Annotated in this window: 205 protein-coding genes, 9 tRNA genes, 3 pseudogenes and 1 riboswitch (2 of these 218 cut by a window edge); of the genes and pseudogenes, 154 read left to right on the forward strand and 63 right to left on the reverse strand. The window is 68.9% G+C overall.

Translation table 11 applies throughout. The features are described from left to right. Positions 1–2366, reverse strand: a pseudogene (gene nirB / locus FHG54_RS08515) (nitrite reductase large subunit NirB) (it extends 161 nt beyond the left edge of the window). 198 nt (positions 2367–2564) lie between these two features. Between nirB and nirD the strand changes: the two are divergent. Next, positions 2565–2915: a nitrite reductase small subunit NirD gene (gene nirD / locus FHG54_RS08520; protein ID WP_139416889.1), complete on the forward strand. Its 351-nt coding sequence runs from the start codon at positions 2565–2567 to the stop codon at positions 2913–2915. 39 nt (positions 2916–2954) lie between these two features. Here the strand turns inward: nirD and map are convergent, their stop codons facing one another. After that, positions 2955–3722: a type I methionyl aminopeptidase gene (map, locus tag FHG54_RS08525; RefSeq protein ID WP_139416890.1), complete on the reverse strand. Its 768-nt coding sequence runs from the start codon at positions 3720–3722 to the stop codon at positions 2955–2957. Between the two features lie 71 nt (positions 3723–3793). On the opposite strand from map, the gene FHG54_RS08530 reads away from it, so the two are divergent. The 10 genes from FHG54_RS08530 to FHG54_RS08575 all read left to right on the forward strand — a co-directional run bounded on the left by FHG54_RS08530 (position 3794) and on the right by FHG54_RS08575 (position 12068). Beyond that, a complete protein-coding gene (locus tag FHG54_RS08530; RefSeq protein WP_139416891.1) occupies positions 3794–4342 on the forward strand; it encodes an MFS transporter in 549 nt (182 codons plus the stop codon). Positions 4343–4570: 228 nt separating this feature from the next. Continuing rightward, positions 4571–4918, forward strand: a complete 348-nt coding sequence (gene rplS, locus FHG54_RS08535) for a 50S ribosomal protein L19 (protein WP_139416892.1) — start codon at positions 4571–4573, stop codon at positions 4916–4918. A gap of 80 nt (positions 4919–4998) precedes the next feature. After that, on the forward strand, positions 4999–5748 hold the full coding sequence (lepB, locus tag FHG54_RS08540) for a signal peptidase I (protein ID WP_139416893.1): 750 nt from the start codon (positions 4999–5001) through the stop codon (positions 5746–5748). A 61-nt stretch (positions 5749–5809) separates the two neighbouring features. Next, positions 5810–6427, forward strand: a complete 618-nt coding sequence (locus FHG54_RS08545; RefSeq protein WP_139418372.1) for a ribonuclease HII — start codon at positions 5810–5812, stop codon at positions 6425–6427. A 5-nt stretch (positions 6428–6432) separates the two neighbouring features. Continuing rightward, positions 6433–6756, forward strand: coding sequence for a DUF2469 family protein (locus FHG54_RS08550; protein ID WP_022891843.1), 324 nt, complete (start codon positions 6433–6435; stop codon positions 6754–6756). A gap of 105 nt (positions 6757–6861) precedes the next feature. Continuing rightward, positions 6862–7218 (forward strand): YraN family protein, encoded by a 357-nt coding sequence (locus FHG54_RS08555; protein WP_139416894.1) that lies wholly within the window; start codon positions 6862–6864, stop codon positions 7216–7218. Beyond that, entirely contained in the window at positions 7218–8768 is a 1551-nt protein-coding gene (locus FHG54_RS08560; protein ID WP_139416895.1) for a YifB family Mg chelatase-like AAA ATPase, read from the forward strand. Before FHG54_RS08555 ends, FHG54_RS08560 begins: the two co-directional genes overlap by 1 nt. Continuing rightward, entirely contained in the window at positions 8765–10051 is a 1287-nt protein-coding gene (gene dprA / locus FHG54_RS08565) for a DNA-processing protein DprA (protein ID WP_139416896.1), read from the forward strand. Before FHG54_RS08560 ends, dprA begins: the two co-directional genes overlap by 4 nt. A 117-nt stretch (positions 10052–10168) precedes the next feature. After that, positions 10169–11077, forward strand: coding sequence for a metallophosphoesterase (locus tag FHG54_RS08570; protein WP_139416897.1), 909 nt, complete (start codon positions 10169–10171; stop codon positions 11075–11077). Between the two features lie 58 nt (positions 11078–11135). Further along, a complete protein-coding gene (locus FHG54_RS08575; protein WP_139416898.1) occupies positions 11136–12068 on the forward strand; it encodes a tyrosine recombinase XerC in 933 nt (310 codons plus the stop codon). Between the two features lies 1 nt (position 12069). Here FHG54_RS08575 and FHG54_RS16360 read toward each other — a convergent pair whose 3' ends face one another. After that, entirely contained in the window at positions 12070–12675 is a 606-nt protein-coding gene (locus FHG54_RS16360) for a murein hydrolase activator EnvC family protein (protein WP_168197150.1), read from the reverse strand. A 271-nt stretch (positions 12676–12946) separates the two neighbouring features. Here FHG54_RS16360 and rpsB point away from each other — a divergent pair, with 271 nt between their 5' ends. The 9 genes from rpsB to FHG54_RS08625 all read left to right on the forward strand — a co-directional run bounded on the left by rpsB (position 12947) and on the right by FHG54_RS08625 (position 19634). Beyond that, positions 12947–13915: a 30S ribosomal protein S2 gene (gene rpsB / locus FHG54_RS08585; protein ID WP_139416900.1), complete on the forward strand. Its 969-nt coding sequence runs from the start codon at positions 12947–12949 to the stop codon at positions 13913–13915. A gap of 28 nt (positions 13916–13943) precedes the next feature. After that, entirely contained in the window at positions 13944–14774 is an 831-nt protein-coding gene (tsf, locus tag FHG54_RS08590; protein WP_139416901.1) for a translation elongation factor Ts, read from the forward strand. Positions 14775–14940: 166 nt separating this feature from the next. Beyond that, a complete protein-coding gene (gene pyrH, locus FHG54_RS08595; RefSeq protein ID WP_139416902.1) occupies positions 14941–15672 on the forward strand; it encodes a UMP kinase in 732 nt (243 codons plus the stop codon). Positions 15673–15705: 33 nt separating this feature from the next. Next, positions 15706–16260: a ribosome recycling factor gene (gene frr / locus FHG54_RS08600; protein WP_139416903.1), complete on the forward strand. Its 555-nt coding sequence runs from the start codon at positions 15706–15708 to the stop codon at positions 16258–16260. A gap of 86 nt (positions 16261–16346) precedes the next feature. Then, the gene (locus FHG54_RS08605) at positions 16347–17252 is read left to right on the forward strand and encodes a phosphatidate cytidylyltransferase (RefSeq protein ID WP_232331277.1); all 906 of its coding nucleotides are present in this window, start codon (positions 16347–16349) and stop codon (positions 17250–17252) included. Between the two features lie 35 nt (positions 17253–17287). Then, positions 17288–17842 carry a DivIVA domain-containing protein gene (locus FHG54_RS08610; protein WP_139416905.1) on the forward strand — a complete coding sequence of 185 codons (555 nt, stop codon included), beginning with the start codon at positions 17288–17290 and terminating at the stop codon, positions 17840–17842. Between the two features lie 126 nt (positions 17843–17968). Continuing rightward, a complete protein-coding gene (locus FHG54_RS08615; protein ID WP_139416906.1) occupies positions 17969–18580 on the forward strand; it encodes an aggregation-promoting factor C-terminal-like domain-containing protein in 612 nt (203 codons plus the stop codon). Positions 18581–18594: 14 nt separating this feature from the next. Beyond that, positions 18595–18903, forward strand: coding sequence for a hypothetical protein (locus tag FHG54_RS08620; protein WP_139416907.1), 309 nt, complete (start codon positions 18595–18597; stop codon positions 18901–18903). Next, the gene (locus FHG54_RS08625; RefSeq protein ID WP_139416908.1) at positions 18900–19634 is read left to right on the forward strand and encodes an alpha/beta hydrolase; all 735 of its coding nucleotides are present in this window, start codon (positions 18900–18902) and stop codon (positions 19632–19634) included. Before FHG54_RS08620 ends, FHG54_RS08625 begins: the two co-directional genes overlap by 4 nt. A 14-nt stretch (positions 19635–19648) precedes the next feature. Here the strand turns inward: FHG54_RS08625 and FHG54_RS08630 are convergent, their stop codons facing one another. Beyond that, positions 19649–20713 carry an AI-2E family transporter gene (locus tag FHG54_RS08630; RefSeq protein WP_139416909.1) on the reverse strand — a complete coding sequence of 355 codons (1065 nt, stop codon included), beginning with the start codon at positions 20711–20713 and terminating at the stop codon, positions 19649–19651. A 23-nt stretch (positions 20714–20736) separates the two neighbouring features. Beyond that, positions 20737–22350, reverse strand: coding sequence for a DivIVA domain-containing protein (locus tag FHG54_RS08635; protein ID WP_139416910.1), 1614 nt, complete (start codon positions 22348–22350; stop codon positions 20737–20739). Positions 22351–22521: 171 nt separating this feature from the next. On the opposite strand from FHG54_RS08635, the gene FHG54_RS08640 reads away from it, so the two are divergent. Further along, on the forward strand, positions 22522–24387 hold the full coding sequence (locus FHG54_RS08640) for a DUF8094 domain-containing protein (protein WP_139416911.1): 1866 nt from the start codon (positions 22522–22524) through the stop codon (positions 24385–24387). Next, entirely contained in the window at positions 24384–25343 is a 960-nt protein-coding gene (locus tag FHG54_RS08645; RefSeq protein WP_139416912.1) for a tetratricopeptide repeat protein, read from the forward strand. The genes FHG54_RS08640 and FHG54_RS08645 overlap by 4 nt, the downstream gene beginning before the upstream one ends. A gap of 30 nt (positions 25344–25373) precedes the next feature. Here FHG54_RS08645 and glgB read toward each other — a convergent pair whose 3' ends face one another. Further along, the gene (glgB, locus tag FHG54_RS08650) at positions 25374–27581 is read right to left on the reverse strand and encodes a 1,4-alpha-glucan branching protein GlgB (protein WP_233437734.1); all 2208 of its coding nucleotides are present in this window, start codon (positions 27579–27581) and stop codon (positions 25374–25376) included. Further along, the gene (locus FHG54_RS08655) at positions 27574–29595 is read right to left on the reverse strand and encodes an alpha-1,4-glucan--maltose-1-phosphate maltosyltransferase (protein WP_210415419.1); all 2022 of its coding nucleotides are present in this window, start codon (positions 29593–29595) and stop codon (positions 27574–27576) included. The genes glgB and FHG54_RS08655 overlap by 8 nt, the downstream gene beginning before the upstream one ends. A 92-nt stretch (positions 29596–29687) precedes the next feature. On the opposite strand from FHG54_RS08655, the gene glgP reads away from it, so the two are divergent. Next, positions 29688–32252, forward strand: a complete 2565-nt coding sequence (glgP, locus tag FHG54_RS08660; protein ID WP_139416914.1) for an alpha-glucan family phosphorylase — start codon at positions 29688–29690, stop codon at positions 32250–32252. A gap of 46 nt (positions 32253–32298) precedes the next feature. Here glgP and ybaK read toward each other — a convergent pair whose 3' ends face one another. Continuing rightward, positions 32299–32796, reverse strand: coding sequence for a Cys-tRNA(Pro) deacylase (gene ybaK / locus FHG54_RS08665; protein ID WP_139418374.1), 498 nt, complete (start codon positions 32794–32796; stop codon positions 32299–32301). Further along, positions 32796–34871 carry a glycogen debranching protein GlgX gene (glgX, locus tag FHG54_RS08670; RefSeq protein ID WP_139416915.1) on the reverse strand — a complete coding sequence of 692 codons (2076 nt, stop codon included), beginning with the start codon at positions 34869–34871 and terminating at the stop codon, positions 32796–32798. The genes ybaK and glgX overlap by 1 nt, the downstream gene beginning before the upstream one ends. A gap of 91 nt (positions 34872–34962) precedes the next feature. Between glgX and FHG54_RS08675 the strand changes: the two genes are divergently transcribed. The 16 genes from FHG54_RS08675 (at position 34963) to FHG54_RS08745 (ending at position 52356) form a co-directional block, all read left to right on the forward strand. Next, positions 34963–36201, forward strand: coding sequence for a cysteine desulfurase family protein (locus FHG54_RS08675; RefSeq protein WP_139416916.1), 1239 nt, complete (start codon positions 34963–34965; stop codon positions 36199–36201). 141 nt (positions 36202–36342) lie between these two features. Continuing rightward, complete coding sequence (mnmA, locus tag FHG54_RS08680) at positions 36343–37449, forward strand: tRNA 2-thiouridine(34) synthase MnmA (protein WP_232331279.1); 1107 nt, start codon at positions 36343–36345, stop codon at positions 37447–37449. An 84-nt stretch (positions 37450–37533) separates the two neighbouring features. After that, the gene (locus FHG54_RS08685) at positions 37534–38241 is read left to right on the forward strand and encodes a hypothetical protein (protein WP_139416917.1); all 708 of its coding nucleotides are present in this window, start codon (positions 37534–37536) and stop codon (positions 38239–38241) included. A gap of 86 nt (positions 38242–38327) precedes the next feature. Continuing rightward, the gene (ligA, locus tag FHG54_RS08690) at positions 38328–40676 is read left to right on the forward strand and encodes an NAD-dependent DNA ligase LigA (protein WP_139416918.1); all 2349 of its coding nucleotides are present in this window, start codon (positions 38328–38330) and stop codon (positions 40674–40676) included. Positions 40677–40719: 43 nt separating this feature from the next. After that, on the forward strand, positions 40720–42486 hold the full coding sequence (locus tag FHG54_RS08695) for an alkaline phosphatase family protein (RefSeq protein ID WP_139416919.1): 1767 nt from the start codon (positions 40720–40722) through the stop codon (positions 42484–42486). A gap of 36 nt (positions 42487–42522) precedes the next feature. Then, positions 42523–42825: an Asp-tRNA(Asn)/Glu-tRNA(Gln) amidotransferase subunit GatC gene (gene gatC, locus FHG54_RS08700; protein WP_139416920.1), complete on the forward strand. Its 303-nt coding sequence runs from the start codon at positions 42523–42525 to the stop codon at positions 42823–42825. After that, positions 42822–44357: an Asp-tRNA(Asn)/Glu-tRNA(Gln) amidotransferase subunit GatA gene (gatA, locus tag FHG54_RS08705; RefSeq protein ID WP_139416921.1), complete on the forward strand. Its 1536-nt coding sequence runs from the start codon at positions 42822–42824 to the stop codon at positions 44355–44357. Before gatC ends, gatA begins: the two co-directional genes overlap by 4 nt. Next, positions 44357–45877 (forward strand): Asp-tRNA(Asn)/Glu-tRNA(Gln) amidotransferase subunit GatB, encoded by a 1521-nt coding sequence (gatB, locus tag FHG54_RS08710; protein ID WP_139416922.1) that lies wholly within the window; start codon positions 44357–44359, stop codon positions 45875–45877. The genes gatA and gatB overlap by 1 nt, the downstream gene beginning before the upstream one ends. Positions 45878–46000: 123 nt before the next feature. Continuing rightward, positions 46001–46603, forward strand: a complete 603-nt coding sequence (locus FHG54_RS08715; protein WP_139416923.1) for a hypothetical protein — start codon at positions 46001–46003, stop codon at positions 46601–46603. A gap of 74 nt (positions 46604–46677) precedes the next feature. Continuing rightward, positions 46678–47946: a DNA polymerase IV gene (locus FHG54_RS08720; RefSeq protein ID WP_139416924.1), complete on the forward strand. Its 1269-nt coding sequence runs from the start codon at positions 46678–46680 to the stop codon at positions 47944–47946. 63 nt (positions 47947–48009) lie between these two features. Further along, positions 48010–48381, forward strand: coding sequence for a hypothetical protein (locus tag FHG54_RS16365; protein ID WP_157001298.1), 372 nt, complete (start codon positions 48010–48012; stop codon positions 48379–48381). 70 nt (positions 48382–48451) lie between these two features. Next, positions 48452–48561, forward strand: a riboswitch (TPP riboswitch). A 39-nt stretch (positions 48562–48600) separates the two neighbouring features. After that, positions 48601–49236, forward strand: a complete 636-nt coding sequence (locus FHG54_RS08725) for an ECF transporter S component (RefSeq protein WP_139416925.1) — start codon at positions 48601–48603, stop codon at positions 49234–49236. Between the two features lies 1 nt (position 49237). Beyond that, positions 49238–50728, forward strand: a complete 1491-nt coding sequence (locus FHG54_RS08730) for an ABC transporter ATP-binding protein (protein WP_139416926.1) — start codon at positions 49238–49240, stop codon at positions 50726–50728. Next, positions 50725–51498, forward strand: a complete 774-nt coding sequence (locus FHG54_RS08735) for an energy-coupling factor transporter transmembrane component T family protein (RefSeq protein ID WP_210415420.1) — start codon at positions 50725–50727, stop codon at positions 51496–51498. The genes FHG54_RS08730 and FHG54_RS08735 overlap by 4 nt, the downstream gene beginning before the upstream one ends. Beyond that, positions 51495–52085, forward strand: coding sequence for an AAA family ATPase (locus FHG54_RS08740; RefSeq protein ID WP_233437735.1), 591 nt, complete (start codon positions 51495–51497; stop codon positions 52083–52085). The genes FHG54_RS08735 and FHG54_RS08740 overlap by 4 nt, the downstream gene beginning before the upstream one ends. Positions 52086–52101: 16 nt before the next feature. After that, a complete protein-coding gene (locus FHG54_RS08745) occupies positions 52102–52356 on the forward strand; it encodes a hypothetical protein (protein WP_139416927.1) in 255 nt (84 codons plus the stop codon). Between the two features lie 31 nt (positions 52357–52387). Here FHG54_RS08745 and FHG54_RS08750 read toward each other — a convergent pair whose 3' ends face one another. From FHG54_RS08750 to FHG54_RS08775, 6 genes are all read right to left on the reverse strand, one after another. Continuing rightward, positions 52388–53707 (reverse strand): D-alanyl-D-alanine carboxypeptidase family protein, encoded by a 1320-nt coding sequence (locus tag FHG54_RS08750; protein ID WP_139416928.1) that lies wholly within the window; start codon positions 53705–53707, stop codon positions 52388–52390. Positions 53708–53731: 24 nt separating this feature from the next. Beyond that, positions 53732–54013, reverse strand: a complete 282-nt coding sequence (locus FHG54_RS08755) for a metallopeptidase family protein (protein ID WP_415858798.1) — start codon at positions 54011–54013, stop codon at positions 53732–53734. Between the two features lie 131 nt (positions 54014–54144). After that, positions 54145–54220, reverse strand: a tRNA-His gene (locus FHG54_RS08760). Positions 54221–54263: 43 nt separating this feature from the next. After that, positions 54264–54884 (reverse strand): oligoribonuclease, encoded by a 621-nt coding sequence (gene orn / locus FHG54_RS08765; RefSeq protein WP_139416930.1) that lies wholly within the window; start codon positions 54882–54884, stop codon positions 54264–54266. Positions 54885–54926: 42 nt separating this feature from the next. Further along, positions 54927–54999: transfer RNA gene (locus FHG54_RS08770), tRNA-Arg, on the reverse strand. Positions 55000–55030: 31 nt separating this feature from the next. Then, positions 55031–56251, reverse strand: a complete 1221-nt coding sequence (locus FHG54_RS08775) for a cation:proton antiporter (protein WP_139416931.1) — start codon at positions 56249–56251, stop codon at positions 55031–55033. A gap of 127 nt (positions 56252–56378) precedes the next feature. Between FHG54_RS08775 and nadE the strand changes: the two genes are divergently transcribed. After that, entirely contained in the window at positions 56379–57200 is an 822-nt protein-coding gene (gene nadE, locus FHG54_RS08780) for an ammonia-dependent NAD(+) synthetase (protein ID WP_139416932.1), read from the forward strand. A gap of 3 nt (positions 57201–57203) precedes the next feature. Here nadE and FHG54_RS08785 read toward each other — a convergent pair whose 3' ends face one another. From FHG54_RS08785 to FHG54_RS08795, 3 genes are all read right to left on the reverse strand, one after another. Beyond that, entirely contained in the window at positions 57204–57866 is a 663-nt protein-coding gene (locus FHG54_RS08785; protein WP_139416933.1) for a hypothetical protein, read from the reverse strand. A 100-nt stretch (positions 57867–57966) separates the two neighbouring features. After that, on the reverse strand, positions 57967–58224 hold the full coding sequence (locus FHG54_RS08790; protein WP_139416934.1) for a hypothetical protein: 258 nt from the start codon (positions 58222–58224) through the stop codon (positions 57967–57969). Positions 58225–58338: 114 nt separating this feature from the next. Then, entirely contained in the window at positions 58339–59346 is a 1008-nt protein-coding gene (locus FHG54_RS08795) for an aldo/keto reductase (protein ID WP_139416935.1), read from the reverse strand. 204 nt (positions 59347–59550) lie between these two features. Here FHG54_RS08795 and ssb point away from each other — a divergent pair, with 204 nt between their 5' ends. The 4 genes from ssb (at position 59551) to FHG54_RS08815 (ending at position 62865) form a co-directional block, all read left to right on the forward strand. Beyond that, positions 59551–60105 (forward strand): single-stranded DNA-binding protein, encoded by a 555-nt coding sequence (gene ssb / locus FHG54_RS08800; protein WP_139416936.1) that lies wholly within the window; start codon positions 59551–59553, stop codon positions 60103–60105. A gap of 105 nt (positions 60106–60210) precedes the next feature. After that, on the forward strand, positions 60211–60699 hold the full coding sequence (locus FHG54_RS08805; protein WP_139416937.1) for a DUF6993 domain-containing protein: 489 nt from the start codon (positions 60211–60213) through the stop codon (positions 60697–60699). A 5-nt stretch (positions 60700–60704) separates the two neighbouring features. Continuing rightward, a complete protein-coding gene (gene ettA / locus FHG54_RS08810; protein WP_139416938.1) occupies positions 60705–62387 on the forward strand; it encodes an energy-dependent translational throttle protein EttA in 1683 nt (560 codons plus the stop codon). A gap of 1 nt (position 62388) precedes the next feature. Continuing rightward, complete coding sequence (locus FHG54_RS08815; protein WP_139416939.1) at positions 62389–62865, forward strand: acyl-CoA thioesterase; 477 nt, start codon at positions 62389–62391, stop codon at positions 62863–62865. Positions 62866–62886: 21 nt separating this feature from the next. On the opposite strand, the gene FHG54_RS08820 is transcribed toward FHG54_RS08815, so the two are convergent. The 3 genes from FHG54_RS08820 to FHG54_RS08830 all read right to left on the reverse strand — a co-directional run bounded on the left by FHG54_RS08820 (position 62887) and on the right by FHG54_RS08830 (position 64898). After that, positions 62887–63417 carry a hypothetical protein gene (locus FHG54_RS08820; RefSeq protein ID WP_139416940.1) on the reverse strand — a complete coding sequence of 177 codons (531 nt, stop codon included), beginning with the start codon at positions 63415–63417 and terminating at the stop codon, positions 62887–62889. A 2-nt stretch (positions 63418–63419) separates the two neighbouring features. After that, positions 63420–63908, reverse strand: coding sequence for a QcrA and Rieske domain-containing protein (locus FHG54_RS08825; RefSeq protein ID WP_139416941.1), 489 nt, complete (start codon positions 63906–63908; stop codon positions 63420–63422). A gap of 96 nt (positions 63909–64004) precedes the next feature. Then, positions 64005–64898, reverse strand: coding sequence for an acyl-CoA thioesterase (locus FHG54_RS08830; protein WP_198169699.1), 894 nt, complete (start codon positions 64896–64898; stop codon positions 64005–64007). Positions 64899–64989: 91 nt separating this feature from the next. Here FHG54_RS08830 and FHG54_RS08835 point away from each other — a divergent pair, with 91 nt between their 5' ends. Continuing rightward, on the forward strand, positions 64990–65673 hold the full coding sequence (locus tag FHG54_RS08835; protein WP_139416942.1) for a DUF8185 domain-containing protein: 684 nt from the start codon (positions 64990–64992) through the stop codon (positions 65671–65673). A 25-nt stretch (positions 65674–65698) separates the two neighbouring features. Here the strand turns inward: FHG54_RS08835 and FHG54_RS08840 are convergent, their stop codons facing one another. From FHG54_RS08840 to FHG54_RS08885, 10 genes are all read right to left on the reverse strand, one after another. Further along, positions 65699–67384, reverse strand: coding sequence for an FAD-binding dehydrogenase (locus FHG54_RS08840; RefSeq protein WP_139416943.1), 1686 nt, complete (start codon positions 67382–67384; stop codon positions 65699–65701). A 68-nt stretch (positions 67385–67452) separates the two neighbouring features. Then, on the reverse strand, positions 67453–67917 hold the full coding sequence (locus FHG54_RS08845) for a globin (RefSeq protein WP_139416944.1): 465 nt from the start codon (positions 67915–67917) through the stop codon (positions 67453–67455). Then, positions 67914–69035, reverse strand: a complete 1122-nt coding sequence (locus FHG54_RS08850) for a mechanosensitive ion channel family protein (protein ID WP_139416945.1) — start codon at positions 69033–69035, stop codon at positions 67914–67916. The genes FHG54_RS08845 and FHG54_RS08850 overlap by 4 nt, the downstream gene beginning before the upstream one ends. Before the next feature lie 11 nt (positions 69036–69046). Further along, positions 69047–71632 carry an aminopeptidase N gene (gene pepN / locus FHG54_RS08855; RefSeq protein ID WP_139416946.1) on the reverse strand — a complete coding sequence of 862 codons (2586 nt, stop codon included), beginning with the start codon at positions 71630–71632 and terminating at the stop codon, positions 69047–69049. A 44-nt stretch (positions 71633–71676) separates the two neighbouring features. Next, positions 71677–72363 carry a response regulator transcription factor gene (locus FHG54_RS08860; RefSeq protein WP_139416947.1) on the reverse strand — a complete coding sequence of 229 codons (687 nt, stop codon included), beginning with the start codon at positions 72361–72363 and terminating at the stop codon, positions 71677–71679. Next, positions 72360–73652 carry a sensor histidine kinase gene (locus FHG54_RS08865; protein WP_139416948.1) on the reverse strand — a complete coding sequence of 431 codons (1293 nt, stop codon included), beginning with the start codon at positions 73650–73652 and terminating at the stop codon, positions 72360–72362. Before FHG54_RS08865 ends, FHG54_RS08860 begins: the two co-directional genes overlap by 4 nt. A gap of 10 nt (positions 73653–73662) precedes the next feature. After that, on the reverse strand, positions 73663–74517 hold the full coding sequence (locus FHG54_RS08870; RefSeq protein WP_139416949.1) for an ABC transporter permease: 855 nt from the start codon (positions 74515–74517) through the stop codon (positions 73663–73665). Then, positions 74514–75425: an ABC transporter ATP-binding protein gene (locus FHG54_RS08875; RefSeq protein WP_139416950.1), complete on the reverse strand. Its 912-nt coding sequence runs from the start codon at positions 75423–75425 to the stop codon at positions 74514–74516. The genes FHG54_RS08870 and FHG54_RS08875 overlap by 4 nt, the downstream gene beginning before the upstream one ends. 112 nt (positions 75426–75537) lie before the next feature. Further along, on the reverse strand, positions 75538–78099 hold the full coding sequence (gene pepN, locus FHG54_RS08880) for an aminopeptidase N (protein ID WP_139416951.1): 2562 nt from the start codon (positions 78097–78099) through the stop codon (positions 75538–75540). A gap of 103 nt (positions 78100–78202) precedes the next feature. Continuing rightward, on the reverse strand, positions 78203–79687 hold the full coding sequence (locus FHG54_RS08885; protein WP_139416952.1) for an SDR family NAD(P)-dependent oxidoreductase: 1485 nt from the start codon (positions 79685–79687) through the stop codon (positions 78203–78205). A 128-nt stretch (positions 79688–79815) separates the two neighbouring features. On the opposite strand from FHG54_RS08885, the gene FHG54_RS08890 reads away from it, so the two are divergent. From FHG54_RS08890 to FHG54_RS08925, 8 genes are all read left to right on the forward strand, one after another. Further along, positions 79816–80049 carry a hypothetical protein gene (locus FHG54_RS08890; protein ID WP_139416953.1) on the forward strand — a complete coding sequence of 78 codons (234 nt, stop codon included), beginning with the start codon at positions 79816–79818 and terminating at the stop codon, positions 80047–80049. A gap of 9 nt (positions 80050–80058) precedes the next feature. Next, a complete protein-coding gene (locus FHG54_RS08895; RefSeq protein ID WP_139416954.1) occupies positions 80059–80562 on the forward strand; it encodes a ribose-5-phosphate isomerase in 504 nt (167 codons plus the stop codon). Between the two features lie 3 nt (positions 80563–80565). Beyond that, complete coding sequence (locus FHG54_RS08900) at positions 80566–81576, forward strand: Fpg/Nei family DNA glycosylase (RefSeq protein WP_139416955.1); 1011 nt, start codon at positions 80566–80568, stop codon at positions 81574–81576. A 22-nt stretch (positions 81577–81598) separates the two neighbouring features. Next, entirely contained in the window at positions 81599–82243 is a 645-nt protein-coding gene (locus tag FHG54_RS08905) for an FMN-binding negative transcriptional regulator (protein WP_139416956.1), read from the forward strand. A gap of 20 nt (positions 82244–82263) precedes the next feature. Continuing rightward, a complete protein-coding gene (locus FHG54_RS08910; RefSeq protein ID WP_139416957.1) occupies positions 82264–83796 on the forward strand; it encodes an amidohydrolase in 1533 nt (510 codons plus the stop codon). Between the two features lie 91 nt (positions 83797–83887). Continuing rightward, complete coding sequence (locus FHG54_RS08915; protein WP_139416958.1) at positions 83888–85075, forward strand: Fic family protein; 1188 nt, start codon at positions 83888–83890, stop codon at positions 85073–85075. 172 nt (positions 85076–85247) lie between these two features. Beyond that, entirely contained in the window at positions 85248–86672 is a 1425-nt protein-coding gene (locus FHG54_RS08920) for a sensor histidine kinase (RefSeq protein WP_139416959.1), read from the forward strand. A 69-nt stretch (positions 86673–86741) separates the two neighbouring features. Beyond that, positions 86742–87398: a response regulator transcription factor gene (locus FHG54_RS08925; RefSeq protein WP_139416960.1), complete on the forward strand. Its 657-nt coding sequence runs from the start codon at positions 86742–86744 to the stop codon at positions 87396–87398. Positions 87399–87407: 9 nt separating this feature from the next. Here FHG54_RS08925 and FHG54_RS08930 read toward each other — a convergent pair whose 3' ends face one another. From FHG54_RS08930 to FHG54_RS08950, 5 genes are all read right to left on the reverse strand, one after another. Further along, positions 87408–88136 carry a hypothetical protein gene (locus FHG54_RS08930; RefSeq protein ID WP_233437736.1) on the reverse strand — a complete coding sequence of 243 codons (729 nt, stop codon included), beginning with the start codon at positions 88134–88136 and terminating at the stop codon, positions 87408–87410. Between the two features lie 42 nt (positions 88137–88178). Further along, the gene (locus FHG54_RS08935; RefSeq protein ID WP_139416961.1) at positions 88179–88676 is read right to left on the reverse strand and encodes a Dps family protein; all 498 of its coding nucleotides are present in this window, start codon (positions 88674–88676) and stop codon (positions 88179–88181) included. Between the two features lie 124 nt (positions 88677–88800). Further along, positions 88801–89268: a pepsin/retropepsin-like aspartic protease family protein gene (locus FHG54_RS08940; protein ID WP_139416962.1), complete on the reverse strand. Its 468-nt coding sequence runs from the start codon at positions 89266–89268 to the stop codon at positions 88801–88803. Positions 89269–89395: 127 nt separating this feature from the next. Further along, a tRNA-Gly gene (locus FHG54_RS08945) sits at positions 89396–89469 on the reverse strand. Positions 89470–89557: 88 nt separating this feature from the next. Then, on the reverse strand, positions 89558–93208 hold the full coding sequence (locus FHG54_RS08950) for an SCO7613 C-terminal domain-containing membrane protein (RefSeq protein WP_139416963.1): 3651 nt from the start codon (positions 93206–93208) through the stop codon (positions 89558–89560). Positions 93209–93388: 180 nt separating this feature from the next. Here FHG54_RS08950 and FHG54_RS08955 point away from each other — a divergent pair. The 7 genes from FHG54_RS08955 (at position 93389) to FHG54_RS08985 (ending at position 99564) form a co-directional block, all read left to right on the forward strand. Continuing rightward, positions 93389–93462, forward strand: a tRNA-Pro gene (locus FHG54_RS08955). A gap of 50 nt (positions 93463–93512) precedes the next feature. Next, positions 93513–94916 (forward strand): trigger factor, encoded by a 1404-nt coding sequence (gene tig / locus FHG54_RS08960; protein ID WP_139416964.1) that lies wholly within the window; start codon positions 93513–93515, stop codon positions 94914–94916. 69 nt (positions 94917–94985) lie between these two features. Further along, on the forward strand, positions 94986–95495 hold the full coding sequence (locus FHG54_RS08965) for a tetratricopeptide repeat protein (RefSeq protein ID WP_139416965.1): 510 nt from the start codon (positions 94986–94988) through the stop codon (positions 95493–95495). A 72-nt stretch (positions 95496–95567) separates the two neighbouring features. Next, positions 95568–96155 carry an ATP-dependent Clp protease proteolytic subunit gene (locus FHG54_RS08970; RefSeq protein WP_139416966.1) on the forward strand — a complete coding sequence of 196 codons (588 nt, stop codon included), beginning with the start codon at positions 95568–95570 and terminating at the stop codon, positions 96153–96155. A gap of 26 nt (positions 96156–96181) precedes the next feature. Continuing rightward, on the forward strand, positions 96182–96865 hold the full coding sequence (locus FHG54_RS08975) for an ATP-dependent Clp protease proteolytic subunit (protein WP_139416967.1): 684 nt from the start codon (positions 96182–96184) through the stop codon (positions 96863–96865). A 185-nt stretch (positions 96866–97050) separates the two neighbouring features. Next, positions 97051–98328 carry an ATP-dependent Clp protease ATP-binding subunit ClpX gene (clpX, locus tag FHG54_RS08980; RefSeq protein WP_139416968.1) on the forward strand — a complete coding sequence of 426 codons (1278 nt, stop codon included), beginning with the start codon at positions 97051–97053 and terminating at the stop codon, positions 98326–98328. Positions 98329–98418: 90 nt separating this feature from the next. Continuing rightward, positions 98419–99564: a benzoate/H(+) symporter BenE family transporter gene (locus tag FHG54_RS08985; protein ID WP_233437737.1), complete on the forward strand. Its 1146-nt coding sequence runs from the start codon at positions 98419–98421 to the stop codon at positions 99562–99564. A 14-nt stretch (positions 99565–99578) separates the two neighbouring features. Here FHG54_RS08985 and sepH read toward each other — a convergent pair whose 3' ends face one another. Then, positions 99579–100646 (reverse strand): septation protein SepH, encoded by a 1068-nt coding sequence (gene sepH, locus FHG54_RS08990; protein WP_139416970.1) that lies wholly within the window; start codon positions 100644–100646, stop codon positions 99579–99581. 195 nt (positions 100647–100841) lie between these two features. On the opposite strand from sepH, the gene FHG54_RS08995 reads away from it, so the two are divergent. Beyond that, positions 100842–101135 (forward strand): DUF4193 domain-containing protein, encoded by a 294-nt coding sequence (locus FHG54_RS08995; RefSeq protein ID WP_139418380.1) that lies wholly within the window; start codon positions 100842–100844, stop codon positions 101133–101135. Here FHG54_RS08995 and FHG54_RS09000 read toward each other — a convergent pair. Beyond that, positions 101132–101596, reverse strand: a complete 465-nt coding sequence (locus tag FHG54_RS09000; RefSeq protein ID WP_139416971.1) for a DUF3093 domain-containing protein — start codon at positions 101594–101596, stop codon at positions 101132–101134. The genes FHG54_RS08995 and FHG54_RS09000 overlap by 4 nt on opposite strands. Positions 101597–101634: 38 nt before the next feature. Between FHG54_RS09000 and dut the strand changes: the two genes are divergently transcribed. The 5 genes from dut (at position 101635) to dxs (ending at position 108536) form a co-directional block, all read left to right on the forward strand. Then, the gene (gene dut, locus FHG54_RS09005) at positions 101635–102093 is read left to right on the forward strand and encodes a dUTP diphosphatase (RefSeq protein WP_139416972.1); all 459 of its coding nucleotides are present in this window, start codon (positions 101635–101637) and stop codon (positions 102091–102093) included. Next, positions 102090–102710, forward strand: a complete 621-nt coding sequence (locus FHG54_RS09010) for a DUF3710 domain-containing protein (protein ID WP_198165636.1) — start codon at positions 102090–102092, stop codon at positions 102708–102710. Before dut ends, FHG54_RS09010 begins: the two co-directional genes overlap by 4 nt. A 2-nt stretch (positions 102711–102712) precedes the next feature. Beyond that, the gene (locus FHG54_RS09015; protein ID WP_139416974.1) at positions 102713–103501 is read left to right on the forward strand and encodes a DUF3159 domain-containing protein; all 789 of its coding nucleotides are present in this window, start codon (positions 102713–102715) and stop codon (positions 103499–103501) included. Between the two features lie 156 nt (positions 103502–103657). Further along, positions 103658–106468, forward strand: a complete 2811-nt coding sequence (acnA, locus tag FHG54_RS09020) for an aconitate hydratase AcnA (RefSeq protein ID WP_139416975.1) — start codon at positions 103658–103660, stop codon at positions 106466–106468. A 130-nt stretch (positions 106469–106598) separates the two neighbouring features. Continuing rightward, entirely contained in the window at positions 106599–108536 is a 1938-nt protein-coding gene (gene dxs, locus FHG54_RS09025; protein WP_139416976.1) for a 1-deoxy-D-xylulose-5-phosphate synthase, read from the forward strand. Here dxs and FHG54_RS09030 read toward each other — a convergent pair. Beyond that, positions 108530–109162 (reverse strand): TetR/AcrR family transcriptional regulator, encoded by a 633-nt coding sequence (locus FHG54_RS09030; protein WP_139416977.1) that lies wholly within the window; start codon positions 109160–109162, stop codon positions 108530–108532. The genes dxs and FHG54_RS09030 overlap by 7 nt on opposite strands. Before the next feature lie 98 nt (positions 109163–109260). On the opposite strand from FHG54_RS09030, the gene FHG54_RS09035 reads away from it, so the two are divergent. After that, positions 109261–109833, forward strand: a complete 573-nt coding sequence (locus FHG54_RS09035) for a DUF2867 domain-containing protein (protein WP_139416978.1) — start codon at positions 109261–109263, stop codon at positions 109831–109833. 80 nt (positions 109834–109913) lie between these two features. On the opposite strand, the gene FHG54_RS09040 is transcribed toward FHG54_RS09035, so the two are convergent. From FHG54_RS09040 to FHG54_RS09055, 4 genes are all read right to left on the reverse strand, one after another. Continuing rightward, entirely contained in the window at positions 109914–112055 is a 2142-nt protein-coding gene (locus FHG54_RS09040; protein ID WP_139416979.1) for a 3-hydroxyacyl-CoA dehydrogenase NAD-binding domain-containing protein, read from the reverse strand. Next, on the reverse strand, positions 112052–113188 hold the full coding sequence (locus FHG54_RS09045; protein ID WP_420837425.1) for a thiolase family protein: 1137 nt from the start codon (positions 113186–113188) through the stop codon (positions 112052–112054). Before FHG54_RS09045 ends, FHG54_RS09040 begins: the two co-directional genes overlap by 4 nt. A gap of 147 nt (positions 113189–113335) precedes the next feature. Next, a complete protein-coding gene (locus tag FHG54_RS09050) occupies positions 113336–114532 on the reverse strand; it encodes a ribonuclease D (RefSeq protein ID WP_139416981.1) in 1197 nt (398 codons plus the stop codon). Beyond that, the gene (locus FHG54_RS09055) at positions 114525–115112 is read right to left on the reverse strand and encodes a DUF3000 domain-containing protein (protein WP_139416982.1); all 588 of its coding nucleotides are present in this window, start codon (positions 115110–115112) and stop codon (positions 114525–114527) included. The genes FHG54_RS09050 and FHG54_RS09055 overlap by 8 nt, the downstream gene beginning before the upstream one ends. Before the next feature lie 85 nt (positions 115113–115197). Between FHG54_RS09055 and FHG54_RS09060 the strand changes: the two genes are divergently transcribed. Then, positions 115198–116412, forward strand: a complete 1215-nt coding sequence (locus tag FHG54_RS09060; protein WP_139416983.1) for an alpha/beta hydrolase family protein — start codon at positions 115198–115200, stop codon at positions 116410–116412. Between the two features lie 9 nt (positions 116413–116421). Here the strand turns inward: FHG54_RS09060 and FHG54_RS09065 are convergent, their stop codons facing one another. Together FHG54_RS09065 and FHG54_RS09070 are read right to left on the reverse strand one after the other, a co-directional pair. After that, positions 116422–116862 (reverse strand): SufE family protein, encoded by a 441-nt coding sequence (locus tag FHG54_RS09065; RefSeq protein WP_139416984.1) that lies wholly within the window; start codon positions 116860–116862, stop codon positions 116422–116424. A 73-nt stretch (positions 116863–116935) separates the two neighbouring features. After that, positions 116936–117835 (reverse strand): sulfurtransferase, encoded by a 900-nt coding sequence (locus tag FHG54_RS09070; RefSeq protein WP_139416985.1) that lies wholly within the window; start codon positions 117833–117835, stop codon positions 116936–116938. Positions 117836–117988: 153 nt separating this feature from the next. Between FHG54_RS09070 and zapE the strand changes: the two genes are divergently transcribed. From zapE to FHG54_RS09085, 3 genes are all read left to right on the forward strand, one after another. Further along, positions 117989–119044, forward strand: coding sequence for a cell division protein ZapE (gene zapE, locus FHG54_RS09075; RefSeq protein ID WP_139416986.1), 1056 nt, complete (start codon positions 117989–117991; stop codon positions 119042–119044). Positions 119045–119233: 189 nt separating this feature from the next. Continuing rightward, entirely contained in the window at positions 119234–120454 is a 1221-nt protein-coding gene (locus FHG54_RS09080) for an ammonium transporter (protein WP_139416987.1), read from the forward strand. A gap of 58 nt (positions 120455–120512) precedes the next feature. Next, positions 120513–121052 (forward strand): type II toxin-antitoxin system PemK/MazF family toxin, encoded by a 540-nt coding sequence (locus FHG54_RS09085; RefSeq protein WP_211197744.1) that lies wholly within the window; start codon positions 120513–120515, stop codon positions 121050–121052. Between the two features lie 14 nt (positions 121053–121066). On the opposite strand, the gene FHG54_RS09090 is transcribed toward FHG54_RS09085, so the two are convergent. Together FHG54_RS09090 and FHG54_RS09095 are read right to left on the reverse strand one after the other, a co-directional pair. Then, entirely contained in the window at positions 121067–121426 is a 360-nt protein-coding gene (locus FHG54_RS09090) for a VOC family protein (protein ID WP_139416988.1), read from the reverse strand. Positions 121427–121544: 118 nt separating this feature from the next. Next, a tRNA-Val gene (locus tag FHG54_RS09095) sits at positions 121545–121617 on the reverse strand. 269 nt (positions 121618–121886) lie between these two features. Here FHG54_RS09095 and FHG54_RS09100 point away from each other — a divergent pair. From FHG54_RS09100 to FHG54_RS09110, 3 genes are all read left to right on the forward strand, one after another. Further along, a tRNA-Gly gene (locus tag FHG54_RS09100) sits at positions 121887–121958 on the forward strand. Between the two features lie 57 nt (positions 121959–122015). Beyond that, positions 122016–122089: transfer RNA gene (locus FHG54_RS09105), tRNA-Cys, on the forward strand. A 25-nt stretch (positions 122090–122114) separates the two neighbouring features. Next, positions 122115–122189, forward strand: a tRNA-Val gene (locus FHG54_RS09110). Between the two features lie 58 nt (positions 122190–122247). Here the strand turns inward: FHG54_RS09110 and FHG54_RS09115 are convergent. Beyond that, on the reverse strand, positions 122248–122841 hold the full coding sequence (locus tag FHG54_RS09115; RefSeq protein ID WP_139416989.1) for a hypothetical protein: 594 nt from the start codon (positions 122839–122841) through the stop codon (positions 122248–122250). Between the two features lie 167 nt (positions 122842–123008). Between FHG54_RS09115 and thrS the strand changes: the two genes are divergently transcribed. Further along, the gene (gene thrS, locus FHG54_RS09120) at positions 123009–124955 is read left to right on the forward strand and encodes a threonine--tRNA ligase (protein ID WP_233437911.1); all 1947 of its coding nucleotides are present in this window, start codon (positions 123009–123011) and stop codon (positions 124953–124955) included. Further along, a complete protein-coding gene (locus tag FHG54_RS09125) occupies positions 124952–125515 on the forward strand; it encodes an HIT family protein (RefSeq protein WP_139416991.1) in 564 nt (187 codons plus the stop codon). The genes thrS and FHG54_RS09125 overlap by 4 nt, the downstream gene beginning before the upstream one ends. Positions 125516–125519: 4 nt before the next feature. Here FHG54_RS09125 and pdxY read toward each other — a convergent pair whose 3' ends face one another. After that, the gene (pdxY, locus tag FHG54_RS09130) at positions 125520–126371 is read right to left on the reverse strand and encodes a pyridoxal kinase PdxY (RefSeq protein WP_139416992.1); all 852 of its coding nucleotides are present in this window, start codon (positions 126369–126371) and stop codon (positions 125520–125522) included. Positions 126372–126419: 48 nt separating this feature from the next. Continuing rightward, positions 126420–127730 carry an aminotransferase class I/II-fold pyridoxal phosphate-dependent enzyme gene (locus tag FHG54_RS09135; RefSeq protein ID WP_139416993.1) on the reverse strand — a complete coding sequence of 437 codons (1311 nt, stop codon included), beginning with the start codon at positions 127728–127730 and terminating at the stop codon, positions 126420–126422. A 75-nt stretch (positions 127731–127805) separates the two neighbouring features. On the opposite strand from FHG54_RS09135, the gene pdxS reads away from it, so the two are divergent. The 12 genes from pdxS (at position 127806) to FHG54_RS09195 (ending at position 139531) form a co-directional block, all read left to right on the forward strand. Beyond that, complete coding sequence (gene pdxS / locus FHG54_RS09140) at positions 127806–128735, forward strand: pyridoxal 5'-phosphate synthase lyase subunit PdxS (RefSeq protein ID WP_210415422.1); 930 nt, start codon at positions 127806–127808, stop codon at positions 128733–128735. Next, on the forward strand, positions 128732–129367 hold the full coding sequence (gene pdxT / locus FHG54_RS09145) for a pyridoxal 5'-phosphate synthase glutaminase subunit PdxT (RefSeq protein ID WP_232333617.1): 636 nt from the start codon (positions 128732–128734) through the stop codon (positions 129365–129367). Before pdxS ends, pdxT begins: the two co-directional genes overlap by 4 nt. Positions 129368–129503: 136 nt before the next feature. Then, positions 129504–130241: a hemerythrin domain-containing protein gene (locus tag FHG54_RS09150; protein ID WP_139416995.1), complete on the forward strand. Its 738-nt coding sequence runs from the start codon at positions 129504–129506 to the stop codon at positions 130239–130241. A gap of 25 nt (positions 130242–130266) precedes the next feature. Further along, positions 130267–130791, forward strand: coding sequence for a DUF1697 domain-containing protein (locus FHG54_RS09155; RefSeq protein ID WP_139416996.1), 525 nt, complete (start codon positions 130267–130269; stop codon positions 130789–130791). Between the two features lie 78 nt (positions 130792–130869). Beyond that, positions 130870–131625 (forward strand): YebC/PmpR family DNA-binding transcriptional regulator, encoded by a 756-nt coding sequence (locus FHG54_RS09160; RefSeq protein WP_139416997.1) that lies wholly within the window; start codon positions 130870–130872, stop codon positions 131623–131625. 9 nt (positions 131626–131634) lie between these two features. Continuing rightward, positions 131635–132243: a crossover junction endodeoxyribonuclease RuvC gene (gene ruvC / locus FHG54_RS09165; RefSeq protein WP_198165638.1), complete on the forward strand. Its 609-nt coding sequence runs from the start codon at positions 131635–131637 to the stop codon at positions 132241–132243. Continuing rightward, positions 132240–132860 (forward strand): Holliday junction branch migration protein RuvA, encoded by a 621-nt coding sequence (gene ruvA / locus FHG54_RS09170; protein WP_139416999.1) that lies wholly within the window; start codon positions 132240–132242, stop codon positions 132858–132860. The genes ruvC and ruvA overlap by 4 nt, the downstream gene beginning before the upstream one ends. A gap of 11 nt (positions 132861–132871) precedes the next feature. Continuing rightward, entirely contained in the window at positions 132872–133915 is a 1044-nt protein-coding gene (gene ruvB, locus FHG54_RS09175; protein WP_139418383.1) for a Holliday junction branch migration DNA helicase RuvB, read from the forward strand. 97 nt (positions 133916–134012) lie between these two features. Then, on the forward strand, positions 134013–134381 hold the full coding sequence (gene yajC / locus FHG54_RS09180; RefSeq protein WP_232331285.1) for a preprotein translocase subunit YajC: 369 nt from the start codon (positions 134013–134015) through the stop codon (positions 134379–134381). 63 nt (positions 134382–134444) lie between these two features. Then, positions 134445–136187, forward strand: coding sequence for a protein translocase subunit SecD (gene secD / locus FHG54_RS09185; protein WP_232331286.1), 1743 nt, complete (start codon positions 134445–134447; stop codon positions 136185–136187). After that, the gene (gene secF / locus FHG54_RS09190; protein WP_139417001.1) at positions 136187–137206 is read left to right on the forward strand and encodes a protein translocase subunit SecF; all 1020 of its coding nucleotides are present in this window, start codon (positions 136187–136189) and stop codon (positions 137204–137206) included. The genes secD and secF overlap by 1 nt, the downstream gene beginning before the upstream one ends. 72 nt (positions 137207–137278) lie before the next feature. Next, positions 137279–139531 carry a RelA/SpoT family protein gene (locus tag FHG54_RS09195; RefSeq protein ID WP_139417002.1) on the forward strand — a complete coding sequence of 751 codons (2253 nt, stop codon included), beginning with the start codon at positions 137279–137281 and terminating at the stop codon, positions 139529–139531. Here the strand turns inward: FHG54_RS09195 and FHG54_RS09200 are convergent. From FHG54_RS09200 to FHG54_RS09210, 3 genes are all read right to left on the reverse strand, one after another. After that, positions 139510–140103: a hypothetical protein gene (locus FHG54_RS09200; RefSeq protein ID WP_139417003.1), complete on the reverse strand. Its 594-nt coding sequence runs from the start codon at positions 140101–140103 to the stop codon at positions 139510–139512. The two genes, FHG54_RS09195 and FHG54_RS09200, sit on opposite strands and share 22 nt — an antisense overlap. A 111-nt stretch (positions 140104–140214) precedes the next feature. After that, positions 140215–141447, reverse strand: coding sequence for a DUF349 domain-containing protein (locus FHG54_RS09205; RefSeq protein WP_232333614.1), 1233 nt, complete (start codon positions 141445–141447; stop codon positions 140215–140217). 87 nt (positions 141448–141534) lie between these two features. Next, positions 141535–142317 (reverse strand): peptidylprolyl isomerase, encoded by a 783-nt coding sequence (locus FHG54_RS09210; protein ID WP_168197034.1) that lies wholly within the window; start codon positions 142315–142317, stop codon positions 141535–141537. A gap of 121 nt (positions 142318–142438) precedes the next feature. Here FHG54_RS09210 and FHG54_RS09215 point away from each other — a divergent pair, with 121 nt between their 5' ends. The 13 genes from FHG54_RS09215 to nusB all read left to right on the forward strand — a co-directional run bounded on the left by FHG54_RS09215 (position 142439) and on the right by nusB (position 154907). Further along, positions 142439–143809, forward strand: a complete 1371-nt coding sequence (locus FHG54_RS09215; protein ID WP_139417005.1) for a replication-associated recombination protein A — start codon at positions 142439–142441, stop codon at positions 143807–143809. A 210-nt stretch (positions 143810–144019) separates the two neighbouring features. Then, the gene (rpsD, locus tag FHG54_RS09220) at positions 144020–144643 is read left to right on the forward strand and encodes a 30S ribosomal protein S4 (protein ID WP_139417006.1); all 624 of its coding nucleotides are present in this window, start codon (positions 144020–144022) and stop codon (positions 144641–144643) included. Between the two features lie 146 nt (positions 144644–144789). Then, positions 144790–144993, forward strand: coding sequence for a hypothetical protein (locus FHG54_RS09225; protein ID WP_139417007.1), 204 nt, complete (start codon positions 144790–144792; stop codon positions 144991–144993). Between the two features lie 55 nt (positions 144994–145048). Further along, entirely contained in the window at positions 145049–147706 is a 2658-nt protein-coding gene (gene alaS, locus FHG54_RS09230; RefSeq protein ID WP_139417008.1) for an alanine--tRNA ligase, read from the forward strand. Between the two features lie 4 nt (positions 147707–147710). Then, positions 147711–148187, forward strand: coding sequence for a Holliday junction resolvase RuvX (gene ruvX / locus FHG54_RS09235; RefSeq protein WP_139417009.1), 477 nt, complete (start codon positions 147711–147713; stop codon positions 148185–148187). A gap of 167 nt (positions 148188–148354) precedes the next feature. After that, positions 148355–149623 carry an endolytic transglycosylase MltG gene (mltG, locus tag FHG54_RS09240; protein WP_139417010.1) on the forward strand — a complete coding sequence of 423 codons (1269 nt, stop codon included), beginning with the start codon at positions 148355–148357 and terminating at the stop codon, positions 149621–149623. Next, positions 149613–150446, forward strand: a complete 834-nt coding sequence (locus FHG54_RS09245) for a shikimate dehydrogenase (RefSeq protein ID WP_139417011.1) — start codon at positions 149613–149615, stop codon at positions 150444–150446. Before mltG ends, FHG54_RS09245 begins: the two co-directional genes overlap by 11 nt. 57 nt (positions 150447–150503) lie before the next feature. Then, positions 150504–151724, forward strand: a complete 1221-nt coding sequence (gene aroC, locus FHG54_RS09250) for a chorismate synthase (RefSeq protein ID WP_139417012.1) — start codon at positions 150504–150506, stop codon at positions 151722–151724. Further along, positions 151717–152235 (forward strand): shikimate kinase, encoded by a 519-nt coding sequence (locus FHG54_RS09255; protein ID WP_233437738.1) that lies wholly within the window; start codon positions 151717–151719, stop codon positions 152233–152235. Before aroC ends, FHG54_RS09255 begins: the two co-directional genes overlap by 8 nt. Next, positions 152232–153317 carry a 3-dehydroquinate synthase gene (gene aroB / locus FHG54_RS09260; protein ID WP_139417013.1) on the forward strand — a complete coding sequence of 362 codons (1086 nt, stop codon included), beginning with the start codon at positions 152232–152234 and terminating at the stop codon, positions 153315–153317. The genes FHG54_RS09255 and aroB overlap by 4 nt, the downstream gene beginning before the upstream one ends. 40 nt (positions 153318–153357) lie before the next feature. Beyond that, the gene (locus tag FHG54_RS09265; protein ID WP_139417014.1) at positions 153358–153795 is read left to right on the forward strand and encodes a type II 3-dehydroquinate dehydratase; all 438 of its coding nucleotides are present in this window, start codon (positions 153358–153360) and stop codon (positions 153793–153795) included. A gap of 135 nt (positions 153796–153930) precedes the next feature. Beyond that, entirely contained in the window at positions 153931–154494 is a 564-nt protein-coding gene (gene efp / locus FHG54_RS09270; RefSeq protein WP_139417015.1) for an elongation factor P, read from the forward strand. Further along, positions 154494–154907, forward strand: coding sequence for a transcription antitermination factor NusB (gene nusB / locus FHG54_RS09275; protein WP_139417016.1), 414 nt, complete (start codon positions 154494–154496; stop codon positions 154905–154907). The genes efp and nusB overlap by 1 nt, the downstream gene beginning before the upstream one ends. A gap of 12 nt (positions 154908–154919) precedes the next feature. Here the strand turns inward: nusB and FHG54_RS09280 are convergent, their stop codons facing one another. Beyond that, the gene (locus FHG54_RS09280; protein ID WP_139417017.1) at positions 154920–156215 is read right to left on the reverse strand and encodes a glycosyltransferase; all 1296 of its coding nucleotides are present in this window, start codon (positions 156213–156215) and stop codon (positions 154920–154922) included. A gap of 204 nt (positions 156216–156419) precedes the next feature. On the opposite strand from FHG54_RS09280, the gene FHG54_RS09285 reads away from it, so the two are divergent. Next, positions 156420–156935 (forward strand): DoxX family membrane protein, encoded by a 516-nt coding sequence (locus FHG54_RS09285; RefSeq protein ID WP_139417018.1) that lies wholly within the window; start codon positions 156420–156422, stop codon positions 156933–156935. 35 nt (positions 156936–156970) lie between these two features. Here FHG54_RS09285 and FHG54_RS09290 read toward each other — a convergent pair whose 3' ends face one another. Continuing rightward, positions 156971–157633 (reverse strand): hypothetical protein, encoded by a 663-nt coding sequence (locus FHG54_RS09290; RefSeq protein WP_139417019.1) that lies wholly within the window; start codon positions 157631–157633, stop codon positions 156971–156973. 115 nt (positions 157634–157748) lie between these two features. Here FHG54_RS09290 and pyrR point away from each other — a divergent pair, with 115 nt between their 5' ends. From pyrR to pyk, 29 genes are all read left to right on the forward strand, one after another. After that, positions 157749–158309, forward strand: coding sequence for a bifunctional pyr operon transcriptional regulator/uracil phosphoribosyltransferase PyrR (pyrR, locus tag FHG54_RS09295; RefSeq protein ID WP_139417020.1), 561 nt, complete (start codon positions 157749–157751; stop codon positions 158307–158309). Next, positions 158309–159265, forward strand: a complete 957-nt coding sequence (locus tag FHG54_RS09300; RefSeq protein WP_139417021.1) for an aspartate carbamoyltransferase catalytic subunit — start codon at positions 158309–158311, stop codon at positions 159263–159265. Before pyrR ends, FHG54_RS09300 begins: the two co-directional genes overlap by 1 nt. Then, positions 159258–160601, forward strand: a complete 1344-nt coding sequence (locus tag FHG54_RS09305; protein WP_139417022.1) for a dihydroorotase — start codon at positions 159258–159260, stop codon at positions 160599–160601. The genes FHG54_RS09300 and FHG54_RS09305 overlap by 8 nt, the downstream gene beginning before the upstream one ends. Then, the gene (locus FHG54_RS09310) at positions 160594–161148 is read left to right on the forward strand and encodes a PH-like domain-containing protein (protein ID WP_139417023.1); all 555 of its coding nucleotides are present in this window, start codon (positions 160594–160596) and stop codon (positions 161146–161148) included. The genes FHG54_RS09305 and FHG54_RS09310 overlap by 8 nt, the downstream gene beginning before the upstream one ends. Then, the gene (carA, locus tag FHG54_RS09315) at positions 161141–162319 is read left to right on the forward strand and encodes a glutamine-hydrolyzing carbamoyl-phosphate synthase small subunit (protein WP_198169696.1); all 1179 of its coding nucleotides are present in this window, start codon (positions 161141–161143) and stop codon (positions 162317–162319) included. Before FHG54_RS09310 ends, carA begins: the two co-directional genes overlap by 8 nt. Then, complete coding sequence (gene carB, locus FHG54_RS09320; RefSeq protein ID WP_139417024.1) at positions 162319–165606, forward strand: carbamoyl-phosphate synthase large subunit; 3288 nt, start codon at positions 162319–162321, stop codon at positions 165604–165606. The genes carA and carB overlap by 1 nt, the downstream gene beginning before the upstream one ends. Further along, positions 165603–166481 carry an orotidine-5'-phosphate decarboxylase gene (pyrF, locus tag FHG54_RS09325; protein WP_139417025.1) on the forward strand — a complete coding sequence of 293 codons (879 nt, stop codon included), beginning with the start codon at positions 165603–165605 and terminating at the stop codon, positions 166479–166481. Before carB ends, pyrF begins: the two co-directional genes overlap by 4 nt. Continuing rightward, the gene (gmk, locus tag FHG54_RS09330; RefSeq protein ID WP_139417026.1) at positions 166474–167406 is read left to right on the forward strand and encodes a guanylate kinase; all 933 of its coding nucleotides are present in this window, start codon (positions 166474–166476) and stop codon (positions 167404–167406) included. The genes pyrF and gmk overlap by 8 nt, the downstream gene beginning before the upstream one ends. A 63-nt stretch (positions 167407–167469) precedes the next feature. Next, positions 167470–167727: a DNA-directed RNA polymerase subunit omega gene (rpoZ, locus tag FHG54_RS09335; protein WP_139417027.1), complete on the forward strand. Its 258-nt coding sequence runs from the start codon at positions 167470–167472 to the stop codon at positions 167725–167727. A gap of 14 nt (positions 167728–167741) precedes the next feature. Continuing rightward, positions 167742–169019, forward strand: a complete 1278-nt coding sequence (gene coaBC, locus FHG54_RS09340; protein WP_139417028.1) for a bifunctional phosphopantothenoylcysteine decarboxylase/phosphopantothenate--cysteine ligase CoaBC — start codon at positions 167742–167744, stop codon at positions 169017–169019. Further along, positions 169016–170209, forward strand: a complete 1194-nt coding sequence (gene metK / locus FHG54_RS09345) for a methionine adenosyltransferase (RefSeq protein ID WP_139417029.1) — start codon at positions 169016–169018, stop codon at positions 170207–170209. The genes coaBC and metK overlap by 4 nt, the downstream gene beginning before the upstream one ends. Before the next feature lies 1 nt (position 170210). Beyond that, complete coding sequence (locus FHG54_RS09350; protein WP_139417030.1) at positions 170211–172169, forward strand: primosomal protein N' family DNA-binding protein; 1959 nt, start codon at positions 170211–170213, stop codon at positions 172167–172169. 27 nt (positions 172170–172196) lie between these two features. Beyond that, on the forward strand, positions 172197–173126 hold the full coding sequence (gene fmt, locus FHG54_RS09355) for a methionyl-tRNA formyltransferase (RefSeq protein ID WP_139417031.1): 930 nt from the start codon (positions 172197–172199) through the stop codon (positions 173124–173126). Continuing rightward, positions 173123–174604 (forward strand): RsmB/NOP family class I SAM-dependent RNA methyltransferase, encoded by a 1482-nt coding sequence (locus tag FHG54_RS09360; RefSeq protein WP_139418388.1) that lies wholly within the window; start codon positions 173123–173125, stop codon positions 174602–174604. Before fmt ends, FHG54_RS09360 begins: the two co-directional genes overlap by 4 nt. Positions 174605–174613: 9 nt before the next feature. Further along, entirely contained in the window at positions 174614–175309 is a 696-nt protein-coding gene (gene rpe, locus FHG54_RS09365; RefSeq protein WP_139417032.1) for a ribulose-phosphate 3-epimerase, read from the forward strand. Further along, positions 175306–175569: a phosphoribosyl-ATP diphosphatase gene (locus FHG54_RS09370; protein WP_139417033.1), complete on the forward strand. Its 264-nt coding sequence runs from the start codon at positions 175306–175308 to the stop codon at positions 175567–175569. Before rpe ends, FHG54_RS09370 begins: the two co-directional genes overlap by 4 nt. Before the next feature lie 44 nt (positions 175570–175613). Then, complete coding sequence (hisG, locus tag FHG54_RS09375) at positions 175614–176453, forward strand: ATP phosphoribosyltransferase (protein ID WP_139417034.1); 840 nt, start codon at positions 175614–175616, stop codon at positions 176451–176453. Between the two features lie 7 nt (positions 176454–176460). Beyond that, positions 176461–177222: an imidazole glycerol phosphate synthase subunit HisF gene (hisF, locus tag FHG54_RS09380; RefSeq protein WP_139417035.1), complete on the forward strand. Its 762-nt coding sequence runs from the start codon at positions 176461–176463 to the stop codon at positions 177220–177222. Continuing rightward, entirely contained in the window at positions 177219–177590 is a 372-nt protein-coding gene (gene hisI / locus FHG54_RS09385; protein WP_139417036.1) for a phosphoribosyl-AMP cyclohydrolase, read from the forward strand. The genes hisF and hisI overlap by 4 nt, the downstream gene beginning before the upstream one ends. A 15-nt stretch (positions 177591–177605) precedes the next feature. Continuing rightward, entirely contained in the window at positions 177606–179132 is a 1527-nt protein-coding gene (locus tag FHG54_RS09390) for an anthranilate synthase component I (protein ID WP_139417037.1), read from the forward strand. After that, entirely contained in the window at positions 179129–179848 is a 720-nt protein-coding gene (locus tag FHG54_RS09395) for a Trp biosynthesis-associated membrane protein (RefSeq protein WP_139417038.1), read from the forward strand. The genes FHG54_RS09390 and FHG54_RS09395 overlap by 4 nt, the downstream gene beginning before the upstream one ends. 35 nt (positions 179849–179883) lie before the next feature. Beyond that, complete coding sequence (locus FHG54_RS09400) at positions 179884–180114, forward strand: DUF6704 family protein (RefSeq protein WP_139417039.1); 231 nt, start codon at positions 179884–179886, stop codon at positions 180112–180114. Next, entirely contained in the window at positions 180114–180887 is a 774-nt protein-coding gene (gene trpC / locus FHG54_RS09405) for an indole-3-glycerol phosphate synthase TrpC (RefSeq protein ID WP_139417040.1), read from the forward strand. The genes FHG54_RS09400 and trpC overlap by 1 nt, the downstream gene beginning before the upstream one ends. Before the next feature lies 1 nt (position 180888). Further along, on the forward strand, positions 180889–182097 hold the full coding sequence (gene trpB / locus FHG54_RS09410; protein ID WP_139417041.1) for a tryptophan synthase subunit beta: 1209 nt from the start codon (positions 180889–180891) through the stop codon (positions 182095–182097). After that, positions 182094–182879, forward strand: coding sequence for a tryptophan synthase subunit alpha (gene trpA / locus FHG54_RS09415; protein WP_139417042.1), 786 nt, complete (start codon positions 182094–182096; stop codon positions 182877–182879). The genes trpB and trpA overlap by 4 nt, the downstream gene beginning before the upstream one ends. A 57-nt stretch (positions 182880–182936) precedes the next feature. Then, positions 182937–183941 (forward strand): prolipoprotein diacylglyceryl transferase, encoded by a 1005-nt coding sequence (gene lgt, locus FHG54_RS09420; RefSeq protein ID WP_415858794.1) that lies wholly within the window; start codon positions 182937–182939, stop codon positions 183939–183941. 99 nt (positions 183942–184040) lie between these two features. Then, positions 184041–188633 (forward strand): glutamate synthase large subunit, encoded by a 4593-nt coding sequence (gltB, locus tag FHG54_RS09425; RefSeq protein ID WP_139417043.1) that lies wholly within the window; start codon positions 184041–184043, stop codon positions 188631–188633. Then, the gene (locus FHG54_RS09430; protein ID WP_139417044.1) at positions 188626–190083 is read left to right on the forward strand and encodes a glutamate synthase subunit beta; all 1458 of its coding nucleotides are present in this window, start codon (positions 188626–188628) and stop codon (positions 190081–190083) included. Before gltB ends, FHG54_RS09430 begins: the two co-directional genes overlap by 8 nt. 70 nt (positions 190084–190153) lie before the next feature. After that, entirely contained in the window at positions 190154–191569 is a 1416-nt protein-coding gene (gene pyk / locus FHG54_RS09435) for a pyruvate kinase (RefSeq protein WP_139417045.1), read from the forward strand. A 69-nt stretch (positions 191570–191638) separates the two neighbouring features. On the opposite strand, the gene FHG54_RS09440 is transcribed toward pyk, so the two are convergent. Beyond that, positions 191639–191724 (reverse strand) — tRNA-Leu (locus FHG54_RS09440). A 36-nt stretch (positions 191725–191760) separates the two neighbouring features. On the opposite strand from FHG54_RS09440, the gene FHG54_RS09445 reads away from it, so the two are divergent. The 17 genes and pseudogenes from FHG54_RS09445 to FHG54_RS09525 all read left to right on the forward strand — a co-directional run bounded on the left by FHG54_RS09445 (position 191761) and on the right by FHG54_RS09525 (position 213855). Beyond that, entirely contained in the window at positions 191761–192366 is a 606-nt protein-coding gene (locus tag FHG54_RS09445) for an ANTAR domain-containing response regulator (RefSeq protein WP_139417046.1), read from the forward strand. A 119-nt stretch (positions 192367–192485) separates the two neighbouring features. Further along, a complete protein-coding gene (gene polA / locus FHG54_RS09450; protein WP_139417047.1) occupies positions 192486–195182 on the forward strand; it encodes a DNA polymerase I in 2697 nt (898 codons plus the stop codon). 82 nt (positions 195183–195264) lie between these two features. After that, the gene (locus tag FHG54_RS09455; protein ID WP_139417048.1) at positions 195265–196950 is read left to right on the forward strand and encodes a DUF885 domain-containing protein; all 1686 of its coding nucleotides are present in this window, start codon (positions 195265–195267) and stop codon (positions 196948–196950) included. Between the two features lie 40 nt (positions 196951–196990). Next, positions 196991–197975 (forward strand): annotated as a pseudogene (locus FHG54_RS09460) (epimerase). A gap of 143 nt (positions 197976–198118) precedes the next feature. Then, complete coding sequence (gene rpsA, locus FHG54_RS09465) at positions 198119–199567, forward strand: 30S ribosomal protein S1 (RefSeq protein WP_139417049.1); 1449 nt, start codon at positions 198119–198121, stop codon at positions 199565–199567. A 121-nt stretch (positions 199568–199688) separates the two neighbouring features. Then, positions 199689–200303, forward strand: a complete 615-nt coding sequence (coaE, locus tag FHG54_RS09470; protein ID WP_139417050.1) for a dephospho-CoA kinase — start codon at positions 199689–199691, stop codon at positions 200301–200303. Between the two features lie 66 nt (positions 200304–200369). Then, a complete protein-coding gene (uvrB, locus tag FHG54_RS09475; protein ID WP_139417051.1) occupies positions 200370–202436 on the forward strand; it encodes an excinuclease ABC subunit UvrB in 2067 nt (688 codons plus the stop codon). An 82-nt stretch (positions 202437–202518) separates the two neighbouring features. Continuing rightward, positions 202519–205410, forward strand: a complete 2892-nt coding sequence (gene uvrA / locus FHG54_RS09480; protein ID WP_139417052.1) for an excinuclease ABC subunit UvrA — start codon at positions 202519–202521, stop codon at positions 205408–205410. 4 nt (positions 205411–205414) lie between these two features. Continuing rightward, positions 205415–207319 (forward strand): excinuclease ABC subunit UvrC, encoded by a 1905-nt coding sequence (uvrC, locus tag FHG54_RS09485; protein ID WP_139417053.1) that lies wholly within the window; start codon positions 205415–205417, stop codon positions 207317–207319. 38 nt (positions 207320–207357) lie between these two features. Further along, a complete protein-coding gene (rapZ, locus tag FHG54_RS09490; RefSeq protein WP_139417054.1) occupies positions 207358–208233 on the forward strand; it encodes an RNase adapter RapZ in 876 nt (291 codons plus the stop codon). 38 nt (positions 208234–208271) lie between these two features. Beyond that, positions 208272–209252, forward strand: a complete 981-nt coding sequence (gene whiA / locus FHG54_RS09495) for a DNA-binding protein WhiA (RefSeq protein ID WP_139418390.1) — start codon at positions 208272–208274, stop codon at positions 209250–209252. Positions 209253–209383: 131 nt separating this feature from the next. Continuing rightward, positions 209384–210010 carry a superoxide dismutase gene (locus FHG54_RS09500; RefSeq protein WP_139417055.1) on the forward strand — a complete coding sequence of 209 codons (627 nt, stop codon included), beginning with the start codon at positions 209384–209386 and terminating at the stop codon, positions 210008–210010. 96 nt (positions 210011–210106) lie between these two features. After that, a complete protein-coding gene (gene gap / locus FHG54_RS09505; RefSeq protein WP_139417056.1) occupies positions 210107–211111 on the forward strand; it encodes a type I glyceraldehyde-3-phosphate dehydrogenase in 1005 nt (334 codons plus the stop codon). Between the two features lie 12 nt (positions 211112–211123). Further along, positions 211124–212338, forward strand: coding sequence for a phosphoglycerate kinase (locus FHG54_RS09510; protein ID WP_139417057.1), 1215 nt, complete (start codon positions 211124–211126; stop codon positions 212336–212338). Continuing rightward, a complete protein-coding gene (tpiA, locus tag FHG54_RS09515; RefSeq protein WP_139417058.1) occupies positions 212329–213117 on the forward strand; it encodes a triose-phosphate isomerase in 789 nt (262 codons plus the stop codon). Before FHG54_RS09510 ends, tpiA begins: the two co-directional genes overlap by 10 nt. A gap of 106 nt (positions 213118–213223) precedes the next feature. After that, a complete protein-coding gene (gene secG / locus FHG54_RS09520; RefSeq protein ID WP_139417059.1) occupies positions 213224–213475 on the forward strand; it encodes a preprotein translocase subunit SecG in 252 nt (83 codons plus the stop codon). Between the two features lie 11 nt (positions 213476–213486). Next, the gene (locus FHG54_RS09525) at positions 213487–213855 is read left to right on the forward strand and encodes an RNA polymerase-binding protein RbpA (RefSeq protein WP_139417060.1); all 369 of its coding nucleotides are present in this window, start codon (positions 213487–213489) and stop codon (positions 213853–213855) included. A gap of 63 nt (positions 213856–213918) precedes the next feature. Here FHG54_RS09525 and pgl read toward each other — a convergent pair whose 3' ends face one another. The 6 genes from pgl to tkt are packed head-to-tail and all read right to left on the reverse strand — an operon-like array spanning position 213919 to position 222032. Further along, the gene (gene pgl / locus FHG54_RS09530; protein ID WP_139417061.1) at positions 213919–214689 is read right to left on the reverse strand and encodes a 6-phosphogluconolactonase; all 771 of its coding nucleotides are present in this window, start codon (positions 214687–214689) and stop codon (positions 213919–213921) included. Beyond that, the gene (locus FHG54_RS09535) at positions 214686–215645 is read right to left on the reverse strand and encodes a glucose-6-phosphate dehydrogenase assembly protein OpcA (protein ID WP_139417062.1); all 960 of its coding nucleotides are present in this window, start codon (positions 215643–215645) and stop codon (positions 214686–214688) included. Before FHG54_RS09535 ends, pgl begins: the two co-directional genes overlap by 4 nt. After that, the gene (gene zwf, locus FHG54_RS09540; RefSeq protein WP_139417063.1) at positions 215642–217183 is read right to left on the reverse strand and encodes a glucose-6-phosphate dehydrogenase; all 1542 of its coding nucleotides are present in this window, start codon (positions 217181–217183) and stop codon (positions 215642–215644) included. Before zwf ends, FHG54_RS09535 begins: the two co-directional genes overlap by 4 nt. 14 nt (positions 217184–217197) lie before the next feature. Next, positions 217198–218802, reverse strand: coding sequence for a glucose-6-phosphate isomerase (locus FHG54_RS09545; RefSeq protein WP_139417064.1), 1605 nt, complete (start codon positions 218800–218802; stop codon positions 217198–217200). Then, entirely contained in the window at positions 218799–219911 is a 1113-nt protein-coding gene (gene tal, locus FHG54_RS09550) for a transaldolase (RefSeq protein WP_139417065.1), read from the reverse strand. The genes FHG54_RS09545 and tal overlap by 4 nt, the downstream gene beginning before the upstream one ends. 27 nt (positions 219912–219938) lie before the next feature. Continuing rightward, the gene (gene tkt, locus FHG54_RS09555) at positions 219939–222032 is read right to left on the reverse strand and encodes a transketolase (RefSeq protein ID WP_139417066.1); all 2094 of its coding nucleotides are present in this window, start codon (positions 222030–222032) and stop codon (positions 219939–219941) included. 329 nt (positions 222033–222361) lie between these two features. Here tkt and FHG54_RS09560 point away from each other — a divergent pair, with 329 nt between their 5' ends. Then, complete coding sequence (locus tag FHG54_RS09560; protein WP_139417067.1) at positions 222362–223282, forward strand: heme o synthase; 921 nt, start codon at positions 222362–222364, stop codon at positions 223280–223282. Positions 223283–223399: 117 nt separating this feature from the next. Next, the gene (locus tag FHG54_RS17005) at positions 223400–226273 is read left to right on the forward strand and encodes a helix-turn-helix transcriptional regulator (RefSeq protein WP_276528346.1); all 2874 of its coding nucleotides are present in this window, start codon (positions 223400–223402) and stop codon (positions 226271–226273) included. On the opposite strand, the gene FHG54_RS09570 is transcribed toward FHG54_RS17005, so the two are convergent. Beyond that, positions 226267–227124, reverse strand: coding sequence for a COX15/CtaA family protein (locus FHG54_RS09570; RefSeq protein WP_420837426.1), 858 nt, complete (start codon positions 227122–227124; stop codon positions 226267–226269). The genes FHG54_RS17005 and FHG54_RS09570 overlap by 7 nt on opposite strands. 302 nt (positions 227125–227426) lie before the next feature. Here FHG54_RS09570 and sufB point away from each other — a divergent pair, with 302 nt between their 5' ends. The 4 genes and pseudogenes from sufB to sufC all read left to right on the forward strand — a co-directional run. Continuing rightward, complete coding sequence (sufB, locus tag FHG54_RS09575; protein ID WP_139417070.1) at positions 227427–228845, forward strand: Fe-S cluster assembly protein SufB; 1419 nt, start codon at positions 227427–227429, stop codon at positions 228843–228845. 14 nt (positions 228846–228859) lie between these two features. Continuing rightward, positions 228860–230045 (forward strand): annotated as a pseudogene (gene sufD, locus FHG54_RS09580) (Fe-S cluster assembly protein SufD). A gap of 1 nt (position 230046) precedes the next feature. After that, positions 230047–230373, forward strand: a complete 327-nt coding sequence (locus tag FHG54_RS09585; protein ID WP_139417071.1) for a non-heme iron oxygenase ferredoxin subunit — start codon at positions 230047–230049, stop codon at positions 230371–230373. A gap of 52 nt (positions 230374–230425) precedes the next feature. After that, positions 230426–230686 carry the beginning of a Fe-S cluster assembly ATPase SufC gene (gene sufC / locus FHG54_RS09590; RefSeq protein ID WP_139417072.1) on the forward strand. The gene runs 522 nt beyond the window's last position, so only the first 261 of its 783 coding nucleotides appear in the window; it begins with the start codon at positions 230426–230428; its stop codon lies beyond the right edge, outside the window.

Raw genomic sequence — 230686 nt, forward strand, 5'->3', positions numbered from 1 at the left:
CGCCTGCGAGTCCGAGCGAGTCGTGCACGACGACGTCGCGTACGTGGTCGAGCCCGCCCTCGAGGTCTTCGATCCACCGCGCCGTGCGCTGCAAGCGGTCGGCGGTGCGCACGTAGTACATGATGTAGCGATCGATGTAGCGCAGGAGCGTCTCGTCGTCGAGATCACTCGCGAGCAGCTGGGCGTGCGACGGTTGGAAACCGCCGTTGCCGCCGACGTACATGTTCCACCCCTGGTCGGTGGCGATCACACCGACATCCTTCGCCCTGGCTTCCGCGCACTCGCGGGCGCATCCGGAGACGCCGAACTTCAGCTTGTGCGGTGACCTGAGGCCGCGGTAGCGCAGCTCCAGCTGCACGGCCATCGCCACCGAGTCCTGCACGCCGTACCGGCACCAGGTCGACCCGACGCAGCTCTTCACGTTCCGCAGCGACTTGCCGTAGGCCTGGCCCGATTCGAATCCGGCGTCGACGAGCCGCTTCCAGATCTCGGGGAGTTGGTCGAGGCGTGCACCGAACAGGTCGATGCGCTGACCGCCCGTGATCTTCGTGTAGAGGTCGAAGTCGGTCGCGACCTGCGCGATCACCGCGAGCTTCTGCGGCGTGATCTCGCCCGCGGGGATGCGGGGGACCACCGAGTACGTGCCGTCCTTCTGCATGTTCGCCATCGCCCGGTCGTTCGTGTCCTGCAGGCCGCCGCGGCCGCCGTCGAGGATGTACGAACCGTGCTGCGTCGCGAGGATCGAGCCGATGACCGGCTTGCAGACGTCGCAGCCCCGGCCGCCGCCGAGGCGCGTGACGATCTCGTCGAACGAGGTGAGCCCGAGCACCCGCACGGACTCGAACAGCTCCTGGCGCGAGAGATCGAAGTGCTCGCAGAGCGCACGCGATGGCGTGATGCCCGACTTCTGCAGCTCCGACTCGAGCAGCTTCTTCACGAGCGGCACGCATGAGCCGCACTGCATCCCGGCGCGCGTGCAGCTCTTGAGGGCGCCGAGCTCGGCGCATCCGTCCGCATGACCGGCATGGGCGCCGCCGATGGCGTCGCGGATGGTGCCTGCGCTGACGTTGTTGCACGCGCAGACGAGGGCCGACGCGGGCAGTTCGTCGCCGGCCGGCGCTTCCATGCCCGATGCGGAGAGGTACGCGGCCGGCTCGCTCGAGAGCTCTGTGCCGAGCAGCGGGCGCAGCGACGCGTACGGCGAGGCGTCGCCGACGAAGATGCCGCCGAGGAGGGTCTTCGCATCGGAGGTCACGACGAGCTTCTGGTACAGCCCGCGGGCCGGGTCGGCGTAGACGATCTCGAGCGCATGCTCCGTGTTCGCGAGGGCATCACCGAAGGTCGCGACATCGACGCCCCGAGAGCTTCAGCTTCGTGGCGTCGTCGACGCTCGTGAACTCTGCGCCTCCGCCGAGCAGGCGGTCGGCGACGACCTCGGCCATCGCGTTCGCGGGGGCGACGAGGCCGGTGCAGCGACCCTCGAAGCTCGCCACCTCGCCGATGGCCCAGATCTGACGGGCGGATGTCGCGCACGCCGTGTCGATCGCGATGCCGCCGCGCGGGCCGAGCTCGAGCCCGAGATCGCGTGCGAGTTCGTCGCGAGGGCTGATGCCGATCGCGAAGACGACGAGGTCGGCGGCGATGCGGCGCCCGTTCGTCAGTTCGACGCCGACGACCGCGTCGCCCTCCGCCAGCACGGCGGCGGGCCGGGTGCCGAGGTGCAGCCCGATGCCCTGACCCGAGATGATGCGACCGAGGGCGCGCCCGGCGCCCTCGTCGAGCTGCGCCGACATGAGCCAGCCGCCCGAGTGCACCACCGCGGTGTGTGCGCCGAGCTTCGCGAGGCCGCCGGCGGCCTCGAGGCCGAGGAGCCCGCCCCCTGCGACCACGACCTGCGCCGGCCGGCCGTGCGCCGCCGCGAGCTTCCTCGTCTCGGCGACGAGCGCATCGACGTCGTCGATCGTGCGGTAGACGCGGGCGTGCCTGCTCCCCGGTATTTCGGGCACCGGCGCACTCGAGCCCGTCGCGAAGACGAGTTCGTCCCACGGCAGCGACCGGCCGCTCGACGTGGTCGCGGTGTGGGCCTCGGGGTCGACCGCGAGCACGCGCTCGCCCGTGATGAGGGCGATTCGGTCGTCGTCCCACATCGAGGGCGCCAGGGTGAGGTCGGCCGTTGCATCCGCGAGCCTCGTGCTGAGGGCGACGCGGTCGTACGGCCGCCGCGACTCCTCGCCCACGACCGTGACGCGCAGCCCCCGCCTCGTGTCGCGCGAGGCCAGGCTGTCGGCGAGTCGGTGCGCCGCGGGTCCGCCGCCGATGATGACGACGTTCCGCACGTCGACATCTGCTCGGGTGTGGTCGATCATGGTCGCCTCCGGGGGTCGAATGAGGCGAGCGTACGATCGCCCCGTTTCGACCCTGTTTCGGCGCGGTAACCTCCGCGATCCACCGTCGCACGGTCGGTGCTTCGCGATGTGAGGCCGGTTTCACACCGGTGAAACATTCGGATGCCGCGGAGGAAACACCCGGAACCTAGCCTCGGAGGCACGAGGAGAGGAGCCGGCATGTCGCTGACGATGGAGAGGACCGCCACGTGGGAGCCGACCTGCGGGGTCGACGACCTCGAGCCGGGCTGGGGTGAGGTCGCACTGCTCGGTCGCGCGCAGGTGGCGCTGCTCCGTCTCGATGAAGAGGAGGTGTACGCCGTGGATCACCACGACCCGCACACAGGCGCTCCGGTGATGGCCAGAGGCATCGTCGGGTCGCGCGGCGACCGGCCGACGATCGCGTCGCCCCTGCACAAGGAGGTCTACGACCTCGGCACGGGGGAGTGCTTCACCGACGGCGCGCTGGCACTGCGCACTTACCGCACCCGTATCGTCGGCGGCATGATCGAGGTCGAACTCGAGCGGTGAGCCCGACCGCGGCGGCGGTGCTCCCGGCCGGCCGGCCGGTCAGGAACGCCGCGTGAGCACGATCGGGTCGCCATCGGTGATCGCGATCGTGTGCTCGGAGTGCGCACCGCGCGACCCGTCGGCACTGCGCAGGGTCCACCCGTCGGGGTCGGTGAAGATGCGGTCGGTCGTCTCGAGGAACCACGGTTCGATCGCGACGACGAGTCCGGCCTTCAACGGCAACCCGCGACCTGGTCGACCGTTGTTCGGGATGTGCGGGTCGCCGTGCATGGTGCGGCCGACGCCGTGGCCGCCGAAGTCGGTGTTGATCGAGTAGCCCTCTGCCTTCGCGACATCCGCGATCGCCCGCGAGATGTCGCCGATGCGGTTGCCGGTGCGGGCGGCCGCGATGCCGGCGTCGAGTGCGCGGCGACTCGTGTCGATGAGGCGGCGGTCTTCGTCGCTCGGGGTGCCGACCACGATCGAGATCGCCGAGTCCGCGACCCATCCGTTCACCGACGCCGCGAAGTCGAGGCTCAGCAGGTCGCCGTCGCGCAGCCGGTAGTCGTGCGGAAGCCCGTGCAGTACCGCGTCGTTGACCGAGGTGCAGATCACCTTGCCGAACGGGCTCGCGCCGAACGACGGGTGGTAGTCGATATAGCAGCTCTCAGCCCCCGCCGCTCGGATCATCTCGTGGGCGAGGGCATCGAGCTCGAGCAGGTTCACGCCGACCGCCGCTGCGGCCGAGGTGGCCTCCAGCACGCTCGCCACGAAACGGCCTGCCGGCCGCATCTCCTCGATCTCTGCAGGGGTCCGAAGTTCGATCACGACTCCATTCTGTCGGCTCCGCCCTGAGTGAACACCCGGCGCGCGCAGGCATGCCGGATTACGCTGTGAACATGCTTCTACGGCGTGCACTGTACCGATGGCAGATGATCGCGGTCGTCGTGCTGCCGGTGTGGCTCGCGGTCGGCTGGGCCGTCTTCGGCGGCGGCGGGTGGGGCACGCTCGGGCTCGTCATCGTCGTGCCCGTCGCCTTCGTCGTGCTCGGCGTCGTGGCGCTCCTCACGAACGTGCGGCCGACCGTGCGTCACGAGCGCGCGCTGTCGTGGATCGATGTCGGCGTGCTCACCGCCTGGCAGCTCGCGATCATCGGCACCGGGTTCTACGGCGCATCGGCCACCCTGTTCGGCGTGCTCGCGATCCTCCTCGGCATCGCCGCGTTCTGGGTCGCGGTGTGGCAGCTCGTCACCGACGGGGCGAACCGGATGAAGGCCTCCATGGCCGAGTTCGAACGACTCGCCGGCCAGCAGCAGGGCGGGGCCGCGAGCGGTGCCTCGCCCGGTTCGACGGGTCGGAAGCCTGGTCCCGCCGGCCCCGGCGTGCGGCGCCCGCCGTTCGACGACGGCGGAGATGACGTGATCATCATCCACGAGACCCGCGACTAGCGTCAGCCCCGATCGCGCCGACGCCCGTGGCATCCGGACTCGGCTGCCGCCGGTTTCTGGCGGCTTTTGCCCATCGGGCCTCTCACATGGCAGAATAGAGGATTGTGCCGCCGCAGGTCTCTGCCTCCGGGGAGCGCGCACGCACGATTCGATCGTGTGAGGCGGCACCAGTCACTCGTATTCAATGATCAGCGGTCGACCGGCGGCGGGCGCAGAGAGCGAACCATCATGCACATCCTCGACCATGTCGACGCCGCGAGCCTGAGGTCGGATGTTCCCGACTTCCGCCCCGGCGACACCGTCAAGGTGCACGTCAACATCATCGAAGGCACGCGCTCGCGCATCCAGGTGTTCCAGGGTGTCGTCATCGGCCGTCAGGGTGAGGGCGTCCGCGAGACCTTCACCGTCCGCAAGGTCAGCTTCCAGGTCGGCGTCGAGCGCAAGTTCCCGGTTCACTCCCCGGTCATCGACCACATCGAGGTCGTCACCCGTGGTGACGTCCGTCGCGCGAAGCTCTACTACCTGCGCAAGCTGCGCGGCAAGAAGGCGAAGATCAAGGAGAAGCGCGACGCCTGATCCGCTCTGCGGATCGCGCTCCACGCGAACTCTTCCACGGGCTCCCCACCTCTAGACTGGTGGGGAGCTCGGGCGGTTAAATGACAGAAGAAGACACAGGCACGCGAACAGATCGCGAGCCTTCGGCGACGCCGAACAGACGACGCGGCGTTCTGCTGTTCCTCCGAGATCTGCTCGTCATCTTCGTGGTGGCCGTGCTCGTCTCGTTCCTCATCAAGACGTTCCTCATCAGGTCGTTCTTCATTCCATCGCAGTCGATGGAAGAGACGTTGGTCAAAGACGACCGCATCATCGTGAACCAGTTGGTGCCCGATCTCGCGCCGCTCGAACGCGGCGACGTCATCGTCTTCGAAGACCCGGGCGGATGGCTTCCGGCCCGCATCGAGGTGCAGCAGCCGCCGCTCATCGCCGCCGTCGACTGGTTCCTCTCCTTCGTGGGCCTCTCGGCTCCCGACTCGAACGACCACCTCGTCAAGCGACTCATCGGCCTGCCGGGTGACCACGTCGTCTGCTGCAACGCCCTCGGGCAGATGAGCGTCAACGACGTGCCGCTCGACGAGCCCTACATCGCGCTGCCGCCCGGTGACACGAAGGCGTCGCGCGACGACTTCGACGTGGTCGTGCCCGACGACTCGCTGTGGGTCATGGGCGACAACCGCAACAACTCCAAAGACTCGCGCTACAACGGCGGCACGCCGCTCGAGGGGTTCGTGCCGACCGACAACGTCGTCGGGCGGGCGTTCGTCGTGAGCTGGCCGGTTTCGCACTGGGCGTGGCTCGACAACTACCCGCAGGTCTTCGAGGGCGTCGACGACGAGACGGGCGACTGAGGTGGCCCCCGCCGTCGTGCCCTCGCTCCGTGTCGAACGCGAGTTCTTCGCCGAGGCGCCCATGCTGCTCGCGTGCGACGAGGTCGGTCGCGGAGCGCTCGCCGGCCCCGTCGCGATCGGTCTCGTGCTCATCGACTCCGGCGTTCGCCGCATGCCGGCCGGCCTTCGCGACTCGAAGCTCCTGAGCGAACCTCGGCGTGAAGCGATGTCGCCGAGGGCCGCTGCCTGGGTGCGCGCGTCTGCGATCGGCGAGGCCAGCGCGGCCGAGATCGACGAACTCGGCATCATGGCCTGCCTCGGACTCGCCGGTTCCCGGGCGTTCGCCGAGCTGTCGGCGGCGAACGAGCTCATCGACGACGTGCCGCTCCTGCTCGACGGAAACCACGACTGGCTGAGTGCCTCGATCGATCACCGGGCTCGCGTCGTCACCCGCATCAAGGCCGACCGCGACTGCGCGTCGGTGGCCGCGGCATCGGTCATCGCGAAGGTGCATCGTGACCGCTTCATGCGCCGAGCCCACGACGCGCGGCCGCTGTACTCGTGGGACGAGAACAAGGGCTACTCCAGCAGGGCGCACTTCGCCGCGATCGACGAACACGGCCCCAGCGAGCTGCACCGCACGACCTGGCTGCACGATCGCAGCCCGGCGCCGACGCTCTTCGACCTCAGCGTAGGATGAGTGCGATGGATGAGGACGAGTTCGAAGACTACGACCGCGAGGTCGAGCTGGCCCTGTATCGGGAATACCGCGACATCGTGTCGCAATTCAAGTACGTCGTCGAGACCGAGCGACGGTTCTATCTCGCCAACGAGGTCGAACTCGTGCGCCGCGACACCGAGCACGACTTCTACTTCGAACTGACGATGAAAGACGTCTGGGTCTGGGACGTCTATCGTGCCGACCGATTCGTGAAGTCCGTGCGCGTGCTCACCTTCAAAGACGTCAACGTCGAAGAGCTCGCCACGCGTGAATTCGAACTGCCGAAAGAGCTCGCACTCGACGAGTAGCACTCCGTCTCCCCAGCGGCGATTTCCGGAAGTTCTGCACGGCCGGTTGCTCTCCGCGCGGCCGTCCGGTCGCGCTCCGCGACGCTGGTCGCGGAGGTGGTGCGGATGTCGCACAATGCGGAGCTCGGACGACGCGGTGAACAACTCGCCGTCGAGCATCTCGAGGCTCGTGGCATGCAGGTGGTCGAACGCAACTGGCGGTGCCGTCTCGGCGAGATCGACATCGTCGCCCGCGACGGCCGTGACACGGTCTTCGTCGAGGTCAAGACCCGCACGACCGGCGACTACGGGCATCCGTTCGAGGCGATCACACCACTGAAGCTCGCACGCCTGCGGCGGCTCGCGATCGCATGGTGCGAGGCGACGGATGCCGCGGTCTCGCGGGTTCGCATCGACGCCGTGGCCGTGCTCGCCCCGAGCGAGGCGCCCGCGCTCATCGAGCATCTCGAAGGCATCAGCTGATGCCGGTCGCACGCACGCGTTCGGTGGCGCTCCTCGGACTGACCGGCTCGATCGTCGAGGTCGAGGCAGACCTCTCGTCGCAACTGCCCGCGTTCATCATCATCGGGTTGCCCGATGCCGCACTCGGCGAGGCACGTGATCGGGTGCGGGCCGCCGCGGTGAACGCCGGATGCCCCCTTCCGCAACGGCGGCTCACGGTCAACCTCTCTCCCGCGGCGCTGCCGAAGCACGGCTCGGGCTTCGACCTCGCGATCGCAATAGCCTGTCTCGCCGCCGCGGGGGAGATCTCGGCCGAGTCGGTCGAGCGCGCCGTTCATCTCGGGGAACTCGGCCTCGACGGCCGGCTTCGACCGATCGACGGTATCCTCCCGGCCGTGCTCGCCGCGGTGCGTGCCGGCTACGACACCGTGATGGTGCCCGCCGCCAATGACGCCGAGGCGCGACTCGTGCCCGGCGTGACCGTGATCGGAGTGGCATCGCTCCTCGATGCGGCGGTGCATCACGGAGGCGTCTTCGACGACCGCACGTTCGAGGCCGTGCCCGCTCCCGACCGTGTCGCCTCGGCCGGTGTGGTCGAGGAATCGCACGGAGACCTCGCCGACGTCGCCGGCAACGACGCCGCCGTCGAGGCGCTGCTCGCTGCTGCCGCAGGCGGCCATCACATGTTCCTGCTCGGCCCGCCCGGGGCGGGCAAGACGATGCTCGCTTCGCGATTGCCCGGTCTCCTCCCCGATCTCGACGCCGAAGAGGCACTCGAGGTCGCCTCTCTCCGTTCCCTTGCCGGGCAGCCGCTCAGCGGGGGGCTCTCGTTGCGACCGCCCTTCGAGGCACCGCACCACACCGCCACCGCGGCCGCGATGGTCGGTGGCGGCAGCCGGCTGATCCGCCCCGGTGCTGCGGCTCGTGCATCGCACGGGGTGCTCTTCCTCGACGAGGCACCCGAGTTCCCGTCGGCGGTGCTCGATGTGCTCCGCCAGCCGCTCGAGTCCGGCACCATCGCGATTCATCGTGCGAACGCCGTTGCGTCGTTTCCCGGCCGCTTCCAGCTCGTGCTCGCGGCCAATCCCTGCCCATGCGGCAACCACGGTTCCAAGGTCGGTGACTGCATCTGCCCACCGGCGGCCCGGCGCCGGTACATGGCCCGCGTTTCCGGGCCCCTTCGCGATCGGCTCGACGTGCAGCTCTTCGTTCCGCGCATCACGGCCGCCGGGCTGCGAATCGCGGCCGAGCAGCCGGGAATGTCGACGGCCGTGGCGCGCGAGCGTGTTCTCGAAGCTCGAGCGAGGGCCGCCAGCCGGCTGCGCGAGACACCTTGGCGCACGAACGCGCAGATGCCCGGGCCATGGCTCCGCGGTGCCGGCGGGCTGCACCCCGGCGGCCGCGCAACGGCTGATCTCGACCGCTCGCTCGAACTCGGCGGAATCACGATGCGCGGGTACGACCGCATTCTCAAGGTCGCGTGGACCCTCGCCGATCTCGACGGCGCAGACTCGCCCGGGTCCGAACACGTCGGGCGGGCGCTCTTCCTTCGAAAGGGGCTGCCGCAATGAGCATCGTCCGGACGGCCGCTACCAGTCTGCGCACCGAACTCTCCGCCCTGCGGTGCAACCCGCCAGGCGACGCGATGGCGCTCGACGACGTCTTCGCCAGGGCGTTGCTCGGCACCGTCGCTGAGCCCGGCGATGGATTGCTCGGGCGCGCGATCGATGCGCTCGGTGCTGCGCCGACGGTCGAACTGCTGCTCGGCAGGGCCGGGCCGACTCGCTTCATCGACGAGGTCGAGCACGTCGGCGGCGTGATCGACGAACGCGAGGCGACGAACGGGCTCGATCGCTGGCTGCCCCGCATCGACCACAACGCGTTCGTGCGCTCGCTCGGTCAGGCGGCGCGAGTGGGAGCGCAGCTCGTGCTCCCGACCGACGCGGTCTGGCCGAGCGGCGTCGATGAGCTCGGTGTGCACGCGCCGATCGGTCTGTGGGTGCGCGGCCGGGCAGACGCACTCGCAAGCGCAGACGCGTCGATCTCACTCGTGGGCGCCCGAGCGGCGACCGGCTACGGCGAGCACGTGACGATGGAGGCCTCGGCGGGACTCGTCGATCGAGGCTTCGCCGTCGTCTCAGGTGGTGCATACGGCATCGACGGAATGGCGCACCGGGCGGCTCTCGCGAGTGACGGCACGACCATCGCCTTCCTCGCCGGTGGCGTCGACCGGTTCTATCCGATGGGGCATGAGACGCTCCTGACGCGCATCGTCGAAACCGGTGCCGTCGTCTCCGAGCTGCCGTGCGGCGCTGCACCGACGAAGTGGCGCTTTCTGCAACGCAACAGACTCATCGCCGCAGCGAGTGATGCGACCGTGGTGCTCGAGGCGGGAACCCGCTCCGGGTCGATCAACACCGCCGGGCACGCGGCAGCTCTCGGTCGCCCGCTGGGCGCCGTTCCCGGACCTGTGACAAGCCCGGCGTCAGCCGGCTGCCACCGGCTCCTTCGCGAGTACGACGCGACGTGCGTGGTGGATGCCGATCAGATGGCCGAGCTCGCCAGCGGGCGCCGGCGACGCGTCGTCTCGACGGAGCACGGTCCGCTCGATCAGGCCGGGCCCTCGACAGGAGCCGGCGGTGAGGCGCCGACTCGACGGTGGGGCGTCGAGACGACGCCTGAGGCGGTGCGGGTGCTCGACGCGCTCAGCTCCCGCAGCCCTCGCGAGCTCGCCGATGTGGCGCGCAGGTGCGGAATGGCGCCGACCGCGGTGATGGGCGTGCTCGGCGGACTCGAGGCCGCAGCACTGGCCGCGAGGCATCCGCAGGGCTGGTTGCGAGCGAAGCGCGAGTGACGGAGTAGTGATTGCGTGCACGCCGGCGCAGGTGCAATGGCGTGGTCGGCGTGCGATCCGGCGCGGCACGCCGGTACGTCGGAGGCAGGCTCTAGGCTGGCGGCGGAAAGGGGGACGATGCAGCATCCGCAACTCGGCCGGTATCCGGCCGCCCGGCACGTCATCGCCCACATCAGCGACTCGCACCTGCTGCACGAGGGTGCACCGCTCGGCGGCGTCGCCGACACGGTCGCCGCGCTCGCCCAGGTGGCTGCACAGCTCGAGCGGCTCGGCACGTCGATCGACGCGATCGTCGTCACGGGCGACGTCGCAGACCTCGGTGAGCCCGACGCCTACCGGCGTGCTCGCGAGTCGCTCGACCCGCTCGCCGAACGCACGGGCGCCCGACTCGTCTGGGCCATGGGCAACCATGACGAGCGGGCGGCGTTTCGCTCCGAGCTGCTCGGCGAGCCGCCCGGCGATGCTCCCGTGCACCGCGCCGTCGAGGTCGACGGGCTGCGCATCATCACGCTCGACTCCACCGTGCCGGGGTTCCATCACGGCGAACTCGACGACGCCTCGCTCGACTGGCTCGCCGCCGCACTCGACGAACCCGCCGCACACGGCACGGTCGTCGCGATGCACCACGCACCGATCGCCACGCCCCTCGCCCTGATGGACGTGCTCGAACTCCGCGGCCAAGATCGCTTCGCCGAGGTCCTGAGCGGCAGCGACGTGCGGCTCATCCTCGGCGGCCACCTGCACTACGCCACGAACGGGAGCTTCGCTGGTATCCCGGTCTCGGTGGCCGGGGCAACGGCCTACACGATGGATCTGTCCGCCCCGCCCCGAACGCTCGTCGGCCTCGATGGCGGCCGCTCGTTCTCGCTCGTGCACCTCTACGCCGACGGGGTCGTGACCTCGGTCGTGCCCGTCGGGCAGCACCGGGCCGTCACGACGCTCGGCGAAGAGCTCCTCGCCGAGATCGAAGCGCTCCCGGCCGACAAGCGTCTCGAGCTCTTCTCACGCAAACGCGATTCGGAGTGACTGCCGTCTTCGGGCGCGCCGTGCGCCGCGGCGACCGGCGCAGGAGCAAGCTGGAGTCGTGAAACTCGACCGACTGCTCGACGACTATCTGTCGCACGTCGCGGTCGAGCGCGGCTACTCGCCGCACACCGTAGCCGCCTATCGGAGCGATCTCATCGAGCTCATCGCCTTCGCCGAGGGCCGCGACGGCACCGACGCGGCCGCGATCGACCTGCCGCTGCTGCGCGACTGGCTCTGGGCGGCCACCGAGCGCGGGCTCGCCCGAACGAGCATCGCCCGGCGCGCGGCATCCGCTCGGGGGTTCACCGCCTGGCTCAGCCGGCGTGGTGAGCTCGGCGCCGATCCCGGAGCGCGGCTGAAGGCACCCCGGGCGCAGCGGACCCTCCCGCGCGTCATCACCGGGCAGGCCGTCACCGACGCCCTCGCGGTGCTCTCGGCCCGCGCCGCCGACGGCGCTCCGACCGAGGTACGCGACGTCGCGATCATCGAACTGCTGTATGCATCGGCGCTTCGCGTGTCGGAACTCGTCGGCCTCGATCTCGACGACGTCGATCGCCGGCGACGCATCGTGCGTGTGCTCGGCAAGGGTGCCAAGGAGCGGATGGTGCCCTACGGCGCTCCCGCGGCTCGCGCTCTCGATCGTTACCTCGATGCGGCGCGGCCGCTGATCCTCGACGGTGCAGCCGGGGGGAGGGAGCCAGCGTCTGTCGCCACCCGGGCGGTGTTCCTCGGCGCTCGCGGCGGTCGCATGGGTGTGCGGAGCGTCTATCGGCTGGTCGCCGCCATCCTCGCGGAGATTCCCGGCACCGGCCCGAGCGGGCCGCACGCGTTCCGCCACACCGCCGCCACGCATCTGCTCGATGGAGGAGCCGACCTGCGTGCGGTACAGGAGTTCCTCGGGCACGCGAGCCTCGGCACCACCCAGATCTACACGCACGTCTCAGCCGAGCGGCTGAAGCAGAGCTACCGCACTGCGCACCCGCGAGCCTGACTCACACCGGCGGCAGCAGTACCGCCCGAGGCAGGCCGCCGAAGAAGAGGAACGGCGAGACGTACTCACCGTCGACCCGCACCCCGAAATGCACGCAGCTCGACCCGCAGTGACCGCCCGTCGCCACCGTGCCGATCGGGTCACCGGCAGCGACCGACGTGCCCTGCACGACGAGCGCGGCGACCGGTTCGATCGCACTCACGACGCCATCGCCGTGATCGATCGCGACGACAGGCCGACCGGCGACCATGCCGGCGAAGCTGACCACACCGGGCGCCGGGGCGCCGACCGGTGTCTCGGGTGCCGATGCGATGTCGATTCCGCGATGACCGGCGGTGTACGGCGTCGGCGGGGCCCGGAAGGGCGCCACGACTCGGATCGGGGCTGCCACGGGCCAGCGCCACGGCTGTTCGGGAATCGCGTCTCGGAGGCGCGCGGGTGCTGCTGTCTCTTCGCCCTGCACCGACGTCGCGGAGGGCGGCGCCGGTGTCGGTGCCGGTGCCGCTGCAGCGGCACCGGGCATGAGCAGGGAGGCCAGCCCGGCCGCTACGAGGAGCGACGCGAGGCCCGTGGAGCGGCGGTGGCGGTGGTGCGGAGGGGCGTTCATGCTCCGATGATCGGCCGCACGCGGCATCCGCTCGCGCTGCCGTGTGGATCTGTGGATACCGGCCGCCGACCGCGGTTGGGGAGGGGGAGTGCCGATGATAGAGTGTCGGGAGCACCCCGGTCTTCCGGGGTGACTACGCGCGCCAATTCGGCCGACGACTCCACTCAGTCCCGTTCTCTGCTCGAACGAGCAGAAACAGGCGGAGCCGTGCCGGGCGCCAGGGCTCCAGCCGCCGGCCGGAGCGACAACTGAGAACAAAGGAGTACGGCTCATGGCCGTCGTCACCATTCGCCAGCTGCTCGACAGCGGCGTGCACTTCGGGCACCAGACCCGCCGTTGGAACCCGAAGATGAAGCGCTTCATCCTCACGGAGCGGTCGGGCAGCTACATCATCGACCTGCAGCAGTCGCTCGCCTACATCGACAAGACCTACGACTTCGTGCGCGAGACGGTCGCCCACGGTGGCACCATCCTCTTCGTCGGCACCAAGAAGCAGGCGCAGAACTCGATCGCCGAGCAGGCGACCCGCGTCGGTCAGCCCTACGTGAACCAGCGCTGGCTGGGCGGCCTCCTCACCAACTTCCAGACGGTCTCCAAGCGCCTCGCGCGCATGAAGGAGCTCGAGGAGCTCGACTTCGAGGGCACCACGAGTGGCTTCACCAAGAAGGAGCTGCTCATCAAGAAGCGCGAGCTCGACAAGCTGCACAAGTCGCTCGGCGGCATCCGCAACCTGACGAAGACGCCGTCGGCGCTCTGGGTGGTCGACACCAAGAAGGAGCACCTCGCGATCGACGAGGCCCGCAAGCTCGGCATCCCCGTCATCGGCATCCTCGACACCAACTGCGACCCCGACGAGGTGCAGTACCCGATTCCGGGCAACGACGACGCGATCCGTTCGGTGAGCCTGCTCACCCGCATCGTCGCAGACGCCGCGGCCGAGGGCCTCATCGAGCGTCACCAGAAGCCCGAGGCCGAGGGCAACGTCTCGGCCGTCGAGCCGCTCGCCGAGTGGGAGCAGGAGCTCCTCAAGGCCGGTTCGGAGACCACGCCCGAGCAGGCTTCGGCTGAGACCGAGGTCGTCGCAGAGACCGTTGCCGAGGCCAAGGCCGAGGCCGCAGAGGTCGTCGACGAAGCCGCGACCGAGGTCGAGGCGACCGAGACCGCCGCCGACGCCGAAGGTGCGGAGGCCGCAGAGGCCGCAGTCGCCGTCGAGGCTGCCGACGCCACCGAGTCCAAGTAAGACCACGAGTTCAGGAGACCTCAGAGATATGGCCAACTTCACCCTCGAAGACGTCAAGATCCTGCGCGAGCGCCTCGGCACCGGCATGGTCGACACGAAGAACGCACTCGTCGAGGCCGACGGCGACATGGAGAAGGCAGTCGAGATCCTTCGACTGAAGGGCGCGAAGGGCAACGCCAAGCGCGCCGACCGTTCCACTGCAGAGGGCCTCGTCGCCGCCGTCGACAACGGTGACGGCACCGCGACCATGATCGAGCTCGCCTGCGAGACCGACTTCGTCGCCAAGGGCGACAAGTTCGTCGGTCTCGCCGACCGCGTGCTCGCTGCGGTCGCCGCGGCTCGCGCCGCCACCCTCGACGCCGCACTGGCCGCGCCTGCCGCAGGCAAGACCGTCGCCACCGTGATCGACGAGGAGGCAGCGATCCTCGGCGAGAAGGTCGAGCTCCGTCGCGTCCGCCTCGTCACGGGCGAGCAGTTCTCGATCTACCTGCACAAGACGTCGAAGGACCTCCCGCCGCAGGTCGGTGTCGTGCTCGGCTACACCGGTGCCGACGCCGAGACCGCTCGTTCGGTCGCGCAGCACATCTCGTTCGCGAACCCGGAGTACCTCACCCGTGAGGACGTGCCGGCGGAGTCGGTCGAGAAGGAGCGTGCGATCGTCGAGCAGATCTCGCGTGAGGAGGGCAAGCCCGAGGCCGCCCTCCCGAAGATCATCGAGGGTCGCCTCGGCGCCTACTTCAAGCAGGTCGCACTGCTCGAACAGGACTACGCGAAGGACAACAAGCTGTCGGTCGCCAAGGTTCTCGACGGCGCAGGCCTCACCGTGAGCGACTTCGCTCGCTTCAAGGTCGGCGCCTAAGTGCCTCGAAGGAGTCCGGATCGTTCGCGATCCGGACTCCTTTGCTGTGTCCGGAGCGACTCCGGACGCCAGACGGGTCGTGCCCGTCGGAAACACCCGAGCAACGGCACTGCGCCGGGCTCGGCGAACCAGTAGCTTTGACCCCAGAGGGGAAGGATCGGTCGGGATGACGGAACACAAGCGCAGGGTCCTGCTGAAGCTCTCCGGGGAGGCGTTCGGCGCCGGCGCCCTCGGGGTGAACCCCGATGTGATCAGCGCGCTCGCACGCGAGATCGCCGATGCGGCGCGCACGGTCGAGGTCGCGATCGTCGTCGGCGGTGGCAACTTCTTCCGCGGCGCCGAGCTCTCCCAGCGCGGCATGGATCGCGGCAGAGCCGATTACATGGGCATGCTCGGCACCGTGATGAACGCGCTCGCCCTGCAGGACTTCCTCGAGCAGGCAGGCGCAGAGACACGTGTGCAGTCCGCGATCTCCATGACGCAGGTCGCGGAGCCCTACATCCCGCGGCGCGCGGAGCGGCACCTCGAGAAGGGGCGCGTCGTCATCTTCGGCGCCGGAGCAGGTCTTCCGTACTTCTCGACCGACACGGTGGCGGCCCAGCGGGCGCTCGAGATCGACGCAGAGGTCGTGCTCGTCGCGAAGAACGGCGTCGACGGCGTCTACTCCGATGATCCCCGCACGAACCCCGAGGCACGCAAGATCGACCGGATCAGCTACCAGGAGGCGCTGCAGCGCGGACTCAAGGTCGTCGATTCGACCGCGTTCAGCCTCTGCATGGACAATGGCATGCCGATGCAGGTCTTCGGCATGGCCCCGCACGGCAACGTGACCGCGGCCATCCTCGGTGCCGACCTCGGCACGATCGTCAGCAACGGCGAGCCGACCGCCAGTCGGTAGACTGACCCGAGTAGCGAACCAGAAGGAGCCCCCGTGATCGCGGACGTACTTTCCGATGCCACCGCACGTATGCAGAAGGCCGTGGAGGTCGCCAAAGACGACTTCTCGAGCGTTCGCACCGGCCGGGCGAACCCCCAGCTCTTCCAGAAGATCATGGTGAGCTACTACGGCACGCCGACGCCGCTCGCTCAACTCGCGTCGCTCGCGAACCCCGAGGCGCGCACGCTCCTCGTCACGCCCTACGACAAGGGCGCGATGAAAGACATCGAGCAGGCCATCCGCGACACCCCGAACCTCGGGGCGAACCCGACGAACGACGGCAACATCATCCGCGTCACTCTGCCCGAACTGACCGAGGAGCGCCGGCGCGAGTTCGTCAAGATCGTGCGCGGCAAGGCCGAAGACGCTCGAGTCTCCGTGCGCAACATCCGTCGGAAGGCGAAGGACGACCTCGATGCCCTCAAGGGCGAGGTGGGCGACGATGAGGTTTCGCGCGCGGAGAAGGAACTCGAGCAGATCACGAAGTCCAACGTGGACGCGATCGACGACGCCCTGAAGCGCAAGGAAGCCGAACTCCTCGAGGTCTGAGACAGACGATGTCGGGCGTCCCAGAAGAGGATCGGTCGGACGCCGGGGGAGCCGAACGGACCTCGCGCGAAGAGTTCCGTGCGCAGGTGAATGCCCGAAGGGCCGACCTGGAGCGCCAGTTCGAGGCGTCGAAGGCGCAGTTCGATCAGGCACAGGAGAAGATCAATGCCCGCACCGGGCGCAACCTGATTCTCGCGACGCTCATCGGGCTCGGCTTCGGAGCGATACTGCTCCTCAGCCTGCTCGTGTTCAAAGAGCTGTTCATGCTCTTCGCCGTCATCATCGCGGGCTTCGCGAGCTACGAACTCGCACAGGCGCTGCGTAACGGCGGCTATCGGGTTCCCCGGATCCCGACGGCAGTCGTCTCCGTGGCGGCCGTGCCGGTGGCGTACTACGGGGGAGCGGCGGGTCAGCTGATCGCGGTGCTCGGTGGCATCCTGATCGTCTCGCTCTGGCGCCTCGGCGAACAGGCCGTGCCAGGGCGCCGGCGCTCGGCGCGCGATCTCGGACGCGATCTCGCGGCCGGTGCGTTCGTCCAGGGGTACGTGACGTTCCTCGCGACGTTCGCGGTGGTGCTCACGGCGGCCGAGGGAGGCCAGTTGTGGACGCTCGCGTTCATCGCAGTGGCCGTCGCCGCCGATACCGGTGCCTACGCATTCGGCCTCATGTTCGGCAAGCACAAGATGGCGCCGATCATCAGTCCGAAGAAGACGTGGGAGGGCTTCGCCGGCGGCGCGGCCGCGAGTCTCGTGGCGGGCGTGCTGCTTTCGACACTGATGCTCGGCAACACCTGGTGGTTCGGCCTCATCTTCGGTGCGGCCATCTTCTTGAGCGCCACCCTCGGCGATCTCGTCGAATCGCTGATCAAGCGTGACATCGGCATCAAGGACATGAGTTCCTGGCTGCCGGGCCACGGCGGGTTCCTCGACCGGCTCGACTCGATTCTCCCGTCGGCGGCCGTCGCGTTCGTCGCGTTCCGGATCTTCGGGTGAATGCCTCTGGGGCCACCCTCGGCAATAATGGAGCGGTGGACTCCACCTTCCCTCGCGCACGCAAGCCCAAGCTCGGGTACAACACCGCCCAGGTCGAGGCATTCCTCCAATCGGCTCGACGCGCGTACGACGGCGCGGCCAGGCCCGACGACGAGCCACTGACGTCTGATCGCATCCGGCTCACGGCATTCGGAATGCAGAAGGGCGGGTATTCCACGACGCATGTCGATCAGGCGCTCGAGCGGCTCGAAGACGCGTTCGCAGCCCAGGAACGTCAGGTGGCGGCGCAGCTGCACGGCAGCGAGGCGTGGCTCCGCGAAGCCCGCACGACCGCGCAGGTGGTCTCGAATCGGCTCGCGCGCCCCGAGGGCCAGCGTTTCGACCGGGTCGGTCCGCTCGTGCGCGGCTACAGCACCCGCGAGGTGGATCGCTTCAGCGACAAGCTCACGAGGTACTTCAGCGACGGATGGCCGATCTCGATCGACGACGTGCGCGCGGTCGTGTTCAAGACCCAGCGCGGCGGGTATCGCGAAGCGCAGGTCGATCTCCTCCTCGATGCGGTCGTCGACGTCATGCTCGCCGTGCGATGAACGTGCGCGTCGAGGTGGAATCCGTCGTCGCACCTTCGATACACTCGTCGAATCGTGGGTAGACATGCTGGAGGAGACGAGGCCGTCGAGCCACGTCGACAAGCGACGGCCGGGCAGCCTCCTGCGGTGAGGTCACCACGTGTCGGCCGGGTCAAGCAGGCCGCCACCTTCGTGTTCGCGTTCGCGGCATCCGTCAGTTTCCTGCTCGTCAACGTCGTCGATCCGTTCTCGGGCGCCACCGCCTCGTCGGGTTTCGTCGCTCAGGGCGAACGTTTCGGCGGGGCCAGCGTGCAGGCGATCGAGGTCGAGGGCGACTACGCGATCGAGGTGGGTCGTGAGGCCTACGACGTCGAGAAGAAGCCCGAGGAGGTCAGGCTCGCGCCGGCATCGACGAGCTCCGACAGCGGCTGGGCACCGCCGGCAGTGACGCCGGACCCGGGCTCCGCGCAGGCGTATGCCGCAGGCGCGGTCGCCGCTCGAGGGTGGGCATCGAGCGAGTTCGACTGCCTTGTGGCCCTCTGGAGCAAGGAATCCGGCTGGCGGGTGAACGCCTACAACGCCGGCAGCGGCGCATACGGCATCCCTCAGGCCTTGCCCGGTTCGAAGATGGCGAGCGCAGGGGCCGACTGGGAGACGAACGCCGCGACGCAGGTCGAATGGGGCCTCGGGTACGTCTCGGGCCGCTACGGCACGCCCTGCGGCGCCTGGGCGCACTCGCAGGACGTCGGCTGGTACTGACCTAGACTGGGTTCATGGCGCGCTCGAACCGTTCCCGCAGTCGGGCGGCTCGTGCGAGAGACCAGCATTCCGAACTCGATGTCGAACGGCTCACGTCCGGGTGGCGGCGCACCGAAGTCCGCGGCGGCCGCGAGTGGAACGTGCAACCGGTCTCCGAGCTGCAGGCCGTCAAGGCCTACCGCTGCCCCGGCTGCGGGCTCGACGTCGCTCCGGGCATCGCCCACCTCGTGGCCTGGCGGGCCGACGGCGTTCTCGGCGACGCGGCCGATCTGGCCTCCCGTCGTCATTGGCACACTCACTGCTGGAGGATCGGCGCGGTATGAGCGACACGTCCATCGAGATCCGAGCGGGCGCCGAACTGCCCGCTCGTCGCGAAGAGATCGAACTGCACACGGCCGACGGGCTCACGCTCGTCGGCGAACTCGCGTTGCCGCTCGACCGACCCCCTGTTGCGACGCTCGTCACGCTGCATCCGCTGCCGACCGCCGGCGGCTTCATGGACTCGCACATCATCAGGAAGGCCGCGGCACGACTACCGGCACTCGCCGACCTCGCAGTGCTCCGCTTCAACACGCGCGGCACCGTTTCACCGCGCGGCACGAGCGGAGGCGCTTTCGGTGAGGGCGTCGCCGAGCGAGCGGATGTCGCGGCCGCCATGTCGTTCGTCGAGCAACGTCGGCTGCCGCACCCGTGGCTCGTGGGCTGGTCGTTCGGCACCGAGCTCGCGCTCAAGTACGGACTCGATCACGGCATCGACGGTGCGATCCTGCTCTCGCCGCCGCTGCACCGCACGAGCGAGGCCGAACTCGTTCGCTGGCAGCACGCCGCACCCGCACTCGTCGCGTTGATTCCGGAGTTCGACGACTATCTTCGGCCGGCAGCGGCGGCGGAACGGTTCTCGAGCGTGCCGAGGATCCGGCGCGTCGACGTGGCGGGCGGCAAGCATCTCTGGGTCGGGGAGTCGCAGACGCGGCGAGTGCTCGACGAGATCGTCGCGGTCGTGAACCCGGACGCACTCCCGCTGCCGACGACCTGGCCGGTCGACACGGTCTGAGCGCGGCGAGGCGGTCAGCGGTCGTTCTGGAGCGGCACGACGACCTGCTTGACGATGAGCAGTACGGCCGCAGCGACGGGGATGGCGACGAGCGCCCCGAGCACGCCGCCGAGAGACCCGCCCGCGAGTGCGGCGATGACGACCACCGCGCCGGGCACTCTGACGGCGCGGTTCATGATGCGCGGGCTCAGCACGTATGCCTCGATCTGCATGTAGATGATGTAGTAGATCGCGGCAACGAGAGCGGTGAGCGGCGAACCGAGGCCCGGGATCAGGCACACGAGCACGATCAGCACCGAACCGCTGAGCGTGCCGACGAGCGGAACGAGTGAGAACAGGAACGCGATGAACGCGAGCACCGCCGGGAACGGCGCGCCGATGATCGACAGGAAGATGAAGCTCGCGGCGCCGTTGACCGCCGCCAGCGAGACCTGGCCGAGCACGAAGCGGCCTACCGACTGAGTGATCTGCTCGGTGAGGTCGGCGAATCGATCGCGCTTCGAGGCAGGCACCAACTGGTACGTGGCGCGCTTCATGACGTTCAGCGAGAACACGAAGTAGAGCGTCAGGATGAAGACGATGACGACGCCGAAGACTCCGGCACCGATCGCGACCGCGACCTGCAGCACGCCGCCGGCGAGTTCGCTGAGCTTGTCGGGGTTGGTGAAGAAGTCCGTGAGGCCGGTCGTGACCTGCAGGCTGATCTCGTCGACCGGAACCTGTGGGAACTGGTCCTTCAGCGACTCGATCCAGTCTTGGGAGTTGACACGATCGATGATCCAGGGGATGTCGTCGACCAGCTGGCCCACCTGCTCGACGATGATCGGCACGACCGTCAACACGAGCGCCGCGACGAGCAACCCGACTCCGCTCATGACGACGAGGAGCGCCGCCCAACGCGGGAGCCCCCGGCTCTCGAGCCAGCTGATCGCCGGATCGAGGCCGAGGGCCAGGAACACGGCGACGCCGATGTAGGTGATGATCGTCGCGAGCGTCGCGATCGAGGTGAGGATGAGGAGGCCGACACCGACACCGAGGGTGCCGACCATCCCGATGCGGAACGCGTTCTGGATCTTCATGGAGCGCCCAGCATCCTTCTCGACTACTTGGTCTTCGCTGCGACCTGCTCCGCCTGCGTCAGCACGCCGCGGAGACTCTCGAAGTACCCGGCGACCGCATCGCGCTCGATCTTGATCTGCGAGAGCCGGTCCTCGGCGTCGGCAACCAGGGCACGGGTGCGCTCTTCGGCATCGGCGATGAGCTTTCGCGCCTGCTCGTGGGCTGCGGCGATGCGGTCACGTGCCTCGTCGTCGGCCTTGTCGCGGACGACCGCGATCTCGGCTCGCACGTCCGACTCGAGCCGATCGGCCTCGGCACGGCTCTCTGTCGTGCGGGCGACCGCCTCGGCGAGTTCGGCGTTGGCGTCTTCGAGGAACTTCTGCGTCTGCGCCACGGCCTCCTGGTGGGAGGCGAGCAGTTCCTGCTCGGCCTCGTCGCGCTTCGTCGTGAGCTCGGACTCGAGGTCGAGGTGCGCCTTCTCGATCTCACGACGCATGCGGTTGACCTCGTGCGTCGTCTTCTTGCGCATGGCCGTGAGCTGGTTGTCGAGGTCGATGCGACCCTGTTCGGCCTCGGCATCGAAGTCCGCGCGAGCCTGCTCCTGCTCGAGTGAGAGGTCGGCGCGCATCTGGTCGAGGTCGGCGGCGTGCTTGGCACGGATGCGCTCGAGTTCGTGCTGGAGCTTCAATCGCGCGGCTTCCGCCTCGCGCTCGATGTCGATCTTCGCCTGCTCGCGCTGCTGGACCACCTCGGCGCGGCTGTCTTCGAGTTCGCGGTCGAGATCGCTGCGTGCCTGCTCGAGCTCGTGCACGAGGGCCGCCCGGCGCTCGACGATCTCGGCGTCGATGTCTGCGCGCGCCTCAGCAGACTCGCGTTCGAGGTCGAGACGCGACTGCTCGGTCTCGGCCGCGAGGTCGATGCGTGCCTGCTCGCTCTCGCTCGCGAGTTCGGCGCGGGCACGGTCGAGTTCGATCGCGACTTCTGCACGAGTCTGCTCGGTCTCCTGCGTGAGTCCGGCGGCCGTGGCGCGGGCCGCGGTGGCCTCCGAGTTCGCTGCGACGAGGATCTCGCTCGATTTGCGCTCGGCCGCTGAGATCATCGCGGCGGACTCTCGCTTGGCACTCGTGCGGATCTCCGCGGTCTCGGTGGCGACGGCCCCGCGGATCGCGGCAGCGTCGCGCGCGGCATCCTGGCGGAGCTGCTCGCTCGCCTCGTGGGAGCGCGAGACCATGTCGTCGGCCTCGGCGCGGGCGTTCTCGAGGATTCGGCTCGCCTGGGCGCGAGTCTCTGTGAGCGTGCGCTCGGCGAGTTCGTGCGCATCCGAGCGCATGAGGTGTGCTTCGTCTTCGGCGGCGCGACGGAGCTTCTCGGCGTCGACATCGGCCTGTGCGATGAGCCGGGTGGACTGCTCCTCGGCGACGCGAAGGGTGTTCTCGAGCTTGGTGCCGAGACCCGAGAAGGTGGGACTTCCGACCTCTTCGAGTTCGGCTGTCAGCTCTTCGATGCGTGCAAGGAGCCGCTTGTTCTCCTTGACGGTGTCGGCACCCTGGTTGTTCGCGGCGATGATGTCGCGGCGAAGTCCGTTGATCGCCTTGTCGACTTCGTCCTTGTCATATCCGCGGAACACCTGCGTGAACTCGGTCTCTTCGACGGCCATTCTTCCTCCGGGCTCTGTCCCGCGTTCGTGGGGGCGGTTGCGGGATGGTGTGTCCGATTGTACGGGTCGGGCGGCATCGGCGAAGACACGATTCGTCCAGCCGGCGGTTAGGTCTCTCCCAGAATCCGTCGGTAGTGTTGACTGTCTTTGTCAGAGGCCACAGAGGTGGCAATGGAGGTTCTGTTCGTGCGCTTCGTCTTCGCTATCGTGGCGTTCATCGCCGCGGCCGTGATGATCGGGCTCGGGATCGCCCAGCGCACGGTGTTCCTGGAGCCTGCTCAGGTCTCGATGTCTGCAGAGCTGTCAGGTGGTGAGGCCGACTTCATCGTGATCGAGCCCGAGGCGCTGGCCGCCCATCCCGGCAAGCAGACCATCACCGTCTCCGGTTCTCCGAAGGCCTACCTCTCCTACGGCCGCAGCTCCGATGTCGAGGCGTGGCTCGGCCAGACACCATACGTCTCGGTCGGACACGACGCCGAGACCGGTGAACTGACCACTGAGATCGTCGTGACCGACCCGGTCGACGACGGGAGCTCGGCCGCCCCCGTGGCACCGACGCCCGATGCCGATCCCGAGGCCGCGGTGCCGTCTCCGGCGGGTTCGGATCTCTGGCTCGACGAGTTCGCCGACGCGCTGGTCGTCACCACGACGATCGACGTTCCCGACGACATCTCGGTGCTCGTCAGCTCCGACGGCGGCGACGAGCTGCCGAGCCGGGTGAAGATCGATTGGCCGCTCGACAATGCGACGCCGTGGGCCGGCCCGCTGATCGTGGGCGGTGCACTCGTCTTCGTGCTCGGCATCGTGCTCGTGATCACCGGCTTCGTGAAGCACCGGCGTTCGCGCGGCCCTCGCAGGAACCTGCCGACGGGATCACGCCGCGGCAAGCTGCCGAGCGCGCCGAAGCCCGACCGCACGCAAGTGGGCGGACGCCGAGCGGTCGGTCGCGCGAAGCGCATCGCGATCGTTCCGCTCCTCGTGATCCCGGCGATGGCACTCACCGCGTGCTCGCCCGACTACTGGCCGAGCTTCGATCAGCAGGCCGTGCCCGAGACGACGGCCCCTGCGACGCCGACGGCCACGACTCCGCCGCCGGAACCGGGCGAAGAGTCCGAGGAGACCGAAGCGCAGCCCGCGGTGACCGTGCCGCAGATGGAGCGGATCATGCGCCGCGTCGCGGTGTTCGCCAACGAGGTCGATGCCGCCGGCGATGCAACGGCCGCGGCCGAGCGCTTCACCGGCCCGGCCCTCGAGGCCCGTGCAGCCAACTACACGACCCGCGCCTCCCTCGCCGAGCATCCGCTGCCGACGCCGATTCCCGCAGCCCCGCTCACGCTGACGCTTCCGCAGCAGGCCACGGGCTGGCCGCGCACGGTGCTCACGATCGCGAAGAACTCCGACGACCCGACGGTCGCGCCGAGCGCGCTCGTGCTCGTGCAGCAGTCGCCTCGCGACAACTACCAGGTGCTGTACGCCATGTCGCTGGCGCCCGATGCCGACGTTCCGGAGGTCGCACCGGCCTCGATCGGCGCACCGCCGATCTCGCCGGAGTTCAAGGGACTCGTGCTGCCGACCGGTCAGGTCGCCGCGGCCTACGCCGATGTGCTGATGAAGGGTGAGAGCTCGGAGTTCGCACCGCTGTTCGACCCCGAGGGTGACACGCTCATGGAGCAGCTCGGGCCGGTCGGCCAGCAGGCGACCAACGACGGACTGCCGGCGACCGCCGACGCCACGTATTCGAACGTGGTCGGCGAGAGTCCGACGATCGCTCTGGCCACCAACGACGCGGGTGCGCTCGTGACCGTCTCGATCGAGCAGACCGAGAACGTCGTGCCCAACGACGGCGGTACGATCGGATTCCAGCCGGGTCCGGCCGCCGCGCTCTCCGGATTCACCGGCAAGAGCGCGAAGGGCGTGCAGCGCGTCATCGGCGTCCAGTTGCTGTTCTATGTTCCCGGCGTCGGCAACGAGTCTGAAGACCAGATTCGTCTGCTCGGCTGGTCGGAGAGTCTCATCGGAGCTTCGGAGGTACCGTGACCAACTCGATTCCCCCTTCCGGCGCCGCGCTTCGCGGAGCGGTCGACCTCTCGGCGCTCGTGCAGCGTCAGGCCCAGGGTGCCGACGGCGGCCAGGGTGCGCATTCGGCACCCCGGTCAAGCGATCAGATCGTCTTCGAGACGGATGACGCGGCCTTCGGCTCCACGCTCGAACTCTCGCGCACCGTACCGGTCGTCGTCGCACTCTGGGCCACGTGGAGCGAACCGTCCAAGACGCTCCTCGCCTCGCTCGAGCGCCTGGTCCGGGCACGTGCGGGCCGCCTCGTGCTCGCGGCGGCCGACGCCGATCGCAGCCCGCAGCTCGTACAGGCCTTCCAGGCGCAGTCGATCCCGACGGTCGTCGCCCTGGTGGCGGGTCAGCCCGTGCCGCTCTTCGCGGGGGTCCAGCCCGATGAGACCGTCGACCAGGTCTTCGACCAGTTGCTCGAGCTCGCCGGCCAGCACGGCGTGACCGGCAGCATCGAGACCGGCGAGCCGCCGGCCGACGGCGACGGAGCGCCGGCCGAACCCGTCGAGGCGCCGCTGCCGCCCCTGCACCAGGAGGCGTACGACGCGATCGAGCGGGGTGACTTCGCCGCCGCGTCATCCGCATACCGCACCGCGATGGCGCAGGACCCGCGCGATGCGCTCGCGGTCGCCGGCCTCGCACAGGCGAACCTGCTCGGCCGTCTGCACGGCAAGACGCTCGATTCGATCCGGAGCGCCGCAGCGGCGGCACCGAACGACCTCGCGGCCCAGCTCGACGTCGCCGATCTCGATCTCTCGGGCGGGCACGTCGACGACGCGTTCGATCGACTCCTCACCCTGTTCCCCGACCTCGATGCCGACGGCCGAAAGCTCGTGCGCGAGCGCCTGGTGGAACTCTTCGAGGTCGTCGGCACCGATGACCCACGCGTCGCGGCCGCACGGCGACGACTCACGAACCTGCTGTACTGAGACGGCTGCGGCGGCGCGTCACCGCCGGGCTCAGGCCGGCGTGTCGAGCGCGAACCACACTGCGCCGAGCGGGGGCAGCGTGAACGACGCCGATGCCGGGCGCCCGCCCCACGGGGTCTCGGTCGCGTCGACCCCGCCGAGGTTGCCCACCCCCGAACCGCCGAACTCCGCAGCATCCGAGTTCAGGATCTCGCGCCAGCGCCCCGAGACCGGCAGCCCCAGACGGAACCCCTCGTGCGGCACGCCCGCGAAGTTCACGATGCAGAGGAGCGGGCGCCGATCGCGGTCGTACCGGAGGAAGGCGATGACGTTCTCTGCGGCGGCGCCGCCCTCGATCCACTCGAAGCCCGCTGCGTCGTCGTCGAGTTGCCAGAGCGACGGCGTGGCGCGGTAGCCGCGGTTCAGCGCAGCCACGAACTCGGCGAGCTGGCGGTGACTCGGCTGGTCGAGGATCCACCAGTCGAGGTCGCGTTCTTCGCTCCACTCGGAGAGCTGGCCGAACTCCTGCCCCATGAAGAGCAGTTGCTTGCCCGGATGCGACCACATGAAGGCCAGGTAGGCGCGCACATTCGCGAGCTGCTGCCAGTGGTCGCCCGGCATCTTGCGGATGAGCGATCCCTTGCCGTGCACGACCTCGTCGTGGCTGATGGGCAGCATGAAGTGCTCGCTGAACGTGTAGAGGAACGAGAACGTGAGGTCGTGGTGGTGGTGCGAGCGGTACATCGGGTCGTTCTGCATGTATTGCAGGGTGTCGTGCATCCACCCCATGTTCCACTTGTAGCCGAAGCCCAGCCCGCCCGAACTCGTCGGTGCGGTCACCCCTGGCCATGAGGTCGACTCCTCGGCGATCATGACGATGCCGGGGTTGCGCTTGTACGCGGTGGCGCTGGCCTCCTGCAGAAACCCGATGGCCTCGAGGTTCTCGCGTCCGCCGTGGATGTTCGGCTCCCACTGGCCGTCTTCGCGTGAATAGTCGAGGTAGAGCATGGAAGCCACGGCGTCGACCCTGAGGCCGTCGACGTGCATCTCCTCGAGCCAGAAGAGGGCGTTGGCGACGAGGAAGCCCCGTACTCTCGGGTTGCCGAAGTCGAAGACGTAGGTGCCCCAGTCGGGCTGTTCGCCGCGGCGCGGGTCGGCGTGTTCGTAGAGCGGCTGGCCGTCGAAGCGGGCGAGCGCCCACTCGTCCTTCGGGAAGTGCCCGGGCACCCAGTCCATGATGACGCCGATGCCCGCCCCGTGCAGCCGGTCGATGAGGTACTTGAGGTCGTCTGGCGAGCCGTAGCGCGACGACACGGCGTAGTAGCCGGTCACCTGATACCCCCACGAACCGCCGAACGGATGCTCCGCGAGCGGCATGAACTCGACGTGCGTGTACCCCAGCCATTCGAGGTACTCGATGAGCTCGTCGGCGACGTCCCGGTAGCCCCTGCCCTGGCGCCAGGAGCCGAGGTGCAGTTCGTAGATGCTCATGGGGAGCGCGTGCAGGTCGGCGGCGGCGCGGCGCGACATCCACTCGCCGTCGGCCCACTCGTGGGCGCTGTGCGACACGACCGAGCCGGTGGCCGGGGCGACCTCCGCCCGGCGTGCCATCGGATCGGCCTTCATGATCCAGTCACCGGCGGCGGTGAGCAGCTCGAACTTGTAGACCGCCCCGGGTTCGACGTCCGGAACGAACAGCTCCCACACCCCGGACGCGCCCATGCTGCGCATCGCGTGCCCTGCGCCGTCCCAACGGTTGAACGAGCCGGTCACGCGCACCGCGGTGGCCCGCGGAGCCCACACCGTGAAGGCGGTGCCCGACACGGCGCCGGCGATTCCCCAATGCTCGCGGTGGTGCGCGCCGAGCACGCGCCAGAGCTCTTCGTGGCGACCCTCGTCGATGAGGTGCAGGTCGAGTTCGCCGATGGTGGGCGCGAAGCGGTACGGATCGTCGCTCGTCCACTCCGAACCGTCGGCGTAGCGGGCACGCACCCGGTAGTCGCGCGGACCGAATTCCCCGGCACCCGCCCAGACGCCGTAGCCGACGTGCTCGAGGCGGAGCACCTCGCCGCCGGCGAGGACCGCCTCGACCGACTCGGCGAGCGGCCGGCGCGTGCGGATCGCCGTGAACGGCCCAGCCCGGTGCGGAACGTCGAATCCGTGCTGCCCGAGCACCGAGTGCGGGTCCGAATGGCGCCCTTCGGCGACGGCGGCCAGCATCTCGTCGGCGACGACGGGTGCGGCGAGTGGATCAGGCATCGGCAGCCCTTCTGACGTGCAGGATGTGCGCGGGTCGAGTGAAGGCATCGAGACGTACGTAGTTGGCAGCGCCCCACTCCCAGCGCTCGCCCGTGACGAGTTCGTCGACCTCGAATCCGGCGCCGGCGGGAAGGCCGATCGCCTCGAGATCGAGGTGCACGGTCGTCTCGCGCACCGAGTGCGGGTCGACGTTGGCGACGACGATGATCGTGTCGTCGACGCCGGTGCCGGTGAAGCGCCCGTCGAGGTGCTTCGAGTAGACGATGACCGAGTCGTCGTCGCTCGCGTGGAAGCGGATGTTGCGGAGCTGGCCGAGGGCCGGATGCTCGGCGCGGATGCGGTTGAGGATCCCGAGATAGAGCGCGAGCGAGCGACCCTCGCGCTCCGCGGCGGCGAAGTCTCGCGGCTTGTACTCGTACTTCTCGTTGTCGATCGCCTCTTCGGCGCCCGGGCGGGCCACCGACTCGAAATGTTCGAAACCCGCGTAGACACCCCAGAGCGGTGCGGCGGTCGCGGCGATCGTCGCACGCACGGTGAATGCCGCCGGTCCGCCGAACTGCAAGTACTCGGTGAGGATGTCGGGGGTGTTCACGAAGAGGTTCGGCCGCATGAAGTCGGCCGTGTCGTGCGAGACCGAGGAGAGGAACTCCTCGAGTTCGGCCTTGGTGTTGCGCCACGTGAAGTACGAGTACGACTGCTGGAAGCCCACCATGGCGAGCGCCTGCATCATCGCCGGCCTGGTGAACGCCTCGGCGAGGAAGACGACGCCCGGGTCATCCGCGTTCACCGCCCCGATCAGCCGTTCCCAGAACTCGAGGGGCTTCGTGTGCGGATTGTCGACGCGGAAGATGCGCACGCCCTGCTTCATCCAGTGCCGCACGACGCGGAGTACCTCGGCGTAGATGCCCTCGGGGTCGTCGTCGAAGTTCACCGGGTAGATGTCCTGGTACTTCTTCGGCGGGTTCTCCGCGTAGCGGATCGTGCCGTCGGGCAGTTGCGTGAACCAGTCGGGATGCTCCGTCACCCACGGGTGGTCGGGAGAGGCCTGCAGCGCGAGGTCGAGGGCGACCTCGATGCCGAGCGCCGCCGCACGGCGCACGAACGCGCGGAAGTCGGCAAGCGTGCCGAGATCGGGGTGCACGGCGTCGTGGCCGCCCGGAGTGCCGTCGGCGAGCGGCCCGCCGATGGCCCACGGAGAGCCGGGGTCGTGGGGGCCGGGGTCGAGGGTGTTGTTGCGACCCTTGCGATTGGTGGTACCGATCGGATGGATCGGCGGCAGGTAGACGACGTCGAATCCCATTGCCGCGACCCCGTCGAGCCGCTTGGCCGCGCTGCGGAACGTGCCCGACTTCCAGACGCCGTTCCTGCGCAGCTTCGCCCCCTCGGATCGTGGGAAGAACTCGTACCACGCGCCGGCGCCTGCTCGGCGTCGTTCGACGAGGATCGCGTGCTCGGGGGAATCCGTCGAGAGCTTCGCGAGCGGCCGGGCCTCGAACTCGGCGAGCGCCGGATCGTCGATGAGCGCGCGACGAGCGATGACGGATGCTGCGTCGTCGCGGAGCCCGGCGGCGAGCGCCGTGAGACGTCGGCGTGCCGCGAGCGGCCGGGACTTCTCGGTGACCGATCGGTCGAGCAGTCGCGCACCGATCTCGAACATGAGCTCGGCGTCGACTCCGGCGTCGACCTTGAGGGCCGCGTCGTGGCGCCACGTCGCGACCTCGTCGTCGAACCCGGTGACGTGCCAGTGCCACTCGCCGATCTCGTCGAGCCGGACCTCGGCCTCCCACCGGTCGGTGCCGGCAGCAAGCGGAGACATCCGTTCGCGGCGCACCTCGCCCGCAGGGCTCGTGATGACGAGCATCGCGCCGACCTGATCGTGCCCTTCGCGGAACACGGTCGCGCGGAACGGCACCACCTCGCCCTCGAACGCCTTGGGGCGCCAGCGCGCATCGGGCACAGCGGGAGTCAGCCTGGTCACGGGGATCCGGCCGGCGAGCACGGAAGCGGAGGTCACGGTTCGACCGTAGCGCCTTCGCGCCGGATCGGACTCGCGCTCCGCCGCACGCCGTTCACTCGCTCGCCATGTGATCGACCTAGGGTGGAGCCGTGAAGCCGATCCGCAAGTTCACGGTCCGCGCGGTCATCCCGCCCGAACTCGGCGCGCTCGAGGAGCTCGCCGCCAACCTCCGCTGGGCGTGGCACGAACCGACGCGCCGGCTCTTCCAGCACATCGACCCCGAGCTCTGGCAGGCGTCCGATCGCGACCCGGTCGCGTTCCTCGGTGAGGTCGATCCCGCCCGGCTGACCGCGCTGGCCGCTGATGCCGGATACGTGGAGTGGGCCGAGCGCGAACGCGCGGCGCTTCGCGAATACCTCGCGGAGCCTCGCTGGTTCCAGTCGCTCGGGACCGGCACCCCGCGCACCGTCGCGTACTTTTCGCCCGAGTACGGCATCGCCGCCGCGCTGCCGCAATACTCGGGTGGCCTCGGCATCCTTGCCGGCGACCATCTGAAGGCGGCCTCCGACCTCGGCGTGCCGATGATCGGAGTCGGCCTCTTCTACAAGGCCGGGTATTTCGCACAGTCGATCTCGCCCGACGGGTGGCAGCAGGAGCGCTACCCGGTGCTCGAACCCGACGGGCTGCCGCTCGCGCTGCTGCGAGCGCCCGACGGCGCCCCGGTGCAGGTGACCCTCGCGCTGCCGGATGACCGCTCGCTGCACGCGCGCGTCTGGAAGGCCGCGGTCGGCCGTATTCCCCTCCTCCTCCTCGACACCGACATCCCCGCGAACTCCGACGAACTGCGTTCCGTCACCGACCGCCTCTACGGCGGCGGCGGCGAGCACCGCCTGCTGCAGGAGCTCCTGCTCGGCATCGGCGGCGCCAGGGCGGTGGGTGCGTTCACCGAGCTGACCGGCACGCCGGCGCCCGACGTGTTCCACATGAACGAGGGCCACGCCGGCTTTCTCGGGCTCGAGCGCATCGCGGCGTACATCGGCGAAGGACTCACCTTCCCCGCGGCGCTGCAGCTCGTGCGGGCCGGCACCGTCTTCACGACGCACACGCCGGTGCCGGCCGGCATCGATCGCTTCGACCGTGCGCTCGTCGAGCGGTACCTGTCGGGTGCGCTGCTGCCCGGCATCGACCCCGCCGACGCACTCGCGCTCGGGCTCGAGCCCGACGCCGACCCCGAGACGAGCGCCTTCAACATGGCGGTCATGGGTCTCCGGCTCGCCCAGCACACGAACGGCGTCTCGAAACTGCACGGCGAGGTGAGCCGGCGCATGTTCGGCGAGCTGTGGCCTGGCTTCGACACCGATGAGGTGCCGATCACCTCGATCACGAACGGCGTGCACGCCCCCACCTGGACCGACCCCGCTCTGCGCGAACTCGCAGAGGCGCGACTCGGCACGGACGACACCGAGCACGCCGACTGGCGCAGCGCCGCGCTCACCGACGGCGAGTTCTGGGAGGTCAAGCGCGGAATGCGCGGGCGGCTCGTCGACGACGCGCGGCGCCGTCTCACAGCGGCGTGGCGACAGCAGCACTCGGGGGCCGAGCCGCCGACGTGGGTGTCGCGGGTACTCGACCCCGACGCGCTCACGGTCGGCTTCGCCCGTCGAGTGCCGACCTACAAGCGCCTGACCCTCATGCTGGCAGACCCGCAGCGTCTGACGGCGATCCTCACGAACCCCGAGCGCCCCGTGCAGTTCGTCATCGCGGGCAAGTCGCATCCTGCCGACGACGAAGGCAAGCGGCTCATCCAGCAGCTCGTCCGGTTCGCCCAGCAACCTGAGCTGCGGGGGCGCATCGTCTTCCTGCCCGATTACGACATCGGGATGGCCGAGACACTCTACCCGGGCTGCGACGTGTGGCTGAACAACCCGCTGCGCCCGCTCGAGGCGTGCGGCACCTCGGGCATGAAGGCCGCGATGAACGGCGCGCTGAACCTCTCGATCCTCGACGGCTGGTGGGCGGAGTTCGCGGGCGACGACTTCGGCTGGGTGATTCCGTCGGCCGATGCCGCCGGAGACGCGGGGGAGCGCGACACCCTCGAGGCTGCCGCTCTCTACGACCTGCTCGAGCACCAGGTCACGACCCGGTACTACGAGCGCGACGACGACGGCGTTCCCGTGGAGTGGGTGCGCCGGGTGCGCGAGACCCTCACGGTGCTCGCGCCCGAACTCGGCGCCGATCGCATGGTGCGGGAGTATGTCGATCGCCTCTACCGACCCGCTGCCGAGCACTTCGCCGCCGTCGCCGCAGACGGTGCTCGGGGCGCCCGCGAACTCTCGACGTGGGGTGCCCGAGTACGAGCGGCCTGGCCCGAAGTGCACGTTGCGCAGGTCGAATCGGGCGGCGTCGAAGCACCGCACGTCGGCGACGAACTGAAGTTGCGCGCGGTCGTCGAGCTCGGCGAGCTCTCACCCGACGACGTCACCGTCGAGGCCGTCTACGGGAACAGCCGTTCAGAGGAGACGATCGAGGCTACGCAGCGTGCGGCTCTCGAGATCGCGGATGCTGCAGGGCAGCCGCCTGCGGGCCGGCACCTCTACACGGGGTCGGTGGCACTCGATCGGGCGGGTTCGTTCGGCTACACGGTGCGCGTGGTGCCGCGTCATCCGCTGCTCCTGTCGACCGCCGAGCTGGGGCTCGTCGCCGTCGCCGAATGAGTGCCGCCGCCGACCCCCTTCGACAGGCTCGGCGGTCGAAGCCGACTCAACGGCGGCGCGCGAGAGCGCCGTAGCGTCCGCCGGTGACGGCGATGAGGTCGTCTGGGGCGAGTTCGAGATCGAGGCCGCGGCGCCCGCCCGAGACGTAGATCGTCTCGTGCAGGATGGCCGACTCATCGAGCACGGTCGGCAGGGGCGTCTTCTGGCCGACGGGGCTGATGCCGCCGACCACGTAGCCCGTCTTGCGCTCGGCCACGGCGGGGTCGGCCATTTCGGCGCGCTTGCCGCCGAGCACTGCGGCGAGCGCCTTCAGGTCGAGCTGCATCGCGACCGGCACGATGCCCACCGCCAGGGTGCCGTCGACGCTCGCGAGCAGCGTCTTGAAGACCCGGTCGGGGTCGAGGCCGAGCTGTTCGGCGGCTTCGAGCCCGTAGGCTGCGGCGCGGGGGTCATGGTCGTAGCTGTGCGCCGTGAAGTCGACGCACGCCCTGGTCAGCGCGACCGTCGCCGGAGTGCCGGCCGAGGCATCCGCTCGCTTGGCCATCATGCGCCCGCGTGGGCTCGATACAACCGCATCGACGGGCCGGTCATCGTGATGTGCTCGCCGGGGGCGTGCTCGGTCGCGGCATACGCCGGCGATTCGTCCGCGGAGTCCCAGAGGAGCGTGTAGCCGCCGACTCCGTCGTGTGCGGCGAGCACCACGTCGACATCGGACTCATGCGCGTGCACGACCAACAGGATCGTGTTGCGCGCCTCTGCCACGGGCGTCGATGCCGCGAGGTATTGGAGGGTGCGCTGCTCGGGGCTGTTCCAGTCCTCGATGTCCATCGTCGTGCCATCAGCCGTGAACCAATCCATCTGCGACGAGTTCGGGACGTCCTCGTGTGCGCGGTCGTATCGGATCGGGCGCAATGCCGGGTTCTCGGCGCGCAACCGGAGGAGTCGCCCGGTCGTCGCCAGCAGCTCGGGTGCCGATCGCGGGCGGCCCGCCGGATCCCACGCGAGCCAGTTCAGTTCGGAGTCGTGACAGTAGGCGTTGTTGTTGCCGCGCTGGCTTCGCCCGAACTCGTCGCCCGCCGTGATCATCGGCACGCCCGCCGAGAGCAGCAGAGTGCCGAGCAGGTTCCGGATGCTTCGGCGGCGCGCAGCTCTCACGGCCGGATCGGACGTATCGCCCTCGACGCCGTGGTTGTACGAGTTGTTGGAGTCGGTGCCGTCGCGGTTTCCCTCGCCGTTGCCCTGGTTGTGCTTGGTGTCGTACGCGGTGAGGTCGGCGAGCGTGAACCCGTCGTGCGCGGTCACGAAGTTGAGGCTCGCGAGGGGCCCGCGCTCGCCGGAGAAGGTATTCGACGAGCCGGCGAGCCTCGTCGCGAATCGGCCGATGCCGCTGCCGGCGGAGCCGCTCTCGCGCTCGCGTCGCAGGTCGCCGAGCCAGAAGTCGCGCATGCGATCGCGGTAGCGGTCGTTCCACTCGGCGAAGCCGTGCGGGAAGTTGCCGGTCTGCCATCCGCCCGGGCCCACGTCCCACGGCTCGGCGATGAGCTTCGTCTCACCGATCACCGGGTCTTCGAGCATGGCTCGCAGCAGCGGGTGATCCGGCGTGAAGGCCGCATGTTCGTCGCGCCCGAGCGTCGCGGCGAGATCGAGCCGGAACCCGTCGACCTGCAGCTCTTCGGCGAAATACCGCATCGAGTCGAGCACGAGTCGCTGCGGCGCGGCACCGGAGAAGTCGAGGGTGTTGCCGCATCCGGTCGTGTCGACGTACCGGCCGTGCGCGTCGTGCCGGTAGTACGAGGCGTTGTCGAGCCCGCGGAACGAGGAGGTCGGCCCCTCGCGACCCTCTTCTGCGGTGTGGTTGTAGACCACGTCGAGCACGACCTCGAGCCCGGCTTCGTGGAGGAGCCGCACCATGCCCGCGAACTCGCGCCGCACGGCATCTGCGCCTGCAGCCCGCGCCGAGGCGCTTGCGTACGGCGCATGAGCGGCGAAGAAGGCGAGCGTGTTGTAGCCCCAGTAGTTGAGCCTGCCCTGGCGCACGAGGCGTGCCTCGGAGACGAAGGCGTGCACCGGGAGGAGCTCGACCGTCGTGACTCCGAGGTTCACGAGATAGTCGAGCGAGGCGTCGTGCGCGAGGCCGGCGTACGTGCCGCGCAGGGGTTCGGGCACCGCGGTGTTCAGTTTCGAGAAGCCGCGCACATGCGTCTCGTAGATCACGGTGCGGTCGAGCGGTACTCGAGGCCGCACGGAGTCGCCCCATTCGAATCCCGTCGCGGTGAGCGGCTCGAGGGCGACGCCGCGCCACGAGCCGTCGTGGGCACGGGCGAGGCCGCGAGCATAGGGATCGAGCAGGGTGTGCACGGGGTTGAACGCATGCTCGACTCCGGGCGGCCCGTCGACGCGCAGTCCGTAGTGGGCGCCCGAGCGGAGGTCCGCCGACTCGCCCTGCCACACGCCGTGCTCGTCGCGTACGAGCGGCGTGCGTGCGATCGCCCAGTCGAGGTCGTCTGCGTCGAAAACGACGAGCTCGACGGATGTCGCGTGTTCCGACCAGACCCGGGCGACACCGCCGTGGGCACCCGCGCGAACACCGAGGTCGTGCAGGGGGTCGTGCGGAGGCATGCGATCTACAGTAGTTCGTGGAGGCGAGTCGCCTGCACGCGCATGCACCGGCGTCGGGGTGCACACGACGAGGTTCTCGGTCGGAGGTTCCATGGTCTATCTCGATCACGCGGCGACCACGCCGATGCTGCCCGAGGCGATCGAGGCGCTCACGGCCGCGCTCGCGGTGGTCGGCAACCCGTCCTCGATCCACAGTGCCGGTCAGCAGGCGAAACGCCTGCTCGAGGAGTCGCGCGAACGCATCGCCGCCACGCTCGGCGCCGACGGCATCGAGATCGTCTTCACGGGCAACGGCACCGAGGCCGTGAACCTCGCGATCAAGGGCATCTGGTGGCAGCGGCGCACGGATGCGACCACTGGCGCCGCTCGTCGCCGCATCCTCGTGCCGGCGGGGGAGCATCACGCCACGATCGACGCCGTCGAGTGGCTGAGCGCTCATGAGGGCGCCGAGGTGGTCGAGCTCCCGCTCGACGAGGTGGGGCGGGTGCGCCTCGACGTGCTCGCCGACGAGCTCGCGCGGGACGCTGCATCCGTCGCCCTCGTCACGATGCTCTGGGCCAACAACGAGGTCGGCACGATCGAACCCGTCGAAGAGGTCGCGCGACTGACCGCCCGCGCAGGAGTACCGCTGCACGTCGACGCGATCGCCGCCTACGGGCAGGTGCCGATCGACTTCCACGGCGTGCGGCGATCGACGGATGCACCTCGCGGCGCCGGACTCGTCGCGCTCAGCGTCTCGGCGCACAAGATCGGCGGGCCGGCGGGCATCGGCGCGCTCGTGCTCGACCGTTCGGCGGCGGTCGAGCCGCTCATCCACGGCGGCGGGCAGCAGCGCAAGGTGCGGTCGGGCACGCAGGATGTCGCGGCAGCGGCATCGTTCGCCGCGGCTGCCGAGCTCGTGGCCTCTCGCCTCGACGCCGACACGGCCCGCATGTCGGCGCTCCGTGACCGGCTGATCGCGGGCGTCGCCGCTGCGGTGCCCGACGCGCGACTCTCGGGCGACGCGGGCCCCGGCGCATCCGCTCGACTGCCCGGCAACGCCCACTTCTCGTTCCCGGGCTGCGAGGGCGACTCGCTGCTCTTCCTCCTCGACGCGGCGGGCGTCGCCGTCTCGACGGGATCGGCCTGCCAGGCGGGCGTGCCCGAACCATCGCACGTGCTCATGGCCATGGGGCGCTCCGAAGCCGACGCCCGCGGGGCACTGCGGGTCACGATCGGGCACAGCTCGACCGACGCCGATGTCGACGCCTTCCTCGCGGCGCTGCCCGCCGCCCACGCGCAGGCGGCCCGCGCCGGACTCGCCGCCCGCGTCACCTCCTTCGACCGCTGACCGATTCGCTTTTTTCAGGAAGTTTTCGGTGGCGAGGCCTCATTTCGGCCGAATCTTCCTGAGAAACGTGCTGTTTCGGGTGGTCGTTCCTGAGAAGAGTGGTTTGGGGGGACTCGCAGGAGGCTTGTTTAGACTGGAGGGGTGAAGGTTCTTGCAGCGATGAGCGGTGGCGTCGACAGCGCCGTGGCCGCTGCGCGCGCCGTGGAGGCCGGTCACGAGGTCGTCGGAGTGCACCTGGCGCTCAGCCGCATGCCGGGCACCCTGCGCACCGGCAGCCGCGGCTGCTGCACCATCGAAGACTCCATGGACGCGCAGCGGGCCGCGAACGTGCTCGGCATCCCGTACTACGTGTGGGACTTCTCGGAGCGCTTCAAGGCCGACGTCGTCGACGACTTCATCGCCGAGTACTCCGCCGGGCGCACCCCGAACCCCTGCATGCGCTGCAACGAGCGCATCAAGTTCGCCGCGCTGCTCGAGAAGGCGCTTGCACTCGGCTTCGACGCCGTCGCCACCGGCCACTACGCCAAGATCGTGACGGATGCCGCGGGCAACCGCGAACTCCACCGCGCGAGTGCAGAGGCGAAAGACCAGAGCTACGTGCTCGGGGTGCTCACCGCCGAGCAGCTCGCGCACGCCTACTTCCCGCTCGGCGACACACCCTCGAAGACGCTCGTGCGCGCCGAGGCCGCCGATCGCGGGTTGTCGGTCGCTCAGAAGCCCGACTCCTACGACATCTGCTTCATCCCCGACGGCGACACGAAGGGCTGGCTCGCCGAGCGCGTCGGCACCGAGACCGGCGACATCGTCGACCGCACGGGCGCGGTCGTGGGTTCGCATGAGGGAGCGCACGCGTACACCGTCGGGCAACGCAGGGGCATGCGCCTCGGCACGCCGGCCGCCGACGGCAAGCCGCGATTCGTGCTCGAGGTGCGCCCGAAAGAGAACACGGTCGTCGTCGGCCCGAAGGAGGCGCTCGCGATCGGCGTCATCGCCGGGTCGCGCTTCTCGTGGGCCGGGCTCGCGCCCGAGCAGCCCGAGGCCGCGTTCGACTGCGAGGTGCAGATCCGCGCGCACGCCGACCCCGTGCCGGCCGTCGCGCAGCTCGTCGAGGGCGAACTCGTCGTCACCCCGGAGCATCCGCTCGATGGCGTCGCGCCGGGCCAGACCGCGGTGATCTACGTCGAAACCCGCGTTCTCGGCCAGTTCACGATCGACCGCACCGTGAGTGCCGTCGCCGTCGGCGCCTGAGTCGAGGCCTCGCCGCAGCGCACTGTTTCGCGTAGATTCGCGCTGGCGCCACCCCCGACGCCGAGTACCCGACGAGGAGATACCGTGTCCTACCCGCTGTACCCCGCCGACCCGAATCGAGACCCGGCCGAGCCGTTCCGAGGCCTGGACTCCGCGCCCACGACGGGCTCGCAGACGACCGTCGAGATCCGACCCGACATCTGGGACGACGGCGCGTCACCGCGCCCGGTCACCGTCGAGGAGGTCTTCGAACGGCAACAGGAGCAGTTCGGCGGCGTGAAGATCGGCTCGGCGTTCTTCGGGTGGCTCACCGCGACCGGTCTCGCGGCCATCCTCACCGGGCTCCTCACCGCCGCCGGCGTCGCCTTCGGGCTCGTCGGAGTGCAGGACCGCAACGCCACTGCAGGCAACGCGCTTCTGGAGGCTGAGGCGGTCGGCTGGATCAGCGCCGGTGTGCTGTTCGTCACCGTGCTCGTCGCCTACTACGCCGGCGGCTACGTCGCGGGGCGAATGGCTCGCTTCAGCGGCGTCGCGCAGGGAGTCGCAGTCTGGGTGTGGGCGCTCGCGATCGCGATCATCGTGGCGGTCGCCGGTTTCGTACTCGGCACTCAGGTCGACCTGCTCGGCCGTCTGGACGCGTTCGCGCGCATTCCGGTCTCCGAGGGCACCCTCACGATCGTGGGCGTCATCTCTGCAGCCGCGGTCGCCGTCACGAGCCTCGGCGGCGCGATTCTCGGCGGGGTCGTCGGCGCCCGGTATCACCGACGCGTCGATCGCGCCGGGCTGGAGTAGCGGCGCACGTCGACGAGGTCGTGCGACGGCACGGCGACGTCATCGGTTCCTCGTACGACGTCATCGGTCCCTCGTACTATGGGCGTGTGAGCGACATTCCAATCGAGTTCGAAGCCGCCCGTGCCGAAGCCGACGCGCTCGCAGAACGCATAGAGGGCGCGCGGCTCGCGTACTACGGCGATGGCGACTCGCCGCTCTCCGATGCCGAGTACGACACCGCGTTCCACCGTCTCGAGGCGCTCGAACGCGCGTTCCCCGAGCTCTCCGGCCAAGACAGCCCGACCCAGCAGGTCGGCGCGGCGATCGTCTCCGCGGGTTTTCCAGAGCACGAGCACGCAGAACGCATGCTGAGCCTCGACAACGTCTTCTCGATCGACGAGTTCCGCGACTGGGCGACGAAGACGGCCGCCGCGGCCGGGCGACCCGTGCGCTGGCTCTCCGAACTGAAGATCGATGGACTGGCGATCAGCCTGGCCTATCGCGACGGGGTGCTCGAGACCGCGACGACGCGGGGCGACGGCCGTGTCGGCGAGAACATCACCGAGAACGTCGATCTGATCCCCGTCATCCCGCAGCGACTCGAAGGCGATGGGTATCCTGCCTTCTTCGAGGTGCGCGGTGAGGTGTTCCTGCCGTCGCGTGACTTCGAGGAGCTGAACGAGCGCCAGCACGAACTGCAGGCGGCGTTCGAGGCCGAGCAGATCGCCAAGGGGCGGCCGGCCGACGTGATCCCCACGAAGTACCCCGAGTTCGCGAACGCCCGCAACACCGCAGCGGGCAGCCTCCGCCAACGCCGTGAGCGGAAGAACCCGGTCGAGCTCTCGCTCATGCGCGAGCGCCTCGGCCGACTCGCCCTGTACCTGCACGGCATCGGAGCGTGGCACAGTACGTCGTCGGCCCGGCCCGAGATGCAGAACCAGTCCGAGGTCTATTCGCTCCTCGCCGCATGGGGGTTGCCGGTCTCGCCGCATTCCCGCGTGTTCGGCACGGTCGACGAGGTCGCCGGCTACATCGCCGAGCGCGGCGAGCATCGCCACGACGTCGAGCACGAGATCGACGGCATCGTCGTCAAGGTCGACGAGCTCGCGCTGCACGACGAACTCGGGGCGACGAGCCGCGCCCCGCGCTGGGCGATCGCCTACAAGTACCCGCCCGAAGAGGTGCACACGAAGCTCCTCGGCATCGTGGTCGGCGTCGGTCGTACTGGCAGGGCGACCCCGTACGCCGTCATGGAGCCCGTGAAGGTCGCCGGTTCGACGGTGCGGCAGGCCACGCTCCACAACCAACAGGTCGTGAAGGCCAAGGGCGTGCTCATCGGCGACACCGTCGTGCTCCGCAAGGCGGGCGACGTCATCCCCGAGATCCTGGGTGCGGTCGCACAATTGCGCGACGGCACCGAGATCGAGTGGCAGATGCCAGAGCTCTGTCCCGAGTGCGGCACGCCGCTGCGGGCCATGAAAGAGGGCGACATCGACCTGCGCTGCCCCAACGCCATGTCGTGCCCGGCACAGGTGCGCGGGCGGGTCGAGCACATCGGGTCGCGTGGCGGCCTCGACATCGAGGCACTCGGCGAGGTCACGGCGGCGGCCCTCACACAGCCGTCGGTGCCGGCCGAGCCGCCCCTTGCGACCGAGGCCCGCCTCTTCGACCTCACGCTCGACGAACTCGTGCCGATCGAGGTCGTCGTGCGCGACGCCGAGACGGGCGAGCCGAAGGTCGACGACGTGTCGGGTGAGCCGATCAGGCGCGCGCCGTTCCAGAAGCTCGGACCCGCGAGCTACCCGCCGGGCACCGAGGCGATGACGCCGTCCGAACGCCGTGCGGCAGGGGTCACGAAGAACTTCCGCGAGGTCGGTCCGTCAGGAGCGGCGACGACGCTCCTCGCCGAGCTCGAGAAGGCGAAGACGAAGCCGCTGTGGCGGCTGCTCGTCTCGCTGAACATCCGCCACGTCGGCCCGGTCGCCGCACGCGCGCTCGCCGACTGGTTCGGCTCACTCGATGCGATCCGAGCCGCGACTCGCGAGCAGCTCGCAGAAGTCGAGGGCGTGGGCGGCATCATCGCCGACTCGCTCATCGAGTGGTTCGGGGTCGACTGGCACCTCGACATCGTCGACCGGTGGGAGAAGGCGGGCGTCGAGTTCTTCATCAAGGATCATCCGGGGCCCGGCGCCGCCGGTGAGGCCGGGGGAGTGCTCGCGGGAGTCACGGTCGTCGCGACGGGGTCGCTCGAAGGGTTCAGCCGAGAGGGTGCGCAGGAGGCGATCATCGCAGCGGGCGGCAAGGCGGCGTCGAGCGTCTCGAAGAGGACCGACTTCGTCGCGGCCGGCCCCGGCGCCGGCTCGAAGCTCGCGAAGGCCGAAGAGCTCGGCATCCGGGTGCTCGACGCAGCGCAGTTCGCACGGCTGGTGAGTGAAGGACCGGCCGCACTCGAGTGATCGAGAACGACGCACAGATCGGAAGCGATGTGAGGGAGAATCGGTGACTGACGAGAACGCGCACGAGGAGGCCCGGCCGGCGCCCGGCGCCGAAGGTTCGAGCCGCCGCGATTTCCTGAGACTCGGGGGTGTGGCCGCCGCCGGAGCCGTGGTGGGCGGCGGTGCCGGCGCAGCGATCGGTGCAACGATCGGTCACACACTCGGCTACCGGGAGGGCTCCGACGACTTCGCGAGCTTCAGCCCCCGTGAGAAGGCGGGCTTCGACCATCTCGTCGTCGTCATGGGCGAGAACCGCTCGTTCGACAACCTGCTCGGCTGGCTGTACACGCCCGACGACCTGCCCGACGGCCAGCAGTTCGACGGGCTCGCATTCGGCGAGTACGCGAACACGGCGCCAGACGGCACGTCGATCGCGGCGCACGTCTACGAGGGGGCCACCGATGTGATCATGGGGCGTCCGAACCCCGATCCGGGTGAGGAGTTCCCGCACGTCAACACGCAGATCTTCAACACGATCGACCCGCCCGGCAACGCGAAGCTCTTCGTCGAGGGCATGGAGGCGCCGTACAACAGCCCGCACCCCGGCGCGAAGCCCGCCATGAACGGGTTCGTGACCGATTACCTCGTGAACTACGAACGCCTCAAGAAGGGCACGCCGCCCGACCCCGCTGACCTGGCGCAGATCATGGGCTCCTTCTCGACCGAGATGTTGCCCGTGCTCTCGACGCTCGCGAAGAACTTCGGCGTGTTCGACGCCTGGCACGCCGGCGTGCCCTCGCAGACGTTCTGCAATCGCTCGTTCTTCCACGCCTCGACCTCGCACGGCTTCGTCACGAACAAGCACGGCGGCGGCTACTCCAAGTGGCTCGACGCCCCGGCCACGCCGACGATCTTCAATCGCCTCGAAGACGCCGGAATCTCGTGGCGCATCTACTTCGACGAACTCCAGCTCGTCTCGTTCACCGGAGTGCTGCACGCACCCGTGCTCGAGAAGTACTGGCGAACCGAGCGCTTCGCGACGATGGAGCAGTTCCACGACGACGTGAAGAACGGCAACCTGCCCGCCTACGCGTTCATCGAGCCGCGCATGACCTACAACCACAACGACTTCCACCCGCCGTTCGGCAAACTCCGAGCGAGCAACGTCGACGGCGCCGAGGTCGTCGACAGTGCGATCTCCGACGTGCGGGCGGGTGAGGCGCTCATCCACGAGATCTACTCGTCGATCAAAGAGAGCGCGTCGTCTGACGGTTCGAACGCTCTCAACACGATGCTGCTGATCACCTTCGACGAGCACGGCGGATGCTACGACCACGCGCCGCCGCCCACGGCGACGCCCCCGGGGGTCGATGATCCGCCGGGCGAGATGGGCTTCCGCTTCGACCGACTCGGATGCCGCGTTCCGGCGATCGCCGTCTCCGCCTACACGCGGGCGGGCAGCGTGATCAACGACGAGATGCACCACGGCGCCGTCATCGCGACGCTCGCGAAGCTGCACGGACTGAAGCCGCTCACCCGGCGTGACGCCGAGGCGAACGACATGTTCAACGCGGTCAATCTCGATACGCCGCGGCATCCGGCGACGTGGCCGTCGACGAGCCCACAGTACATTCCGCCGAACCCGCAGGCGACCTCTCCGCACCCTGGGCACGCGCACAAAGACAAGCCGCTGAGCCCGCCCGCGCGTGGCCTGCTCGGGCTGCTGCTCGCGAAGTTCGGCAGCCCCGACGACGAAGAGCCGCAGACCTACGCCGACGCGTACGAACTGCTGCACACATACGGCATCGGGCTGTTCGGCAAGCCCCGATAGAATCGATGCATCCCCTTTCCGAGACGACGGAGCAGCATGTCCGAAATCACTGCGGAGCAGGTCGCGCATCTCGCCAGCCTCGCCCGCATCGCGCTCACCGATGAAGAGATCGAGCACCTCACGACGGAGCTCGGCCAGATCATGCACGCGGTCGAGAAGGTGAGCGAGGTCGCAACGCCCGACGTGGTGCCCACGAGTCATCCGATCCCGATGCAGAACGTGTTCCGTGACGACGTCGTGGGCGCGACGGTGCTGACCGCCGACGAAGCGCTCGCGGGTGCACCCGAGTCTGACGACTCGCGGTTCAAGGTGTCGGCGATCCTTGGAGAAGAGCAGTGAGCGACGAACTGACCCGCCTGACCGCGTCCGCCCTCGGCGACAAGCTCGCGGCCGGCGAGGTCTCCTCGGTCGAGGTCACGCGCGCGCACCTCGACCGCATCGCGGCCGTCGACGGCGCCGTGCACGCGTTCCTCCACGTCGAGGGCGAGCGAGCCATCGAGACTGCGGCCGAGGTCGACCGCCTGCGTGCAGCGGGCGGGCCCCTCGGGCCGCTCGCGGGCGTGCCGATCGCGATCAAAGACGTGCTCGTCACGAAGGGCATGCCGTCGACGTCCGGCTCACGCATCCTCGACGGATGGGTGCCGCCGTACGACGCGACTCCGGTCACGAAGGTGCGCGAGGCGGGCATGATCCCGCTCGGCAAGACCAACATGGACGAATTCGCCATGGGCTCGTCGACCGAGCACTCGGCATACGGGCCGACCCACAACCCGTGGGATCTCGACCGCATCCCCGGCGGCTCGGGCGGCGGCTCCGCGGCATCCGTCGCGGCGTTCGAAGCCCCGCTCGCGCTCGGGTCCGACACCGGCGGATCGATCCGCCAGCCGGCGCATGTCACCGGCACGGTCGGCGTGAAGCCGACGTACGGCGCGGTCAGCCGCTACGGCTCGATCGCCCTGGCCTCCTCGCTCGACCAGATCGGCCCCGTCACCCGCACCGTGCTCGATGCCGCCCTGCTCCACGACGTCATTGCCGGGCACGACCCGCTCGACTCCACGTCGATTCCCGAGGCGTGGCCGTCGATGGCCGACGCCGTGCGGCGAGCGGATGTCTCGGGCCTCCGCATCGGCGTCATCAAGCAACTCGACGGCGAGGGCTTCCAGGCCGGGGTGCGCCAGCGCTTCCACGAATCGCTCGAGCTGCTCGCGCAGCAGGGCGCCGAGATCGTCGAGGTCTCCGCGCCTCACTTCGAGTACGCGATCGCTGCCTACTACCTGATCCTGCCCGCCGAAGCATCGTCGAACCTCGCGAAGTTCGACTCGGTGCGCTTCGGCCTGCGCGTCACGCCCCAGGGCGGCGGAACGGTCGAGCAGGTCATGTCGGCAACCCGCGAGGCCGGTTTCGGCCCCGAGGTGAAGCGACGCATCATCCTCGGCACCTACGCTCTCTCGGCCGGCTACTACGACGCCTACTACGGCTCCGCGCAGAAGGTTCGCACGCTCGTGCAACGCGACTTCGATGCGGCCTTCGCGGGCGTCGACGTGCTCGCCTCGCCGACGGCGCCGACCACCGCGTTCAAGTTCGGCGAGAAGCTCGCCGACCCGGTGTCGATGTACCTGAACGACATCGCGACGATTCCCGCGAACCTTGCGGGCGTTCCGGGCATCTCGCTGCCCTCGGGCCTCGCGCCCGAAGACGGCTTGCCGGTCGGCATCCAGTTCCTCGCGCCGGCGCGTCAGGACGCACGCCTGTACAACGTGGGCGGTGCCCTCGAGCAGTTGCTCGAGGAGCGCTGGGGCGGCCCGCTGCTCGCGCAGGCGCCAGATCTCTCCGCCCATGAGCTCACCGCGACCGAGGAAGGCGCACTCTGATGGCCCGCGCTGAACTGATGGATTTCGACACGGCCCTCGAGCTCTTCGAGCCGGTCATCGGCCTCGAGGTGCACGTCGAGCTGAACACCGCGACCAAGATGTTCTCCTCGGCTCCGAACCCCGCGAACTCAGAATTCCACGGCGCAGAGCCGAACACGCTCATCACGCCGGTCTGTCTCGGCCTGCCCGGCTCGCTGCCGGTCGTCAACGGCGACGCCGTGAAGTACTCGATCAGCCTCGGCCTCGCGCTCGGCTGCGAGATCGCCCCGTCGAGCCGGTTCGCACGCAAGAACTACTTCTACCCCGACCTCGCGAAGAACTACCAGATCTCGCAGTACGACGAGCCGATCGCCTTCGACGGCGAGGTCGAGGTCGAGCTCGAGAACGGCCGGGTCTTCACGGTGCCGATCGAGCGCGCGCACATGGAGGAGGACGCGGGCAAGCTCACGCACGTGGGCGGCTCGACGGGCCGTATCCAGGGCGCGGAGTACTCGCTCGTCGACTACAACCGTGCGGGCGTTCCGCTCGTCGAGATCGTCACGCGGCCGATCTTCGGCGGCGAGGCCGACACCCCGGCGCTCGCGAAGGCATACGTCGCCACGATCCGCGACATCGTGCTCTCGCTCGGCATCTCCGAAGCGCGCATGGAGCGCGGCAACCTCCGATGCGACGCGAATGTCTCGCTCCGCCCACGCGGTCAAGCGCAGCTCGGCACGCGCACCGAAACGAAGAACGTCAACTCGATGCGCTCGGTCGAGCGCGCCGTGCGCTACGAGATCCAGCGTCAGGCGGCGATTCTCGCAGGCGGCGGCACGATCACGCAGGAGACACGTCACTGGCACGAAGACACGGGCGCGACGAGTGCCGGGCGTCCGAAGTCCGACGCCGACGACTACCGGTACTTCCCCGAGCCCGACCTGCTGCCCGTCGTGCCCTCGAAAGAGCTCGTCGACGGTCTCCGTGCGGCCCTGCCCGAGCCGCCGGCCGTACGCCGTCGTCGTCTGAAGTCGGAGTGGGGTTTCACCGACCTCGAGTTCCAGGATGTCGCGAACTCGGGCCTGCTCATCGAACTCGAGGCGACCGTGAACGCCGGCGCAACCCCGGCGGCCGCCCGCAAATGGTGGACGGGTGAGATCGCCCGTCTCGCGAACGCCTCCGATGTCGACGCGTCGGGCCTCGTCTCGCCCGAGCACGTCGCCGAGCTCGCACAACTCGTCGATTCCGGAACGCTCACCGATCGCCTGGCCCGCCAGGTGCTCGAGGGTGTCATCGGCGGCGAAGGCTCGCCGCAGCAGGTCGTCGATGCCCGCGGTCTGGCGGTCGTCTCCGACGACGGTGCACTGGTCGCCGCGATCGACGATGCGCTCGCCTCGCAGCCCGACGTGCTCGCGAAGATCCGCGACGGCAAGGTGCAGGCCGCGGGCGCGGTCATCGGCGCCGTCATGAAGGCGATGCAGGGCAAGGCGGATGCCGCGCGAGTACGCGAACTCGTGCTCGAACGCGCAGGCCAGAGCGCGTAGCGGCGTTCCGCCGAGCGAGACCGCAGGAGCGAGACCGCAGGAGCGAGACATCCGCGGGCTCTCAGCGGGTTCAATGCTCGCGACCGTAGAGTGGTCGTCCCCTGAACGATTGACGAGGACACCATGGGATTCCTTGACCGCATCTTCGGCGGGGTTCCCGCCGAACCGCCGACACCGCAGGCCGGGCCGGCCGGCCGGAGGTTGAGCGACGATGAGCTCGCGGTCGAGCGCTACCGGTACCTGCTGCGCACCGCCCCGCCCGAGTCGGTCGAGGCGGTGCACGCCGAGGTGTTCGCGAAGCTCACGCCGCAGCAGCGTCAGGCGGTGTTCGCGTCGCTCAGCTCCGAGGCGCCCGCCGGCGAACGACCCGTCTCCGACGAACCGAGCGCGCTGGCGCGTGCCGCGACCCGAGCCGAGTTCCGGGCGCCCGGCAGCGTCGAGCGCGCCTTCGATCGAGCGGATGCCGCGGGCGGACGCCGGCAGCACGGCGGTCCATCGTTCGGCGGCATGTTCGCGGGGTCGCTCCTCGGCACCGTGGCCGGTGTGGTCGTCGGTTCGGCGATCGCGCAGGCGTTTCTGCCCGACCCGGCGGCTTTCGAAGCGAGTGGCGGCTCCGATGCCTCCGGTGCCGACTCGGGTGGCGGCTCCGATGCCTCCGGTGCCGACTCGGGTGGTGATTTCGGCGGCTTCGGCGACTTCGGCGGTGGCGGCGACTTCGGGTTCTGACCGTCGAATCCGGGGCGGCGCGGCGCGGTGACAACGGCGGCGGAGATGACGGCGGCACCGGATAGGGTCGCATCATGAGCAAGCAGGATGGCTCGTCGCGCCAGGTCACGACGGGGCCGGTCGACGATTCGGCGACACCGATCCTGCACGTCGACATGGACGCCTTCTTCGTCTCCGTCGAGCTGCTGAAGCGACCAGATCTTCGCGGCAAGCCCGTGCTCGTCGGCGGCACCGCGGGGCGCGGGGTCGTGTCGGCGGCGAGCTACGAGGCACGCAGGTTCGGGGTCAACTCGGCGATGCCCATGTCGCTCGCGCTGCAGCGGTGCCCGAGCGCCGTCGTGCTGCACGGCGACTACGCGAGCTACTCCGAGTACTCGCGCCGCGTCATGGCCATCTTCGAAGAGATCACGCCACTGGTCGAGAAGCTCTCGATCGACGAGGCGTTCCTCGACGTCTCCGGTGCACGTCGATTGCACGGCAGCCCTGCTGAGATCGCGTGGAGCCTCCGGCGCCGGGTTCGTGACGAGACCGGACTGAACTGCTCGGTGGGGGTGGCCGCGACCAAGTTCGTGGCGAAAGTGGCTTCGAGCCGGGCGAAACCCGACGGCATGCTCGTCGTGCCGGCCGACCGCACGCTCGAGTTCTTGCACCCGCTGCCGGTCTCTGCGCTCTGGGGCGTCGGCCGGGTCACCGAGGAGTCGCTGACCCGCATCGGTCTCCGCACCGTGGGCGACGTGGCAGCGATGCCCGCCGATGCGCTCGAACGCGCCGTCGGCTCCGCACTCGCGGCGAAGCTCGGCCATCTCGCGATGGGTGTCGATGCACGCGACGTCGTCACCGGGCGCGAAGAGAAGAGCATCGGCCACGAGGTGACCTTCGGGTACGACCTCACCGACCTCGAGCAGTTGCGTCGCGAACTGCTCCGGCTCTGCGGCGATGTGGCCGTGCGGCTGCGCCGGGCCGGGCTCGTCGGGCGCACCGTCGTACTGAAACTCCGGTACGGCGACTTCCGCACCGTCACGCGCTCTCGCACGTTGGGAGAACCCACCGACGTCGCGCGTCGCATCTACGACGAGGCATCCGCTGCACTCGGCGAACTCGCGGGCGACGGAGCCCGCATCCGTCTCATCGGAGTGAGGGCCGAGCAACTCCGCCTGTCGAGTGGCGGCGGCGCCATGCTGTGGGACCCTGACGAGGAGTGGCGTGAGGCCGAGCGCACGATCGACGAGGTGACGGCCCGCTTCGGCCGCGGGGCGGTGCGACCGGCGTCGCTCGTTCGACCGGCCGCAGACCGGGTGGAGTCGTCTCGGCGCAAAGATGCCGACGGCAACGACGTGCGCTGAGTCGAGGTCGGGTTTCTCGCGGGGGGCTGGCTCGGGAGCCGGGGCGCGGGTAGCGTTGCCGGTATGACTGATCTCGTATTGGAACTTGCGGGCACCGTCGCCGGTGTCGGCGTGAAGACCTCCTACGGCGACGCCGTCGACGTCGATGGCACCAAGGTCATCCCCGTCGCGCTCGGGTACTACGGCTTCGGCGGTGGCAGTGGCAGCGGCGACGGCGGTGGGGGCGCTGGAGGCGGCGGCAAGGACATCCACGGCCAGGGCAGCGGCAGCGGCGGTGGCGGCGGCGGGCTCTCCATTCCGTTGGGCGCATACGTCGGTCGCGGGGGTGACGTTCGGTTCGAGCCGAATCTCATCGGGCTGCTGCTCGTGGCCACCCCGCTCGTGTGGGTCACCGGCAAGGCGCTGCGGTGGGTCATCCGCGCGCTCAAGCACTGACCGGTACCGAGCCCGATTTGCTGCTGCGGCGCGGGCGCCGCTTCGGTCGCCTGCGCTTCGGCGTATACTCGTGATCGAACACGGGAGTCCGGTGAGCCGGGCTGAGAGGAAGGTTCTCAACCTTCGACCGTCGAACCTGATCTGGGTCATGCCAGCGCAGGGAGGCCAACCACATCTCAATTTCCCGTGCCACTTTCCTCGAATCGAAAGGGCACGACAGTGCACACTGCAGCATCAGAAACCAGCAGCCCCTCGACGCCCCGCACGCAGCGGGATCTCCGGTGGCGAGTCGTCGACATCGTCGTCGCAAGCGTCATCGGCGTCGCGACCGGCCTGTTGTTCCTCATCTGGAACAACATCGGCTACGCGTGGTTCAGCGCCGCCGACGCGTTCACACCCGGGCTCGGCGGCATCGCCGTCGGCATCTGGCTCATCGGCGGCGTGCTCGGCGGACTGATCATCCGCAAGCCCGGCGCAGCCCTGTTCGTCGAGCTGCTCGCAGCGATCGTCTCTGCGCTCATCGGCAATCAGTGGGGCGTCGAGACGATCTATTCCGGGGTGATGCAGGGACTCGGCGCCGAACTGATCTTCGCCGTCTTCGCGTACCGCCGGTTCGGGGTGGTTCCGGCGATGCTCGCAGGCGCGGCCGCCGGGGCCGCGGCGTGGACCCTCGAGCTCTTCACCTCGGGCAACCTGCAGAAGTCGCCCGAGTTCCTCGGGCTCTACCTCACGACCGTCGTCATCTCGGGCGCCGTGCTCGCAGGGCTCCTCGGCTGGTTCATCGTGCGGGGCCTCGCCGCGACCGGAGCACTCAGTCGTTTCGCGGCGGGTCAAGACGTCGCGCAGCGGGTCTGACATGGCCCGTGATTCCGGTGCGGCCCGGCCCGCGCACGTGGAGGCGCACGGGTGGGGGTGGCGTCACGCCGGACGCAAGCGGGCGGCGCTCGACGGCATCGACCTCGTCATCTCGCCGGGGGAGCGAGTGCTGCTGCTCGGTCCGTCGGGGTCGGGCAAGTCGACCCTCCTGCACGCGCTCGCCGGCGTTCACGGCGGAGCCGAAGAGGGCGAGGAGGCCGGCTCTCTGCGAATCGACGGCGAGTGGCCGGGTGCAGTGCGGGGTCGGGCGAGCCTCGTGCTGCAGGATCCCGATTCCCAGGTCATCCTCGCGAGAGTCGGCGACGACGTGGCGTTCGGGTGCGAGAACCTCGGCGTGCCGCGTGACGAGATCTGGCCGCGCGTGCGGCGGGCGCTCGATGAGGTCGGGCTCGACGTTCCGCTCGATCATCCGACGAGTTCGCTCTCCGGCGGGCAGAAGCAGCGACTCGCGTTGGCCGGTGCACTCGCGATGGCGCCCGGACTGCTGCTGCTCGACGAACCCACGGCGAACCTCGACCCCGCGGGTGTCCTCGAGGTTCGGCAGGCCGTGGCGAACACGCTCGAACGCACCGGAGCCACCTTCGTCGTCGTCGAGCATCGCGTCGACGTCTGGATCGACCTCGTCACACGGGTGGTCGTGCTCGGCCGCGACGGGCGGCTGATCGCCGACGGCGAGCCGGCCGCCGTCATCGCCGAGCAGCGCGACGCACTGCTCGCGGCGGGGGTGTGGGTGCCGGGTGTCGTTCCGGCGGAGTCGGCCGCACGGCCCGCGTCCGCGGCATCCGTCGTCGATCTCGAATGCGCCGATCTCGCGATCGGTCGCCGAAGCGACGCGGTCATCCGAGACGAACTCGCACTCACGCTGTTGCGCGGCACCTCGACGGTGCTCACGGGGCCGAACGGTGCCGGCAAGTCGACCCTCGCACTCACCATGGGCGGCTTGCTGCCGCCCCTCGGCGGCCGAGTGCGCGCCTCGCAAGAGCTCGCTGCAGGTCTCAAGACGGATCCGATCCGGTGGCGGTCGCGCGAACTGCTCACTCGCATCGGCACCGTGTTCCAAGAGCCCGAGCACCAGTTCGTCGCGTCGACCGTGCAGCGTGAACTCGAGGTCGCACCGCGAGCACTCGGACTCGACGCGGCGACGACGGCGCGACGCACCGGAGAGGTGCTCGAACGACTGGGACTCGACCGGCTCGCCGGGGCCAACCCCTTCACCCTGTCGGGCGGCGAGCAGCGACGCCTCACGGTCGGGTGCGCGCTCGTCGCGCAGCCCCGAGTCATCATCCTCGACGAGCCGACGTTCGGCCAGGATCGCCTCACCTGGATCGAGCTCGTGACGCTGCTCCGCAGGCTCGTCGACGAGGGCACGACCCTGCTCTCGGTGACCCACGATGCGGCATACCTCGAGGCGCTCGGCGACCAGCACCTCGATCTCGGCAGCGATGCGTTGCACCTGAAGGCGGCAGTATGAGCGCGACCCCGCGATTGCATCTCGTCGACCGGGTGAACCCGGTCAGCCGTCTCGCCGCCGCGATGCTGCTGACGACGCCCTTGCTGCTGACGGTCGACTGGGTGAGCGCCGCGGTCGCGCTCGTCGCGCAGCTCGTGCTCTTCGCGATGGCGGGGGTCACGCCGAGGGTGCTCGTCGCTCGCACCTGGCCGATCCTCATCGCGGCACCGATCGCCGGCCTCAGCATGCTGCTCTACGGCAGGCCGGAGGGCACCGAGTACTGGTCGTTCTGGCTCGCTCGCATCACCGACGGATCGATCGAGCTCGCCGTCGCAGTCACCGTTCGCGTGCTTGCGATCGGCCTGCCCGCGGTGCTGCTCTTCATGAACGTCGACCCGACCGAGCTCGCCGATGGACTCGCGCAGATCGCGCGTCTTCCGAGCCGCTTCGTGCTCGGCGCGCTGGCCGGCGCACGTCTCGTCGGTCTCTTCATGGACGACTGGCGTGCCATGGCGCTGTCGCGTCGTGCCCGCGGCATCGGCGATCATGGGGCGATCCGCCGATTCGCGACCATGGCATTCGCTCTGCTCGTGCTCGCCATCCGGCGCGGCAGCAAGCTCGCCACGGCGATGGAGGCGCGCGGCTTCGGCTCCGATCAGCCGCGCACCTGGGCACGCGAGTCTCGCGTCGGCGGGCCGAATGCCGCGCTGCTCGGCATCGCCGTCGGCATCGCCGTGCTCGCCATCGGCGCTGCCGTATGGACGGGCACGTTCCATCCGGTGTGGACGTGACGGCGGTCGCCTCGGGCGGGGTGCTCGCAACCGGCGCCGAAGCATCCGCTGTGCACCGCATTCTCGAGCAATGTCGGGCCGCTCGGCCGCGGGTCGTCGCGATCGACGGGCCGAGCGGATCGGGTAAGAGCACCCTGGCCGATGCGCTTGTGCGCGCGTGGCCGGGCGCCGCACCCGAACTCGTGCGCCTCGACGACGTCTACCCGGGCTGGCACGGTCTCGAGTCGGCCGGTGCGTCGCTCGCGCACGGGCTTGTCGCCAGACGAGCTCGCGGTGCCGTCGGGGAGTGGCGACGGTGGGACTGGGCAGCCGGCCGCGTCGCATCGGTCGAACGCATCCGACCCGGTCGGGTGCTCATCATCGAGGGGTGCGGCGCGTTCGCCGCGGTGGCGCACGTCGAGGCGGTCGACGTGTGGGTCGAAGCTTCGCCGCACGTTCGACAGCGCCGGGCCCTCGCGCGCGACGCAGGTGCCTTCGATCCGTACTGGGAGATGTGGGAGCGGCAGTGGCGCCGGTACGTCGCACGCTTCGCGCCCGCGCTACGCGCCGATGTGCGTGTGCGCGTCGCCGATGATGACCGCGGGTGAGGGCTACGGTAGTGGCATGAGCACAGATACAGGCGCCCAGTACGTCGCGGAGTTCCTCGATGGGCCGCTCGAGGGGGAGTTCGAGCAGCGCGTCCTCGTCGGCGGCAAGCCCGAGCGGCGCGTCGGCATGGTCGCCGCAGTCGACGGTCTCGAGTCGCTGTTCTGGTACGACGCGGTCGATGAGCGAGAGGTCAACGGTCAGATGCGCGTGCAGTTCCGATTCGATGCCGACGATTCAGATCCGGTCGAATCCGACGACGAGAACGACTGACACCGTCGGCTATCCGGGATCGACCGGCCGCTCAGCCCTGTTGATCGGCGAAGAACGCCTCGATGAGCACGGCGGGGTTCGTGAGGCGCCAGATCGGGCCCGGGTCGCGGATGGCGCCTGCCAGTTCGAGCGGTGAGCCGACCTCGCCGGCTGCGGTCGGCACGCTGATGCGCCCGACATCACTGCCGGACGACGCGGTTGTGAACGGCTCGACCGTGACGGATGCCTCCGCGACGCTGCCGCCCCACGATGCATCAGTGCGGCTGACCGAGGCGATGAGATCGGCACGGTCGCCCCACGATGCATCAGTGCGGCTGACCGAGGCGATGAGATCGGCACGGTCGCCCCACGCGGCCTCGACACTGGCGTACGGAGTGCCGGCCGTGATCACTTCGCCCGGCGTCGCCGACTGCGCACTCGACTCGACGGCCGCGACGACGGCGGCATCGAGCGTGTCCCAGTCGGGCATGAGCGTCATCGCACCCACCAAACGGTACGGAGGCTGATCGGACAGTGCCGGCACGGTGGTGGTGTACACGAAGCCCACGCCCGCTTCGTCGGTGTAGCCGCGAGTGAGCGCGCGCACACCGGCATCGCCGAGGTGGGCGACGGCATCGGGGACGTTCCGTTCACCGGCCACCGAGGGCGTCGTGCCATCGAGGCCGAACAACCCGGCAATGCCGGGATCGGCGAGTGCGAGGGCGGCGAGACGTGTGAGTTCTTCGGCGGTTCCGACGTTGTCGCCCGAAAGCCCGGTGGCATCGGCGACACGGGTTGCGGTGAACCCATTCTCTGCCAGCCAGGTGTTCGCCGCCTCGACGTAGGGTTCGACACCGCCGAAGGCCCACCGAACGAGGGTGTCGGCGTGGTTGTTGCTCGAGGCGAGCAGCACGGCGCGCACGACGTCGCGCTCCGTCCACTTCTCGCCCGGCAGCACCGGGAGCGTTCTGGCATCTTCAGCGGCGTAACGGAGGTAGTCGGTGTAGTCCTCTGGCCCGATGGTGATGTCGGGGCCGCCGCCATCGGGTGGCAGCGGCAGCGAGTCGAGGGTCGCCAGCACGGTGACGAGTTTCACGGCCGCGCCGATCGGCACGGTCTCGGTGTCGCCGCCGACGGCGAGGGTCGTCGCGGCGTCGTCGTCGCCGAGCACCGCCATCGCGCTCGCACCCTCGGCGGGGAGCGTCACAGTCGCCGCGTCGGCTCCAGACGGCGCTGAGGCAGCGCCCTCTGCGACGGTGACGCTCACTGCGGGAAGCGGGCCGAGGAGCATCGCCGGGCCGTAGACTCCGATGCCGAGGATCGCGATCGCGCCGACAGCGACGCCGATGATGCGACCGGGGGTGATGCTCATGACGTCAGCGTATCCCGGCAGGGGTCACGCCCAGCCCAACTCGTGCAGCCGGTCGTCGTCGATGCCGTAGAAGTGCGCGATCTCGTGCACGAGCGTGACGTGGATCTCGTCACGGAGCTCGTCTTCATCGGCGCACATCGCGAGGAGGGGCTCACGGAAGAGGATGATGCGGTCGGGCATCTCACCGAGCCCGTAGCGATCGCGCTCGGTCAGTGCAAAGCCCTCGTAGAGGCCGAGCAGGTCGAGCGAGCCGTCTTCAGGTCGATCTTCGACGACGAACACGAGGTTCTCGAGTCCGTCGACCATATCGTCGGGCAATTGATCGAGTTCATCGACCACGATCGCCTCGAAGTCTTCGGCATTCAAGTCCACGAGCGGCTCCGATCGAGATTGCGACGGACGTGAACGGGAACCCAGCGTGGAGCGGGAAACATACTTGGGGTGAGTAACGGGGCTTGAACCCGCGGCCTCCTGGACCACAACCAGGCGCTCTACCGACTGAGCTATACCCACCATGTGTCGACCGCCGAAGCGATCTGGCAACTCACAGAGCCTACTACACCTTGGAGGCGAACTCGTTCACCACGGTCGTCGACAGCGACTGGAGCTCGGCCGTGGTGGGGCCGGGCTCGGCGACGAAGACCGCGCGCCGGTAGTAGTGCAGTTCGCGGATCGACTCGAGGATGTCGGCGAGGGCGCGATGCCCGCCGTTCTTCTGGGGCGAGTTGAAGTAGGCCCGCGGGAACCAGCGCTTCGCGAGCTCTTTGATCGACGAGACGTCGACGCTGCGGTAGTGCAGGTGCGCGTCGAGTCGTGGCATGAACTTCACGAGGAACGCACGGTCGGTGCCGATGGAGTTGCCGGCGAGCGGTGCCTTCTGTGCTTCGGGGACATGCTGCAACACGTACTCGAGTACCTGGTACTCGGCGTCGGCGACGGTGACGCCGTTGGGGATCTCTTCGATGAGACCCGACTGCGTGTGCATCGTGCGCACGAACCCGCCCATCGACTCGAGCGCGCTGGCATCGGGCTTGATAACGATGCTGAGCCCAGCATCGACGGGATTGAGGTCGTAGTCGGTGATGATGACGGCGATCTCGACGAGCTCATCGACCTCGAGGTCGAGTCCGGTCATTTCGCAGTCGATCCAGACCAGACGGTCACTCGATGTAGGCATGCTGAGAGTCTATCGGGGCACTCCGACATCAGATCGGGACGGTGCCCCCGGCAGGAATTGAACCTGCGACCAAGAGATTAGAAGGCTCCTGCTCTATCCGCTGAGCTACGGGGGCGCGGATGCCAGCATACCGAAGTGAGTTCGGATCACCCTTCGACGGGCACGTACGGATCGTCTTCGGGGGTCGGAGTCGGAGCACCTGATCGGTTCTTGCGGATGGCCAGGGCGATGAGCGGGAACAGCAGCACCGAGAGCATGCCGGCCCCGACCAGGGCGGCAGCCGTACCGCTCGGCAGATCTCCGTTGTCGACGCCGATCGCCGTGACGGCGACGATGATGGGCAGTCCGGTGGCGCCGAACAGCGCGGTCGCCACGAGATCGCGCCGACTCGACTCCGCGGGAGCGGCAAGGAGTGAGGGCAGGCCGCGGACGAGCAGCATCAGCACGAGGAAGATCGGCAACAGCACCGCAGTGCGCACGTCGCCGAAGAGCGCCGCGAGGTCGAAGGTCAACCCGGTGTAGATGAAGAACACGGGCACGAGGAACCCGTAGCCGACCGCTTCGAGTTTCGTCTCGACGATCTCCGCGTCGTGTTCGGGTGCGCCCGACAGCAGGAGTCGGTAGAGCACGCCGGCGGTGAACGCCCCGAGCAGCATGTCGAGGTCGAGCACGATGCTGAGGGCCACGAGGGCGAGCAGCATGAAGATGACGAGTCTCACCGCGAACTGCCCGCTCGTGTGCAGCGTCGAGGTGATGATCCGGTGCAGGCGCTTGCCGACCCCCTTCGCGGCGAGCCAGATGGCGACGCCCGTGACGACGGCGAAGGAGAGGAGCACGGCCGCCGCGAGCACCGGACTGCGACCGCTCAGGAAGAGCGAGATCGCGAGCAACGGCCCGAACTCGCCGACCGCTCCGAGCGCGATGACGGCGATGCCGAACGGGGTGCGGAGGTCGCCCGAGTCCCGCAGGACCGGCATGATCGTGCCGAGCGCCGTCGAGGTCAGCGCGATGCCGATGAAGGCGGCCGCCGGCAGGTCGACGGCGATGACCGCGGCGATGCCGATGCCGGCCGCGAGCGAGATGATCCAGCCGATCGCCGCCCGGCTCAGCGGCCGCCCGCGGATGGCGCGGAAGTCGATCTCGTTGCCGGCGAGGAAGAAGAGCATCGCCAGGCCGAATTCCGACAGCAGGGTCACGAAGTCGTCTGGGACGACCCAGCCGAGCACCGCGGGCCCGAGGAGGAGGCCGAGCGCGATCTCGAACACGACGAGGGGGATGACCAGCCAACGGCCGATCGCGCGCACGAGCAGCGGTGCGGCGACGGCGATCGCCGGTACGAGCACCATGGTTCCGATCGAGATATCCATGGGCGTCACTCCGTTCCGGGCACGACGGTGCCTGTCGCGATGCTAGCGGAGGCCTGCATCGACGGTGCAGCGATGCGGCGGGGCATCCGTTCGCATGCCGGAAACACGTCGGCGGTATCGTCGTGGCATGCGAGAGCTGCAGTCGCGAATCATCGCCGAACTCAATGTCGTTCCGGTCATCGACCCCGCGGAGCAGGTGCGCGCGCGCATCGACTTCCTGAAGTCGTACCTGCTCGCGACGGGAGCAGAAGGACTCGTGCTCGGCATCAGCGGGGGCCAGGACTCCACGCTCGCCGGCCGGTTGTGCCGGATCGCCGTTGCCGAACTCGGTGCCGAAGGGGTCTCGGCCCGCTTCGTCGCGGTTCGACTCCCGTACGGCGTGCAGCGCGACGAGGACGACGCTCAGCTGGCGCTGACCTTCATCGAACCGCAGGAGACGATCGTCTTCGACATCAAGGGCGCAGTCGACGGACTCACCGCAGACTTCGCGGCCGCCGCCGACGCGCCCCTCAGCGACTTCGGCAAGGGCAACGTGAAGGCGCGCATGCGGATGGTGGCGCAGTACGCGGTCGCGGGCGAGGGCGCGCTACTCGTCGTGGGCACCGATCACGCCGCAGAGGCCGTCACCGGCTTCTTCACCAAGCACGGCGACGGGGGAGCTGATGTGCTGCCGCTCTCGGGGCTCACGAAACGTCAGGGTCGTGCGCTGCTCGAGCATCTGGGAGCCCCGGAGCGGCTCGTCGTCAAGGTGCCGACAGCGGATCTGCTCGACGCGGATCCCGGCCAGCCCGACGAGGCGAACCTCGGCCTCAGTTACCGCGACCTCGACGCCTATCTCGAGGGGGAGCAGATCGACGATGACGTCGCCGAGCGCATCGAAGCTCGGTTCCTGCAGACTCGGCACAAGCGGAGCGTGCCGGTGTCGATGTTCGACGATTGGTGGCGCTGAGCGTCAGCGCAGGCGGTCGCTCGTCGGTGTCGGCGCGGTGTTCGCGGTGACCACGGGGTCGGTGACCTCGACGGAGTCATCTGCGATGGTGGCGCCGGCCTGGTAGCGCTGCCGGTGCTGCTCGGCGACCCAGTTGTCTTGCTGATCGACGGCGACCTGCTCGGGATCCTGACGCTGTGAGCGCCAGCGTTCGAGGTCGTTCAGGAACTGACGGCGGGCGCGCCCCGGGTGGCGCTGCCACTCGAGGAGGCGATCGCGGAACTCCACGACGGCGGGGTCGAGCTGGTACCCGAAGGTCGCCGACGCCCGCTTGAGCTCGTGGAGCTGGTGGGCGGCCCAGTTCGCCGCGGCATCCGAGCCGCGGATGGGGAGCAGCCGCACGATGATGTCGGCCTGACCGACGGCACGGTCGGCGAGCACCTGCTCCTGCGGCGTCAGCGAGTTCCACACCGACGCCTCAGTCGCGGCATCGACGAGGGTGGCGATCGCTGCGGCTTTCGCCTCACGGTCACGCTGCGCGACGAGACGCTTGATGGCGAGATTGGCGATCCACACGGCGAGAAGCCCGGCGGCGATCACCGCGAAGAACAACACGACGGCGGAGAAGACCGCAGGCTGTGCCTCGTTCGAACCGAGCCAGGAGATGAGATCGTTCCACCACTGCATGGCCGCAGATTACCGCGCGGTCGAGCATCGGCTGCCGAACGCCGACGGCGTGCCCGAATTCACCCTGCGTGACCTCGGCGGCGCCCGTCGGCGCCGGATCTCACCGGAACACCTCGGCGGCGTCGCGCGACGACCAGAACTCGCCGAGCTCGATCGAGCGGCTGCCGCCCGCGACGAGTCGTCTCGCTCCGAATCGCGACTCGACGCCCACGCCGCGTTGCTCGATGTGCCCGAGCACCGCGCCTTGCGGGCGGGTGACCCGCCACAGGCCCGGAGCAGCGGGCGAGATCTGGAGGCCGGGCACGTCGACGGGGAATGGTTCGCGCCTGCGCGCGCCCGTCATGATGGTCGCGGACATGTCGCTCCTCTCGTGTGCAGCCGGCCCTGCGGTGTGTCACGAGAGTACGGCGGGCCACCGACATCCGCTCAGCACTCGAACAGTCGACGCCGCGACGTTCGGCGCGCGCCGAACTCAGCCGAGCACGGTGCCGTGCGCGGCGAACGGCTCGATGCCGGCGACCTCGTCATCGGTCAGCGGCGCGGCGTCGAGCGCGGCGATGTTCTGCTCGAGTTGAGCGACGCTCGAGGCGCCGATGAGCGCGCTCGCGACCAGCGGCTGGCGCAGCACCCACGTGAGGGCGAGCTGTGCGAGCGTCTGCCCGCGTTCGCGCGCGAGGGCGTCGAGCGCCCGGGCACGCTCGAGGTATTCGCCGCTGATTCGGTCGGGGGAGAGGAAACGGCTCGTCGCAGCCCGTGAATCTGCGGGAACGTCGTCGCCCAGGTACCGGTCGGTGAGCAGGCCCTGCGCGAGCGGCGAGAAGACGATGCTCGCCGCGCCGACCTCCTCGAGCGCTGGGAACAGCCCGTCTTCGATGTGCCGGTCGAACATCGAGTACCGGGGCTGGTGGATGAGGAGCGGTACGCCCTCGGCTGCGAGCGCGGCGGCGGCGGCCCGAGTCTGGTCGGGGTCGTAGTTCGAGATGCCGACGTAGAGCGCCTTGCCCTGGCGCACAGCCGATGCGAGCGCGCCCATCGTCTCTTCGATGGGTGTCTCAGGGTCGGGCCGGTGGGAGTAGAAGATGTCGACGTAGTCGAGGCCGAGGCGCGCGAGGCTCTGGTCGAGCGAGGCGAGCAGGTACTTGCGCGAGCCGAAGTCGCCGTATGGACCGGGCCACATGTCGTACCCGGCCTTCGACGAGATGATCAGCTCGTCGCGGTACCGCATGAGGTCGTCGGCGAGGATGCGGCCGAAGTTCACCTCGGCGCTGCCGGGCGGCGGGCCGTAGTTGTTCGCGAGGTCGAAGTGCGTGACGCCGAGGTCGAAGGCGCGGCGAACGATCGCGCGCTGCGTGTCGTAGGAGCGCTCGTGCCCGAAGTTGTGCCAGAGCCCGAGCGAGAGCGCCGGGAGTTTGAGGCCGCTGCGGCCCACCCGGTTGTAGCGCATGCGGTCATAGCGTTCGGGGCGGGCGACATGGCTCATGCTGCAACTCTAGGTCGCTCGACTCCTCCTCCACATTCGAGGCGTCGGCCGACTTCTGCACGGCTTCGTCTGCAACGAGCGGATGTCTCGGGGCGCCCGCGATGCTGATCGGAACGCGGCTCCGGGGTGACGATCCGGCACGAGCGCCATCCCGGAGCCGCGTGCCGTCGACTCGCGGCGGCATTCGATCAAGGAGTGCAGCACATGACCGACAACATCACCGTGACGGGTGTCGTGGGAACCGATCCCAAGCACCACGTCACCAACGGAGGACTCGCCATCACGTCGTTCCGACTCGCTTCGACGCGGCGCGTGTTCGATCGCGAGAAGGGTACGTGGGAAGACGGCGAGACCAATTGGTACACGATCTCGTCGTTCCGCCAGCTCGCGGTCAACGCGAGCCTCTCGATCCGCAAGGGCGAGCGCCTCATGGTCAGGGGGCGGCTCCGGCTGCGGGCGTGGGAGACGGGTGAGCGGTCGGGCACGGCCGTCGAGATCGAGGCCGATTCCATCGGGCATGACCTCGCCTGGTGCGTCAGCACCTACTCGAAGGTGAGATCCACACGTGCGGCGGATGGCACGGCGGCGGAGTCGTCGCCCGGCGAGCCGGCCGACGGGCTCGAGTCGACGGCGGAAGGCGCCGACCCGGCGACGGTCGACGGCTCCTCCCCGTGGGCGACAGCCGATGTCGTCGTCGAGGCCGCCGGCGACGAAGACGATCTCGAGGTTCCCGAACTCGAAGCGTCGTTCGCCCGCTGACCGAGCATGATGTCCCGCGGCTCGACCCTGCTCGGCCCGAGCCAAGTTCGACGGTGTACCGCCTAGACTCGGCTCGGGCGGTCGGCACCGCCGGTGAGGGGAACGATGAGACGGCGGTTCGGCACTGTCGCGACCCTGGCAATCGCCGGGGTCGCGATCCTCGTGGGCCTGACGGCGTGCACCGTCGACGATCCGCAACCGACGGCGCCCGCGACCAGTCGGCCGACCCCGGCCGACCTCGGCACACCCGTTGCGACAGCACCCGAGTTCCATCCCGAACTCTCCGCGACCGAGAACCTGCCCTACTTCGACTGGGTGAACGCCGGCGTGATCGCCGCGAACGCCGCGGCCGGGGGGCGGGACTTCATCGACGCGCTCGTCGCTGCCGGGTTCGACAAGGCGCAGATGCAGGTCACCGCCGACGCAACGACGATCGGCGATCCGGCCGACTCGATGCAGTTCTCAGTCGTCTTCCAGGGCGAGTGCCTCGTCGGCCAGTACGGTCCGAAGTCCGACGGGTATCACGGGGCGGTGCGACCGCTGCTCGGCACCGGCACCTGTCTCGTCGGGCAGACCCGCACCATAGACTGGTAGGCGACATGGCTGAATACATTTACTCGATGGTCCGTGCCCGCAAGGCGGTCGGCGACAAGGTCATCCTCGATGACGTGACGATGGCGTTCCTTCCCGGAGCGAAGATCGGCGTGGTCGGCCCGAACGGCGCCGGAAAGTCGACGATCCTGAAGATCATGGCCGGTCTCGACCAGCCGTCCAACGGCGAGGCACGATTGAGCCCCGGCTACTCGGTGGGCATCCTCATGCAGGAACCCGTGCTCGACGAGACCAAGACGGTGCTCGAGAACGTGCAAGAGGGGGTCGGGCCGATCAAGGCGAAGATCGATCGCTTCAACGAGATCTCCCTCGCGATGGCCGAGCCCGACGCCGACTTCGATGCCCTGCTCGCTGAGATGGGCGTGCTGCAGGAGGCGATCGACGCCGCAGACGCGTGGGACCTCGACTCGCAGCTCGAGCAGGCGATGGACGCCCTGCGATGCCCGCCGGGCGATGAGCAGATCTCAGTGCTCTCGGGCGGTGAGAAGCGCCGCGTCGCACTCTGCAAGCTGCTCCTCCAGAAGCCCGACCTGCTGCTCCTCGACGAGCCCACCAACCACCTCGACGCCGAGAGCGTGCTCTGGCTCGAGCAGCACCTCGCCAAGTACCCGGGCGCCGTGCTCGCCGTCACCCACGACCGGTACTTCCTCGACCACGTCGCCGAGTGGATCTGCGAGGTCGACCGCGGTCGCCTCTACCCCTACGAGGGCAACTACTCGACCTACCTCGAGAAGAAGCAGGAGCGACTGAGCGTCCAAGGCAAGAAAGACGCCAAACTCGCGAAGCGCCTCTCCGACGAGCTCGACTGGGTGCGCTCGAACGCGAAGGGTCGTCAGGCGAAGTCCAAGGCTCGACTCGCCCGCTACGAGGAGATGGCCGCAGAGGCTGAGCGCACGAAGAAGCTCGACTTCGAAGAGATCCAGATTCCGCCGGGCCCGCGTCTGGGCCAGATCGTGCTCGAGGTGAAGAACCTGAAGAAGGGCTTCGGCGACCGAACGCTCATCGACGGACTGAGCTTCTCGCTGCCACGCAACGGCATCGTCGGCATCATCGGCCCCAACGGCGTGGGCAAGACCACGCTCTTCAAGACGATCGTCGGTCTCGAACCCGTCGACGGCGGTGATGTCAAGGTCGGTGAGACCGTCGAGATCTCGTACGTCGATCAGTCGCGCGGCGGCATCGATCCCAAGAAGACCCTGTGGGAGGTCGTCTCCGACGGCCTCGACTACATCCAGGTCGGCAAGACGGAGGTGCCCTCGCGCGCCTATGTCTCGACCTTCGGTTTCAAGGGACCCGACCAGCAGAAGCCGGCCGGTGTGCTCTCGGGCGGCGAGCGCAACCGTCTGAACCTCGCACTCACGCTGAAGCAGGGCGGCAACCTGCTGCTCCTCGACGAGCCCACCAACGACCTCGACGTCGAGACCCTGTCGAGCCTTGAGAACGCGCTCCTCGAGTTCCCGGGCTGCGCCGTGGTCATCACTCACGACCGGTGGTTCCTCGACCGCATCGCGACGCACATCCTGGCGTACGAGGGCACCGATGAGAACCCGTCGTACTGGCACTGGTTCGAGGGCAACTTCGAGTCGTATGAAGAGAACAAGATCGAGCGACTCGGCCCCGACGCGGCGAAACCGCACCGCTCCGCGTACCGCAAGCTGACCAGGCACTGACATGCGCCTGCACGTGCCCACTCCGCTGCGGTGGAGCGACCTCGACGCATACGGGCACGTCAACAACGCCCGCATGTTGAGCCTGCTCGAAGAGGCTCGAATCCAGGCGTTCTGGGTCAGTGACGACACCTCCGAACACGCGGTCGGTGCGTCGACCGCGGTGCTCGACGCCACGCCCGGCGCGACCACGAACACGCTGATCGCACGCCAGGAGGTCGAGTACCTCGCACCGATCCCGTATCAGCGTCAACCGGTCGACATCGAGCTCTGGATCGGCCACATGGGCGGTGCGAGCCTCGACGTCTGCTACGAGGTCTTCTCGCCGGCCGGGGTGGCCCCCCGGGTGCTGTACACGCGCGCGGTCACCACGGTCGTGCTCGTCGATTCGGCGACCGAGCGGCCGCGTCGCATCGTCGAGGCGGAGCGCGCAGCATGGGAGCCCTACCTCGGCGACCCGATCACGTTCCGCCGGCGCTGAGACCGGTGCCGCGGCGCTTGCTCAGCCATCGAGCGGCTCATCGCTGAACGAGCCCTCCCAGACGGCGCGACTGCCCGCCTCGGCGATCTGCACGAGCGTCCAGGTCGAGCCCGCGGCGACCGCGAGGGCCGCGACCGTGAGCACACTGCCGACGGCGATGCGGATGCCGCGGCTCGGCGTGCGTTCGGCGCCGGCCCCCGCGGCAGCCCCGCGTCGCAGAGCGCTGCGCTCGACGAGCGCCCACGCGCCCACCAGCACCGCCAGCACGAGCAGTGCGACGAGCCACGGCACGATGTCTTCACCCTGTGCGGTGTGCACCTCGATGAGCGGTGCCGGCGGCACGCGCGCTTCGAGCCACTTGCCGGCCTCGATCGTGACGAGTCCGAGCGGAAGGAGGAGGGCCGCGCCGATCACGGCCGACAGCCAGAGCACGCGGCGGGCGGCCGGCCACGCAGCGATCACGACGAGGAGGAGGCCGAGCAGCGGCGTCAGCACCACGACGGCGTGCACGAGCAGCACATGCAGAGGCAGCCCCGCGAAGGTGTAGTCCACGATCAGGATGCGGCGACGATGCGATCGCCGGAGATGGCGACCGCGATGGGTGGCAGCGGGTCGATGGCGGGCCCCTGCACGACGTCACCCGTCGCGGCATCGTACATCGACCCGTGGCAGGGGCAGTGGAACTCTGCTCCGGCGGCGGCCACGACGCACTGCTGGTGCGTGCAGATCGCACTGAACGCGACGACGTGGCCCGCCGTCGGTTGCGCGATGAGCGCGGGCTGCCCGTGGATCGTGGCGTCGATGCTGCCGCCGACGGGAACGTCGGCGACCGCCGCGATGTCGCCGCCGAGCGCGGGCGCGTCGGGAGCGGTGCTCGGTCCGGTCGTCTCGGTCGGCGGAGCCTTGACTTCGCTCGGAGGCGTGGTGCCGGCCGAGCCGCTCGGGGCCGGGGAGTCTGCTGCGCAGCCGGCCAGTGCCAGTGCACCGCCGATGGCACCGGCGGAACCGATGGTGAGGATGGTGCGTCTCGTGGGATCGCTCATCGCCAGAACTCCTTCGTCCGCGTCGTTCGCATCAGGCGAACGCCCATGGCCTCATTCTGGGTCACCGCGACGGGTGAGCGGGCTATTCCACAGGATCTATTCAGGCGCCTCGCTCGAGAGTGCGGATGCGGGCACCCGCACCATGCCCTCTTGCGCGACACTCGCCACGAGCACGCCGTCGCGGGTGAAGATGCGCCCGAGCGAGAGACCGCGCCCGCCGCTCGCCGACGGCGAGTCCTGCGTGTAGAGCAGCCACTCGTCGACGCGGGCGTCGCGGTGCCACCACATCGCGTGGTCGAGGCTCGCGACCTTGAGCCCGGGCGTCGCCCAGGCGACGCCGTGCGCACGGAGGATCGGCTCGAGGATCGAATAATCGCTCGCGTACGCGAGCGCGGCACGGTGCATGTCGAGGTCGTCTGGCAGGCGCCCGTACGCCTTCATCCAGACGGCCTGGCGCGGCGCACGCTCCCCATCGACGCTGAGGTAGATGGGCGAGGGGATGTGCCGCACATCGAAGGCGCGCTCGTTCGACCAGTAGCGGGCGATGTCGTGGTCGAAGGAGCCGAGCACATCGGCCGTCGAGGGAAGCGTCTCGGGGTCGGGCAGGTCGGCCGGCATCTCGACCTGATGCGTGACGCCCTCGTCTCCGGTCTGGAACGAGGCGATGAGCGAGAGGATCGGCACGCCGTTCTGGAAGGCGTGCGTGCGCCGGGTCGAGAACGATCGGCCGTCGTGCAGTCGGTCGACCGAGAAGGTGATCGGATGCGCCACGTCACCGGGCCGCAGGAAGTAGCCGTGCATCGAGTGGATCGTGCGGTCGTCGTCGACGGTGCGCATCGCGGCGGTGAGCGACTGGGCGAGCACCTGGCCGCCGAAGACACGCCCGAGCGGCATCCACTGCGACGGCCCGGTGAAGATGTCTTCGGTCGTGCGCGCGCCGGTGTCGGTCAGGTGCAGGGTGCTCAGCAGGCCGTCGATCGGACCGTTCATCGTTCCTCCGTGTCGGTGGCGGTGACCGCGCGACCCCGCAGAGCGCAGGACCGCCGGAGCGGCGGCGCTCTCTTGGTAGTTTAGACAGCAGATGGCTCAACAACTCACGCTCGCCGACAGTCTGTCGCTCGGAGACCTGCACACCTACCTCCAGCGCGCAGGTCGCGTCGAAGACGGTTCCGTGCGCCTCATCGCCGGTTCCGGCATCCTCGCCGTGTACACCGCGATCCTGTATCCACGGGGCATCCTCGATGAGAGCCCGACTGTGCTCGGGCTGCGCACCTTCGCGCTCGCCGACGACGACGAGGAGTTCGACTCGGTCGTGCCGATGCGTTCGATGGTCGAGCGCATCGTGCGGGCGCGGGGCGAGCTCGGCGAAGACGACGACTCGCGCCCCGTGTCGATGTCGCGTCCGCCAGAGGTCAACACGGTCACGTGGGCGGGCATCTCGCCGCCGCGAGGCGGCTGGCGGCCGCTCGGTTCGACGGATGCCGCGACACTCGAGGCCGCCGCTCGAGCCGGCATCGACGAGGTCGCCGAGGCGATCCCCGCAGGCACCGGAGAGCAGCTCGTGCAGCGCGTACGCTCCGAGGTGTGGGGGCGCGGCGTCGAGGGCGTCGAGTACGTGCCGACCGGCGCCGCCTTCGCGGCGTACAGCCTCGGATTCCTCGGCGACGACGAGGTCAGCCTCTTCGAGACGGGTCCGTGGACCCGGCTCTCCTCACGCCGCGGTCACGTGCTCGTGCGCCGCAAGCCCTGGTCGCTGAAGGCCTAGGGTCTGCTGCGTCGCGTCGCCGCGGTCAGCGCCGGGCGATCGCGCGTCCGGCCGCGCGTCCGGTGAAGAGGCAACCGCCGAGGAAAGTGCCCTCGAGCGCCCGGTACCCGTGCACTCCGCCACCGCCGAAGCCGGAGGCCTCGCCGACGGCGTAGAGTCCGGGAATCGGCGCGCCGTCCGCCCCGAGGGCACGGGAGTCGAGGTCGGTCTGGATGCCGCCGAGGCTCTTGCGAGTGAGGATGTGCAGTTTCACCGCGATGAGCGGACCCGCCTTCGGGTCGAGGATCCGGTGCGGTGTCGCCACGCGGATGAGCTTGTCGCCGCGGTAATTGCGCGCACCGCGCACCGCGGTGAGCTGCAGGTCCTTCGTGAACTCGTTGTCGACTTCGCGATCGCGAGCGATGATCTCGCGCTCGATGTTCGCGGTGTCGAGGTCGGTGCCGGGTGAGAGTGCGCGCATGCCGTCGAGGAGCTCGCCCAGCGTGTCGGCGACCACGAAGTCGACACCGTGCTCTTTGAATGCCTCGACGGGGCCGGGTGCGCCCGAACCCAGTCGTTGCGCGAGGAGCTTCAGATTCTTGTCGGTGAGGTCTGGATTCTGCTCGCTGCCCGAGAGGGCGAACTCCTTCTCGATGATCTTCTGGGTGAGCACGAACCACGAGTGTTCGTGGCCGGTCGCGACGATGTGCTCGAGCGTGCCGAGCGTGTCGAAGCCGGGGAACAGCGGCACTGGCAGCCGCCGGCCCGTCGCGTCGAACCAGAGCGACGACGGGCCCGGCAGGATGCGGATGCCGTGCATCGGCCAGATCGGGTTCCAGTTCGTGATGCCCTCGGTGTAATGCCACATGCGGTCGCCGTTGACGAGCCGCGCACCGGATGCCTCGGCGATGCCGAGCATGCGTCCGTCGACGTGGGCGGGCACACCCGAGAGCATGTGCTCGGGCGGCGTGCCGAGTCGCTCGGGCCACGACGCGCGTACGAGGTCGTGGTTGCCGCCGATGCCGCCGGAGGCGACGACGACCGCGGGCGCCCGCAGCTCGAACGCGCCGACCTCGTCGCGGTTGGACGCCTCTCCGCGGCCGGCGCCATCGGGAGCGAGCACCGCACCGCGGATGCCGACGACGGCGCCGTCTTCGACGATGAGCTCGTCGACTCGGTGGCGGTGGTGGAACTCGACGAGGCCCGCGGCCTCGCCCGCCTTCACCTTGGCGATGAACGGTGCGAGCACGCCGGGGCCGGTGCCCCAGGTGATGTGGAAGCGCGGCACCGAGTTGCCGTGCCCGATCGCGTTGTATCCGCCGCGCTCTGCCCAGCCGACGATCGGGAAGAAGCGCACGCCCTTCTCGTGCAGCCAGGCACGCTTCTCGCCCGCGGCGAACTCGACGTAGGCGTCGGCCCAGCGCCGCCCCCAGTCGTCTTCGTCTCGGTCGAACCCCGCGGTGCCGTCCCAGTCCTGCTTCGCGAGCTCCAGCGAATCCTTGACGCCCATGCGGCGCTGCTCGGGCGAGTCGACCAGGAAGAGCCCGCCGAACGACCAGTGCGCCTGGCCGCCGAGGCTCGCCTCGGGCTCCTGGTCGACGATCACGACGCGCTTGCCGGCCTCGACGAGTTCGGCTGCGGCGACGAGGCCGGAGAGTCCGGCGCCGACGACGATGGCGTCGGCGGGCTTCCTGGTGCGTTCGGTCGCGGCGGGTGGGTGAGAGGCGGCCACAAGGACTCCTTCGTCTCGGGTGGATCGGGTTCGGGTGTGTTCGGGTGGATCGGGTTCGGCAGGCGGTGTCAGTCGTCGAAGGTGTTGACCATCGCATGCGCGGCCCGTTGGAGATAATCCCACAGAGTCTCTTCGGCGAGCGGCGGCAGGTCGAGTGAATCGATGGCCACCCGCATGTGGGCGAGCCAGCGGTCACGGGCGTCGGGGTTGACCTTGAACGGCTGGTGCCGCAAGCGCAGTCGCGGGTGGCCGCGCTGCTCGCTGTAGGTTGCGGGGCCGCCCCAGTACTGCTCGAGGAACATCGTGAGTCGTTCCGCGGCCGGCCCGAGATCTTCTTCGGGGTACATCGGCTTCAGCACGGGGTCGTCGGCGACCCCGCGATAGAACTCGGCGACGAGCTTCTCGAACGTCGGGCGACCGCCGACGGTCTCGTAGAACGACACACCGAGCGCCGGGCCCGGTTCGGCGCCGCTCAGCGGCACCTTCGCGGGCTGTGGGGGGCCGGATGCCTCGACCGGCAGTTGCTCGCTCATGATGCTCCTCCGGCCGGCGGTGCCGGCGGTTTGCGGCCGAGGAGTGCGCGTGGCTTCCTGGCCGAGCGTGCAGCGGCGGCTCCCGCGTCATCGACGACGCCGCTCGGCGAGGTCTTCGGCGGCCGCGCGCCCTTGACGCGGGTGGCACCGTCGAACCCGGCGAGCACGACGCTCGAGAGGCTCGGGAGCTTCACACCCATCTCGTCGAGCGCGTGCTTGAGGCGCATGCGGAGTTCGCGTGCCACGTCGTCCTTCGCCGAGGAACGCACCTTCATCACGACGCGGATGACGAGGGCGTCGTCGGCGATCGACTCCAGGCCCCAGACCTCAGGCCTCTCGAGCACGCGCGAGCGCCACTTGGTCGATTGCGACATCTCGACGGCGGTGCGCAGCAACGTCGCCTCGACCTCGTCGACGTCGGCGTCGTACGGCACGGCCAGGTCGACGATCACCCGGGCCCAGCCCTGGGACATGTTGCCGACGCGCAGGATCTCGCCGTTGCGCACGAACCAGAGCGTGCCGTTCACGTCGCGGATCTTCGTGACGCGGATACGCACCTCTTCGACGATGCCGGTGGCCGGGCCGAGATCGACGACGTCGCCGACGCCGAGCTGGTCTTCGACGACCATGAACAGGCCGTTCAGCGCGTCTTTCACGATGTTCTGGGCGCCGAAGCCGAGGCCGGCGCCGATCGCCGCTGTCAGCAGCGCGAACGAGCTTAGGATGGTCGGGCTGACCGTGTTGACGATGAGCAGCACGACGATGATGAAGAGGGTGACGTTGACGATGTTCGTCATCACCGAGCCGAGCGTTCGCGTGCGTTGCACGAGCCGTACCGCGGCCAGCGGTGACGCCTGCAGGGCCTGCGTGTCGGTGACGTCCTGCTTCTTCTTGACCCCGGTGACGATCTGCTTGACGACGCGCTCGATGACGAAATGCGCCAGCCAGCGGATGAGGAGGGCGATGGCGATGATGAAGATGATCGAGATCAGGTTGCCGAGCACGACGTCCCAGTTGCCGACCCAATAGTCGACGATGCCGGCCCAGAAGTCGCCGCTGACCGGCGTGGGCTCCGGCGCTTCGACCGGCGCGGGGTCTGTACCGTCAAAACCGAACATGGTGTGAAAGTCTACTGAGCCGTACCCGTGAGATCCCTGGCATCACGCGCCTGCGCGGCGAGCGCCCGCTCGAGTTCATCGAGCTGCTCGGAGACCAGCCGGTGCAACGGCGCAGGTGCCGGATTCGCCGCGAGCCACGTGCGAGTCATCGCCGCGAGATCGGGCGAGACGAGCGGCGCCGGGTAGAGCCGCTTCACGATGAGCGAGGCCATCGTGAAGCTCCGGTCGGCCCAGACGTCCTGCAAGGCGTCGAAGTACTCGGTCGCGGTCGTCTGCAGCAGTTCGGGCCGTGTCGTGCGCCGCCAGCCGTCGGCGATCGCGCGAGCACGGTCGTTCGACAGCGATGCGTCGGTCGCGACGCGTCGCCACGCGGCATCTTTCACGACCTGATCGGGGCGCGCGGCGCGCGCGGTCTCGGCGAGGAGGCGGCCCTTCGCCGTGTCGTCGTGCGCGAGGGCTGCGTCGATCTCGGCCTCGGATGACGCCCCGAGCGCCGCGCGAGCGACCACGAGGTCCCAGTGCAGGTCGAGGTCGATCTCGAGGCCGGCGAGCTTGATGGATCCGTCGAGGAGGCTCCCGAGCACGTCGGCGTGCGCGGCGGTCGAGGCGATGCGGGTGAAGCCCTTGACGAACTGGAGCTGGGCGTCGGAGCCGCGTTCGGCGAGTTCCGCGAGCGCCCAGACGGCGTCGCCGGCCTCCGCGGCCACCGAGGTGAGGTGCTCGTCGGCGAGATAGCGTGCGATCGCGAACTCGAGACGCGCGAGCGCGAGCCCGCGGGCCGCCGACTGCGACTCGTGGCCGACACTGCCGATGACGAGTCGCACGAAGTCGAGCGTCGGCACCTCGGCGTCGCGCAGGGAGTCCCACGCCGAACCGAGCACGACGGCGCGCGAGACGGGATCGGAGAGCTCTGGGAGGTGGTCGATCGCCGTCTGCACGGACGTGGGGTCGAGCCGCACCTTCGCGTAGGTGAGGTCGTCGTCGTTGACGAGGAGCAGGTCGGGACGCGTGAGACCCACGAGCTCGGGAACCTCGGTCTCGGCGCCGTCGATGTCGAGTTCGATGCGGTGGGTGCGTTCGAGCGCGTCGTCGCCGAGCGCGTAGCAGCCGAGTGCCAGACGATGCGGGCGCAGCGTCGGATGACCCGGTGCGGCGCTCTGCTCGATGCGGGCCGCGGTGATCGTGCCCGAGTCATCCGTCTCGATCACGGCACGCAGTGTGTTGACGCCCGCTGTCTCGAGCCAGAGCGACGACCAGCGCGTGAGGTCGCGGCCGCTCGCGGTCTCGAGTTCGTCGAGCAGGTCGCGGAGCGTGGCGTTGCCGCCCGCGTGCGCGGTGAGGTACGCGCCGACGCCCCGCTGGAAGGCGTCGAGCCCGACCCACGCGACGAGCTGCTTCAGCACCGAGGCGCCCTTGTCGTACGTGATCGCGTCGAAATTGACCTCGACGTCGCCGAGGCTTGCGATCTCGGCGACGATCGGATGCGTCGACGGCAGTTGGTCCTGCTCGGCGGCGTGCGTCTTCTCATCGCTCGCGAACGTCGCCCAGACACCCGAGAACTCGATGACGGTCGCAGTCGCGAGGGTGGAGGCCCACGTGGCGAACGACTCGTTCAGCCAGAGGTCGTTCCACCACTTCATCGTGACGGAATTGCCGAACCACATGTGCGAGAGCTCGTGCAGCACGACGATCGCACGCTGCTCGCGCCTCGCATCGGAGACCCGTGAGCGGAAGAGGTAGGACTCGTTGAACGTGACAGCGCCGACGTTCTCCATGGCGCCCCAGTTGTATTCGGGCACGAAGATCTGGTCGTACTTGCCATAGGGGTAGGCCACGCCGAACGCCGTCTCGTAGAAGGCGAGGCCGGCCTGCACGAGTTCGAACATGACCTCGGGTTCGGCGTACTGCGCGAGCGAGGCACGGGTCAGCACACCGAGCGGGATGTCGCGGCCGTCGACGCTGCGGGCGCTGCCGTGCCACGCGGCGTAGGGGCCGGCGATGATCGCGACGATGTAGCTCGAGATCACCGGGCCGGGATCGAACGACCAGGTTGCGATCTCCTCGCCGAGCGAACTCGTCGAGACCGAACCGTCGACCGGATCGGGCGCCGACGCATTGCTCAGTACCGTCCAGTCTGCCGGCGCGGTGATCGTGAAGGTGAACGAGGCCTTCAGGTCGGGCTGGTCGAAGACGGCGAACACCCGGTTCGCCTCTGCGACCGCGAACTCGGTGTAGAGGTAGGTCGCGCCGTCGACGGGGTCGACGAAGCGGTGCAGGCCCTCGCCCGTGTTCGTGTAGGCCGCCGTCGAGACGACGCGCAGTTCGTTCGCCGCGGCGAGACCGAGCAAGCGGATGCGCGTGCCGTCACTGACCGCCGCCGGGTCGAGCGGGCTGCCGTTCAGCGTGATCTCGTGCACTTCAGTCGTGCACGCCTCGATGAAGGTGGACGCGCCCGCCTCGGCGTCGAAGACGACACGCGTCTCGCTGCGGAACGTCTCGCCGGCTCCGGTCAGATCGAGCCGGATCTCGTAGCGGGGGCCGCGAACCACCCGGGCACGCTCTTCGGCTTCGAGTCGGGTGAGATCGGCAGCGGGCATGTGCAGGAGCCTCCGAGTGGTCGTTGACTGGCCAGCCTACTGACTCATGGCGCACCGGGCATCGTGAGCAGCCCGTGCTCGTAGGCGTAGATCACGAGTTGCACGCGGTCGCGGGCGTCGAGCTTTGCCAGCACGCGACCGACGTGGGTCTTCACCGTCGACTCTGAGAGGAAGAACTGATCGGCGATCTCGGCGTTGCTCCGGCCCTCGGCGACGGCGACGAGGATCTCACGCTCGCGGGGCGTGAGCAACGCGAGCGCCGGAGCCTCGTTCGCTGTGGCCGCTCCCGGAAGTTCGCCCGCGAAGAGCTCGATCATGCGGCGCGTGACGCGCGGGGCGAGTGCGGCTTCGCCCGCGTGCACCGTGCGAACCGCCCCGACGAGTTCGGCGGGCCGTGAATCCTTCAGGAGGAACCCGCTCGCTCCGGCCCGGATCGCGGCGAACGCGTACTCGTCGAGATCGAAGGTCGTGAGCACGAGCACGCGCGTGTTCCGGTCGCCACGGGTGATCGCCTCGGTCGCGGCGATGCCGTCGACCTCTGGCATCCGTACATCCATCAGCATGACGTCGACCTCGTGGCGCTCGACGAGATCGATCGCCGCGCGCCCGTCGCCCGCTTCGCCGACCACGGCGAGGTCGGGCTCGGCCTCGAGCACCATGCGGAGCCCTGTGCGCACGAGCGCCTGGTCATCGGCGATCGCAACTCGGATCGGGGGCGGACTGCTGCTCATTCGGACTCCTCTTCGTGCGGCGTCGTGCCTGCGCGGAGCTCGACGTGCAGCCGCCAACCGCGCACCGCGCCGGGGCCCGCCTCGAGCGTGCCCCCGTACAGGGCGACGCGCTCGCGCATGCCGACGAGACCGTTGCCGCCTCCGGTCATCTCGGGCGGCGACGCGATGGCGGCATCATCGACCACCTCGACCTGCACGACGTCCTGGGCGTACTCGACGGTGACGTCGACCCGGTGCGCGGTCGCGGCATACCGCAGTGCGTTCGTCAGGCCCTCCTGAACGATGCGATAGACCGTGAGCTGCAGGTTCGGATCGCCGATCGGCGCTCCGACGGTCGTGAACCGCACCGGTAGCCCGGCCGTGCGAAAGCTCTCGACGAGTTCGGGCAGCGCAGTGGTCCCCGGTTGCGGGGCGAATTCGTCGGCGGGGGAGCCCGGCTCTGCCAACACGCCGAGCATGCGCCGCATATCGACGAGGGCGGCCCGGCCGGTCTCTGCCACGCGCTGCATCGCTTCGGTGGCGCGGTCGGGGTTTCGCACGACGGTCGCGGCCGATCCGTCGGCGAGGATCACCATGACGGTGAGGCTGTGCGAGACGATGTCGTGCATCTCGCGGGCGATGCGCGAGCGCTCGAGCGCGGTGGCGAGCTGTGCCTGCTGGTCGCGTTCGCGGGCGAGATCGCGCGCCCGGTCGATGAGCGCGATGAGGTAGCGGCGCCGGTTGCCGACGGTCACTCCGATGAGCGTCGCGATCAGCAGCAGCACGGTGAACTGCGAAGCGGATGCCGGTGCGTTGGTGCCGAACGGTGCCACCGTGTCATCGGCGTGCGCCCAGACGGCGATGTAGGAGGACGCGGTGGCGACGACCACCGAGCCTGCGAAGCCGATCCAGGCCGCGCGGGTCGAGCCGTACACCGCGAGCGCATACAGGGCGAGCAGCATGGGGAGCACATCGGTCGACCCGAAAGGGTAGACCACGAGGCAGACGATCCAGGCGATGATGACGAGCAGCCACGGGCGTCGGCGGCGGAAGAGCAGGATCGCAGCGGCCGCCGCGGCGACAGCGGCGAGCTGCGCGACGGCGATCCACGCGGGTGGCGGGGCGAAGGTGAACAGGGTCGCGATGGAGCCGATGAAGGTCGGCACGAAGTACAGCGCCGTGATCAGGGAGTCGGTGAGCCACGGATGCCGCGCCCAGAACTGGCGGATCACTCCGGGCGGTTTCGGCAGACGAAGTTCTCCCCCGACTACCGAAGCCGGGTAGCCGGGGGAGAGGGGTGCTTCCGCCATGGACAGGACTCTACGCGTCCCGTCGTTTCAGCAGCACCGCGGCGCCGACGATGGATGCCCCCATCCATGCCAGCACGACCAGGAGGTTCTGCCACACGTTCAGTCCGTCGCCCGCCTCGCCGCCCGACATCGCGCCGGAGAACATGTCGAGGCCCGCGGTGGAGAGGAGGTAGGGGATCATGTCCTGCGCCCAGTCGGCGGGGATCATCTGCAGCACGGTCGGCAGGAGCAGCAGCAGGCCGAGCACTGCGGCGATGCCGCCGGCGCTGGAGCGCAGCATCGTGCCCACGCCGAGCGCGAAGACCGCGATGAGTGCGAGGTAGAGTGCGCCGCCGAGCAGGCTGAGGTACACGCCCGGTTCGGCGATGCTCGCCGAGACGCCGTCGGCCGAGAAGACGAGCGACGAGGCGACGTAGGCACCCACCGTGCTGATCAGCCCGATCAGGAACGTCGCTGTGAACAGCACCACGGTCTTGGCCGCCAGGGCAGGCAGCCGCTTCGGCACGGCGGTGAGGGTCGAGCGGATCATGCCCGTCGTGTATTCACCGCTGATGACGAGCACACCCAGCACGCCGACGACGAGTTGGCCGAAGTAGACGCCGAATACCGAGGATTGCACGATGAGTGCGATCTGCTGATCGGCGGGCGCGCCGGAGGCATCCGCACCGCCGCTCATGCCGTTGACCATGCTGAACGACATGATGAGCGCCATGCCGAGCGACAGCGCGATGACGATGAGATACGACCAGACCGTCGATCGGAGGCTCCGGAGCTTGATCCACTCGGAGCGGAGCACGCCGCCGAACGACAGCGTGGTGGAGCGCGCGCGCTGCGACGGGTGCGCTGCAGGGGTGATCGTGGTCATCGGACTGCCTCCGTGCGGTATTCGACGGCGTCGGCCGTCAGGGCCATGTAGGCCTCTTCGAGCGACGCGCTGAGGGGGGTGAGTTCGTGGATCGCGAGGCCCTGCTGTGCTGCGAGGTCTCCGATTCCGGATGCCTCGACGCCCGTGACCTCGAGCACGCCCGCCTCAGAGCGCACGACCGAGACCTCGGGCGCGGCGAGCAGATCGGCGAGCTGCGAGGAGTGCGGCGATCGCACGAGGACTCGCGGCCGCGTGCCGCCCGCGATGATGTCGGCCACGGGGGCATCGGCGATGATCTCGCCTCGGCCGAGCACGATCAGGTGGTCGGCGGTGACGGCCATCTCGCTCATGAGGTGCGAGGAGAGGAAGATCGTGCGCCCTTCGGAAGCGAGGTGACGCACGAACTGGCGCACCCACAGCACGCCCTCGGGGTCGAGGCCGTTGACGGGCTCGTCGAGAATCAGGGTGGCGGGATCGCCGAGCATCGCCGCGGCGATGCCGAGTCGCTGGCCCATGCCGAGCGAGAACCCGCCGACGCGCTTGCGTGCGACGGACTCGAGCCCCGTGAGCTCGATGACCTCTCGCACCCGGCTCGCACCGATGCCGTGCGTGGCGGCCATCGCGAGCAGGTGGTTGTACGCGGTTCGGCCCGTGTGCACGGCCTTCGCGTCGAGCAGGGCGCCGACCTCGTGCAACGGCGCGCGATGCGAGGCATACGGCTTGCCGTTGACGATGACGCCACCGGCGCTCGGCCGGTCGAGACCGACGATCATGCGCATCGTGGTGGACTTTCCGGCGCCGTTCGGGCCGAGGAACCCGGTGACCTGGCCGGGACGGACGGTGAAGCTGATGTTGTTGACGGCGGTCTTCGCGCCATAGCGCTTGACGAGCCCTTCTGCCGTGATCATGCTTCAACCGTAGGCATCCGGCGGCGCCGGGACATCCGTCTGGAGAATGGTTCAGGGCGGGCCGGGTGGTACCGAAGTACCACACCGACCCGCCCTGAGCGGCCGTGCCCTGCTATTGCGCGTCGCGTGCCTGTGCGGCGAGGGCGCGCTCGACGCCCGCGACGTTCTCGACCACGAGGCGGCGCAGCGCCGGAGCGGCATCGGGGTGCTGATCGAGCCAGGCGTGGCTCGCGTCGACGAGCGCATGGCTGGCGAGCGGCGCAGGGTAGAGCAGGTCGACGAGCTTCTCGGCGATCGCATAGCTGCGGTGCTCCCAGATGTCACCGAGCATCGCGAAGTACCGCTCGACGAACGGAGAGAGCAGCGATCGGTCGTCGGCCCGCACGAACCCGGTCGCGGTCGTGCGCACGATCGAGTTCGTCGCAGTGTCGGTGTCGATGATCGACGCCCACGCGCGCTGCTTGCCCTCGGGCGTCGGCGTCGCCGCGCGGGCGTGCGCGGCCGACTCCTGGCCCGTGGCGGTCTTGTCGGCCTCGAGACGAGCATCGATCTCGGGGTCGCCGGCGCGGCCCGCGGCGACGAGCGCGATGAGCAGCTCCCACCCGAGGTCGGTGTCGATGTCGAGTCCGTCGAGCGTGATCGACCCGTCGAAGAGGCCGGCGAGGTCGTCGACGTGGGAGCCGGCCTCGGCGATCGATGCGAAGGCCTTCACGAACTGGAACTGGGCGTCACTGCCGGCCGCAGCTTCGTTCGCGAGTTGCCACAACCCGTCGGCGAGCGCGCGGCGCGCTTCGGCGCGATTCTCGGGCGCGACGTACGAACTCGCCGCGAGCTGAGCGTTCGCGAGGATGATGCGCAGCGTCGTCGACTCGGTCTCGCTTGCGATGTTGCCGAGCACGAGGTCGAGGTAGGCACTCGCAGTCGTCTCGGCGTCGCGCGTGGCGTCCCAGACGGAGCCCCAGACGAGGGCGCGGGCAAGCGGGTCCGCGATCTCGGAGAGGTTCGCGAGCGCGGCCTGCTGCGAGACCTCGTCGAGACGGATCTTCGCGTAGGCGAGGTCGTCGTCGTTCAGCAGCACGAGGTCGGGGCGTGCCCGGCCGGTGAGCTCAGCGACATCCGTGCGCTCGCCGTCGACGTCGAGCTCGACCCGGTGCTGCCGCACGAGCGCGCCGTCGACGAGGTTGTAGAAGCCGATCGCGAGGCGGTGCGGGCGGATCGTCGGGTAGTCGGGGTTCGCCGTCTGCACCACGTTGAACGCGGTGATCGTGCCGGAGGCATCGGTCTCGATCTCGGGGCGCAGGGTGTTGACGCCCGCAGTCTCGAGCCAGATCTTCGACCAGGCAGAGAGGTCGCGGCCGCTGGCGACCTCGAGCTCGTCGAGCAGATCGGCAAGGGTCGTGTTGCCCCAGGCGTGCTTCTTGAAGTAGGCGGAGACGCCCGTGAAGAAGGCCTCGATGCCGACCCAGGCGGCCAGCTGCTTGAGTACCGACCCGCCCTTGGCGTAGGTGATGCCGTCGAAGTTGACGAGCACGTCTTCCAGGTCGCGGATCTCGGCGACGATCGGGTGCGTCGAGGGCAGCTGGTCTTGTCGGTACGCCCAGCTCTTCTCCATCGAGTTGAACGTCGTCCACGCGTGATGCCACTCGGTGGCCTCGGCGGTGGCGATCGTCGAGGCCCATTCGGCGAACGACTCGTTCAGCCACAGGTCGTTCCACCACTTCATCGTGACGAGGTCGCCGAACCACATGTGTGCGAGCTCGTGCAGGATCGTGACGACGCGACGCTCCTTGATCGCGTCGGTGACCTTCGAGCGGAAGATGTAGACCTCGGTGAAGGTCACCGCCCCGGCGTTCTCCATCGCGCCGGCGTTGTACTCGGGCACGAAGAGCTGGTCGTACTTCGTGAACGGGTAGGGGACGTCGAACTTCGCCTCGAAGTACTCGAAGCCCTGCTTCGTCTTCTCGAAGATGTAGTCGGCGTCGAGGTACTGCGAGAGGCTCTTGCGGCTGAACACGCCGAGGGGGATGACACGGCCGTCGGAGCTCGTGAGCTCGTCGCGCACGACGTCGTAGGGGCCCGCGATGAGCGCGGTGATGTAGCTCGACATGCGGGCGGTGGGCTCGAACGTCCACGTGCTGCGCTCGCCCGTTGCGCCGGGCGAAGCGGCATCGACCGGCTCGGGAGTGGGCTGGTTCGACACGACCTGCCAGTGCGACGGTGCCGTGACGGTGAAGCGGAACTCGGCCTTGAGGTCGGGCTGCTCGAACACGGCGAACATGCGGCGCGAGTCGGGCACCTCGAACTGGGTGTAGAGGTAGACCTCGCCGTCGGCGGGGTCGACGAAGCGGTGCAGGCCCTCGCCGGTGTGCATGTAGCGGCCGTCGGCGACGACGACGAGTTCGTTCTCGTCGGCGAGGTTCGGCAGCTGGATGCGCACGCCGTCGCTCACCTCGGCGGGGTCGAGCTCGACGCCGTTCAGGGTGACCGAGTGCACGGCCGCCGTGATGGCGTCGATGAAGGTCGAGGCACCGGCGGAGGCCGTGAAGCGCACCGTCGTCTGACTGCGGAACACCTCCGGCCCGGTGGTGACATCGAGCACGACGTCATAGTCGCGCACCGAGACGAGCGCGGCACGCTCCTCGGCTTCTGATCGGGTGAGGTTCTCTCCGGGCACATCTGCTCCTTCGGCAGTCATCGACGCGGCTCGTGGCCGCAGGCAACGAGCATCAGCCTAGCTCTCGGCCGGGTTGCGGTCACGGGTCGGCCCCGGTCCCACGTCACCAGTCGGCGCGCACGTAGTCCTTCAGGAACACCCCGGTGACGTCTTCGCCGCCCTCGCCGCGCACGATCGGGTCGTAGACCCTGGCAGCGCCGTCGACGAGGTCGAGCGGCGCGTGGAAGCCCTCCTCGGCGAGGCGCACCTTCGTGGGGTGCGGCCGCTCGTCGGTGATCCAGCCCGTGTCGACGCTCGTCATGAGGATGCCGTCGGCGAGCATCTCCTTCGCGCTCGTGCGCGTGAGCATGTTCATCGCCGCTTTCGCCATGTTGGTGTGCGGATGCCCCGGGCCCTTGTAGCCGCGACCGAACACGCCCTCCATGGCCGAGACGTTGACGATGTAGGTTCGGCGGGCCGTCGACGCGGCCAGCGACGCGCGCAGCCTGCTCACGAGGATGAACGGGGCCGTCGTGTTGCAGAGCTGCACCTCGAGCATCTCGAGCGGGTCGACGTCTTGCACGACTGCGCTCCAGCTGTTCTCGTGGTGCAGGTCGGGCACGAGGCCGCCGGCGTCGATCGCCGTGCGGTCGGCGAGTTTCGCGAGCGAGCTCGAACCGGGCGCGAGTGCGAGTGCCGTGAGGTCATCGGCCGTCATCGTGCCGGCGAAGAGGCCCGACGAGAGCACGGGATGGCTCGACACCGAATCGGCGAGCGCGAGCGGGTGCGCATCGTTGGTGTGGCCGAAGCTCACGAGCTCGGGCATCGGGCCGCCCGGCAGCGGCGAGGACTCGGCCTCGACGAGCGGCGAGTACGAGCCGGGCGAGCGGCGCACGGTCTGCGCCGCGTTGTTGATGAGGATGTCGAGCGGGCCCTGCGCCGCCACGTCATCGGCGAGGGCGATCACCTGGGCCGGGTCGCGCAGGTCGATGCCCACGATCCGCAGGCGGTGCAACCAGTCGCCGGCATCGGGCATCGCGGCGAACCGCCGGGCGGCATCGCGCGGGAACCGCGTCGTGATCGTCGTGTGGGCGCCGTCGCGCAGGAGGCGCAGTGCGATGTACATGCCGATCTTCGCCCGTCCGCCCGTGAGCAGTGCGCGCTTGCCCGTGAGGTCGGTGCGCGCATCGCGCTTGGCGTGGCTCATGGCCGCGCAGTTGGGGCAGAGCTGGTGGTAGAACGCATCGACGAGCGTGTACCGCTGCTTGCAGATGTAGCAGGGGCGCGCCACCCGCAGTTCACCCGCCGTGCGCGCGTCGGTGCCGCTCACGAGGTCGGCGCCACGCGTCTCGTCGTCGATGCGGGTGGGTGCGCCGGTCGCCGTCGCAGCGATGACTGCACGGTCGGCGTCTTGGATGACGCGCCGCTTCTCGAGGCGGCGCGCGACCTTGACCGCCTTGAACATCTTGGCCGTGGCGTGGCGCACGGTCTCGAAGTCGGGGTCGCCCTGGTCGAGCTCGCTGAGGGTCGCCAGCACGCGCAGCGTCGCCTCGAGGTCTCGCGCGTCGATCGTGGGCGCGCTGACGGAGGCGGAGATCTCGGAGGGCATCCGCGAATTCTACCGGCTGGCACCATCACGCTCCGTGTGAGCCGACGGGCCAGCCGCCGCAGAAGCGGCAGCCGAACCTCGTCTTCTCGGCTGCACGTCTGCTCGGCGCCCCGAGCGGCGCATATCCGGTGTTCGCCGGGTGGCTCGCCGAACACTGGAACGACGTGCGCGACGTCGTGCGACAGGTCGTCGAGCTGCCCGGCCATTGGCTCTCGGTCGAGGGGCGGAGCGTGGTGCCCGGCATCCGCGTGCGCGACGATGTGCCGAACGACAGCAGCGACCTCGTGCTCGCCGTCGACGGGGTGCAACGGGCCTGGGCGCACCCGCACGGCCGCGCACTCACGTGGGCGCCGAATCCCTAGACTTGGCGCATGCGCATCCACATCGCGACCGACCACGCCGGCCTCGAGTTCAGCCGCACGCTCGTCGATCACCTGACCAACGGCGGCCACGACGTCGTCGACCACGGTCCGACCGAGTACGACGCACTCGACGACTACCCGGCCTTCTGCATCAACGCGGCGCTCGGCGTCGCCCGCGACGAGGCAGCGGGCGTTCGCGCGCTCGGCGTGGTGTTCGGGGGGTCGGGCAACGGCGAGCAGATCGCGGCCAACAAGGTCCGCGGCATCCGCGCAGCCCTCGTCTGGAGCATGGACACGGCGATCCTCGCGCGCGAGCACAACGACGCCAACGTCATCTCGATCGGTGCGCGCCAGCACACCGTCGAAGAGGCGATCCGCTACATCGACGCCTTCATCTCCGAGCCGTTCTCGGGCGACGAGCGGCACGTGCGCCGCATCGCCCAGCTCGCCGAGTACGAGACGACTGGCGACATCGCCGGCAAGGGCGTCGACGTCGAGGCATCGGCGGAGTAGTCGGTGCCCGAGGGTCACTCCGTCCATCGCATCACCCGGCAGTTCGAGCGCAACTTCGTCGGGCACGCGGTGCGCGCCTCGAGCCCGCAGGGCCGGTTCGCTGCCGGGGCCGCCGAGATCGACGGCCGGCTCATGACGGATGCCCGCGCCGTCGGCAAGCAGATGTTCCTCGGCTTCGAGGGCGATGTGTGGCTGCGCGTGCATCTCGGCATGTACGGGGCGTGGGACTTCGCCGGCGAGATCTTGATGGATGCCACGATCGCCTCGGCGAACGGGCGCATGGGCCAGACCAACCAGGCGGGAACCTTCCTCGAACGCCCGAACCCCGACGCGGCGGTCTTCGACTCGGCCGGTGAGAACTCGCTGCACTCGATCGGAGCGCCCCGCAAGACGCGCCTTCGCATGTCGGAGTCCGAGAAGGAGAAGGACGCCGACGGCTTCGACACCTTTCCGCCCGAGCCGATCGGGCAGGTACGGGTGCGCCTTTCCACCGACACGATCGTGGCCGATCTGCGCGGACCGACCGCCTGCGAGGTGCTCGACCCGGCTCAGGTCGAAGCCGTCGTCGGTCGTCTCGGCCCCGATCCGCTCCTCGACGACGGGCCCGAGGCAGAAGAGCGCTTCACCCGCACGGTCGTGAAGAAGGCCGCCGCGATCGGCCTGCTGCTGATGGACCAGAGCGTCGTCGCCGGCATCGGCAACGTCTACCGGGCCGAACTGCTGTTCAGGGCGAAGCAGAATCCGCACACGCCGGGCAAGGTCGTTCCCGAAGAGCACGTGCGCCGTCTGTGGCGCGACTGGACGAAACTTCTCCGCATCGGCGTCGAGACCGGCCAGATGATGACGATGGACGACCTCGACCCCGAGGCGTTCCGTGCCGCGATGGCCAGCCGTGACGACCGTCACTGGGTGTACAAGCGCGAGGGACTGCCGTGCCGGGTCTGCGGCACGAACATCGTGCTCGAGGAGATGGGCGCCCGCAAGCTCTACTGGTGCCCGTACTGCCAGGCGTGACCGAGACGAAGGGCGACGAACGATGCGACACAATCCGAGCTTCTCCCTGACGAGCGACGGCGAGGTGAAGGGCCTCGTGCGCGAGCACCCGTGGACGACGATCGTCAGCATGACGGATGCCTCGGGCCTCGTCGCCTCGCACTACCCGGTGCTGCTCGACGAGACGGCGGCGGGCATCGTGCTGCTCACCCATGTCGGCCGCCCGGACGAGGTGCTGCACGAGCTCGGCGAGCACGAGGTGATGCTCATCGTCCAGGGGCCGCACGGCTACATCTCGCCGGGCTGGTATGACGCGAACCCTGCAGTGCCCACGTGGAACTTCGTCTCCGCCCACCTCTACGGCACGCCCGAGATCCTCGCAGACGACGAGAACCTGCGGGTGCTCGAAGCGCTCGTCGATCACTTCGAAGACGCGATGCCCGAGCCGCGGCGCATGCGGGGCACGGCCGCGAACTCCGACTACGCCGACCGCATCGCCGCAGGCACCGTCGGCATCCGCATCCCGATCGTGCGGTACGTCGCGAAGAACAAGATGAGCCAGAACAAGCCGGCCGAGACGGTCGACCGCATCATCGGCGAACTCGAGGCAGACGGGCCGTACGCCAGCCCCGCGCTCGCCGCACAGATGCGCCGCACACACGAGGCGAAGCGGGCGGCAGAGGCGTGAGCGCGGTGAATGAGACGGACATGACGGTCGAGACCCCTGGCGTTGCAGATACCGCCGAGCCCCTGATCCTCGCCGGTGCACGCCTGCCGGGCGTCGACGGCGTCGTCGACCTGCACCTCGACGGCGGCCGCGTCGCCGCGGTGCTGCCCGGCGGCTCCCCGCTCGGGGGCGCCGGGGCACGCCGGGCGACGTCGGCCCGCCGTCGTCTCGACCTCGACGGGCGCTTCGTGGTGCCCGGACTGCACGACCGACACGTGCACTTCTCGCAGTGGGCGATGGTCTCGCGCCGACTCGATCTGGCCGGCGCCGAGTCGGCGGCGGCCGTCGCAGCGCTCGTCGGCGCATCCGTCGAAGGCGGCGATGCCGAGGTGATCGGGTTCGGCTACCGTGACGCGCTCTGGGCCGACGCCCCCACCCGCGAGGTGCTCGATGCCGTCTCGGGCGAGGTTCCGGTCGTACTCGTCTCGGCCGATCTGCACGCCTGCTGGCTGAACTCCGCGGCGCTCCGGCGGTACGGCGTCGGCGACGTCGGCGGTGCGAGCGGGGTCCTCCGTGAAGAGCACTGCTTCCGGCTCATGCGCGAGATCGACGACGTGGCCGATGGTGTGCTCGACGGCTGGGTCGCCGATGCCGCGCATCGAGCCGCCGCCCGCGGTGTAGTCGGCATCACCGAGTACGAGATGCGGTGGAACCGCGACGACTGGGTGCGCAGGGTCGCCGGTGGAGTCGACGCGCTGCGCGTGTCGTTCGGCGTCTACACGCAGCACCTCGATCGTGCGATCGCTGAGGGGCTGCGCACGGGCGATGAGGTACCCGGCACCGCCGGACTCGTCACCGTGGGCGGGTACAAGGTGATCACCGACGGATCACTCAACACCCGCACCGCGTGCTGCTTCGACCCATACCCCGGGCTCGGCCCGGACGAGCACCCGTACGGGCTCGCGAACGTGCCGTACGAGGATCTCGTGCCGCTCATGCGCCGTGCGCATGACGCAGGTCTCACACCGGCCGTGCACGCCATCGGCGACCGGGCGAACGCCATGGTGCTCGACGCGTTCGCGGCGGTCGGCTGCGGAGGCTCGATCGAGCACGCCCAGCTCCTGCGCCGATCGGATCTCGCCCGCTTCGCGCGACTGGGGATCGTTGCGAGCGTGCAGCCCGAGCACGCGATGGACGACCGCGATGTCGCCGATCGCTACTGGGCGGGGCGCACCGACCGGGCGTTCATGCTCGCCGAGCTCGCGTCGGCGGGCGTCGAACTCGTTCTCGGCTCCGATGCGCCCGTCGCGCCGCTCGACCCCTGGGTCGCGATCGCCGCCGCCGTGGGCCGCACCCGAGACGGACGCGGGCCGTGGCATCCCGAGCAGGCGATCGAGGCGCGTGCGGCCCTCGCCGCGTCGACCGGAGGGCAGGGCGCCGTGGTGCGTGCCGGCGGCCGCGCGGACCTCGCGGTGATCGATCTCGACCCGTACGCGGCATCCGTCGAAGCACTGCGAGCCATGCCGGTCTCGGCCACGCTGCTCGCCGGACGCTTCACCCACTCGCTTGGGTAGCGATTTCATAAAGTACTCGCCAGCTCGTATGAATTTCGCAAATTCCTCATAAAATGGAGCGAGCGGAGTATGAAACCGCGCGAGGAGAGCGATGAGCACATTCGAGTCGTGGCCGGCCATCGGCGCCGAGACGCTCGACTGGGGGAGCCGATACGCGGAGTCGTCCGCGCTCGAGCGGTACAGCCCCCGGCCGCGAACCTACGACGCTGCGGTGCCGCCGCTGATCGCCGAGCGTGCGCTCCGACCGAGCTCGCAGACCGCCGCGCTCGCGCGCGCGACCGAGAATGAGCTGATCCGCTTCGACGCGTCGTTGGGTGACGAGATGACGGGGTTCGCGCCGTTGCTGCTGCGCTCCGAGGCTGCCGCGTCATCGCAGATCGAACACCTCTCCGCCAGCGCCCGCGCCATCCTGACCGCAGAGATCGGCGACACGAGCAAACGAAACGCCACCGAGATCGTGGGGAACACCCGGGCGATGCAATCCGCCCTCGCTCTCGCCGACGAGCTCACCCCGGAGTCCGTGCGAAAGATGCACCGAGTCCTCATGGACGGCACGAACCACACGCCGGGCGAATGGCGTACCGAGCCAGTGTGGATCGGCACGAGCGCACGCAGTCCCGTCGGTGCCGCGTTCGTCGCCCCGCGGCACGAGCGTGTGTCCGGACTCATGGACGACGTCATGGAGTTCGCCCGAAGGGACGACCTCCCCGTTCTCGCCCAGGTCGCCGTCGCGCACGCCCAGTTCGAGACCATCCACCCCTTCACCGACGGCAACGGCCGCACCGGCCGAGCGCTCGTGCAATCGATGCTCCGTGGCAAGGACATCACCCGTTCCGTCACTGTTCCGGTCTCCGCCGGGCTCCTCACCGACGTGAACGCGTACCACGACGCGCTCACCGCATACCGGGCCGGCGACATCGGGCCGATCATCGAGCAGCTGGCAATCGCCGGTGACGATGCGATCGGCAACGCCCGGATCCTCATCGCCCAATTGCGCGAGACGACCGCCGGGTGGCGCGAGACGGCGAAGCCGCGCAGCGGCTCCCAGCTCGAGCGGGTGCTCGACTATGCGGCCCGGCAACCCGTCTTCACCGCGGCCACGGCGTCTGCTGAGCTCGGCATCGGCACGACGAACGTCTACCCGCATCTGCGAAAGCTCGCAGAGCTCGGCATCCTGAAGCAGAAGGCCGAGTACAAGCTTGGCCGGGTCTGGCGTGCCGACGAGGTGCTCGTCGCGCTCGACCAGTTCGCGGAGCGCGCCGCGCGGCGCCGGGGCTGATCACGCAGCGACGCCCCAGCAAGGTCGTCGGCCCTGCTTCGGGGGAAAACCCCCGCCTCGATTCGGCTGTGCGCCGGCTGTGGCGGATTCGCGGTGATCGCGAGGCTTGAACCATGCCAGTTCGCCGCCATCGAGCCGGGCCAGCGTGCAACGATGACTGAAGGGACCCACCATGAGCACTGACACCAGCATCGCCGGCGCATCGCGAACGCCGGCCGCACGAACGGATGACGCGCCGAAGCGCCGCGGCTACTGGTCGCTGTGGGCCGCGGTTCCGCGCGAGTTCGCCTTTCTCATCCTGACGATGCCGATCGCGATCACCGGCATCGTCGTGATCTCGACGACCTTCTTCACCGGCCTCGGCCTGATCTTCCTCGTCGTCGGCATCTTCATCCTCGTCGCCTCGCTGTTCATCGCGCGCGGTTTCGGCACCCTCGAGCTCGTGCGGTTGCGCTGGGCGGGCGGTTCCGACATCCGTCGCCCCGCGTGGGGTCACGCCGACCGGGGCCGGGGCTTCTGGCGCACGATGACGGCCCCGTTCATCGACGGCCACTACTGGCTCGCATTGCTGCACGGCGTGGTGATCAACCCGATCATCAGCGTCATCTCGTGGAGCCTCACACTCGCATGGACCGCGACCGCGCTCGGCGGTACCACGGGGTGGATCTGGCAGCGCTACATTCCCGACGGCCGGGGCGACGACAGCTTCTTTCTCCACGAGGTGGTCGTCGACTGGCTGGTTCCGGGCAACACCCTGAGCGTCGACCCCCGCGTCGGTGAAGCGGTGTTCGAGCTCATCGTCGGCCTGATCTTCCTCGCCACCCTTCCCTTCGTGTTCCGCGGCCTCACCCTGCTGCACGACGTCATCGCGCGCGGCGTGCTCGGCGCCTGGCGCTCCGAGGCACTCGAACGCGAGGTCGCGCAGCTCGATGCGTCGCGCGGCGCAGCGGTGCAGGCTGAGGACGCCTCGCTCCGACGCCTCGAGCGCGACATCCACGACGGTCCGCAGCAACGGCTCGTGCGTCTGCAGATGGACCTCGCGGCGATCGAGCGCACGCTCGAGCGCGACCCTGATTCCGCTCGCGAACTTCTCGGCGAGGCTCGCGATCAGGCCCGTGAGACCCTCGACGAGCTGCGCGCGCTCTCTCGCGGGTTCGCACCGCCGATCCTGCAGGACCGCGGTCTCGCCGTCGCCCTGCAGTCGCTCGCGGCGCGGAGCCCGATTCCGGTCACGGTCGAGATCGATCTGCCGGCGGATGCCACACTGCCCGCCTCGATCGAACGCAATGCGTACTTCGTGGCCGCCGAACTGCTCACGAACGCCGTGAAGCACGCCGAGGCGAGCGGCATCCGCCTCACCGTCTCGACGCGTGACTCGGGGGCGATGACCGGGCACTGGCTCGACCTCTGGGTGAGCGACAACGGCCGCGGCGGCGCGGCCCTGAGCACCGGGCATGGGCTCGTCGGTCTCGAAGACCGGGTGCGCGGCCTCCGCGGCATGTTCGTCGTCGAGAGCCCCGTGGGCGGGCCGACCACGATCGGCTCGCACATTCCGTTCGCGCCGCTCGCAGCGGGGGAGTCCGCGCCGCAGAGCTGACCGAGCAGCGGATGCCTCGCGGCCCCGCGGCCGCGAGGCATCCGCTCGCCCGCCGATAGTGTGGGGTGCATGACCGATCGCGCCCCGCTCCGCATCGTGCTCGCTGAAGATTCGGTGTTGCTGCGGGAGGGGCTCGTTCGACTCTTCGACGAGGCCGGCTTCGAGACGGTGGCAGCGTACGGCGAGGCCGATTCGCTGCTCGCGGCGCTCGACGAGACCCGCCCCGACCTCGCGATCTTCGACGTGCGCATGCCGCCGACCTTTCGCGACGAGGGAGTGCGCGCCGCGATCGAGCTGCGGCGGCGACGGCCGAAGACGGGGGTGCTGCTGCTCAGCCAGTATGTTGAAGGCACCTACGCCCACGAACTGCTCTCGTCGGGCGAAGGCGGCATGGGCTATCTGCTGAAAGACCGGGTCGCTTCCCTCGACGAACTCGAAGACGCGGTCGAGCGCGTCAGCCAGGGCGGCACCGTGCTCGACCCGCAGGTGGTGCGCGAACTGCTCGCCCGCCGCAGCGACCCGCTCGAGACGCTGACGCCCCGCGAACGCGAGGTGATGACGCTCATGGCCGAGGGCCGCACGAACGCCGGCATCGCGAAGCAGCTCTTCATCGGTGTCGGCGCCGTGGAGAAGAACGTCACCTCGATCTTCCAGAAGCTCAGCCTCGAAGACTCGGGCACCGACCACCGGCGCGTGCTCGCCGTCCTCACCTGGTTGCAGCGGTAGCGCTGCTCGTCACGCGCGGGGCGTGCGCCGCAACGGCACGTGCGTGTGCAAGACCTGCCGGTAGCTGCGGAACCCCTTGAGCATCCAGATCCCGAACTGCATGATCGCGACGACCACGCCGATCGCGATCGCCCAGCCGATGCCGGCACCGAACGCAAACGCGAGTGCACCGACGAAGAGCCCGACGAGCGCGGTGTTGACCACGAGCATCAACATCATCGAACTCGCGAACACCTGCGATCCGTCGCGCATCGCGTATGGATAGTACGTCGTGCCGGCACCGAGTTCGTCGTCGGACGTGCTCGTGATGAAGTACCGCTCGATGCCGGGGTCGAGGTCGAGATAGGCGCCGCGCAGCCGATTCATCGCGAGCACGTGGGCCAGGTCCTCGGTCGCCGTGTTGAAGACCCTCAACTGCGTGATCACGCCGAGGAAGACGAGGAGGAGGAGCACGCTGAGTGCGGCAATCCCGAACCATCCTCGGAAGGCCGTGGCATTGCCGAGCACCCCGAGCGTGACGAGCCCCGCCGACACGAGCGTGAGGAAGATCGCGATGCGAGTCAGCACCTCGCTCTGCGTCGTGCTTCGCGAGGCGAGCAGGCTCCAGTGCTCGGTGGCGAGCATCTGCGCGCGAAGCGACTTCTGCGCGTCGGTCAGGGGCGGGTCGGATGCCGCGCCGGAACCCCCGCCCGCGGCATCCGCCGAAGACGGAACGGGCCCGGGTGCGTCGGCCGTCATACCGGCATTCTGCACCCGGGCCCGTCAGGCCGCCATTGCGAGTTACTTCACCGCGACGTGCGAGAAGAGGAACCAGCGGTCTTTGTCGAGGCCGCGGCGGATCTCGATCATGACGTCTTGACTCACCGGGTCGAGTTCGTCGAGGCCGTCGATCGCGTCGGCGACCTTCTCGGCGGCGAGGTCGATCTGCGCGACGACATCGGCGATCGCCTCGTCGTAGGGCTGGAATCCGAGCTTCGGGTTGACCGCCCCGCTCTTGTCGGCGACCGACTTGAGACGGCCGTCGACGGGCAGTCCGAGTGCCACGACCCGCTCGGCGGCCAGGTCGGCCCACTCCTGCGCGTGCGCCACGACATCGTCGAGCAACTCGTGCACCGCGATGAAGTTCACGCCGCGCACGTGCCAGTGCGCCTGCTTGCCGTTGACGGCGAGGGCGACGAGCTCCTGCACGGCTGGGGTGAGGAACTGGGCGACGCCCGAGGCCACATCGGCGTTCGCGCCGGCCTTCAGGGTCTTGGGAGCAGTCTTCGTGTCGGTCATGTGGTCCGCCTTCCCTGGAACGTATGTCGTGTTCAACGCTACGCCGGTGCCCGTATATTTCAAGGAAGGGAAGGCTCGGCTGATCTGGGGTTGCAGCTGTGCGGTCGCGCCGTCGTCGCCCCTCTCATTCGAGTTCGACGCGGATCGGGTCGGTCTCCATCGGGCCGCCGCATTGCTCGCTGCCGCCGGTGCGGCGCCAGTCGAGCTCTTCCGCGGTCTTCGTCAGGGTGGAGCCATCGGCGCCGAGTACCTCGATGGTCACATTCTCGGGTGCGTACAGGTCGAGGTCGACGCGCCAGTGGCCCTCGCCGAGGTCGGTCGCGAACCAGAGCGGTCCCGAGGGCGGCGGCGTCATCGCGACCGCCGCCGGGGTTGAGCATCCGAGTTCCGCGCACAGCACGATGAGGTCGGCGCTCGCGGCATCCGGCCCGGAGAGCACGACGTCGACCTGCTTCAGGTACCCGATGGTGGAGCACACGCTCGGAAGCAGCCCGCCGGCGCATCCGGAACCGCCGAGCGTCACCACGGCGGCCAGCGAGACGGCTTCGAGGCCGCGACGCGGGCGACGTCGCCGGCTGTTCGCGTCGGGCACGGCACCTCCTGAGATCGGGCTCGAGCCGATCATCGCGCGGATCCGCAGCAGACAGCGGGGGATCACGGTCTTCGTTGCCGAACCGTTGCGAGTAGCCGTGCTGAGCAGACGGAGGCAGCAGAGGAGATGGAGGGGATGACGGGAATCGAACCCGCGTAATCAGTTTGGAAGACTGAGGCTCTACCATTGAGCTACATCCCCGCGTACCCGCTCGTGGGCACTGGATCATCGTAGTACACGATGACGCTCGTTCCGTGACGCGCGCCGTGGTGCGGGCCGCGTCGCGCGCCTACCTCAGTGCCGCGATCGAGCGGATGGTGCCGCGCGCGAGACGCAGCTGGCGTTCGTAGGTCGCGGCGAGCACGACGAGCAGCACGCCCGCGATGCCGAGCCACAACCACCACCACACGGCCTCGTAGAGTTCGGTGATCCATGGCCAGAACTGCACGAGCGCGTGCGCGAGCAGCACCGCGCCGCCGAGGAGCAGTGGAGCCTGCAGGCGGCGCACGGCGCCGACGACGAGCACGATGACCGCGACGACGCCGAGCGTCACGATGCGCCAGAGCTGGGGATCGGTGAAATCGGCGATGAGGGGCGGAACGAGCAGCACGGCAAGGCCGGGGCCGAGCGCCGGCCAACTGCCGAGCTCGGGCGAGCGGAGCATGCGGAACCACCCGGCACCGATGAGGGCGACGCCGACCGAGGCGGTGACGACGTCGAACGGGTCGACCCGACCCGACGCGAGCGCGACCACGCCGCCGACGACGAGCAGGCCGAGCGTCGTCCAGCCGAACGCCGTGCCGGCGATCGGGCGGGCAGTGGTCGCGGCGCCGGCGACGTGGGCGAGCGCGAGCACGGTGAAGAGCACGGTCGCTCGCAGCATCGGCGATTGACCGTCGACGATCTCCAGGAGGGTCGGCAGGGCGGCGAGGGCGACGGATGCCGCGAGCAGCGCCTCGGCCGGCCACGCCGGCCGAGACGCGGTGCGGGCCCACATCACCGCGATCGTCACGCCCGCCGTGAGCGCGACGAGAGGCCAGAACTCGGCGGCGAGCACACTGTCGGCGTCACCGACGGCGACCGCGGCACCGCGCACCAGGCCGGCCCCGATGAGGGCGACCCACCCGGCGAGCACGCCGAGCAATCGCACGGGCACCCCACGCGCAAGGTCGGGAAGGAAGATCGCGGCGATCGCGACGACGATGCCGATCGATACGAGCACGAGGGTCCGCAACTCCGAGGCGCCTGCCATGCCGACGCTCGGGAGCACCGCCACGGCCGCAGCGGTCGCGAACAGCGCGGTACGGCCCTGCGCGGGGGCGCCGCCGCTCGTGCGTCGCCAGGTGATGAGCGCGCCGGTGACGGCGAGGGCCGCGGCGAGGGGCAGGGTGTACGCCTCGATGTCGTCGACGCCGCCGCCCGAGAGCCACGACCACACGGTGGCCACGCCGAGCCCGAGGCTCAGCCAGCCGAGGTGGCGAACCGGCCGATCGCCGCCGATCGGGTCGCCGTCGAGCGCCGCGAGCACGAGTGGCACCGGGGTGAGCAACAGGAGCACGAGCCAGGGCGCACCGCTCTCGAACGGGCCGACGAGACCCGAGACGAGAGCGGCGATTCCCACCACGCCCACGGCCAGGCCCCAGACGGGGCGCACCGACCGCCGCGGCACCACGTGCGCGAGCGCCGCTGCGAGCAGCGCAGCACCGGAGAGCCCGATCCCGACGAACTCACCGCCGTATGCCGCATCGACGACGACCGCGGCGACGAAGGCGAGTGCGAACGGGGTGACCGCGGCGAACGCGACCCGCAGCGTCTCGGGTGCGCCGAACCGCAGCCAGACGACCCCGGCGATGACGAAGATGCTCGCGGGCAACCAGCGCCACGAGGCATCCGCCTCGAACGCAAGCGCCCCGATCGAGATGACGGATGCCGCGAACAGCGGCGTCACCGCGCAGAGACGGTCGCCCGTGCTGCCTGCGCGCACGAACGGGGCGAACGCGAGGAGGACGGCCGTCGCGACCCCGGTCCACATCCACGGGTTCGCGGCATTCGCGTCGCCGAAATCTCGCCACAGGGGCACCGAGAAGACGGCGGAGGCGAAGAGCGTCGATGCGACGGCGAGGTGCGCGGACCCGACCGCCGCCGCTGCCGCAGACGGCCACACCCGGGCGGAGAGCACGCGCCCGGCGACCGCGATGACGATCACCAGCGCCGAGACCCAGGGCCAGACGGCGGCGCTGGAGTATCCCGCCCACCACGCGAATGCGCCGCTGCCGACGCCGGCGACCGCCGACGTGGCGAGCAGGCCGGGGATCGCGAATCGCCGCTGCACGACGGCGAGGCCGAGCGCGCCGCCCGCGATCACGAGCAGCACGGCTGCGGCGACCGCCGGACTCGGGGCGACGGCGGCGGCCACGATGCCGCTCGCGAACGCGGCACCGATCGGGATCGCGGCCAGCACACGACCGCGGCGCAGGAGCACGCTGACGACGAGGGCGCCCGCCGCAACGACGACCGGCACGAGCACCGCGGCGAGGTCGTGCCCGGGCACGGGCGGCGACAGCCGTTCTCCGGGCTCGAGGCTCCACGCCGGCACGCTCACCGCAAGGCGGGCCCAGACGAAGGTCAGAGCGAGCAACAGGCCGGTCAGAGCCGAGCAGGCCGCGATCACGACCGCGGCGATGCACGCCGCGAGCGAATCCCGCGCCGTCGCCCCGGCGAGGCGGGTTCCGGCCGCGAACGCCGCGGTGACGAGCCCCGCTGCGGCGGGCGCGAGCCAGGACGAGAGTTCGGTGTCGAACTCCGTGAATATCGAGACCGTCGCAGCGAGGGAGAGGCTGAGGCCGAACATCGGCGCAGCGAGCCGCCTCCAGATCGGCGCGAGGCCGTGACGGGCACGCACCGCGACGAGCGCCGCAAGCCCGACGGCTGCCACGGCGAGGTACGTCCAGAGCTGGTGCCACGCCGAATCGGCCAGCGCCCAGAATGCGGGGATGAGCGCGAGCGCCCCGGCCGTGAAGCCCGCCGTCATCACGATCGCACGCTCGACCGTGCGGGGCAGGAGCACGGCGACGGAGCCGAGGAGTGAGACGGCGAGCAGCCCGAGCCACCATGCCGTACCCCACTCGTCGCTCGGCGCCGCCTCGCTCACGAGCAGGAACACGCCCACTGGCGCGAGAGCGGCCGCAGCCAGTCCCGTCACACGGATGCCGCTCACGGCACACACTCCGATGAGCGCGGTCGCGACGACGAGCAGCGCCCCGCCGGTGTAGCCGGCAGCGCCGAGCGCGTCGGTGCCGAACAGCCCGTTGGCGCGCACGATCCACACGTCGAGCAGCAACAGCACGATCGCGACGGATGCCACGCCCTCGGCGGTGCCCGGCAGGCGACGGGCCCGGAGCAGCCACGCGACCCCGAGCACGAGCACGCTCGCGACGGCGATGATGACCGAGCGCACCTCGAGACTCGCGACGAGGTAGGCGACGAAGAGGAACACGATCGCCGTGATGGAGATGAGCACGACGCCGAGCGTCAGCAGCAGCACCTGCACGCCGGAGCGGCCCGAGCGCGCAGGTGCAGCGGTCGCAGGCACCGGAGCGGACGGTGCGGGTGCCGGCGCAGGCGCGACGGGCGCCTGCGAGGGCGCGGGCGCCGTGGCATCCGTCGACATGGTCGGTACCGCACCGGCAACCCGGGCCGCTTGCGCTGCGCGCATGCTCGAGATGAGCGACTGGCGCGCCGTCTCGCCGTCGAACACCCGGCGCCCGGCGCCCAGCAGTTCCGAGGCCGCCGGCACCGACAGGTCGAGTCCGCACACGCTGCACACCGCCGAACTCAGACCCGCGAAGCACGCGGGGCAGCGAGCGGTGTCGAGCAGCTGCGCCGGGCTCGTCGGCCAGCGCCGCACGTCGGAACGGTCGGTGGGAAGATGGTCGGCCATTCGCTCACTCTGCCATGACGCGGCGCCTCGGCAGCGGATCATCCACAGCGGCTCGCCGCCGGTTGCACGGGCCGCGCACAACGAACGCAGCGCGCTGTGCAGTAGACTTTCCCGGGTCCATCCGTCTGAGGCGTGCTTCGGCATGCCCACGCGGCTGAATCGACGAGTTGAGTCGCGACTCGGGGCGTAGCTCAGCTTGGTAGAGCGCCCGCTTTGGGAGCGGGAGGTCGCAGGTTCGAATCCTGTCGCCCCGACGAGTTGCCCGACTCGACACGAACTTCCCACACAACAGGAGATCTTCCACATGCCGACCACTTCGGTTGAGAAGCTGAGCCCCACTCGCGCCAAGCTCACCATCTCGGTGACGCCCGAGGAGCTGAAGCCCAGCATCGCCCACGCGTACGAGCACATCGCCGAGCAGATCAACGTGCCCGGTTTCCGCAAGGGCAAGGTGCCGCCGCCCATCGTCGACCAGCGCGTCGGCAAGGGCGCCGTGCTCGAGCACGCCGTCAACGAGGGCCTCGACGGCTTCTACCGTGCCGCCGTCGCCGAGCACGAGCTTCGTCCGCTCGGCCGGCCCGAGGCCGACATCGTCGAGTGGCCCAGCGACAAGGACTTCTCGGGTGAGCTGCTGCTCGCGATCGAGGTCGACGTGCGCCCCGAGATCGAGCTGCCCGCCTACGACGGCCTCGAGCTCACGGTCGACTCCGTCGAGGTCGCCGACGACGAGGTATCCGAAGAACTCGACCGCCTGCGCAGCCGTTTCGGCACGCTCATCACGGTCGACCGCCCCGCCAAGACCGGTGACTTCGTGACGCTCGACCTCGTCGCGAAGATCGAAGACGCCGAGGTCGACACCGCGAGCGGCATCTCGTACGAGCTCGGCTCGGGCGACCTCATCGAGGGCATCGACGAGGCCCTCGACACGCTCTCCGCCGGCGAGACCACGACCTTCGCGTCGAAGCTCCTTGGCGGCGACCACGAGGGCGAGACCGCCGAGATCACCGTCACCGTCTCCGCCGTGAAGGAGCGCGAGCTGCCTGAGGCCGACGACGACTTCGCGCAGATCGCGAGCGAGTTCGACACGCTCGCCGAGCTGACCGACAGCCTGAAGGAGCAGGTGGCCCGCAACAAGTCGTTCGGCCAGGGCAGCCAGGCCCGCGACCTCCTCGTCGACAAGCTCCTCGAGCTCGTCGAGGTGCCGGTCGCGCAGGCGGTCATCGACGACGAGGTGCACCGTCACCTCGAGAACGAGAACCGTCTCGAAGACGACGAGCACCGCGCCGAGGTCGCCGAATCGAGCGAGAAGGCGTTCAAGACGCAGATCCTGCTCGACACGATCGCCGAGGCCGAGAAGGTCCAGGTCAGCCAGGACGAGCTGACCCAGTACCTCGTGCAGGGTGCCGCCCAGTACGGCATGGAGCCCAACGAGTTCGTGCAGATCCTCAGCCAGAACAACCAGATCCCCGCCATGGTCGGCGAGGTCGCGCGCAACAAGGCGCTCGCGATCGCGCTCGGCAAGGCGACGGTGACGGATGCCGCGGGCAAGCCCGTCGACCTCTCCGAGTTCACGGCTGTGGCCGAGGCAGAGGCAGAGGCAGAGGCAGAGGTGGTCGACGAGGCGGAAGAGATCGTCGAAGACGCCGAGAGCGCCGAGAAGCCCGCGCCGAAGAAGCGCGCGTCGAAGAAGAAGGCCGACGCCGAGTAGTCGGCGAGCGAACCCCACGGGGCCGGGCGGTTCGCCCGGCCCCGTTCCGTTTCACGAGAAGGAGCCACGATGGTCGACGACTGGGAGCGGCGGATCGCCGACGTCTGGAGTTCTGCTGCCGGTTCCGTCGTCGATCACGAGGTGATCGTGCAGATCGACGCCCTCGCCGCGGAGCGCGGCGACGACGACGCGCGGGCGATCTTCGAACGCGCAGGTGCACGCGACTCGGCCGGTCGCCCGGCCGAGGCGGTGCCGCTCTATCGGCGCGCGCTCGAACTGGGACTCGACGAGGAGCACCGGCCGCAGGCCGTCGTCCAACTCGCGAGCAGCATCCGCAACCTGGGTGATCTCGACGAAGCTCTGCGACTCATCGAGGCGGAGCACCGTGAGCACCCCGACGCGCCGTACCGCGACGAGGTCGCGGCGTTCCTCGCGCTCGCCCTCGTGAGCGCCGGAGACGCGCGCCGCGGGGCATCCGTCGCCCTCGCGGCGCTCGCCCCGCACCTGCGCAGGTACACCCGGTCGGTGAGCGCGTACGCCGCTGCGCTCTCCGGCGTCGACGACGCGGCATCCGCCTAGGGCGAACAGCCCCGTTCGCGTGCGTTGCAACGGATAGATTCGAGTGAACGCGACAACGAAACGGAGCGACACATGGCCGAAGCGACACCCAGCCCCGGTGTTTTCGATCGACTGCTGAAGGACCGCATCATCTGGCTGGGGTCCGAGGTGCGCGACGAGAACGCCAACGAGATCGCGGCGAAACTGTTGCTGCTCGCTGCTGAAGATGCCAAGAAAGACATCTACCTCTACGTCAACTCTCCGGGCGGATCGATCACGGCGGGCATGGCGATCTACGACACCATGCAGTTCGTGCCCAACGACATCGTCACCGTCGGCATCGGCATGGCCGCATCGATGGGCCAGCTCCTGCTCACAGCGGGCACCAAGGGCAAGCGGTACATCACCCCCAACGCGCGCGTGCTGCTGCACCAGCCGCACGGCGGGTTCGGCGGCACCGCGAGCGACATCCAGACCCAGGCGCAGCTCATCCTCGACATGAAGAAGCGCCTCGCCGAGATCACCGCGGCGCAGACCGGGAAGTCGGTCGAGCAGATCAATGCCGACGGCGACCGCGACCGCTGGTTCAACGCGCAGGAGGCGCTCGAATACGGCTTCGTCGACCACATCCGCGAATCGGCACTCGACGTGGCCGGCGGCGGCGGAACCGACCAGGCATAGGCACCGAGAGAAGAGAGAACGAGCGAATGTCAGTATCAACTTTCGGTGGCCCTGCCTTCGGCGGCACCGCCTTCAACGGCGTGCGGGCCCCGGGCTCGCGCTACATCCTGCCGAGCTTCGAAGAGCGCACGGCCTACGGCTACAAGCGTCAGGACCCCTACGCGAAGCTCTTCGAAGACCGCATCATCTTCCTCGGAGTGCAGGTCGACGATGCTTCGGCCGACGACATCATGGCCCAGCTGCTCGTGCTCGAGTCGATGGACCCCGACCGCGACATCATCCTGTACATCAACTCGCCGGGCGGATCGTTCACGGCAATGACCGCGATCTACGACACGATGCAGTACATCCGTCCGCAGATCCAGACGGTCGTGCTCGGCCAGGCCGCTTCAGCTGCGGCCGTCATCGCTGCGGCGGGCACGCCCGGCAAGCGTCTCGCGCTGCCGAACGCCAGGGTGCTCATCCACCAGCCCGCGATGGGCGAGGCCGGACACGGCCAGGCGTCTGACATCGAGATCCAGGCGGCTGAGATCCTTCGCATGCGCTCGTGGCTCGAAGAGACGCTCTCGCGTCACTCGAACCGCACGCAGGAGCAGGTCAATGCCGACATCGACCGCGACAAGATCCTGTCGGCCGAAGAGTCGCTCGAGTACGGCCTCATCGATCAGGTGCTGAGTTCGCGCAAGAGCCTGCCCGAGATCACGCGATAGCGAACGTTCCGTGAACGCGGCGGATGGCCGGCTGCACGACAGCCGGGCCATCCGCCGCGTTTCGCCGTTGCACGTGCCGGTTCGCGGCCCGCGAACGGCAAGGTGTGTCGAATCCCGCGCCCTCCCCTCGATCGGCCCGATCTCGGGCTAGGCTCGGAACAGACTCGTCGACTGGGAGGGTTGCGATGGCACGCATCGGAGAGAGCGCCGACCTGCTCAAGTGCTCGTTCTGCGGAAAGAGCCAGAAGCAGGTACAGCAGCTCATCGCCGGACCCGGCGTCTACATCTGCGATGAGTGCGTCGAACTCTGCAACGAGATCATCGAGGAGCGGCTCGCCGAGGCCGGAGAGACCGAGGCCGGCGAGTTCGAACTGCCCAAGCCGAAGGAGATCTTCGGATACCTCGAGGAGTACGTCATCGGTCAGGACGCCGCGAAGCGGGCGCTGGCCGTCGCGGTCTACAACCATTACAAGCGCGTTCGCGCCCGCACCGCACTCACCTCGGCCGACGCGCGCGACGACGTCGAACTCTCGAAGTCCAACATCCTGCTCATCGGCCCCACGGGCTGCGGCAAGACCTATCTCGCGCAGACGCTCGCGAAGCAGCTCAACGTGCCCTTCGCCGTGGCCGACGCGACGGCGCTGACCGAGGCCGGGTACGTGGGCGAAGACGTCGAGAACATCCTGCTGAAGCTCATTCAGGCCGCCGACTTCGATGTCAAGCGGGCCGAGACAGGCATCATCTACATCGACGAGGTCGACAAGATCGCCCGCAAGGCAGAGAACCCGTCGATCACGAGGGATGTCTCGGGCGAGGGCGTGCAGCAGGCGCTGCTGAAGATCCTCGAGGGCACGGTCGCATCAGTGCCCCCGCAAGGCGGGCGCAAGCATCCGCACCAGGAGTTCATCCAGATCGACACGACGAATGTGCTGTTCATCGTGGCCGGGGCGTTCGCGGGGCTCGAAGACATCATCTCCTCGCGCGCGGGCAAGCGCGGCATCGGTTTCGGCGCCCCGCTGCACAATAAAGAAGACGAAGCCGACATCTTCAGCGAGGTCCTCCCCGAAGACCTCCATAAGTTCGGCCTCATTCCCGAGTTCATCGGCCGGCTTCCGGTGGTCGCGACCGTGACCCCGCTCGACCGCGAGGCGCTCATGGAGATCCTCACCGTGCCGCGAAACGCACTCGTGCGGCAGTACCAGCGCATGTTCGAACTCGACGGGGTCGAGCTCGATTTCGACGACGAGGCGTTGCAGGCGATCGCCGATCTCGCAGTGCTGCGGCAGACGGGTGCGCGCGGACTCCGCGCCATCATGGAGGAGGTGCTCGGGCCGATCATGTTCGAGGTGCCCTCCTCCACGGGGGTTGCCCGCGTCGTCGTCACGAGGGCCGCGGTGCTCGACAACGCCGCGCCCACGATCGTGCCGCACGCCAAGCAGCGCCGCACCGAGAAGTCCGCGTAGCTCGGCCGAGAACGGGCACCGCCCATCTTCCAGACCGTCGTCGCGGGAGTCATCGCGGCCATCACCGGATTCGCGAGCTCATTCGTCCTCGTGATCGCGGGCCTCACCGCCGTCGGAGCGACCGAGACGCAGGCGGCGTCGGGGCTCTTCGCGCTCTGCGTGGCAACGGGTCTGCTCTGCATCATGCTGCCGCTCGCGACCCGCATGCCCGTGTCGTTCGCGTGGTCGACGCCGGGAGCGGCACTGCTCGTGGCGGCGGCCACCACCACCCAGCAGTTCGGGGCCGCGATCGGCGCGTTCATCATCTGCGGGGTGCTCATCGTGCTCGCTGGTCTGTGGCCCGCGCTGGGGCGTGCGATCACGAGCATCCCGAAGCCGATCGCGAGCGCGATGCTCGCGGGCATCCTCTTCCCGATCTGCGTTGCGCCGGTGTTCGCCGCCGTCGAGCAGCCGGCGATCGCCGTGCCCATGGTGCTCGTGTGGCTGCTGCTCGCCCGTCTCGCACCGCGCTGGGCGGTGCCGGCGGCGATGCTCGTCGCGGTGATCGGCATCGCCGTGGTGGCCGGCCCCGCGGTGCTCGCGAGCGAGGCGGTGCGACCGCAACTCCAGTTCGTGGCTCCGGTGTTCGACCCGTTCGTGATCGTGAGCCTCGGTCTCCCGCTCTTCATCGTGACGATGGCGGGCCAGAACGTGCCGGGGTTCGCCGTGATGTCTGCGTTCGGTTACCGCCTGGCCCCGCGACCGGCGCTCGTCGCATCGGGTGTCGCGTCGACCGCCGCGGCGTTCGCCGGCGGCCACGCACTCAACCTCGCCGCCATCACCGCTGCGATCATGGCGAGCCCGGAGTCGAACCCCGACCCACGCAAGCGGTGGGTCGCGACCTTCACCTCGGGCATCGTCTACCTGTTGCTCGGCGTCGGTGCCGGGCTCGCCGCCGCAGTCGTGCAGGCGTCACCGCCCATCATCATCACCGCGGTCGCGGGCCTTGCGCTGCTCGGCGCGCTGGTGTCCTCCCTGACCGGCGCCTTCGAAGACCAGGATCAGCGGATCACCGCGATCGGCACGTTCCTGGTCACCGCGTCGGGCGTCGCCGTCGTCGGCATCGGCTCCGCCTTCTGGGGGCTCGTGGTGGGTGGGGTGCTCATGCTCTGGCTCGGTCGCCGGGCGACACCCGCAGCGGCCGCAGCGCGCCGTTCAGACGATGAAGAGCCTGGTCTCGACGGGCAACCCGTCTAGACGATCGGACGTCGTCAGGCGAGGTCGTCGTCGGTACGCGCGCCGAAGACGATCTCGTCCCAGCTCGGCATCGAAGCTCGGCCCTTCTTCGCAGTGCCGCGTGCGGCGGGAGTGCCGGTGACACCCTTGCCGCCCCAGATGCTGCGCGCGGCCGCGCCGGGCTTCTCTTCGGCGGGCTGCTCGGGCTCGGGAACGTCGAGCATCGGGGTCGCCGTCGACGGTGCCTGCGGTCGCTCAGGCTCGCTGCCCGTGGCCTCACGTTCGCCCCGACGGCGCCGCAGCGCCTCGAGCAGGTCGGCGGTTTCTCCGAGCGTCTGCTTCGGTTCATCCGCTCGCTTGATCGCAGCTCGTGCGGCTGCCGGGCTCGAGGTCTGGGGCGTGCGCGCGTATGGAAGCGGCTCGAGGTGCGGCGCAGTGTCGAAGTCGCCGTGCTCGGGTTCCTCGAAGGTGAAGGCTCCACTGTCGAATCGCGAGTCTTCGGACTCGGGGCCGACTGCTCGGAGGCGGGGGATGAGTCCGCCCTTCATCTCGCCCTGCTGCGAGAGCGTGGTCGCCTCGGAATTCATCGGGTGCAACGACTGCTTGCGCGGCTCGAAGCCCCATCGGGCGTCATGGTCGATGGTCTCGGCGGTGAACTCGAGCTTGATGACCCAGCCGCGTTCCTCGTCTTTCCAGCTGGCCCAGCGTTCGCCGTGGGCGCCGAGTTGCGCGAGTCGCTCGCGGATGACACCGCCGAACGAAGCCTGCTCATCGGCCGGGTCGGCGTCGGCGGCGACGTGCACCGGAACGGCGAGCGCCGAGGTGACCATGTGTTCGCGCTCAGCGAGCACCGCTCCTTCGAAGCGGCGGATGTAGTCGATCGCCGCTCCGGTGACCTGGGCGACCTCCTCGGCGGACATGCCGGCGCGGATGTGCGCCTGCACCTCGCGGGGAGAGGGTTTGGGGCCGGCGTGTTGCTCCGGCTGCGCTTGGCGGATGCGAGATTGCAGTACGTCGTCGATCTCGATCCGGAAGCGCGCTCCATCGTCGGCGGCGGCGAGCAACGCGCCGTTCTCGACCCCGATTACCTTGAGTTCTTGCATCGCGACAAGCCCTTCCGTGCCTTCGTCTCCGCCCAAGAATGCCACGTCCCGGCGGGTGCTCGCGGGAATAGCCCGGGCGCGCCGGAAGTTGAGCAGGGTGCAGCTGTGGAATCGCTGCGAAATTGGTTTGCTTACGTCACCGATTTGATGCAGACTATGCCCGCCGAATCATCGGCGATGAAGAAATGGATGGGAATGGCAACGGATTACGACGCACCGAGGAAGACCGAAGACGACTCCGAGTCGATCGAGGCCCTCAAGGAGCGCGTGCCCGACAAGATGTCGGGTGTAGTGGATGTCGACGACGCCGATAACCCCGGCGGGTTCGACCTCGCTGGTGCCGATCTCTCCGACGTCGAACTCGACGTCGTGGTGCTTCCGCCGCAAGACGATGAGTTCACCTGCGTGAACTGCTTCTTGGTGAAGCACCGTTCGCAGATGGACCACGAGACGAAGCTCGGACCGATCTGCATGGAGTGCGCGTCCTAGACGCCGGGCTCAGCAGGTTCAGGCCGTCGTGATCCATTGATCGCGGCGGCCAGTTCTGTCGGATGCCGCGTCGAGATCAACCAGTACGGCGTCGGGTCGGATGCATCCGCGATGGGCACCCGCACCACGGACTTGACCCAGCCCCGGATCACGAGGAACGCCCGGGCGTCGAGACCCGTGCCGCGTTCGACGCGAGCCGCGGCGTCCGTCGCCCCGGTCGCGACGCCGGTCTCGGTGAGGGCGATCGAGGCGCGGCCTGCGCGAAGCCGGCCGTCGGCCACCTCGATGACGGGAGCGGTCAGGCTGAGGGCCGTGACCGTGCCGGCGTAGAGGATCACGCCCGTCGCGATGCCCGCGGGCATCGAGACCGGCGCCAGTACCAGGATGCTCGCGGGGATCAGCAGCAGGCTGATGATGAACATCCACGGCGTCGGCCAGAGTTTCTCGCGGTAGTCGGGCATGGCTCTATTCGACCAGACTTCTGCACTACCCTCGAACAGTGACCGATTCCGTCGATGTGCTGATCGCTGCAGACCGCCTGCCGAGCTACGCCCACCCGGGCGATGCGGGCGCTGATCTCCACGCTTCCGATTCCGTCGTACTCGGCCCGGGGGAGCGTGCCACGGTCGGCACGGGAGTCGCGGTCGCACTGCCCGACGGGTACGTCGGCTTCGTGGTGCCGCGATCGGGCCTCGCCTTCAAGCACGGCATCACGATCGTCAATGCGCCCGGCACCATCGACGCCGGCTACCGCGGTGAGATCAAGGTCGCGCTGCTCAATACCGATGCGCGCGAGGCGTACACGATCGAGGCCGGCGACCGTATCGCCCAGATCATCGTGATGCCGGTCAGTCGCGCCCGGTTCGTCGAGGTCGAGCGGCTGCCCGGCAGCGTGCGGGGCGAAGGGGGATTCGGCTCCACGGGATCCGGGGAGCACAAGACAGGAGTGAACGCGTGAGCGATATCGAGAACGGCGGCGACATCCCCGCCGAACAGCCCAAGTCGGCCCCCGACGACCGCGCAGAGGCCGGTCCGTTCGACGAGGCGGAGGCGAACCCGGTTCGCCCCTATGTCGACCTCGGCGGCGTGAAGGTGCTGCCCCGCGAGGGCCTGCATCTCCGACTCGAGGTCGAGGAGGGCACGAAGCGCGTCGTCGCGATCGGGCTCGACTATGCGAATTCCACGCTGCAGGTGCAGCCGTTCGCCGCGCCGCGCTCGAGCGGACTCTGGCACGAGATTCGTGCGCAGATCGCCGACCAGATCGCGCGACAGGGCGGCACGACCACCGTGCGCGACGGCAGCCTGGGGCCGGAGCTGCTCGCGCAGATTCCCGTCGCGGCCGGTGAGGGCCAGCAGGGGCAGATGCGCCTCGCCCGGTTCATCGGCGTCGACGGCCCCCGATGGTTCCTCCGCGGGGTCATCGCCGGCGAGGCGGCGGTCGACCCGGCCGCGGCCGCGAAGGTCGAAGACCTCTTCCGCTCGATCGTCGTGGTGCGCGGTACCACGCCGATGCCCCCGCGCGATCTCATTCCCCTGCGCATGCCGGCGTCCTCCGCGGGCGCCCCCACGGTGTGACGATGACGGATCCGTCCGGCTCCCCTCGGCCCGATGAAGGCGAGCGAGCGGATGCCGCGGCGGAGCGCTCCGACGTCGATGCCGGCGAGTTCGCCAAGCAGATGGCAGCCGCAGCAGAGAAGAGCGGTCTCGGGGCGCTTGCCCGCGATGAGAAGCTCAGCGGCCGTGACCTGCTCACCGCTGTCGGCGGGGTCCGGGGAATCCTCGAGGCGCTGCTGCCCGGGCTCGTGTTCCTCCTCGTCTACAGCGGGCTGACCAGTTTCGCCGGTCACGACGCTCAGGCCGCGCTCGTTCCCGCACTCGTGGCATCCGTCGGCCTCGCCGTGGTCTTCACCATCGCCCGTCTTGCCGCCAAGGGGCAACCGACGCAGGCCATCGCCGGCCTCATCGGCGTGCTCGCGTCTGCCGCGCTCGCCCTCTGGTCGGGCGATGCGCGCGACAACTACGTGATCGGGTTCTACACGAACGCCGCGTACACACTCGGTCTGACCGTTTCGCTACTGGTGCGATGGCCGGCGATCGGCCTGATCGTCGGATTCCTCATGGGCGACGGCGTCGCCTGGAAGCAGGACACCCGGAAGTACCGGGCCGCCCAGTTCCTCACGCTCGTCTGGATCGGCCTGTTCGTCGCGCGACTCGCGGTGCAGGTGCCGTTCTACCTCGCGAACAACGTCGAGGCGCTCGGCGCGACCCGACTGCTCATGGGTGTGCCGCTCTACGCGCTCGTGCTGGTCTTCTCGTGGCTTGTCGTCCGAGCGGTCCACCCGTCGTCCGCTCGCTCCTCCGAGTGATAGAGTTATCTCGACGTCAAGATAAATCCGCACACCGTGCGAGGCCTGTCGGCTTGCGAGTGGCTTAGGTTACCCTTGCTGGATCAGCTCCATGTCTGACGGAGAAGATGGAGTGCCGCCTGCATGTCCGGTGGCACTCGCGAAGGAGAGGACATCGTGTCTGCAGTGAACAGTTTCGGGTCGAAGAGCACGCTCCGCGTCGGTGATGAGTCCTACGAGATCTTCCGGCTCGACACCGTGCCGGGCCATGAGAAGCTTCCGTTCAGCCTGAAGGTGCTGCTCGAGAACCTCCTGCGTACCGAAGACGGCAAGAACGTCACCAAGGAGCAGATCGAAGCCCTCGGGTCGTGGGTGCCGACGGCCGAGCCCGACACCGAGATCCAGTTCACGCCGGCGCGCGTCGTGATGCAGGACTTCACCGGCGTGCCGTGCATCGTCGACCTCGCCACGATGCGCGAGGCGGTCGTCGCCCTCGGCGGCGACCCCAACAAGATCAACCCGCTCGCGCCGGCCGAGATGGTCATCGACCACTCGGTCATCGCCGACCTCTTCGGCACCGAGAACGCACTCGAGCGCAACGTCGAGATCGAGTACGAGCGCAACGGCGAGCGGTACCAGTTCCTCCGCTGGGGGCAGACGGCGTTCGACGACTTCAAGGTCGTGCCGCCGGGCACCGGTATCGTGCACCAGGTCAACATCGAGCACCTTGCGAAGGTCACCTTCACCCGAGAGGTCGGCGGCGTGCTCCGTGCATACCCCGACACCTGCGTCGGCACCGACTCGCACACCACCATGGTCAACGGCCTCGGCGTGCTCGGTTGGGGTGTCGGCGGCATCGAGGCCGAGGCGGCCATGCTCGGCCAGCCCGTGTCGATGCTCATCCCCAAGGTCGTCGGCTTCAAGCTCTCGGGCGAGATCCCCATGGGCGTGACCGCGACCGACGTCGTGCTCACGATCACCGACATGCTCCGCAAGCACGGCGTGGTCGGCAAGTTCGTCGAGTTCTACGGCTCGGGCGTCGCATCCGTTCCGCTCGCGAACCGTGCGACGATCGGCAACATGAGCCCCGAGTTCGGCTCGACCGCCGCCATGTTCCCGATCGATGACGTGACCCTCGACTATCTGCGGCTCACCGGTCGCAGCGACGAGCAGATCGCTCTCGTCGAGGCCTACTCCAAGGCACAGAAGCTGTGGCACGACGCCGACACCGAGCCCGCGTTCAGCGAGTACATGGAGCTCGACCTCGCGACGGTCGTTCCCTCGATCGCCGGCCCGAAGCGTCCCCAGGACCGCATCGAGCTCTCCGAGTCGAAGAGCGCGTTCGAGCGCGACCTCGTGAACTACGCGACCGTCGACCACGACCTGGTCGACCTCGAGGGCGCCGAGTCCTTCCCGGCCTCCGACCCGCCCGGAAACTCGCCCGAAGACGAATACAGCCGCCACGAGCACCACCACAGGAGCCACGCGCCGGTCACCGCATCGAAGCCGACCGACGTCACGCTCGGCACCGGCGAGCGGTTCGTGCTCGACCACGGCGCGGTCGCGATCGCCGCGATCACCTCGTGCACCAATACCTCGAACCCGTCGGTCATGCTGGCCGCCGGCCTCCTCGCCCGCAACGCGGCGAAGAAGGGCCTGAAGGCCAAGCCGTGGGTGAAGACCACCCTCGCGCCGGGCTCGAAGGTCGTCACCGACTACTACGAGAAGGCGGGCCTCACCGACGACCTCGAGGCACTCGGCTTCTACACCGTCGGCTACGGCTGCACGACCTGCATCGGCAACTCCGGCCCGCTGCTCGACGAGATCTCGGCCGCCGTCAACGAGCAGGACCTCGCGGTCACCGCGGTGCTCTCCGGCAACCGGAACTTCGAGGGCCGCATCAACCCCGACGTGAAGATGAACTACCTCGCGAGCCCGCCGCTCGTGATCGCGTACGCTCTCGCCGGCTCGATGAACTTCGACTTCGAGGTCGACTCGCTCGGCACCGATACCGCAGGCAACGAGGTCTTCCTGAAAGACATCTGGCCGGACGCCTCCGAGGTGCAGCAGACGATCGACTCCTCGATCAACAAGGACATGTTCGTCACGCAGTACGCGGGAGTCTTCGACGGCGACGAGCGGTGGCGCTCGCTCGAGACCCCGACCGGCGCGACCTTCGAGTGGGACGCAGAGTCGACGTACGTGCGCAAGCCTCCGTATTTCGACGGCATGACCATGGAGACGACGCCGGTCACCGACATCGTCGGCGCCCGGGTGCTCGCCAAGCTCGGCGACTCGGTCACGACCGACCACATCAGCCCCGCCGGTTCGATCAAGGCCGACAGCCCGGCCGGTCATTACCTGACCGAGCACGGGGTCGAGCGCAAGGACTTCAACTCCTACGGATCGCGTCGCGGCAACCACGAGATCATGATTCGCGGCACCTTCGCGAACATCCGCCTGAAGAACCAGTTGCTCGACGGCGTCGAGGGCGGCTATACGCGCGACTTCACGCAGGCCGACGCGCCCCAGTCGTTCATCTACGACGCGAGCGAGAACTACCAGGCTCAGGGCACGCCGCTCGTCATCTTCGGTGGTAAGGAGTACGGCTCCGGCTCGTCGCGTGACTGGGCGGCCAAGGGCACGAGCCTGCTCGGCGTCAAGGCCGTCATCACCGAGAGCTTCGAGCGGATCCACCGCTCGAACCTCATCGGCATGGGCGTCGTGCCGCTGCAGTTCCCCGAAGGCGAGAGCTGGGCTTCGCTCGGCCTCGACGGCACCGAGGTCGTCTCGATCTCCGGCCTCGAGCAGCTGAACGACGGCGTCACGCCGAAGACCGTGCACGTGATCGCCGAGCCGACCGAGCACTCGCCGGCGGGCAAGGCCACGGTCGAGTTCGACGCGGTCGTGCGCATCGACACGCCCGGTGAGGCCGATTACTACCGCAACGGCGGCATCCTGCAGTACGTGCTGCGGTCGTTGGTCTGATCACGCAGAGAACCACGGGGGCGGTCGGCATCCTGCCGACCGCCCCCTTTCTCTGCCCTGCTTCACATCGAGCCCGGCGTAGACTCGTTCCGATCGGCGGCAGCTGCCGCGACACTCCGGAGGCAATTGCATGACCCTGCTCGAGACCATTTCGGGACCCCGAGACCTCGATGCGCTGAGTCCAGAACAGCTCGAACAGCTGGCGCGGGAGATCCGCGAGTACCTCGTGGCGTCGGTCTCCAAGACGGGCGGGCACCTCGGCCCCAACCTCGGTGTCGTCGAGTTGACCATCGCGATCCACCGTGTCTTCGAATCGCCGCGCGATGCGATCGTCTTCGACACCGGGCACCAATCGTACGTGCACAAGCTTCTGACCGGACGCCAGGACCTCTCGTCGATTCGCACGACCGGCGGACTCGCGGGGTACCCGCAGCGCTCGGAGTCCGAGCATGACATCGTCGAGAGTTCGCACGCGTCGAGTTCCCTGTCGTGGGCGGACGGCATCTCGAAAGCCTTCGAGATGACCGGCCAAGGCGACCGGCACGTCATCGCCGTGGTCGGAGACGGTGCGCTCACGGGTGGAATGACGTGGGAGGCGCTGAACAACATCTCCGACGACAACACGCGCAACCTCGTCGTCGTGGTCAACGACAACGGCCGCTCCTACGCGCCGACGATCGGCGGCATGGCACGTTTTCTCAACACCGTTCGCACGAAGCAGTCGTACCGGAACCTCCACATCTCGAGTCGCCGCGCGTTCGACCGTCTCGGGGCTCCGGCGAGTGCGTTCTATCGAGGAGTGCGAGGGGGGCTCCACGGCTTCCTCAGCCGATTCTCCGACAACGAGGCGCTCTATTCGAACCTCGACATCAAGTACATCGGGCCCGTCGACGGGCACGACGAGCACGCCATGGAGGCGGCACTCAACCAGGCGAAGGCCTACGGCGCCCCGGTGATCGTGCACGCGATCACCGACAAGGGCCGCGGCTACGAGCCGGCCCTGCGCGATGCGGCCGATCAGTTCCACGCCGTCGGTCAGATCGATCCCGAGACCGGAGAATCCCTCGAGACGGCCTCGGCGCCGTCGTGGACGAGCGTCTTCGCCGATGAACTCGTGCACCTCGCCGAAGGCAACGAGCGGCTCGTCGGCATCACGGCCGCGATGCTCCGCCCGACCGGCCTGCACCGCATGGCCGAACGATTCCCGAGCCGTGTGTTCGACGTCGGCATCGCCGAACAGCACGCCGCGACATCCGCTGCCGGCCTCGCGTTCGGCGGACTGCACCCGGTCGTCGCCGTGTACGCGACCTTCATCAATCGCGCCTTCGACCAGGTGCTCATGGATGTCGCGCTGCACAAGGCCGGCGTCACCTTCGTGCTCGACCGAGCGGGCGTCACCGGGCCCGACGGGCCGAGCCATCACGGCGTGTGGGACCTCTCGATCCTGCAGGTCGTGCCCGGCATTCGCATCGCCGCGCCGCGCGACTCGGTACGTCTCGTCGAAGAGCTCGGCGAGGCCGTGGTCGTCGATGACGCGCCGACCGTCATCCGCTTCCCGAAGGGATCGGTGGGCGTCGACTTCGACGCGGTACGTCGCACCGCCGACGGTGTCGACGTGCTCGTCGAGTCCGCGCGCAAGGATGTTCTCATCGTCACCGTCGGCCCGATGGCCGACACCGGTCTTCAGGTCGCAGAACGACTCGAAGCGCAAGGCATCGGCGCCACAGTCGTCGACCCGCGCTGGGTCGTGCCGGTGCCGGGCAGTGTCATCGAGTTGGCCGCCGACCACCGCATCGTCGTCAGCATCGAAGACGGCGTCCGTGTCGGCGGCATCGGCACGCGCATCCGTCAAGACCTCCGTGAGGCCGGCGTCGACACCGCGGTGACCGAACTTGGCCTGCCCGACGAGTTCCTCGATCACGGCTCCCGTGCCGACATCCTCGAGCGCGTGGGTCTCACTCCGCAGCACATCGCACGGGATGTCACCGCGATGGTGCTCGGCTCGAAGCTGCCGCACGCTCGGGCGGCGTCCGCCGAATCGGGATTCATCGTCCCGTCGGATCACTGAGCAGTTCTGTCAGGACCTGTCGACGACGGTGTCCGGCCTGAGCCCTCGGGGTCGGACCCGTGTCCGGAGCCGGGGGAGCGGTCGAGGAGAAGATCGCCTGCGCGGTCGAGCACCTGCGACCGCGATCGTCCGTCGTGGTCGGCCGCGAGGAAGTGCTCGCCGATCGCCAAGCAGAACGCGAGCAGGCTTCGCGCCTCGACCTCGTCGGGGTCTGAGCAGAACGTGCCGATCATCTCGCGGAGCAGGCCCATGCGCTGGTTGTCGACCCGGCGGAGCCGCTCGGCAACCCCTTCGTCGCGACGTGCCCAGTCGCGCACCGCGAGATCGATGGGCAGCAGACGGTGACTCGAGAACGTGCGCATGCCGGCGCGTTCGATCTTGGTCTTCGGGTCGCCGCCTTCGTGCTCGATTCGCTCGAGCACCTCGACGGTGCTCTCTCGCTCCCACGTGTCGAGCATCGCCTCGAGCAATGCATCACGGTCGGCGAAGTGCCCGTAGAAGCCGCCCTTCGTGACGCCGAGGCGCTTGGCCAGCGCCTCGATGCGCACTGCATCCGCCCCTCCGGCCGCCAGCGCCCGCAGCCCTTCCTCGATCCAGCCGTCCCGTGACGTTCGAAGTGCACCCACGAGTCTCGCCTCCTCCGACTTCCGAGATATACGCCATCGTACAATGGTGGTAGCCTCAGCGTTGTACGTAAGCGTATAACTCTGAGGAGGCGAAACCGATGGGACGACCCGAAGGCGACCGCATCCGCCACCCGCGGCGGATCCACGCGGTCGCTCACGACTTCCGTGCAGAGGATGTGTGGGAGATTTCCGAGCCTGATCTTGCCGAGACATCCCTGCTCGATGCCGATTACGCCGACGAGTTCGCCCTGATCACGTGCACGGCGGCAACTCCCGAGCAATGGGCCAGGGCGATGTTCGGCGACATTCCGACCGTCGCCGAGCGACTGATCTGGCGCGGCTTGCTCGGCATCCGACTCAGTCGGGGGCGCTCGGCGCGGACCATCGCGGGGTGGCGGATCGCCGAACGCGGCGATCGATGGATCCGGCTGGAGGCCGACTCCTGGTTCTTGAGCGCCAACCTCATCGTGCGCACGACCGGCGATGGCGTCTCGCTCACCACCGTCGTGCGATACGACCGCAGCATCGGCCGGGTCATCTGGGCGCCCCTCTCGGCCATCCATCGTCGGCTGATTCCGGGTGTGCTCCGCAGCGCCGACGAGATCCGAGCGCCCAGACGACGGGAGTCGGATTCGCGATCGCGCGCGACTCAGCCCTCAGGCCGCACCTGACGCCGCGCGGCGGAAGGCGCCGCCCGCTCTGCGGACGACGCCTCCGGCCCACTGGCACGTGGCGCGTTCAGGGCCTGCTGTCAGTTGCTCACGCCGCGAACCGGCGGGTGGTGGAACGTGTCGCCGAAGACGCGCTCGGAGGCTCCGACCCGATCGAGGTACGGCGTCAGGCCGCCCATCTGGAACGGGAAGCCGGCGCCGAGCACCATGCAGAGGTCGATGTCCTCAGCAGCCGCGACCACGTCGTCGTCGAGCATGAGACGTACCTCGCGCGCGAGGCCGTCTTGCAGGGCGATGAGGATCTCGTCGGCCGGGCGGGGGTTCCTGCCGCCTCCGACGATCTTCAGCGCACCCTTGTCGAAGCCCTTGACCTTGCCCTTGTCGTCTTTGTCGAGCAGTGTGCCGTAGTCGGCGAGCCGGTGCAGGTTCTCGCTGCGGTAGAACCGCTCGGGGAACGCGGCATGGTGCGTGTCGAGCACGTGCGCCCCGACCTTCAGGCCCACGAGGTCGAGCAGCGCCGAAGGCGCCATGGGCAGGCCGAGCGGGGCCATCGCCTCGTCGACGGTCTGGAAGGAAGTGCCCTCGTCGACGGCCCGCATGGCTTCGCCGAGCAGCACGGCGAGGAGCCGGTTGACGACGAAGCCGGGGGTGTCGGCGGTGATGACGGCGTTCTTCTTCAGGGTCTTCGCGGTCACCATGGCCGTCGAGAGCGTCGCCTCGTCGGTATGCGGCGTCTTCACGACCTCGATGAGCGGCATGACCGCGACCGGGGTGAAGAAGTGGAAGCCCACGAGACGTTCGGGGTGCGCGAGCTTCGCTCCGATCTGCTCGACCGAGAGCGACGAGGTGTTCGTCGCGAGCACGGCCTCGGGCGAGATGAACTGCTCCACCTCGGCGAAGACGTTCTGCTTGATTTCGAGTTCTTCGAACACGGCCTCGATGACCCAGTCGCAGTCGGCGAAGGCGGCCTTGTCGGTCGTGCCGGTGACGAGCGCCTTCAGACGGTTCGCCTCATCGGGGGAGATGCGGCCCTTCGCAAGGAGCTTGTCGATCTCTTCGGCGATGTAGGCGACGCCCTTGTCGACGCGCGCCTGGTCGAGGTCGGTGATGACCACCGGCACTCGCAGCCGGCGCACGAAGAGCAACGCGAGCTGGCCGGCCATGTACCCGGCACCGAGCACCCCGACCTTGGTGACCTTCTTCGCGATCGCCTTGTCGGGCGCACCGGCGGGCCGCTTCGTGCGCTTCTGCACGAGGTTGAAGGCGTAGATCGAGGCGTGCAGCTGGTCGCCGCCGATGAGCTCGGTGAGTACCTCGTCTTCGCGCTGGAACCCCTCGGCGCGAGTGCCGCTCTTGGCCGCCTTCATCAGGTCGAGCGCGGCGTACGGCGACTGCGGGATCGAACCGATGCGGCTCTTCAGCATCTTCGTGGCGATACCGATCGCCGCGTCCCACTTGACGAGCCGCTCGACCTTGCCCGGCTCGTTGCGACGCTTCACCGTGATGCGGCCCGAGATCACCTCGTCGGCCCAGCGGATCGAGTCCTCGAGGTAGCTCACCGAGGGGAAGATCGCGTCGGCGATGCCGAGGTCGTAGGCATCCTGACCCTTGAGGGTGCGGTTCTGCTTCAACGGATTCTCGATGACGACCTTGAGGGCGTTCTCGATGCCGATGAGGTTCGGCAGGATGGTCGCGCCGCCCCATCCGGGGATGAGCCCGAGGAACACCTCGGGCAGCGCAAGCGCCGGCGCCGAGGCATCCACCGTGCGGTAGTCGGCGTGCAGGCCGATCTCGAGGCCGCCACCGAGCGCGAGGCCGTTGTAGAACACGAACGTCGGCACGCCGACGCTGCTCAGCTTGCCCAGCGCGTAGTGGCCGAGCTGCACGAACTTCGTGGCTGTCTCTGTGTCGGGGATCTCGGCGACCTTCGAGAGATCGGCCCCCGCCGCAAGAATGAACGGTTTGCCGGTGACCGCGACGGCATCGATCTCGCCTGCGGCGGCGCGGGCCTTCAGCTCGTCGAGCGTCTTCGCGTACTCGAGCAGCGTGGCCGCGCCGAGCGTGTTCGGCCGGGTGTGGTCGCGGCCGTTGTCGAGCGTCAGGAGTGCGAGCGTCTTGCCCGCGGAGAGCGGGACATCGCGGACGTAGGAGTGCGTGACGACCTCGTCGTCGCCTGCGAGGGCGACGAGCGAGTCGAAGTCGATCTTCGTGTAGTCGGTCATCGGGCCTTCTTCGCCTTCTTGTCGTAGTTCGGGTTCTCCCAGACCATGGTGCCGCCCTGGCCGAGGCCGACGCACATGCTCGTGATGCCGTAGCGCACGTCGGGTCGCTCGGTGAATTGGCTCGCGAGCTGGTTCATGAGGCGCACGCCCGAGGACGCGAGAGGGTGACCGACCGCGATCGCACCGCCCCACGGGTTGATGCGAGGGTCGTCATCTGCGATGCCGTAGTGGTCCATGAACGAGAGCACCTGCACCGCGAACGCCTCGTTCATCTCGAAGAGGCCGATGTCGTCGATCGAGAGGCCCGCCTTGCGCAGTGCCTTCTCGGTCGCGGGGATCGGACCGATGCCCATGATCTCGGGGTCGACGCCCGCGAAGGCGTAGCTGACGAGTTTCATCTTCGGCGAGAGGCCGAGTTCTTTCGCCGCGGCACCCGAGGCGAGGATCGCCGCCGTCGCACCGTCGTTCAATCCCGACGCGTTGCCGGCGGTGATGCGGCCATGCGGACGGAACGGCGTCTTCAGCGCTGCCAGACCCTCGAGCGTCGTCTCGGGGCGCATGACCTCGTCGCGCGTTGCGAGACCCCAGCCCGCGTCGGTGCGGATCGCGACGGGCACGAGATCCTGCTGGATCTTGCCGGCGGCATAGGCCGCTGCCGTCTTCTGCTGGCTCGCGAGGGCGAAGCGGTCGCTGCGCTCCTTGGTGAGTTGCGGGAACCGGTCGTGGATGCGCTCGGCGGTCGCGCCCATCACAAGGGCGTCTTCGCCGACGAGGCGCTCGCTGAGGAACCGCGGGTTCGGATCGACGCCCGAGCCCATCGGGTGATGCCCCATGTGCTCGACGCCGCCGGCGATCGCGACGTCGTACATGCCGAAGCCGATCGAGCCCGACATCATCGCCGCAGCCGTCATGGCTCCCGCGCACATGCGGTCGATCGAGAAGCCGGGCACGGTCTTCGGCAGGCCGGCGAGGATCGCGGCCGTACGGCCGAGGGTGAGTCCCTGGTCTCCGGTCTGGGTGGTCGCGGCGATGGCCACGTCGTCGATGCGGTCTTTGGGAACGTTCGGGTTGCGCTCGAGGAGTCCGACGATCGCCTTCACGACGAGGTCATCGGCCCGGGTGTTCCAGTACATACCCTTGTCGCCGGCCTTGCCGAACGGGGTACGGACCCCGTCGACGAATACGACTTCAGCTTGATCAGCCACGCTGCAGCTCACTTTCGGTCAGTTGCCTCGATCCTACGAACGCCCCTGAGGGGGCGCTGAATCGCTTGACGGAATCTACGAACCGTCGGAGGTGGCGTCCTCGACGGATTGTGCCGCCTCGACAAACGCATCGACGATTCTCTGTGAGGTTGCGGCAAGCTGCCAGTGCCGCGCGCCGAGCGCGAGCAGCGCCCCGCCGATCGACTCCGCTGTCGGCTCCGCGGGCGGCGTCCACGCCACCCGGCGCAGGTGGTCGGGGGTCAACAGGTTCTCCACGGGCATGTTCATCTGTTCTGCGACCTCTGCCACGGCGATCTTCGCGAGCCGGAGGCGGGCGTCGGCCTCGGGGTTCCGCACGGCCCACGCGCGCGGCGGCGGCGGCGCGTCGCTCGGCACTCGCACCTGGGGCATCTCGGTCGTCGCGAGCCCGCGCTCGACTGCGGCCCACCAGCGGTCGAGCTCCGTGCGGCTCGCGCGTCCGTTGAACTCGCGCAGGTCGGCGAGGGCGCGCCGGGTCGATGGCAGCGATCGGGCGACGGCGAGAAGCGAGGCATCCGGAACCAGGCGCCCCGGTGCCACGTCGAGTTCGGATGCGAGTGCGTCGCGCGCGAGCCAGATCTCGCGAGCGACCGCGAGGTTTCGGGGGCTGCGCATGGCATGGATGCCGGAGAGCCGGCGCCAGGGCTCTGCGGCAGGCGGTTTGGCGGCGCGGTGCAGCACGGCGTCGAACTCCTCGGCCGCGAGCTCGGACTTCTCATCCTCTTCGAGTCGGGCGCCGAGCTTCTCGCGTACGTCGACGAGGAGTTCGACGTCGAGTGCCGCGTACTTCAGCCACGGTTGCGGCAACGGCCGCGTCGACCAGTCGGATGCCGAGTGCTCCTTGGCGAGTCTGATGTCGAGCAGTTCCTCCACGACCGAAGCAAGGCCCACCCTCTGCAGGCCGAGGAGACGTGCGGCGAGTTCGGTGTCGAAGATGCGCTCGGGGTCGAGGCCGACCTCCCGGAGGCACGCGAGGTCCTGGCTCGCCGCGTGCAGCACCCACTCCTCGGGGCGGATGGCGCGCTGCAGCGCTGAGAAGTCGGGAATCTGCGGCGGGTCGAAGAGGAATGTGCCCGAGCCGCGCCGATACATCTGGATGAGATAGGCGCGTTGCGAGTAGCGGAACCCGCTCGCCCGTTCGGCATCAACCGCGATCGGGCCCTCGCCCGCTTGGATCAGGCTCACCGCTTCATCGAAGGCGGCAGCGGTTTCGATCACTCGGAACTCATCCACGGTTCGACCTCCGACGAGGCAGGGGAGTCACCCCTTCTGACCGAGGCGGCAGCCCTGCGAGCATGCACAACAGTTCAGCCCAGCCTTCCACATGCGGCCCGATGACCGAGTCGAGGGGCGTCCATGAGGCGCGCAGCTCGATCTGCGCGCCGTCGCCCTGGCGGGCCAGCTCGCCGAAACCGGTGGAGAGGATCTTCGTGGCGGTGCCGGAGGCGGCGATGTAACGGGCGCCGCGCGCATCGAGTGCGTCGACGAGCCACGACCACGCGACGTCGGCGAGGAACGGGTCGAGTCCGATGTCGGTTTCGAGCGGCGCCTGTGCGAAGCAGACGATGCGGAACCGGCCGCCCCACGCCTCTGGTTCGCTCGCGTCGTGCAGCAGCACGAACCGTCCGGTGCCGAGTTCGGAGTCGTCGTGACGGCTCGGTGTGACATCGGCCGAGAGCGCGACCGCATTCGGGGCGAGCGAGCCGGGTGCGGCGATCTCCGAGACGCGCAGCTCCGCCCGGGGAGCGGCCGCCCGGAGCGAGCCGAGGGCGGCCTCGAACTCCGGTGGAAGTTGAGGCGCTGAGTCGGGCACGAGTGCAGACTAGAGTCTCGGGTAGCGGGGGCGTCGGCGGCACGCCGCACCTCCGGCATACGGCGACTGCTTCGGGAGGAAACGGATGCGTCCACGCAACGGCGGCGCGGCGGCACTCGGCATTGCGGCCGCGGCCGTCGGACTCATCGCCGTGACGATCGGCGCCGCGACCGCCGCCACTGCGGTGTTCTTCGCGCGCAAGGTCGTGACACCGCCCGAGAAGCGCGAAGAGGATGTGCGCGTCGCGCGTGTCGATCTCGCGGCGGGCGATATCACCCTGCTCGGCTCGGCCGAGACTCGCATGCGCGGCCGGTACGGCTTCTGGTTCGACCACGACGCGGGTCATGCCCGGCTCGGAGACGTCATCGTCGACGGCGAGCGCGAAGTGCGGCGCAGCATCGAGTCCGTCGACTTCGGCCGCCTCGACCGGGCGAGCCGCGGCCGCATCAACGGCTGGTACCACCTCGGCCCATGGGAACTCGGCCTCCCCTACGAGAACGTCGTCGTCGAGACCGACCTCGGCCCGGCGCCCGCATGGGTCATCAGGGCGGCGGATGCCTCGGCGCGATGGGTGATCCAAGTGCACGGGCGCGGCGCCAAGCGACCGGAGGGCCTTCGCGCGGTGGCCCCCGCACACGACGCCGGCTGGAACGCCCTCCTGATCTCGTACCGCAACGACGGAGAGGCGCCCGAGAGCAACGACCGCAGATACGGCCTCGGAGGAACCGAGTGGGCCGACGTCGTCGATGCGACCCGGTTCGCGGTCGACCAGGGCGCCGAGGAGATCGTGCTCATGGGCTGGTCGATGGGCGGGGCGATCTCGCTCCAGGCGGTGCTGCGATCGCCTGAGGTGCGACAACGACTCGTCGGGGTGATGCTCGATTCACCGGCGATCGACTGGACCGACATCCTGCGCTTCCAGGGTCAGCTCTACAACTTCCCGCCCGAACTGGGTGATCTCGTGGTGCGGGTGCTCGGCGGGCCGCTCGGCGGCGGCCTCACGGGCATCGCGGCGCCGATCGACGTCGAAGACCTCGACCCGATCGCTCGGGCCGACGAGTTCGACGTGCCGATGCTGCTCATGCACAGCGTCGACGACGGATTCGTGCCGATCGACGGCTCACGCCGGTTCGCGGCCGCCCGGCCCGACCTCATCGAGTTCGAGGAGTTCGAGGGCGCGCGCCACACGAAGCTCTGGAACGCCGAGCCCGAGCGGTGGACCGGGCTCGTGCACGACTGGCTCGCCCGTCGCAGCGAGACCGTGGCTCGACTCGGCGACGAGGCGGAGATCGTCGGCTGACGAGCAGCCTCAGGCTGCGACGCGCTCGCGCACCTGCCGCTTGATGCGGCCGAGCATGCCGGTCATGCCGCGCACGCGGAGCGGCGAGACCGCCTCATTGAGGCCGAGTGACTGCGGGTAGTCGGCGGGCACGTCGAGCACGTCGTCGGCGCTCAGGCCGTCGAGACCCTGCACGAGGATCGAGGCGAAGCCGCGCGTCGTCGGCGATTCGGCCGGCGCGGTGGCATGCAGGTGCACCCGCTGCGCCTCGTCGACCTCGACGAAGATGAACACGGGGGACTGGCACTCCTCGACCCGTTCGAACAGGTCGGGGTGGTCGGCGTACCGCTCGGGCAACTCGGGCAGCTCGTTCGAGAACTCGAGCAACAGTTGCAGGCGGTCGCGCACGCCGAGTGCGAGGAAGTCGTCGCGGGTCTCGGCGAGGCGTGCGGGCAGGGTCGTCGAAGTCATCGGGATCCATTCTTCCACGGGTTGCGTGCGCCCGCCCGAGTAGCCGACCCGAGGGCCTGCTCGACTGCCTGCGTCAACGGGCAGGTGCCTCGCCGCGCTCTTCGCCGGTGACGATCGGCACGCGCACCGCACTGCCCCACTCGGTCCACGAACCGTCGTAGTTGCGCACCTTCTCGAACCCGAGCAGGTGGTTCAACACGAACCAGGTGTGGCTCGAGCGTTCGCCGATACGGCAGTACGCGATGATGTCGTCGCCGTCGGCGAGGCCGACCTCGTCGCGGTAGATCGCGTCGAGTTCGGGGCGGGATCGGAACGTGCCGTCGGCGGCAGCGGCACGGGCCCATGGCACGGATGCCGCGGTGGGAATGTGACCCGCACGCAGAGCGCTCTCTTCGGGATAGGCAGGCGCGGTCGTGCGCTCACCGTTGTACTCCTCTGGTGAGCGCACGTCGATGAGCGGGTTGCCGAAGTGGGCGAGCACGTCGTCCTTGTAGGCGCGCACGACATGGTCGTCACGCTCGACGACCGGGTACTCGACCGGCGTCACCTCAGGGGCGGCGGTCGTGAGTTCGCGGCCCTCTGCGATCCAGAGATCGCGGCCGCCGTCGAGCAGACGCACGTCTTCGTGGCCGAAGAGCGTGAAGACCCAGAGGGCGTAGGCGGCCCACCAGTTGTTCTTGTCGCCGTAGATCACGACGGTCGTGTCGCGGGCGATGCCCTTCGAGCCCAGGAGGGCGGCGAACTGCTCACCGTCGACGTAGTCGCGAACGACGGGGTCGTTGAGGTCGAGGTGCCAGTCGATCTTCACGGCGCCCGGAATGTGGCCGGTCTCGTACAGCAGTACGTCCTCATCGGACTCGACGACGACCAGCCCGGGTCGGCCGAGGTGCTCGGCGAGCCATCCGGTGGTGACGAGACGCTCGGGGTGGGCGTACTCGGCGAACTTCGCAGCGGCGTCGTACTCGGCGGACATCGGGTACCTCCTGGGATCGCCCGGTCGGGCGGGGTGTTCGGGGGAGCGGACTAGGCTGATCACCTGTCCACCACGAATCTACGCGGCGCACGGGGGCAAGTCACAGCCCCCGTCATCGGATGCAACGAAATGCACATCGGGAGCTCCTCCAGCATGACCACGGCATCGAGCCAGCCACTCATCCGTCTCGTCGAGAGGAATCCGTCGATCTCGGGTGCCGAGATCGCTTCGGAGCTGTCACCGCCCCCGCAGTTCGCACACGCGTCGTTCGAGTCGTACCGGCCCGATCCCGAGTTCGCATCGCAACAGGCGGCGCTCGATCGCCTGAAGGAGTTCGCCGGCGCGTGGCGTGCCGCGCAGCGCCCGGGCGGGTTCTTCTCGCGCAAGCGCCCGGCACGCATCGAGTTGCCGGGCGTCTACCTCGACGGCGGGTTCGGCGTCGGCAAGACGCACTTGCTCGCCGCGCTCTGGCATGTGGCGCACGGCCCCAAGTACTTCGGCACGTTCATCGAGTACACGGCGCTCGTCGGCGCTCTCGGCTACCGGCCGGCGGTCGAGTTGCTGCGCGGTGCGAAGCTGATCTGCATCGACGAGTTCGAGCTCGACGACCCGGGCGACACGATGCTCATGACGCGGTTCCTCGGTGAGCTCATGGCCGGCGGCACGCGCGTCGCCGCGACGTCGAACACGCCGCCGAACGCTCTCGGCGAGGGGCGGTTCGCCGCCTCCGACTTCCTCCGCGAGATCCACGCCCTCTCATCGAATTTCGAGACGCTGCGCATCGACGGCCTCGACTACCGTCGTCGCGACACCGAGGGCCACGCAGCGTCGCTCGCGGGCGATGCCGACGTCGCACACACCGCCGGGGCGCTCGCCGAGCGCGGGCACCGCGTCTCGCTCGACGGCTTCGACGACGTCGTCGCGCACCTCGCGACCGTGCACCCGTCGAAGTACGTGAAGCTCGTCGCCGGGCTCGAGTTCATCGCCCTCGAGGGGGTGCACGAGCTCTCCGACCAGAACGCGGCGCTGCGCCTCGTGGCCTTCATCGACCGCGTCTACGACGCCGAGGTGCCCATCATCGCAAGTGGTGTGCCGCTCGACGAGGTGTTCGCCGCCGACATGATGTCAGGCGGTTACCGCAAGAAGTACCTCCGGGCGATGTCGCGCATGATCGCGCTCACCACGGGCGAACTGCCTCCGCACGACTGAGCCCGCGCCACGCGGCATCCCGAAACATGCTCGTTACACGGGCCGCGAGTTCGTAACGGACTCGAAACGAAGCATGCAGCGTGGCTGAAACGAACCCGCACCATTCTGATCGCAGTACCCGAGACCGACGCCCCCGTCACCCTCGCGGTATGTCCCCTGCAGATTCACCGAGGTGTGAGGATTTTTCCAATGGATACGGGAAGCATTGCGTGGGCCATCACGGCCACAGCGCTCGTACTGTTCATGACGCCGGGCGTCGCCTTCTTCTACGGCGGGCTCGTCAAGGCGAAGAGCGTCGTCAGCATGATGATGATGAGCTTCGGCGCGCTCGGGCTCGTCGGCGTGCTCTGGGTGCTGTACGGCTTCAACATGAGCGCAGTGGGCGGCGTCTGGGACTTCGCGGGCAACCCGTTCTCGGACTTCGGCCTCGGCGCCCTCGCGACCGGAGAGTCGGCCAACACCGACCTGATCGGCGTCGCGTTCGGCGCGACGTTCGCGATCATCACCGTCGCGCTCATCTCGGGCGCCATCGCCGACCGTGCCAAGTTCGGCTCGTGGTTGGTCTTCGCCGGCATCTGGGCGACGCTCGTCTACTTCCCGGTCGCGGCCTGGGTGTGGGGCGGCGGCTGGATTCTCAACCTCGGTGAGAGCCTCGGCCTGCCGGGCGTCATCGACTACGCGGGCGGCACGGCCGTGCACATCAACGCCGGTGCGGCTGCCCTCGCCCTCGCCCTCGTGCTCGGCAAGCGCGTCGGATTCCAGAAGGGCATGGACAAGCCGCACAACGTGCCGCTCACGCTTCTCGGCGCCGCAGTGCTCTGGTTCGGCTGGTTCGGCTTCAACGCCGGCGCCGAGTGGCTCAACGGCCTCGCGAACACCGGCCTGATCGTGCTCAACACGCTCGGCGCGACCGCTGCGGCAATCCTCGGCTGGCTCGTCGTGGAGAAGATCAAGGACGGCAAGCCCACCGCGGTCGGCGCCGGATCCGGCGCCGTCGCCGGACTCGTCGCGGTCACTCCGGCCTGTGCGAACCTCGAACCCGGCTGGGCGCTGCTGCTCGGCGCGGTCGCCGGAGCCGTCTGCGCCCTCGCCATCGAGCTGAAGTTCAAGCTCGGCTTCGACGACTCGCTCGACGTCGTGGGCATCCACCTCGTCGGCGGCCTCATCGGCACCCTGTACCTCGGGTTCTTCGCCATCGACACCGGTCTCTTCACCGGCGGCGACCTCGGTCAGCTCGCGGTGCAGACGATCGCCGCACTCGCCGTGCTGCTCTACTCCTTCGTCGTCGCCTTCGTGCTCGGCTTCGCGATCGAGAAGACGATCGGCTTCCGCGTCAAGAACGAGGACGAGATCGCCGGCATCGACACCGTCGTGCACGGCGAGGAGGGCTACAAGCTCGAGACGGTCTGAGTCGGCGGGCGCGTTCGCGGGCCCGCCTCGCCTGAGGGCGGTGGGGTAGTGTGCCGGTGTGTCAGACACCGGCCGCTTCCTCACCGCCCTCTCCCGTGCCGTCAAGTCCCTGTTCGGCAGCGGGTCGAACACTGCGGATGTCGCGGCACGAACCTCGACGTCGACCGGCACCGTCTCACCGGGGCAGACGGGCGAGACCGCCACGATCGAGGTGGATCCGCGTCGCCTCCGCGGCGTCGAACTGGGCTATTCGCCGTCGCGCGACGGCGAACCCGACCCGGGAGAGGTCGTGTGGACCTGGGTGCCCTACGAAGAGAACGATGGGCGTGGCAAGGATCGCCCGGTCGTCGTCGTGGCGGCATCCGCCGCCGGTGAATATCTCGCGGTGCAGCTGACCAGCAAGGAGCATGACGGCGATCGCGACTTCGTGTCGCTCGGAGCCGGTGCCTGGGACGGCGAGGGACGCCCGAGCTGGGCGCGCATCGACCGGGTGTTCCGCGTGCGGACCGGCGGGATGCGCCGCGAAGCGGCTTCGCTCGATGCCGAGCGCTACAGCCGTCTTGCCGCCGCACTCGATGCGAGGTACGGCTGGCGCTGAGGCGCGACCGCAGCTCAGGCCCGCGGCGGGCGGTGGAGCCCGAACGGCGACCCCTGGTCATCGCGGCACAGCCGGAACTCCCCGTAGATCGCGATCGACGCTTCATCGTCGGCGCCCTCCACTGCCGACACCGTGCCGCCGAGACGCTCGACCCGTGCGACCGCGGCATCGAGGTCATCCACGCGGAAGAACACGTACGGCGCCGCGCCCGGGTCGCCGCCGTGCACGCCCGCGGGCACGCCGACCCCGTCGATCGAGTAGCCGTTGCCGCCGGGGCCCGACTCGAAGGTCCAGTCGAAGAGCTTGCCGTAGAAGCTGCGTGCGGTGGTGGCATCCGATGCGCCGAATTCGATGAACGAGACCTCACCCGACATGGCTTCTCTCCCTCGCCTCGCGTATTCACGGCACACCGTACTCGGCGGTCGGAACCGCCACAACGGGGGAGGGGCCGCCCGGGTATGAAGAAAGCCCCCAGTGGAGTGGGGGCTTTCGTGGGCGATGCCGGGCTCGAACCGACGACCTCTTCCGTGTGAAGGAAGCGCGCTACCAGCTGCGCCAATCGCCCATGTTGCATTCGCGAGTCACCGTGGTGACCGCGGACTCGATACTAGCCGACCGTGCGGGGTGATTGCACATCGGGCGCGAAGCTGCCAGGGCCGAGAGCGCGGAGATGGGCTCGGGGTCTCGCCGTGTGCCTCGATTCCGCTCGACACGCCCGGGATATCGGAGCGGAATGGTGCAGTGACCGGCCCGAACCGTCACCACCTCTCCGCCGGTTTGTGAATCGTTCGGAGTATCGGTTAGAGTCTTCCTGCACGCAGAAATGCGAGCGATGCGGATGTGGCGCAGTGGTAGCGCATCACCTTGCCAAGGTGAGGGTCGCGAGTTCGAATCTCGTCATCCGCTCTGATCAGGATCGGGCGAAAGCCCGATTCCTGTTCTTTTGGTGGTGAACCCAAACACGGTGGATTGGCCGAGTGGCGAGGCAGCGGCCTGCAAAGCCGTATACACGGGTTCGAATCCCGTATCCACCTCCAAGCTGAGAACTTCCATTCTCGCCTTGGGCGATTGGCGCAGCGGTAGCGCGCTTCCCTGACACGGAAGAGGTCACTGGTTCGATCCCAGTATCGCCCACCACACGAAAGCCCCGGCAATGCCGGGGCTTTCGCCGTTCCCGGGTCGTGCCGTCGCCGAGTCACCCGACCTGCTCGAAGATGAGCGGGGGATAGGTGATGCGGGTCGTGTACCAGGCCCACGAGTCGCCCGCCGTCTGCTCGATCGCAGCCCAGCCGCCGTGGGCGGGCAGGTTCTTCAGGGTGAGGCTCACGGTGTGCTTTCCGTTCACGCTCCTGGGTCCCGCGCCGACGACGGTTCCGGATGCCGCATAGCCGCTCGCGTTCAGCGTCACCGGGGCTCCGGACTCCACCGAGAAGGTGCAGACGTACGTTCCCACCCCCGTGATGCCGTAGGCGGCGGGCTCGAAGTGCATGGAGACCGCGGGGTTGCGGGTCGGCGACTCGCGGCGGTCGAAGCCGGCGTAGGGGGTGACGGCGTCGGTCTGCATGATCGTCGGGCGGATCAGGGTGAGATTGGTTCGCCCCTTGCCGACGGTGTGCACGGGCGAGAGGAAGTCGATCGGCGCCCAGAAGATCGGGCCGAGCACGAGCTCCCCGATCCGGTACTTCTCAGCCCACTCCTCGAGGCGGATGTCCGGCTCGAAGTCGTCGAATTCGACCACGCGCTCGTCGAACTCGCTGCGGGAGCCCAGCTCTTTCGATGTCTCGTACATGAGGAAAACTCTAGAACTGTGGAAGTCGAGACGTCTCCGGGACAGCACCGAGGTGCCGAACAGCCGAGACGGCGGCGACTACAGTTGAAGGGTTCTGTAGACCGATCTCAAGGAGTGTCCAGGTGGCCGACGGCTTCGAGCTCTTCACCGACCGATCCGTTGTCGCGATGCGCGTCAACGGCGAGCTCAAGGACCTCGCGACGACGGTCACCGACACCGACACGGTCGACCCCGTCACGATCGACTCGCCCGACGGCCTGAACATCTTGCGACACTCGGCCGCGCACGTGCTCGCGCAGGCGGTGCAGTCGATCAACTCCGAGGCGAAGCTCGGCATCGGCCCGCCCGTCACCGACGGCTTCTACTACGACTTCGACGTCGCCGAGCCGTTCACTCCCGAAGACCTCAAGGCGCTCGACAAGGAGATGTCCCGCATCATCCGTGCCGGCCAGCGCTTCATGCGCCGGGTCGTCACCGACGACGAGGCACGCGCCGAACTCGCGAACGAGCCGTACAAGCTCGAGCTGATCGGCCTCAAGGGCGGGGTGTCGGCGGGCTCGACGAGCACGAGCGACAACGAGAACGTCGAGGTCGGCGCCGGCGAGCTCACCATCTACGACAACGTCGACCCGAAGACCGGTGAGACCGTCTGGAAAGACCTCTGCCGGGGTCCGCACCTGCCGAACACCCGCATGATCGGCAACGGCTGGTCCCTCACCCGCATCGCGGCGGCCTACTGGCGCGGTTCGGAGAAGAACCCCCAGCTTCAGCGCATCTACGGCACCGCGTGGCCGACGAAAGACGAACTGCGCGCCTATCAGCACCGACTCGAGGAGGCCGCGCGACGCGACCATCGCAAGCTCGGTCGCGATCTCGACCTCTTCAGCTTTCCCGAGGAGATCGGTTCGGGCCTGTCGGTCTGGCACCCCCGCGGCGGAGTCGTGCGCATGGAGATGGAGCAGCATGCTCGTCGTCGCCATATCGAGGGCGGCTACACCTACGTGTACACGCCGCACATCTCGAAGGAAGACCTCTTCCTCACGTCGAACCACCTCGTCACGTACAAGGAGGGGATGTTCCCGCCCATCGTCATGGACGAGGAGCGCGACGCCGAGGGCAACATCACCAAGCACGGCCAGGACTACTACCTGAAGCCGATGAACTGCCCGATGCACATCCTCATCTACAAGGAGCGCGGGCGCAGCTACCGCGACCTGCCGATGCGGCTCGCCGAGAACGGCACCGTCTACCGCAACGAGCTCTCGGGCGCTCTGCACGGGCTCACCCGCGTGCGCGGCTTCACGCAGGACGACTCGCACCTCTTCGTCACGCCCGACCAGCTCGAAGAGGAGGCGACCAAGGTCATCGAGTTCGTCATCTCGATGCTGCGCGACTTCGGCCTCGACGACTTCGAACTCGAGCTGTCGATGCGTGACGACGAGAAGGGCAAGTGGATCGGTTCCGAGGAGTTCTGGGAGTACTCGACGAACGCCCTTCGCAATGTCGCCCGCTCGAGCGGACTCAAGCTGACCGAGATGCCGGGCGAAGCCGCGTTCTACGGGCCGAAGATCGACCTCAAGACCCGTGACGCGATCGGCCGCACCTGGCAGCTCTCGACCGTGCAGGTCGACCCGAACCTGCCCGAACGCTTCGGCCTCGAGTTCACCGACCGCGACGGGCAGAAGAAGCGGCCCATCATGATCCACCGGGCGCTGTTCGGTTCGATCGAACGCTTCTTCGCGATCCTCCTCGAGCACTACGCGGGTGCGTTCCCGGTGTGGCTCGCGCCGGTGCAGGTCGTGGGCATCCCCGTCGCGGATGACTTCGTTCCCTACCTCGGTGCGATCATCGAGCAGCTGAAGGGCGCGGGCGTTCGCGCCGAGCTCGACGTGAGCGACGATCGCATGCAGAAGAAGATCCGCACGCACACCACTCAGAAGGTGCCGCTCCAGCTCATTGCGGGCGAGAGCGACCGCTCGGCCGAGACCGTGAGCTTCCGTTTCCGCGACGGCACGCAGGAGAACGGCGTCGCGATCGCAGAAGCGGTCGAGCGCATCAGGCAGGTCATCGAGGAGCGTCGCCAGGTCGTCACTCGCGACGACCTGTTCGCATGAGCGCGTACCGGCCCGACGAGTTCGAGGGCATCCAGACGGATGCCGCAGCCGACCTCGCGGGTGTGCCCGACGCCTTCCAACGCCTCTGGACGCCGCACCGGCTGGTGTACATCCAGCACGGCCAGCAGCCCGACGAGCACACGTGCCCGTTCTGCCGAGCGCCCGAGATGAGCGACGAGCAGTCGCTCATCGTCGCGCGCGGCACGCACGCGTACGTGCTGCTGAACCTCTACCCGTACAACAGCGGACACCTGTTGGTCTGCCCCTATCGCCATGTGGCGACGTACGACGAGGCCACGCCGGAAGAAATCGCGGAGATCGGCGAGCTCACGCAGATCGCGATGCGCGTGCTGAAGCAGGTGTCGAAGTGCGATGGGTTCAACCTCGGCATGAATCAGGGCCGCATCGCCGGCGCCGGCATCGCCGAGCACCTGCACCAGCACATCGTGCCCCGATGGGCGCTCGACTCGAACTTCTTCCCGATCATCGCGGGCACGAAGGCGCTGCCGCGACTGCTCGGCGAGGTTCGTCACGAGATCGCCGAGGCGTGGCCCCGCTGAGCGCTCAGCGCACCTGACGCACGTCGAACTGCATGCGCGGATCGGCGTACGTCTCCTGCGCCTCCACCAGTTGCAGCTCGCGTTCGCCTGATTCCTGCGTGAGCGACAGCAGGTCGAAGACGCTCGAGGTCGTGCGCGCGAGGGCATCGGCGGCAGAGCCCGTGCGACGGTAGTGCGCGGTGAACAGCGCCGCCGTGACGTCCCCGGAACCGTTGGCCTTCAGCGGCAGCTTCGGGGTCGCCACGATCCACGCCCCCGAATCGTCGACGGCGAGCATCTCGATCGTGCCGTCATCGCGGTCGGGCCGCTCGACGCTCGTGACGAGCACGGTGCGCGGCCCGGTGGCGCGCACGAGCTCGACCGACGCCAGGGTCGACTCGAGCGTGTCGGGTTCGGTCTCCGTGAGAAATCCCAGCTCGAACTGATTGGGCGTGATGATGTCGGCCGCGGGAACCACACGGTCGCGCAGCAGGACCGGGATGGCGGGGGCCACGAAGCATCCGGATTTCGCATTGCCCATGACCGGGTCGCAGGCGTAGACCGCTTCGGGGTTCGCGGACTTGACCCGCGCGACGGCGTCGAGAATCACGTCGGCGATGCCCTCGCCGCCCTGGTACCCCGAGAGCACGACGTCGATCTGCGGGAAGACGCCCCGTTCCTCGATGCCGGTGATGACCTCGCTCACCTCGTCGGGGCTGATCATCGGACCGCGCCAGGCGCCGTAGCCGGTGTGATTCGAGAAGTTGACGGTGTAGACCGGCAACACCTCGACGCCGATGCGCTGCAGGGGGAAGACGGCGGCGGAGTTGCCGACGTGACCGTAGGCGACCGCGGACTGGATCGAGAGAATCTTCACCGCTCGATCATCGCATCTCGGGCGGAGGCCCAGTTCGCGGCGCTGTCGTCACGGGCGGACGGCGCGCACGGAAGCGCCGACGTCGCCGGCCAGCTTCCGCAGGTCGTCGTCGTCGAGGTCGTGCACCGTCAGGCGCAGGTGGTCGGATGCCTCGCCGCCGAGCGCGAATTCGTCGCCGGGCCTGGCGAGCCAACCGCGGCGCATGAGCTGCTCCGAGACGGCGCGTGCGGGGGCGCCGAGGGGAACCCAGACGTTCAGGCCGTCGCCGGGCCGCGTCGGAACGCCCTCGGCGGTGAGCAGTTCGGCGAAGGCTGCGTTGCGAGCGGCGTAGTGTTCGCCGGCCGCACTGATGGCGGCTGCGACCTCGGGGTCGGTCGCGAGCGTGCGCACGAGTCGCTGCAGCAGGTGGCTCACCCACGTGGTGCCCGGCGTCAGTCGCGTCGCGAGCCGGTCGGCGGTCTCGGGGTCGGAGGCCGTGACGGCAAGGCACATGTCTGGGCCGAGGAACTTGGAGACCGAGCGCACGAGCGCCCAGCGTCGATGCCCGGCGCCGATGAGCGAGTGGTGCGGCAGTTGCGAGAGCAGCGAGTAGTGGTCGTCTTCGATGACGAGCACGTAGGGGTGTTCGCCGAGCACCGCGCGAAGCTCGGCGGCACGCCGCTCGGAGAGGCTCGCGCCGGTGGGATTCTGTGCGCGCGGGGTGCAGATGACGGCCCGAACACCCTGTTCGAGTGCGGCCCGCAGGCCCTCGACGGTCATGCCCTCGTCATCGATCGGCACCGGCACCGGGCGGTAGCCGCCGACCTGCACCGTGTGGATGCTCGTGAGGAAGCACGGGTCTTCGAGCGCGACCGCGTCGTCGCGCGTGAGCGCTTGGGCCAGCAGCCGTTCGACGGCGTCGGCCGCGCCACTCGTGACGGTGATCCGCATCGGAATCTCGGCGGGGAGGTCGGTGCCCATCCAGGTGCGGGCCCACTCTCCCAAGACGGGATCGATGACGGGTTCGCCGTACAGCACGGGGCGTCGGGCGATGCTCGCCAATGCTGTCGACGGGTCGGGGATGCGTGCCGGATCGGGATTGCCGGTGCCGATGTCGCGGAGGGCCGTGTCGGCGAACCCCTCCTGGGCGACGGCCGAGCCGCCCGCGACGCGTGTGCCGCCGCGACCCAGGGTGATGACGACGCCGGCGTTCGTCAGCTGCCGGTAGGCGGAGACGGCGGTGTTGCGGTTGACGCCGAGATGCTCCGCGAGCGCACGCACCGGCGGGAGCGCATCGCCCGGCCGGAGCGCGCCGCGCTCGATGAGCGTGCGCAGGCTGTCGGCGATCTCGGCCGCGGAGCGACCCTCGATGTCGTTGATGACGAACCGTCCTTCCTCGTGTCTGCGACCATGCTATCTTTTGGCCTAGGACAATAGTTCTGTTGGTCTGTACTGATGCGCGACGATGTGCGCGCTCGTCCGGAAGGATTCCCTGTGACCGTCTCCGAAACGGGTTCGAACCGCGTGAAGCGCGGCCTCGCCGAGATGCTGAAGGGCGGCGTCATCATGGACGTCGTCACGCCCGAGCAGGCGCGTATCGCCGAAGATGCCGGCGCCGTCGCCGTCATGGCGCTCGAGCGAGTGCCCGCCGACATCCGTTCGCAGGGCGGCGTCGCCCGCATGAGCGACCCCGACCTCATCGACGCGATCATCGCCGAGGTGTCGATCCCCGTCATGGCGAAGGCTCGCATCGGCCACTTCGTCGAGGCGCAGGTGCTGCAAGCGCTCGACGTCGACTACATCGACGAGTCGGAAGTGCTCTCGCCCGCTGACTACGTGAACCACATCGACAAGTGGTCGTTCAACACCCCGTTCGTCTGCGGCGCCACGAACCTCGGTGAGGCGCTTCGCCGCATCAACGAGGGCGCCGCGATGATCCGATCGAAGGGCGAGGCCGGCACGGGCGACGTCTCGGAGGCGACCAAGCACATCCGCAAGATCTCCTCCGAGATCAACCAGCTGAAGTCGATGACGCGCGACGAGCTGTACGTGGCCGCCAAGGAGCTGCAGGCGCCGTACGAGCTCGTGCTCGAGGTCGCCGAGACCGGCAAGCTCCCCGTCGTGCTCTTCGTCGCCGGCGGCGTGGCCACTCCGGCGGATGCCGCGATGATGATGCAGCTCGGCGCCGACGGCGTGTTCGTGGGCTCGGGCATCTTCAAGTCGGGCAACCCCGAGGCTCGTGCCGCTGCGGTCGTGAAGGCGACCACGTTCTACGACGACCCGTCGGTCGTCGCACAGGTCTCCCGCGGCCTCGGCGAGGCCATGGTCGGTATCAATGTCGCCGACCTCGCGGCTCCGCATCGTCTCGCCGAGCGCGGCTGGTGACGACGAGTCTCAGAAGCGGATCCATCCGCGCGGCGCCGGCCTCGGCCGGCCCCCGCGTCGGGGTGCTCGCGCTCCAGGGCGACTTCCGTGAGCACGCGCACGTGCTCGCGTCGCTCGGTGCCGAGGTGTCGCTCGTCCGTCGCCCCGAAGACCTCGACGGGGTCGACGGTCTCGTGATCCCCGGGGGCGAGTCGACCGTCATGGACAAGCTGACGCGCATCTTCGGGCTGCAGGCACCGCTGCGCGCCGCGATCGCCGCGGGGCTGCCCGTCTACGGCACCTGCGCCGGGCTGATCCTGCTCGCCGACGCAGTGCTCGACGCGATCGACGGCCAGGAGTCGCTCGGAGGCCTCGACGTCGTCGTGCGCCGCAACGCCTTCGGCTCGCAGAACCAGTCCTTCGAGACCGACCTCGACGTTCCGGCGCTCGGCGACGCTCCTGTGCACGCGGTCTTCATCCGCGGACCGGTCGTCGAATCGGTCGGCGATTCCGCGACGCCGCTCGCGTCGCTCGCCGACGGGCGTGTGGTGGCCGTCGAGCAGGGGAACCTCCTCGGCACGAGCTTCCACCCCGAGATCACGGGGGAGTACCGCTTCCACGAGTACTTCCTCGCCAAGGTTCGCGCGGCCTGACCCTGCGCCGTCGAGCGCGGTCCCCGATAGCGGATGCACCGGTCGGCGAGTATATTTGCACCGTTCGTTTGTCCATTCGATGCGTCGACGAGAGTGACCCCTACGCACGCCACACGGCGCGGAACAGGGGTTCGACATGGTCACGAAACTCCCGAGCAGCTCCGATCCGTTGCCGAGCGGGCAGCAGCCGGGTTGCGACACGAGTGACCTGATCCAGGTGCATCGGATCTTCCGGTGGCTCTACGGCGAACTCCCCGGCCTCATCCGAGGCGTCGGCGACGGCGATGTCGCTCGGGTCTCCGTCGTCGCCGACTATGCGCACATGGATTTCTTCGCGCTGCACCTGCACCACGAGACCGAGGACCTGGTGCTCTGGGACCGTCTCGCGGAACGTTCGCCCGGCTGCGCGGCGCACGTCGACCAGATGAAGGCACAGCACGCGCAGGTGGCGGCGGAGCTCGCGACGGTCGAGCCTCTGCTCATCACATGGCGCGAAGAAGCGGATGCCGCGAGCCGAGACCGCCTGGCGGCGGGTGTCGAGCATCTTCGGGGCACCCTGCTCGGTCACCTCGCACCGGAGGAGGAGCACATCGTGCCCGTTGCGGCATCGGTGCTGACGCAGGACGAGTGGGACGAGATGGGCGAGCACGCCCTCGCGGGCCTCCAGGCGGCCAGGAAGGATCTGCCGAGGGACATCATGGCGCTCCAGTTCGGCTTCATGCTCGCCACCATCGAGCCCGATGAGCGCTCAGCATGGATGAAGGAGAACGTTCCGGCACCGGTGCGAGTGCTCTACACGCTGCTCCTGAAGCGGAAGTACGAGCACGCGATGGTCGAACTCTACGACGGGCAGCCCGTTCCGCCCATACCGTGACGGTGGGCCGCCCTACACTCGGGGCATGACGGCTTACATCGCCCTGCTCCGTGGAGTCAACGTGGGCGGCATCACGGTGAGGTCCGCCGAGCTGCAGACGCTCTTCGAAGATCTCGGCTTCGACGAGGTGCGCACCGTGCTCGCGAGCGGCAACGTCGTCTTCGGAAGTGAGGCGCACGAGACATCCGCAGCCCTGAAGGCTCGCATCGAGCAGGGGCTCCGTGACCGGTTCAGGTACGACGCGTGGATCGTGCTCGTGACCCGCGACGAGCTCGAGCGCGCCGTCGACGGCTTCCCGTTCGATGCCGACGACGCGACGCGGCAGCCATGGGTGATCTTCGCGTCCGAGTCCTCGGTCGTCGACGAGCTCGCCGCGTTCGACGCCGACCCCGATGTCGATCCGATCGCACGGGGCGACGGCGTCATCTACTGGAACCCCGTGAAGGGCACCACGCTCGGCACCCCGTTCGCGAAGCTGCTGGCGAGGGCGCGGTTCAAGCCGACGACCACGAATCGCAATCTCAGGACCCTCCGGAAGATGCTCGGCTGAGCGATCGCCGCGCGCTCGCTGTCTTAGAATGGCTGCGCACGGCTCGCAGTCGTGCCGAGGATTCGATTCAGGAGACGTATGTCCGGGCATTCCAAGTGGGCGACGACCAAGCACAAGAAGGCGATCATCGATTCGCGCCGTGCGAAGTCGTTCGCCAAGCTCATCAAGAACATCGAGGTCGCCGCGAAGATGGGCGGCGCCGACCTCTCCGGCAACCCGACCCTCGTCGATGCCGTGCAGAAGGCGAAGAAGACCTCCGTTCCGAACGACAACATCGATCGCGCCATCAAGCGCGGTGCCGGCCTGACCGGTGAGTCGATCGAGTACACCACGATCATGTACGAGGGCTACGGTCCCAACGGCGTGGCACTCCTCATCGAGTGCCTCACCGACAACAAGAACCGTGCGGCCGCCGAGGTGCGCACCCTCATGTCCCGCAACGGCGGCACCATGGCCGACCCGGGCTCCGTCGCCTACAACTTCGCGCGCAAGGGCGTCATCGTCGTGCCCGCCGAGGGCACCACCGAAGACGACGTGCTCGCCGCGGTGCTCGAAGCCGGCGCCGAAGAGGTCACCGACGAGGGCGACACCTTCGAGGTCGTCACCGAGGCGTCCGACATGGTCGCGGCCCGCTCCGCCCTGCAGGAGGCGGGGATCGACTACGACTCGGCGGATGCCGCGTTCGTGCCGTCGCTCAAGGTCGAGATCGACGCCGACACCGCCCGCAAGGTGTTCCGCCTCATCGACGCGCTCGAAGACAGCGACGACGTGCAGAACATCTACAGCAACTTCGACCTCACCGCCGAGGTGCAGGCCGAACTCGAAGCGGAGTAGCCGATCGCCGTGCGCGTGCTCGGCATCGACCCGGGCCTCACGCGCTGCGGCGTGGGTGTCGTCGATGTCGAGCCGAACCGCACGGCGCGCCTCGTCGACGTCGTCGTGCTGCGGTCGCCCGCCGAACTCGACACGCCGCGCCGCCTGGCCCGAATCGCCGCAGGGATCGAGGCGATCATCGAGGAGCACCGGCCGCAGGCCGTGGCGCTCGAGCGGGTGTTCGCGCGCAGCGATGTCTCGACGATCATGGGTACCGCGCAGATCTCCGGTGTGGCGATGCTGATCGCCGCACGCCGTGAGCTGCCCGTCGCCCTCCACACGCCGAGTGAGGTGAAGGCCGCGATCACCGGGTACGGCCGCGCCGACAAGAAGCAGGTGGGTGCGATGGTGGCGCGCATCCTCGGTCTCGAGGCGGTGCCGAAGCCGGCGGATGCCGCGGACGCGCTCGCGCTCGCGATCTGTCATGCCTGGCGCACCGGGGGAGTCGCAGGTGCCGCCGTTCGCGGCAGCGGCGACGCGTCGGGCGGCGAGCCGGGCCTCACGCCGGCACAGCGGGCGTGGCTCGCCGCCGAACGCTCCGCGGCCGTGTCGGGGGCGGCCCGTAGGCTGAAGGAGTGATCTCCTCTCTTCGTGGCCGCGTGCTCGCCGCCGCCGGCGGCTCGGTCGTGATCGAGGTCGGCGGCGTCGGCTTCCACGTCAACACGACACCCGCGTTCGCTCTCTCCGCGCGTGAGGGCCATGACGCGTCGGTGCACACCACGCTCGTCGTTCGCGAAGACTCGCTGACGCTCTTCGGCTTCGCCACACGCGACGAACTCGACGTCTTCGACCTGCTCATCGGCGTCACCGGCGTCGGGCCGAAGTCCGCGCTCGGCGTGCTGTCGGTGCTTTCTCCCGAGCAAGTCGCCGAGGCGGTGCAGCACGAAGACGACACCGTGTTCCGCAAGGTGAGCGGCATCGGCCCGAAGACGGCAAAGCTCATCACGCTCTCCCTCGCAGGCAAGCTCGTCGCGCCGGCGGCCGCATCGCACCAGACGACGGTTGTCACCGGCGCCGCAGCCGACAGCGTGCTCGCGGCGCTCACCGGCCTCGGTTGGTCGGAGCGGGTCGCCGCCGACGCCGTCGACGAGACGGTCGCCGCCGCATCCGAGATCGAGGCGGCCTCGGTGCCGACCCTGCTTCGGCTGACCCTCGCCCGGCTCGGTCCGGCCCAGAAGGCCGGTGGCGCCCGATGAACTCCAACGAGATGAGTGCCGGCGACGTCGACCTGACCGATCCCGTGCTCGCATCAGAGGCCGAACTCGCGTTCGAGGGCGCGCTGCGGCCGAAGAGCCTCGGTGAATTCGTCGGCCAGACGCGAGTGCGCGGCCAGCTGCAACTGCTGCTCACCGCCGCGACGCTGCAGCAGCGCACACCCGACCACATCCTGCTCGCAGGGCCCCCCGGGCTCGGCAAGACGACCCTCGCGATGATCGTCGCGCACGAGGGTGGCAGGCCGCTTCGCATGTCGAGCGGTCCGGCGATCCAGCACGCCGGCGATCTCGCGGCCATCCTGAGCTCGCTCGTGCCCGGTGAAGTGCTGTTCATCGACGAGATCCATCGGATGGCCCGCTCGGCCGAAGAGATGCTCTACCTCGCCATGGAGGACTACCGCATCGACATCATGGTCGGCAAGGGGGCCGGTGCGACATCCGTGCCGCTCGACCTGTCCCCGTTCACGCTCGTCGGTGCCACTACTCGGGCCGGGCTCCTGCCGAACCCGCTCCGCGACCGGTTCGGCTTCACGGCGCACCTCGAGTTCTACGATGAGGCAGAGCTCGAGCAGGTGCTCGCGCGGGCCGCGACGATGCTCGGGCTCGACGTCGATCACGAGGCGCTGGCCGAGATCGCCGGTCGATGCCGTGGCACGCCCCGCATCGCCAACCGACTCCTGCGGCGCGTGCGCGACTATGCGCTCGTGCACGGCGAGCGTGCAGACCTCGGGGCGGTGCGTGCCGCCCTCGAGCTCTATGACGTCGACCCGCTCGGACTCGACCGTCTCGATCGCGCAGTCATGGAGATGATCCTCACGAGATTCGGCGGAGGGCCCGTCGGACTCAACACCCTCGCAGTCTCGGTCGGTGAGGAGGCAGAGACGATCGAGGCCGTGGTGGAGCCGTTCCTCGTGCGAATCGGGCTCATCACCCGCACTCCGCGGGGCCGTGTCGCGACTCCAGCCGCCTGGCGGCACTTCGATCTCGCCGGCGACGCACCGGGTTCGCCAACGGCGCTCCCGATCGATGACCTATAATCCTTGAAGCTGACCCCACAGCACCGATGACTTCGTGCGCGCGCCGCACACCGGAAGGTACCTCCCCCTTATGACGTTCGATCCGTTCACTATCATCATGCTCGCCGTCCTGGCGGTGCTCATCTTCTTCATGTTCCGCAACTCGCGCAAGCGCAAGGCTGACGCTGAGCAGCTGCAGGCGAAGGTGCAGCCGGGCGCGAAGGTGATGACCAACTTCGGTCTGTTCGGCACCATCCTCTCGATCGACGAAGACGAGAACCAGGTTCTCCTCGAGACCTCGCCCGGCACCGTCCTCACGGTGCACCGTCAGACGGTGGCTCGCGTCATCGAGCCCAAGGCCGACGTCGAAGAGGCCGCGTCGATCGACGGTGAGCCCGAGTTCGGCGAGCGTCTCGACACCCCGTCCGACGTGACGCCGGGCGACGCGACCGACGAGAAGCCCGACACCAAGAAGTCGGACGACTAAGACTCATCCCGAGGCTGGGCCCGTGCGTTGGCGCGCGGACTCACTGCAGAGAAAGCGGTACACGTGGCTGCACCATCCAAGCGGTCATCTCGGCCGACCCCCGTGCGCAAGGCATGGAGATCCCTCACCTGGCTGGGCGTCATCATCGCGCTCCTGTTCGGCATCAATGCCGCCGGCGTGATCTGGGGCGGGGGGTCGTGGGCTCCGAAGCTGGCCCTCGACCTCGAGGGTGGCACGCAGATCATCCTCGCGCCGAAGGTCGAGACGGGTGCCGACGTCTCGCAGGAGCAACTCGATCAGGCGGTCTCGATCATCCGCCAGCGCGTCGACGCCTCGGGCGTTGCCGAAGCCGAGATCAACACCGAGGGTGACAACGTCGTCGTTCGCATCCCCGGTGAACTCGATGACCAGACACGTGCGCGCATCGAGCAGTCGGCGAAGCTCGAGCTCCGCGCGGTGCTGCTCGCCGATGCGGCGGCCAACACGACGGCCGATCCCAGCGCGAGCGCTGAGCCGACCGAGCCGCCGGCCGAAGAGCCCGAGTCGACCCCGACGGCGGAGCCGACGGACGGCAGCGACCCGGCGTGGATCACGCCGGAGTTGCAGCAGGAGTTCGACAGCTTCGACTGCTCGACGCTCGACGACGTCGAGACGAACGTCGCGCCCGCCGACGAGCCGCTCGTCACGTGCGACATTCCCCGTACCGCGAAGTACCTGCTCGGCCCGGTGGAAGCGAGCGGCGAGAACATCGTCGACGCGACCAACGGCATGGTGCAGACCCAGACCGGTGCCTCGACCGGTCAGTGGGCCGTCAACATCGTCTTCGACGCCGAGGGCACCGAAGACTTCGCCGCGGTCAGCACCCGTCTCTTCGGACTGCAGGGCCAGACACCGCGCGACCAGTTCGCGTTCGTGCTCGACGGTGCGGTGCTCACCGCCCCGTCGATGAACGGCGCCATCACCGACGGCAAGCCGCAGATCACCGGCAGCTTCGACCAGGAGTCGTCGAAGGCCCTTGCCGATCAGCTGAAGTTCGGTGCGCTGCCGATCAGCTTCACCGTGCAGTCATCCGACACGATCTCGCCGACGCTCGGCAGCTCGCAGCTGCAGTCGGGCCTCGTCGCCGGTCTCATCGGCTTGATCCTGGTCGTGATCTACACGATCTTCCAGTACCGCGCCCTGGCCTCGGTCACCATCGCCTCGCTCGTGATCGCCGCTATCATCACGTATCTCATGATCACGATCCTGTCGTGGCGCGAGGGCTACCGGCTCTCGCTCGCCGGTATCGCCGGCCTGATCGTCGCGATCGGTTTCACCGCCGACTCCTTCATCATCTACTTCGAACGCGTCCGCGATGAGCTTCGAGACGGTCGTCCACTCGTCGGAGCCGTGGAGACCGGCTGGAAGCGCGCCTTCCGAACCGTGCTCGCATCCAAGGCCACCAACCTGCTCGCAGCGATCGTGCTGTTCATCCTGGCGGTCGGCAGCGTGAAGGGCTTCGCATACACGCTCGGACTGACGACCATCATCGACGTCGTCATCGTGATCCTGTTCACGCACCCGATGCTGCAACTGCTCGCGCAGACCCGCTTCTTCTCGAGCGGCAATCCGTGGTCGGGGCTCGACCCCGACGCACTCGGCGCGGTCTACCGCGGTCGAGCCGAGTTCCGCAAACCGATCGGGCAACCGACGAAGAAGACCGCAGCCAGCGCCAAGGAAGCACAGCGCCGCCAGACGATCGCCGAACGGAAGGCCGCCGCTGCAGTCGGCGCCTCGGATTCGTCCGACGAAGGGAAGGAGTCCTGATGGCGAACCGTCTCACGACCTTCGGCAACGACCTCTACACGGGCAAGCGCTCCTTCAACTTCATCGGGGGGCGCAAGAAGTGGTACACGATCGCCGGACTCCTGCTCCTGCTGTCGGTGGTCGTGCCACTCCTGACCGGCGTCAACTTCAGCATCGAGTTCCGCGGTGGGTCCCAGTTCCAGATCACGGAGGTCGACAACGCCACGCCTGAACCCGCGGTCGAAGCCGTGCATTCCGTCGTGCCGGACGCCGAAGTGCGCGTCGCCATCGTCGGCGGCACCGGCGTGCGCGTGCAGACCGACCAACTGACGCAAGCAGACTCGCAGGAGGTGACCGACGCCCTCGCCGACGCCTATGAGGTGCCTGAGTCCGAGGTCACCTCATCGTTCATCGGTCCCAGCTGGGGTGCGGATGTCACGCGCCAGGCGCTCGTCGGCCTCGTCGCGTTCCTGCTGCTCGCCGGCATCATCATGGCGCTCTACTTCCGAACCTGGAAGATGTCGGCCGCGGCGATCCTCGCCCTCATCGCCGACCTCATCGTCACGACGGGCGTCTACGCGGCAGTCGGCTTCGAGATCAGTCCGGCGGCGACGATCGGTATCCTGACGATCCTCGCCTACTCGCTCTACGACACCGTCGTGGTGTTCGACAAGATCCGCGAGAACACGGCTGAAGACGGCCAGGAGTCGCGTCGCACGTTCGCCGAATCCGTGAACCTCGCGGTCAACCAGACCCTTGTGCGCTCGATCAACACGAGCGTCGTGGCTGCGCTCCCGGTCGCGGCGATCCTCTTCATCGGTGCAGGCGTCCTGGGCGCCGACACGCTGCGCGACATCTCGCTCGCGCTGCTGATCGGCATCCTCGTCGGCACGTGGTCGACGGTGTTCGTCGCCGCTCCGCTGTACTCGCAGCTGCGCGAGGGGGAGCCGGCGATCCGTCGTCACGACCAGAAGGTGCTGAAGGAGCGCGAGCGCGCGGCATCCGCCTCGACCGATGCCGAGGCGCTGCCGACCGCGTGATGTCCGTGGGTGTGCGCCGTGTGGCGCATCGGATCCTCCGGAGCGGCGATAATTGAACTCCGGAGGTGATCGATGACCGATACGGGAGTCAACTCGACGGCATCGCTGCGCCGTCTGGTGCCTCGCATCTTCTCGAAGGCGCAGCCCTCGGGCGCCGTCGACACGCTCATGCGCACGGTGCGGATGCACCACCCGAAGTCCGATCTCTCCCTCGTCGAGCGCGCGTACACGATCGCGGAGCGCGCACACGAGGGGCAGAAGCGCAAGAGCGGTGAGCCCTACATCACCCATCCGATCGCGGTGGCGCAGATTCTCGCCGATCTCGGCATCGGGTCGAAGACGATCGCGGCGGCGCTGCTGCACGACACGGTCGAAGACACCACGTACACGCTCGATCAACTGCGTGCCGACTTCGGTGACGAGATCGCGATGCTCGTCGACGGCGTCACGAAGCTCGACAAGGTCAAGTACGGCGACTCGACGCAGGCGGAGACCGTTCGCAAGATGATCGTCGCGATGTCCAAAGACATTCGCGTGCTGATCATCAAGCTCGCCGACCGCCTGCACAATGCGCGCACGTGGGGATTCGTGCCCGCGGAATCCGCTGCGCGCAAGGCGACCGAGACGCTGGAGATCTATACACCGCTCGCGCACCGCCTCGGTATCCAGACGATCAAGTGGGAGCTCGAAGACCTCTCGTTCGCCGTGCTGTACCCGAAGCTCTACGCCGAGATCGAGAGCCTCGTCAAGCAGCGCACGCCGCAGCGCGAAGAGTTCGTACAGAACGTCATCGACTTCATCACCGACGATCTGAAGGCCGCGAAGATCAGAGGCAAGGTCGTCGGGCGGCCGAAGCAGTACTACTCGATCTACCAGAAGATGATCGTGCGGGGCCGCGACTTCGACGAGATCTACGACCTCGTCGGCATCCGCGTACTCGTGAACTCGGTGCGCGACTGCTACGCGGTGCTCGGAGCGATCCACGCGAGGTGGACCCCGTTGCCGGGCCGGTTCAAGGACTACATCGCGACCCCGAAGTTCAACCTGTACCAGTCGCTGCACACCACGGTCATCGGACCGAAGGGCCGTGCCGTCGAGATCCAGATCCGCACGCACGACATGCACCAGCGGGCCGAGTACGGCGTCGCAGCGCACTGGAAGTACAAGGAGCGCATGGCCGGCGGTCGTGCTGCCGTGAAGTCGAGTCAGGACGAGACCGACATGGCGTGGCTCGCGCACATCTCCGACTGGCAGGCCGAGACGGCCGACCCGGGGGAGTTCCTCGACTCGTTGCGGTTCGAGATCGGTGCCAAGGAGGTCTACGTCTTCACGCCGAAGGGTCGGGTGATCGGTCTGCCTGCGGGCGCCACCCCCGTCGACTTCGCCTACGCCGTGCACACCGAAGTCGGTCACCGCACGATGGGCTCGAAGGTCAACGGGCGCTTGGTGCCGCTCGAGACCGAGCTGTCGAGCGGTGACGTCGTCGAGGTGTTCACCTCGAAGAATCCCGACTCGGGGCCGAGCCAGGACTGGCTCGGGTTCGTCAAGAGCCCGCGGGCACGCAACAAGATCCGACAGTGGTTCACCAAGGAACGACGCGACGAAGCGATCGACCAGGGTCGCGATGCGATCGCCCGCGCGATGCGCAAGCAGAACCTGCCGCTGCAGAAGCTCATGAACCAGGAGTCCTTCGCCGAGGTCGCGGCTCAGTTGCGCTACGACGACGTCTCCTCGCTCTACGCCGCCGTCGGCGAAGGACACCTCTCGACGCAGTCGGTGCTCGAGAAGGTCGTCGCACTCGTGCGCGACATCGACGAGGGTGACGAACCCGAGTTGCCGGTTCCGGTGCGGGCCCGCCCGTTGCAACGGCATTCGGATTCGGGCGTGCTCGTGCGCGGAGCGGACGACATCCTCGTCAAGCTCGCCCGCTGCTGCACCCCGGTGCCGGGTGACGAGATCGTCGGCTTCGTCACTCGCGGAGCGGGCGTCTCGGTGCATCAGGCCAGCTGCCACAACGTGCAGAGCCTCATGCAGGAGCCGGAGCGCATGATCGACGTCGAATGGGCGCCGAGTTCGAAGAGCGTCTTCTTCGTGCAGATCCAGATCGAGGCGCTCGACCGGGCCGGGCTGCTCTCCGACGTGACCCGTGTGCTCTCGGAATACCACGTCAACATCCTCTCGGCGAACGTCTCGACTGGAACCGATCGTCTCGCCATCAGCCGTTTCGTCTTCGAGATGGGCGACACGACGCACCTCGATCGCGTGCTCAACGCCGTGCGTCGCATCGACGCCGTGTACGACGTCTACCGGGTCAGCGACGGCTGAGCGGCGTGTAGCGGCCGACCGGCCGCAACCGCATCCTCGACGCGACGCAGGCGCTCCCGCGCCAGACTGCGGTGAGGCATGCGCACCGCGTCTGACAGGCGGTCTCGCAACTCGGTCGCGAGCCACGGATGCATCGCGCAGAGTGCCGAGACGAGCTGGTCGAGCTCGTCGTCGTCGATCGGCTCCCGGAGCAGGTCGAACCCGGTGCGACCGAGAGATGTGCAGCGTGCCCGCGGGTACTCGACGATGTCTGCTTCGGCGATCGCCACCTCGCGAACGACGAGACGCCGCGCGGCGAACACGGCCACGCGCGCGGATCGGGGCACGCAGAACTGCGCGAGCTTCGGGGGAGCAGACAGCGCCCCGTGCACCCAGGCTGCCGAACGGCGCTCGATCACGAGTGCGCGTGGTGCGCGCAGCGCGACGACGGCCGCACGCAGCGCCGGCAGATCGGGTTCATCGACGGGAACCCAGCCATCTTCGATCGGCATGAGCTCGCCGTCGATGCGTGCGGCGCAGAGTTCAGCGAGCGGAAGGTCGTCGGTGCCGAGCACCGTCGGGAGTCTGGACATGCAGCCATGCTGGGGCATCCGCTCGGTTCCATGGCCCGGCCGACCCGATCTGTGGAGAACGTCGGAGCGATTCGCCGAACGCGGACGAGTCGGAGACGGTTGGCCGAGAACTCAGCCGCCGACGGCCTTCAGCCAGGCACGGCGTGCGTCGAGCGCTTCACGAGCGGATGCCGCGGCCTTCGCATCACCGGCGGCCTCTGCGCCCGCGAGTTCGGCCTCGAGCTTGTCGATCGCATCGTTCAACTGCCCGAGCATGCCCTCCGATCGAGCCTTCTTCTCGGGGTCATCGCGCTGCCAGCGCTCCTCCTCGAGCGACTTGACGTGGCTCTCCACCTTGCGCAGGCGGTCTTCGACGACCCGCACCTGATCGCGAGGGACCTTGCCGATCTCATCCCACTTGCGCTGGATCCGGTTGAGTCCGGCACGGGCCTGCTTGGGGTCCTTCTCGGTGAGCAGCGTCTCGGCCTCGGTGAGCAGCGCCAGCTTCTCATCGAGGTTGGCGCGGTAGGTCTCGTCTTCAGCGGCGTCGATCTCGGCCTTGGCGTTGAAGAGCACGTCGCCGGCGGCCTTGAACTTCGCCCAGAGGGTGTCATCCAGCTTCTTGCCTGCTCGGCCGGCGAGCTTCCACTCGTCGAGCAGGTTGCGATAGTCACCCACGGCGTCTGCGCCACGCGGGGCGAGGGCCTCTGCGCGCTCGATGAGCGCCTGCTTGCGGGCTCTCACATCGCGGTGCGTCGCGTCGAGTTCGGCGAAGAAGGCCTTGCGGTGCGTCTCGATCGTGGAACGAGCTGCGCGGAACCGCTTCCAGAGCTCGTTCGCCTCGCCCTTCGGCAGCCGTGGCCCGTCTTGCTGGTGACGCTGCCACCGGGCGAACAACTCGTCGAGTTCGGCGGTCGCCTGCTTCCACTGCGTCTTCGCGGGGTCGCCCGCCGCGAGTGCTTCAGCGGCCTCGACGATCGCGGTGCGCTCGACGATCGCCGCCGCGACGGCGGCCTTCGACTCGGCCTGCTGCTGCTCGGTCAGCTCCTTCGTCGTGCCCGACAGCGCCTCGAGACGGCCTGCGAGGGATTCGAGGTCTCCGACGGCGTTCGCGGTCGAGACGGACGCCTGGAGGGTGGCGACCGCCTTCGCGACATCCGCAGCCGGGGCGCCGCGCCGCACGCGTTGCTCGAGGAGGCCGACCTGACCGGCGAGATCGGCGTACTTGCGCTCGAAGTAGGCGAGCGCCTCTTCAGCAGAAGCGTCGGGGTATTGGCCGACCTCCCGTTCGCCGTCGCTCGTGCGTACGAAGACGGTGCCCGTCTCGTCGACGCGGCCCCACGGTTGCTGCTCTGAATCGGTCACGGCCTCACCCTGTCGTATGTCGGATGCCGCCCGAGGCGACGTTGACGGCATCAAGCCTATTGCACCGCGGAAGGGCGGCGCGGGCGGTCACCCGATGGTGAACGAGGTGATCGTCGTCGGCACGGCAGGGGCTCCATCGGGCACGCCGTCGCTCGTTCCTGCATCGATGACACCGGCGCGGAGTTCCTCGAGTCCGCTCGTCACGCGGCCGATGACGGTGTACCCGCCGGTGTCGCCCGGAAGGGTCGTGTCCTCGTAGACGATGAAGAACTGGCTGCCGTGGCTGTACTGCGTTTCACCGCGCGCCATCGCGATCGTGCCCGCCGGGTAGAGCCCATCGGCCGGAACGTTCTCGACCGGTCCGTAGCTGTAGCCGGGGCCGCCGGTGCCGTCGCCGCTCGGGTCGCCGCACTGCAGCACCCAGAGGCCTTCCGTCGTCAGACGGTGGCAGCTCGTGCCGGTGTAGAAGCCCGACTGGATGAGGCTGATCTCGCTCGAGACCGCCTGCGGCGCCGCCGCTCCGTCGAGTTCGATGCCGAGGGGGATGTCGTTCAGCGTCAGTGTGCCGCTCCACGTGCGGCCCTCGGCGATGTCGGCAGACGGCACATCGCCCTGGTTCTCGCCTTCGGCGGGGGTGGGGTTCGGCGTCGGTGCCGGCGTCTCGGTCGCCGCGGGCTCGGCGCCCGGCCCGCCGCTGAAGTAGAACATCTGGGCGCCCGTCGCGAGGGCGACGACGACGACGAGTCCGAGCACGGCGATGATGTTGTCGCGGGTACGGCGACGCTGCTTCCGCGCGTGGACTTCCTGGCGTGCCTGGTAGGTGCGAAGGCGCGCTCGTTCCTCACGCGCCGGTCGGTCGTTCGATGCCACGCATGCTCCTTCTCGGGATTCCTGCGTGCCGACTCTACGCAAGGCGGCGGGGCGTGACCAATCGCCGCACCGCTCGAGCGGCGAGATCAGGGTGTCGGATGCCGCGGCTACGCTTGACAGCATGGTGGATTCCGGCCCGGGGCTGCGCTCAGGCGCGACCCCGCTCGCGGTGCGCATGCGCCCGACGAGCCTCGACGAGGTCGCCGGTCAGCGGCATCTTCTGACCCCGGGTTCGCCGCTCGTCGCACTCGCCGGCGATCGCTCGGGCGAGTCGGGCTCGGTCTCCGTCATCCTCTGGGGCCCTCCCGGCACCGGCAAGACGACGCTCGCGCAGGCCATCGCCCGCTCCTCCGGCCGGAAGTTCGTCGAGCTTTCAGCCGTGACCGCCGGGGTTCGCGACGTTCGCCAGGTCATGGAAGAGGCGCGGGCGAGCCGTGACCTCTACGGGCTCTCGACGGTGCTCTTCCTCGACGAGATCCACCGCTTCACGAAAGCACAGCAAGACGCGCTCCTTCCCGGCGTCGAGAACGGCTGGGTGATCCTCGTCGCCGCGACGACCGAGAATCCGTCGTTCTCGGTCATCTCCCCGCTCCTGTCGCGTTCGCTGCTGCTGACGCTCGAACTCCTCACCGATGACGACCTCGGGGTGCTCGTCGACCGTGCAGTCGACGACCCGCGCGGCCTTGCCGGCAGGGTGTCGCTCGACACGGAGGCGCGAGCAGCGATCATCCGGTTGGCGTCGGGCGACGCGCGTCGTGCGCTCACGGCGCTCGAAGCCGCAGCGGTCGCCGCAGCGCAGTCCGTTCCCGACGGCGAGACCGACGGCGAGACCGAAGGCGAGACATCCGCCGCGCCCGTGATCACCACCGACATCGTGGCTCGCGCGGTCGACCGTGCGATGCTGCGCTACGACCGCAACGGCGACGAGCACTACGACGTCATCAGTGCCTTCATCAAGTCGGTGCGGGGCAGCGATGTCGACGCCTCGCTGCACTATCTCGCGCGCATGATCGAAGCCGGCGAAGATGCACGGTTCATCGCGCGCCGCATCATCGTGCTCGCCTCCGAAGACATCGGTCTCGCAGATCCGAGTGCGCTCGGCGTCGCCGTCGCCGCGGCTGACGCCGTGGCGTTCATCGGCATGCCCGAGGGGCGCATCCCGCTCGCACAGGCCGTGGTGCATCTGGCCACGGCCCCGAAATCGAACGCCGCCTACCTCGGCATCGACCGGGCGATCGCCGACGTGCGGGGCGGCAAGGCCGGCCGGGTGCCGAAGCACCTGCGCGACGCGCACTACCCGGGGGCGAAGCGGCTCGGTCACGGCAAGGGCTACCGGTACCCGCACAACGACGAGATCGGCGTCGTCGAACAGCAGTACCTTCCCGACTCGTTGCGCGGCGCTGTCTACTATGAGCCGACCGAGCACGGCAACGAGCGAGAGGTGTCGGCGCGGCTCGCGAAGCTGCGCCGTATCGTGCGCGGCGATCGATGAGCGGCGCACGAGCCCCAGTCGAGCGGTTCCGCACGGCCGTGATATCCTGTTCTTCGGCCTGAAGCCTGATTCTCGAGCGCGGCTGCGAGGGAGTCACCGGCGAACGGGTGCGATCTGTAGCCGATCCACCCTTGGCGAATCCCTCTGACACAGGTTCCCGGCGCACGATCGCGCCGTGAATTCACTTGAGATTCTTCCGAAAGGACATTCGTGTCGAACCAGTCACGCAGTAAGACCCGCCTCTCCCGTGCGCTCGGCGTCGCCCTCACCCCGAAGGCCGCCCGCTACATGGAGAAGCGCCCGTACGCTCCCGGTGAGCACGGCCGCACCAAGCGCAAGCAAGACAGCGACTACGCCGTTCGTCTGCGCGAGAAGCAGCGCCTGCGCGCCCAGTACGGCATCCGCGAGAAGCAGCTGCGCATCGCCTTCAACGAGGCCCGTCGCACCGACGGCCTGACCGGTGAGAACCTGGTCGAGCTGCTCGAGATGCGTCTCGACGCCATCGTGCTCCGCGCTGGCTTCGCCCGGACGATCTCGCAGGCCCGCCAGTTCGTCGTGCACCGCCACATCCTCGTCGACGGCCAGCTCGTCGACCGTCCGTCGTTCCGCGTGAAGCCGGGCCAGCTCGTGCACGTCAAGGCACGCAGCGAGGGCACCGAGCCCTTCCAGGTCGCCGCCGCCGGCGGTCACGTCGACGTGCTGCCCAAGCTTCCCGGCTACCTCGAGGCCGAGCTCGACAAGCTCCAGGTGAAGCTCGTCCGTCGCCCGAAGCGCGCCGAGGTTCCCGTGACCTGCGACGTGCAGCTGGTCGTGGAGTACTACGCCGCTCGCTGACGCAGAGCAGTTCGTGCAGGGGTCGCGGGTTTCCCGCGGCCCCTGTCGCGTACCCGGCGAGCGGCCGCGGTACGGCCACTAGACTGGTGCCCGGCGTGCCGAGCGCAGCGCAAGGCGACATTTCGATCAGGGAGCAGGAGCACCTCGTGAAGAGCATTCTGTGGTTCACCGTCGGCGTCGCGGCCGGATTCGCGGTCGCCCACCAGGTCAACCAGACCAAGCAGGGCCGGGACTTCTTCTCCGCGGTGGACGCGAAGGCACGCGCTTTCGGCCATGCGATCGCCGAGGGCTACCACGCCCGCGACGCCGAGCTCCGTGCCGAACAGGGCGAGGCACCCGCGTCTCTCTGAGGCGCGCCCCGAATGCGACGGCCCGGATTCCCCGGGCACGACCGAGAACGGAACCATGCAGACTGCCGACATCCGCCAGCGTTGGCTGGACTTCTTCGCCGAGCGCGGCCACACCGTCGTCCCGTCGGCCTCACTCGTCTCCGACGACCCCACCCTGCTCTTCACGGTCGCCGGCATGGTGCCGTTCGTGCCGTACCTGACGGGTCTCGTACCCGCGCCGTACCCACGCGCGACGAGCGTGCAGAAGTGCATCCGCACGAACGACATCGAAGAGGTCGGCAAGACGCCGCGACACGGCACCTTCTTCCAGATGAGCGGCAACTTCTCGTTCGGCGACTACTTCAAAGAGGGCGCCATCGAGATGGCGTGGCAGCTGCTCACCACGCCCGAGGCCGACGGCGGTTACGGCTTCGATCCGAAGGACCTCTGGGTGACCGTCTATGAAGACGACGACGAGGCGATCGAGCTCTGGAAGAAGATCGCCGGCCTTCCTGAAGAGCGCATCCAGCGACTCGGCATAGGCCCGAACTACTGGCACACGGGCCAGCCGGGCCCTGCGGGCCCCTGCTCCGAGATCTTCTTCGACCGCGGGCCTGCGTACGGCGCCGACGGCGGCCCGGCGACCGATGACGATCGGTACGTCGAGATCTGGAACCTCGTGTTCATGCAGTACCTCATCGACGACGTGAAGTCGAAAACCGACTTCCGCATCGTGAAAGAGCTGCCGAAGAAGAACATCGACACCGGCATGGGCCTCGAACGCGTGGCCTTCCTCAAGCAGGGTGTCGACAACATGTACGAGATCGACCAGGTGCGCCCGGTGCTCGACCGCGCGGCCGAGATCTCGGGCCGCACCTACGGCGCGAACCACGACGACGACGTGCGCATGCGCGTCATCGCCGACCACGTGCGCTCCGCCCTCATGCTGATGAGCGACGGGGTGAGCCCGTCGAACGAGGGGCGCGGATACATCCTGCGCAGGCTCCTGCGCCGCAGCATCCGCGCCATGCGCCTGCTCGGCGTCGAGGGCCCGACCTTCCGAGAGCTCTTCGCCGCCTCGCGCGACGCGATGAAGGCCGCCTACCCCGAGGTCGCGAACGACTACGCGCACATCGAGAAGCTCGCCCTCGGTGAGGAGGAGACCTTCCTCCGTACGCTGACCGCGGGCACCTCGATTCTCGACCTCGAGGTCTCGAAGACGAAGGAATCGGGGCGCGGCGAACTCGCGGGCGACACCGCGTTCCTGCTGCACGACACCTACGGCTTCCCGATCGAGCTCACGCTCGAGATGGCCGACGAAGCGGGCCTCACCGTCGACCGCACCGCGTTCGACTCACTCATGACCGAGCAGCGTTCGCGCGCGAAGGCCGACGCGAAGTCGAAGAAGCGGGTGCTCGCCGATCTCTCGGTCTACGCGGAGTTCCGTGCCAAGGGCGAGACGATCTTCACCGGCTACACCGAGTTGAGCACCGGGTCGACGGTGCTCGGCCTCCTCGTCGACGGGCGACCCGTGCCGTTCGCGACCGCGGGGCAGACGGCCGAGGTCATCCTCGCTGAGACCTCGCTCTATGCGGAGTCCGGTGGTCAGGCGCCCGACCGGGGTCGCATCGTCGGCGACGGCTTCGAACTCGAGGTGCTCGACGTGCAGAAGCCGATCAAGGGCCTCATCAGCCACACCGTGAAGGTGACGACGGGCGAGGTCGGCGTCGGCGTCCCCGCGACCACGCTCGTCGACGAGCAATACCGGCGCGGTGCCACCCAGGCGCACTCGGGCACCCACCTCGTGCACGCGGCGCTGCGCCAGGTGCTCGGCCCGAACGCCCATCAGTCGGGCTCGTTCAACAAGGCCGGCTACCTGCGCCTCGACTACGGCTGGAACTCGGCGCTCTCGGCCGAGACCCGCAGCGAGATCGAGGAGATCTCGAACCTGGCCATTCGCGACAACCTCGAGGTCGTCACGCGCGAGATGCCGCTCGATGAGGCGAGGTCGCTCGGCGCCATGGCGCTCTTCGGCGAGAAGTACGGCGACGTCGTGCGCGTCGTCGACATCGGCGGGCCCTGGTCACGTGAACTCTGCGCCGGCACGCACGTGTCGACGAGCGCCGAGGTCGGCATGATCAACATCGTGGGGGAGTCGTCCGTCGGTGCGTCGAATCGTCGCGTGGAGTCGCTCGTCGGGCTCGACGCCTTCCGCCGCTTCGCCTCGGAACGTGCGCTCGTCTCCGAGCTGACCACTTCCCTGAAGACCCGGCCCGACCAGCTCGTGAGCCGCGTCGGCGAACTCGTCGCCAGCCTGAAGTCGGCCGAGAAGCGCATCCAGCAGTTCGAGGCCCGCGCGCTGAACGACCGCGTACCGGCCCTCGCTGCGAAGGCAGTGCGCTCGGGCGGCGCACTGCTCGTCGCGGAGTCGGTCGGCTCGCTCGGCACCGGCGACGAGCTGCGCGCGCTCGCGCTCTCCGTGCGATCGCAGCTCGGCGACGCCGCATCCGTCGTTGCGCTGACGGCCGAGGTCGGCGGTAAGCCGGTCGCGATCGTCGCGACCTCACCCGCTGCCCGCGACGCCGGTGCGAACGCGGGCGCGCTCGCGAAGACGATGGCCGGAGTGCTCGGCGGCGGAGGCGGCGGGAAGCCCGACCTCGCGCAGGGCGGCGGCAACGACCTCGCGGCGATGCCGGCCGCACTCGACGCGGTGCGCTCGGCGCTCCGCGAGTAGGCGAGTGCGCACCGGGGCGAGGCTCGGCGTCGACGTCGGGCGCGCCCGCATCGGTGTCGCGCGCTGCGATGCCGGCGGGCTGCTGGCAACCCCGGTGGAGACGGTGGCTCGCGCGACCGACGGCGATGCCGACGTGGCGCGCATTCTCGCGATCGCACGCGAGTACGAGGTGATCGAGATCGTCGTCGGCAACCCGCTCTCGCTCTCGGGCGCGTCGACGGCGTCGACCGACGACGCGATCGTGTTCGCTGAGCGGCTGGCGAGCTCGGGAGTCCCGGTGCGACTCGTCGATGAACGACTCTCGACCGTGAGCGCCCAGCAGGCGCTTCGTGCGACCGGGAAGTCGACGCGCAAGCAACGTCCAATCATTGATCAGGTTGCAGCCGTTATCATTTTGCAACACGCCATCGACGCCGAGCGGGACTTCAACCGCCCTCCCGGCCGCACGATCGAGAACCACGAAGGGCCATCCCCCCTGTGACCCAGCCCCATCCCGACCGAGACGACACCGACCGCTCGACCGCCGATTGGCACGCGATGCTCTCGGGTACGGCTCCGGTGCGAGCACCTCGAGCACCTCGAGCAGCGGATGCCGCGGCACCGTCCCCGACCGCGGAAGCGGGGTCGACCGGTGCCGAGGGGCGCCCCATGACGCGGCGGGAACTGCGGGCGGCCGAAGCTCGTCAGGCGGCCGAGGCCGAAGCCGGAACCCATTTCGCCGAGGCGGGCACGACCGATTCCCGACTGCCGTTCTCCGAGGCGATCGTCGCCGACCCCGCTCAGCCCGACGAGTCCGAGCCTTTGCGGCCCTCGCGCGCCGAGCGCCGGGCCGTGAACGGCGACCCGCACGAACCGGAGAAGCCGAAGCGTCGCGGCGGCTGGGGGTGCCTCGTCGGCCTGCTCATCGTCGCTGCGCTCGGCGCCGGGGCGTTCTTCTTCCTGCAGGGACCGATCAGTGCCGTCATCGAACGATTCACTCCCGCCGCGGACTACGAGGGCACCGGCACCGGCGAGGTGATGTTCATGATCCACGACGGCGAGGACGGCTCGGACATCGCGACCAACCTCGCGGAAGAGGGAGTCACCGCGTCGTACGCCGCCTTCTACAATCTCCTGCTCGAGCAGAGCCCCGAACCCGAATTCCACGCCGGCGCCTACCGGCTGGCAGAGCAGATGAGCTCTCAAGCCGCGCTCGACGCGCTGCTGGATCCGGCGAACAAGCTCGAGAACACCGTGCTCATCACGGAAGGCACCTGGGCGAACGAGGCCCTCGCCGACGCTGCCGCCACGCTCGAGATCCCGCTCGAGGAGTTCCAGGCCGCGGTCGCGGATCCGCAGGCGCTGGGTCTGCCCGCCGAGGCGACGAGCGTCGAAGGGTTCCTGTTCCCGGCGACCTATTCGTTCGAACCCGATACGACGGCCATGGAGGCTGTGCAGGCGATGGTCGCCGAGAGTCTCGCCGCCTTCGACGCCGCCGGCGTGGCGCCAGAGGACCGCTACCGTGTCGCGACGATCGCGTCGCTCATCGAGCGCGAGGGACTTCCGCAGGACTTCACGAAGATCTCCCGGGTCATCCAGAATCGCCTCGCTCAGAGCATGCCGCTGCAGTTCGACTCCACCGTGCACTACGGACTCGGCGACAACTCGGTCGTCACGACGACCGATGCCGAACGGGCCGACGCGAGCAACACCTACAACACGTACGTGCACCCCGGTCTCCCGCCCGGGCCGATCGGCAATCCGGGTGCCGAAGCCATCCAGGCGGCCATCAACCCGGCCGACGGGCCGTGGCTGTACTTCGTGACGGTCGATCCCGATACCGGCGAGACCGTGTTCACCTCGACGCTCGAAGAGCACGAGGCAGCCGCCGAACGGTTCTACCAGTGGCTCGAGGAGCATCCCGAATATGGGCAGTGAGCGGCGCCGGCTCGCCGTGCTCGGCTCGCCGATCGCGCATTCGAAGAGCCCGGCGCTCCACCGCGCCGCGTACGAGCGACTCGGTCTTGCCTGGGACTACTCGGCGGTCGAGATGGACGGGCGTCGTCTCGGCGAGTTCGTCGGTGCGCTCGACGCATCGTGGCGGGGACTCTCGCTCACGATGCCCCTGAAGCAGGACGTGCTGCCGCTGCTCGATGCGCTCGACGAGGTCGCAGCGATCACGGGGGCGGCCAATACCGTGCTCCTCGACGGCGGCGAGCGGCGCGGCTACAACACCGACGTCGGTGGCATCGTGCGAACCCTCCGCGAGGCGGGCATCGGCGAGGCCACGCAGGGCGTGCTGCTCGGCGGCGGCGCCACCGCGGCCTCGGCGCTGGTCGCGATGTCGCAGCTCGGCGCCACGGATGTGCGGGTGCTCGTGCGTCGCCAGGGGGCTGCCGCGCCGCTCGTCGAACTCGGTTCGCGTCTCGGCGTGCAGGTCGGCGAGGGGGGTTTGGCCGAGCTCGCGACGATCGACCGTGCCGGCCTCGTGGTGAGCACCGTGCCCGGTGGAACCGACCTCGGCGTCGCGGCATCCGACGGGCTGATCGCCTCGGCGGCGTTGCTCGACGTCGCCTACGATCCATGGCCGACTCGGCTCGCCGCCGACTGGCTCGCGGGCGGCGGCACCGTCGTTCACGGTCTCGGGATGCTGCTGCACCAGGCTCTGCTGCAGGTGCGGATCTTCGTGAACGGCGACCCGAACGCACCGCTCGCCGACGAGGCAGCGGTGCTCGCCGTCATGAGGAACGCCGTCTCCTGAGCGCAGCGCCACCGTCATACGAGATTCGCGGCGCCGAGCCTGTGGAAGGATGGGGACATGCTCCGTTGGCTCACTGCCGGAGAGTCGCACGGGCCTGAGCTCGTCGCGATCCTCGAGGGTCTTCCCGCCGGTATCCCCGTTTCGCTCGACGATATTCGCGCCGACCTCGCGCGCCGCAAACTCGGCTACGGCCGAGGCGCCCGCATGAAGTTCGAGCAAGACGAATTGGTGATCTCGGGCGGTGTGCGCCATGGCCTGAGCCTCGGCAGCCCCGTCGCGCTCCGCATCGGCAACACCGAGTGGCCGAAATGGCAGGAGGTCATGAGCCCCGAGCCCATCGACCCCGCGAAGCTGGGTCGCGGGCGCGGCGCCGCGCTGACCCGCCCTCGCCCTGGGCACGCCGACCTCGTCGGCATGCAGAAGTACGGCTTCGACGAGGCGCGCCCCGTGCTCGAACGCGCGAGCGCCCGCGAGACCGCCGCGCGTGTCGCACTCGGGGCGGTCGCGCGGTCGTTCCTCGCCGAGCTCGGCATCCGTCTGGTCGCCCACACACTCGCGATCGGCCCGGTGCGCGTGCCCGACGGCCGGCCGCTGCCGAGGCCCGACGATGTCGACCTGCTCGACGCCGATCCGCTGCGCTGCTTCGACGCCGAGACCTCGGCCGCGATGGTCGAGGAGGTCGACCTCGCGCACAAGGAGGGCGACACGCTCGGCGGCGTGGTCGAAGTGCTCGCCTACGGTGTGCCGCCTGGACTCGGCTCGCACGTGCACTGGGACCGGCGTCTCGACGGACAGCTCGCCGCGGCGCTCATGGGCATTCAGGCGATCAAGGGCGTCGAGGTCGGCGACGGCTTCGAGACGACCCGGCGCCGCGGCTCCGCCGCTCACGACGAACTGCATGTCGAGGGCGAGCGAATCGTTCGCGCGAGCGATCGTGCCGGTGGCACCGAGGGCGGCATGTCGACCGGCACGGTGCTGCGCGTGCGCGCCGGCATGAAACCCATCGCGACCGTGCCGCACGCGCTGCCGACGGTCGACATCGCGACGGGCGAGGCCGCCGCGGCGCACCACCAACGCTCCGACGTCGTCGCGGTGCCCGCGGCAGGCGTCGTCGCCGAGGCGATGGTCGCCCTCACGCTCGCGAACGCCGTGCTCGAGAAGTTCGGCGGAGACTCGGTCGACGAGACCCGGCGCAACCTCGAGTCCTACCTCGCGTCGATCCCCGACACGCTCCGCACCGCCGGCGCGGGGGCGGATGTTGCTGCAGACCGTGCCTGACCTCCCTCGCCTCCCGCTGCCGATCGTGCTCGTCGGCCCGATGGGCGCGGGCAAATCACGGGTCGGCGGGCGACTCGCGGCATCCATCGGCGCTCCATTCGTCGACACCGACCTGCGCATCGCCGAACGCTACGGACCGATCGAGGAGATCTTCGACCGCGAGGGCGAGGAGTACTTTCGCATCGTCGAGCGCGAGGTCGTCGCCGAAGCGCTTCGCGAGGAGGCCGTGATCTCGCTCGGCGGAGGCGCAGTGCTGCACGACGACACCCGCGACGACCTGGCCGACCTGCCCGTCGTGTGGCTGAAGGTCTCCTCGACGGCGGTGGCGCCGCGGCTCGCCGGCGGTACACGTCCACTCCTCGCCGACGGCGGCCTCGAACGCTGGGCCGCCCTTCTCGAGGCGCGGCGACCGATCTACCGGGCGGTCGCCGACTTCAGCATCGACACCTCGCGTCGCTCGGTCGCGCGGATCGTCGACGACATCACCGGGCACTTCGGAGGATCACCGTGACGCACGACGAGACCCGCACGAGCATCCGCGTCGGCGGCGAATCGGGCTACGACGTCATCGTGGGACGGGGGCTGCTCGGCGAACTCGGTGCAGCGATCGGCGCCGAGCCGACCAAGGTGCTCATCGTGCACCCGGCGACGCTCGGTGCTCGCGCGGCGGAGCTTCGCGAGGCGCTCTCCGATCGCTACCAGGTGCTGCTCGCCGAGGTGCCCGACGCCGAGGCCGGCAAGCGCGTCGAGGTCGCTGCATTCTGCTGGCAGGTGCTCGGGCAGGCCGACTTCACCCGCACCGACGCCATCGTCGGCTTCGGCGGGGGAGCGATCACCGACCTCGCCGGCTTCGTCGCCGCGACCTGGCTGCGCGGTGTGAAGGTCGTGCAGGTGCCGACGACGGTGCTCGGCATGGTCGACGCGGCCGTCGGCGGCAAGACCGGCATCAACACGAATGAGGGCAAGAACCTCGTCGGCGCCTTCCATGCGCCCGCCGCGGTGATCTGCGACCTCGACACGCTCGACACCCTGCCGAAGAACGAGATCCTCGCGGGCTTCGCCGAGATCGTCAAGGCGGGCTTCATCCGCTACCCCGAGATCCTCGACATCATCGAGGCCGATCCCGAGGCCGCGACCGACCCGTCGACACCCGAGTTCCGCCGCGTCGTCGAACTCGCGATCCAGATGAAGGCCGACGTCGTCTCCGAGGACTTCACCGAGCAGGGACTCCGCGAGATCCTGAACTACGGGCACACGCTCGGCCACGCGGTCGAGCACGCCGAGCGGTACCAGTGGCGGCACGGTGCGGCGGTCGCAGTGGGCATGGCGTTCGCTGCAGAACTCGGCCGCCTCTCCGGCCGCCTCCCCGACGAGGTCGCCGACCGGCACAAGCGCGTGCTCGACCTGCTCAGCCTGCCGACGTCGTACCCCGGCGGGCGCTGGAACACCCTCCTCGCGACCATGCAGCGCGACAAGAAGGCACGGGCCGGCCAGTTGCGCTTCATCGTGCTCGACGACCTCGCGAAGCCGACCGTCATGCTCGCGCCCGACCAGTCGCTGCTGTTCGCCGCGTACCAGGAGATCGCCTCCTGAGCGACCGGGGCGAGGGATACCGCGGCGCTAGGCTTCTGGCATGACGACGATCCTCGTGCTCAACGGCCCGAACCTCGGCCGGCTCGGCACCCGTGAGCCCGAGGTCTACGGCAGCGAGAGCCTCGCCGACATCCGTGATTCGCTCGCCGGCGCCGTACCGGGCGATGTCGAGATCGACCTGCGGCAGAGCGACGACGAGGCCGAGCTCATCGGCTGGATCCACGAGGCCGTCGACCGGAAGCTCCCGGTCGTGCTGAACCCGGCGGCGTTCACCCATTACAGCTACGCGCTGCGCGACGCGGCAGCGCAGCTGAAGCAGGCGGGCGTGCCGCTCGTCGAGGTGCACCTGTCGAACCCGCACTCGCGCGAGACCTTCCGTCACACGAGCGTGATCTCGGGAGTCGCCACCGGCGTCATCGCGGGGTTCGGCAGCGACTCGTATCGCATGGCCGTCGACTGGGTGCTCCGGCACGCGTGAGCCGTGTGCGCATCGCGGGCTCCGCGGCATCCGTTCGCATTGGCGCAGCTCCGACCGAGCGACTAAACTCGACCGACCGAACTTCTGTGGCCGAATCCGGCCGAGCCTCTTCGCAACTGAACGGAACACACACGCATGGCAAGCACCGCTGACATCAAGAACGGCGTCGTCCTCTCCATCGACGGTCAGCTCTGGAGCGTCATCGAGTTCCAGCACGTCAAGCCCGGCAAGGGCGGTGCGTTCGTGCGCACCAAGCTGAAGAACGTCGTGTCGGGCAAGACCGTCGACCGCACCTACAACGCGGGTGCGAAGATCGAGATCGAGAATGTCGACCGTCGCGACTTCACGTACCTCTACAGCGACGGCGACGCGTTCGTGTTCATGGATCAGACCGACTACGACCAGCTCACCGTGCCCGGTACCGTCGTCGGCGACGCCGCGAACTTCATGCTCGAGAACCAGGCGGTGACCGTCGCATTGAACAACGGCAACCCGCTCTACGTCGAGCTGCCCGCCTCCGTCGTGCTCGAGATCACGTACACCGAGCCCGGCCTGCAGGGCGACCGCTCCACCGGCGGCACGAAGCCGGCGACCGTCGAGACGGGCTACGAGATCCAGGTGCCGCTCTTCCTCGAGACCGGCACGAAGGTCAAGGTCGACACCCGCACGGGCGACTACCTCGGCCGCGTGAACGACTAGTGAGCGCGCGCACCAAGGCGCGCAAGCGCGCGCTCGACCTGCTGTACTCGGCGGACATGCGCCAGGTTCCGGTCGAGCAGATGCTCGTCGTCGAGGCGGAGAAGGCGGCGAGCGAGCCCGAGCGCGCCGCGTCGTGGCTCTACGCGCGCGAGATCGTCGACGGTATCGTCGACAACCGTGCCGAGATCGACGAACTCATCGAGACGAACTCGCACGGCTGGACCCTCGAACGCATGCCGGCGGTCGACCGTGCGATCCTGCGCATCGGCGTGTGGGAGATCATCCACAACGAGGCCGTGCCCGACCCAGTCGCGATCTCCGAGGCCGTCGAGGCGGCGACCGTGCTCTCGACCGACGATTCCGCCGGATTCGTGAACGGCCTGCTCGCGGCGATCTCGCACTCGAAGGCGTAGTCGGTCGGCTGCTCAACTGCTCGAATTGCGGGTCAACAACGCCATCGTGTGTTCGACGACCTCGTTGGGACCGTCGTGCGCGGCGAGCGCGGCGGCCAGTCGCCCGGCGTTCGCGCGATACGAATCGTCGGTCTGCAGCTGCCGCCAGGCTCGAAGGATGGCACGCGGACGCGGACGCGGGCGACCCGTTCGCAGGTTGACCCCGGCGCCGGCCCACGCCACGCGCGCGGCGATCTCGGGCTTGTCGACGTCGCCGCCGGCGACGATGAGCGGGATGCCCTGTGCGAGGGCGGCGAGTACACCGCCCCAGCCGCCGTTCGTGATCATGACGTCGAGGCGGGGCAACAGCGAGTCGTACGGGACGAACCCCGCTACGCGGGCGTTGGGCGGCGCGGTGAACGGCAGCTCCGCGACATCCGCTCGCCCGGTCGAAGCGATGAGCAGCACCCGCTGCCGACCGAGGGCGGCGAAAGACGGTTCGATGAGGTCGTGGGGATCGACGTTCAGCGTGCCCTGGGTGACATGCAGGATCGGGTCGACGCAGGTCTCGACGTCGGGCCACCACGACGGGAGAGCCGCGTCATTCGCACGCGGCCGGGTGAGTTCGCCGACGAACACGACCTGCGTCGCGAGATCCGAGCGCGGGTAATACTCGAGTTCGGCGACACCTGAGGCGCAGACGAGGTCGGGCGAGATGAAGGCGTGTTCCAACGCGAGGTCGTCGGGCGGCAGGCCGGCTCGGGTGCGTTCCTCGGCGTAGGCACGCTGGATCCCACGAGACGCAACGCCGGTCAGTCCTCGAAGTGCGCGGTCGCGCAGCCGCCCGATGATCCCCTTGGCCGGCTGGAGCCCCAGTATCGGCGGGGGCAGGTCGCGACTCGGGATGGTCAGCGGCACGATGCTGACCGTCACCCACGGCGTTGCGGTCAGCTCCGAGGCGAGGTGCGCCCCGATGCTCAGGCCGTCGGCGACGATGACGTCCCACGGCTCCTCGGCGTAGGCGTGCGCGAGGTCGGCGGCCTGGTCGGCGCCGGTGCGCACGAAGAGCAGCTCGACGTTCGCGAGCATCTGTCGCGGCCCCTTTCTGCCGCGGAGCGCGGGAAACGTCGCCGGGAGGTCGTGCTCGTCGAAGTCCGGCGCACGCGCCCACGTCACCACACGAGCGCCGAGCATGGTGAAACGGTGGGCGAACGCGCCCCCCGTGTACACGCGGACACCGTGACCCGCGGCGAGAAACGCCTCGGCGACGGCGACCATCGGTGCGACATGCCCGTGGAACGGCATCACGGCGATCATCACCTCGGCCATGGTTCATCCCACCATGAGTCTCAGATCCCGTGCGCCCCTCGAACGGGGGAGTGGCGGGCGGCAGCCCTGACCGGCGCCTCGGTGGTTGCCCCGACCGCGATTCAGTGAGGCTCCGGGCGACCGCAGTGCCCGGTTCGGATGTGATGGTCGAGTCGCCCTGTCCGGCCACCGAATCCCACCCACTGAACACGTAAGGAAACCGATATGTCCACCACAACGATGGGCGGCGGCCGGGTCTCGACCGCCGCGGGCCTCGACGCAGTGCTCGACCAGGCCAACGCGGCGCAGGCCGTCGTGCAGCGATTCCTCGCCCGCACCGGCCAGCCGGCCCTCAGGATCGCGCTCGGGCTCGTGTTCGTCGTGTTCGGCGCACTGAAGTTCCTGCCGGGTGCGAGCCCCGTCGAAGGGCTCGTCGGCCGCACCTGGAGCGCGCTGTCGTTCGGCATGATCGACGGCTCTGCCGCGCTCATCATCACCGCCTGCCTCGAGGTCTTCGTCGGGCTGACGTTCGTCACCGGGGTCTTCGTGCGCATCGGGCTGCTCGCGCTCGCCGCGACATTCGTCGGCATCTTCTCGCCGCTCGTGTTCTTCACCGGCGATCTCTTCACCTCGGCCGGCCCGACGCTCACCGCGCAGTACATCCTCAAGGACGTCGTTCTCGTCGCTGCCGCGATGGTGGTCGGCGCCGTAGCACTGAAGCGGCCCATCGGGCGCCGCTGACGCCGCGCATTCCGCCGCGGGCGGCACCTGACCGATCAGGTGCCGTCCGCGGCGTTCGTCATCGCGTTCGGCCGTGCGGTGTCCTTCGGATCCTCCGCGTCGGCGCGGGGCGCCCATGCGGCAAGCACCGCCGCCTCGATGCCGAGCCCGACGAGACTGCCGTGCGGCCAATACGTCAACAGAACCGTCGCGCCGACCACGATGAGCAGCGTCGCTGCGAGCAGGAGACGCTCCCAGAGCGGCGCCACATCGCGAGGTGCGACGATCGCGACGGCCATCGCCCAGAGGCAGATCGCGAGCAGCGCAATGCCCTCGGCGCCCCACACGCCGTGCAACGGGGCATCCGCCGGGTGATTGAGATACGAGGCCAGCGTGACCGGGGCGGCTGCGAGGAGCAGCCAACCGAGCACGCGGCCGCTCCAGCCGAGCGCCACGAGGGTCGGTCCGGTTGCGAACCACAGCAGCAGGAATGAAGCGGATGCCGCTGCGCCGAAGACGAGGTAGAAGTCGTACACCCCCATCGATGCGAGCCACATGCGAATGCCGTCGTACACCGGCTGCGAGTCGAGTGTGCCGAGCCACGGCGGAATCCCGTCGACCGACCAGGCCGCCTGCTGCGGCGGCAGCAGGAAGAACGCCCAGACCGAGGCGATGAGCGCCGCGGCGACGGCCCACTGGCGGGACGGATGGTCACGCATGCTCGCACGTTAGCGGGCGGGCGCCCCCGCCGACAGCCCTCGCTCGTGGGACACGGTAGACTCGTTCGCGTTGACAACCTTTAAGGCCGTCCTGTGAGGCGGAGAAGGGAGTCGTTTGATGGCACGTGCCGTGCTCAGTCAAGCTGACATCTCGCGGGCGCTGACCCGCATCTCGCACGAGATCCTCGAGTCCAATCGAGGCAGCTCCGATCTCGTCATCCTCGGCATCCCGACCAGGGGTGTGATCCTCGCCCGCCGCATCGCCGAGACGATCGCCCGCATCGAGCCCGCAGCCCCGCCGCCGCAAGTCGGAACGCTCGACGTCACGATGTACCGCGACGACCTCACACGAACCCGCACGCGCACGCCGCAGCCGACCGAGTTGCCGGCAGGCGGCATCGACGGCAAGACCGTCGTGCTCGTCGACGACGTGCTGTACTCGGGCCGCACGATCCGAGCGGCGTTCGATGCGCTCAGCGATCTCGGCCGCGCCCGTGCGGTACGGCTCGCGGTGCTCATCGACCGTGGTCACCGCGAGTTCCCCATTCGTGCCGACTTCGTGGGCAAGAATCTGCCGAGTTCGGCCCGAGAGCGCATCAATGTGCGACTGATGGAGATCGACGGCGACGATGCCGTCGCCATCGATGACGCCGCGCCCGAAGCAGGCGAGGCGTGATGCGGCACCTGCTGAGCACCCGAGAGCTGTCGCGCGAGCAGGCGATCCGGCTCCTCGACATCGCCGAGGACATGGCCGCCGTGCAGGAGCGCGAGGTCAAGAAGCTGCCGACACTGCGGGGCAAGACGGTCGTGAACCTCTTCTTCGAGGACTCGACCCGCACCCGCATCTCGTTCGAGGCGGCGGCGAAGCGCCTCTCGGCCGACGTCATCAACTTCAGCGCGAAGGGGTCGAGCGTCTCGAAGGGCGAGAGCCTGAAGGACACGGCGCAGACCCTGCACGCGATGGGCGCCGACGGCGTCGTGATCCGCCACCACGCATCGGGTGCGCCGCACACGCTCGCCACGAGCGGATGGATCGACGCCGGCGTCCTCAACGCCGGCGACGGCACCCACGAGCACCCGACCCAGGCGCTCCTCGACGCCTTCACGATGCGGCGACGCCTGCACGGCACGGTGTCCCGCGGGCGCGGCCTCGACGGCGTGCGCGTCGTCATCGTCGGTGACGTGCTGCACTCCAGGGTCGCACGGTCCAACGTCTGGCTGCTCGCCACGCTCGGTGCCGAGGTCGAACTCGTCGCCCCGCCGACGCTCGTGCCGGTCGACACGAGGTCGTGGCCGGCCCGCGTCGGCTACGACCTCGATGCCGCGCTCCGCGGCACACCCGACGTCGTCATGATGCTGCGCATCCAGGCGGAGCGCATGCAGGCGGCGTTCTTCCCGAACAGCCGCGAATACGCGCTCACCTGGGGCCTCGACGACGCCAGGTTCGACGCGCTGCCCCCCAGTACGATGGTGATGCACCCCGGCCCGATGAACCGCGGGCTTGAGATCGCCGCCCGCGCAGCCGACTCGCAGCAGTCGACCGTGCGCGAGCAGGTCGCGAACGGAGTTTCAGTGAGAATGGCCGCCCTCTACCTGTTGCTGTCCGGCGAACGGGGGACGCCCGATGAATGAGCGCTTCCTGATCACGGGTGCGACCCTCCCCGGTGGGGAGCGAGCCGACGTGCTGCTCGACGGCGGCATCATCGCCGGCGTCGGCAGCATCGCGGATGCCGCGGGCGCGACGGTCGTCGACGCCGACGGGCTCATCGCACTGCCCGGGCTCGTCGACCTGCACACGCATCTCCGCGAGCCCGGCTACGAACAGAGCGAGACCGTGCTGACCGGCACCCAGGCGGCGGCCGCGGGCGGCTTCACCGCGGTCTTCGCCATGGCGAACACCTTCCCCGTCGCCGACACGGCCGGCGTCGTCGAACAGGAGGCGAGTCTCGGCCGCGCCGCCGGGTACGCGACGGTGCAGCCCATCGGTGCCGTCACCGTCGGACTCGAGGGCGAACGTCTCGCCGAACTCGGCGCCATGGCCCGGTCCCGGGCGAACGTGCGGGTGTTCTCCGATGACGGATTCTGCGTCTCCGACCCGTTGCTCATGCGCCGTGCGCTCGAGTACGTGAAGGCGTTCGACGGCGTCATCGCCCAGCACGCGCAGGAACCCCGCCTCACCGAAGGCGCCCAGATGAACGAGGGCGCGCTGTCGGGCGAGCTCGGATTGACGGGGTGGCCGGCCGTCGCCGAGGAGTCGATCATCGCCCGCGACGTGCTGCTCGCCGAGCACGTCGGCTCGCGGTTGCACGTGTGCCACGTCTCCACCGCCGGATCGGTCGAGGTCATCCGCTGGGCCAAGGCCCGCGGCATCGACGTCACCGCAGAGGTCACCCCGCACCACCTCCTGCTCACCGAAGACCTCATCGCCGGCTACGACCCGAGGTTCAAGGTCAACCCGCCGCTGCGCCGTGCCGAAGACGTCGAAGCCCTGCGCGCGGCGCTCGCCGACGGCACGATCGACATCGTCGCCACTGACCACGCCCCGCACCCGGTCGAGGCGAAGGAGAGCGAGTGGCAGGCTGCCGCCAACGGCATGGTCGGCCTCGAATCCGCCCTCGCGGTCGTGCACGCCGCCGTCGTCGAAACGGGACTCATGAACTGGGCGGATGTCGCGCGCGTGATGTCGGCGGCACCGGCACGCATCGGGCGGCTGCACGGTCACGGCGAGTCCATCGCCGTCGGCGCAGCGCCCGAACTGACCCTCTACGACCCCGCGGCGGCATCCGAGTTCGACCTCGACCGGCTCGCCGGCCGCAGCACGAACTCGCCCTACCTCGGCCGCCGCCTGCCCGGTCGAGTGGTCGCGACCTTCCACGCCGGCTATCCGACCTTCATCGACGGCGCAGTGCGACCGCGCGACGAGGTGGCCCGCAACGCGGCATCCGCTCGGGGGGCCGAGCATGGATAAGGTGATCGGCACCATCGTCGCCGTCGCGATCGTCGCGCTCATGGGCTGGCTGATGTACCGCTCATGGAAGGCGCGCACCGTGCGCGACGAGACGCTCGGCTCCTACCCGGTGCCCGCAGAGCACGGCGCCGCGGTGCTCGACGCCGAGGTGCTCTACGTCGCGACCACCCCGATCGGCGAGCCCCTCGAACGTCTCGCGGTGCACGGTCTCGCGTTCCGCGGCTCTGGTCACCTCGAGGTGCTTCGCGAGGGCGTGATCCTCCGCATCGCGGGGGAGTCCATGACCTTCATCCCGGCCGACCGGCTCGTCGGTGCGGGCCACGCGAGCTACGCGATCGATCGCGGCGTCGAGCCCGAGGGCCTCATCGCCCTCTCGTGGATCGCCGAGGACCGGGGAACGGCCGAACGCGGCGAACCCCGAGTCGACAGTTACGTGCGCGCCCGGTACCCGGGCGACCCGGCCAGGATCATCCAGGCCGTGAACGACATCGCCGCAGCGCACGACGCGCCGCGGCAGGAGCAGGAAAGTGAGGCCTCGAATGACTGAGACCCCGACCGGCACCGGCGAAACCGCCGTGCTCGTCCTCGAAGACGGACGCCGCTACGAGGGACGCGCATACGGCTCACGCGGCCGTACCCTCGGCGAGGCCGTCTTCGCCACCGGAATGACCGGCTACCAGGAGACCCTCACCGACCCGTCGTACGCGGGTCAGATCGTCATGATGACCGCGCCGCACATCGGCATCACGGGCATGAACGACGAAGACATGGAATCGGCACGCATCTGGGTTGCCGGATTCATCGTGCGCGACCCCTCGCGAGTCGTCTCGAACTTCCGCTCGCTGCGGAGCCTCGACGACGACCTCGCCTCCGCGGGAGTGGTCGGCATCAGCGGCATCGACACTCGAGCGCTGACGCGCCACCTGCGCTCGGCCGGCGCGATGCGCGCCGGCATCTTCTCAGGCGATGACGCACTGCTCACCGCCGGCGAGCAGCTCGACCTCGTGCAGGGCGGCGCCGGCATGATCGGCGCGAACCTCTCGGCCGACGTCTCGACGGCCGAGCCCTACACCATCGATGCCGAGGGGGAGCGAATCGGCTCCGTCGCGGTGCTCGACCTCGGCGTGAAGACCTCGACCCTCGGCTACCTCGCCGAACGCGGCTTCGACGTGCACGTCGTGCCGCAGACCATCACGGCCGAGGAGGTGCTGGCACTCGAGCCCGATGCGCTGTTCTTCTCGAACGGGCCGGGCGACCCTGCGGCCTCCGATCGCCATGTCGAACTGCTGCGCTCGACGCTCCGCGAAGGGCTGCCGTACTTCGGCATCTGCTTCGGCAACCAGTTGCTCGGCCGCGCGCTCGGCTTCGGCACCTACAAGCTGCCATTCGGCCACCGCGGCATCAACCAGCCGGTGCTCGACAAGGCCACCGGCCGCGTCGAGATCACGGCGCACAACCACGGCTTCGCCGTGGACGCCCCGATCGACCGCGTGAGCGACTCGACCGAGGGCTTCGGCCGCGTCGAGGTCAGCCACTACGGCCTCAACGACGACGTGGTCGAGGGACTCAACTGCCTCGACATCCCCGCGTTCAGCGTGCAGTACCACCCCGAGTCGGCGGCCGGCCCGCACGATGCGAACTACCTCTTCGACCGATTCCGCGACATGGTGATCGCGAACACCGGGGCGAACACCGCGACCGAAGGAAGCAACGAGTAATGCCCAAGCGCGACGACATCAACAGCGTCCTCGTCATCGGATCCGGTCCGATCGTCATCGGACAGGCCGCCGAGTTCGACTACTCGGGAACCCAGGCGTGCCGCGTGCTCCGCGAGGAGGGCGTTCGGGTCATCCTCGTGAACCCGAACCCCGCGACGATCATGACCGACCCCGACTTCGCCGACGCGACGTACATCGAACCGATCACGCCCGAGATCATCGAGTCGATCATCATCACGGAGAAGCCCGACGCGGTGCTCCCGACGCTCGGCGGCCAGACGGCCCTGAACGCGGCGATCGCGCTGGAAGAGGCCGGCATTCTCGCCAAGCACGGCGTCGAGCTCATCGGGGCGAAGGTCGACGCCATCCGCAAGGGCGAAGACCGCCAGCTCTTCAAGGACCTCGTGATCGAGGCCGGCGCGGGCGTCGCCCGTTCGCACGTCGCGAAGACGGTCGAGCAGGCGAAGGAGTTCGCCCTCGACCTCGGCTATCCGCTCGTCGTGCGCCCCTCGTTCACGATGGGAGGCCTCGGATCGGGCTTCGCGTACACCGAGGAAGAGCTCGTGCGCATCGCCACCCAGGGCCTGCACGACTCACCCACGACCGAGGTGCTCCTCGAGGAGTCGATCCTCGGCTGGAAGGAGTACGAGCTCGAGCTCATGCGCGACACCTCCGACAACACGGTGGTCGTGTGTTCGATCGAGAACGTCGACCCGGTCGGCGTGCACACGGGCGACTCGATCACCGTGGCACCGGCCCTCACCCTGACCGACCGCGAGTACCAGAAGCTGCGCGATATCGGCATCGACATCATCCGCGCCGTCGGCGTGGACACCGGCGGCTGCAACATCCAGTTCGCCATCGACCCGGCCGACGGTCGCGTCATCGTCATCGAGATGAACCCGCGCGTCTCCCGTTCGAGCGCGCTCGCATCGAAGGCGACGGGCTTCCCGATCGCGAAGATCGCCGCGAAGCTCGCGATCGGCTATCGCCTCGACGAGATCCCCAACGACATCACCAGGGTCACCCCGGCCTCGTTCGAGCCGACACTCGACTACGTCGTCGTCAAGGTGCCCCGGTTCGCGTTCGAGAAGTTCCCGGCCGCCGATGCCACTCTCACGACGACCATGAAGTCGGTCGGCGAGGCGATGGCGATCGGCCGAAACTACGCGACCGCGCTGCAGAAGGCGCTCCGCTCGCTCGAGAAGCGCGGCTCGTCGTTCCACTGGGGCGAAGAGCAGCGCTCGATCGAAGAACTGCTCGAGGTCGCAACCGTGCCGACCGACGGCCGGATCGTGGTCGTGCAGCAGGCGCTCCGCAAGGGCGCCACGATCGAGCAGTTGTTCGAGGCCACGAAGATCGACCCGTGGTTCCTCGACCAGATCGTGCTCATCAACGAGGTCGCAGCCACCATCGCAGCGGCGGAGAACCTCGACACCGAACTTCTGCTCCTGGCGAAGGATCACGGCTTCTCGGACGCCCAGATCGGCCAGCTCCGCGGCTTCGGCGAGGCCGACGCTCGCGAGGTGCGCCACATCCTCGGAATCCGCCCGGTCTACAAGACGGTCGACACGTGTGCGGGCGAGTTCCCGGCGCTCACGCCCTATCACTACTCGAGCTACGACTCCGAGACCGAGGTGGAGCCGAGCGACCGCAGGAAGGTCGTCATCCTCGGCTCGGGCCCGAACCGCATCGGCCAGGGCGTCGAGTTCGACTACTCGTGCGTGCACGCCTCGTTCGCCCTCTCGGCCGCCGGGTTCGAGACGATCATGATCAACTGCAACCCCGAGACGGTCTCGACCGACTACGACACGAGCGATCGGCTCTACTTCGAGCCGCTCACGCTCGAAGACGTGCTCGAGGTCATCCATGCCGAGTCCCAGTCGGGCGAGCTCGTCGGCGTCGTCGTGCAGCTCGGCGGGCAGACGGCACTCGGCCTCGCGAGGGGTCTCGAAGCCGCCGGGATCCCGATCCTCGGCACGACACCCGACGCGATCGACCTCGCTGAGGAGCGCGGCCTGTTCTCCGGCATCCTCGACACGGCCGGGCTCCTCGCGCCGAGGAACGGCACCGCGACCGACCTCGACGGCGCAGTCCAGGTCGCCGAGGGCATCGGCTTCCCCGTCCTCGTGCGCCCGAGCTACGTGCTCGGCGGTCGCGGAATGGAGATCGTCTACGACTCGCCTTCGCTCGCCGACTACTTCGAGCGCATCGAGGGTCAGGGCATCGTCGGGCCGAGCCATCCGCTGCTCGTCGACCGCTTCCTCGACGACGCGATCGAGATCGACGTCGACGCCCTCTACGACGGGACCGATCTCTACATCGGCGGCGTCATGGAGCACATCGAGGAGGCCGGCATCCATTCCGGCGACTCCAGCTGCACCCTGCCGCCCGTCACGCTCGGCCGTGCAGAGGTCGACCGGGTCCGTGAAGCCACCCGCGCCATCGCGGAGGGCATCGGCGTTCAGGGCCTGCTGAACGTGCAGTTCGCGATCGGCGCCGGTGTGCTCTACGTGCTCGAGGCGAACCCGCGCGCGAGTCGCACCGTGCCGTTCGTCTCCAAGGCGCTCGGTATTCCGCTCGCGAAGGCCGCGTCGCGCATCATGGTCGGTGCCACCGTCGCCGAGCTCATCGACGAGGGCATGCTTCCCGCCTCAGACGGGTCGCGGGTGCCGCTCGACGCTCCGGTCGCCGTGAAGGAGGCCGTGCTGCCCTTCAGCCGCTTCCGCACCCGCGAGGGCATCATCGTCGACTCCGTCCTCGGGCCGGAGATGCGCTCGACGGGCGAGGTCATGGGCATCGACAAGGACTTCCCGACGGCGTTCGCGAAGAGCCAGCTCGCGGCCTATGGCGGCATGCCCACCACCGGCACGGTCTTCGTGTCGGTCTCCGACCGCGACAAGCGCTCGATCATCCTCCCGGTCCTCCGTCTGCAGCAGCTCGGGTACGGCATCGCCGCGACCGAAGGTACGGCCGAAGTGCTGCGCCGCCACGGCATCCGCGCCAAGGAGGTGCTGAAGTTCAGCGAGAAGACGAATGATGACGCGACGTCCGTCGTCGAGCTCATCCACCGCGGCGAGGTCGACGTCGTCGTGAACACGCCGAGCGGTCGTTCGTCTCGCGCCGACGGCTACGAGATCCGTGCGGCCGCGGTCGCCGCCGACATCCCGCTGTTCACGACCATCGCCGAGCTCTCGGCGGCCGTCGCGTCGCTCGACGTGCAGCGCGAGGGCTTCGAGGTCACGAGCCTGCAGGAGTACACGAGCCGCCGGGAGGCGAGCATATGACCGACGCAAGCCTCTTCGGCGACCGGCTCGAGGCCGTCTTCGCCGTCTACGGCAAGCTCTGCGTCGGGATCGACCCGCACCCGCCGCTCCTCGACGCGTGGGGCCTCCCCGACTCGGCCGAGGGCGTGCGCGAGTTCGGGCTTCGAGCGGTCGATGCCGCTGCCGGTCGCGTCGGCATCGTGAAGCCGCAGGTCGCGTTCTTCGAGCGGCACGGCTCTGCGGGCTACGCGGCGCTCGAGCGGGTGCTCGCGGAGGCGCGCGACGGCGGTCTCATGGTGATCGCCGACGCGAAGCGCGGTGACATCGGCACGAGCGTCGAAGCATACGGGCAGGCGTGGCTGACGCCGGGATCACCCCTCGAGTCCGACGCCATGACGCTGAGCGCGTTCCAGGGACTCGGGTCGATCGCCGGCGTGCTCGAGGCCGCTGAGCGGGTCGGCAAGGGCGTGTTCGTGCTCGCAGCGACGTCGAACCCCGAGGCGGCCGCGATCCAGCGTGCCGTGCTGCAACAGTCGAGTCGCGCCGGTGACACCGTCGCGCAGGCGATCACGAGCGGGGTCATCGCGTGGAATCAGGGGCGTACGGATGCCGCGAGCCGGCCCCTCGGCTCGGTCGGAGTCGTGCTCGGAGCAACGACCGACCTGCGGAGCTCGGGCATCGAGCTCGACGTCGACGGACCACGGCCCGGTCTGCCGGTACTCGCACCGGGATTCGGCCATCAGGGCGCAGAGCTCGGCGATCTCCGTGCGATCTACGGATCGCTCGCGGCGGGCGTGATCGTGAGCGAGTCGCGATCGATCCTCGGCGCAGGGCCCGGCGCCCTCGCTGAAGCGATCACGCGCCGCGTCGACGAAGTCGGGGTCGCAGGTGTCTGAGCCGTCGACCTCGTCCGAGGCCACCCGATCGTCGCCGCCCGAGGTCGACCGAGTCGCCGCATCGCGTGCGGCCGTCGCGGCACGACGTGCCCGCGCGACCGTCAAGTCCGCGATCGCCGCCGGCTCCCGCAGCCCGCTCGACGTGCTGCGAGCGGCGTTCGAATCGCCCGATGGCGTCGAGGGGCGGCTTCGCGTCACCGAGTTCATGACGTCGATCCCCGCGATCGGGCAGACGAAGTCGGTGCGCATCATGGGCGAACTCGAGATCTCGCCGTCGAAGCGGCTCGGCGGGCTCGGCCGGCTCCAGCGCCGCCGGCTCCGCGAGTTCCTCGCCGACTGGGTCGCCGCCCACGGCGGTACGGGCGACCGTCTCGTCGTGCTCGCCGGCCCGACCGCGGTGGGCAAGGGCACGGTCGCCGAGTACATCCGTCGGAATCATCCCGAGGTGCGGCTCTCGGTCTCGGCGACGACGCGCACACCCCGCCCGGGCGAGGTCGAGGGGGAGAGCTACTTCTTCGTCGACGACGCCGAGTTCGACCGCATGGTCGAGGCCGGCGAACTCCTGGAATGGGCGACCGTGCACAACGCGTCGCGTTACGGCACTCCTCGCAGGGCGGTCGAAGCAGCGATCGCAGCAGGCAACAGCGTGCTGCTCGAGATCGACATCCAGGGCGCCCGGTCGGTGCGGCGCGCCGCACCCGAGGCGACGCTCGTCTTCCTGCTGCCGCCCAGTTGGGACGAACTCGTGCGCCGACTCGTCGGCCGCGGCACCGAGAGCCCGTCCGAACAGCAGCGCAGGCTCGAGACGGCGAGGGTCGAACTGGCCGCCGTCGAGGAGTTCGACCATCAGGTCGTGAACCACGACGTCGCCGAAGCCGCGCAGGAGGTCGTAGACTTGATGAGATCTCGCAAGGGTCGGCGTTGAGCTGCCCTCGCCACGACTTTCCGCGCACCGCGGTGCGCACCGCACGACCGAAGGAGTCATTCCATGGCTGAGAAGCTGTCCGGCATCATCGACCCGCCCATCGACGACCTGCTCTCGAGGGTCGACTCGAAGTACCAGCTCGTCATCTTCGCGTCCAAGCGCGCGCGCCAGATCAACGACTACTACGCCGACCTGCACGAAGGCAGCCTCTTCGACAACGTCGGACCGCTCGTGGACTCGTCAATCGACGACAAGCCGCTCTCGGTCGCGATGCACGAGATCAACGAAGACAAGCTCCGGCTCCGCCCGATCGCCGAGTGATCCGGAGGGGCCGGATGACTCGGCTCAACATCGTCGTCGGCATCACCGGCGGCATCGCCGCATACAAGGCCGTCGGCGTCGTGCGCGCCCTCGTCCTCGCGGGGCATGACGTGCACGTCGTGCCCACAGAGGGTGCATTGCGGTTCGTCGGCAGGCCGACCCTCGAGGCGATCTCGCGCAATCCGGTGCACACCGAGCTGTACGAGGGCGTCGCAGAGGTGCGGCACGTCGCGATCGGGCAGGCGGCCGACCTGATCGTGATCGCGCCCGCGACCGCGAACTCCATCGCGAAGCTCGCCGCCGGGCTCGCCGACGATCTGCTCGGCAACACCCTGCTCGCGAGCGAGGCACCCGTGGTCATCGCACCGGCGATGCACACCGAGATGTGGCGGCACCCCGCCACTCGGGCGAACGTCGAGACGCTCCGCTCGCGCGGCGTCACGATCGTCGGGCCGGCCGTCGGCCAGCTCACCGGCGCCGACAGCGGCTCCGGCCGCATGGAGGAGCCCGACCTGATCGTGCGTGCCGCGCTCGAACGCGTGCTCGGCGAGGCATCGAAGCACGAGGCATCCGCCGATCGCGGCGACCTCGCAGGACGTCACGTCGTCGTGAGCGCGGGCGGCACTCGCGAGCCGCTCGACCCGGTGCGCTTCCTCGGCAACCGCTCGAGCGGCAAGCAGGGCATCGCGATCGCAGAGGCGGCGCGCGAGCGCGGCGCGCACGTCACGCTCATCGCCGCGAACCTCGAGGTGGCCGAACCCGAGGGCTGCGACATCCGCCGTGTCTCGACCACGCTCGAACTGCAGGCCGCCGTGGCCGAAGCGGCGCAAGGTGCCGACGTCGTCGTGATGGCTGCCGCCGTCGCCGACTATCGTCCGGCGAGCGTGAGCGAGGCGAAGATCAAGAAGGATCGGAGCGACGACGGCCTGACCCTCGAACTCGTGCGCAATCCCGACATCCTCGCGGGTCTCGGCAATGCCCCGCACCCCGGCACGCTCCTCGTCGGCTTCGCGGCCGAGACCGAGGCCGACGACGATCGCCTCTTCGAGCTCGGTCGTGCCAAGCGCGAGGCGAAGGGCGCAGACCTGCTCGTCGTCAACCGCGTGGGCTGGAACGAGGGCTTCGCGAGCGACGAGAACCGCGTCGTCGTGATCGGCGACGGCGGCGCCGTCGTCGCACGAGCAGACGGAACGAAACTGTCGGTGGCGCATGACATCCTCGACGTGGTCGTCGCGCAGGCGACGACCGCGGCGCCTGCCGCGACGACCCCGAAGGAATCCGAAACCGAATGAGCGCCCTCCGCCGCTTCACGTCCGAGTCCGTCACCGAGGGGCACCCCGACAAGCTCTGCGACCAGATCTCCGACTCGATCCTCGACGCGCTGCTTCGCGAAGACCCGAACAGCCGGGTCGCCGTCGAGACGCTCGTGACGACCGGTCTCGTGCACGTCGCGGGCGAGGTCTCGACGAGCGGGTACGTCGAGATTCCGGCAATCGTGCGAGAGCGGGTCACCTCGATCGGCTACGACTCCTCCGACGCCTGGTTCGACGGGCGTTCATGCGGCGTCTCGGTGTCGATCGGCGGCCAGTCGCCCGACATCGCACAGGGGGTCGACCACGCCTTCGAAGCCCGCGAACGAGCGAGCCACGACGCGCTCGACATGCAGGGTGCCGGCGATCAGGGCATCATGTTCGGCTACGCCACCCGCGAGACCCCCGAACTCATGCCCGTGCCGATCTGGATCGCCCACCGGCTCGCCGAGCGACTCGCGGCCGTGCGCAAGAGCGGCGAACTCGACTACCTCCGCCCCGACGGAAAGACCCAGGTCACGATCGGCTACGAGGGCCAGGTGCCGAAGAGCGTCGAGACCGTCGTGCTCTCGACACAGCACACACTCGCGGTGTCGACCGCGCAGCTCCGTGCCGAGGTCGAAGAACTCGTCATCCGGCCAGTGCTCGAAACGGTCGAACTCGCCCGGCACGACCTCGACGTGCTCATCAACCCCACCGGGCGGTTCGAGATCGGCGGCCCGCAGGGCGACGCCGGCCTCACCGGGCGCAAGATCATCATCGACACCTACGGCGGCGCGAGCCGCCACGGCGGCGGCGCCTTCAGCGGAAAGGACCCGTCGAAGGTCGACCGTTCGGCGGCGTACGCGATGCGCTGGGTCGCGAAGAACGCCGTGGCGGCCGGTCTCGCCGATCGGCTCGAGCTGCAGGTGGCCTACGCCATCGGCAAGGCCGCACCCGTCGGGCTCTACGTCGAGACCTTCGGCACGGGCCTCCTTCCCGACGAGCAGATCACCGCGGCGATTCGCAAGGTGTTCGACCTGCGGCCCGCTGCGATCATCCGCGACCTCGACCTGCTGCGCCCGATCTACGCGCAGACCGCGAGCTACGGCCACTTCGGCCGTGAGCTGCCCGACTTCACGTGGGAGCGCCTCGACCGCGTCGACGACCTCCGCTCCGCCGCCGGGCTCTGAAGTGGCCGGCGGCCCCGTCGCCCGCGTGCTCGTCGATTCGCCCCTTCCGCAACTCGACCAGCTCTTCGACTATTCGGTGCCCGAACGACTCCGAGAGGCGGCGGTCGCCGGGGTGCGGGTACGGGTGCCGTTGCGATCCGGCGGTCGCATCGCCAACGGATGGCTCGTCGAGACGGCATCGTCGAGCGAGTACGAGGGGCGACTGAGCGAACTCGAAGACGTCGTCTCCGAGGTGCCGTTGCTCACCCCCGAGGTGTGGGCGCTCGCGCGCGCAGCGGCCGATCGGGCGGCCGGCAACGCCGGCGACATCCTTCGTGTGGCGATTCCGAGCCGTTACGTGCGAGCCGAGAAGGCGTGGCGCGCGGCCGAGCCCGATCCGGGCGAGCTGCCAGAGCCCGCTGCACCGATGCCCGGTTACGAGCGCGGTGCCGTCGAGACGGGCATCGACGCCGGTGAGCGGATGGCGCTGTCCGCCGATCCGCGGCCGGTGCGCCTCTCGTCGGGGCAGTGGGTGGGCGCCTGGGCCGCGACGCTCGCCGCCGCGGCCGCCCACACCCTCGCGGCAGACCGCTCGAGCCTCGTCATCGTGCCCGACTACCGCGACCAGGAGCAGCTCCAGGCGGCCCTCGCCGATCGCATCGACGCGCGACGGGTGCTCCGCACCGATGCCCGGCAGACGGGTGGCGAGCGGTTCCGCGCATTCCTCGACGCGACCGGCGGCGCCGCGCGAGTCGTCATCGGCAATCGATCGACGGTCTACGCACCGGCCGCACGCCTCGGCCTCATCGCGATGTGGGACGACGGCGACGCACTCCAGAACGAGCAGCTCGCCCCTGGAGTGCATCCGCGAGACGCCGCCCTCATCAGGCAGGAGCAGTCGGGCGCGGCTCTCCTCTTCCTCGGCCACACCCGCAGCGTCGAGGTCGAACGCCTCGTCGAGATCGGCTGGGTGCGCGAGGTGCCCGCGGTCAAGCATGTGCGGCCGAGGGTCATCCCGACCGAGCAGCAGATCGCGCCGGAGCCGGGCTCTGCGCGCATCCCGTCGAGCGCCTGGCGCGCCGCGCAGCAGGCGATTCTCGAGGGACCGGTGCTCGTGCAGGTCGCGCGCCCCGGGCATGCGCCGATGCTCACGTGCGACCGATGCCGCGAGCCGGCGCGATGCACGGCTTGCGGCGGCGCGCTGGTCGTGCCCCGGAGCGGCGGCGACCCCCGTTGCGTGCTCTGCGGAACGAGCGCGAGCACCTGGCGGTGCCCGGTGTGCGAGGGCGCGAAGCTGCGCGCCGCGACGGTGGGGGCCAGCCGTACCGCCGAAGAGCTCGGCCGCGCGTTCCCGAAGGCGCGCGTCATCCTCTCCGACGGCGAACGACCGGTTCAGAGTGTCGGCGCCGAGCCAGCACTCGTCGTCGCGACCCGCGGCGCTGAGCCCATCGCCGACGGCGGCTACCGGGCCGTGCTCCTGCTCGACGGCGAACGGATGCTGCTGCGCGAGTCGCTTCGCGTCGCCGAAGACTGCCTTCGCTGGTGGGCCAATGCCGCAGCCCTCGCGGCTCCGGGTTCGCCGGTCTCACTCGTCGGGGTCGCGGGAACGCTTGCGCAAGCGCTCACGTCGTGGCGGCTCCCCGAATGGGCGAGCCGCGAACTCGCGAGTCGCCGGGCGTTGCGGTTCCCGCCGGCGGTGCGCGTGGCGAGCGTGACGGCGGCGCCGGCCCTGGTCGCCCGCGCGCTCGACGCCGCGCGTGATCCGGCGCCGGGCGTCGACTCGCTCGGCCCCGTGCCGGCAGACGAAGGTCTCGAACGCGGCATCGTGCGGTTCGACTACGCGGCCGGCGCCGCGGTCGCGAAGGCGCTCCGTGCCGAGATGATCCGGGTCGCGACCGAACGACGGCGCCCGGTGTCCGGGCAGCCACCGAAGCGTCCATCGGTGCTGCGCGTGCGTTTCGACGACCCCGAGGTCCCGTAGCGACACCGTCGTCGGCGACAATGGAGTGTGCAGAAGCTCCGCATCGTCTTTGCCGGTACCCCCGGCGTCGCCGTCCCGTCGCTCGAACGTCTCGCGGCGAGCGGCCATGACCTCGTCGGCGCCGTCACGCGGCAGCCGGCGCCGCTCGGACGCAAGCGCGTGCTCACGCCGTCGCCCGTCGCGCAAGCGGCGGCGCGTCTCGACGTGCCGGTGATCGAGGCGAACCGGCTCGATGCCGATGTCACGGCGCGGATCGCCGGTCTCGCTCCCGACCTCGGCGTCATCGTCGCCTACGGCGGCCTCGTGCGGGAGCCGCTGCTGTCGACTCCCGTGCACGGCTGGATCAACCTCCATTTCTCGCTGCTCCCGGCCTGGCGCGGGGCCGCACCGGTGCAGCGCTCCCTCATCGCGGGCGATGCCGTCGCCGGGGCATCCGTGTTCCGGCTCGTCGCCGAGCTCGACGCGGGCGATGTCTACGCGGAGCTCCGGCATGAACTGCAGGGAGACGAAACGGCAGGGGAGCTGCTCGACCGGTTGGCGGGCTCGGGCGCCGAACTGCTGTCGGGCGTCGTCGACGCCATCGCCGGCGGCTCGGCGCGAGCCGTGCCGCAACAGGGCGAACCGAGCTTCGCGCCGAAGCTCACGATCGACGACGCACGGCTCGACTGGTCGCGCGGCGCGACCGAGATCCGTGACCGGTTCCGCGGCGTGACGCCGGAACCCGGCGCGTGGACGACGATCGAGGAGCAGCGCGTGAAGGTGCTCGACCTCGTGCCTGCGGGCGATGGGGCCCCGTCGCTCGCACCGGGTGAGCTCGTGGTGTCGGCGCGGCGTGTGCTCGTCGGCACGGGCTCCACGCCGCTCGAACTTCGTCGAGTGCAACCCGCGGGCAGGCCCGCCATGGATGCGGGCGACTGGTGGCGCGGCAGCGGCCGCAGCTCGGCGGCGGCACGATGAGCGGCTCGCGTCGCGGCGGCGGCGGAGGGACGTCACGCACCACGCCGTCACGCTCGGCTCCGCCGCGCATCGCGCCGGCGCGCATCGTCGCCGTTGAGGTGCTCGAGGCGGTGCGGGTCGATGAGGCGTACGCGAACCTCCTGCTGCCTGCGCGCATCCGTCGTGCCGGGCTCGACCGGGCCGACGCGGCGTTCGCGACCGAGCTGGCCTACGGCACGTTGCGGATGCAGGGGTTCTACGACCGGGTCATCGAACTGGCCGCGAACCGCCCGAGATCCGCGATCGACCCGGTCGTGCTCGACGTGCTCCGGCTCGGCGCGCACCAATTGCTCGCCACCAGGGTCGCAACCCACGCGGCGGTCAACGAACAGGTCGAGCTCGCACGACGCGCCGCTCCCAAGGCGGCGGGCTTCGCGAACGCCGTGCTCCGCACGATCTCCCGAACCTCGCCAGAGGAGTGGCGCGAGCGCGTCGCCGAGGGCGCGAGCAACGAAGACGCTCGGCTCGCGGCCGTCACGAGCCACCCCGAGTGGATCGTGCGCGCCCTCCGCACGGCGCTCGCCCACGAGGACCGCGCCGACGAACTCGAGCGATTGCTCGATGCCGACAATGCCGCACCGCGGGTCAACCTCGCCGTGCTGCCGGGCCTCGACGTCGACACCGACGACATCGACGGCCTCGAACCCGATCGGTTCTCACCGATCGGCGCCGTCGCGGCCGACCCGATCACGGCTGCCGAGCGCTCGGGGGGCCTCATCCGCGTGCAGGACGAAGGCTCCCAGCTCGCCGCGCTCGCCCTCAGTCGTGCCGAGCCCGTACGCGCCGGGGAGCGCTGGCTCGATCTGTGCGCCGGCCCCGGCGGCAAGACCGCGGTGCTCGCGGCCGAAGCCCTCGCGGGCGGCGCGGTGCTCGTCGCGAACGAGACGGTGCCGGCGCGGGCCGAGCTCGTGCGCAACGCCGTCGTCGGCGTACCGCTCGAGGTCGAGGTGCACGTCGGCGATGGTCGCGCACTCGATCTCGCGGCGCTCGGAGCGCCGCGAGGCTTCGACCGCATCCTGCTCGACGCCCCGTGCACCGGACTCGGCGCCCTCCGCCGTCGCCCCGAGGCGCGGTGGCGCAAGACCCCGACGGATGTCGCCGAGCTCACGAAGCTCCAGGGTGAGCTGTTCGACGGCGCCTTCGCCGCGCTCGCGCCCGGTGGCATCCTCGCCTACGTCACATGCTCGCCGCACACCGCGGAGACTCACGGCACTCTCGCCGCGGCGCTCCGCCGGGCCGGCACCTCCGCCGAGCAGCTCGACACGCGATCCGTGATCGGGGAGGTGTCGCGGCATCCGCTCGACCTCGCCGGCGATGCCGAGACCGTGCAGCTCTGGCCGCACCGGCACGGCACCGATGCGATGTTCATCGCGCTCGTGCGAAAGCGGGCCTCCCCGCGCGTCGACGGCGACGCCGGCGCGGGCGGCGCGGCTCGATAGGGTGGCTGCATGACGATGCGGATCAACCCGAGCATCCTCGCTGCCGATTTCGCGAACCTCGAGCGCGAGCTCGGGCGTATCGCGAGTGCCGACCTCGTGCACGTCGACGTCATGGACAACCACTTCGTGCCGAACCTGACGTTCGGCCTGCAGATGGTGGGGCGCCTGCAGGAGGTCAGTCCGATTCCGCTCGACGTGCATCTCATGATCGATGAACCCGATCGTTGGGCGCCGGGTTACGCAGAGACGGGCGCGTTCTCGGTGACGTTCCACGCCGAGGCCGCCGCCGACCCGGTGGCGCTCGCTCGCAGGCTCCGTCAGATCGGCGCCCGTGCCGGCATCGCGCTCAAGCCGGGCACCGCCGTCGAACCGTACCTCGAGCTGCTGCCCGAGTTCGACCAGGTGCTCGTCATGACCGTCGAACCCGGCTTCGGCGGCCAGTCGTTCATGCCCGAGACGATGCCGAAGCTCGAGCGTCTGTCACGCGTCGTGCGCGAGACGGGTCTCGACGTCTGGCTCCAGGTCGACGGGGGCATCACGATCGACACCATCGGCATCGCGGCAGAGGCCGGGGCGAACACCTTCGTGGCGGGCTCGGCGGTCTTCGGGGCCGAGGTGCCGGCCGAGCGCATCATGGCGCTCCGCGAGATCGCCGACGCGCACCGGCATGACCGGGCTCCGGGCACCGGTAGGCTTGACGGGTGAAGACCTTCGACGAGCTGTTCGTCGAGCTCGCCGACAAGGCCCGAAACCGCCCCGAGGGTTCCGGCACGGTTCGAGAGCTCGACGCCGGCGTGCACGCCATCGGCAAGAAGATCGTCGAGGAGGCCGCCGAGGTGTGGATGGCCGCCGAGTACCAGAGCGACGACGAGACCGCAGAAGAGATCTCCCAGCTGCTGTACCACCTGCAGGTGCTCATGCTGGCGAAAGGGCTCTCGCCCGCCGACGTGTACCGACATCTCTGAACACGCCCATGGCCGATCAGAACCGTCGACACGAAAGTACCGAAATGCTCCGAATCGCCGTGCCCAACAAGGGCGCGCTTGCTGAAACCGCCGCCCAGATGCTGTGGGAGGCCGGGTACACCGGTCGCCGCGACCCGCGCGACCTGCACACCGCCGACCCCCGCAACGGGGTCGAGTTCTTCTACCTGCGGCCGCGCGACATCGCGACGTACGTCGGGTCGGGCGCGCTCGACGTCGGCATCACGGGTCGCGACCTCCTGCTCGATTCGGGGTCGGATGCCTCGGAGATCGCGCCGCTCGGATTCGGCGGCTCGACCTTCCGCTTCGCGGGGCCGTCGGGCGCCTTCACCGAACTCGCAGACCTCGACGACGTGACGGTGGCCACGAGCTATCCCGGGCTCGTCGGCGGCTTCCTCGCCGGCCACGGCGTGACCGCCAGGCTCGTGAAGCTCGACGGCGCGGTCGAGTCGGCTGTGCGCCTGGGCGTCGCCGACGCGGTCGCCGATGTCGTCTCGACGGGCTCGACGCTTCGCCAGGCGGGGCTCGAGATCTTCGGCCCGGTCATCCTCGAGTCCGAGGCCGTCTTCATCGGCTCGGGCGTCGACAAGCCGGGTGCCGCGACGCTGCTCCGGCGCTTGCAGGGCGTGCTCGTCGCCCGCCGGTACGTGCTGCTCGACTACGACGTTCCCGTCGAACACCTCGAGAGCGCGACTGCGGCCGCTCCCGGCTTCGAGTCGCCGACGGTCTCGCCCCTCCACGATCCCGAGTGGGTCGCCGTGCGGGTCATGATCTCGCGCGCCGACATGAACCAGGTGATGGACCGGCTGTACGAGCTCGGCGCGAGGGCGATCCTCGTCAGCGCCATCCACGCGGCCCGGCTGTGAGTCACGAATGTCCCTCGCCGTCCGCGTGATCCCGTGCCTCGATGTGGCTGCCGGCCGCGTTGTGAAGGGCGTCAACTTCCAGAACCTGCGTGATGCCGGCGACCCGGTCGAGCTCGCTGCCCGCTACGCCGAGCAGGGTGCCGATGAGCTCACCTTCCTCGACGTCACCGCGACCGTAGACGACCGTTCGACCACGTACGACATGGTGCAGCGAGTCGCCGAACAGGTGTTCATCCCGCTCACGGTGGGCGGCGGCATCCGCTCGACCGACGATGTCGCGAGGCTGCAGGGCCACGGTGCCGACAAGATCGGCGTCAACAGTGCGGCGATCGCCCGGCCCGCGCTCATCGGTGAGATCGCCGATCGCTTCGGAGCACAGGTGCTCGTGCTCTCGCTCGACGTCAAGCGCTCCGATCGCACGCCGTCGGGATTCGTCGTGACGACGCACGGAGGGCGTACCGAGACCGACCTCGACGCGCTCGAATGGGCGCGCCTCGGCATCGAGCTCGGTGCCGGCGAACTGCTCGTGAACTCGATCGACGCCGACGGCACGAAGGCGGGCTTCGACCTCGAACTCACCTCGCTCATGCACGAGCTGTCGACCGTCCCCGTGATCGCCTCTGGCGGTGCCGGCGCGGTCGCCGACTTCCCGCCCGCGATCGCGGCGGGCGCCGATGCGGTGCTCGCGGCGTCGGTGTTCCACAACGGCGAGCTGACCATCGACGAGGTCAAGGCGGCGCTGGCGGCAGATGGGAGGATCGTGCGATGACCACCGAATCGACGGTCGGCGCGGCGCTCGACCGTGCGGTCTTCAACGCCGATGGACTGCTGCCCGCGATCATCCAGCAGTGGGACACCGGTGAGATGCTGATGCTCGGCTGGATGGATCGCGAGGCGCTGCGACGCACCCTGACCGACGGGCGCGTCACGTTCTGGTCGCGGTCGAGGCAGGAGTACTGGCGCAAGGGCGACACCTCGGGTCACGCGCAGTACGTGCGCTCGGCGGCACTCGACTGCGACGCCGACACCCTGCTCGTGCGCGTCGAGCAGATCGGCGCCGCCTGCCACACCGGCACCCGTACCTGTTTCGACGGCGACCCGATCGCCGTGACCCCCGGATTCCCGCCCGCCGACTGACTTGAGGAGCACACGTTGGCCGACGCCACGACCACCTTCGAGGAGTTCACCGCCCTGCTCTCGGGGCGAAGCGTCGTGCCCGTCGTGCGCGAGCTCTTCGCCGACGGTGAGACTCCCGTTGGCATCTACCGGAAGCTCGCCGCCGGACGACCCGGCACATTCCTGCTGGAGTCGGCCGAGCAGGGCGGCATCTGGTCGCGGTACTCGTTCGTCGGCGTCTCCTCGTACGGCGTGATCACCGAGTCCGACGAGCGCGTCGCGTGGCAGGACTACGGTCTGAGCGCCGAACGGGCGCTCGGCGACGCTGCCGAGCTCGCGCCGCTCGCCGCGCTCGCCGCGCTGTTCGAGCGCTGGCGCACCGAAGACGTGCCCGGAGCGCCGCCGCTCACCGGCGGCCTCGTCGGGTTCATCGGCTGGGAGGCGATCCGTCAGATCGAGCGTCTTCCGAACCGACCGCCCTCGGAGTTCCCGATGCCCGGTCAGGCGTTCGCCTTCGTCTCCGAGCTCGTCGTGATCGACCACCGCACGGGCACGGTTCAACTCATCTTCTCGGTGCTGAACGATCTCGGCGAGCCGCCCGCCCAGCTCTGGCAGAGCGCGCAGGCTCGCCTCGACCGCATGCAGCTGGGCCTCGCGCAGCCGTCCGAGGCGTGGCTGGCCGAGATCGACCTGTCACGTGCGGCCGACCCCGTGCATCGCACCGACAAGGCCGATTTTCTCGCCGCGGTCGACCGGTCGAAGGAGTACATCCACGAGGGCGACATCTTCCAGGTCGTCATCTCGCAACGGTTCGAGCAGGAGGCGAACGCGCACCCGATCGACGTCTACCGGGTACTGCGCAGCCTCAACCCGAGCCCGTACATGTATCTCCTGCATCTGGAGGACGCGGCGGGGGAGCCGTACTGGATCGTCGGCTCGTCGCCCGAGGCGCTCGTGAAGGTGCAGCACGGCCGGGTGTTCACGCATCCGATCGCCGGCTCGAAGCCGCGCGGCGCCTCGCCCGAGGCCGACGCCGATCTCGAGGCCGAGCTCAGGGCCGACCCGAAGGAGCAGGCCGAGCACTTGATGCTCGTCGACCTCGCGCGCAACGACCTCGCCAAGGTCTGCACCGCCGGCACGGTCGAGGTGACCGAGTTCATGCGGGTGGAGCGCTTCAGCCACATCATGCACCTCGTCTCCTCGGTCGAGGGCGATCTCGTCGGCGGCGCGAACGCGATCGACGTGTTCCGTGCGACGTTCCCCGCAGGCACCCTGTCGGGCGCGCCGAAACCCCGTGCCCTCGAGATCATCGACGAACTCGAACCCGCGCAGCGGGGGCTCTACGGCGGCGTCGTCGGATACTTCGGATTCGGCGGCGACGCCGACCTGGCCATCGCGATCCGAACGGCGACGATCTCGGGCGGCATCGCCCGGGTGCAGGCCGGCGGCGGACTCGTCGCCGACTCCGACCCCGAGTCCGAGTACCAGGAGTCCCGGAACAAGGCCGCGGCCCCGCTCCGTGCGGTCGCCGTCGCGAACGCGATGCGCCGGGTCGAGTCATGACCCCGGCCCGCATGAAGCTGCCTGCGGTCGTCGCAACGGTCGTGGGCGCGGGCCTCGTGCTGCTCTCGTGGAGTCAGACCTGGTTCGACCTCCTCATCGAGTCGAGCACGGTCGGCGGCACGGGCGAGCCGGTCGCCGTGGCCGGCAGCGTCGCCTCTCCGGCTCTGGCGGCGCTCGGCCTCGCCGGCCTCGCGATCGCGCCGGCACTCGCGATCGCCGGCCTCGGAGTCCGTTTCGTGCTCGGCGTGCTCGAGGTGCTCCTCGGCGGTTGCGTGCTGCTCGCGGCGAGCCTGTCGCTCGCGGGCCCGGTCGCCGCAGTGTCGCCTGCCGTGACGGAGGCCACGGGAGTCGCGGGCGCCGAGCCGACCGCCGAGCTCGTGGCATCCGTGACCGCGACGGTCTGGCCGGCGCCGGCGATCGCCGGCGGCGCACTGCTCGTGCTCGCCGGGCTCGCCGTGCTCGTGACGGGCGGGCGCTGGCCGGCCTCGTCGCGGCGATACGCCGATTCCCGGATGGTGTCCGACGGCACCTCGGGCAGCGCTGCGGCGCGCCCGGCCTCTGACCGCGCCATCGACGACTGGGACGGGCTGAGCCGCGGCGACGACCCGACCGACGACGCCGCATCGCCGATCCTCGACGCTGTCGACGACGACGCAGACCCCGCCGACGGCGCCCGCCCGAGCGGCGACGAAGGCACCAGCGGCGCGAACCGCTAGACTGGCCGACGGAAACCCCAGCACGAAGGAGCAGCATGAGCACTGAGATCGCAGATCCCGGTCACGGAAACTCGCCCGCGGCATGGACCGCCGTCACGATCATGCTCATCGCCTTCGTGATCGGCACGATCGCCTTCTTCTTCGCGGCGGAATGGCTCGTCTGGGCCGCGGCAGGCCTCCTCGTCGTCGGCCTCCTCGTCGGTTGGGTGCTCACGCGCGCCGGCTACGGCGTCGGCGGCTCGAAGGTCTCCGAAAAGGCGCACTAGTGCTGGCCGAGCTGACGGCGAATGCTGTCGCCGACGCTCTGGCGCGCCGTGAGCGTGCACCGCTCGCCGAGGTCGAGGCCGCGGCGCTCGCGCGCCCGGCTGCGCTCGACGCGCTCGAGGCACTGGCCCCCGCCGCCCACGTCAAGGTCATCGCAGAGATCAAGCGGTCGAGCCCCTCTCGGGGCGCGCTCGCGTCGATCTCCGACCCGTCTGCACTCGCCCGTCAGTACGAGCTGGGCGGTGCGAGTGCCATCAGCGTGCTCACCGAGGGCCGCAGGTTCGGCGGCTCGCTCGCCGATCTCGAGGCGGTCCGTCAGGCCGTGGCCCTGCCGGTACTCCGCAAAGACTTCATCGCGACGACGTACCAGGTGTACGAGGCACGCGCGGCCGGGGCCGACCTGGTGCTGCTCATCGTCGCCGCGCTCGACGACCCGACCCTCCGCGAGCTCTACGAGCTCACCGTCGAGCTCGGCATGACGCCGCTCATCGAGACGCACTCGGCCGAGGAGCTCGAACGAGCCGCCGCACTCGGCGCACGCCTCATCGGCGTGAACGCGCGCGACCTCTCGACCTTCGAACTCGACCGCGACCTCTTCGGCCGACTCGCGCCGCGGTTCCCCGACGGCGCGATCCGCGTCGCCGAGTCCGCGGTGCTCTCGGCTGCTGATGTCGCGCACTACCGCGCATCGGGTGCCGATGTCGTGCTCGTCGGCGAGGCACTCGTCACCGGCGGCGACCCGATTGCCAACCTCTCAGCTTTCCTGGCGGTGTGACATGGCGCTCAGAGCGCAGACCGGTCCGTACTTCGGCGACTTCGGCGGGCGCTTCGTGCCCGAGTCCCTCATCGCCGCTCTCGACGAGCTCGGCGAGGCCTACGATCTCGCCAAGCTCGATCCGGCGTTCGGCGCCGAACTGGCCGAACTCGGCCGCAGCTACACCGGGCGTCCGTCGATCATCACCGAGGTGCCTCGCTTCGCCGCGCATGCCGGCGGAGCCCGCGTCATCCTGAAGCGCGAAGACCTGAACCACACCGGGTCGCACAAGATCAACAACGTGCTCGGTCAGGCACTGCTCACGAAGCGCATCGGCAAGACACGCGTGATCGCAGAGACCGGCGCCGGCCAGCACGGTGTTGCCACGGCGACGGCCGCTGCGCTCTTCGGCCTCGACTGCGTCATCTACATGGGCGAGGTCGACACCGAGCGGCAAGCCCTCAACGTCGCGCGCATGCGCCTGCTCGGTGCCGAGGTCATCGCGGTCACTGCGGGATCGCGCACCCTGAAAGACGCGATCAACGAGGCGATGCGCGACTGGGTCACGAATGTCGAGAGCACCAACTACATCTTCGGCACGGTCGCGGGGCCGCACCCGTTCCCCGAGATGGTGCGGGACTTCCAGAAGATCATCGGAGAAGAGGCTCGCCGGCAGGTCATCGAGCTCACCGGCGCGCTGCCGACGGCGGTCGCCGCCTGCGTCGGCGGCGGATCGAACGCGATCGGCATCTTCCACGCCTTCCTCGACGACGAGGGCGTAGGGCTCTACGGGTTCGAGGCCGGAGGGGAGGGCGTCGAGACCGAACGGCACGCGGCCACCATCACCAAGGGGCGACCCGGAGTGCTCCACGGCGCGCGCAGCTACCTCCTGCAGGACGATGACGGTCAGACCATCGAGTCCCACTCGATCTCGGCCGGACTCGACTATCCGGGTGTCGGCCCCGAACATTCGTGGCTCTCGGCGATCGGCCGCGCGAACTACCGCCCGGTGAGCGATGACGCCGCGATGCAGGCACTGCGCCTGCTCACCCGCACCGAGGGCATCATCCCCGCGATCGAGTCGGCGCACGCTCTCGCGGGCGCGCTCGAACTCGGCCGTGAACTCGGATCGGAGGCGACGATCCTGGTGAACCTGTCGGGCCGCGGTGACAAGGACATGGACACGGCTGCACGCTACTTCGAGCTCTACGACCAGGAGAACGCCGAATGAACACGGTCGGTCCCGTCATCCGCCGTCGGAACGACGAGGCAGGCGGCGCCCTCATCGGGTACCTGCCTGTCGGCTTCCCCACGTTCGACGAGAGCGTCGAGGCGGCCGTGACCATCGTCGAACGCGGTGTCGACATCATCGAGCTCGGCCTGCCCTACTCCGATCCGGTGATGGACGGCCCCGTCATCCAGGCAGCGACGCAGCAGGCCCTCGCGAACGGCTTCCGCCTCGCCGACGGCTTCGAGGCGGTGCGGCGCATCACCGAGCGAGTGGATGCCCCGGTGCTGATCATGACCTACTGGAACCCCGTCGTGCAGTACGGCATCGATCGCTTCGCCGACGACCTCGCAGCTGCCGGGGGAGCGGGCCTCATCACGCCCGACCTCATTCCCGACGAGGCGGCCGGATGGATCGCGGCATCCGAACGCACCGGTCTCGACCGGGTGTTCCTCGCGGCGCCGACGTCGAGCGACGCGCGCATCCGGCAGGCCGTCGAGGCCAGCCGCGGCTTCGTCTACGCGGTCTCGACCATGGGCATCACCGGCGCCCGCAGCGACGTCGATCGGGCGGCCCGGAGGCTCGTCGAGCGACTGACGCACGCCAACGCTCCGGCGAGCTGCGTCGGCGTCGGCATCTCCACGGCCGCCCAGGTCGCCGAGGTGCTCGAGTACGCCGAGGGCGCGATCGTCGGATCGGCCCTCGTGAACGCCCTCGCCACGGGCGGAGTCGCCGCCGTCGGCGAGCTCGCTGTGGAACTCGCGCGCGGCACACGCTCGGAGTGAAGTACGCTCATTGAGGCCGTCAGCGGCCGACGCAACTGAGGAAAGGCAACAGCCGGCGTGATCGCACCGTTCAGCATCCCGAGCCCAGACCCCGCTTGGCGTACCCTCGAGATCCCACTTCCGTGGGGCGCGCTTGCGATCCAGACGTACGCGCTCTGCATCCTCGTCGGCATCATCCTCGCCGTCATCATCACCTCGCGCCGCCTGACCAAGCGTGGCGCAGAGCCTGGCATCGTGCTCGACATCGCCCTGTGGGCCGTGCCGCTCGGCATCATCGGCGCGCGGTTCTACCACGTCTTCACGCACCCCGACGACTACTTCTTCGAGGGAGCGAACATCTGGAACCCGTTCGAGCCCGGTGCCATCTGGAACATCTGGGAGGGCGGCAACGCGATCTACGGCGCGCTCCTCGGCGGCGCCATCGGTGTGATCATCGGATGCCGTTTCACCGGCATCCGGTTCTGGTCGTTCGCCGACGCGCTCGCCCCCGGCCTCCTCGTCGCCCAGGCGGTCGGGCGACTCGGCAACTGGTTCAACCACGAACTGTTCGGTTCGCCCACCGACCTGCCGTGGGGCCTCGAGATCTCCTCCGACAACCCGGCCTTCCCGGCGGGCCTTGCCGACGGCACGCTCTTCCACCCCACATTCCTCTACGAGCTCATCTGGAACCTCGCGGGCGCCGCAGCCATCATCCTGCTCGAACGCCGGTTCAACCTGCGCTGGGGCAAGGCGTTCGGCGTCTATCTCATCTGGTACGGCGCGGGTCGTGCGTTGTTCGAATCGATCCGCCTCGATCCGAGCGAGATGTTCCTCGGCATCCGGGTGAACGTGTGGGCGTCGTTCGCGGCCGTCGTCGTCGGCATCGTACTGATACTCGTTCAGCGCCGCCGGCACACCGGCGACGAGCGGAGCCCGTACGTCGCGGGCCGTGAATGGGCGGGGCCCGATGCTGAGGTAGACTCCGATGACATCGACTCCGACGCACTCGACGAGGAAGTCGAGAGCGAGAGCTCAACCGGCGAGACGGCGGCCACAAGCCCACACCGATCCACCACCGCGTAGGACGCCCCACCACCCCCTGTTCACCGAAGCGACGCCGCACACCGTGTCGTGACATCCCCTTGATGGGCCGACGACGTCCCTCTCTGCACACTGAGTTTGATGAGGACGGTTCCCGTGTCGCTCACCCCACCCTTCTCGCGGTTCGGCACCGTTCCACCCGCCCAGGGCATGTACGACCCCGCCGCGGAGCGCGACGCGTGCGGTCTCGCGATGGTCGCCACCCTGCGCGGCACGGCCGGACACGACATCATCACCGCGGCGCTCGATGCGTTGCGCAACCTCGAGCATCGCGGAGCGGTCGGCTCCGACGCCGGCACGGGCGACGGCGCCGGCATCGTCACCCAGGTGCCCGACGCGTTCCTGCGGGCCGTCACCGGCTTCGGGTTGCCGGAAGCCGGCGCCTACGCCGTCGGCAACGCGTTCCTCCCCGTCGACCCCACCACGCGCAGCCGCATCAAGCAGGCACTCGTCGGGCTCGCGGCATCCGAGGGCCTTTCCGTCATCGGATGGCGCGAAGTGCCGGTGCGCCCCGAAGAGCTGGGCACGCTCGCACGAGCGGCCATGCCGGTCGTGCAGCAGCTCTTCGTGCAAGCGGTCGCCACCACGTCGACCGGCGCGACGGTGTCGGGCATCGAACTCGACCGACTGACGTTTCGGCTGCGCAAGCGCGCCGAGCGCGAGCTCGAGCTCTACTTCGCCTCGCTCTCGTGCCGCACCGTCGTCTACAAGGGCATGGTCACGACGCTCCAGCTCGAGCCCTTCTACCCCGATCTCTCCGACGAGCGTTTCGCGTCGAAGCTCGCACTCGTGCACTCGCGGTACTCGACGAACACCTTCCCGTCGTGGCCGCTCGCCCAGCCCTTCCGCATGATCGCGCACAACGGCGAGATCAACACGATCCAGGGCAATCGCAACTGGATGCGGGCGCGTCAGTCGCAGCTCGAGTCCGAGGTGCTCGGCGACCTCGCGCCGCTTCGGCCCATCGTCACTCCCGGCGCCAGCGATTCAGCCTCCTTCGACGAGGTCGTCGAGCTGCTCACGCTCGCCGGCCGGAGCCTGCCTCACGCCGTCATGATGATGGTGCCCGAGGCCTGGGAGAACCAGACCGAGATCGCACCCGAGCGCCGCGCCTTCTACGAGTACCACTCGATGCTCATGGAGCCGTGGGACGGCCCCGCCGCGATCGTCTTCACCGACGGCACGCTCGTCGGGGCCACGCTCGACCGCAACGGGCTCCGCCCCGGCCGCTACGTCGTCACCGACGACGGCCTCGTCGTGCTCGCGAGCGAGATCGGCGTGCTCGACATCGAGCAGAGCCGCATCGTGCGCAAGGGCCGGTTGCAGCCGGGCCGCATGTTCCTCGTCGACACCGAGGCCGGACGTCTCATCGAAGACGACGAGATCAAGTCGGAGCTCGCAGCGACCGAGCCGTGGGGCGACTGGCTCGAGCAGGGGCGCATCCAACTCGCCGAACTGCCCGAGCGCGAGCACATCGTGCACCCGCCGGCATCCGTCAACCGTCGACAGCGCACCTTCGGCTACACCGAGGAGGAAGTGAAGATCCTCCTCGCGCCGATGGCTCGAACCGGGCAGGAGCCGCTCGGCGCCATGGGCTCCGATACTCCGATCGCGGTGCTGTCGAAGCGACCGAGACTGCTCTTCGACTACTTCACGCAGCAGTTCGCGCAGGTCACGAACCCTCCGCTCGACTCGATCCGGGAGGCCGTCGTCACCTCGCTCGGCACGTCCCTCGGCCCCGAGCGCAACCTGCTCGATGCCGGGCCCGAGCACGCCCGCCAGGTCTCGCTCACCTTCCCCGTGATCGACAACGACGAACTCGCGAAGATCGTTCACATCGACCCCGAACCCGGCGCTCGCACGACCGTCACCATCCGCGGGCTGTACCGGTTCGATGAGGGGCCGGAGGCCTTGCGCAACCGTCTCGCCGTCATCTGCGGCGAGGTCGATGAGGCGATCGAGGCCGGTGCGGCGTTCATCGTGCTGAGCGATCGCGATTCCAACAAGGACCTCGCACCGATCCCGTCTCTCCTCATGCTCTCTGCGGTGCATCACCACCTCATCCGATCCGAGAACCGCATGAAGGTCGGTCTCATCGTCGAGGCGGGCGACGTGCGCGAGGTGCATCATGTCGCGCTGCTCGTGGGCTACGGGGCATCCGCCGTCAACCCGTACCTCGCGATGGAGACCTGCGAAGACCTCGTGCGCTCCGGCGTGATCACGGGCGTCACCCCGGAAGACGCGGTGCACAACGTCATCAAGGCGCTCGGCAAGGGCGTCCTGAAGATCATGTCGAAGATGGGCATCTCCACGATCGCCTCGTACGCAGGAGCCCAGGCCTTCGAGGCGATCGGCCTCGATCAGGCCCTCATCGACGAGTTCTTCACCGGCACGACGTCGAAGCTCGGCGGCGTCGGCATCGGCGCGATCGCCTCGGAGAACCTCGACCGTCACACGGAGGCGTATCCCGAGGATGCTGCCGTGCGTGCGCACGAGCGTCTCGCCACTGGCGGCGAGTACCAGTGGCGTCGCGACGGCTCGCCGCACCTGTTCAACCCGGAGACGGTGTTCCGTCTCCAGCACTCGACGCGAAACCGCCGCTACGACGTGTTCCGCGAATACACCTCGCTCGTGGACTCGCAGGCCGAAGACCTGATGACGCTGCGCGGCATGTTCGCGCTCCGCACCGGCACCCGGCCTGCGGTGCCGCTCGACGAGGTCGAATCCGTCGAGTCGATCGTCAAGCGCTTCTCGACCGGGGCGATGAGCTACGGCTCGATCTCGAAGGAGGCGCACGAGTCCCTCGCGATCGCCATGAACCGGTTGGGCGCCAAGTCCAACACCGGTGAGGGCGGCGAAGACCTCGACCGCCTGCTCGACCCCGAACGGCGCAGCGCGATCAAGCAGGTCGCCTCGGGCCGCTTCGGCGTCACGAGCATGTACCTCACGCACGCCGACGACATCCAGATCAAGCTCGCACAGGGGGCCAAGCCCGGCGAAGGCGGCCAGCTGCCGCCGACGAAGGTGTACCCGTGGGTCGCGCGCACACGTCACGCGACTGCCGGTGTCGGCCTCATCTCGCCGCCGCCGCACCACGACATCTATTCGATCGAAGACCTGAAGCAACTGATCTTCGACCTGAAGCGCGCGAACCCGAGGGCGCGAGTGCACGTGAAGCTCGTGAGCCAGTCGGGCATCGGCGCCGTTGCGGCAGGCACGGCGAAGGCCCTCGCCGACGTCATCCTCGTCTCCGGGCACGACGGAGGCACCGGCGCGAGCCCGCTCAACTCGTTGAAGCACGCGGGCACGCCGTGGGAGCTCGGCCTCGCCGAGACGCAGCAGACGCTCATGCTGAACGGCATGCGCGACCGGGTCGTCGTGCAGGTCGACGGACAGCTGAAGACCGGACGCGACGTCGTGATCGGCGCGCTGCTCGGAGCCGAGGAGTTCGGGTTCGCCACGGCGCCGCTCGTCGTGCAGGGCTGCGTCATGATGCGGGTCTGCCACCTCGACACGTGTCCGGTGGGCGTCGCAACGCAGAACCCCGAACTGCGGAAGCGATTCACCGGCAAGCCCGAGTTCGTGGTCAATTTCTTCGAGTTCATCGCCCAAGAGGTGCGCGAGTACCTCGCCGAGCTCGGCTATCGCTCGATCGACGAGATCATCGGCCGACGTGAGCTGCTCGACCTCGACCGTGCGATCGACCACTGGAAGGCGTCGGGTCTCGACCTGACGCCCGTGCTCGTCGGGCCGGACTTCTCCGAGTCCGAGGCGCGACGCAACTCCCGCGGCCAGGACCACGAGCTCGAGGCGCACTTCGACAACGAGCTCATCCGCCGGAGCAGGCTCGTGCTCGAGCAGGGCGGAAGCGTCGAGATCGAACTGCCCATCCGCAACACGGAACGTGCCGTCGGCACCATGCTCGGCCACGAGGTCACCGTACGGCGCGGCGAGCACGGGCTGCCCAGCGGCTCGATCGACGTCACCCTCACCGGCTCCGCCGGCCAATCCCTCGGTGCCTTCCTGCCGGCGGGCATCACGCTCCGGCTCGAAGGGGACTCGAACGACTACGTCGGCAAGGGCCTCTCGGGCGGGCAGATCGTGGTGCGACCGTCGCGCGACAGCGGCTTCGTCGCGGAGCGGAACGTGATCGCCGGCAACGTGATCGGGTACGGGGCCACGCAGGGCAGCATGTTCATCCGCGGCATCGTCGGCGAGCGCTTCCTCGTCCGGAACTCCGGCGCGACCGCGGTCGTCGAGGGGGTCGGCGACCACGCACTCGAGTACATGACCGGCGGCCTCGCGCTCATCCTCGGCGAGACCGGGCGCAACCTCGGTGCCGGCATGTCCGGCGGCACGGCGTACGTGCTCGACCTCCGGGAGGGCCGGGTGAACCGTGAGTCGCTGACGGCGGGAGAGCTCGAACTCGGGCCGCTCGGCAGCGCCGACCACGAGATCGTGCGCGACCTGCTCGAGCAGCACGTCGCGAACACCGACTCGGCGATCGCCGCATCGCTCCTCGCCGAAGGCGACGATGCGTTCGACCGTTTCACCAAGGTGCTGCCTCGCGACTACGCCGCAGTGCTCCGTACCCGCCAGAGCGCGGTCGACGAAGGGCTCGACCCCGACGGCGACGTGGTCTGGAATCGAATTCTGGAGGTGACGAATGGCTGACCCGAAGGGCTTCCTGAAGGTTACCGAGCGGGAGCTGCCCAAGCGGCGGCCCGTTCCCGTGCGAATCATGGACTTCAAGGAGGTCTACGAGCAGGGCGACCCCGCACAGCTCCGCCGTCAGGCAGGTCGCTGCATGGACTGCGGCGTTCCGTTCTGCCATCAGGGTTGCCCGCTCGGCAACCTGATCCCCGAATGGAACGATCTCATGTTCCGCGGTGAGGGGCGCGCGGCGGCCGAACGCCTCCACGCCACGAACAACTTCCCCGAGTTCACCGGGCGTCTCTGCCCCGCACCGTGCGAATCCTCGTGCGTGCTCGGCATCAACCAGCCCGCCGTCACGATCAAGCAGGTCGAGGTCTCGATCATCGACGACGCCTTCGGCAACGGCTGGGTCCAGCCCCAGCCGCCCGGCCGGCTGACCGGCAAGACCGTCGCGGTCGTCGGCTCCGGCCCTGCCGGGCTCGCCGCTGCCCAGCAACTGACGCGCGCCGGTCACACGGTCGCGGTCTTCGAACGCGACGACCGCATCGGCGGCCTGCTCCGCTACGGCATCCCCGATTTCAAGATGGAGAAGAAGCACCTCGACCAGCGGCTCGCGCAGATGACGGCTGAGGGCACCCGGTTCCGCGCCGGCGTCGATATCGGTGTCGACATCACCTGGGCGCAGCTGCGTGAGCGTTACGACGCGGTCGTGGTGGCCACCGGGGCGGTCGTCCCTCGAGATCTGCCGGTGCCCGGCCGCGAGCTTCCGGGCGTGCACTTCGCCATGGAGTACCTGGTGCAGTCGAACCGCCACCTGGCCGGCGACCAGGTCGTCGACCAGATCACGGCCGAGGGCAAGCACGTCGTCGTCCTCGGCGGCGGTGACACCGGTGCCGACTGCATCGGTACCGCCCACCGACAGGGCGCACTGTCGGTCACGAACCTCGCGATCGGCAAGGAGCCGAGCGCGAACCGGCCGGAGCACCAGCCGTGGCCGATGCACCCGACGGTGTTCGAGGTGCAGAGCGCGCACGAAGAGGGCGGCAACCGCCAGTTCCTCGCCTCGACGGTCGAGTTCCTCGCGAACGACGCCGGTGAGTTGCGCGCCATCCGGGTCGCCGAGACCGAATACCTCGACGGCCGACGCGTGCCGAGAGCCGGCACCGAGCGGGAGATCCCCGCCGACCTCGTGCTGCTCGCGCTCGGATTCACCGGGCCCGAGACGGTCGCGTTCGATGAGCAGCTCCCGCTGCCCGTCACCGATCGCGGCAACCTCGCGCGCGAGTCCGATTATGCGACCGCCCAGCCGGGTGTCTTCGTCGCCGGCGATGCCGGCCGGGGGCAATCGCTCATCGTCTGGGCGATCGCTGAAGGTCGTGCTGCGGCATCCGCAGTCGACCGCTACCTTGAAGGCGAGACCCTGCTGCCGTCGCCGATCGCCTCGACGGCGCGCGCCTTCTCCATCTGACCATGGCGCGCCGCGTGGCGCGCTTCGACCGAAACCCGGCGCAATTGCGCGGAACATGGAGCACACAACAATGAGACGAGCGAAGATCGTCGCCACCCTCGGGCCGGCGACATCGAGCTATGAGCAGATCCGGGCGATCATCGATGCGGGCGTCGACGTCGCACGGATGAACCTCAGCCACGGTACCTACGACGTGCACGAGGGCGTCTACCAGAACGTACGGAAGGCCGCGAACGACAGCGGCAAGGCGGTCGCCGTGCTGGTCGACCTGCAGGGCCCGAAGATCCGGCTCGGCAAGTTCGCCGATGGCCCACATGAGCTCGCCGAGGGCGATATCTTCAAGATCACGACCGAAGACGTCGTCGGCACCAAGGAGCTGGTCGGCACGACGTTCAAGGGCCTGCCCCACGACGTCAAGCCCGGCGACTTCCTGCTGATCGACGACGGCAAGGTGCGCGTCGAGGTCGTCGAGACCGACGGCGTGGTCGTCACCACCCGGGTCGTCGTGGCCGGTCCGGTATCGAACAACAAGGGCATCAACCTGCCGGGCGTGGCCGTCAACGTGCCGGCACTCTCCGAGAAGGACGAGGCCGACCTGCGCTGGGGTCTCGAGCTCGGCGCCGATCTCATCGCGCTCTCCTTCGTGCGCAACGCCGCCGACATCACGCGCGTGCACGAGATCATGGACGAGGCGGGCCGTCGTGTGCCCGTCGTCGCCAAGATCGAGAAGCCGCAGGCCGTCGACGCACTGGAGGAGATCACCGAAGCGTTCGACGCCATCATGGTCGCCCGCGGCGACCTCGGCGTCGAACTGCCGCTCGAGGCCGTGCCGATCGTGCAGAAGCGTGCCGTCGAGATCGCCCGTCGTCTCGCCAAGCCCGTCATCGTGGCGACGCAGATGCTCGAATCCATGATCCACAGTCCGGTGCCGACGCGTGCCGAGACCTCGGATGTCGCCAACGCCGTGCTCGACGGGGCCGATGCCGTGATGCTCTCCGGCGAGACGAGCGTCGGCGAATATCCGGTGGTCACGGTCGAGACGATGGCACGCATCGTCGAGTCGACCGAGGAGCACGGCCTCGACCGCATCCTGCCGCTCGGCACGAAGCCGCGCACGCAGGCCGGCGCCATCACGGCCGCCGCAGTCGAGGTCGCCGACTTCGTCGAGGCGAAGTACCTCTGCGTCTTCACGGAGTCCGGCGAATCAGTGCGCCGCATGACGCGACTTCGCTCGAGCATCCCGATCCTGGCGTTCACGCCCGACCCTGCGATCCGCCGTCGCCTCGCCCTCAACTGGGGTGTCGAGTCCTTCGTGGTCGCCCGTGTGACCCACACCGACCAGATGGTCGGTCAGGTCGACGAGGTGCTCGCCAAGACCGGCAAGGCAGCGACGGGCGAGAAGGTCGTCATCATCTCGGGTTCCCCTCCCGGAATCCCCGGCACCACCAACGACGTGCGCGTGCACGTCGTCGGCGACGTGCTGTAGTCGTCCGAACGTGAGGAGCCGGTCCCGAACGGGGCCGGCTCCTTCTGTCTCTCCCGGCTGATTCTGCAGTGGTGCCGGTGGTGGGGGTCGAACCCACACGCCCTTTCGGGCAAAGCATTTTGAGTGCTCCGCGTCTGCCATTCCGCCACACCGGCCAGAGGCCCAGCTCAGAATACCGTAGGCTTTCCTCCGTGACAGACACCGAACCAACTCAGTCGGCACCACGCCGCGTGGTCGTGGCGGAAGATGAGTCGCTCATCCGCCTCGACATCGTCGAGATCCTGCGCGACAACGGCTACGAGGTCGTCGGCGAGGCCGGTGACGGTGAGACCGCGGTCGCACTCGCCACCGAGCTGCGGCCCGACCTCGTCATCATGGACGTCAAGATGCCCCAGCTCGACGGCATCTCCGCGGCGGAGCGACTCTCGAAGGGCCACATCGCCCCGGTCGTGCTCCTCACGGCGTTCAGCCAGAAGGAGCTCGTCGAGCGAGCCAGCGAAGCGGGCGCCCTCGCCTACGTCGTGAAGCCGTTCACGCCCAACGATCTCCTGCCCGCCATCGAGATCGCCCTGGCCCGCTACGCGCAGATCATCGCACTCGAAGCCGAGGTCGGCGACCTCGTCGAGCGCTTCGAGACCCGCAAGCTCGTCGATCGGGCCAAGGGGCTGCTCAACGAGAAGATGGGACTCTCCGAGCCTGACGCGTTCCGATGGATCCAGAAGGCCTCGATGGACCGCCGCCTGACGATGAAAGACGTCTCGCAGGCGATCATCGAGCAGCTCGCGGCCAAGAAGTAGCACCGCCGATCTCAGACAGCGGATGCCGCGGCGACAGGTGTCGCCGCGGCATCCGCTGTTCTCATGTCCGGGCGCATCGACGCGTCGGCGGTGTCGGCGGGCGCTTGTAGTCTTATCTGGTGTCGGACGCAGATAAGCCCACCCTCCTCGTCGTCGACGGCCATTCGCTGGCCTTCCGAGCCTTCTACGCCCTCCCGGTCGACAGTTTCACCACCCGCGACGGGCAGCACACGAACGCCATCCACGGGTTCCTGTCGATGCTGCTCCTGCTGCTGGCGAACGAGAAGCCCACGCATCTCGCCGTCGCCTTCGACATCTCGCGCGCCTCGTTCCGCACGCGCGAGTACCCCGAGTACAAGGGCACGCGCGGCGAGACGCCGGCCGAGTTCAAGGGGCAGGTGCCGCTCCTGCAAGACGCACTGAAGGCGATGGGGGTGCGCACGCTCGAGAAGGAAGACTTCGAGGCCGACGACATCCTCGCGACGCTCGCGGCCCGTGGCCGCGCCGAGGGGTATCGTGTGCTCTTGGTCTCGGGCGACCGAGACACGATCCAGCTCGTCAACGACGACGTCACGCTGCTCTACCCGAACACGCAGGGCGTCTCGCAGCTGAAACGCTACGACACCGACGCGGTCGTGGAGCGATACGGCATCCGGCCCGAGCAGTACCCCGATGTCGCGGCGCTCGTGGGCGAGACGAGCGACAACCTCATCGGCATCACGAAGGTCGGCGAGAAGACCGCCGTCAAGTGGCTCGGCCTGTACGGTTCCCTCGACGGCATCCTCGAGCACGCCGACGAGATCAAGGGCGTCGTCGGGCAGAACCTGCGCGACGAGAAGGAGAACGCGATCCGCAATCGCCGGCTCAACCGTCTGGTCGACGACGTCGAACTCGAACTCGAGATCGACGAGCTCGAGGCGAAGCCGATCGACATCGACGAGGTGGCTCCGCTGTTCGAGCGGCTCGAGTTCCGCACACTGTTCGAGCGCATGAAGAAGCTCGCGGCGGGCAATGGCAACGGCAACGGCGCGGCCGTGACATCGGCTCCTGCCGCAGTGCCCGCACAGGATGCGCCCGCGGCTCCCTCCGCCCCGAGCCCGCGCCGGCTCCTCGATGAAGAGCTCGCCGCATGGATCGAACGGGCCGTCGCTGCCGAACCCGCCGGTCTCGGCCTCAGCCTCGAGGTGATCGATGGCGCGGTGGTCGGCGCCGGCATCGCGACCGCCGCAGAATCCGTGCATCTCACGTGGCAGGCAGGGCGCAGCGACTATGCCCCGTTCGAAGCTTGGCTCGCGAGCGATTCCCCGAAGATCATGACCGACGCGAAACCGCAGCTGAAGGCGCTCATGCGCTCTGGTCTCGCGTTCGACGGGCTCGTGGTCGACACACTCGTCGCCGGATGGCTCGTGCGGCCGATCCTCGCCGAGAAGACCCTCGCCGACCTCGTCGCACGCTACCTCGGCGAGACCGTGCCACAGGCCGACCCGGCGCAGCTCGTGCCGGAAGAGGGCACCGATGCCGGCGCCCCCGAGTACGCGTGGTACTCCGTGCGGGTCGCCCCCGTCGTGCTCAGGGCGCTGCCCGAGAGTTCGCGGCAGCTGCTGGCCGACATCGAGATGCCGCTCATCGCCGTGCTCGCGGCGATGGAGGTGCGCGGCGTCACTGTCGATCACGCCGAGCTCTCCGCGCTCTCCGCCGAGCTCGGTGCGCGTGCCGCCGGCCTGGCCGAGGCTGCGTTCGCCGAGATCGGGCGCGAGGTCAACCTCGGTTCGCCCAAGCAGCTGCAGGAAGTGCTCTTCGAACAGCTCGGCATGCCGAAGACGCGTGCGACGAAGACCGGGTACACGACCGACGCGAGTGCGTTGGCCGACCTGCAGGAGTCGAACCCGCACCCGTTCCTCGGATATCTGCTCGAGCACCGCGATGCCACGAAGCTGCGCCAGATCGTCGAGTCGCTCGACAAGTCGATCGCGGCCGACGGGCGCATCCGCACGAGTTACGGGCAGATCGGCGCGGCGACCGGCCGCATGTCGTCGAACGACCCGAACCTGCAGAACATCCCGATCCGCACCGAAGACGGCCGGCGCATCCGCAAGGCCTTCCGGCACGGGCCCGAGTACACCGAACTGCTCACCGCCGACTATTCGCAGATCGAGATGCGCATCATGGCGCACCTCTCGGGTGACCCCGGTCTCATCGAGGCGTTCAACGCCGGTGAAGACCTGCACCGCTTCGTCGGTGCACGCGTGTTCGGGGTCGACCCCGGCGACGTCACGCCGGTGATGCGCACGAAGGTGAAGGCGATGTCGTACGGGCTCGCCTACGGTCTCAGCGCCTTCGGGCTCTCCAAGCAGCTCCGCATCGATCGCGCCGAGGCGACGCAGCTCATGAAGGAGTACTTCGAACGGTTCGGCGCGGTGCGCGACTACCTTCGCATGGTCGTCGAGCAAGCGAAGATCGACGGCTACACCGAGACCATCTTCGGTCGTCGGCGTCCCTTCCCCGACCTCAACAGCCCGAACCGGGTGCTTCGTGAGAACGCCGAGCGTGCCGCACTGAACTCACCGATCCAGGGTTCGGCCGCCGACATCATCAAGATCGCGATGTCACGGGTCGAGACCGATCTCGCGGCCCAGGGCATGGCCAGCCGCATGCTGCTCACGGTGCACGACGAGCTCATCTTCGAGGTCGCCGCGGGGGAGTCCGAGACCCTCGAATCCCTTGTGCGCGACCGCATGGCGCACGCCGCCGATCTGCTCGTACCGCTCGACGTTCAGATCGGTCGCGGAGCCAATTGGGAGGACGCAGCTCACTGACCTTGGGAGGACGCAGCTCACCTGAGCGCCGGTCGCCCGGCCGCAGGCGCGAGGTCGGCCGGTCTGCCATAGGCTCGGGGTCATGGCATCGACTGAGCGCACTCCGACCGAGATCGACGCGATCGCAGAGGGGTGGGTCGACACGCTCGTCGAGCTGGACCCCGGCGTCGGCACGTATATCGGGCGCACCACGCATGACGATCGGCTGGCCGATTTCTCGCCCGAGGGTCACGAACGCTCGATCGCGGCCACTCGCGCGGCACTCGCGTCCCTTCGTGCCGCGACACCGGTCGACGACGTCGACCGCATCACCGTTGCCGACCTCGGCAGCGAGCTCGAACTCGAGCTCGAACGGCACGACGCGGGGCTCCACCTGCGCGACCTCAACGTCATCGCAAGTCCGGCCCAGGAGATCCGCGAGGTCTTCGACCTCATGCCCACCGACGCCCCCGATGAGTGGCACCGCATCGCGACCCGCCTCGAGGCGGTCCCCAGCGCGATCGACGGCTACATCGAGACGCTTCGCGAAGGCATCGCGCGCGGCACAGTGCCTGCGGCCCGGCAGGTTCGCGAGGTGGCCGCACAGGCCCGGCGCATCGCCGAACCCGACGGCTTCTTCGGCACCTTCGCCGGCTCGGCGGGCGCCGAGCTGCCGCCACCACTGGTTCGCGACCTCGGCAACGGTGCGGCGGCCGCCGCATCCTCGTACGGCCGGCTCGCCGACTTCCTCGAGACCGACCTGTACCCCGTCGCCGGAGAGCACGACGGCGTGGGCCGCGAGATCTACGCGCTGCAGTCGCGCCGCTTCCTCGGGGCCGTGATCGACCTCGACGAGACGTATGAGTGGGGCATCGAAGAGCTCGCCCGAATGGTCGCCGAACAGGAGTCCATCGCGAACGAGATCCTGTCGGGTGCCGGTTCGACGGTCTCGGGAGACGCCGTCGCCGAGGCCATCGCCTTCCTCGATGCCGACCCGACGCGAAAACTGCACGGCACGGGCGCGCTGCAGCGCTGGATGCAGGAGACGAGCGACCGCGCCGTCGCCGAGCTCGCCGGCACGCAGTTCGACATCCCCGCTGAGATCCGTGCGCTCGAGTGCATGATCGCACCGACGCAGGAGGGCGGCATCTACTACACCGGACCGAGCGACGACTTCTCGCGCCCCGGCCGCATGTGGTGGTCGGTGCCCGAAGGCGTCACCGAGTTCGACACCTGGCGCGAGCTCACGACCGTCTACCACGAGGGCGTTCCCGGTCACCACCTGCAGATCGGCCAGGCCGTGGTGAATCGCGGTCAGCTGAACACCTGGCGGCGCCAGCTCGCGGGCACTTCCGGCCATGCAGAAGGCTGGGCGCTCTACGCTGAGCGGCTCATGCAGGGGCTCGGCTACCTCGACGACCCCGCCGACCGGCTCGGCATGCTCGATGGTCAGCGACTGCGTGCGGCCCGCGTGGTGCTCGATATCGGCGTGCACCTCGGCAAGCAGCGGCCGGATGGCAATGGTGTGTGGACGGGCGACTACGCGCTCGAGTTCCTCGGCCGGAACGTGAACATGAACGAGGGTTTCGTGCGGTTCGAGGTCAATCGCTACCTCGGTTGGCCGGGCCAGGCGCCTTCCTACAAGGTGGGGCAGCGCATCTGGGAGCAGCTGCGCGACGAGGTGGCGCGCCGCGAGGGTGAGTCCTTCGACATCCGCGAGTTCCACCGCAACGCGCTCGCCCTCGGCGGCGTCGGGCTCGACACCCTGCGCTCCGCGCTGCTCGGGTGAGCGTGCTCATGCCGAGGGGGTACACCCACGAGCCGCCGGCATGACACGCGTGGCCATCGCGGGGGCGTCCGGATTCATCGGCGGGTACCTCGTCGCGAGGTATCGCGCCGCGGGCGTCGAGGTGCGCACGATCGGTCGCGGCGCGTCGGCGGATGCCGCGTGGGGCGACGCTGCTGCCATCGCACGCGTCGTCGACGGATGCGACGTGCTCGTGAACCTCGCCGGCAAGAGCGTGAACGGGCAATCGCGCTGAGATCGTCAGGTCGCGGGTCGAGACCACGGCGGCGCTGCGAACGGCCGTCGAATCGGCAGCAGCGCCGCCGCGCGTCTGGTTCAACTCCTCGACGGCGACGATCTACCGGCACGCTGAAGACCGCCCCATGACCGAACGCGAGGGCGAGCTCGGGAGCGGATTCTCCGTCGATGTCGCGAAGGCCTGGGAGGCCGAGTTCTTCGCCGGGTCGCTGCCGTCGACGCGGCGGATCGCGCTCCGGATCGCGATCGTGCTCGGCGACGGCGGCGTGATGCGGCTGCTCGCCCGGCTCGCGCGGCTGGGCCTCGGGGGCCCGCAACTCGACGGACGATGGCCGGCGACGCGCGCCCGGCGATCTGCGGGCACGTACCACGAGTTCCGCGCACGAGGCGGGTTGCAGCGCTTCAGCTGGGTGCACCTCCACGACGTCGCCGGCATCATGGACTTCGTCGCGGCGCGGCCCGACGTCGACGGCGTGGTCAACGTGAGCGCACCGAACCCCACTGACAACCGCACGCTGATGCGCTCGATCCGCAGTTGTCTCGCGGTTCCCTTCGGCGCGCCGGCGTGGCGATGGATGCTCGAGCCCGGCTCCGCAGTGCTCCGTACCGAGACCGAACTCGTGCTGAAGAGTCGGTGGGTCGTTCCCGAGCGTCTGCTCGAGGCAGGCTACGAGTTCGAGTACCCCGAACTCGAGCCGGCCATTCGCAGCATCCTGAGGCCGCGAGACGGTGCCGCCGCGACCGAACCGACGCCTCAGCGGCGCGGTTGACGGGTCGTTTGCCGATGGGGGAGCGGTTCCGTTAGCATGGAGTGTCACTCGTGTGACATTCCTGTCCGCACGCCCATCGCGGAATCACATAACGCTCTCCCGCGCGATGGGCTCGATTTTGTCCTTTACGGAGCATTCACTACATGACAACCGCAACGACCAAGGCACCCAAGCAGGTCGCGATCAACGACATCGGATCTGCTGACGATTTCCTCGCCGCGGTCGAGAAGACTTTGAAGTTCTTCAATGACGGCGACCTCATCGAAGGTACCGTCGTGAAGATCGACCGCGACGAGGTCCTCCTCGACGTCGGCTACAAGACCGAGGGCGTCATCCCCTCGCGTGAGCTTTCGATCAAGCACGACGTCGATCCCACCGAGGTCGTCGGCGTCGGCGACACCGTCGAGGCCCTCGTCCTGCAGAAGGAAGACAAAGAAGGCCGCCTCATCCTCTCGAAGAAGCGCGCTCAGTACGAGCGTGCATGGGGCGACGTGGAGAAGATCAAGGAAGCCGATGGCGTCGTGACCGGTTCGGTCATCGAGGTCGTCAAGGGCGGCCTGATCGTCGACATCGGCCTGCGCGGCTTCCTCCCGGCGTCGCTCATCGAGCTGCGCCGCGTACGCGACCTCACGCCGTACCTCGGGCAGGAGATCGAGGCGAAGATCCTCGAACTCGACAAGAACCGCAACAACGTCGTGCTCTCGCGCCGCGCCCTCCTCGAGCAGACGCAGTCCGAGTCGCGTTCGACGTTCCTCGCGAACCTCCACCCGGGCCAGATCCGCAAGGGTGTCATCTCGTCGATCGTCAACTTCGGTGCGTTCGTCGACCTCGGCGGCGTCGACGGTCTCGTCCACGTCTCCGAGCTCTCGTGGAAGCACATCGAGCACGCCAGCGAGGTCGTCGAGGTCGGCCAGGAGGTCACCGTCGAGGTGCTCTCCGTCGAGCTCGACCGCGAGCGCGTCTCGCTGTCGCTCAAGGCGACGCAGGAGGACCCGTGGCAGGTCTTCGCCCGTACCCACGCGATCGGCCAGGTCGCCCCGGGTAAGGTCACGAAGCTCGTTCCGTTCGGTGCGTTCGTGCGTGTCGCCGATGGCATCGAGGGACTCGTCCACATCTCCGAGCTGTCGGGCAAGCACGTCGAGCTCGCAGAGCAGGTCGTGTCGGTCGGCGAAGAGGTCTTCGTCAAGGTCATCGACATCGACCTCGAGCGTCGTCGCATCTCGCTCTCGCTGAAGCAGGCGAACGACGGCGTCGACCCCGAGGGCACCGAGTTCGACCCGGCGCTCTACGGCATGCTCACGGAGTACGACGAGGCGGGCAACTACAAGTACCCCGAGGGCTTCGACTCCGAGACCAACGAATGGCGCGAGGGCTTCGAGTCCCAGCGCGAGAAGTGGGAGCAGGACTACGCTGCAGCCCAGGCTCGCTGGGAGGCGCACAAGAAGCAGGTCGCCGCGGCGAATGCTGCTGCTGTGGCCGACGACTCGTTCACCTCGAGTGCGGCTTCGTACACGGGCGACACCGCCGGCGCGGGTACCCTCGCCGACGACGCTTCGCTCGCCGCGCTGCGAGAGAAGCTCTCGAGCAACTAGTCGCGATCCCCGCGATACGAAGGCCGGCTCCCTCGGGGGCCGGCCTTCCGGCATTCACGAGACGGTCGTTCACGGCGCCCCGGCACCGTCACGTCGAGTGCTGCACGGCTAGAGTTGGGGTGTGTATCTGATCGGCCTCACGGGCGGCATCGCCTCAGGAAAATCCACGGTCGCGCGTCGGCTCTACGAACACGGCGCCGTGCACATCGACGCCGACCAGCTCGCGAGGCGAGTCGTGGTGCCCGGCACACCGGCTCTGGCTTCGATCGTCGAAGAGTTCGGTGCCGACGTGCTGCATCGCGACGGCACGCTCGACCGTGCGAAGCTCGGCAAGCGCGTCTTCGGCGATGCAGAGCTGCTCGCCAAGCTCAACGCGATCGTGCATCCCGCGGTGCGCGAGCTCTCGAGCCGCATGATCGCGAAGGCGGGGCAGGAGGACCCCGATGCCGTCGTGGTCTACGACGTCCCGTTGCTCGTCGAGGCATCCGTCGACCACCCGTTCGACCTCATCGTCGTGACCGATGCGCCTCGTCGCGCCCAGGTCCAACGGCTCGTCGAGGAGCGCGGACTCGACCTCGGTCAGGCCGAGGCCCGCGTCGACGCTCAGGTCGACAACACCGCCCGCCTCGCGATCGCCGACGTCGTCATCGATACGGATGGTTCGCTGGCGCACACGATGAGCCAGACCGACGAGCTCTGGCACCGCATCGTCGAAGAGCGCCGCGCCAGGGCCTGACCGGCGCGCCGGTCAGGCCGCCGGCTCACAGGCGGAGTGTCGGCGGGCGATCCTAGACTGGAGAGCATGCAGGCCACCCGTTCAGTCAGGCCGTTCGAGGTCATCAGCGAGTACACGCCGAGCGGCGATCAACCGGCGGCGATCGCCGAACTCGCCGCACGCATCAACGCCGGTGAGACCGACGTGGTGCTGCTCGGCGCGACCGGCACCGGCAAGTCAGCAACGACGGCGTGGCTCATCGAGCAGGTGCAACGCCCGACGCTCGTGCTCGCGCACAACAAGACGCTCGCGGCACAGCTCGCCAACGAGTTCCGCGAGCTGCTGCCGAACAACGCCGTCGAGTACTTCGTCTCGTACTACGACTACTACCAGCCCGAGGCGTACGTTCCGCAGACCGACACCTTCATCGAGAAAGACTCCTCGATCAACGCAGAGGTCGAGCGACTGCGCCATTCGACGACGAACTCGCTGCTGAGTCGCCGCGATGTCGTGGTCGTGTCGTCGGTCTCGTGCATCTACGGACTCGGCACACCCGAAGAGTACCTCGGCGCCATGATGCCACTGCAGGTCGGGCAGCAGGTCGACCGTGACTGGCTCATCCGCAAATTCGTCTCGATGCAGTACCAGCGCAACGACGTCGACTTCTCGCGCGGCAACTTCCGCGTTCGCGGCGACACGATCGAGATCATCCCGATCTACGAAGAACTCGCGATCCGCATCGAGATGTTCGGTGACGAGATCGAGGCGCTCTACAGCCTCCACCCGCTGACCGGCCAGGTCGTCGCGAAGCTCGACTCGGTTCCCGTCTTCCCCGGCTCTCACTACGTGGCGAGCACCGAGGTGATGCAGCGCGCGATCGGCACCATCCGCATCGAACTCGAGGAGCGGCTCGCCGAGCTCGAGCGCGAGGGCAAGCTGCTCGAGGCGCAGCGACTGCGCATGCGCACCACGTTCGACCTCGAGATGATGGAGCAGATCGGGTTCTGCTCGGGAATCGAGAACTACTCGCGGCACATCGACGGCCGTCAGGCGGGCGAGGCTCCGCACTGTCTCCTCGACTACTTCGCCGACGACTTCCTCGTCGTCATCGACGAGTCGCACGTCACCGTGCCGCAGATCGGCGCGATGTACGAGGGTGACTCGTCGCGCAAGCGCACGCTCGTCGAGCACGGGTTCCGCCTGCCGAGCGCTCTCGACAACCGGCCGCTGAAGTGGGACGAGTTCAAGGCCCGTGTCGGCCAGGCCGTGTACCTCTCGGCGACGCCCGGGCGCTACGAGATGGGCATCGCCGACGGCGTCGTAGAGCAGATCATCCGCCCGACGGGGCTCGTCGATCCGCAGATCGTGGTGAAGCCCTCGAAGGGGCAGATCGACGACCTCCTCGAAGAGATCCGCACCCGTGCCGGTCGTGACGAGCGCGTGCTCGTCACGACGCTCACGAAGAAGATGGCCGAAGAGCTCACCGACTTCCTCACCGAGGCAGGCGTCCGCGTCCGGTATCTCCACTCCGATGTCGACACGCTCCGCCGCGTCGAACTGCTCACCGAGCTCAGGGCGGGCGTCTACGACGTGCTCGTCGGCATCAACCTGCTTCGCGAAGGGCTCGACCTTCCCGAGGTCTCGCTCGTCGCGATCCTCGACGCAGACAAAGAAGGCTTCCTCCGTTCATCGACCTCGCTCATCCAGACCATCGGACGTGCTGCGCGAAACGTCTCGGGCGAGGTGCACATGTATGCCGACGTGCTCACCGACTCGATGAAGTCCGCGATCGACGAGACGACACGCCGACGCGAGATGCAACTCGAGTACAACCAGGTCAACGGCATCGATCCCCAACCGCTTCGCAAGCGCATCGCCGACATCACCGACGTGCTCGCGCGCGAAGAGGCCGACACGGCGGCCCTGCTCGCCGGACGCGACGCGACGAAGAAGACCTCGGTGCCGAACCTCCGTCGCGAGGGCATCGCGGCGGCCGGTGCCAACGATCTCGAAGACATCATCCGCGACTTGAACGACCAGATGCTCGTTGCCGCCGGAGAACTGAAGTTCGAGCTCGCCGCGCGTCTCCGAGACGAGGTGTCCGACCTCAAGCGCGAGCTTCGTCAGATGGAGAAGGCCGGGCATCTGGCCTGACGCCGTCGGGTTCGAACGTATGTTCGCTCAGAGCACGCGCGACCGGGGCTTCAGTGTCAGTGGTGCTCTCTACACTCGAAGGGTGCCTGTTTCACGTCTCGATGCCCATTCGCGCCTGAGTGTCCGCGGTGCTCGCGTACACAACCTGCAGAACATCGACGTCGAGATCCCGCGCGACGCGATGGTCGTGTTCACCGGGCTGTCGGGGTCCGGCAAGTCATCTCTCGCGTTCGACACGATCTTCGCCGAGGGGCAGCGACGCTACGTCGAGTCGCTCTCGGCATACGCGCGGCAGTTCCTCGGGCAGGTCGACCGGCCAGATGTCGATTTCATCGAGGGGCTGAGTCCCGCGGTGTCGATCGACCAGAAGTCGACGAACCGCAACCCGCGATCGACCGTCGGCACGATCACCGAGATCTACGACTACATGCGACTGCTCTGGGCGCGCATCGGCGTGCCGCACTGTCCGGTGTGCGGCGAGCGCATTCAACGACAGACGGTGCAGCAGATCGCCGATCAGCTGATGGAGCTGCCCGACGGCACCCGCTACCAGGTCGTCAGTCCGGTCGTGTCGAAGAAGAAGGGCGAGTTCGTCGATCTCTTCCGTGACCTCGCCGCGCAGGGCTACTCGCGCGCCGTGGTCGACGGCGACGTCGTGCGCCTCGACGACCCGCCGAAGCTCAAGAAACAGATCAAGCACGACATCTCCGTCGTCATCGACCGTCTCGTCGCCGGGCCCGAGCTGCTCGGGCGTCTGACCGACTCCCTCGAGACCGCGCTGCGTCTGACCGACGGTCTCGTGCACATCAACTACGTCGACGAGACCGGCTCGGCCGCGTGGGCGACCTTCTCCGAGAAGCTCTCATGTCCGAACCAGCATCCGATCCAGCTCACTGAGATCGAGCCGCGAACCTTTTCGTTCAACGCCCCGTTCGGCGCCTGCCCCGAGTGCTCCGGACTCGGCACGCGCATGTCGGTCGACGATTCGCTCCTGCTCGGCGACCAGAGCCTCAGCATCGCCGACGGCGTCATCCTGCCGTGGACCTCGCAGGGCAAGAGCCTCTACAACTACTACGAGAAGCTGCTCGGCGGGCTCGCCCGCGATCTCGACTTCTCGCTCGACACCCCGTGGGAGCAGCTCGACGAGGGCGCTCGCCAGGCGGTGCTGCGCGGCGACAACTTCGAGGTCAAGGTGAAATGGCGCAACCGTTACGGCCGCGAGATGAGCTACACCTCGGGCTTCGAGGGGGTCGTGCCCTATATCGAACGCCAATACCTGCAGGCCGAGACCGATGTGCAGCGCGCCCGCTGGTCGGAGTATCTTCGCGAGGTGCCCTGCCCCGTCTGCGACGGCAAGCGACTGAAGCCCGAGGTGCTCTCGGTGCTCATCCACCACCACAGCATCGCCGACGTCGGGCTGCTCAGTCTCACCGATGCCCGTGCATTCATGGATCGTCTCGAACTCACTGACCGCGAGCAGGCGATCGCCGTTCAGGTGCTGCGCGAGATCAAGCTGCGACTCGACTTCCTGATCAGGGTGGGCCTGAGCTACCTCGACCTCTCGCGGGCCGCGGCGACGCTCTCCGGCGGCGAAGCGCAGCGCATCCGTCTCGCGACGCAGATCGGGTCGGGCCTGACCGGCGTGCTCTACGTGCTCGACGAGCCGAGCATCGGCCTGCACCAGCGCGACAACCGTCGCCTCATCGACACGCTTATCGCACTCCGTGATCTCGGCAACACCCTGATCGTCGTCGAGCACGATGAAGATACGATCCGCACCGCCGACTGGATCGTCGACATCGGCCCCGGCGCCGGCATCAACGGCGGCACCGTCGTGCATTCCGGCAGCTATGCCGATCTGGTGAAGAACACGCGCTCGCTCACCGGCGACTACCTGTCCGGGCGTCGGGAGATTCCGATTCCCGAGCAGCGCCGTGCGATCGATACCGAGCGCCAGATCCTCGTGCAGGGGGCCGAAGCCAACAACCTGCGCGGCGTCGACGTCGAGTTCCCGCTCGGCGTGCTCACCGCGGTCACCGGCGTGAGCGGCTCCGGCAAGTCGTCGCTCGTCAACGACATCGTCTACCGCGTGCTCGCGAACCGACTGAACGGTGCACGCAAGGTGCCGGGCAAGCATCGCCGGGTCACGGGGCTCGAGCAGCTCGACAAGGTCGTGCACGTCGACCAGGCGCCCATCGGGCGCACGCCCCGATCGAACCCCGCGACGTACACCGGCGTCTTCGACCGCATCCGCACGCTCTTCTCCGAGACGACCGAATCGAAGGCCCGCGGATACCTGCCCGGCCGATTCAGCTTCAACGTCAAGGGCGGCCGCTGCGAGGCATGCTCGGGCGACGGCACGATCAAGATCGAGATGAACTTCCTGCCCGACGTCTACGTGGCCTGCGAGGTCTGCGGCGGCAAGCGCTACAACCGCGAGACGTTGCAGGTGCACTACAAGGGCAAGAACATCGCCGAGGTGCTCGAGATGCCGATCAGCGAAGCGGCCGAGTTCTTCGAGCCGATCGCTGCCATCCATCGTTACCTGAAGACACTCGTCGACGTCGGGCTCGGCTACGTGCAGCTCGGCCAGAGTGCCACGACGCTCTCTGGAGGCGAGGCGCAGCGCGTGAAGCTCGCGACCGAACTGCAGCGACGCTCGAACGGTCGCAGCGTGTACGTGCTCGATGAACCCACGACCGGGTTGCACTTCGAAGACGTGCAGAAGCTGCTCAAGGTGCTCGGCAAGCTGGTCGACAAGGGCAACACGGTCATCGTGATCGAGCACAGCCTCGACGTGATCAAGTCTGCCGACTGGATCATCGACCTCGGCCCAGAGGGCGGCTCGGGCGGCGGCCAGGTCGTGGCGACGGGCACCCCCGAGCAGGTCGCTGCCGTGCCCGAGAGCCACACCGGGTATTTCCTGCGCGAGATCCTCGACCCGGCGTCGGCACGAGCCGCAGTCGCCAGCTGAACCGATGAGCACTGTGCCGCCGAGCACCGAGGGCGTTCCGTATCGCCCGAAGAAGGGCGAGATCCCCACGAGTCCCGGCGTATACCGGTTCCGTGACGTCGACCGCCGCGTGCTCTACGTGGGCAAGGCGAAGAACCTCCGCGCAAGACTCTCGAACTACTTCGCGCCTCCTCGCACGCTGCACGAGCGAACCCGCCGCATGGTGACCACTGCAGCTTCCGTGGAGTGGACCGTCGTGGCGAACGAGGTCGAAGCGCTGCAGCTCGAGTTCACCCTGATCAACGAGTTCGATCCGCCGTTCAACGTCCAGTTCAAAGACGACAAGTCGTATCCGTACCTCGCGGTGACTCTGGCCGACGAAGCGCCACGGGCGGTCGTCACCCGTAACCGGAAGATTCGCGGAGCCAGGTACTTCGGGCCCTATCCCAAGGTGTGGGCGGTCAACGAGACGCTCGAGATCCTGCTGAAGCTCTTCCCTATCCGCACCTGCAAAGACTCCGACTACCGTCGGGCGATGGCCAGCGGCAAGCCGTGCTTCGCCGGCCAGATCGGTCGCTGCTTCGGGCCGTGCTCCGGACTCGTGACGATCGAGGAGCATCGCGGGAACGTCGACCGCTTCGTCTCGTTCATGCAGAATCAAGACCGCCGCATCCTCGGCGAACTCACGCAACGCATGCGCTCCGCCGCCGCCGTGCAAGACTACGAGTCCGCTGCGCGACTCCGCGATCGTCTCCAGGCGGCCACGTCGTTCTTCGAGAAGAGCGCGGTCGTACTCGGCGAGAAGGTCGACATCGACGTGTTCGGCATCGAGCACGACGAACTGGCTGCCGCCGTGCAACTCTTCATCGTGCGCGGCGGCCGAATCCGCGGCGTGCGCTCGTGGACCGTCGACAAAGAGCTCGACGTGCCGCTCGGCGAACTCGTCGACTCGGTGGTGCAGAACGCGTACGGCGACGGGGCGGTGCCGCCCGCAGAGGTCGTCGTGCCGGAGTTGCCCGACGACGCCGAGGCGCTCGAGACATGGCTCGGCAACATCGCGAGCCGCAAGGTGCGCCTGCGAGCCGCACAGCGCGGTGACAAGGCGGCGCTCCTCGCGACCGCGACGGAGAACGCCCGACAGACGCTCATGCTCTACAAGACGCGGCGCAGCGCCGATTTCACGACCCGCTCGCGTGCACTCGAAGACATTCAGGAAGCGCTCGGCATGGCCGATGCGCCATTGCGCATCGAGTGCTACGACGTCTCGCACCTCGGCGGAACCAACGTCGTCGCCTCGATGGCGGTCTTCGAAGACGGATTGCCCCGCAAAGACGAATACCGCCGGTTCACGATTCCGACGACGACCGACGATACCGATTCGCTTCACCAGGTGCTCGCACGTCGTCTCGCTCACCTGGCGTCTCCGGAAACGGCCGATGAATCGGATGCCGCGGCATCCGAGGGCCCGAAGCGGTTCGCCTACCGGCCGAACCTGCTGATCGTCGACGGCGGCCAACCTCAGGTCGCGGCTGCGGCCCGAGCGCTCGCGGAGTCGGGCGTCGAGGGCATCTACCTCTGCGGCATCGCCAAGCGGCTCGAGGAGATCTGGACGCCGGGCGGCGAGTATCCCGTCATCCTGCCCCGCAACAGCGATGCGCTCTTCCTCTTCCAGCGGGTGCGAGACGAAGCGCACCGCTTCGCGATCACCCACCAGCGGCAGCGCCGAAAGCGCGACATCAGCAGCGTGCTGTCCGAGATCCCCGGTCTCGGGCCGTCTCGGGTGAAGGGCCTGTTGCGGCACTTCGGATCGGTGAAGCAGTTGCGCGCGGCATCCGAGACCGATATCGCCGAGGTGAAGGGCATCGGCCCCGCGCTCGCGGCGACCGTGCACGGCACATTGCACGCCGATGGCGCCCCCGCACCCCGATAGGCTGGGGTGTCGATACGAGGGAGGGGGGCTCCGACACGATGACCGAAGATTCCGAGCAGCAGGAGATGCTGATCGTCACGGGCATGTCGGGTGCGGGCCGTTCGACGGTCGGCAACGCGCTCGAAGATCTCGGCTGGTACGTCGTGGACAATCTTCCGCCGCAGATGCTCCGCCCGCTCGTCGAACTCGTCGAACGGGCCGGCACATCGCTTCCGCGTCTCGCGGCGATCGTCGACATCCGAGGCCGTGACTTCTTCTCCGAGCTCCGAGAGATCATTCAGGCGCTCCGCACGGGTGTCAGTGTTCGTGTCGTCTTCCTCGATGCCACCGACGCCGTGCTCGTACGACGCTTCGAGTCGGTGCGGCGGCCGCACCCGCTGCAGGGCGACGGCACGCTGCTCGACGGAATCGGTGCGGAGCGTTCCCGACTCGCCGAACTGCGCGAGGCGAGCGACATCGTCGTCGACACCTCCGACCTGAACATCCACCAGTTGGCGATGCTCACGACCGAGACGTTCGCCGAGGTCGGCCATGCCGGCCTGAACGTCACCATGCAGAGCTTCGGCTTCAAGTACGGCGTGCCCTCCGATGCAGACCTCGTGGCCGACGCGCGCTTCCTCCCGAATCCGTTCTGGATCCCCGAGATGCGCCCGCTCACCGGCGAGGATGCCACGGTGTCGGAGTACGTCCTGAGCCAGCCCGGCGCGATGGAGTTCGTCGAGGCCTATGCCACTGCGCTCGAGCCAGTGCTCGCCGGCTACCAGCGGGAGAACAAACGACACGCGATGATCGCGATCGGGTGCACGGGTGGCAAGCATCGCTCCGTGGCCATGGTGCGGGAGCTGGCCAAGCGTGTCGCCGCGCTGCCCGGGGTCGTCGTGAGTGTGAAGGATCGGGATCTCGGGCGCGAGTGATCGCATGCCCGTGCAAGTGATGAGAGATGGGACGACAAGTGGCGCTGACCGCTGATGTGAAAGAGGAACTGGCGCGGGTCGAGGTATCGAAGACGGGGGCCAGGGCAGCGGAACTGGCCTCGACGCTACGGTTCGCCGGCGGGCTGCACATCATCTCGAACCGCATCGCCATCGAGGCCGAACTCGACTCGCCGACGCTTGTACGGCGAGTGACACGCGATCTGGGGGAGATCTACGGCGTGCGCCCCGACGTCTCGGTGATCTCGCCGACCGGCGTGCGCCGCTCCAACCAGTACCTCGTGCGCGTGCTCGAGGGCGGCGAGACGCTGGCTCGCCAGACCGGGCTGCTCGACGCCCGGCGGCGCCCGGTGCGCGGCCTGCCCAACAAGCTCACCACCGGGTCTCGCGAGGAGGTCGCAGCGATCTGGCGCGGGGCGTTCCTCGCGAAGGGGAGCCTGACCGATCCCGGCCGTTCGGCGGCGCTCGAGGTGACCTGCCCCGGCAACGAGACCGCCATGGCCCTCGTGGGCGCCGCGGGCCGGCTCGGCATCTCGGCGAAGGCCCGAGAGGTGCGCGGCGTGTACCGGGTCGTCGTCCGCGACGGCGAGGCGATCAGCGCGATGCTCGCGCTGATGGGAGCCACTGAAACAGTGCGCAACTGGGAGGAACTGCGCCAGCGTCGAGAAGTGCGCGCGACGGCCAACCGTCTCGTCAACTTCGACGATGCCAACCTTCGTCGCTCCGCGCAGGCCGCGGTCGCTGCCTGCGCTCGAGTCGAGCGCGCGATGGAGCTCCTCGGCGAGGGCATCCCCGATCACCTGAAGTACGCGGGCGAACTCCGCCTGGCGCACCGTGAGGCGAGCCTCGACGAACTCGGCCACTACGCGGACCCGCCCATGACGAAAGACGCGGTGGCAGGTCGCATCCGTCGCCTTCTCGCCATGGCCGACAAGCGCGCCGCCGACCTCGGAGTGCCGGGCACCGAAGCGAGCATGCCCGCTGATCTCGACGAGGTCTGACCGGACGACCGCGTCGAAGACGGGCATAGACTCGAAAGGCAGCCGTGGAACCCGGGGGTCGCCCGGGGGCGCGGCGCACCTGACCAGGATCCGGTGCATCTGACAACCGGCGCATCTGACAAGGAGAAGCAATGGCCGACTACACTCTTCCCGATCTTCCCTACGACTACTCGGCGCTCGAGCCGGCGATCAGCGGCAGGATCATGGAGCTGCACCACTCGAAGCACCACCAGGCATACGTGACGGGCGCCAACACCGCTCTCGCCCAGCTCGCGGAGGCTCGTGACTCGGGCAACCTCGCGAACGTCAACAAGCTCGAGAAGGACCTCGCCTTCAACCTCGGCGGTCACGTGAACCACTCGATCTTCTGGACGAACCTCTCACCCGACGGTGGCGACAGGCCCACCGGAGATCTTGCCGCGGCGATCGACGACGAATTCGGCTCCTTCGACAAGTTCCAGGCTCACTTCACCGCAACCGCGCTCGGTGTGCAGGGCTCCGGTTGGGCTGTGCTCGCGTGGGACTCGATCGGCCGGCGCCCGATCATCGTGCAGTTCTTCGACCAGCAGGGCAACCTCCCCGCCGGCATCGTGCCGCTGCTCATGCTCGACGTCTGGGAGCACGCGTACTACCTCGACTACCAGAACGTGCGCGCCGATTACGTCAAGGCGTTCTGGAGCATCGCGAACTGGGAGAACGTCCAGAAGCGGTTCACGACCGCTGGTGAGAAGACCTCAGGGCTGCTGCTACTGTCGTAAACGGACGGTGTCCCAGGACACGTCCGGGGACACCGTCGTCCGACCAGTTCACCAGTGAAAGTGCGCGTTCGCGCCATCGTCAACCAGGAGACATCTGTGTCTGTAAAGATCGGCATCAACGGCTTCGGCCGTATCGGCCGCAACTACTTCCGTGCCGCCCTCGCGCAGGGCGCCGACCTCGAGATCGTCGCCGTGAACGATCTCACCGACAACAAGACGCTCGCCCACCTCCTCAAGTACGACTCCATCGCGGGCCGTCTGGACGCGACCGTCGACTACGACGACGACAACATCATCGTCAACGGAACTGCCATCAAGGCATTCGCCGAGCGCGACCCCGCGAACCTTCCGTGGGGCGAGCTCGGTGTCGACATCGTCATCGAGTCGACGGGCTTCTTCACCAAGGCCGCCGATGCGCGCAAGCACATCGAGGCCGGCGCGAAGAAGGTCCTGATCTCCGCTCCCGCGACCGACGAAGACGCGACGTTCGTCATGGGTGTCAACGAGCAGGACTACGACCCCGCTCGGCACCACATCATCTCGAACGCGTCGTGCACGACCAACTGCCTTGCGCCGCTCGCGAAGGTCTTCAACGATGCGTTCGGCATCGAGCGCGGTCTCATGACGACGGTGCACGCCTACACTGCCGACCAGAACCTGCAGGACGGCCCCCACAAAGACCTGCGTCGCGCCCGCGCGGCCGCCGTCAACATCGTGCCGACCTCTACGGGTGCGGCCAAGGCCATCGGCCTCGTGCTGCCCGAGCTCGTCGGCAAGCTCGACGGTTTTGCACTGCGTGTCCCGGTTCCCACCGGCTCGATCACCGACCTCACCGTCACGTCGTCGCGCCCTGTGACGGTCGACGAGGTCAAGGCGGCGTACAAGGCCGCAGCCGAGGGCCCCATGAAGGGCATCCTCAAGTACACCGAAGACGAGATCGTCTCGAGCGACATCGTCTCCGACCCGCACTCGTCGATCTTCGACGCCGGTCTCCTCCGCGTGCTCGGCGACCAGGTCAAGCTCTCGAGCTGGTACGACAACGAGTGGGGCTACTCCAACCGTCTCGTCGACCTCACCGAGTACGTCGCCGAACGTCTCTGAATCGAGCCATCTGTGACCCTGCGAACGATCGATTCCCTCGGTCCGCTCGCCGGCAAGCGCGTCGTCGTCCGTTGTGACCTGAACGTCCCCCTCCGGGACGGGGTCATCACGGACGACGGCCGCGTGCGGGCATCGGTCCCCACCATCACGACGCTGGTCGCCCAGGGCGCTCGCGTGATCGTGGTCTCCCACCTCGGTCGGCCCGACGGCGCACCCGACGCGAAGTACAGCCTCGCGCCCGTTGCGGCCAGGCTCGGCGAACTGCTCGACAGGTCGGTCGGCTTCGCGACCGACACGGTCGGCTCGGATGCCGCGGCGAAGGTCGCGGCTCTCGGCGACGGCGAAGTGCTCGTGCTCGAGAACCTGCGCTTCAACGCGGGGGAGACCTCGAAGAACGAGGCGGAGCGCACCGCGTTCGCCGGGGAACTCGCCGAGTTCGCCGACGCGGTCGTCTCCGACGGCTTCGGGGTCGTGCATCGCAAGCAGGCGAGCGTCTACGAGCTCGAACAGCTGCGACCGAGTGCTGCCGGACTGCTCATCGCCGCGGAGCTCGATGTGCTCGACCGGCTCACCGAGAATCCCGAACGTCCGTACGCGGTCGTGCTGGGCGGCTCGAAGGTCTCCGACAAGCTCGGCGTCATCGCGCACCTGCTTCCGCGGGTCGACGCGCTGCTCATCGGCGGCGGCATGCTCTTCACCTTCCTCGCGGCCACAGGCCACAAGGTCGGTTCGAGTCTGCTCGAGTCCGACCAGATCGAGACCGTGCAGGGCTACCTCACCGAGGCGGCCGAGCGTGGAGTCGACATCGTGCTGCCGACCGACGTCGTCGTCGCCGCTTCGTTCTCGGCGGATGCCGACCACGTCGTCGCGGCCGCGGATTCGATCGAAGCGACGCCGTTCGGGGCATCCGGACTCGGGCTCGACATCGGCCCGGAGACGGCCACCGCCTTCGCCGACCGCATCCGCGGTTCGAAGACGGTGTTCTGGAACGGCCCGATGGGCGTATTCGAGCTCGCCCCGTTCGCGGCAGGCACCCGCGTGGTCGCCGAAGCGCTCACGGAGGTCGACGGACTCAGCGTCGTGGGCGGTGGCGACTCGGCCGCCGCTGTTCGTCAACTCGGCTTCGAAGACGATCAGTTCGGTCACATCTCGACCGGCGGAGGCGCGAGCCTCGAGTTCCTCGAAGGTAAGAAACTTCCCGGACTGGAGGTCCTCGGATGGCAGTGAAACGCACCCCGTTCATCGCGGGCAATTGGAAGATGAACCTCGATCACCTGCAGGCGATCGCGTTCGTGCAGAAGCTCGCGTGGTCGCTGGCCGACGCGAAGCACGACTTCGCCGACGCAGAGGTCGCGGTCTTCCCGCCGTACACCGACCTGCGTTCGGTGCAGACGCTCGTAGCAGCCGACTCCCTTCCGATCGCCTACGGCGCTCAAGATCTCTCTGCACACGACCACGGCGCGTACACGGGCGAGATCTCCGGTGCCTTCCTCTCGCAGCTCGACTGCGGCTACGTGATCATCGGTCACTCCGAGCGGCGCACGCTGCACGCGGAATCCGATGCCGAGGTCAATGCCAAGGTCAAGGCCGCGCACCGTCACGGGCTCGTGCCGGTCGTCTGCGTCGGCGAGACCGCCGAAGACCTCGAGGCCCACGGACCGAGCGCCGTGCCGGTTGCGCAGTTGCGCGCGGCACTCGACGGTGTCGTCGGCGCGAAGGGTCTCGTCGTTGCGTACGAACCCGTCTGGGCGATCGGTTCCGGGCAGGCGGCCACGCCCGCCCAGGCCGAGCAGGTCGCGGCGGCGCTGCGCGGCGTGCTCGTCGAACTCTGCGGCGAGGAGGTCGCCCAGGCGACTCGCATCCTCTACGGCGGATCGGTCAAGGCCGCGAACATCGCCTCGTTCCTGCGTGAGCCGAACGTCGACGGCGCACTCGTCGGTGGTGCGAGCCTCGACATCGCCGAGTTCTCGAGCATCGTTCGGTTCAAGAAGCACGTCGGAGCGTGAGGTTCGAGTACCCGGGAGCGCGATGCGCTTCCGGGTACTCTCGCGCGACCGGCTATACTCGATTGTCGGCATCGACGCCTCTGTCGTGCCCGGAAAGGTTCACACCGTGGAGATTCTCCAGGTCGTCCTGCAGGTGCTGCTCGGTCTCACGAGCCTGCTGCTGACGCTGCTCATCCTGCTGCACAAGGGTCGTGGCGGTGGAATGTCCGACATGTTCGGCGGCGGTGTCACGTCCAGCCTCGGGGCATCCGGTGTCGCCGAGCGCAACCTGAACCGCATCACGGTCATCCTCGGACTCGTCTGGGTGTCCTGCATCGTGGTGCTGGGGCTCATCACCAAGTTCGACTCCGGAATCTGACGGGAACGATCATGGCTTCAGGAAACAGTGCCATCCGCGGCTCGCGAGTCGGCGCAGGCCCCATGGGCGAGCAGGATCGCGGCTTTCATGCCGACCGCGTCGCCATCAGCTACTGGGACGCACACGGCAACGAGACCGTGCGCTACTTCTCGGCGACGCTGCCCGAAGAAGAGATCCCCGAGACCATCGACAGCCCATCGACGGGTCTCCCGGCCGGGCGCGACCGCGAGAACCCGCCGTCGGTCTCGAAGCTCGAGCCTTACAAGACGCACCTCGCGTACGTGAAGGAGCGTCGCACCGACGAAGAGGCGGCAGCGCTCCTCGACGATGCGCTCACGCAGCTGCGAACGCGCCGCGGTCAGGCCCCCAAGAAGGACTGACGCGAAGCAACGCGAGAAGGGGGCGGCCTGCGGGCCGCCCCCTTTCGCATGCCGTGTGATGGTTCAGTAGTCGCGAGCGATGAGCGACTCGGGCACTTCGGATGCCGCGTCGGCGTCGACGAAGAACACGGTACGCCGACGCCCCTTGATGCCGGCGACGGGAACCTCGTCACGACTCGCGCCGGCGAGGGCGAGACCGAGGGCCGATGCCTTGTCGGCGCCCGCGAGCACCATCCACACCCGTTGCGACGCATTGATGACCGGCCGGGTGAAGCTCAGCCGTTCGGGCGGCGGCTTCGGCGAATTGCGCACGGAGATCACCGTGCGATCGGTGACCCCGATGCCGGAACGGTGCGGGAAGAGGGAGGCGATGTGCCCGTCGGGGCCGACACCCAGGAAGGTGATGTCGAAGATCGGATGCGGGAGCCCGTCGACGCCGTGCGATGCGAGCTCGGCGGCGTAGACCTCGGCCGCCGTGTCGAGGTCGAGACCCGAGTCGGAAGCCGGAAACGGGTGCAGGTTCTCGGCCGGCAACTCGAGCGCGCCGAGAAAGGCGACCCGGGACTGCTCATCGTTGCGTTCGGCGTCGCCGGCCGGCACCCACCGCTCGTCGCCCCACCAGAAGTGCACTCGTGACCAGTCGACCGACGTCTGGGCCGGTGACGCACCGATCGCCTGCAGCACCGCGCCGCCCATCGAGCCGCCGGTGAGCACGATGTGGGCGACCGCCTGGGTGTCGAGGATGTCGAGGAGCTTCGTGATGAACCGTGCCGCGACCGATCCCGCGAGCGAGACCTTGTCGGGGTGCACGAGCACGCGTCGTTCGTTCGTCATGGGTGACCTCCCTCTTCGCCGTCGTTGAGAAGCCGGAGCCCGCTCGTGATGACCTCGCCGAACAACTCATCGGGGTCGAGACGACGGAGTTCGTCGGCCAGGCAGTCGCGGAGGTTGCGTCGCGGCAACGCCAGGTCGTGCCTCGGTTGCCCAGGTTGGCTGAGCGTCGCGATGCCGGGAACGTCGCGGACGAGTTCGATGGCACCGCCTGCGCGCTCGAGGCGCACGCCATGGATGCCGTGGAGTCCGGACTCGGGACCGGCGAGCTGGTACTCGGTGGGCGAGTCGAGTTGCAGACGGAGCCAAGCGGCGAGGAGCGTGGTCGAGGGGGAGTCGCTCGCCCCGGTGACCTGCACCCGGGTGACGGGTTCGTAGGGCGGCTGGTCGAGCACGGCCGCGAGTTGGGCGCGCCACAGCGTGAGCCGGGTCCATGCGAAGTCGGCGTCGCCGGGTAGGTAGTTGCTCGCGAGGGCACGCAGCGCCGCCTGCGGATCGGCCTGCGTCGAGGCATCCGTGATTCTGCGATGCGCGATGCGACCGAGCGGGGATCTGCCAGGCACCTCGGGTGCCGCGCCCGGCCACCAGGTGACGACGGGCGCGTCGGGAAGGAGGAGGGCCATGACGAGGCTCTCCTCGTCGCGAGCGGCGTCGCCGCAGGCGCGCAGCACGATCACCTCGCTCGCACCGGCGTCGCCGCCGACGCGGATCTCACCGTCGAGGCGGGGCTCGATCGACGAGGTCTGGGTGCCTGGCTCCGTCGAGACGACGATGACGCGCATCGGGTGCTCGCGCGAGGCGTCGTTGGCCGCCTCGATCGCCTCTTCTTCGGCGCCGGGTTCGGTCGCGATGACCAGGGTGAGCACTCGGCCGAGTGCGACGACCCCGCCCTCCTCGCGAATCTTGACGAGCGTCTTGGAGACCTGGCTGGTCGTCGTGTCGGGCAGATCGACGATCATGGGCGTCTCCAGCTTCGTCCGTCGCGTTCGAGGAGTTCATCGGCGGAGGTCGGCCCCCAGGTGCCGGGGCGGTACTGCTCGGGCCGGCCCTGCGTCGCCCAGAACTCCTCGATCGGGTCGAGGATCTTCCACGAGAGTTCCACCTCCTCCTGCCGGGGGAACAAGGGAGGATCACCGAGCAGCACATCGAGGATCAGTCGCTCGTAGGCCTCGGGGCTCGCCTCGGTGAAGGCGTGGCCATAGCCGAAGTCCATGGTGACGTCGCGCACCTGCATTCCGGCACCCGGTACCTTCGAGCCGAATCGGATCGTGACGCCCTCGTCGGGCTGTACGCGGATGACGAGTGCGTTCTGACCGAGCTGCGAGGTCTGACTGTCGGCGAAGACCTGTTGCGGGGCGCGTTTGAAGACGACCGCGATCTCGGTGACACGACGGCCGAGCCGCTTGCCGGCGCGCAGGTAGAACGGCACTCCCGCCCACCGACGCGTGCCGATCGTGAGCCTCATCGCAGCGTAGGTCTCGGTCGTCGACTCGGGGTTCATGCCGTCTTCGTCGAGGAAACCGATGACCTTCTCGCCGCCCTGCCATCCGCCCGAATACTGCCCGCGAGCCGTGCCGTCGGCGAGGTCGTCGGGCAGTCGCACTGCCGCGAGGATCTTCTCCTTCTCGGCACGGAGGTCGCCCGCTTCGAACGAGATCGGCTCCTCCATGGCCGTGAGTGCGAGGAGTTGCAGGAGGTGGTTCTGGATGACGTCGCGCGCTGCGCCGATGCCGTCGTAGTAGCCGGCACGGCCGCCGACGCCGATGTCCTCCGCCATCGTGATCTGCACGTGGTCGACGAAGTTCGCGTTCCAGATGGGCTCGTAGAGCTGGTTCGCGAACCGGAGCGCCAGGATGTTCTGGACGGTCTCCTTGCCGAGGTAGTGGTCGATGCGGAAGACGGAGTCGGGCGGGAAGACCGAGGCCACGACGTCGTTCAGCTCGCGAGCCGTCTTCAGGTCGCTGCCGAACGGCTTCTCGATGACCACGCGACGCCACTGGTCTCCGCGCTGCTCGGTCAGCCCGGAGCGCTTGAGCTGCTCGGTGACGAGCGGGAACGACTTCGGCGGGATCGACAGGTAGAACGCATGGTTGCCCATCGTGCCGCGTTCCCGGTCGAGTTCCTGCACCACGTCGCGCAGACGGTCGAACGCCGCGTCGTCGTCGAAGTCGCCGGGTACGAAGCGGATGCCGCGAGCCAGCTGCTTCCAGACGTCCTCACGGAACTCGGTGCGGGCGTACTGCTTGACCGAATCGTGCACGACTCGCTCGAAGTCCTCATCGGCCCACTCGCGTCGCGCGAATCCGACGAGCGCGAATCCGGGCGGCAGAAGCCCTCTGTTCGCGAGGTCGTAGACCGCCGGCATCAGCTTCTTGCGCGACAGGTCGCCCGTGACACCGAAGATGATGAGGCTCGACGGACCCGCGATGCGGTTCAGCCGGTAGTCCTTGGGGGAGCGGAGCGGGTTGTGGTTCGCGGTGATCTCGGCTGGCTGCATCGTTGCTCCGCGGTTCAGGCGACGACGTCGAACAACGTCGCCGTATCGGCCGCGGGGTTCGTCAGCGTGAGGGTGAGCACCGGGCGACCGTGATCGGCGAGCACGCTCGCGTCACCGGAGGCCTGAGCGGCGATGAGCTGGCCGAAGGTGAACGGGCGATCGGGGATCGCGAGGTCGTTCGCGGGCGTCTGCGTGATCTGGAGGAATGCCCCGACCGCTGGACCGCCCTTGTGGAACTGACCGGTGGAGTGGAGGAAGCGCGGGCCCCAACCGAAGGTGACGGGGCGGCCGGCCCGGGCGGCGAGCAGGCCGCGAAGTCGCTCGAGGTCGGGGTGGGCGACGCGGTCGACGTAGGCCTGGATCGAGAGGTAGCCGTCGGCCGGCAGCTCTTCGAGCAGCACGTCGATGGCTGAGGCGAGGTCGCTCGAGGCGCCGATGACCTCGGGCGTGCCGCGCACCTCGATGCCCTGTTCGACGAAGGCGGCGGGCGCGGGCTCGGGGCGGGCATCGAGCAGCCCTCGGGCGGCGACCTTGGCCGACTCCACGTCTGGCTGGTCGAAGGGGTTGATGCCGAGGAGGCGGCCCGCGACCGCGGTCGCGTACTCCCAGACGAGCAACTGCGCACCGAGAGTGCCGGACACGCGGATCTCGCCGGAGTCGTCGTGACCGAAGATCTCGTCGCCCGCGTCGTCGACGACGCGCACGATCTGTAGGTCGGGGAGACCCTCGCCGAGCTCGGGAGCGTCGACGCCGAGCACGACGGGCAGGAGGCCGGTGCCGTTCTTCCCGGTCGACTCGGCGATCAGCTGCTCGGCCCAGTCGGCGAACCCGACGATGTGCGTGCCATCGGCGATGATGCCGAGCTTGTCGCGGAGGGGTGTGGTGCCGGCGATCGCGGCGCCGAGCACGAGGCCCGGATTGTCGGGGGTGTCGATGGCGAGCGAGAGCTCGATCGTCTCCGCCTCGTCGAGGATCTCGGCGATGTCGACGCCGGCGAGGCCCGACGGCACGAGACCGAACGCCGTGAGCGCCGAGTAGCGGCCGCCCACATCGGGGTCGGCGTTGAACACGCGGTAGCCCGCGGCGCGCGCCGACTCATCGAGCGGCGAGCCGGGATCGGTCACGACGATGATGCGCCCGGCGGGATCGATTCCGGCGTCGCGGAACGCCTGCTCGTAGATTCGGCGCTGGCTGTCGGTCTCGACGGTCGATCCCGACTTCGATGAGACGACGAGCGCAGAGGTCGCGAGTCGGTCGGCGAGGGCAGCGCGAACCTGTCCGGGCTCGGTCGAGTCGAGAACCGTGAGGTCGACGTCGGTGGTGCGCGTGATGACCTCGGGTGCGAGCGACGAACCGCCCATGCCGGCGAGCACGATGTGATCGACGCCTGCGGCTTCGAGCTCTTCGCGGAGCGCTTCGATCTCGGCGACGAGCGGACGGGAGATCGCCACGGCCTCGGTCCAGCCGAGTCGCTTCGCTGATTCGGATTCGGCTTCGGGGCCCCAGAGTGCGGGGTCCTGGGCGGTGATGCCGCTCGCCACGAGATCGGCGACGAGCGTCGGGACGGTGCGGCGGACGGCGTCGGCGGCGGCACCGCTCACGGAGATGCGGAAACTCATCGTGCCGACTCCAGTGCTGCGCGCACGGTGTCGAGCAGTTCGTTCCACGAGACGATGAACTTGTCGACGCCCTCGTTCTCGAGCACCAGGGTGACGTCGTCGTAGTCGACGCCGACGCCGGCGAGGGCGTCGAGCACCTCGCCCGCCGAGGCGTATGCGGTGGTGACGGTGTCGCCGGTGATGACACCGTGGTCGAACGTCGCCTCGAGGGTCTTCTCGGGCATCGTGTTGACGACGCCGGGGGCGACGAGTTCGGTCACGTAGAGGGTGTCGGGCAGCGATGGGTCTTTCACGCCGGTCGAGGCCCAGAGCGGGCGCTGGCGGTTCGCTCCGGATGCGAGGAGCGCGGCGGCCTGCTCGCCGGCGAACTCCTGTTCGAAGAGTTCGTAGGCCAGGCGCGCGTTCGCGACGCCGGCCTTGCTCTTGAGGGCGAGCGCGTCGTCGGTGCCGATCGCCGTGAGCCGCTTGTCGATCTCGGTGTCGACGCGCGAGACGAAGAACGAGGCGACTGAGTGGATCGTCGAGAGATCGATGCCGGCGGCCTTGGCCTGCTCGAGACCGGCGAGGTAGGCCGCGATGACCTGGCGGTAGCGGTCGAGGCTGAAGATCAGGGTCACGTTGACGCTGATGCCCGCGCCGATCGCCGCGGTGATGGCGTCGAGGCCCTCGACGGTCGCGGGGATCTTGATCATGGCGTTGGGCCGGTCGACCTTGGCCCAGAGCGTCTTGGCCTCGGCGATCGTGCCGGCCGTGTCGCGGGCCAACCCTGGCGCGACCTCGATCGAGACTCGGCCGTCGAAACCGCCCGAGCGGTCGAAGACGGGGCGGAAGACGTCGGCGGCGTCGCGCACGTCATCGGTCGTGATCTCGAAGACTGCAGTGTCGACGTCGGCGCCCGCCGCGGCGAGCGCCTGTACCTGCTCGGCGTAGCGCTCACCCTTGGAAAGGGCGCCGGCGAAGATCGTCGGGTTGGTTGTGACCCCGACGACATCGCGTTCGGCGATGAGTCGGACGAGGTCGCCGGAGGCGATCCGTTCACGCGAGAGGTCGTCGAGCCAGATGCTCACGCCGGCTTCGGAGAGTGCTGCGGTGGGGGAGTTGCTGGTCATGGGAAGTGTCTCCTCTTCGGGCCCGCGTCAGGCCGACGCGAGCGATTCCTTCGCGGCGGCGACGACGGCGTCAGTGGTGATGCCGAACTCGCGGAACAGGGTCTTGTAGTCGGCGGAGGCGCCGAAGTGCTCGATCGACACCGAACGGCCCCGCGTACCGAGGTAGCGCTGCCATGAGAGCGCGAGACCTGCTTCGACCGAGACGCGGGCGGTGACGGCTGCGGGCAGCACGTGCTCGCGGTACTCGGCGGGCTGCTCCTCGAACCACTCGAGCGACGGCGCTGAGACGACGCGTGCGCCGATGCCGTCGGCGGCGAGCGTCTCGCGTGCGGCGAGGGCGAGTTGCACCTCGGAGCCGGTTGCGATCAGGATGACGTCAGGCTTGCCGGATGCGGCCTCGGCGAGCACGTAGGCGCCCTTCACCACGTTGGACGCGGCAGCGAGGGTGTCGCCGGATGCCTCGTCATCGCCCCGCTCGAACACGGGGATGTTCTGACGGGTCAGGGCGATGCCCGTCGGACCGCCTCGGCGCTTCAGGATCTCGAGCCAGGCGTGTGCGACCTCGTTCGCGTCGGCGGGCCGCACGACGGTGAGCCCGGGGATCGCCCGGAGTGCTGCGAGCTGCTCGATGGGCTGGTGGGTCGGGCCGTCTTCGCCGAGGGCGACGGAGTCATGCGTCCAGACGAAGATCGAGGGCACGTGCATGAGGGCCGCGAGACGAACCGCGGGGCGCATGTAGTCGCTGAAGATGAGGAAGGTGCCGCCGAACGCGCGGGTCTTCCCGTGCAGCACGATGCCGTTGAGGATGGCGGCCATGGCGTGTTCGCGGATGCCGAAGTGCAGCACTCGGCCGTAGGGGTTGCCCGAGAACTCGTGCGTCGACCACTCGGTCGGGATGAATGAGGCCGCACCGTTGATCGTCGTGAGGTTCGACTCGGCGAGGTCGGCCGAGCCGCCCCAGAGCTCGGGCAGCGCACCGGCGAGTGCGTTGATGACCTTGCCGGAGGCTGCGCGCGTCGAGACCTCGGTGCCGCCCTCGAAGGCGGGCAGCACGGACTCGAGGTCGGCGGGCAGCTCACCTGCTTCGAGCCGGTCGAGCAGCGCCTTGCGGTCGGGGTTCGCGTCGGCCCACGCGTCGAAGGCGAGCTGCCACTCTGCGTGCTGTGCCGCACCGCGTTCGATGGCGCCCCGGGTGTGGGAGATGACCTCATCGGCGACGACGAACGCCTGCTCGGGATCGAATCCGAGCACCTCCTTCGTGGCGGCGAGCTCGGCCGCGCCGAGAGCTGAGCCGTGGATCTTGCCCGAGTTCTGCTTGCCGGGCGACGGCCAGCCGATGATCGTGTTCAGGATGATGATCGACGGCTTCGACGACTCGCCCTTCGCCGCCTCGATCGCGGCGTGCAGCTCGGCCACGTCTTCGACGTACTGACCCGTCTTCTTCCAGTCGACGGTCTGCACGTGCCATCCGTAGGACTCGTAGCGCTTCGCGACGTCTTCGGTGAAGGCGATGTCGGTGTCGTCTTCGATGGAGATCTGGTTGGAGTCGTAGATCACGACGAGGTTGCCGAGCTGCTGGTGGCCGGCGAGCGAGGAGGCTTCGCTCGTGATGCCCTCCTGCAGGTCGCCGTCGCTGGCGACGACGTAGACGAAGTGATCGAACGGGCTGGTGCCGGCCGCGGCATCGGGATCGAAGAGGCCGCGCTCGAAGCGGGAGGCGTACGCGAAGCCGACCGCGGAGGCCAGACCCTGACCGAGCGGACCGGTCGTGATCTCGACGCCGGCGGTGTGGCCGTATTCGGGGTGGCCCGGGGTCTTCGATCCCCAGGTGCGCAGCGACTCGAGGTCGGCGAGCTCGAGGCCGTCGCCGGCGAGGTAGAGCTGCACGTACTGGGTGAGCGAGGAGTGGCCCGCGGAGAGGATGAAGCGGTCGCGGCCGAGCCACGCATGGTCGGACGGGTCGCGGCGCATGACCTTCTGGAAGAGAAGATAGGCGGCGGGTGCGAGGCTCATCGCGGTGCCGGGATGCCCGTTTCCGACCTTCTCGACGGCGTCGGCCGCGAGGACGCGTGCCGTGTCGACCGCTTGATCGTCGATGGGTTCCCACTGCAGAGTTGCCACGAGGTGCTGTTCCTTCCGGTCATTGGACGGCGCCCGTGGACCGATGGCCCCGAACCCCGCTGGAATCGCTTCGATGCGAAAGCTGCCCGGCGGTCGACCCGTTGGTCGAGGCACCGGACGGAAGTTCGAATCCGCCCGTCGGGCGCGCTCACCCAAGTATATGGACTCCTCACGTTTCATGACGGTGACGCGGAACTCACCGTCGAGGCTCGCTGATGTGAGGCCGGACGGCCCGGGAATCCGCGGTCGGGAGCGAGCGACACACGATGTCATAGAATCGATTGCGAGCGTGGCGTCACGTTGCGCTCGCGCGCCGGAACAGAGGAACGATGCAGGCAGCCGTACAGACCAGAGACGCCCGTCCGGCCATGACCGTACGACGCAAGCTCGCCGCCTACCTGGCCCTCACGAAGCCGCGCGTGATCGAGCTGCTGCTCGTCGTGACCGCTCCGACGATGATCCTCGCCGAGCAGGGGCTGCCGAGCCTGTGGCTGCTCATCGCGACCCTCATCGGCGGCGCCATGAGCGCCGGCTCCGCCGGAGCGTTCAACTGCTACATCGACCGCGACATCGACCGGGTCATGAAGCGCACGCAGGGTCGGCCGCTCGTGACCGGCGAGCTGTCCGATCGCGAGGCGCTCGTCTTCGCCTATGGTCTCGGCATCGCCTCGATCGTCTGGCTCGGCATCTTCACCAACTGGCTCGCCGCAGCGCTCTCGCTCGGCGCGATCCTGCTCTACGTGGTCTTCTACAGCCTGATCCTGAAGCGCCGCACCGCCCAGAACATCGTCTGGGGCGGTGTGGCGGGCTGCATGCCCGTGCTCATCGGCTGGGCGGCGGTGACCGGCGACCTCAGCTGGCCGCCGTTCATCCTCTTCCTCATCATCTTCCTCTGGACGCCGCCGCACTACTGGCCGCTCTCGATGAAGTACAAGGAGGACTACGCGGCCGCCGGCGTGCCGATGCTCGCCGTGGTGCGGGGTCGTGCGCAGGTCGGGCTGCAGGTCATCCTCTACGCCTGGGCGACCGTGGCGTGCTCCCTCCTGCTCATCCCGATCGCCGGCATGGGGCTCGTCTATTCCGCGGTCGCGCTGGTCAGCGGCATCTGGTTCGTCTACGAGACGCATCGGCTGTACGGCCTCGCGATCCGCCACGAGCATGTCTCACCCATGCGGGTGTTCCACGGCTCGATCGCCTACCTGTCGGTGCTGTTCCTCGCGGTCGGCATCGACCCGCTGCTGCCGTTCTAGCGGGCGTGGACTCCGACGACGGTCGTGGGGCAGGCAGGCCGAAGCGGGTCGAGCCACTGAGTTCTCGCGACGAAACCTGATGTTCCGGCGGCCGAGTGCCACACTGGAACCGTGGCCATGTCACCTGAGCCGCCATCGCCGGTGTTCGTCCGGCGGGAACGTGAACTCGGGACCATCAGGGGGCTCCTCGATCGCTCCGCCGCCGAGGAGGCGCAGACGCTCGTGGTCTCTGGCGACCCGGGCGTCGGCAAGACCGCGCTCGTGGCGCGCGCCTGCTCGAACGGATTCGATGCGCTGACGATCTTCGGCGCGTGCCTTCCGCTCACGTCGATGTCCATCCCGTTCCTTCCGATCCGCTCGGCGTTGCGCGGCATGGATGAGGACTTGATCGACGCCGGGATCGTCGACGCTGACGGCAGCGATCGAGATGTCGCCGTGCGGTTCGACGGATGGCTCGCCCGGTGCGCCAGCACCAGACCCGTGGTGCTCGTCGTCGACGACGTGCAGTGGGCCGATCGTTCGACGCTCGACACGCTCATGTACGTCATCGCGGGTCCGGCACGCCGGCGTCTGACGGTGATCGCCACGCTCCGAGCTGGGGAGGTCGGACTCGGTCATCCGCTTCAGCGCTGGCTCGCCGACATCCGTCGCCTGCCGCGCATGTCGGAACTCGCGCTCGCACCGCTCGACCGCACGGGAACCGCCGAGCAGATCCAGCTCCTGCTCGGCGGATCGCCGCACCACTCGCTCGTCGACGACGTTCATCGGCGGAGCCGCGGCAACCCGTACTTCACCCGCCTGATGGTCGCGGGTCTCGCTGCGGACGCCCGGACCGCGCCGGCCGCGTTCCCGACGGATCTCAGTTCGGCCGTGCTGCAGTCGTGGTTCAGCCTCTCGCCCGGAACACGGGGGCTCGCCACGGTGCTCGCGGTGGGCGGGACCGCGATGCAGGCCCGCGACCTCGTCGAGGTGCTCGGAGAACTCGACGCCGCGGCCGTCAGATCGCTGCTCGCCGAGGCGGTGGAGTCCGGCACCCTCGACCGACTGGAGGACGGCTCGTATTGGTTCCATCATCCGCTGAACGCCGAGGTCCTCGCCGAGCGCCTCGGTGATGACGAGCGTCGGGAGTGGCACGGACGATTCGCTGACATGCTCGAAGCGGATCAGCAGCGGCCGCTGCCCGTGGCATCCGCGGTTGCCATCGCCGACCACAGGTTCGGTGCGGGCCAGACGCAGGCGGCATTCGACTGGGCTCTGCGGGCGGCGGACGCAGCCGGCGACGCGGCCGGTTCGGCGGAGCAACTCCGGCTGCTCCGCCGAGCCGTCGGTCTGCGCGCCGAACTGCCGGAGTCCGGACTCTCGCTCGACGAGCTGCTCCGTCGGCTTCGGCGGACCGCGGCCGAGGTCGGCGCCACGGCCGCGGAACTCGAGGCCGTGAAGATGCTCATCGACCGCATCGATCCCGAGGTCGAGCCGCTGATCGCGGCAGAATTGCATGTGCGGCGGATGCACCTCCGGTTCATGGCGGGTCAAGGCTTCATCGACCTGGATGAGATGACGGAGGCGGTGCGGCTTGCTGCGGCAGACCCCTCATCGCCGCAGTACGCGCTCGCGCTCGCCGAGCTCGCCCATGCCGAGCTCTGGGCCGACGTGCCGGGTGCCGAAGCGCACGCGCGCGAGGCGATCGACGTCGCCCGAACGGCGAACGATCCGCGAGCCCTCGCGCACGCCCTCGCCGCCGGTTCCATGGCCGCCTCGTTCGCCGAGGACGGTGCGGCAGGGCGCGCCTACGGCGAGGAGGGCGTGGCTGCCGCGATCGTGGCACGTGACTGGTTCGCATACGTGCATGCCCTGCTCTGGGAGGCGAACGCCGTCGAGACCTGGGCCTCGGAGTGGTACGCGAACCAGATGCGAGCCGGTCGACTTCGACTCGCCGAACTCGGCGGCCCGCAGTCGTACATCGGCTGGCTCTCCGCGGGGGAGGCCGCCTCACTCCTCGCTGTCGGTCTGGCTCACGAGTGCGAGGAGCGTCTGCGTGTCGCGCTCGGCTCCGATCCCGGCGCGGTCGGCGATGTGGGCGCTCGGCTGACCGCGGCTCGCTTCGCCGCCCTGCAGGGGCGGACCGCCGAAGCGGAGAGTCACTTGCTTCGCGCCGACGAACTCTTCGCCGACGGATCTGCCTTCCTCGCCTTCGAGTTCGACGCGGTTCGCGCAGAGGTGCGTCTCGCGGCGAGCGACGCGCGAGGCGCCTACGATGCCGCGATCTCTGGCGCGACCGGCGCGGGAGCTGCTCCCACCATGTGCGAGTGGCTGATGCCGCTCGCCGCCCGCGCCCTCGCAGATCTCGCCCAGGAGGCACGCGACGGCCGCGGAGCTCTCGATCCCGTGCTCGCCATGCTGGCCGACCTGGTCGAGAGGTTTCCGCGTGTGATCAGGGATGTCGGCGAGCCGACACCGTTGATGGAGCGACAGCTGCACGCACTCGACGAGATGTACTTCGCCGAGCAGGCGCGTGCGCGCGGCGCGGCCGATGAAGTCGATGCGTGGGTTCGGGGTGCTGAGGGCTGCGAGCTGGCGGGCCTGCCGTGGGAGGAGGCCTATTGTTGCAGTCGCGCCGCTGAGGCGCTCCTCGGCCGGGGCCACGACCGATCGGCGGGTTCGGCCATGCTCCGGCGCGGGCTGGCCCTCGCCCGGCGCCTCGGCGCCGGACCGGTCGAGGACGAACTGCTCGACCTCGCCCGCCGGGCACGGGTGGCCGTCGATGAGCCCGCGCCGGCGGCATCCGGTACGCCGGCCGCCGTGCACGGCCTGACGGCGCGAGAGCGCGAAGTGCTCGACCTGATCGCCGTCGGGCGCACGTACGGCGAGATCGCGCGCGAGCTGATGATCAGTGAGAAGACCGTGAGCACGCACGTCTCGCATCTGCTCGCGAAGACCGGTTCGGCCAACCGCGTCGAGCTCGCGCGGCTCGTGCACCGCCTCGATCAGTGAGCGGATGCCGCTGCCGGTGCGCCTTCGTCATCTGCGACCGCAGCCGACGCCGGTCGCTTCAGCCGCATCACCACGACGGTCATCGTCGCGGCGGTGAGCGCCGCGAGCACCATGTGCACGCCGACCGCGAGCGCCGGCAGGCCGTTGCGCGCCTGATAGAGGCCAACGCCGACCTGTACGAGCTCGATGGCGAGCAGGGCGATCGACCAGCGCAGCGTCGGCAGCCGCAGTCGCCAGGCGGCCACGACGAGCACCAGGGTCAGCGCGAGCAGCGCGTAGCCGGGCCAGGCGTGCACGTGCTCGAGGATCTCGGAATCGAACCCCGTGCGTCCGGCCTCCAGGTCGCCCGAGTGCGGACCAGAGCCGGTGGTCAGCACGCCGAACACGATCGTGAGTGCGAGCACGCCGCTCGTCGCATGTGCGAGGCCTGAGTACCACCCCGGAACCGCGGATTCACGGGGGCCGGCGGGGGAGTCCATGCGTGCGAGGAACGCGGCAGTGATGCAGACGAGGACGAGCGATGAGAGGTAGTGGAACCCGACGATGAACGGGTTCAGCCCCGTCCACACCGTGATTCCGCCGACGACCGCCTGCGCGACGATGCCGATGCCGACGATGAAGGAGAGGGCGAAGAGGTCGCGGCGTTCGCGTCGGATGCGCCAGACGAGGATGAAGACGATCAGGGCGATGATGCCGACGACGCCCGTCATCAGGCGGTTGCCGAACTCGATGAGCGAATGGTAGGTCAGTTCGTCGGTCGGCACGAGGGAATCGGCCGTGCAGGTGGGCCAGGTCGGGCATCCGAGGCCGGAACCGGTCAGGCGCACCGCACCGCCCGTCGCGATGATCATGACCTGGGCGATGAACGAGGCCCAGGCGAAGCTGCGGAGAGTGCGGGTCACGCTGGTCGTTCCTGATCCGGATCGCGCTGTGACGGCGCTGGGAGTCCTGCCCGGCACCCGCCGCGACCCTATAGACTTGAGGGGTTGGCAGGCCCGCCGATCGCGCGAGAACGCGCGTCACGGGTCGCAGACCATCTTAGGTTGGCACAAGCGCCACCGGGCACATCATCACCCACTCAACGAGCACCTCGACTCACGAGGGGAATGAGCCGGCCTGATAGCCGGTTGCACGGGAGGAGAAGAGGGAGAGCATGACGGATGTACTGATCGACCGACCGGAACTCGAAGGGCTCGGCACCTACGAGTTCGGCTGGGCGGACTCCGATTCCGCCGGGGCATCGGCCCGCCGCGGAATCTCGCCGGAGGTGGTCGCCGACATCTCCGGGCTGAAGCAAGAGCCCGAATGGATGCTCCAGCGCCGCCAGCGCGGGCTGCAGCTCTTCGATCGCAAGCCGATGCCCACCTGGGGCGCCGACCTGTCGGAGATCGACTTCGACAACATCAAGTACTTCGTCCGCTCCACCGAGAAGCAGGCCCAGACCTGGGAAGACCTGCCCGAAGACATCAAGAACACCTACGAGCGACTCGGAATCCCCGAGGCCGAACGCCAGCGCCTCGTCGCGGGCGTCGCCGCGCAGTACGAGTCCGAGGTCGTCTACCACCAGATCAACGAAGAGCTCGAGCGCCAGGGCGTCATCTTCATGGACACCGACACCGCGCTGAAGGAGCACCCCGAGTTCTTCGAGGAGTACTTCGGCACCGTCATCCCCGCGGGCGACAACAAGTTCGCGGCGCTCAACACGGCCGTGTGGTCGGGCGGCTCGTTCGTCTACGTGCCGAAGGGCGTGCACGTCGAGATTCCGTTGCAGGCGTACTTCCGCATCAACACCGAGAACATGGGCCAGTTCGAGCGCACGCTGATCATCGCCGACGAGGGCAGCTACGTGCACTACATCGAGGGTTGCACGGCGCCGATCTACAAGAGCGACTCGCTGCACTCGGCCGTCGTCGAGATCATCGTGAAGAAAGACGCCCGTGTTCGATACACGACGATCCAGAACTGGTCGAACAACGTCTACAACCTCGTGACGAAGCGCGCGACGGCCGCCGAGGGCGCCACCATGGAGTGGGTCGACGGCAACATCGGCTCGAAGGTCACGATGAAGTACCCGTCGATCTTCCTCATGGGTGAGCACGCCAAGGGCGAGACCCTCTCGGTCGCGTTCGCGGGCCCGGGCCAGCACCAGGACGCCGGCGCGAAGATGATCCACATGGCGCCGTACACGCAGTCGTCGATCGTCTCGAAGTCGATCGCCCGAGGCGGAGGCCGTGCCGGTTACCGCGGCGAAGTGCGCATCGACGCGAACGCGCACCACTCGGCGAACAGTGTCGTCTGCGACGCCCTGCTCGTCGACACGATCTCCCGCTCAGACACGTACCCGGCGATCGATATCCGCGTCGACGACGTGAAGCTCGGCCACGAGGCCACGGTCTCGAAGGTCAGCGAAGAGCAGCTCTTCTACCTCATGAGCCGCGGCATCGACGAGACCGAGGCGATGTCGATGATCGTGCGCGGGTTCATCGAGCCGATCGCACGCGAGCTCCCCATGGAGTACGCGATGGAACTCAACAAGCTCATCGAAATGGGCATGGAAGGCAGTGTCGGCTAGGAATGACCGATCAGATGACCAGCACAGCACAGCGCTCATCCAATTTGGCCACTGCCGGGCAGCACGGTCTCGTCGCGCACTCCGATGGTGCCTTCGTGCCCGTTCAGACCCGCTCCGAGCGGTTCCGCTCGGTCGACGTCGACGAGTTCGAGCCCGTCAACGGCCGCGAGCACGAGTGGAAGCTCTCCCCGGTCGCGGCATTCGCCGACCTGACCGGCGGTGAGCTCGACGGCTCGCGGCTGTCGATCGAGACCGCGGATGCCCCGGGCATCGCCGTCTCGTACATCCCACGCGACGATGCCCGCGTCGGCGCTGCCGGCATGCCGGAAGAGCGCGCGAGCGCCAACGCGTGGTCGACGTTCGGTGAAGCCCTCCTCATCTCCGTCACCGGTGAAGATGAGAAGACCGCGTTCGTGACCCGCACCGGACTCGGCGCCGCACCGCGCGCCGCGCACACCGTGATCGAGGCCGCGCCGAACAGCCGCGGCTTCGTCGTGCTCGCCGGCACCGGCGCCGCCCGCCTCAGCGAGAACGTCGAGATCCTCGTCGGCGACGGGGGCTTGCCTCACCGTCGTGTCGCTGCAGGAATGGGACGACGAGGCGGTGCATCTCTCGAGCCAGTTCGCGCGCCTCGGCCGCGATTCCTTCCTCAAGCACATCGTCGTCTCGCTCGGCGGCAAGGTCGTGCGGGTGAACCCGTCGACGCACCTCGCCGGGCAGGGCGCCGACATCGAGGCCCTCGGCCTGTACTTCGCCGACGCGGGGCAGCACCTCGAGCAGCAGGTCTACGTGCACCACGACGCACCGCACTCCAAGAGCCGCGTGAACTACAAGGGCGCGCTGCAGGGCACCGGCGCGCGCACCGTGTGGGTCGGCGACGTGCTCATCGGCAACGCCGCGACCGGAACCGACAGCTACGAGCAGAATCGCAACCTCGTGCTCACCGACGGCACTCGTGCCGATTCCGTTCCGAACCTCGAGATCGAGACCGGTGACATCGAGGGGGCCGGGCACGCGAGTGCCACGGGCCGATTCGACGACGAGCAGCTGTTCTACCTCATGGCACGGGGTATTCGCGAAGACGAGGCCCGCCGTCTCGTCGTGCGCGGCTTCCTCACCGACATCGTGCAGAAGATCGGCTCGCCAGAGCTCGAGGCGCGTCTCACCGCGGCGATCGAAGCCGAACTGGAAGGTCGCTGACGTGGCATCCGTGCGCGTATGCGCCATCGACGATCTCGCCGTCAACGAAGCGTCGCGCTTCGTGCTCGAGGGCCAGCCGATCGCCGTGGTGAAAGATGCCGCCGGCGACGTCTTCGCCATCGGCGACACCTGCACCCACGGCGACATCTCGCTCTCCGAGGGATTCGTCGAGGGCGACACCCTCGAATGCTGGGCGCACGGCTCCATGTTCTCCCTCAAGACGGGCAAGCCCTTGACGCTGCCCGCATACGAGCCCGTCCCGGTCTACCAGGTCGAGCTCAAAGACGGCGACGTCCACATCGACCCCGCGGTCACCCTGACCGTCTGACCCACCTCCTCCGGCCCGGAACGGCCGGCTACCGAAAGAGACCACTACGAACATGTCCGTTCTCGAGATCAAGAACCTCCACGTCAACGTCGAGACCGACCAGGGCACGCGAGAGATCCTCCGCGGCGTCGACCTCGTCATCAACGAGGGCGAGATCCACGCCATCATGGGTCCGAACGGCTCCGGCAAGTCGACCCTCGCCTACACGATCGCGGGCCACCCCAAGTATCAGGTGGTCGACGGCGAGATCCTCCTCGACGGAGAGAACGTGCTCGAGATGTCGGTCGACGAGCGTGCGCGCGTCGGCCTCTTC

Source organism: Agromyces laixinhei, from assembly GCF_006337065.1.
Classification (GTDB): domain Bacteria; phylum Actinomycetota; class Actinomycetes; order Actinomycetales; family Microbacteriaceae; genus Agromyces; species Agromyces laixinhei.

Bases quoted from the DNA above. Each gene is read 5' to 3' on its own strand.
- tig (WP_139416964.1), top strand. From the start codon at position 93,513: ATGCCGACCACTTCGGTTGAGAAGCTGAGCCCCACTCGCGCCAAGCTC.
- clpX (WP_139416968.1), top strand. From the start codon at position 97,051: ATGGCACGCATCGGAGAGAGCGCCGACCTGCTCAAGTGCTCGTTCTGC.
- FHG54_RS08995 (WP_139418380.1), top strand. From the start codon at position 100,842: ATGGCAACGGATTACGACGCACCGAGGAAGACCGAAGACGACTCCGAG.
- pyrF (WP_139417025.1), top strand. From the start codon at position 165,603: ATGACCGACGCAAGCCTCTTCGGCGACCGGCTCGAGGCCGTCTTCGCC.
- uvrB (WP_139417051.1), top strand. From the start codon at position 200,370: ATGCAGGCCACCCGTTCAGTCAGGCCGTTCGAGGTCATCAGCGAGTAC.
- FHG54_RS09155 (WP_139416996.1), top strand. From the start codon at position 130,267: ATGACGGCTTACATCGCCCTGCTCCGTGGAGTCAACGTGGGCGGCATC.
- FHG54_RS08860 (WP_139416947.1), bottom strand. From the start codon at position 72,363: ATGAGCAGCAGTCCGCCCCCGATCCGAGTTGCGATCGCCGATGACCAG.
- FHG54_RS08825 (WP_139416941.1), bottom strand. From the start codon at position 63,908: ATGAGCGATCCCACGAGACGCACCATCCTCACCATCGGTTCCGCCGGT.
- FHG54_RS08895 (WP_139416954.1), top strand. From the start codon at position 80,059: ATGCGCATCCACATCGCGACCGACCACGCCGGCCTCGAGTTCAGCCGC.
- ssb (WP_139416936.1), top strand. From the start codon at position 59,551: ATGACCGACAACATCACCGTGACGGGTGTCGTGGGAACCGATCCCAAG.
- FHG54_RS16365 (WP_157001298.1), top strand. From the start codon at position 48,010: ATGACTGATCTCGTATTGGAACTTGCGGGCACCGTCGCCGGTGTCGGC.
- FHG54_RS08935 (WP_139416961.1), bottom strand. From the start codon at position 88,676: ATGACCGACACGAAGACTGCTCCCAAGACCCTGAAGGCCGGCGCGAAC.
- rpsA (WP_139417049.1), top strand. From the start codon at position 198,119: ATGACAACCGCAACGACCAAGGCACCCAAGCAGGTCGCGATCAACGAC.
- orn (WP_139416930.1), bottom strand. From the start codon at position 54,884: ATGCCTACATCGAGTGACCGTCTGGTCTGGATCGACTGCGAAATGACC.
- gatB (WP_139416922.1), top strand. From the start codon at position 44,357: ATGGCCCGCGCTGAACTGATGGATTTCGACACGGCCCTCGAGCTCTTC.
- FHG54_RS08530 (WP_139416891.1), top strand. From the start codon at position 3,794: ATGCTTCTACGGCGTGCACTGTACCGATGGCAGATGATCGCGGTCGTC.
- FHG54_RS08920 (WP_139416959.1), top strand. From the start codon at position 85,248: ATGAGCACTGACACCAGCATCGCCGGCGCATCGCGAACGCCGGCCGCA.
- FHG54_RS08790 (WP_139416934.1), bottom strand. From the start codon at position 58,224: ATGTCCGCGACCATCATGACGGGCGCGCGCAGGCGCGAACCATTCCCC.
- FHG54_RS08720 (WP_139416924.1), top strand. From the start codon at position 46,678: ATGAGCAAGCAGGATGGCTCGTCGCGCCAGGTCACGACGGGGCCGGTC.
- hisF (WP_139417035.1), top strand. From the start codon at position 176,461: ATGTCCCTCGCCGTCCGCGTGATCCCGTGCCTCGATGTGGCTGCCGGC.
- ruvB (WP_139418383.1), top strand. From the start codon at position 132,872: ATGAGTGCCGGCGACGTCGACCTGACCGATCCCGTGCTCGCATCAGAG.
- FHG54_RS09400 (WP_139417039.1), top strand. From the start codon at position 179,884: ATGAGCACTGAGATCGCAGATCCCGGTCACGGAAACTCGCCCGCGGCA.
- FHG54_RS08745 (WP_139416927.1), top strand. From the start codon at position 52,102: ATGAGCACAGATACAGGCGCCCAGTACGTCGCGGAGTTCCTCGATGGG.
- FHG54_RS08975 (WP_139416967.1), top strand. From the start codon at position 96,182: ATGTCAGTATCAACTTTCGGTGGCCCTGCCTTCGGCGGCACCGCCTTC.
- FHG54_RS08555 (WP_139416894.1), top strand. From the start codon at position 6,862: ATGTCGCACAATGCGGAGCTCGGACGACGCGGTGAACAACTCGCCGTC.
- FHG54_RS08915 (WP_139416958.1), top strand. From the start codon at position 83,888: ATGAGCACATTCGAGTCGTGGCCGGCCATCGGCGCCGAGACGCTCGAC.
- FHG54_RS09160 (WP_139416997.1), top strand. From the start codon at position 130,870: ATGTCCGGGCATTCCAAGTGGGCGACGACCAAGCACAAGAAGGCGATC.
- sufB (WP_139417070.1), top strand. From the start codon at position 227,427: ATGACGGATGTACTGATCGACCGACCGGAACTCGAAGGGCTCGGCACC.
- pyk (WP_139417045.1), top strand. From the start codon at position 190,154: ATGAGACGAGCGAAGATCGTCGCCACCCTCGGGCCGGCGACATCGAGC.
- FHG54_RS09065 (WP_139416984.1), bottom strand. From the start codon at position 116,862: ATGACTTCGACGACCCTGCCCGCACGCCTCGCCGAGACCCGCGACGAC.
- efp (WP_139417015.1), top strand. From the start codon at position 153,931: ATGGCAAGCACCGCTGACATCAAGAACGGCGTCGTCCTCTCCATCGAC.
- nadE (WP_139416932.1), top strand. From the start codon at position 56,379: ATGCGAGAGCTGCAGTCGCGAATCATCGCCGAACTCAATGTCGTTCCG.
- FHG54_RS08715 (WP_139416923.1), top strand. From the start codon at position 46,001: ATGGGATTCCTTGACCGCATCTTCGGCGGGGTTCCCGCCGAACCGCCG.
- FHG54_RS08905 (WP_139416956.1), top strand. From the start codon at position 81,599: ATGCGACACAATCCGAGCTTCTCCCTGACGAGCGACGGCGAGGTGAAG.
- FHG54_RS08630 (WP_139416909.1), bottom strand. From the start codon at position 20,713: ATGAAGATCCAGAACGCGTTCCGCATCGGGATGGTCGGCACCCTCGGT.
- glgB (WP_233437734.1), bottom strand. From the start codon at position 27,581: ATGCCTGATCCACTCGCCGCACCCGTCGTCGCCGACGAGATGCTGGCC.
- thrS (WP_233437911.1), top strand. From the start codon at position 123,009: ATGCGCGTCAACGGCGAGCTCAAGGACCTCGCGACGACGGTCACCGAC.
- FHG54_RS08850 (WP_139416945.1), bottom strand. From the start codon at position 69,035: ATGTTCGGTTTTGACGGTACAGACCCCGCGCCGGTCGAAGCGCCGGAG.
- pgl (WP_139417061.1), bottom strand. From the start codon at position 214,689: ATGACGAACGAACGACGCGTGCTCGTGCACCCCGACAAGGTCTCGCTC.
- FHG54_RS08910 (WP_139416957.1), top strand. From the start codon at position 82,264: ATGACGGTCGAGACCCCTGGCGTTGCAGATACCGCCGAGCCCCTGATC.
- FHG54_RS08625 (WP_139416908.1), top strand. From the start codon at position 18,900: ATGAGCGACACGTCCATCGAGATCCGAGCGGGCGCCGAACTGCCCGCT.
- trpB (WP_139417041.1), top strand. From the start codon at position 180,889: ATGGCGCTCAGAGCGCAGACCGGTCCGTACTTCGGCGACTTCGGCGGG.
- FHG54_RS09035 (WP_139416978.1), top strand. From the start codon at position 109,261: ATGGGACGACCCGAAGGCGACCGCATCCGCCACCCGCGGCGGATCCAC.
- FHG54_RS09125 (WP_139416991.1), top strand. From the start codon at position 124,952: ATGAGCGCGTACCGGCCCGACGAGTTCGAGGGCATCCAGACGGATGCC.
- FHG54_RS09045 (WP_420837425.1), bottom strand. From the start codon at position 113,188: ATGTACTGGAACACCCGGGCCGATGACCTCGTCGTGAAGGCGATCGTC.
- FHG54_RS08865 (WP_139416948.1), bottom strand. From the start codon at position 73,652: ATGGCGGAAGCACCCCTCTCCCCCGGCTACCCGGCTTCGGTAGTCGGG.
- FHG54_RS09245 (WP_139417011.1), top strand. From the start codon at position 149,613: ATGGGCAGTGAGCGGCGCCGGCTCGCCGTGCTCGGCTCGCCGATCGCG.
- carA (WP_198169696.1), top strand. From the start codon at position 161,141: ATGACTGAGACCCCGACCGGCACCGGCGAAACCGCCGTGCTCGTCCTC.
- tpiA (WP_139417058.1), top strand. From the start codon at position 212,329: ATGGCAGTGAAACGCACCCCGTTCATCGCGGGCAATTGGAAGATGAAC.
- FHG54_RS08635 (WP_139416910.1), bottom strand. From the start codon at position 22,350: ATGGCCGTCGAAGAGACCGAGTTCACGCAGGTGTTCCGCGGATATGAC.
- FHG54_RS09265 (WP_139417014.1), top strand. From the start codon at position 153,358: ATGACGACGATCCTCGTGCTCAACGGCCCGAACCTCGGCCGGCTCGGC.
- FHG54_RS09015 (WP_139416974.1), top strand. From the start codon at position 102,713: ATGACGGATCCGTCCGGCTCCCCTCGGCCCGATGAAGGCGAGCGAGCG.
- FHG54_RS08970 (WP_139416966.1), top strand. From the start codon at position 95,568: ATGGCCGAAGCGACACCCAGCCCCGGTGTTTTCGATCGACTGCTGAAG.
- FHG54_RS09305 (WP_139417022.1), top strand. From the start codon at position 159,258: ATGAATGAGCGCTTCCTGATCACGGGTGCGACCCTCCCCGGTGGGGAG.
- coaBC (WP_139417028.1), top strand. From the start codon at position 167,742: ATGACTCGGCTCAACATCGTCGTCGGCATCACCGGCGGCATCGCCGCA.
- pyrH (WP_139416902.1), top strand. From the start codon at position 14,941: ATGACGGAACACAAGCGCAGGGTCCTGCTGAAGCTCTCCGGGGAGGCG.
- FHG54_RS08545 (WP_139418372.1), top strand. From the start codon at position 5,810: ATGCTGCTCGCGTGCGACGAGGTCGGTCGCGGAGCGCTCGCCGGCCCC.
- FHG54_RS09500 (WP_139417055.1), top strand. From the start codon at position 209,384: ATGGCCGACTACACTCTTCCCGATCTTCCCTACGACTACTCGGCGCTC.
- trpA (WP_139417042.1), top strand. From the start codon at position 182,094: ATGAACACGGTCGGTCCCGTCATCCGCCGTCGGAACGACGAGGCAGGC.
- FHG54_RS09545 (WP_139417064.1), bottom strand. From the start codon at position 218,802: ATGAGTTTCCGCATCTCCGTGAGCGGTGCCGCCGCCGACGCCGTCCGC.
- sepH (WP_139416970.1), bottom strand. From the start codon at position 100,646: ATGCAAGAACTCAAGGTAATCGGGGTCGAGAACGGCGCGTTGCTCGCC.
- secF (WP_139417001.1), top strand. From the start codon at position 136,187: ATGGCGAACCGTCTCACGACCTTCGGCAACGACCTCTACACGGGCAAG.
- rpoZ (WP_139417027.1), top strand. From the start codon at position 167,470: ATGGCTGAGAAGCTGTCCGGCATCATCGACCCGCCCATCGACGACCTG.
- FHG54_RS09280 (WP_139417017.1), bottom strand. From the start codon at position 156,215: ATGGCCGAGGTGATGATCGCCGTGATGCCGTTCCACGGGCATGTCGCA.
- FHG54_RS08640 (WP_139416911.1), top strand. From the start codon at position 22,522: ATGGAGGTTCTGTTCGTGCGCTTCGTCTTCGCTATCGTGGCGTTCATC.
- FHG54_RS09215 (WP_139417005.1), top strand. From the start codon at position 142,439: ATGGTGGATTCCGGCCCGGGGCTGCGCTCAGGCGCGACCCCGCTCGCG.
- nirD (WP_139416889.1), top strand. From the start codon at position 2,565: ATGTCGCTGACGATGGAGAGGACCGCCACGTGGGAGCCGACCTGCGGG.
- FHG54_RS09300 (WP_139417021.1), top strand. From the start codon at position 158,309: ATGCGGCACCTGCTGAGCACCCGAGAGCTGTCGCGCGAGCAGGCGATC.
- hisI (WP_139417036.1), top strand. From the start codon at position 177,219: ATGACCACCGAATCGACGGTCGGCGCGGCGCTCGACCGTGCGGTCTTC.
- FHG54_RS09150 (WP_139416995.1), top strand. From the start codon at position 129,504: ATGGTCACGAAACTCCCGAGCAGCTCCGATCCGTTGCCGAGCGGGCAG.
- tal (WP_139417065.1), bottom strand. From the start codon at position 219,911: ATGACCAGCAACTCCCCCACCGCAGCACTCTCCGAAGCCGGCGTGAGC.
- FHG54_RS08930 (WP_233437736.1), bottom strand. From the start codon at position 88,136: ATGACGGCCGACGCACCCGGGCCCGTTCCGTCTTCGGCGGATGCCGCG.
- FHG54_RS08570 (WP_139416897.1), top strand. From the start codon at position 10,169: ATGCAGCATCCGCAACTCGGCCGGTATCCGGCCGCCCGGCACGTCATC.
- gltB (WP_139417043.1), top strand. From the start codon at position 184,041: ATGAGGACGGTTCCCGTGTCGCTCACCCCACCCTTCTCGCGGTTCGGC.
- FHG54_RS09560 (WP_139417067.1), top strand. From the start codon at position 222,362: ATGCAGGCAGCCGTACAGACCAGAGACGCCCGTCCGGCCATGACCGTA.
- FHG54_RS08550 (WP_022891843.1), top strand. From the start codon at position 6,433: ATGGATGAGGACGAGTTCGAAGACTACGACCGCGAGGTCGAGCTGGCC.
- FHG54_RS09080 (WP_139416987.1), top strand. From the start codon at position 119,234: ATGGATACGGGAAGCATTGCGTGGGCCATCACGGCCACAGCGCTCGTA.
- FHG54_RS09395 (WP_139417038.1), top strand. From the start codon at position 179,129: ATGACCCCGGCCCGCATGAAGCTGCCTGCGGTCGTCGCAACGGTCGTG.
- FHG54_RS08805 (WP_139416937.1), top strand. From the start codon at position 60,211: ATGAGACGGCGGTTCGGCACTGTCGCGACCCTGGCAATCGCCGGGGTC.
- FHG54_RS08950 (WP_139416963.1), bottom strand. From the start codon at position 93,208: ATGGCCGACCATCTTCCCACCGACCGTTCCGACGTGCGGCGCTGGCCG.
- FHG54_RS08560 (WP_139416895.1), top strand. From the start codon at position 7,218: ATGCCGGTCGCACGCACGCGTTCGGTGGCGCTCCTCGGACTGACCGGC.
- dxs (WP_139416976.1), top strand. From the start codon at position 106,599: ATGACCCTGCTCGAGACCATTTCGGGACCCCGAGACCTCGATGCGCTG.
- FHG54_RS09535 (WP_139417062.1), bottom strand. From the start codon at position 215,645: ATGATCGTCGATCTGCCCGACACGACGACCAGCCAGGTCTCCAAGACG.
- FHG54_RS08965 (WP_139416965.1), top strand. From the start codon at position 94,986: ATGGTCGACGACTGGGAGCGGCGGATCGCCGACGTCTGGAGTTCTGCT.
- FHG54_RS08830 (WP_198169699.1), bottom strand. From the start codon at position 64,898: ATGAACGGTCCGATCGACGGCCTGCTGAGCACCCTGCACCTGACCGAC.
- FHG54_RS08675 (WP_139416916.1), top strand. From the start codon at position 34,963: ATGGTCTATCTCGATCACGCGGCGACCACGCCGATGCTGCCCGAGGCG.
- FHG54_RS09285 (WP_139417018.1), top strand. From the start codon at position 156,420: ATGTCCACCACAACGATGGGCGGCGGCCGGGTCTCGACCGCCGCGGGC.
- dprA (WP_139416896.1), top strand. From the start codon at position 8,765: ATGAGCATCGTCCGGACGGCCGCTACCAGTCTGCGCACCGAACTCTCC.
- FHG54_RS08885 (WP_139416952.1), bottom strand. From the start codon at position 79,687: ATGCCCTCCGAGATCTCCGCCTCCGTCAGCGCGCCCACGATCGACGCG.
- uvrC (WP_139417053.1), top strand. From the start codon at position 205,415: ATGAGCACTGTGCCGCCGAGCACCGAGGGCGTTCCGTATCGCCCGAAG.
- FHG54_RS09310 (WP_139417023.1), top strand. From the start codon at position 160,594: ATGGATAAGGTGATCGGCACCATCGTCGCCGTCGCGATCGTCGCGCTC.
- FHG54_RS09430 (WP_139417044.1), top strand. From the start codon at position 188,626: ATGGCTGACCCGAAGGGCTTCCTGAAGGTTACCGAGCGGGAGCTGCCC.
- FHG54_RS08785 (WP_139416933.1), bottom strand. From the start codon at position 57,866: ATGCAGTGGTGGAACGATCTCATCTCCTGGCTCGGTTCGAACGAGGCA.
- FHG54_RS09000 (WP_139416971.1), bottom strand. From the start codon at position 101,596: ATGCCCGACTACCGCGAGAAACTCTGGCCGACGCCGTGGATGTTCATC.
- rpe (WP_139417032.1), top strand. From the start codon at position 174,614: ATGACGATGCGGATCAACCCGAGCATCCTCGCTGCCGATTTCGCGAAC.
- gatC (WP_139416920.1), top strand. From the start codon at position 42,523: ATGTCCGAAATCACTGCGGAGCAGGTCGCGCATCTCGCCAGCCTCGCC.
- FHG54_RS17005 (WP_276528346.1), top strand. From the start codon at position 223,400: ATGTCACCTGAGCCGCCATCGCCGGTGTTCGTCCGGCGGGAACGTGAA.
- carB (WP_139417024.1), top strand. From the start codon at position 162,319: ATGCCCAAGCGCGACGACATCAACAGCGTCCTCGTCATCGGATCCGGT.
- FHG54_RS09195 (WP_139417002.1), top strand. From the start codon at position 137,279: ATGACCGATACGGGAGTCAACTCGACGGCATCGCTGCGCCGTCTGGTG.
- aroC (WP_139417012.1), top strand. From the start codon at position 150,504: ATGCTCCGTTGGCTCACTGCCGGAGAGTCGCACGGGCCTGAGCTCGTC.
- FHG54_RS08620 (WP_139416907.1), top strand. From the start codon at position 18,595: ATGGCGCGCTCGAACCGTTCCCGCAGTCGGGCGGCTCGTGCGAGAGAC.
- FHG54_RS08755 (WP_415858798.1), bottom strand. From the start codon at position 54,013: ATGGTCGACGGACTCGAGAACCTCGTGTTCGTCGTCGAAGATCGACCT.
- lepB (WP_139416893.1), top strand. From the start codon at position 4,999: ATGACAGAAGAAGACACAGGCACGCGAACAGATCGCGAGCCTTCGGCG.
- FHG54_RS09455 (WP_139417048.1), top strand. From the start codon at position 195,265: ATGGCATCGACTGAGCGCACTCCGACCGAGATCGACGCGATCGCAGAG.
- FHG54_RS08730 (WP_139416926.1), top strand. From the start codon at position 49,238: ATGGCCCGTGATTCCGGTGCGGCCCGGCCCGCGCACGTGGAGGCGCAC.
- zwf (WP_139417063.1), bottom strand. From the start codon at position 217,183: ATGCAGCCAGCCGAGATCACCGCGAACCACAACCCGCTCCGCTCCCCC.
- FHG54_RS09200 (WP_139417003.1), bottom strand. From the start codon at position 140,103: ATGTCCAGACTCCCGACGGTGCTCGGCACCGACGACCTTCCGCTCGCT.
- FHG54_RS08795 (WP_139416935.1), bottom strand. From the start codon at position 59,346: ATGAGCCATGTCGCCCGCCCCGAACGCTATGACCGCATGCGCTACAAC.
- ybaK (WP_139418374.1), bottom strand. From the start codon at position 32,796: ATGGCCAAGCGAGCGGATGCCTCGGCCGGCACTCCGGCGACGGTCGCG.
- FHG54_RS08735 (WP_210415420.1), top strand. From the start codon at position 50,725: ATGAGCGCGACCCCGCGATTGCATCTCGTCGACCGGGTGAACCCGGTC.
- FHG54_RS08835 (WP_139416942.1), top strand. From the start codon at position 64,990: ATGGCTCAACAACTCACGCTCGCCGACAGTCTGTCGCTCGGAGACCTG.
- FHG54_RS09525 (WP_139417060.1), top strand. From the start codon at position 213,487: ATGGCTTCAGGAAACAGTGCCATCCGCGGCTCGCGAGTCGGCGCAGGC.
- mltG (WP_139417010.1), top strand. From the start codon at position 148,355: ATGACGCGGCGGGAACTGCGGGCGGCCGAAGCTCGTCAGGCGGCCGAG.
- pepN (WP_139416946.1), bottom strand. From the start codon at position 71,632: ATGCCCGCTGCCGATCTCACCCGACTCGAAGCCGAAGAGCGTGCCCGG.
- rplS (WP_139416892.1), top strand. From the start codon at position 4,571: ATGCACATCCTCGACCATGTCGACGCCGCGAGCCTGAGGTCGGATGTT.
- hisG (WP_139417034.1), top strand. From the start codon at position 175,614: ATGCTCCGAATCGCCGTGCCCAACAAGGGCGCGCTTGCTGAAACCGCC.
- metK (WP_139417029.1), top strand. From the start codon at position 169,016: ATGAGCGCCCTCCGCCGCTTCACGTCCGAGTCCGTCACCGAGGGGCAC.
- pdxS (WP_210415422.1), top strand. From the start codon at position 127,806: ATGCGCGACGATGTGCGCGCTCGTCCGGAAGGATTCCCTGTGACCGTC.
- ettA (WP_139416938.1), top strand. From the start codon at position 60,705: ATGGCTGAATACATTTACTCGATGGTCCGTGCCCGCAAGGCGGTCGGC.
- FHG54_RS09060 (WP_139416983.1), top strand. From the start codon at position 115,198: ATGCGTCCACGCAACGGCGGCGCGGCGGCACTCGGCATTGCGGCCGCG.
- FHG54_RS08815 (WP_139416939.1), top strand. From the start codon at position 62,389: ATGCGCCTGCACGTGCCCACTCCGCTGCGGTGGAGCGACCTCGACGCA.
- FHG54_RS09115 (WP_139416989.1), bottom strand. From the start codon at position 122,841: ATGTACGAGACATCGAAAGAGCTGGGCTCCCGCAGCGAGTTCGACGAG.
- rpsB (WP_139416900.1), top strand. From the start codon at position 12,947: ATGGCCGTCGTCACCATTCGCCAGCTGCTCGACAGCGGCGTGCACTTC.
- FHG54_RS08870 (WP_139416949.1), bottom strand. From the start codon at position 74,517: ATGACCACGATCACCCCTGCAGCGCACCCGTCGCAGCGCGCGCGCTCC.
- alaS (WP_139417008.1), top strand. From the start codon at position 145,049: ATGCAGACTGCCGACATCCGCCAGCGTTGGCTGGACTTCTTCGCCGAG.
- tsf (WP_139416901.1), top strand. From the start codon at position 13,944: ATGGCCAACTTCACCCTCGAAGACGTCAAGATCCTGCGCGAGCGCCTC.
- FHG54_RS08775 (WP_139416931.1), bottom strand. From the start codon at position 56,251: ATGGATATCTCGATCGGAACCATGGTGCTCGTACCGGCGATCGCCGTC.
- FHG54_RS09070 (WP_139416985.1), bottom strand. From the start codon at position 117,835: ATGTCCGCCGAGTACGACGCCGCTGCGAAGTTCGCCGAGTACGCCCAC.
- FHG54_RS16360 (WP_168197150.1), bottom strand. From the start codon at position 12,675: ATGAACGCCCCTCCGCACCACCGCCACCGCCGCTCCACGGGCCTCGCG.
- FHG54_RS08750 (WP_139416928.1), bottom strand. From the start codon at position 53,707: ATGAGCATCACCCCCGGTCGCATCATCGGCGTCGCTGTCGGCGCGATC.
- rapZ (WP_139417054.1), top strand. From the start codon at position 207,358: ATGACCGAAGATTCCGAGCAGCAGGAGATGCTGATCGTCACGGGCATG.
- FHG54_RS08845 (WP_139416944.1), bottom strand. From the start codon at position 67,917: ATGAGCGAGCAACTGCCGGTCGAGGCATCCGGCCCCCCACAGCCCGCG.
- FHG54_RS08875 (WP_139416950.1), bottom strand. From the start codon at position 75,425: ATGATCACGGCAGAAGGGCTCGTCAAGCGCTATGGCGCGAAGACCGCC.
- yajC (WP_232331285.1), top strand. From the start codon at position 134,013: ATGCTCGCCGTCCTGGCGGTGCTCATCTTCTTCATGTTCCGCAACTCG.
- FHG54_RS08925 (WP_139416960.1), top strand. From the start codon at position 86,742: ATGACCGATCGCGCCCCGCTCCGCATCGTGCTCGCTGAAGATTCGGTG.
- FHG54_RS09040 (WP_139416979.1), bottom strand. From the start codon at position 112,055: ATGACCGACTACACGAAGATCGACTTCGACTCGCTCGTCGCCCTCGCA.
- zapE (WP_139416986.1), top strand. From the start codon at position 117,989: ATGACCACGGCATCGAGCCAGCCACTCATCCGTCTCGTCGAGAGGAAT.
- FHG54_RS09290 (WP_139417019.1), bottom strand. From the start codon at position 157,633: ATGCGTGACCATCCGTCCCGCCAGTGGGCCGTCGCCGCGGCGCTCATC.
- FHG54_RS09570 (WP_420837426.1), bottom strand. From the start codon at position 227,124: ATGATCATCGCGACGGGCGGTGCGGTGCGCCTGACCGGTTCCGGCCTC.
- glgX (WP_139416915.1), bottom strand. From the start codon at position 34,871: ATGCCTCCGCACGACCCCCTGCACGACCTCGGTGTTCGCGCGGGTGCC.
- FHG54_RS09090 (WP_139416988.1), bottom strand. From the start codon at position 121,426: ATGTCGGGTGAGGTCTCGTTCATCGAATTCGGCGCATCGGATGCCACC.
- FHG54_RS09360 (WP_139418388.1), top strand. From the start codon at position 173,123: ATGAGCGGCTCGCGTCGCGGCGGCGGCGGAGGGACGTCACGCACCACG.